The sequence below is a fragment of the Peptoniphilus genitalis genome, assembly GCF_023614525.1.
In the GTDB taxonomy this organism is placed as follows: domain Bacteria; phylum Bacillota; class Clostridia; order Tissierellales; family Peptoniphilaceae; genus Peptoniphilus_A; species Peptoniphilus_A genitalis.
In genome coordinates this window covers 662,616-893,301 of the sequence record NZ_CP097885.1, presented here as the reverse complement: position 1 = coordinate 893,301, position 230,686 = coordinate 662,616, and the positions used below count along the sequence as shown (strand labels likewise).

Annotated in this window: 206 protein-coding genes, 2 tRNA genes, 3 rRNA genes, 2 other RNA genes, 2 riboswitches and 2 other annotated features (1 of these 217 running past the window's edge); of the genes, 164 read left to right on the top strand and 49 right to left on the bottom strand. The window is 35.7% G+C overall.

Annotated elements, in window-relative coordinates:
• Window positions 1-176, top strand: the 3' portion of a protein-coding gene (locus M9426_RS04295) for an LCP family protein (RefSeq protein ID WP_250342575.1). The gene continues 976 nt to the left of window position 1, outside the view; only the last 176 of its 1,152 coding nucleotides appear in the window; its start codon lies beyond the left edge, outside the window; it ends in the stop codon at window positions 174-176.
• Window positions 177-384: 208 nt separating this feature from the next.
• Here the strand turns inward: M9426_RS04295 and pepT are convergent, their stop codons facing one another.
• Entirely contained in the window at window positions 385-1,593 is a 1,209-nt protein-coding gene (gene pepT, locus M9426_RS04290; protein WP_250342574.1) for a peptidase T, read from the bottom strand.
• A 63-nt stretch (window positions 1,594-1,656) separates the two neighbouring features.
• Window positions 1,657-2,130, bottom strand: coding sequence for a methylglyoxal synthase (locus M9426_RS04285; RefSeq protein ID WP_005957064.1), 474 nt, complete (start codon window positions 2,128-2,130; stop codon window positions 1,657-1,659).
• Window positions 2,131-2,244: 114 nt separating this feature from the next.
• Here M9426_RS04285 and rpsF point away from each other — a divergent pair, with 114 nt between their 5' ends.
• From rpsF to M9426_RS04250, 7 genes are all read left to right on the top strand, one after another.
• Window positions 2,245-2,529: a 30S ribosomal protein S6 gene (gene rpsF, locus M9426_RS04280; protein WP_005957107.1), complete on the top strand. Its 285-nt coding sequence runs from the start codon at window positions 2,245-2,247 to the stop codon at window positions 2,527-2,529.
• A 9-nt stretch (window positions 2,530-2,538) separates the two neighbouring features.
• Window positions 2,539-3,075 carry a single-stranded DNA-binding protein gene (locus M9426_RS04275; RefSeq protein WP_060799888.1) on the top strand — a complete coding sequence of 179 codons (537 nt, stop codon included), beginning with the start codon at window positions 2,539-2,541 and terminating at the stop codon, window positions 3,073-3,075.
• An 11-nt stretch (window positions 3,076-3,086) separates the two neighbouring features.
• Complete coding sequence (rpsR, locus tag M9426_RS04270; RefSeq protein WP_005957053.1) at window positions 3,087-3,311, top strand: 30S ribosomal protein S18; 225 nt, start codon at window positions 3,087-3,089, stop codon at window positions 3,309-3,311.
• Window positions 3,312-3,478: 167 nt separating this feature from the next.
• A complete protein-coding gene (locus M9426_RS04265) occupies window positions 3,479-4,498 on the top strand; it encodes a copper amine oxidase N-terminal domain-containing protein (RefSeq protein ID WP_250342573.1) in 1,020 nt (339 codons plus the stop codon).
• Between the two features lie 138 nt (window positions 4,499-4,636).
• Window positions 4,637-4,957 carry an ArsR/SmtB family transcription factor gene (locus tag M9426_RS04260; RefSeq protein ID WP_250342572.1) on the top strand — a complete coding sequence of 107 codons (321 nt, stop codon included), beginning with the start codon at window positions 4,637-4,639 and terminating at the stop codon, window positions 4,955-4,957.
• Window positions 4,958-4,983: 26 nt separating this feature from the next.
• A complete protein-coding gene (arsB, locus tag M9426_RS04255; RefSeq protein ID WP_195444581.1) occupies window positions 4,984-6,024 on the top strand; it encodes an ACR3 family arsenite efflux transporter in 1,041 nt (346 codons plus the stop codon).
• A gap of 51 nt (window positions 6,025-6,075) precedes the next feature.
• Entirely contained in the window at window positions 6,076-6,489 is a 414-nt protein-coding gene (locus M9426_RS04250) for an arsenate reductase ArsC (RefSeq protein ID WP_250342571.1), read from the top strand.
• A 364-nt stretch (window positions 6,490-6,853) separates the two neighbouring features.
• Here M9426_RS04250 and M9426_RS04245 read toward each other — a convergent pair whose 3' ends face one another.
• The 3 genes from M9426_RS04245 to M9426_RS04235 form a co-directional block, all read right to left on the bottom strand.
• Window positions 6,854-8,161 carry a YjiH family protein gene (locus tag M9426_RS04245; protein WP_250342570.1) on the bottom strand — a complete coding sequence of 436 codons (1,308 nt, stop codon included), beginning with the start codon at window positions 8,159-8,161 and terminating at the stop codon, window positions 6,854-6,856.
• 221 nt (window positions 8,162-8,382) lie between these two features.
• Window positions 8,383-10,092: a hypothetical protein gene (locus M9426_RS04240; RefSeq protein WP_250342569.1), complete on the bottom strand. Its 1,710-nt coding sequence runs from the start codon at window positions 10,090-10,092 to the stop codon at window positions 8,383-8,385.
• Window positions 10,092-11,000, bottom strand: coding sequence for an FUSC family protein (locus M9426_RS04235; RefSeq protein WP_250342568.1), 909 nt, complete (start codon window positions 10,998-11,000; stop codon window positions 10,092-10,094). Before M9426_RS04235 ends, M9426_RS04240 begins: the two co-directional genes overlap by 1 nt.
• Before the next feature lie 166 nt (window positions 11,001-11,166).
• Between M9426_RS04235 and hpf the strand changes: the two genes are divergently transcribed.
• On the top strand, window positions 11,167-11,694 hold the full coding sequence (gene hpf / locus M9426_RS04230; protein ID WP_005957025.1) for a ribosome hibernation-promoting factor, HPF/YfiA family: 528 nt from the start codon (window positions 11,167-11,169) through the stop codon (window positions 11,692-11,694).
• A 107-nt stretch (window positions 11,695-11,801) separates the two neighbouring features.
• Here hpf and M9426_RS04225 read toward each other — a convergent pair whose 3' ends face one another.
• The 3 genes from M9426_RS04225 to M9426_RS04215 all read right to left on the bottom strand — a co-directional run bounded on the left by M9426_RS04225 (window position 11,802) and on the right by M9426_RS04215 (window position 14,386).
• Window positions 11,802-13,256 (bottom strand): carbon starvation CstA family protein, encoded by a 1,455-nt coding sequence (locus tag M9426_RS04225; protein WP_250342567.1) that lies wholly within the window; start codon window positions 13,254-13,256, stop codon window positions 11,802-11,804.
• Window positions 13,257-13,794: 538 nt separating this feature from the next.
• Window positions 13,795-14,115 (bottom strand): CC/Se motif containing family, encoded by a 321-nt coding sequence (locus M9426_RS04220; protein WP_250342566.1) that lies wholly within the window; start codon window positions 14,113-14,115, stop codon window positions 13,795-13,797.
• A gap of 194 nt (window positions 14,116-14,309) precedes the next feature.
• Window positions 14,310-14,386, bottom strand: a tRNA-Pro gene (locus tag M9426_RS04215).
• Window positions 14,387-14,573: 187 nt separating this feature from the next.
• On the opposite strand from M9426_RS04215, the gene M9426_RS04210 reads away from it, so the two are divergent.
• From M9426_RS04210 to ssrA, 3 genes are all read left to right on the top strand, one after another.
• Window positions 14,574-15,212: an HAD family hydrolase gene (locus M9426_RS04210; protein WP_250342565.1), complete on the top strand. Its 639-nt coding sequence runs from the start codon at window positions 14,574-14,576 to the stop codon at window positions 15,210-15,212.
• Window positions 15,209-15,859, top strand: coding sequence for a VanZ family protein (locus M9426_RS04205; RefSeq protein ID WP_250342564.1), 651 nt, complete (start codon window positions 15,209-15,211; stop codon window positions 15,857-15,859). The genes M9426_RS04210 and M9426_RS04205 overlap by 4 nt, the downstream gene beginning before the upstream one ends.
• Window positions 15,860-15,883: 24 nt before the next feature.
• Window positions 15,884-16,227: a transfer-messenger RNA gene (gene ssrA / locus M9426_RS04200) on the top strand.
• A gap of 172 nt (window positions 16,228-16,399) precedes the next feature.
• On the opposite strand, the gene M9426_RS04195 is transcribed toward ssrA, so the two are convergent.
• Complete coding sequence (locus M9426_RS04195; protein ID WP_250342563.1) at window positions 16,400-16,816, bottom strand: hypothetical protein; 417 nt, start codon at window positions 16,814-16,816, stop codon at window positions 16,400-16,402.
• Window positions 16,817-16,863: 47 nt separating this feature from the next.
• Here M9426_RS04195 and M9426_RS04190 point away from each other — a divergent pair, with 47 nt between their 5' ends.
• From M9426_RS04190 to M9426_RS04160, 7 genes are all read left to right on the top strand, one after another.
• On the top strand, window positions 16,864-17,859 hold the full coding sequence (locus M9426_RS04190) for an MBL fold metallo-hydrolase (protein ID WP_250342562.1): 996 nt from the start codon (window positions 16,864-16,866) through the stop codon (window positions 17,857-17,859).
• 95 nt (window positions 17,860-17,954) lie between these two features.
• Window positions 17,955-18,929, top strand: coding sequence for a dihydropteroate synthase (folP, locus tag M9426_RS04185; protein ID WP_250342561.1), 975 nt, complete (start codon window positions 17,955-17,957; stop codon window positions 18,927-18,929).
• Window positions 18,930-18,984: 55 nt separating this feature from the next.
• On the top strand, window positions 18,985-19,956 hold the full coding sequence (pta, locus tag M9426_RS04180; RefSeq protein ID WP_060799874.1) for a phosphate acetyltransferase: 972 nt from the start codon (window positions 18,985-18,987) through the stop codon (window positions 19,954-19,956).
• 84 nt (window positions 19,957-20,040) lie between these two features.
• Window positions 20,041-21,306, top strand: coding sequence for an erythromycin esterase family protein (locus tag M9426_RS04175; RefSeq protein WP_250342560.1), 1,266 nt, complete (start codon window positions 20,041-20,043; stop codon window positions 21,304-21,306).
• 123 nt (window positions 21,307-21,429) lie between these two features.
• Window positions 21,430-21,588 (top strand): DUF6290 family protein, encoded by a 159-nt coding sequence (locus M9426_RS04170; RefSeq protein ID WP_250342559.1) that lies wholly within the window; start codon window positions 21,430-21,432, stop codon window positions 21,586-21,588.
• On the top strand, window positions 21,585-21,833 hold the full coding sequence (locus M9426_RS04165; protein ID WP_250342558.1) for a type II toxin-antitoxin system RelE family toxin: 249 nt from the start codon (window positions 21,585-21,587) through the stop codon (window positions 21,831-21,833). The genes M9426_RS04170 and M9426_RS04165 overlap by 4 nt, the downstream gene beginning before the upstream one ends.
• A gap of 104 nt (window positions 21,834-21,937) precedes the next feature.
• Complete coding sequence (locus tag M9426_RS04160; RefSeq protein ID WP_250342557.1) at window positions 21,938-22,720, top strand: ADP-ribosylglycohydrolase family protein; 783 nt, start codon at window positions 21,938-21,940, stop codon at window positions 22,718-22,720.
• A gap of 121 nt (window positions 22,721-22,841) precedes the next feature.
• On the opposite strand, the gene M9426_RS04155 is transcribed toward M9426_RS04160, so the two are convergent.
• Together M9426_RS04155 and M9426_RS04150 are read right to left on the bottom strand one after the other, a co-directional pair.
• The gene (locus M9426_RS04155; protein WP_250342556.1) at window positions 22,842-23,399 is read right to left on the bottom strand and encodes a chromate transporter; all 558 of its coding nucleotides are present in this window, start codon (window positions 23,397-23,399) and stop codon (window positions 22,842-22,844) included.
• Entirely contained in the window at window positions 23,392-23,952 is a 561-nt protein-coding gene (locus tag M9426_RS04150; protein ID WP_250342555.1) for a chromate transporter, read from the bottom strand. Before M9426_RS04150 ends, M9426_RS04155 begins: the two co-directional genes overlap by 8 nt.
• Window positions 23,953-24,030: 78 nt before the next feature.
• Between M9426_RS04150 and proC the strand changes: the two genes are divergently transcribed.
• From proC to M9426_RS04110, 8 genes are all read left to right on the top strand, one after another.
• Window positions 24,031-24,795: a pyrroline-5-carboxylate reductase gene (proC, locus tag M9426_RS04145; RefSeq protein WP_250342554.1), complete on the top strand. Its 765-nt coding sequence runs from the start codon at window positions 24,031-24,033 to the stop codon at window positions 24,793-24,795.
• 9 nt (window positions 24,796-24,804) lie between these two features.
• A complete protein-coding gene (locus M9426_RS04140; RefSeq protein ID WP_250342553.1) occupies window positions 24,805-25,371 on the top strand; it encodes a DJ-1 family glyoxalase III in 567 nt (188 codons plus the stop codon).
• Between the two features lie 193 nt (window positions 25,372-25,564).
• Window positions 25,565-26,713: a cation diffusion facilitator family transporter gene (locus M9426_RS04135; protein ID WP_250342552.1), complete on the top strand. Its 1,149-nt coding sequence runs from the start codon at window positions 25,565-25,567 to the stop codon at window positions 26,711-26,713.
• A gap of 9 nt (window positions 26,714-26,722) precedes the next feature.
• Window positions 26,723-28,123 (top strand): Trk system potassium transporter TrkA, encoded by a 1,401-nt coding sequence (trkA, locus tag M9426_RS04130; protein ID WP_250342551.1) that lies wholly within the window; start codon window positions 26,723-26,725, stop codon window positions 28,121-28,123.
• Window positions 28,113-29,567 (top strand): TrkH family potassium uptake protein, encoded by a 1,455-nt coding sequence (locus M9426_RS04125; RefSeq protein WP_250342550.1) that lies wholly within the window; start codon window positions 28,113-28,115, stop codon window positions 29,565-29,567. The genes trkA and M9426_RS04125 overlap by 11 nt, the downstream gene beginning before the upstream one ends.
• Window positions 29,567-30,934 carry a TrkA C-terminal domain-containing protein gene (locus M9426_RS04120; protein ID WP_250342549.1) on the top strand — a complete coding sequence of 456 codons (1,368 nt, stop codon included), beginning with the start codon at window positions 29,567-29,569 and terminating at the stop codon, window positions 30,932-30,934. Before M9426_RS04125 ends, M9426_RS04120 begins: the two co-directional genes overlap by 1 nt.
• 3 nt (window positions 30,935-30,937) lie before the next feature.
• On the top strand, window positions 30,938-31,609 hold the full coding sequence (locus tag M9426_RS04115) for a uracil-DNA glycosylase (protein WP_250342548.1): 672 nt from the start codon (window positions 30,938-30,940) through the stop codon (window positions 31,607-31,609).
• A 107-nt stretch (window positions 31,610-31,716) separates the two neighbouring features.
• Window positions 31,717-32,490 carry a prolyl oligopeptidase family serine peptidase gene (locus tag M9426_RS04110; RefSeq protein ID WP_250342547.1) on the top strand — a complete coding sequence of 258 codons (774 nt, stop codon included), beginning with the start codon at window positions 31,717-31,719 and terminating at the stop codon, window positions 32,488-32,490.
• 258 nt (window positions 32,491-32,748) lie between these two features.
• On the opposite strand, the gene rd is transcribed toward M9426_RS04110, so the two are convergent.
• Window positions 32,749-32,910 (bottom strand): rubredoxin, encoded by a 162-nt coding sequence (gene rd, locus M9426_RS04105; RefSeq protein ID WP_005957017.1) that lies wholly within the window; start codon window positions 32,908-32,910, stop codon window positions 32,749-32,751.
• Between the two features lie 164 nt (window positions 32,911-33,074).
• Here rd and M9426_RS04100 point away from each other — a divergent pair, with 164 nt between their 5' ends.
• Window positions 33,075-33,467 carry an ATP-binding protein gene (locus M9426_RS04100; protein WP_040541653.1) on the top strand — a complete coding sequence of 131 codons (393 nt, stop codon included), beginning with the start codon at window positions 33,075-33,077 and terminating at the stop codon, window positions 33,465-33,467.
• Between the two features lie 181 nt (window positions 33,468-33,648).
• Here M9426_RS04100 and pepD read toward each other — a convergent pair whose 3' ends face one another.
• Window positions 33,649-35,040 (bottom strand): beta-Ala-His dipeptidase, encoded by a 1,392-nt coding sequence (gene pepD, locus M9426_RS04095; protein WP_250342546.1) that lies wholly within the window; start codon window positions 35,038-35,040, stop codon window positions 33,649-33,651.
• A 7-nt stretch (window positions 35,041-35,047) separates the two neighbouring features.
• Window positions 35,048-36,274: a tyrosine--tRNA ligase gene (tyrS, locus tag M9426_RS04090; protein WP_250342545.1), complete on the bottom strand. Its 1,227-nt coding sequence runs from the start codon at window positions 36,272-36,274 to the stop codon at window positions 35,048-35,050.
• Window positions 36,275-36,474: 200 nt separating this feature from the next.
• On the opposite strand from tyrS, the gene M9426_RS04085 reads away from it, so the two are divergent.
• The 12 genes from M9426_RS04085 (at window position 36,475) to citX (ending at window position 48,061) form a co-directional block, all read left to right on the top strand.
• The gene (locus tag M9426_RS04085) at window positions 36,475-37,665 is read left to right on the top strand and encodes an NAD(P)H-hydrate dehydratase (RefSeq protein WP_250342544.1); all 1,191 of its coding nucleotides are present in this window, start codon (window positions 36,475-36,477) and stop codon (window positions 37,663-37,665) included.
• Window positions 37,666-37,797: 132 nt separating this feature from the next.
• Entirely contained in the window at window positions 37,798-38,142 is a 345-nt protein-coding gene (locus tag M9426_RS04080) for a type II toxin-antitoxin system PemK/MazF family toxin (protein WP_005956990.1), read from the top strand.
• Window positions 38,143-38,310: 168 nt separating this feature from the next.
• Window positions 38,311-39,063 (top strand): WecB/TagA/CpsF family glycosyltransferase, encoded by a 753-nt coding sequence (locus M9426_RS04075; protein ID WP_250342543.1) that lies wholly within the window; start codon window positions 38,311-38,313, stop codon window positions 39,061-39,063.
• An 11-nt stretch (window positions 39,064-39,074) separates the two neighbouring features.
• A complete protein-coding gene (gene tkt / locus M9426_RS04070) occupies window positions 39,075-41,024 on the top strand; it encodes a transketolase (RefSeq protein ID WP_250342542.1) in 1,950 nt (649 codons plus the stop codon).
• A gap of 167 nt (window positions 41,025-41,191) precedes the next feature.
• On the top strand, window positions 41,192-42,091 hold the full coding sequence (locus M9426_RS04065; protein WP_250342541.1) for a DMT family transporter: 900 nt from the start codon (window positions 41,192-41,194) through the stop codon (window positions 42,089-42,091).
• Window positions 42,092-42,180: 89 nt separating this feature from the next.
• Window positions 42,181-43,260 (top strand): hypothetical protein, encoded by a 1,080-nt coding sequence (locus M9426_RS04060; RefSeq protein ID WP_250342540.1) that lies wholly within the window; start codon window positions 42,181-42,183, stop codon window positions 43,258-43,260.
• 2 nt (window positions 43,261-43,262) lie between these two features.
• Window positions 43,263-44,141 (top strand): mechanosensitive ion channel family protein, encoded by an 879-nt coding sequence (locus M9426_RS04055; protein WP_250342539.1) that lies wholly within the window; start codon window positions 43,263-43,265, stop codon window positions 44,139-44,141.
• The gene (locus tag M9426_RS04050) at window positions 44,128-44,352 is read left to right on the top strand and encodes a DUF951 domain-containing protein (protein WP_005957132.1); all 225 of its coding nucleotides are present in this window, start codon (window positions 44,128-44,130) and stop codon (window positions 44,350-44,352) included. The genes M9426_RS04055 and M9426_RS04050 overlap by 14 nt, the downstream gene beginning before the upstream one ends.
• Before the next feature lies 1 nt (window position 44,353).
• Window positions 44,354-45,562, top strand: a complete 1,209-nt coding sequence (gene ilvA, locus M9426_RS04045) for a threonine ammonia-lyase (RefSeq protein ID WP_250342538.1) — start codon at window positions 44,354-44,356, stop codon at window positions 45,560-45,562.
• Window positions 45,563-45,743: 181 nt separating this feature from the next.
• Window positions 45,744-46,568: a triphosphoribosyl-dephospho-CoA synthase gene (locus M9426_RS04040; RefSeq protein WP_250342537.1), complete on the top strand. Its 825-nt coding sequence runs from the start codon at window positions 45,744-45,746 to the stop codon at window positions 46,566-46,568.
• On the top strand, window positions 46,561-47,553 hold the full coding sequence (gene citC, locus M9426_RS04035; RefSeq protein WP_250342536.1) for a [citrate (pro-3S)-lyase] ligase: 993 nt from the start codon (window positions 46,561-46,563) through the stop codon (window positions 47,551-47,553). The genes M9426_RS04040 and citC overlap by 8 nt, the downstream gene beginning before the upstream one ends.
• Window positions 47,540-48,061: a citrate lyase holo-[acyl-carrier protein] synthase gene (gene citX, locus M9426_RS04030; protein ID WP_250342535.1), complete on the top strand. Its 522-nt coding sequence runs from the start codon at window positions 47,540-47,542 to the stop codon at window positions 48,059-48,061. Before citC ends, citX begins: the two co-directional genes overlap by 14 nt.
• Window positions 48,062-48,152: 91 nt before the next feature.
• On the opposite strand, the gene M9426_RS04025 is transcribed toward citX, so the two are convergent.
• Window positions 48,153-49,403 (bottom strand): CAP and S-layer homology domain-containing protein, encoded by a 1,251-nt coding sequence (locus M9426_RS04025; protein WP_250342534.1) that lies wholly within the window; start codon window positions 49,401-49,403, stop codon window positions 48,153-48,155.
• A gap of 302 nt (window positions 49,404-49,705) precedes the next feature.
• Here M9426_RS04025 and M9426_RS04020 point away from each other — a divergent pair, with 302 nt between their 5' ends.
• The 5 genes from M9426_RS04020 to M9426_RS04000 all read left to right on the top strand — a co-directional run bounded on the left by M9426_RS04020 (window position 49,706) and on the right by M9426_RS04000 (window position 56,142).
• On the top strand, window positions 49,706-50,995 hold the full coding sequence (locus M9426_RS04020; RefSeq protein ID WP_250342533.1) for a 2-hydroxycarboxylate transporter family protein: 1,290 nt from the start codon (window positions 49,706-49,708) through the stop codon (window positions 50,993-50,995).
• 16 nt (window positions 50,996-51,011) lie between these two features.
• Window positions 51,012-51,293, top strand: a complete 282-nt coding sequence (gene citD, locus M9426_RS04015) for a citrate lyase acyl carrier protein (RefSeq protein ID WP_060799845.1) — start codon at window positions 51,012-51,014, stop codon at window positions 51,291-51,293.
• A gap of 4 nt (window positions 51,294-51,297) precedes the next feature.
• Entirely contained in the window at window positions 51,298-52,197 is a 900-nt protein-coding gene (citE, locus tag M9426_RS04010; RefSeq protein ID WP_148464791.1) for a citrate (pro-3S)-lyase subunit beta, read from the top strand.
• Window positions 52,187-53,734 carry a citrate lyase subunit alpha gene (gene citF / locus M9426_RS04005; RefSeq protein WP_250342532.1) on the top strand — a complete coding sequence of 516 codons (1,548 nt, stop codon included), beginning with the start codon at window positions 52,187-52,189 and terminating at the stop codon, window positions 53,732-53,734. Before citE ends, citF begins: the two co-directional genes overlap by 11 nt.
• 316 nt (window positions 53,735-54,050) lie before the next feature.
• Window positions 54,051-54,282, top strand: a binding site (T-box leader).
• A 63-nt stretch (window positions 54,283-54,345) separates the two neighbouring features.
• A complete protein-coding gene (locus tag M9426_RS04000) occupies window positions 54,346-56,142 on the top strand; it encodes a homoserine O-acetyltransferase/O-succinyltransferase family protein (RefSeq protein WP_250342531.1) in 1,797 nt (598 codons plus the stop codon).
• Between the two features lie 88 nt (window positions 56,143-56,230).
• On the opposite strand, the gene M9426_RS03995 is transcribed toward M9426_RS04000, so the two are convergent.
• From M9426_RS03995 to gap, 3 genes are all read right to left on the bottom strand, one after another.
• The gene (locus M9426_RS03995; protein WP_250342631.1) at window positions 56,231-56,866 is read right to left on the bottom strand and encodes a polyphosphate kinase 2 family protein; all 636 of its coding nucleotides are present in this window, start codon (window positions 56,864-56,866) and stop codon (window positions 56,231-56,233) included.
• The gene (locus tag M9426_RS03990; protein WP_250342530.1) at window positions 56,847-57,092 is read right to left on the bottom strand and encodes a polyphosphate kinase 2 family protein; all 246 of its coding nucleotides are present in this window, start codon (window positions 57,090-57,092) and stop codon (window positions 56,847-56,849) included. The genes M9426_RS03995 and M9426_RS03990 overlap by 20 nt, the downstream gene beginning before the upstream one ends.
• Before the next feature lie 121 nt (window positions 57,093-57,213).
• Complete coding sequence (gap, locus tag M9426_RS03985) at window positions 57,214-58,233, bottom strand: type I glyceraldehyde-3-phosphate dehydrogenase (RefSeq protein WP_060799841.1); 1,020 nt, start codon at window positions 58,231-58,233, stop codon at window positions 57,214-57,216.
• 106 nt (window positions 58,234-58,339) lie between these two features.
• On the opposite strand from gap, the gene M9426_RS03980 reads away from it, so the two are divergent.
• The 3 genes from M9426_RS03980 (at window position 58,340) to M9426_RS03970 (ending at window position 61,271) form a co-directional block, all read left to right on the top strand.
• Window positions 58,340-58,930, top strand: coding sequence for an HD domain-containing protein (locus tag M9426_RS03980; RefSeq protein WP_250342529.1), 591 nt, complete (start codon window positions 58,340-58,342; stop codon window positions 58,928-58,930).
• Between the two features lie 90 nt (window positions 58,931-59,020).
• A complete protein-coding gene (locus M9426_RS03975) occupies window positions 59,021-59,245 on the top strand; it encodes a preprotein translocase subunit SecG (protein WP_148464788.1) in 225 nt (74 codons plus the stop codon).
• A gap of 22 nt (window positions 59,246-59,267) precedes the next feature.
• Window positions 59,268-61,271, top strand: coding sequence for a sodium-translocating pyrophosphatase (locus M9426_RS03970; protein ID WP_250342528.1), 2,004 nt, complete (start codon window positions 59,268-59,270; stop codon window positions 61,269-61,271).
• Between the two features lie 119 nt (window positions 61,272-61,390).
• Here M9426_RS03970 and M9426_RS03965 read toward each other — a convergent pair whose 3' ends face one another.
• Together M9426_RS03965 and M9426_RS03960 are read right to left on the bottom strand one after the other, a co-directional pair.
• Window positions 61,391-61,993 carry a CPBP family intramembrane glutamic endopeptidase gene (locus M9426_RS03965; protein ID WP_250342527.1) on the bottom strand — a complete coding sequence of 201 codons (603 nt, stop codon included), beginning with the start codon at window positions 61,991-61,993 and terminating at the stop codon, window positions 61,391-61,393.
• A 233-nt stretch (window positions 61,994-62,226) separates the two neighbouring features.
• On the bottom strand, window positions 62,227-63,654 hold the full coding sequence (locus M9426_RS03960) for a leucyl aminopeptidase (RefSeq protein ID WP_250342526.1): 1,428 nt from the start codon (window positions 63,652-63,654) through the stop codon (window positions 62,227-62,229).
• A 179-nt stretch (window positions 63,655-63,833) separates the two neighbouring features.
• On the opposite strand from M9426_RS03960, the gene M9426_RS03955 reads away from it, so the two are divergent.
• From M9426_RS03955 to M9426_RS03940, 4 genes are all read left to right on the top strand, one after another.
• Window positions 63,834-64,751, top strand: a complete 918-nt coding sequence (locus M9426_RS03955) for a DMT family transporter (protein WP_250342525.1) — start codon at window positions 63,834-63,836, stop codon at window positions 64,749-64,751.
• A 73-nt stretch (window positions 64,752-64,824) separates the two neighbouring features.
• The gene (locus M9426_RS03950) at window positions 64,825-65,451 is read left to right on the top strand and encodes a cytidylate kinase-like family protein (protein ID WP_250342524.1); all 627 of its coding nucleotides are present in this window, start codon (window positions 64,825-64,827) and stop codon (window positions 65,449-65,451) included.
• A 218-nt stretch (window positions 65,452-65,669) separates the two neighbouring features.
• The gene (locus M9426_RS03945) at window positions 65,670-66,662 is read left to right on the top strand and encodes a helix-turn-helix domain-containing protein (protein WP_250342523.1); all 993 of its coding nucleotides are present in this window, start codon (window positions 65,670-65,672) and stop codon (window positions 66,660-66,662) included.
• A 90-nt stretch (window positions 66,663-66,752) separates the two neighbouring features.
• A complete protein-coding gene (locus M9426_RS03940) occupies window positions 66,753-67,805 on the top strand; it encodes an enoyl-CoA hydratase/isomerase family protein (protein ID WP_250342522.1) in 1,053 nt (350 codons plus the stop codon).
• A 41-nt stretch (window positions 67,806-67,846) separates the two neighbouring features.
• Here the strand turns inward: M9426_RS03940 and M9426_RS03935 are convergent, their stop codons facing one another.
• Window positions 67,847-68,455: a DUF4230 domain-containing protein gene (locus M9426_RS03935; protein ID WP_250342521.1), complete on the bottom strand. Its 609-nt coding sequence runs from the start codon at window positions 68,453-68,455 to the stop codon at window positions 67,847-67,849.
• Between the two features lie 160 nt (window positions 68,456-68,615).
• Here M9426_RS03935 and M9426_RS03930 point away from each other — a divergent pair, with 160 nt between their 5' ends.
• The gene (locus tag M9426_RS03930; RefSeq protein ID WP_250342520.1) at window positions 68,616-69,968 is read left to right on the top strand and encodes a hemolysin family protein; all 1,353 of its coding nucleotides are present in this window, start codon (window positions 68,616-68,618) and stop codon (window positions 69,966-69,968) included.
• Between the two features lie 182 nt (window positions 69,969-70,150).
• Here the strand turns inward: M9426_RS03930 and M9426_RS03925 are convergent, their stop codons facing one another.
• The gene (locus M9426_RS03925) at window positions 70,151-70,453 is read right to left on the bottom strand and encodes a hypothetical protein (protein ID WP_250342519.1); all 303 of its coding nucleotides are present in this window, start codon (window positions 70,451-70,453) and stop codon (window positions 70,151-70,153) included.
• Between the two features lie 68 nt (window positions 70,454-70,521).
• Window positions 70,522-70,608: riboswitch (SAM riboswitch) on the bottom strand.
• A gap of 744 nt (window positions 70,609-71,352) precedes the next feature.
• Here M9426_RS03925 and M9426_RS03920 point away from each other — a divergent pair.
• The 6 genes from M9426_RS03920 to M9426_RS03895 all read left to right on the top strand — a co-directional run bounded on the left by M9426_RS03920 (window position 71,353) and on the right by M9426_RS03895 (window position 79,974).
• A complete protein-coding gene (locus M9426_RS03920) occupies window positions 71,353-72,273 on the top strand; it encodes a DnaJ domain-containing protein (RefSeq protein WP_250342518.1) in 921 nt (306 codons plus the stop codon).
• Between the two features lie 43 nt (window positions 72,274-72,316).
• The gene (gene clpB / locus M9426_RS03915) at window positions 72,317-74,899 is read left to right on the top strand and encodes an ATP-dependent chaperone ClpB (RefSeq protein ID WP_250342517.1); all 2,583 of its coding nucleotides are present in this window, start codon (window positions 72,317-72,319) and stop codon (window positions 74,897-74,899) included.
• Between the two features lie 314 nt (window positions 74,900-75,213).
• Window positions 75,214-76,902 carry an S-layer homology domain-containing protein gene (locus M9426_RS03910; RefSeq protein ID WP_250342516.1) on the top strand — a complete coding sequence of 563 codons (1,689 nt, stop codon included), beginning with the start codon at window positions 75,214-75,216 and terminating at the stop codon, window positions 76,900-76,902.
• Between the two features lie 420 nt (window positions 76,903-77,322).
• Window positions 77,323-77,492, top strand: a riboswitch (Lysine riboswitch).
• Window positions 77,493-77,599: 107 nt separating this feature from the next.
• On the top strand, window positions 77,600-78,454 hold the full coding sequence (locus M9426_RS03905; RefSeq protein ID WP_250342515.1) for a transporter substrate-binding domain-containing protein: 855 nt from the start codon (window positions 77,600-77,602) through the stop codon (window positions 78,452-78,454).
• A gap of 16 nt (window positions 78,455-78,470) precedes the next feature.
• Window positions 78,471-79,241 (top strand): amino acid ABC transporter permease, encoded by a 771-nt coding sequence (locus M9426_RS03900; RefSeq protein ID WP_005957129.1) that lies wholly within the window; start codon window positions 78,471-78,473, stop codon window positions 79,239-79,241.
• 1 nt (window position 79,242) lies between these two features.
• On the top strand, window positions 79,243-79,974 hold the full coding sequence (locus tag M9426_RS03895; RefSeq protein ID WP_282924819.1) for an amino acid ABC transporter ATP-binding protein: 732 nt from the start codon (window positions 79,243-79,245) through the stop codon (window positions 79,972-79,974).
• A gap of 165 nt (window positions 79,975-80,139) precedes the next feature.
• Here the strand turns inward: M9426_RS03895 and M9426_RS03890 are convergent, their stop codons facing one another.
• Entirely contained in the window at window positions 80,140-81,129 is a 990-nt protein-coding gene (locus M9426_RS03890; protein WP_250342514.1) for a YeiH family protein, read from the bottom strand.
• 239 nt (window positions 81,130-81,368) lie between these two features.
• Here M9426_RS03890 and M9426_RS03885 point away from each other — a divergent pair, with 239 nt between their 5' ends.
• The 20 genes from M9426_RS03885 (at window position 81,369) to M9426_RS03790 (ending at window position 105,147) form a co-directional block, all read left to right on the top strand.
• Window positions 81,369-84,230, top strand: a complete 2,862-nt coding sequence (locus M9426_RS03885) for a sigma-70 family RNA polymerase sigma factor (protein ID WP_250342513.1) — start codon at window positions 81,369-81,371, stop codon at window positions 84,228-84,230.
• Window positions 84,227-87,568, top strand: a complete 3,342-nt coding sequence (locus M9426_RS03880) for a helicase-related protein (RefSeq protein ID WP_250342512.1) — start codon at window positions 84,227-84,229, stop codon at window positions 87,566-87,568. Before M9426_RS03885 ends, M9426_RS03880 begins: the two co-directional genes overlap by 4 nt.
• 172 nt (window positions 87,569-87,740) lie before the next feature.
• Window positions 87,741-89,696 (top strand): methionine--tRNA ligase, encoded by a 1,956-nt coding sequence (gene metG / locus M9426_RS03875; RefSeq protein ID WP_250342511.1) that lies wholly within the window; start codon window positions 87,741-87,743, stop codon window positions 89,694-89,696.
• Between the two features lie 8 nt (window positions 89,697-89,704).
• Window positions 89,705-90,469 (top strand): TatD family hydrolase, encoded by a 765-nt coding sequence (locus M9426_RS03870; RefSeq protein WP_250342510.1) that lies wholly within the window; start codon window positions 89,705-89,707, stop codon window positions 90,467-90,469.
• A complete protein-coding gene (gene rnmV, locus M9426_RS03865; protein ID WP_005956969.1) occupies window positions 90,466-91,017 on the top strand; it encodes a ribonuclease M5 in 552 nt (183 codons plus the stop codon). The genes M9426_RS03870 and rnmV overlap by 4 nt, the downstream gene beginning before the upstream one ends.
• On the top strand, window positions 91,010-91,861 hold the full coding sequence (rsmA, locus tag M9426_RS03860; RefSeq protein ID WP_250342629.1) for a 16S rRNA (adenine(1518)-N(6)/adenine(1519)-N(6))-dimethyltransferase RsmA: 852 nt from the start codon (window positions 91,010-91,012) through the stop codon (window positions 91,859-91,861). Before rnmV ends, rsmA begins: the two co-directional genes overlap by 8 nt.
• 7 nt (window positions 91,862-91,868) lie before the next feature.
• Window positions 91,869-92,219, top strand: a complete 351-nt coding sequence (locus tag M9426_RS03855) for an ArsR/SmtB family transcription factor (protein ID WP_250342509.1) — start codon at window positions 91,869-91,871, stop codon at window positions 92,217-92,219.
• Window positions 92,220-92,351: 132 nt separating this feature from the next.
• Window positions 92,352-92,579 (top strand): glutaredoxin family protein, encoded by a 228-nt coding sequence (locus tag M9426_RS03850; protein ID WP_005957143.1) that lies wholly within the window; start codon window positions 92,352-92,354, stop codon window positions 92,577-92,579.
• Between the two features lie 78 nt (window positions 92,580-92,657).
• Entirely contained in the window at window positions 92,658-92,798 is a 141-nt protein-coding gene (locus M9426_RS03845) for a hypothetical protein (RefSeq protein WP_250342508.1), read from the top strand.
• A gap of 697 nt (window positions 92,799-93,495) precedes the next feature.
• Window positions 93,496-93,810 (top strand): OadG family protein, encoded by a 315-nt coding sequence (locus M9426_RS03840; protein ID WP_005957031.1) that lies wholly within the window; start codon window positions 93,496-93,498, stop codon window positions 93,808-93,810.
• 42 nt (window positions 93,811-93,852) lie between these two features.
• A complete protein-coding gene (locus M9426_RS03835) occupies window positions 93,853-94,272 on the top strand; it encodes a biotin/lipoyl-containing protein (RefSeq protein ID WP_250342507.1) in 420 nt (139 codons plus the stop codon).
• Window positions 94,273-94,287: 15 nt separating this feature from the next.
• A complete protein-coding gene (locus tag M9426_RS03830) occupies window positions 94,288-95,424 on the top strand; it encodes a sodium ion-translocating decarboxylase subunit beta (RefSeq protein WP_148464766.1) in 1,137 nt (378 codons plus the stop codon).
• A 72-nt stretch (window positions 95,425-95,496) separates the two neighbouring features.
• Entirely contained in the window at window positions 95,497-96,468 is a 972-nt protein-coding gene (gene gctA / locus M9426_RS03825; protein ID WP_005957069.1) for a glutaconate CoA-transferase subunit A, read from the top strand.
• Entirely contained in the window at window positions 96,468-97,265 is a 798-nt protein-coding gene (gctB, locus tag M9426_RS03820) for a glutaconate CoA-transferase subunit B (protein WP_005957178.1), read from the top strand. The genes gctA and gctB overlap by 1 nt, the downstream gene beginning before the upstream one ends.
• 13 nt (window positions 97,266-97,278) lie before the next feature.
• Window positions 97,279-99,048 (top strand): acyl-CoA carboxylase subunit beta, encoded by a 1,770-nt coding sequence (locus M9426_RS03815; protein ID WP_005956976.1) that lies wholly within the window; start codon window positions 97,279-97,281, stop codon window positions 99,046-99,048.
• 239 nt (window positions 99,049-99,287) lie between these two features.
• The gene (locus M9426_RS03810) at window positions 99,288-100,106 is read left to right on the top strand and encodes an acyl-CoA dehydratase activase (RefSeq protein ID WP_250342506.1); all 819 of its coding nucleotides are present in this window, start codon (window positions 99,288-99,290) and stop codon (window positions 100,104-100,106) included.
• A gap of 20 nt (window positions 100,107-100,126) precedes the next feature.
• Window positions 100,127-101,449: a 2-hydroxyacyl-CoA dehydratase subunit D gene (locus M9426_RS03805; protein WP_148464763.1), complete on the top strand. Its 1,323-nt coding sequence runs from the start codon at window positions 100,127-100,129 to the stop codon at window positions 101,447-101,449.
• Window positions 101,450-101,461: 12 nt separating this feature from the next.
• A complete protein-coding gene (locus tag M9426_RS03800; protein WP_250342505.1) occupies window positions 101,462-102,610 on the top strand; it encodes a 2-hydroxyacyl-CoA dehydratase subunit D in 1,149 nt (382 codons plus the stop codon).
• A gap of 457 nt (window positions 102,611-103,067) precedes the next feature.
• Window positions 103,068-104,120 (top strand): acyltransferase, encoded by a 1,053-nt coding sequence (locus tag M9426_RS03795; protein WP_250342504.1) that lies wholly within the window; start codon window positions 103,068-103,070, stop codon window positions 104,118-104,120.
• 28 nt (window positions 104,121-104,148) lie between these two features.
• Complete coding sequence (locus tag M9426_RS03790) at window positions 104,149-105,147, top strand: ornithine cyclodeaminase family protein (protein WP_250342503.1); 999 nt, start codon at window positions 104,149-104,151, stop codon at window positions 105,145-105,147.
• 108 nt (window positions 105,148-105,255) lie between these two features.
• Here M9426_RS03790 and M9426_RS03785 read toward each other — a convergent pair whose 3' ends face one another.
• Window positions 105,256-105,849, bottom strand: coding sequence for a leucine-rich repeat domain-containing protein (locus M9426_RS03785; RefSeq protein WP_250342502.1), 594 nt, complete (start codon window positions 105,847-105,849; stop codon window positions 105,256-105,258).
• Window positions 105,850-106,276: 427 nt separating this feature from the next.
• Between M9426_RS03785 and M9426_RS03780 the strand changes: the two genes are divergently transcribed.
• The 4 genes from M9426_RS03780 to M9426_RS03765 all read left to right on the top strand — a co-directional run bounded on the left by M9426_RS03780 (window position 106,277) and on the right by M9426_RS03765 (window position 109,128).
• Window positions 106,277-106,747 carry a DUF2975 domain-containing protein gene (locus M9426_RS03780; RefSeq protein ID WP_250342501.1) on the top strand — a complete coding sequence of 157 codons (471 nt, stop codon included), beginning with the start codon at window positions 106,277-106,279 and terminating at the stop codon, window positions 106,745-106,747.
• Window positions 106,748-106,755: 8 nt separating this feature from the next.
• Window positions 106,756-106,977, top strand: a complete 222-nt coding sequence (locus M9426_RS03775; protein ID WP_060799809.1) for a helix-turn-helix domain-containing protein — start codon at window positions 106,756-106,758, stop codon at window positions 106,975-106,977.
• On the top strand, window positions 106,967-107,443 hold the full coding sequence (locus M9426_RS03770) for a hypothetical protein (protein ID WP_195444809.1): 477 nt from the start codon (window positions 106,967-106,969) through the stop codon (window positions 107,441-107,443). Before M9426_RS03775 ends, M9426_RS03770 begins: the two co-directional genes overlap by 11 nt.
• A 200-nt stretch (window positions 107,444-107,643) precedes the next feature.
• Window positions 107,644-109,128: an aldehyde dehydrogenase family protein gene (locus tag M9426_RS03765; protein WP_250342500.1), complete on the top strand. Its 1,485-nt coding sequence runs from the start codon at window positions 107,644-107,646 to the stop codon at window positions 109,126-109,128.
• A 124-nt stretch (window positions 109,129-109,252) separates the two neighbouring features.
• Here M9426_RS03765 and M9426_RS03760 read toward each other — a convergent pair whose 3' ends face one another.
• Window positions 109,253-110,476: a sodium/glutamate symporter gene (locus M9426_RS03760; protein WP_250342499.1), complete on the bottom strand. Its 1,224-nt coding sequence runs from the start codon at window positions 110,474-110,476 to the stop codon at window positions 109,253-109,255.
• 249 nt (window positions 110,477-110,725) lie between these two features.
• On the opposite strand from M9426_RS03760, the gene hisS reads away from it, so the two are divergent.
• From hisS to M9426_RS03730, 6 genes are all read left to right on the top strand, one after another.
• Entirely contained in the window at window positions 110,726-112,033 is a 1,308-nt protein-coding gene (gene hisS, locus M9426_RS03755; RefSeq protein ID WP_250342498.1) for a histidine--tRNA ligase, read from the top strand.
• Between the two features lie 121 nt (window positions 112,034-112,154).
• On the top strand, window positions 112,155-113,978 hold the full coding sequence (gene typA / locus M9426_RS03750) for a translational GTPase TypA (RefSeq protein ID WP_005957240.1): 1,824 nt from the start codon (window positions 112,155-112,157) through the stop codon (window positions 113,976-113,978).
• A 20-nt stretch (window positions 113,979-113,998) separates the two neighbouring features.
• Window positions 113,999-115,462: a cardiolipin synthase gene (gene cls / locus M9426_RS03745; protein ID WP_250342497.1), complete on the top strand. Its 1,464-nt coding sequence runs from the start codon at window positions 113,999-114,001 to the stop codon at window positions 115,460-115,462.
• 6 nt (window positions 115,463-115,468) lie between these two features.
• Entirely contained in the window at window positions 115,469-116,008 is a 540-nt protein-coding gene (locus tag M9426_RS03740; RefSeq protein WP_250342496.1) for a M48 family metallopeptidase, read from the top strand.
• A gap of 8 nt (window positions 116,009-116,016) precedes the next feature.
• Entirely contained in the window at window positions 116,017-116,232 is a 216-nt protein-coding gene (locus M9426_RS03735) for a hypothetical protein (RefSeq protein ID WP_005957198.1), read from the top strand.
• Between the two features lie 228 nt (window positions 116,233-116,460).
• On the top strand, window positions 116,461-117,216 hold the full coding sequence (locus M9426_RS03730) for a ZIP family metal transporter (protein WP_005957219.1): 756 nt from the start codon (window positions 116,461-116,463) through the stop codon (window positions 117,214-117,216).
• A 93-nt stretch (window positions 117,217-117,309) separates the two neighbouring features.
• Here M9426_RS03730 and M9426_RS09295 read toward each other — a convergent pair whose 3' ends face one another.
• The 3 genes from M9426_RS09295 to tpx all read right to left on the bottom strand — a co-directional run bounded on the left by M9426_RS09295 (window position 117,310) and on the right by tpx (window position 118,709).
• Window positions 117,310-117,543 carry a DsrE family protein gene (locus M9426_RS09295; protein WP_305883877.1) on the bottom strand — a complete coding sequence of 78 codons (234 nt, stop codon included), beginning with the start codon at window positions 117,541-117,543 and terminating at the stop codon, window positions 117,310-117,312.
• 186 nt (window positions 117,544-117,729) lie between these two features.
• On the bottom strand, window positions 117,730-118,209 hold the full coding sequence (gene rlmH / locus M9426_RS03720) for a 23S rRNA (pseudouridine(1915)-N(3))-methyltransferase RlmH (RefSeq protein WP_195444841.1): 480 nt from the start codon (window positions 118,207-118,209) through the stop codon (window positions 117,730-117,732).
• Complete coding sequence (gene tpx / locus M9426_RS03715; RefSeq protein WP_250342494.1) at window positions 118,209-118,709, bottom strand: thiol peroxidase; 501 nt, start codon at window positions 118,707-118,709, stop codon at window positions 118,209-118,211. The genes rlmH and tpx overlap by 1 nt, the downstream gene beginning before the upstream one ends.
• Before the next feature lie 401 nt (window positions 118,710-119,110).
• On the opposite strand from tpx, the gene rbr reads away from it, so the two are divergent.
• Both rbr and M9426_RS03705 read left to right on the top strand, forming a co-directional pair.
• The gene (gene rbr / locus M9426_RS03710) at window positions 119,111-119,704 is read left to right on the top strand and encodes a rubrerythrin (protein WP_250342493.1); all 594 of its coding nucleotides are present in this window, start codon (window positions 119,111-119,113) and stop codon (window positions 119,702-119,704) included.
• A 700-nt stretch (window positions 119,705-120,404) separates the two neighbouring features.
• Window positions 120,405-120,818, top strand: a complete 414-nt coding sequence (locus M9426_RS03705; RefSeq protein ID WP_250342492.1) for a hypothetical protein — start codon at window positions 120,405-120,407, stop codon at window positions 120,816-120,818.
• A 64-nt stretch (window positions 120,819-120,882) separates the two neighbouring features.
• Here the strand turns inward: M9426_RS03705 and M9426_RS09280 are convergent, their stop codons facing one another.
• The 4 genes from M9426_RS09280 to htpG all read right to left on the bottom strand — a co-directional run bounded on the left by M9426_RS09280 (window position 120,883) and on the right by htpG (window position 125,266).
• Entirely contained in the window at window positions 120,883-121,008 is a 126-nt protein-coding gene (locus M9426_RS09280; protein WP_005957244.1) for an OadG-related small transporter subunit, read from the bottom strand.
• Window positions 121,009-121,018: 10 nt separating this feature from the next.
• Window positions 121,019-122,131, bottom strand: coding sequence for a sodium ion-translocating decarboxylase subunit beta (locus M9426_RS03700; protein ID WP_148464745.1), 1,113 nt, complete (start codon window positions 122,129-122,131; stop codon window positions 121,019-121,021).
• A gap of 170 nt (window positions 122,132-122,301) precedes the next feature.
• Entirely contained in the window at window positions 122,302-123,159 is an 858-nt protein-coding gene (locus tag M9426_RS03695; protein WP_250342628.1) for an NAD(P)/FAD-dependent oxidoreductase, read from the bottom strand.
• 253 nt (window positions 123,160-123,412) lie between these two features.
• The gene (gene htpG, locus M9426_RS03690) at window positions 123,413-125,266 is read right to left on the bottom strand and encodes a molecular chaperone HtpG (protein WP_250342491.1); all 1,854 of its coding nucleotides are present in this window, start codon (window positions 125,264-125,266) and stop codon (window positions 123,413-123,415) included.
• A gap of 225 nt (window positions 125,267-125,491) precedes the next feature.
• Window positions 125,492-125,737 (top strand) — a binding site (T-box leader).
• Between the two features lie 61 nt (window positions 125,738-125,798).
• On the opposite strand from htpG, the gene M9426_RS03685 reads away from it, so the two are divergent.
• Genes M9426_RS03685 through M9426_RS03675 form a run of 3 tightly spaced genes read left to right on the top strand, consistent with a single transcriptional unit; the run spans window position 125,799 to window position 128,470 of the window.
• The gene (locus M9426_RS03685; protein ID WP_250342490.1) at window positions 125,799-126,812 is read left to right on the top strand and encodes an ABC transporter substrate-binding protein; all 1,014 of its coding nucleotides are present in this window, start codon (window positions 125,799-125,801) and stop codon (window positions 126,810-126,812) included.
• A 7-nt stretch (window positions 126,813-126,819) separates the two neighbouring features.
• The gene (locus M9426_RS03680; RefSeq protein WP_250342489.1) at window positions 126,820-127,698 is read left to right on the top strand and encodes an ABC transporter permease; all 879 of its coding nucleotides are present in this window, start codon (window positions 126,820-126,822) and stop codon (window positions 127,696-127,698) included.
• On the top strand, window positions 127,691-128,470 hold the full coding sequence (locus M9426_RS03675; RefSeq protein WP_070699906.1) for an ABC transporter ATP-binding protein: 780 nt from the start codon (window positions 127,691-127,693) through the stop codon (window positions 128,468-128,470). Before M9426_RS03680 ends, M9426_RS03675 begins: the two co-directional genes overlap by 8 nt.
• A gap of 94 nt (window positions 128,471-128,564) precedes the next feature.
• On the opposite strand, the gene hutG is transcribed toward M9426_RS03675, so the two are convergent.
• Together hutG and M9426_RS03665 are read right to left on the bottom strand one after the other, a co-directional pair.
• Window positions 128,565-129,596: a formimidoylglutamase gene (gene hutG, locus M9426_RS03670; protein WP_250342488.1), complete on the bottom strand. Its 1,032-nt coding sequence runs from the start codon at window positions 129,594-129,596 to the stop codon at window positions 128,565-128,567.
• An 8-nt stretch (window positions 129,597-129,604) separates the two neighbouring features.
• The gene (locus M9426_RS03665; RefSeq protein ID WP_250342487.1) at window positions 129,605-130,558 is read right to left on the bottom strand and encodes a 2-hydroxyacid dehydrogenase family protein; all 954 of its coding nucleotides are present in this window, start codon (window positions 130,556-130,558) and stop codon (window positions 129,605-129,607) included.
• A 564-nt stretch (window positions 130,559-131,122) separates the two neighbouring features.
• Here M9426_RS03665 and M9426_RS03660 point away from each other — a divergent pair.
• The 10 genes from M9426_RS03660 (at window position 131,123) to M9426_RS03615 (ending at window position 140,720) form a co-directional block, all read left to right on the top strand.
• Window positions 131,123-131,395 carry a hypothetical protein gene (locus tag M9426_RS03660; RefSeq protein WP_250342486.1) on the top strand — a complete coding sequence of 91 codons (273 nt, stop codon included), beginning with the start codon at window positions 131,123-131,125 and terminating at the stop codon, window positions 131,393-131,395.
• A gap of 99 nt (window positions 131,396-131,494) precedes the next feature.
• Window positions 131,495-132,838, top strand: a complete 1,344-nt coding sequence (locus tag M9426_RS03655; RefSeq protein WP_250342485.1) for an MATE family efflux transporter — start codon at window positions 131,495-131,497, stop codon at window positions 132,836-132,838.
• 80 nt (window positions 132,839-132,918) lie between these two features.
• Complete coding sequence (gene tuf / locus M9426_RS03650) at window positions 132,919-134,112, top strand: elongation factor Tu (protein ID WP_250342484.1); 1,194 nt, start codon at window positions 132,919-132,921, stop codon at window positions 134,110-134,112.
• Window positions 134,113-134,538: 426 nt separating this feature from the next.
• Entirely contained in the window at window positions 134,539-135,744 is a 1,206-nt protein-coding gene (locus tag M9426_RS03645; RefSeq protein WP_070701339.1) for an aconitase X catalytic domain-containing protein, read from the top strand.
• The gene (locus M9426_RS03640) at window positions 135,744-136,148 is read left to right on the top strand and encodes an aconitase X swivel domain-containing protein (protein WP_250342483.1); all 405 of its coding nucleotides are present in this window, start codon (window positions 135,744-135,746) and stop codon (window positions 136,146-136,148) included. Before M9426_RS03645 ends, M9426_RS03640 begins: the two co-directional genes overlap by 1 nt.
• A gap of 16 nt (window positions 136,149-136,164) precedes the next feature.
• Entirely contained in the window at window positions 136,165-137,205 is a 1,041-nt protein-coding gene (locus tag M9426_RS03635) for a TRAP transporter substrate-binding protein (protein ID WP_250342482.1), read from the top strand.
• A gap of 55 nt (window positions 137,206-137,260) precedes the next feature.
• Window positions 137,261-137,773, top strand: a complete 513-nt coding sequence (locus M9426_RS03630) for a TRAP transporter small permease (RefSeq protein WP_250342481.1) — start codon at window positions 137,261-137,263, stop codon at window positions 137,771-137,773.
• A 1-nt stretch (window position 137,774) separates the two neighbouring features.
• The gene (locus tag M9426_RS03625; protein WP_250342480.1) at window positions 137,775-139,043 is read left to right on the top strand and encodes a TRAP transporter large permease; all 1,269 of its coding nucleotides are present in this window, start codon (window positions 137,775-137,777) and stop codon (window positions 139,041-139,043) included.
• An 11-nt stretch (window positions 139,044-139,054) separates the two neighbouring features.
• Complete coding sequence (locus tag M9426_RS03620) at window positions 139,055-140,026, top strand: C-terminal binding protein (RefSeq protein WP_250342479.1); 972 nt, start codon at window positions 139,055-139,057, stop codon at window positions 140,024-140,026.
• A gap of 22 nt (window positions 140,027-140,048) precedes the next feature.
• Complete coding sequence (locus M9426_RS03615; RefSeq protein WP_250342478.1) at window positions 140,049-140,720, top strand: GntR family transcriptional regulator; 672 nt, start codon at window positions 140,049-140,051, stop codon at window positions 140,718-140,720.
• Window positions 140,721-140,939: 219 nt separating this feature from the next.
• On the opposite strand, the gene pnuC is transcribed toward M9426_RS03615, so the two are convergent.
• Complete coding sequence (gene pnuC, locus M9426_RS03610) at window positions 140,940-141,635, bottom strand: nicotinamide riboside transporter PnuC (RefSeq protein ID WP_250342477.1); 696 nt, start codon at window positions 141,633-141,635, stop codon at window positions 140,940-140,942.
• A 98-nt stretch (window positions 141,636-141,733) separates the two neighbouring features.
• Window positions 141,734-142,153, bottom strand: a complete 420-nt coding sequence (locus tag M9426_RS03605; protein ID WP_250342476.1) for a RidA family protein — start codon at window positions 142,151-142,153, stop codon at window positions 141,734-141,736.
• A gap of 98 nt (window positions 142,154-142,251) precedes the next feature.
• On the opposite strand from M9426_RS03605, the gene M9426_RS03600 reads away from it, so the two are divergent.
• The 3 genes from M9426_RS03600 to M9426_RS03590 are packed head-to-tail and all read left to right on the top strand — an operon-like array spanning window position 142,252 to window position 146,877.
• The gene (locus M9426_RS03600) at window positions 142,252-143,964 is read left to right on the top strand and encodes an ABC transporter ATP-binding protein (protein ID WP_250342475.1); all 1,713 of its coding nucleotides are present in this window, start codon (window positions 142,252-142,254) and stop codon (window positions 143,962-143,964) included.
• Entirely contained in the window at window positions 143,951-145,696 is a 1,746-nt protein-coding gene (locus M9426_RS03595) for an ABC transporter ATP-binding protein (protein WP_250342474.1), read from the top strand. Before M9426_RS03600 ends, M9426_RS03595 begins: the two co-directional genes overlap by 14 nt.
• Window positions 145,697-145,704: 8 nt before the next feature.
• Entirely contained in the window at window positions 145,705-146,877 is a 1,173-nt protein-coding gene (locus tag M9426_RS03590; RefSeq protein WP_250342473.1) for an iron-containing alcohol dehydrogenase, read from the top strand.
• Between the two features lie 96 nt (window positions 146,878-146,973).
• Here M9426_RS03590 and M9426_RS03585 read toward each other — a convergent pair whose 3' ends face one another.
• Window positions 146,974-147,327, bottom strand: coding sequence for a class II SORL domain-containing protein (locus M9426_RS03585; RefSeq protein ID WP_126438862.1), 354 nt, complete (start codon window positions 147,325-147,327; stop codon window positions 146,974-146,976).
• Between the two features lie 120 nt (window positions 147,328-147,447).
• Here M9426_RS03585 and M9426_RS03580 point away from each other — a divergent pair, with 120 nt between their 5' ends.
• From M9426_RS03580 to M9426_RS03570, 3 genes are all read left to right on the top strand, one after another.
• On the top strand, window positions 147,448-148,578 hold the full coding sequence (locus M9426_RS03580) for a THUMP domain-containing class I SAM-dependent RNA methyltransferase (RefSeq protein ID WP_250342472.1): 1,131 nt from the start codon (window positions 147,448-147,450) through the stop codon (window positions 148,576-148,578).
• Between the two features lie 58 nt (window positions 148,579-148,636).
• A complete protein-coding gene (locus M9426_RS03575) occupies window positions 148,637-149,734 on the top strand; it encodes a SpoIIE family protein phosphatase (RefSeq protein ID WP_250342471.1) in 1,098 nt (365 codons plus the stop codon).
• Window positions 149,735-150,257: 523 nt separating this feature from the next.
• Window positions 150,258-152,573 (top strand): S-layer homology domain-containing protein, encoded by a 2,316-nt coding sequence (locus M9426_RS03570; protein ID WP_250342470.1) that lies wholly within the window; start codon window positions 150,258-150,260, stop codon window positions 152,571-152,573.
• A 565-nt stretch (window positions 152,574-153,138) separates the two neighbouring features.
• On the opposite strand, the gene M9426_RS03565 is transcribed toward M9426_RS03570, so the two are convergent.
• A complete protein-coding gene (locus tag M9426_RS03565; RefSeq protein WP_250342469.1) occupies window positions 153,139-154,173 on the bottom strand; it encodes a DUF2871 family protein in 1,035 nt (344 codons plus the stop codon).
• Window positions 154,160-154,717 (bottom strand): TetR/AcrR family transcriptional regulator, encoded by a 558-nt coding sequence (locus tag M9426_RS03560; protein ID WP_250342468.1) that lies wholly within the window; start codon window positions 154,715-154,717, stop codon window positions 154,160-154,162. Before M9426_RS03560 ends, M9426_RS03565 begins: the two co-directional genes overlap by 14 nt.
• A gap of 240 nt (window positions 154,718-154,957) precedes the next feature.
• Here M9426_RS03560 and M9426_RS03555 point away from each other — a divergent pair, with 240 nt between their 5' ends.
• The 9 genes from M9426_RS03555 to M9426_RS03515 all read left to right on the top strand — a co-directional run bounded on the left by M9426_RS03555 (window position 154,958) and on the right by M9426_RS03515 (window position 169,178).
• Window positions 154,958-155,392 (top strand): universal stress protein, encoded by a 435-nt coding sequence (locus M9426_RS03555; RefSeq protein ID WP_070701366.1) that lies wholly within the window; start codon window positions 154,958-154,960, stop codon window positions 155,390-155,392.
• Window positions 155,393-155,768: 376 nt separating this feature from the next.
• Window positions 155,769-156,911 carry an acyl-CoA dehydrogenase gene (locus tag M9426_RS03550; protein ID WP_250342467.1) on the top strand — a complete coding sequence of 381 codons (1,143 nt, stop codon included), beginning with the start codon at window positions 155,769-155,771 and terminating at the stop codon, window positions 156,909-156,911.
• Window positions 156,912-156,929: 18 nt separating this feature from the next.
• Window positions 156,930-157,727, top strand: coding sequence for an electron transfer flavoprotein subunit beta/FixA family protein (locus tag M9426_RS03545; RefSeq protein WP_005957298.1), 798 nt, complete (start codon window positions 156,930-156,932; stop codon window positions 157,725-157,727).
• Window positions 157,728-157,741: 14 nt separating this feature from the next.
• The gene (locus tag M9426_RS03540) at window positions 157,742-158,749 is read left to right on the top strand and encodes an electron transfer flavoprotein subunit alpha/FixB family protein (protein WP_250342466.1); all 1,008 of its coding nucleotides are present in this window, start codon (window positions 157,742-157,744) and stop codon (window positions 158,747-158,749) included.
• A 544-nt stretch (window positions 158,750-159,293) separates the two neighbouring features.
• On the top strand, window positions 159,294-160,217 hold the full coding sequence (locus M9426_RS03535; protein WP_250342465.1) for a branched-chain amino acid transaminase: 924 nt from the start codon (window positions 159,294-159,296) through the stop codon (window positions 160,215-160,217).
• A gap of 637 nt (window positions 160,218-160,854) precedes the next feature.
• Complete coding sequence (locus tag M9426_RS03530; protein ID WP_250342464.1) at window positions 160,855-166,530, top strand: G5 domain-containing protein; 5,676 nt, start codon at window positions 160,855-160,857, stop codon at window positions 166,528-166,530.
• Window positions 166,531-167,029: 499 nt separating this feature from the next.
• The gene (locus tag M9426_RS03525) at window positions 167,030-168,157 is read left to right on the top strand and encodes an FAD:protein FMN transferase (RefSeq protein WP_250342463.1); all 1,128 of its coding nucleotides are present in this window, start codon (window positions 167,030-167,032) and stop codon (window positions 168,155-168,157) included.
• 8 nt (window positions 168,158-168,165) lie between these two features.
• Window positions 168,166-168,663 (top strand): hypothetical protein, encoded by a 498-nt coding sequence (locus tag M9426_RS03520; protein ID WP_250342462.1) that lies wholly within the window; start codon window positions 168,166-168,168, stop codon window positions 168,661-168,663.
• Window positions 168,664-168,671: 8 nt separating this feature from the next.
• Complete coding sequence (locus tag M9426_RS03515; RefSeq protein WP_148464719.1) at window positions 168,672-169,178, top strand: phosphatidylglycerophosphatase A family protein; 507 nt, start codon at window positions 168,672-168,674, stop codon at window positions 169,176-169,178.
• A gap of 44 nt (window positions 169,179-169,222) precedes the next feature.
• On the opposite strand, the gene M9426_RS03510 is transcribed toward M9426_RS03515, so the two are convergent.
• The gene (locus M9426_RS03510; protein ID WP_250342461.1) at window positions 169,223-169,867 is read right to left on the bottom strand and encodes a Crp/Fnr family transcriptional regulator; all 645 of its coding nucleotides are present in this window, start codon (window positions 169,865-169,867) and stop codon (window positions 169,223-169,225) included.
• A 116-nt stretch (window positions 169,868-169,983) separates the two neighbouring features.
• Between M9426_RS03510 and M9426_RS03505 the strand changes: the two genes are divergently transcribed.
• The 8 genes from M9426_RS03505 (at window position 169,984) to M9426_RS03470 (ending at window position 179,541) form a co-directional block, all read left to right on the top strand.
• On the top strand, window positions 169,984-170,256 hold the full coding sequence (locus M9426_RS03505) for an NAD(P)H-dependent oxidoreductase subunit E (protein WP_005957852.1): 273 nt from the start codon (window positions 169,984-169,986) through the stop codon (window positions 170,254-170,256).
• Between the two features lie 16 nt (window positions 170,257-170,272).
• A complete protein-coding gene (locus tag M9426_RS03500; protein WP_250342460.1) occupies window positions 170,273-171,778 on the top strand; it encodes a 4Fe-4S dicluster domain-containing protein in 1,506 nt (501 codons plus the stop codon).
• A 105-nt stretch (window positions 171,779-171,883) separates the two neighbouring features.
• On the top strand, window positions 171,884-172,312 hold the full coding sequence (gene rplM, locus M9426_RS03495; protein ID WP_005957850.1) for a 50S ribosomal protein L13: 429 nt from the start codon (window positions 171,884-171,886) through the stop codon (window positions 172,310-172,312).
• Between the two features lie 12 nt (window positions 172,313-172,324).
• On the top strand, window positions 172,325-172,717 hold the full coding sequence (gene rpsI / locus M9426_RS03490) for a 30S ribosomal protein S9 (RefSeq protein ID WP_005957842.1): 393 nt from the start codon (window positions 172,325-172,327) through the stop codon (window positions 172,715-172,717).
• A gap of 181 nt (window positions 172,718-172,898) precedes the next feature.
• On the top strand, window positions 172,899-176,324 hold the full coding sequence (locus M9426_RS03485; protein ID WP_250342459.1) for a pyruvate carboxylase: 3,426 nt from the start codon (window positions 172,899-172,901) through the stop codon (window positions 176,322-176,324).
• 58 nt (window positions 176,325-176,382) lie between these two features.
• On the top strand, window positions 176,383-176,679 hold the full coding sequence (locus tag M9426_RS03480; protein ID WP_005957865.1) for a PspC domain-containing protein: 297 nt from the start codon (window positions 176,383-176,385) through the stop codon (window positions 176,677-176,679).
• 101 nt (window positions 176,680-176,780) lie between these two features.
• A complete protein-coding gene (recD2, locus tag M9426_RS03475) occupies window positions 176,781-178,958 on the top strand; it encodes an SF1B family DNA helicase RecD2 (RefSeq protein WP_250342458.1) in 2,178 nt (725 codons plus the stop codon).
• Complete coding sequence (locus M9426_RS03470; protein WP_250342457.1) at window positions 178,939-179,541, top strand: ComF family protein; 603 nt, start codon at window positions 178,939-178,941, stop codon at window positions 179,539-179,541. Before recD2 ends, M9426_RS03470 begins: the two co-directional genes overlap by 20 nt.
• On the opposite strand, the gene M9426_RS03465 is transcribed toward M9426_RS03470, so the two are convergent.
• Window positions 179,538-180,452, bottom strand: coding sequence for a YihY/virulence factor BrkB family protein (locus M9426_RS03465; RefSeq protein ID WP_250342456.1), 915 nt, complete (start codon window positions 180,450-180,452; stop codon window positions 179,538-179,540). The genes M9426_RS03470 and M9426_RS03465 overlap by 4 nt on opposite strands.
• 86 nt (window positions 180,453-180,538) lie before the next feature.
• On the opposite strand from M9426_RS03465, the gene M9426_RS03460 reads away from it, so the two are divergent.
• The 4 genes from M9426_RS03460 (at window position 180,539) to pyrG (ending at window position 186,247) form a co-directional block, all read left to right on the top strand.
• A complete protein-coding gene (locus tag M9426_RS03460) occupies window positions 180,539-181,231 on the top strand; it encodes a response regulator transcription factor (protein WP_250342455.1) in 693 nt (230 codons plus the stop codon).
• Window positions 181,231-182,448: a sensor histidine kinase gene (locus M9426_RS03455; protein WP_250342454.1), complete on the top strand. Its 1,218-nt coding sequence runs from the start codon at window positions 181,231-181,233 to the stop codon at window positions 182,446-182,448. The genes M9426_RS03460 and M9426_RS03455 overlap by 1 nt, the downstream gene beginning before the upstream one ends.
• A gap of 119 nt (window positions 182,449-182,567) precedes the next feature.
• A complete protein-coding gene (locus M9426_RS03450) occupies window positions 182,568-184,640 on the top strand; it encodes a glutamine synthetase III domain-containing protein (RefSeq protein WP_250342453.1) in 2,073 nt (690 codons plus the stop codon).
• Between the two features lie 8 nt (window positions 184,641-184,648).
• Window positions 184,649-186,247, top strand: coding sequence for a CTP synthase (gene pyrG, locus M9426_RS03445; RefSeq protein WP_060799755.1), 1,599 nt, complete (start codon window positions 184,649-184,651; stop codon window positions 186,245-186,247).
• Between the two features lie 164 nt (window positions 186,248-186,411).
• Here the strand turns inward: pyrG and M9426_RS03440 are convergent, their stop codons facing one another.
• On the bottom strand, window positions 186,412-187,212 hold the full coding sequence (locus tag M9426_RS03440) for an NAD(+)/NADH kinase (protein WP_005957848.1): 801 nt from the start codon (window positions 187,210-187,212) through the stop codon (window positions 186,412-186,414).
• A 75-nt stretch (window positions 187,213-187,287) separates the two neighbouring features.
• On the opposite strand from M9426_RS03440, the gene M9426_RS03435 reads away from it, so the two are divergent.
• The 14 genes from M9426_RS03435 (at window position 187,288) to M9426_RS03370 (ending at window position 201,149) form a co-directional block, all read left to right on the top strand.
• On the top strand, window positions 187,288-188,184 hold the full coding sequence (locus M9426_RS03435) for an RluA family pseudouridine synthase (protein ID WP_250342452.1): 897 nt from the start codon (window positions 187,288-187,290) through the stop codon (window positions 188,182-188,184).
• A gap of 34 nt (window positions 188,185-188,218) precedes the next feature.
• Window positions 188,219-188,403, top strand: a non-coding RNA gene (ssrS, locus tag M9426_RS03430) — 6S RNA.
• 133 nt (window positions 188,404-188,536) lie between these two features.
• Window positions 188,537-189,094 carry a YtxH domain-containing protein gene (locus M9426_RS03425; protein WP_005957857.1) on the top strand — a complete coding sequence of 186 codons (558 nt, stop codon included), beginning with the start codon at window positions 188,537-188,539 and terminating at the stop codon, window positions 189,092-189,094.
• A 17-nt stretch (window positions 189,095-189,111) separates the two neighbouring features.
• The gene (locus M9426_RS03420; RefSeq protein WP_005957876.1) at window positions 189,112-189,606 is read left to right on the top strand and encodes a hypothetical protein; all 495 of its coding nucleotides are present in this window, start codon (window positions 189,112-189,114) and stop codon (window positions 189,604-189,606) included.
• Between the two features lie 59 nt (window positions 189,607-189,665).
• Complete coding sequence (locus M9426_RS03415) at window positions 189,666-190,559, top strand: diacylglycerol/lipid kinase family protein (protein ID WP_005957863.1); 894 nt, start codon at window positions 189,666-189,668, stop codon at window positions 190,557-190,559.
• A gap of 10 nt (window positions 190,560-190,569) precedes the next feature.
• Window positions 190,570-191,580 (top strand): LacI family DNA-binding transcriptional regulator, encoded by a 1,011-nt coding sequence (locus M9426_RS03410; protein WP_060799759.1) that lies wholly within the window; start codon window positions 190,570-190,572, stop codon window positions 191,578-191,580.
• Window positions 191,577-192,104 carry a LuxR C-terminal-related transcriptional regulator gene (locus M9426_RS03405; protein WP_250342451.1) on the top strand — a complete coding sequence of 176 codons (528 nt, stop codon included), beginning with the start codon at window positions 191,577-191,579 and terminating at the stop codon, window positions 192,102-192,104. Before M9426_RS03410 ends, M9426_RS03405 begins: the two co-directional genes overlap by 4 nt.
• 64 nt (window positions 192,105-192,168) lie before the next feature.
• Complete coding sequence (locus tag M9426_RS03400; protein WP_250342450.1) at window positions 192,169-192,969, top strand: putative ABC transporter permease; 801 nt, start codon at window positions 192,169-192,171, stop codon at window positions 192,967-192,969.
• Between the two features lie 419 nt (window positions 192,970-193,388).
• Window positions 193,389-194,913: ribosomal RNA gene (locus M9426_RS03395) — 16S ribosomal RNA — on the top strand.
• Window positions 194,914-194,954: 41 nt separating this feature from the next.
• Window positions 194,955-195,030, top strand: a tRNA-Ala gene (locus M9426_RS03390).
• 122 nt (window positions 195,031-195,152) lie between these two features.
• Window positions 195,153-197,999, top strand: a 23S ribosomal RNA gene (locus M9426_RS03385).
• A gap of 33 nt (window positions 198,000-198,032) precedes the next feature.
• Window positions 198,033-198,149 (top strand): 5S ribosomal RNA (gene rrf / locus M9426_RS03380).
• The 16S, 23S and 5S rRNA genes sit together here with 1 tRNA gene alongside, the layout of an rRNA operon.
• 277 nt (window positions 198,150-198,426) lie before the next feature.
• Complete coding sequence (locus M9426_RS03375) at window positions 198,427-199,059, top strand: hypothetical protein (protein WP_250342449.1); 633 nt, start codon at window positions 198,427-198,429, stop codon at window positions 199,057-199,059.
• 209 nt (window positions 199,060-199,268) lie between these two features.
• Window positions 199,269-201,149, top strand: coding sequence for an S-layer homology domain-containing protein (locus tag M9426_RS03370; RefSeq protein ID WP_250342448.1), 1,881 nt, complete (start codon window positions 199,269-199,271; stop codon window positions 201,147-201,149).
• A gap of 162 nt (window positions 201,150-201,311) precedes the next feature.
• Here the strand turns inward: M9426_RS03370 and nrdG are convergent, their stop codons facing one another.
• Together nrdG and nrdD are read right to left on the bottom strand one after the other, a co-directional pair.
• The gene (nrdG, locus tag M9426_RS03365) at window positions 201,312-201,806 is read right to left on the bottom strand and encodes an anaerobic ribonucleoside-triphosphate reductase activating protein (protein ID WP_250342447.1); all 495 of its coding nucleotides are present in this window, start codon (window positions 201,804-201,806) and stop codon (window positions 201,312-201,314) included.
• On the bottom strand, window positions 201,806-203,929 hold the full coding sequence (nrdD, locus tag M9426_RS03360; protein ID WP_250342446.1) for an anaerobic ribonucleoside-triphosphate reductase: 2,124 nt from the start codon (window positions 203,927-203,929) through the stop codon (window positions 201,806-201,808). Before nrdD ends, nrdG begins: the two co-directional genes overlap by 1 nt.
• 205 nt (window positions 203,930-204,134) lie before the next feature.
• Between nrdD and M9426_RS03355 the strand changes: the two genes are divergently transcribed.
• The 3 genes from M9426_RS03355 to M9426_RS03345 all read left to right on the top strand — a co-directional run bounded on the left by M9426_RS03355 (window position 204,135) and on the right by M9426_RS03345 (window position 206,887).
• Window positions 204,135-204,941, top strand: a complete 807-nt coding sequence (locus M9426_RS03355) for a thioredoxin domain-containing protein (RefSeq protein ID WP_250342445.1) — start codon at window positions 204,135-204,137, stop codon at window positions 204,939-204,941.
• Between the two features lie 154 nt (window positions 204,942-205,095).
• Window positions 205,096-205,929 (top strand): pantoate--beta-alanine ligase, encoded by an 834-nt coding sequence (gene panC / locus M9426_RS03350; protein ID WP_250342444.1) that lies wholly within the window; start codon window positions 205,096-205,098, stop codon window positions 205,927-205,929.
• A 1-nt stretch (window position 205,930) separates the two neighbouring features.
• Complete coding sequence (locus tag M9426_RS03345) at window positions 205,931-206,887, top strand: bile acid:sodium symporter family protein (RefSeq protein WP_082705811.1); 957 nt, start codon at window positions 205,931-205,933, stop codon at window positions 206,885-206,887.
• 56 nt (window positions 206,888-206,943) lie between these two features.
• Here M9426_RS03345 and M9426_RS03340 read toward each other — a convergent pair whose 3' ends face one another.
• The gene (locus M9426_RS03340) at window positions 206,944-207,420 is read right to left on the bottom strand and encodes a pyridoxamine 5'-phosphate oxidase family protein (protein WP_250342443.1); all 477 of its coding nucleotides are present in this window, start codon (window positions 207,418-207,420) and stop codon (window positions 206,944-206,946) included.
• Between the two features lie 77 nt (window positions 207,421-207,497).
• Here M9426_RS03340 and M9426_RS03335 point away from each other — a divergent pair, with 77 nt between their 5' ends.
• Complete coding sequence (locus M9426_RS03335) at window positions 207,498-207,803, top strand: cupin domain-containing protein (RefSeq protein WP_250342442.1); 306 nt, start codon at window positions 207,498-207,500, stop codon at window positions 207,801-207,803.
• A 427-nt stretch (window positions 207,804-208,230) separates the two neighbouring features.
• Entirely contained in the window at window positions 208,231-208,902 is a 672-nt protein-coding gene (locus M9426_RS03330) for a DUF3800 domain-containing protein (RefSeq protein ID WP_250342441.1), read from the top strand.
• A 236-nt stretch (window positions 208,903-209,138) separates the two neighbouring features.
• Here the strand turns inward: M9426_RS03330 and M9426_RS03325 are convergent, their stop codons facing one another.
• Window positions 209,139-211,439, bottom strand: a complete 2,301-nt coding sequence (locus M9426_RS03325) for a bifunctional dihydroorotate dehydrogenase B NAD binding subunit/NADPH-dependent glutamate synthase (protein WP_250342440.1) — start codon at window positions 211,437-211,439, stop codon at window positions 209,139-209,141.
• Window positions 211,440-211,597: 158 nt separating this feature from the next.
• Here M9426_RS03325 and proB point away from each other — a divergent pair, with 158 nt between their 5' ends.
• From proB to M9426_RS03275, 10 genes are all read left to right on the top strand, one after another.
• Window positions 211,598-212,380: a glutamate 5-kinase gene (proB, locus tag M9426_RS03320; protein ID WP_060800791.1), complete on the top strand. Its 783-nt coding sequence runs from the start codon at window positions 211,598-211,600 to the stop codon at window positions 212,378-212,380.
• On the top strand, window positions 212,358-213,614 hold the full coding sequence (locus tag M9426_RS03315) for a glutamate-5-semialdehyde dehydrogenase (protein ID WP_250342439.1): 1,257 nt from the start codon (window positions 212,358-212,360) through the stop codon (window positions 213,612-213,614). The genes proB and M9426_RS03315 overlap by 23 nt, the downstream gene beginning before the upstream one ends.
• Window positions 213,615-213,842: 228 nt before the next feature.
• The gene (gltS, locus tag M9426_RS03310) at window positions 213,843-215,096 is read left to right on the top strand and encodes a sodium/glutamate symporter (protein ID WP_005956931.1); all 1,254 of its coding nucleotides are present in this window, start codon (window positions 213,843-213,845) and stop codon (window positions 215,094-215,096) included.
• A gap of 190 nt (window positions 215,097-215,286) precedes the next feature.
• A complete protein-coding gene (locus tag M9426_RS03305; protein WP_250342438.1) occupies window positions 215,287-216,219 on the top strand; it encodes a CPBP family intramembrane glutamic endopeptidase in 933 nt (310 codons plus the stop codon).
• Window positions 216,220-216,765: 546 nt separating this feature from the next.
• Complete coding sequence (locus M9426_RS03300; protein WP_250342437.1) at window positions 216,766-217,494, top strand: TraX family protein; 729 nt, start codon at window positions 216,766-216,768, stop codon at window positions 217,492-217,494.
• Window positions 217,495-217,750: 256 nt separating this feature from the next.
• Complete coding sequence (locus M9426_RS03295; protein WP_060800786.1) at window positions 217,751-218,692, top strand: D-2-hydroxyacid dehydrogenase; 942 nt, start codon at window positions 217,751-217,753, stop codon at window positions 218,690-218,692.
• A 165-nt stretch (window positions 218,693-218,857) separates the two neighbouring features.
• Window positions 218,858-220,468 carry a MutS-related protein gene (locus M9426_RS03290; protein WP_250342436.1) on the top strand — a complete coding sequence of 537 codons (1,611 nt, stop codon included), beginning with the start codon at window positions 218,858-218,860 and terminating at the stop codon, window positions 220,466-220,468.
• Between the two features lie 119 nt (window positions 220,469-220,587).
• On the top strand, window positions 220,588-221,193 hold the full coding sequence (locus M9426_RS03285; RefSeq protein WP_250342435.1) for a histidine phosphatase family protein: 606 nt from the start codon (window positions 220,588-220,590) through the stop codon (window positions 221,191-221,193).
• 9 nt (window positions 221,194-221,202) lie between these two features.
• Window positions 221,203-222,138 (top strand): NAD(P)/FAD-dependent oxidoreductase, encoded by a 936-nt coding sequence (locus M9426_RS03280; protein ID WP_250342434.1) that lies wholly within the window; start codon window positions 221,203-221,205, stop codon window positions 222,136-222,138.
• The gene (locus M9426_RS03275) at window positions 222,135-223,919 is read left to right on the top strand and encodes a thioredoxin domain-containing protein (RefSeq protein WP_250342433.1); all 1,785 of its coding nucleotides are present in this window, start codon (window positions 222,135-222,137) and stop codon (window positions 223,917-223,919) included. Before M9426_RS03280 ends, M9426_RS03275 begins: the two co-directional genes overlap by 4 nt.
• A 68-nt stretch (window positions 223,920-223,987) precedes the next feature.
• Here M9426_RS03275 and M9426_RS03270 read toward each other — a convergent pair whose 3' ends face one another.
• Entirely contained in the window at window positions 223,988-224,623 is a 636-nt protein-coding gene (locus M9426_RS03270) for an HAD family hydrolase (RefSeq protein WP_250342432.1), read from the bottom strand.
• Between the two features lie 76 nt (window positions 224,624-224,699).
• On the opposite strand from M9426_RS03270, the gene M9426_RS03265 reads away from it, so the two are divergent.
• The 3 genes from M9426_RS03265 to M9426_RS03255 all read left to right on the top strand — a co-directional run bounded on the left by M9426_RS03265 (window position 224,700) and on the right by M9426_RS03255 (window position 227,582).
• On the top strand, window positions 224,700-225,740 hold the full coding sequence (locus M9426_RS03265) for a DNA polymerase IV (RefSeq protein WP_250342431.1): 1,041 nt from the start codon (window positions 224,700-224,702) through the stop codon (window positions 225,738-225,740).
• A 67-nt stretch (window positions 225,741-225,807) separates the two neighbouring features.
• A complete protein-coding gene (locus M9426_RS03260; RefSeq protein ID WP_250342430.1) occupies window positions 225,808-226,530 on the top strand; it encodes a YwaF family protein in 723 nt (240 codons plus the stop codon).
• Window positions 226,531-226,661: 131 nt separating this feature from the next.
• Entirely contained in the window at window positions 226,662-227,582 is a 921-nt protein-coding gene (locus M9426_RS03255; protein WP_250342429.1) for a glutaredoxin domain-containing protein, read from the top strand.
• Between the two features lie 121 nt (window positions 227,583-227,703).
• Here M9426_RS03255 and M9426_RS03250 read toward each other — a convergent pair whose 3' ends face one another.
• The gene (locus M9426_RS03250; protein ID WP_195444946.1) at window positions 227,704-228,459 is read right to left on the bottom strand and encodes a formate/nitrite transporter family protein; all 756 of its coding nucleotides are present in this window, start codon (window positions 228,457-228,459) and stop codon (window positions 227,704-227,706) included.
• 77 nt (window positions 228,460-228,536) lie between these two features.
• Window positions 228,537-229,940, bottom strand: a complete 1,404-nt coding sequence (nhaC, locus tag M9426_RS03245; RefSeq protein ID WP_250342428.1) for a Na+/H+ antiporter NhaC — start codon at window positions 229,938-229,940, stop codon at window positions 228,537-228,539.
• Window positions 229,941-230,053: 113 nt separating this feature from the next.
• On the opposite strand from nhaC, the gene M9426_RS03240 reads away from it, so the two are divergent.
• The gene (locus tag M9426_RS03240; RefSeq protein ID WP_250342427.1) at window positions 230,054-230,563 is read left to right on the top strand and encodes an adenine phosphoribosyltransferase; all 510 of its coding nucleotides are present in this window, start codon (window positions 230,054-230,056) and stop codon (window positions 230,561-230,563) included.
• The last annotated feature ends 123 nt before the right edge of the window (window positions 230,564-230,686 follow it).

Genomic DNA, 230,686 nt, shown 5'->3' with positions numbered 1-230,686 from the left:
AGCTTGCAAACATGACAGAGACAGAGAGGGCAGAAGCTGAACAAAAGATGAGGGACAAGAAGCTTAGGGACAAGTTAAAGGAAGAGGCAATTCATGAAAACGAGCCTTCCAATGAAAATTCAAATCCTAACAAGACTTCAAAGACTTCTTCAAAAACTACATCAAATAAAAATTAAGAGGACCCGCGAGGGTTCTTTTTTTGTAGATTTTTATTAGTTAGTAGTTTTCTGGGAGTTTGTAAAAGTTTATGACTTTATAAAAACTTAGTAAGTCATAAAAATAAAAAAATAAAATCTTATGACTTCATAAAAATAAAAAAATAAAATCACATAACCCTACAAAAATTAAAAATAAAAAATCACCAGTCGCCTGGTGATTCATAACTTATTCAACTAATAATTTTATTATATTTTTCACAACTTCCTTAGACTTTTCCATTTGGTCAAGACTCACAAGCTCGTAGCGACCGTGGTAGTTGTAGCCGCCTGTGAAGATGTTAGGAGTCGGTAGCCCCATAAAGGAAAGTTTTGATCCGTCAGTTCCACCTCTTACTGGTCCAATCACTGGCTCGACACCTGCCATATCAAAGGCAGCCTTTGCCAAGTCGATGATTTCCATGTGGTCCTCAAGTTTTTCCCTCATGTTGTAATATTGGTCCTTGATTTCAATTTTTATCCTGTCCTTGTACTTTTTGTTTAAGAAGTCAGCAATATCTTCAAATAATTTCTTTCTAGCTTCAAACTTTTCCCTTGAGTGGTCCCTGATGATGTAGGACATCCTTGTGGACTCAACAGAACCTTCCATGCTAAGTAGAAGGGAGAAGCCCTCGTAGCCTTCTGTGTATTCAGGTCTTTCATTGACAGGAAGCATAGAATTAAATTCCATGGCAATAAGTTGAGAATTTACCATGGTGTCCTTGGCAGATCCTGGATGAACATTTTTCCCTTGGATTTCCACCTTGCATGAAGCTGCATTAAAGGTTTCATATTCAAGTTCGCCAAGAGGTCCACCGTCAACAGTGAAGGCAAAGTCTGCCCCAAAGTCTTTAACATTAAACTTGTCTGCCCCTCTGCCAATTTCCTCATCAGGAGTAAAGGCAATCCTTATGTCCCCATAGCTTGCGTCGGGATCCTTTAAAATCTCTTCCACAGCAGAAACTATAATTGCAATGCCTGCCTTGTCGTCTGCCCCAAGTAGGGTATTTCCATCAGTAGTTACTATAGTTTGTCCCCTTAAGTCCTTTAAGAAAGGAAAGTCCTTCACACTTGTTGTGAAGTCGTCATTTAGTTTAATATCAGCTCCGTCATAATTTTCTATAATTCTTGGTTTGACATCTTTTCCAGACATGTCGGGAGCTGTGTCCATGTGGGCAATAAAGCCCACAGTTTTCTTTGCCTTGACCCTGCCAGGGATCCTTCCATAGACGTAACCATTCTCATCAATTTCTGCTTCGATACCAAGAGAGCTTAGCTCTTCGACTAGATAATTGCCAAGGGCTAGCTGCCTCTCAGTTGATGGGCAAGACTCTGAAGCCTCGTCGCTTGTTGTCTCAAAAGACACGTATTTTAAAAATCTATCTAACATATTTGTCATAATAACCTCCAATAAAAATATTTTATCACAAAGAAAAGCGACTGATGGTCGCCTTAATTTTAATCAATCAAAATCATTTTTTGAAATTCTGTCTTCCACAGAATATTCATTGTCCAAAATTTCTACTTCATACTCGCTACTAAACATTGGGGATGACAAGATGTAGTCGGCAGTTGTTGCTGATGTAGCAAGGGCTATGTTGTAGAGAGTTGAAATTCTTAAGAGGGCCTTGACGTCTGGGTCGTGAGGTTGTGCCTCAAGGGGATCCCAAAAGAAAATTAAAATATCAATTTGTGAATCTGATATCTTGGCGCCAAGCTGTTGGTCGCCACCTAGGGGACCTGACACAAGCCTCTTGACGTCGAGAGAAGTCTCGCGTGAGATAAGGGCTGCAGTTGTTCCTGTCCCAATAAACTTGTGACCTCTTAGTTCATCTTCATGTCTTTTTACCCAATCAAGAAGTTCCTTCTTCTTGTGGTCGTGGGCAACAAGGGCGATAGTCTTTTTTTCTTTAACTTTAATAGATTTAACTTCCATAAATACCTCTTTAAATAAAATCTTGACTAAGCAATTTCTTTAATATATAATATCAAAGATTGAAATCCTTGCATAGTTTAAATACTATGCCGAAGACCATAAGGAGGTGAAAGTATGAATAAATACGAAGCGGTGATTATGTTTTATCCTGAAGTGGAAGAAGAAAAAAGAAATGCTTCCTTCGATAGACTTAAAAAAGTAATCGAAAAAGACGGAAAAATCAATAACATTGATGAATGGGGAATGAAAAAACTAGCTTACGCAATCGACTACAAAAACGAAGCTTACTATATTTTCTATGAATTCGAAACAAAAGCAGAAGATATAGTTGAAATCAACAGAGTAGCGAAAATCATGGACCCAGTAATGAGACAAATGATTATCAAGGTTGAAGACTAAGGAGTTTTTATGAATAGTGTATGTTTAATCGGAAGATTAGCGAGAGATCCCGAACTTCGTTACGCACAAACTGGCACAGCAATGTGTCGTTTTACAGTTGCCGTAGATAGAAGATTAAGCAAGCAAAAGAGACAAGAAGCACAAGCTAACAATCAGCCAACTGCTGACTTTGTATCTTGTACAGCTTTTGGAGCTACTGCTGAGCTTATAGCAAACTATCACAAAAAAGGCAGCCAAATTGGAATCGAAGGTAGAATCCAAACTGGAAGTTACGAAAGAGATGGAAGAACAGTTTACACAACAGACGTTGTAGTAAATAATCTTACATTTATTGGATCTAGCCAAGGTGGGGGACAAGCACAAGGCGGCTTTAACCAAAACCAAGCTGGATTTAATCAAAACAACTTCCAAAACCAAGGCGGATTCAATCAAGCTGGCATGGCTAGCCCAGGACCAGTAAATTCTGCTTACGAAAATGATTTTTCAAAGAGCGATAACGATGACGATGGATTTTTCCCTGTTGATAATGACGATATTCCATTTTAAGGAGGGTAAAAATGCAAAGAAGATTTGGCAGAAGGAAAAAAGTAGATCCTTTTGAAAAAGATAAGACTAAAAAAATTGACTATAAAGATGTTGAAACACTAAGAAATTACATTTCTGACCGTGGAAAGATTCTTCCAAGAAGAATCACTGGCTTAAACGCTAAACATCAAAGAGAAATGACAGTAGCTATCAAGAGAGCAAGACAAATTGCACTTCTTCCATATAGCGCTGACTAATATGATTTAAACTGTTGGGTAGTAACCCAGCAGTTTTTTTATTGGAAATATTTAATCGGAAATTTTAAATCCTAGATTTTAATTTAAATTTAATTTATTTAATGTATAATCATACTAAAGAGACATATTAGCGGAATATTTTAGAATTTTAAAATAAGGAGGATTTTATGAAGAAGAAATTTATTTTGGGAGCGTCAATCTTGGCTCTTGCTATCCCAACTTTTGTCACTGCAAATTCTAATATTAGGATTTGGATGAAGGGCAATCTTATCAAGTCTGATGTGGCTCCTTACATTTATCAAGAGAGGACTATGGTGCCTCTTAGGGTGATTTCAGAAAATCTTGGCAAGAAGGTCCTTTGGGATGAAGCCAACAGGAGCGTGCAAATCAGTGACGGTTATGGCGGTGTTCTTTATTTAACTATTGATAAGAAGGAAATAGAAAATTTTGCTGGTGGAAATGGCAACACTATTAAGCTAGATGTGGCACCTCGCATCAAGGACGACAGGACTTTTGTGCCCCTAAGGGCAATTGCTGAAGCCTTTGGAGAAAGAGTTGACTGGGACAAAGACAAGAGGGTTGTTGTAATTGGCGAAGGCTATGACACTAATAAGATAAAAGAAGAAAAGAAGGAAGTCTTGGACCCACTTGGACTTGACTATCTTTACAATAAGGACATGGCAGGTAAGTCTGATGAAGAAAAGTCTAATTATGAAAAAAGAATGAGAGAAATGCCTTCAAAAGTTTTCAAGGGATACAAGAATGGTGAGGTTGAAGGATGTCTTGCCTGGTTATCTTTTGCAAAAGCTGGACAATTTTTTGAACCTGAATTAAATAAGAATCCATATTTAAATCCTAGAAAGGATGGTCTTGGAATAGGTGTAATTGAAAGAGGTGAATCTATGTCAGGCTTTGATGATTATGAAAAGGACGAGAAGTTTAAAAGAGAACTCTTGGGTCTTAATTCTGGTCCATGTATGGCAGGGCTTGAACACTTTGATTATTATTTAAACTTCGATGGAACTTTTAATTATTTTATGCTTCCACTTCACTATCAAGGTACTGCTCCTGAAATGTTAAAGGAAGTTAAGAATATTGTGGCACATCCTAAAAAGATAAAGTTTATAAAGGCTGATAAGAGTGAAATTGAAAAACTTTTAAAGACTCTTGACACGCATTACGATTAAGCTTACTAAAATATTTAAGTTATAGAGACTAGCTCAGGCTAGTCTTTTTTTTATTTAAAGGCTTTTAAAATTTTATTTTTTACATAACACATAGACACACATCAATGTGTTATGTATAATATTTAGGGAGGTGGGCTTGTGTTAAATGAAAATATGGATAAATATATTGAGTTTTCTAAAAAAATAAAGATTTTGTGTGAACCAAAGAGACTTCAAATTATAGACCTTTTGTCTTGTAGAGACTTGTGTGCCTGCGAAATTTTAGAATATTTTCATATAAGTCAGCCAACTCTTTCAAGTCATATGAAAAAGTTGGAGGAAGCTAATTTTGTAGAGTCTAGAAGAGATGGGAAAAATATTTATTACAAGCTTAAAGAAGATAGTTTAAAGGATGTAAAAAATTTTATTGATGAGATATCTACAAATACTGAAGATTGTATTTGCAAGACTCAAGAATAGTTTTTATAAAAATTAGGGGGAAAGAGATGAAGAGAGAAAGAGAAGATATTAATTTTTTTCAAAGGTATTTGACCTTATGGGTATTGCTATGCATGGGAGTTGGGATTTTTTTGGGGAAATTTTTTCCGCAAATGACAAGCTTTGTATCCAGTCTACAAGTTGAGGGTATTTCTGTTCCCATAGCAATCCTTATTTGGATAATGATTTATCCCATGATGATAAAGGTAGATTTTGAAAGTATAAAAGAAGTTGGGAAAAACCCCAAAGGTTTATTTGTAACATGGGTTACTAATTGGCTTATTAAACCCTTTACTATGTTTGGGATTTCTTACTTATTTTTCTTTATAATATTTAAAAATTTGATTCCAGAAGATCTTGCCAAGGACTATCTTGCTGGAGCAGTTTTGCTTGGGGCAGCCCCATGTACTGCCATGGTATTCGTTTGGAGCACCCTTACTAAGGGAGACCCAGCCTACACTGTTGTGCAAGTTGCCACAAATGATTTAATTATACTTGTTGCATTTATTCCTATAGTGAAATTTTTGCTTGGAGTTTCTAATGTAATTGTTCCCTATAAGACCTTGCTTGTAAGTGTCTTGCTATTTGTTGCAGTGCCCTTACTTGCAGGTGTTGTTACAAGAAAATACGTTGTAGGGAAAAAAGGAAAAGATTATTTTGAAGAAGAATTTGTCAATAAATTTGACGGAATAACAACTATTGGTCTCCTACTTACACTTGTCCTAATTTTTTCTTCTCAAGCAGATGTAATTGTTGAAAACCCAGTTCACATTATTTTAATTGGGATACCTTTAATATTGCAGACAATTTTTATATTTACAATTGCTTATTTAGCATCTAAATTCTTAAAATTACCTTTTAAGATAGCTGCACCTGCGGGATTAATTGGAGCTTCAAACTTTTTTGAGTTAGCGGTGGCAGTTGCTGTTGCACTATTTGGTGTAGGTTCAGCGGCATCTCTTGCATGCACTGTTGGGGTTCTGACAGAGGTTCCTGTCATGTTATTTCTTGTTAATGTTGCAAATAATACTAGGAAATTTTTTCCTTAAAAGTTATAAGATTATTTAAAAATTATTTATAAGCATTTGGAGGGGAGTAAAATGAAGAAGGCAAAAGTTGCTTTTATTTGTGTCCACAACTCTTGCAGGAGTCAAATTGCAGAAGCACTAGGAAAGCTTTTGGCAGGAGATGTTTTTGAATCTTATTCTGCTGGCACAGAAACAAAGGATAAAATAAATGAAGATGCAACTAGGTTGATGAAGGAAATTTATAATATTGACATGGAAATAAGTCAAAAGTCTAAAACTCTTGACAAGCTACCACCTATTGATATTGCCATAACAATGGGCTGTGAAGTATATTGTCCTTTTTTAGAAGCGAAATATAAGGAGGATTGGGGATTAGAGGACCCATCTGGGAAGAGTGATGAAGATTTTAAAATAGTTATAGATAAAATAGAAAAGAATATAAAAATCTTAAGAGAAGATATTTTAGAGGGAAAATATAATTTTTAATAAGAGGCTAGTTCAGGCTAGTCTTTTTTTTTGAGTTTTTATACAGGAGTAAAGACAATATCCAAGCAAAAATCCAAGAGCTTGCCTGTCCCAAAAGTCAAAATTATAATTTTTTATTTTTATTATTTCAAAGATTATTATAGAACTTGCCAAGAGATAGAAATATTTTCGATTTAAATTATTTTATTTTTCTAACTTATAGGCAAATAAAAATTCTAAGCTAATATAAATTATTGATTTTGTTAGGAATAAAAATTTCATACTATCACCAAGTTAATGATAACAAGAGTTTGTAAACTCTCTGTAAAGACAAATAAAAAAGGGACCTCATGGGCCCCTCATTTCTATTATTTTATTAAAGAAATTATCTAAATACTAGATAAAGTATTGGCATTGAAATTACTATACTTAAAATAACTCTTTCAATCCAGATGATAATGTAATCTGAGAATTTTAGAGGTATTTCTGTTCCCATCATAACAGGGATTGATGCTGAGAAGAATAGGATTTCTGATACAGAAACTATAGCAACTAGCATTTTTGTTATTAGACCAAGGCCAGCTTCTGCTACAAGTGGTGCTGGAAGAAGCATTTCTGCAATACTCATTCCCAGTGCTTGTGCAACCATAAGTGGTTCTTCCACCTTAGTGATTAGTGTAAATGGATAGAAGATGTAACCGATGATGTCAAAGATTGGAGTGTACTCTGCAAGCAAAAGTCCAATCATACCCACGCCAAGAAGAGATGGGGCGATGTTAAGCGCCATTTTAAAACCATCGATAAAGTTGTCTTTTATAACCTTTCCTAGGGAGTCAGCGTTTTTATAAGCTGTCATACCTGCATCAAGGGCATCAGCGAAAGTAACTTTTTTCTTTTCTTCTGGTACATATTCCTTGCCTGAATAATATTCTTGTGGCTTCTTGTTAAGTGGGAAGATTCTTGCTGTGATTGCTGTTACTAAGAAAGTAACAATAAGTGTAATCCAGAAGTAAGCTAGCCAGTAATCCATTAGGTCAAGAGTTTTTGCTACGATAATCATAAAAGTTGCAGAAACTGTTGAGAATCCTGTTGCTATAATTGCAGCTTCCTTCTTTGTGTAAGTGTCTTCCATGTAAACTCTGTTTGTGATTAAAAGTGCTAATGAATAAGAACCAACGAAGGATGCAACGGCATCTACTGCTGATCTACCAGGTGTTTTAAATACTGGTCTCATTACAGGTTCCATGAAAACTCCAATGAATTCCATAAGTCCAAAGCCTGTCAAGAAAGCAAGGAAGACTGAACCAATTGGCACAATTGTTGTTACAGATACCATGATTCCATTCCAAATAAGTGGAAGCATATCCTTGTCAAATATTCTTGCTGGTCCCTTATTTGTTAAATACATAAACACAAAGACAAGGGCAACTAATTTTAGTGCGAAGAAAACCATGTGAAGTTTACTTTTTTCCCATGACTTTGTCTTAATTGCATAAACTATGCCAGCTATTACCATGAAAACTCCAAAGATTAAATTATAATTTGGTGCCTTCTTAACAAAAGATGTTAAGTGGTCAATAGGGATGGTGTTAGCCTCTCCAATTTTAATTGGCACGAAGAACATGAAAATTCCAAATAGTGCATATAAAACGAACATCAAGATGTCCTTCGAATTAAATTTTTTAGTTTCCATTATTATTCCTCCTTTAAAATAATAAAAGTTTATCAAACAACTATCCTTTTACTTTATTATAGCATAGCAATATTTAAGGTAAAGGTTTTCTGTGTTTTTATGAAACTTTTTATTTGTAACACTTTAGAAGGATATAAAGAATTTTTTGTTTGACTATTTAAAAAAATCACCTGTTGAATTGAGTTCAATAAAAAAGACCTGGCTAACCAGGTCTAAATTTATTATTTGAAGTCAACTTCTATGACGTTGTTGGAGTTTGCTTCTTCAGTCCTGAAGTAGTCGTAGATGTCTCTTCCAAAGTTTGTAATTTTTATTTCTGCGATTTCTCCTCTTATAATGCCAAGGTCTTCGAGTATAGTTATTAGAGATAGCTCAAAGCTTTTAAATTCACGTTCATATAATCTCGCGGTCTTGTCTTCAGCTAGGTCTTTTATCAATTCTATGACAAAGGCCTTGTACTTTTCATAGTTCTTGCCAAAGGAGGACTTCAAGAAGTTCTTATTAGTTAAGGCTTCAATCCAGATTGCAAGTTTTGTAATGTCGTCAAAGACCAAGTAGTTGTCTGCTGTGTCTGTTAGATAGATTTCTTCCTTCTCGCCTTTTCCCTCTATTAGGGTTAGGTATTTCTTTATCATAAAGTTGAGATAGAGTTCAATTAGGGGGAAGTGGAAATTTTTATAGGTTTTTACCTCTTTTATAGGTCTGATGCCAAGGGAGTCAACGAACTCTCGTAGCTTGGCAGGGGAAAGGTCGCCAGACTTTAAGACACTTACATAATTCATATCCAAGAACTCGATAAAGTTGTCGAAATTTTCTATGAACTTGTTAGAGAAGACAGCCTTCTTATTTTTTGCCAAGATATTTAAAATGTTGTCATCGTAATAGAAACCATCTTGGCTATTCTTTAAGAGGTCAAGATAATAAAAAATATTTTCTTGGATATCTCTTAAATCACTTAGCATTGATCTAACAGGTCTTCCAAGTAGGGCAAGTTTTGAGTAGAAAATAATTAGGAAGTCTATAGAATTTGCTAGCTCTTCTTGATTTAAAAACTCGCCAGACTCAGCTAGGTCCTTGAAGATCCTTTTGTAGTCAAGATCATAGTCTCCAAAGGATTTGCCTTCTTCTGCAAGAATATTGAAGTAAATCTTCGAGAACAATCTTATAATAAATCCTATTATTATATCTTCGTTGGAGCCAGGGAATAACTTTTTGTAGTAGTCTAGGTTCTGTGCAACCCTAAGGTCCTCTGGCTCAAAGGAGTCTAGGAGCTCTTCAAACTCATAATAGGCATAGTCGTCTAGGTCGGGCTCTTCCTTTAAGTTTTCATAAGTCACTTCATAGACTGCAAGGAGATTTAAAAAGTCCCTCTTTATAAAGCCCCTATTTAATTCAAAGGGACCGAACTCTTCTTCTATGTGGTCAAATAAATTTTTCAAATTGCTTTGGAAGGCGAAGAAGTATTTATCGTCCATCATTTGTACAACTTGGAGGACCATCTTTCTCTCCTCTTCGCCAAAGACCCTAACAAGCCCCTTAGTGCTCTTGAAAAGTTCAATCCCCTTATCAAGTTCTACTTCTATATATTCATCTAAGATGCAGTCATAGAATAGGTAGTGGTCATCTTTTTTTTCTATATTAAAGAGAGAAACATAGGAGTCCCTCAAGATTTTTTTCATTCTTTCTATAGTAAACTCATCAAGGCCCTGAGATTCTAAAAGACTTCTAAGAACTCTGTCAGAATTTGGATAGAAGTCTTGGAAGTCAAATAAGACAAAGGATGCAAGATCTTCGTCACTCCTACCCATGATGTAGGGGTTTTCCCTCATGGGGGCGAATTCATCTCTTTTTAGGAAGTTCCTAAAGCCAATTGTAGACTTTTTTAAAAGCTTTCTAGCTATTTCAAAAATTTCTTTTTTATCTTTTTTCATTATTTCACCTTTATATTTTCGATTTCTTCCTTAAGTTGGTCCATGTATTTTAAAATGTATTCAATGTGGTAGTTGTAGACCCTATCCTCCACATCTAAGTCGGAGGAATATTCTTCCTCTAGGTCGTATCTCTTTAGAGCTTCTTGTGAGACTTCAAAACTAAAGTGGTCTGCATTCATATTTTCAACGACTTCAAGCCTAACAGAAATGCTTTCGATTAAAGACATAATTCTCTTCTCACGTGAAATCTTTTTGTATCTGTACTGGAAGGGGGTGTCAGCTTCCTTCTCCAAAAGTTTGTAGAGCTTTGTGGCACTTGCAAGTTCTCTATTAAATTCACTTAGGTCAATTTTTTCTCCAGAAAGAATTTGTTTCAAGACCAAGTTGCTTGACCTGTAGCAGCTTCTCGCTGCAAGAATAAAATCTTCCCAGACATTGGGTGAGGATATAAAATAATTTACCAAGACTCCAACTATGATACCAATAACAGTACCAATGATACGGTTTGTTGCGTAATAAAACTTGTCGGAGTTAGAGCAAAAACTTGCCACAAAAACTATGCAGGATAACTGAGTCATGTCCTTCATCTTCACAACTACTAAGATGTAAATTGTAAGTAGGATTCCAAGACCTGCTATTAGGGGCTCAAGATATTCCACAACAGAAATTTTTGAGAAGAAGTAGCCCACCATTACTCCAAAGACGCAGGTAAAGAGTCTCTTCTTAAAGTCCTCAAGGGACTCAGACATCGAAGGCTTCATAGTTGACACTGCGGCTATGGATACAAAGATGGCTGAGTCCAAATCTAAGAGGTAGGAAATGTAGAGACCAATGACAACTGCAAGAGCAGTCTTAAGGGTACGCATACCAATTCTATACTTGTAATCAATTTTATTTTTTATTGTCATAAGATCACAACCTTTAGAAAATTAAATTCTACGATTATTTATGCTAATTATATCAAGAAGAGCTCTAAAAGTACATTTAGGGAGTTTAGGAAAGTAATTAAATAAAATGATATATTTGTAAATTAATGGGTAAATATTAAACAAAGAAAAAAGGAGAGTGACATTTATGTTATTGAACTTTGTTGGAAAAAACATTGAACTTACAGAATCTTTGAAGGAAATTGCAGAAAAAAAATTCTCCAGGTTAGACAAATATTTTTCTGAAGAAGTGGAAACAAGGATTGTTTTCTCTACGATAAAAGATGAACAAACTGTTGAAGCTACAATATTTTTACCAAAGACAATTATTAGGGCAGAAGAAACTACAGATGATATGTACTCTTCAATGGACAACGCTGTGGATGCACTTGCTAGACAAATTAGAAAACACAAGACTAGATTAAAGAGAAGATACCAAAACAACGAAACAATTAGGTTTGATGAACTTATGGATAAGGAAGCTGCTAAGGACGAGCCAGAACACAAAATCGTAAAGAGAAAGAACTTCGAACTTAATCCAATGAATGAAGAAGAAGCAATTCTTCAAATGGATCTTCTAAACCACAACTTCTTTGTTTTCTTAGATGGAGATACAGACGGAGTTTCTATTGTGTATAAGAGAAAAGATGGAAACTACGGTAAGATAGAAGTTTAAAATTAAATTTAATATATAAAATTTTAGGACGCTGAGGCGTCCTTTTTTCTTTGATTTAAAAAATTTTCTTATTAAAAATAAAAAAGCTGGCAGGAGCCAGCTATATCTTATTCTAAATTTGTAGTTTCTATCCTAGTTTTATTTTTCTTACCAGTCTTAACAACGAAGATTGCGTAGGCAAGGGCTATGATGCCAGCTGCTGGATAGGCAATTGTAAATGGTAAGCCTAGACCAAGCTTCTTAACATTTATAATAAATGAGAAAACTATAAATGTGTAGAAAACTCCTGGTATCAAAGTTATTAAATAATTTTTGCCAGTGTTGATTAGATAAATTGTTGCAACTGCTAGGGCAAAGATCGCTACGAATTGGTTTGTGAATCCAAAGTATCTCCAAAGCATGTTAAAACCATTTGGGTTTGACTTTGCAAAGAAGAGAATTGCTGCTGCAGGTATAAATAAAACTGCTGCGAGGCTTGCTCTTTTTGCTCCAGACTTTTGGTCTATGTTTAATTCTTCAGAGATGATAAGTCTTAGTGATCTAAAGGCAGTGTCACCAGAAGTGATAGGAAGTGCAATTACACCAAGCACTGCAAGTAGTCCTCCAATGTCTCCCATGAAGTACTTTGAAATTTCTCCAACCATTAAAGTTCCAGCTGTGTCAAGTGGAGCCCTTCCTGTTGAGAAGATTACCATGGCACCAGCTGCCCAAACCATAGCTATGAAACCTTCAGCAATCATAGTTGAGTAGAAAGTCACCTTAGCTTCAGCTTCTGATTTAACAGTTCTTGACACAAGAGTAACTTGTGAACCGTGGAATCCTGATAGGATACCACAAGCAACTGTGATGAAGAAGGATGGGATAAACTTTTGACCAAGTGGGTGCTCAGCAAGAAGTCCTGCATTAGCAAAGGCTAGGTCCCCAGAACCCTTTACAAAAATTCCAATAAATACTCCAATTGCAGAGATAATTAAGAAGGCACCAAAGAGTGGATAAATTCTTCCAATTAACTTGTCAATAGGAAGTACAGTTGAAAGGATGTAGTAGGTAAAGATAACTGCGTAGATAATCCAAATTACATTGGAATCTACTCCAACCTTTAGGACGTCGTTGGCAATTAAATCTCCTGGAGTGTAAACAAAAACTACACCAGTTAAGAGAAGTAGGATTGCGATGACGATGTTATAAAACTTACGAACTCCATCGCCAATGTATTTACCAACAAGCTTTGGAACTTGTGATCCACCATTTCTCATAGAGATAAAGCCAGTCATGTAATCGTGGACTGCTCCTGCGAATACACAACCTAGTGGGATTGCCAAGAAGGCAATAGGTCCAAATAAAATACCTTGAATAGGTCCAAGGATAGGTCCAGTTCCTGCAATATTAAGTAGGTTGATAAGCCAGTTTTTCTTTTCGCTCATAACTACATAGTCTACTCCGTCAGCTTTTTTTACTGCTGGAGTTGGTCTATCGTCGGGTTGAAGTTGTTTCTCTACATATTTTGAATAGAAAAATCCTCCAACAAATAAAATAATAATTCCAATAATAAATAGTAACATAAATTCCTCCCCTTACTTTTATTATTTCCAATAAGATTATAGGGGAAGAGCCTCTCAATTACAAGAAATTGCGGTTTGAGAGTGGCTTTGAGAGGACTTTTTTAAAAAGTTTTTGTGAAAAATTTTTACGAATTTTACAAAAGTTTATTTAAATTAGACCTAAAGATAAATATTCGAAAGTTAAAGTCTACAAAATTTATAAAAATGATGAAAAATGAAAATAAAAATTAATTTTGTTAAGCTAAGGAATTTAAAAGTTATATATAGCTTGATGAAGTTTATTATATAAGAATTTGCGACTTTATAGTTTTGAATTTGCTAGTAATATATTGATTAAAGGATAATTTTTACAAGTTAATGAAGTTTTATGAGTTTATAAAAATCTATGAGCTTATAAAGTTCTACGAGTTTCTAAAGTCCTGTTAGTTTGTAAGTTTCTACAAGCTTATAAACTTTAATAAAGCCCTAAAAGTTTATTAAGTTCTATTAGATTAGAGATTTCAAATAAAAAAGACTGCAGATTTTTCTGCAGCCTTTATCATCTTTCAATTGAATTTATTTCGTTCTCCACATACAATTTTTTAAAACTTCCAAGACCTATTGCAGAAATAATTATTTCTGTGTCTTCACGGCCCTTGAAGAAGAGGTCAAGAGTTGGATTGTAAAAAATAGAAATGCCAGAGACCCTTACTTCCTTGTACCTGCCTGTGTCTTCACTATCCCTTGTAGAAATATCCAAATCAAAGACAGCAAGTGAGCAGCAAGATGCCTTTGCATCAACATCGGGATTGACAAAAATTTTTTCTATATTTTTCTTTTTTAAAAAATCGAGAGCCTTGTCTCTAAATATAAAATTCATAAAATCTCCTAAGGTAAGTCAAACTTTCCAGACCAATCTAATAAGTTCATCTTATTATACTTAATCTTATTCCAATTATAAGTCCAAGACTAAATAAGGACAAGTTAAAAATATTTTGGATAGTGCAAGGTCATTCAAATTTGAAGAATAAAATTGCAAAAAAAAAAGAAGGTATAAACCTTCAAATAAAAAAATGGTCGGGGTGAGAGGATTCGAACCCCCGGCCCCATGGTCCCAAACCACGTGCGCTACCAAACTGCGCTACACCCCGACGACAGATTCACAAAAGTGAAAATCTTATATTCTATTTTCGAACAAATACTATTATAACATGGAAAAAATATTTGTCAAAGCTTTTTTAAAATAAATTTACTTATTTGTAAGCTATCTAATTCATTATACTTGAAATCTATTAAAAATACAAATAAAATAGTATTGTTATGGAAAAAGGAGGGAACATGAAGGCTATTATTTTTGATTTAGACGGAACCCTAGTTGACTCTATGGGCTATTGGAGAAGTGTTTCTCGCGACTTCATGAAGACCAAGGGAATAGATATAGAAGATGCAGTTCAGCACAAGATGACAACCATGAACTTGGACGCATCCTTAAAATACATGAAGGACTACTATAAATTAGAAGAAAGTTTTGAAGAACTCTTTAGAGATTTTAGCAGGACTGTTGAAGATTTTTACAGGAATAAGGTTGAAGCTAAGGAAGGCTCTCTTGAAATTTTAAAATATTTTAAGGACAAGGGGATGAAGGTTGTAATAGGAACATCAACTGCTGATCACTTTGCCAATATAGTTATAGAAAAGTATGGCATAGATAAGTTTATTGACGGACTCTACACAGCTGATTCAGTGGGACACCTAAAGGGAGAAGAAGAATTCTATCTTTCAATTGCAGATGACCTTGGAGAAGATCCAGAAGAAATCTTTTTAGTTGACGACTCCTATCTTGCCTTAAGGACAGCTAAGAGAGCAGGCCTCATAGGGATTGGAATCTATGACGAAAATTCCAAGGACACTTGGGCAACAATTGTTGAAGAAAATAAATATTCTGCAAGAAAATTAATAGAATTGAAAAAGTTATGAGATTGTTTTTATTTTTTGCGGCAAGAATAATTCCTGCCTTTATAATTAGCTTTGTGGGCTTCTCTCTTATAAGAGTAAAATTTTTCGCCCACAGAAAGAAAAACTCCACAGGTTTTAGAGAATTTTTGCTCAGCCTTTTCGTAGCCTATCTAGTCTTCTTGGCTATCATGCTCTTCACACCTAATTCCTACATAGCAAGCTCTGGCATAAACCTTACCAATGAAAACTTTGACTTCGTTGGCAACTTTAAAGACAGAATAACATCAGGAGCATGGGGAGTTAACCTGGTTCCCTTTAGGACTATGACAAACTATATAAAATACTCAGGCTTCCTTCACACACTTATAAATATTTTTGGCAATATAATAATTTTTATTCCCTTTGGAATTTTGCTGCCAGAAATTTTTCCAAAGTTTAGAAAGTTATTAAAAATTTTAGGCGGGTCCATAGCAGCATCCTTCTTTGTAGAATTTATTCAATTTTTTATAGGAAGGTCAGTGGACATAGATGACTTAATATTAAATGTATTTGGAGCCCTTATTGGTTACCTAATCTGGGAGAAAGTTCTAAGATATAAATTTGCCGAGAAGAAGAGGAAGAGAAGGAGACCAAGAGCCCTTGAAATTGACAAAGACCAGGCCATCTAGTATAATTTTAGTCTAAGTAAATATGGGGGCGAAAATGGTTTCGACGGGGATTTTGAGCTTAAAGTAGCGAGTCGTTGATGGATCACACAACGTTAAAATGGTCTATTAAAAAATAAACGACGAAAATAATTTCGCACTAGCTGCCTAATTAGGTAGCAATCCGGCCAGACACCGCGATCTGTAACCGGGTTTCAAATTAGCGGGCAAACGAACTCTGTGAGGCGCCATAGCAGAGGGGGTTTATGGCGATACCCTGTATGAGTTTGACACTCTAGTAGTACAGGGGAAAATTAAAGAGGAGTCTGCACTCGGAGAATCTTTCTGTAAGGGGTCTTCGGACGTGGGTTCGACTCCCACCGCCTCCACCAAAGCAAAGTCATTCATGGGAATGGCTTTTTTATTTTGCAAAAATTTTTAATTTTTAAAGGACTTAAGTTATCTTAAGTCCTTTAACGGTTTATAAAATTATTTTTAACTAACTTATGATTAATTAATAATTAAATATAAGTTAGTATTTTTTATTAACAAGTTAATAATTTTTCACGAAGATTTTAAGAGTCTTTCATATTCTTCTATTAACTCCACAGGTATTACGAAGTTAAAGTAGCCTCCTGTTTTTGATAGGAAGAGATACATCAGTCCTAGGCTTGTGAATTTTTTCATGTTGACGTAGACATTTTCATCGCCGTAGTCTACGGCGCCCGTGTAAAAGTCGTAGAAGGACTTGTGCTCCTTCTCGTCAAAGGAAAGGAGTGTGTCTTTAAACTTTGCTAAGATTGTTTCGTGGATTGCATCAATTTCTTCTTTCTCGCTTAGTCCTTCAAGTCTAAGTTCATAAGAACTTGCGATGAGCTTTCTCTGGTCATGGTCTAAAGCTTCTACAATGGGGTATAATCTATCTATAGGCAGTTTGTTAATGCTTTCAACTTTAAATAGTTTTAATAAAAAATCGCTCATGTTTCACCTCGTATTTATTATACATGAAATGAGCAATGGGAGGAAATATGTCACAAATTAAAAAACTTTCAGATGGCGTTTATTGTAAAATTATTCCACTTAAGGGCAACCCCCTAAAGAGTATCAACATTTACATGGTTAAGTCTAAGGGCGAGACCATGATTGTGGACACAGGTTTTAACACTGAAGAAATTAAAAGTGAGATGCTTTCTTTTATGAAGGACATGGAAGTGGACTATGACAAGACAATTTTATTCTTGACCCACCTTCATTCTGACCACACAGGTCTTGCTTCATGGTTTCATGAAGAGCTTGGCATTGAAATTTACATGGGGGATATTGACTACAGGATGATGTCTTCTATGGCTGATGCTAATTCAAAGAGATGGAAGGAAGTTATGGAGACTACTCACATCCAAGGCCTTGAAGAGGACAATTTAAAAATCGAAGAGCACTCTGGTTTTGTTTACAGACCAAGGGCAGAGTTTCCTTATGTATCCTTTAATCCAAATTATATTTTAAAGGTGGGAGACTTTACCTTTAAGGGGATGGATTTTTCTGGTCACACTCCTGGCATGGTTGGACTTTATGAAGAAGACAGAAAAATTTTATTCTGCGGCGACCACCTCTTGGGAGATATTACTCCAAACATAACTTTTTGGAACTTTACAGTTGGCGACAGCCTTGGTAGGTACTTAATTAATATTGAAAAGCTAAGAGACCTTCCAATTGATCACTTGTATTCTTCTCACAGGGCTCTAATCGAAGATGTGCCAAAGAGGATTGACGAGTTAAAGGCTCACCACCAACACAGGATTGATGAAGCCTATAAGACTTTAAAGGAAAAGGGCAAGTGCACTGTTAGGGACATTGCCATGAACATGTCTTGGGATATGAGGGCAAGAGACTTTTCTGAATTTCCAAACACGCAAAAGTTTTTCGCAGCTGGCGAAGCCCACGCCCATCTTGAACACCTAAGGGCCATAGGCAAGGCTGACTTTGAGTGGTCTGATGACGGAGTCCTTTTGTACTACGCCAAGTAAAAACTATTTGCTTTAAGTAGTGACAAGTCATAAAATATCTATTGGCTAAAGAATTATAGATATTTAATTGAAAGAAATAAAATTTGGAGTGAATTATGAAAAATTTAGTTTGTAAATACAAGGATAAAGTTTTAGAATCTGGCGGAGAAACTATTCTTTGTGGAATTGTAAATGTTACACCGGACTCCTTCTCTGATGGAGGCAAGTGGTATGGCAAGGACAAGGCTGTCAATAGGGCCCTTGAACTTACAGAAGCTGGAGCTGGCATGATAGACCTTGGCGGCGAATCAACAAGACCAGGCTCACACTATGTAGAAATTCAAGAGGAAATAGAAAGAGTTGTTCCAGTTATAAGGGAATTAAAGACAAAGACTGATGTGCCTCTTTCTATTGATACATGGAAGGCTGACGTTGCTGAAGCAGCAATTGAAGCAGGTGTTGACTTTGTAAATGACATCACAGGTTTTATGGGAGATCCAAGAATGGCAGAAGTAGTGGGCAAGAGTGACGTTGGTGCAATCTTGATGTTTAATCCAAAGATTGCAAGACCTAACCACAAGTCCAGCGCCAACTTCCCATCCTTTGGTGGCGAAGGAGCCTTCACTGAAGAAGAATTAAAATCCTTTGAGGACATGGATGTTGTGGAAGTTATGAAAAAATATTTGTCAAAATCCCTTGAACGTGCAGAAAAAAATGGAATTGCAAGAGAAAGAATTATGCTTGATCCAGGTATTGGCTTTGCCCTTACAAAAAAGGAAAACTTAAAGTTGATTGATAAGATTGACGTCCTAAGAGAAATGGGATGCTTCACCTTCCTTGGAGTTTCAAGAAAGAGATTTATCACAAATATTTTAAGTGAAAACAAGATTGACGCTGATGGCAACAATGAAGAAGGATTTGAAAACAGAGACGAAGCATCAGCAGCTCTTACAACTATAGGAGCTTACAAGGGTGTAGAAGTTTTAAGAGTCCACACAATGAAGCATCATCTTCTTGCAAAACTCGTTGCAGATTCAGTTAGACTAAATCAAGTGATAGAAGACGTAAGTTTTAAAGCTTATTCACTTTAAATTATTTTTCATTAGATATATAATATTATTTATTAATAGAAATTAGGGGGAAATTATGGCACTAATAGAAGAATTAAAAGTAAAAGTTAGAGAATCAAAACCAGAAATAGTATTTCCAGAAGGAAACGACAGAAGAATCTTAAGAGCAGCAATTAGACTTAACGACGAAGGAGACATTAAGCCAATCGTTCTTGGAGACGAAGAAGAACTAAAAGCTCTTGCAGAAAAAGAAGGCGTTAAACTTGGAAATCTTGAAATCCTTAATCCAGAAACTTATGCAGGAAAAGACGAAATGGTTAAGGCTTTCGTAGAAAGAAGAAAGGGAAAAGTTAACGAAGAACAAGCAGCAGAAATCCTAAAGGACCACAACTATTTTGGTACAATGCTTGTATATATGGAAAAAGCTAAGGGACTTGTATCAGGTGCAGCACACACAACTGCAGATACAGTAAGACCAGCTCTTCAAATTATCAAGACTAAACCAGGCTACAAGAGATGCTCAGGTGCCTTCATTATGATTAGAAATGAAGAACTTTACCTAATGGCAGACTGTGCTATTAACACAGATCTAGATGCAGAAGGCCTAGCAGAAGTTGCAGTAGTATCAAATGAAACTGCAAAACAATTTGGTATCGATCCAAAGGTAGCAATGCTTTCTTTCTCAACTCACGGATCAGCTTCTCACGAAAGAGTAACAATGGTAGCAGAAGCAGCTAAGATGGCAGCAGAAAGAAATCCTGAAATGGCAGTTGACGGAGAACTTCAATTTGATGCAGCCTTCATCGAAAGAGTTGCAAAGAAAAAAGCACCAGATTCAAAAGTAGCAGGTCACGCAAATGTATTTATCTTCCCTAACATTGAAGCAGGAAACATTGGCTACAAACTTGCACAATACTTTGGTGGATTCAAGGCAGTAGGTCCAATCCTACAAGGACTTAACGCACCAGTAAACGACCTTTCAAGAGGTTGTGTAGAAGACGAAGCTTACGCACTAGCTATCATAACAGCAGCACAAGCAGTTCTTTAATAAAAGATAGACTTAAAGACTTCCTTAGGGGAGTCTTTATTTTTATGTTTTTAATATATATAATTTGGTAGAGAAGGTGAGAAAATGATAAAGAAAATATTTAAAGGGATTTTAATTTTTTTAGTATCCCTTATTATTCTTATAGGGATTGGAGATTTTTTGTGGATTAATCTCCCAAAGTTAAGTGCAAGGAAAAACATATCTGATATAGAAGACTATGGCAAAGCTGTAAGCCAAATAAATTTAGATGACAGTATACAAGTTGTTGGACTAGGGGAAGCGACTCATGGAAATTCTGATTTTCAAGATTTAAAATTAGAAGTTTTAAAGACTTTAGTTGAAAAAAATAATTTAAAGAGCTTTGCTATTGAAGCTGATTTTGGCGAAGGAATGATAATAAATAATTACATTCATGGGAACAAAAGAGATGAAAATATTTCTAATGTTTTTTCTTTTAATATTTATCACACAAAGAATATGAGTGATCTTATAAATTATATGTTTGACTACAACCAAAAAGCAAAGGATGAGGACAAACTTTCTTTTTACGGCTTTGACATGCAAAATCCAGAAAAATCTATGGAGGTAATTTTAGATTTTTGCAAGGAAAATAATATTTTACAAAAAAGAGATTTGGAAAAAGACTTTTCTTTTATTAAAGATGAAAAACTTAAAATCTCACAGATAAAAGATAAGGAAGCTTTGTTGTTAGAGATAAAAGCTTATGCGGACGCCCTATCTTCTCCAGATGCAAAAATTCTTTCAAGAGCGATAACAAATGTCTTGGACAGCGTAAAATATTACGAATTAGATTTTAATGACTATGTAAAAGTAAATAATGTTAGAGATGAGCTTATGGCTGGAAATGTTAAGTGGATAAGTGATTTTGAAAAGGCAAAGGGAAATAAGATGCTTTTAATTTCTGGACACAATGGTCATATTGCAAAAAGTCAAAAGTTTTATGAGCCAATGGGGTCTCACTTAAAGAAAATTTTTGGAGAAAAATATTTTATTATTGGGACAGACTTTTATAAGGGAATTGTAAATATAAACGAAGTTGGTCCAGATAATAAGAGGTCAAACCATGGCTTTGTATCTGCTGATCCTTTAGCTTACAGTGCGAGAAAATTTAAAGGAAAATATTATTTAGATTTTACAAAAGTTAAAGAAGGGGAAACTTTTGACCTTATAAATAAAGCAATCAACATGGTAAGTCTGGGCGAAGGATATTCTCCACTTATGAAATTCATGCCAAGGTCTTATAGGGTGAAGGAAGTTCCAAAAGATTTATATGATGCAATGATTTTTGTTTATTATGCAAAGCCAATTGCTGTGATCCATGAAGATTAAGTTTATAAAAAATTATAGGCTTGAACAATGTAATACAATTACCTTAGAGGTTATGGATATGAAAACTGTATCTGTTAGATTAAACGCTGAAGAGGAGAGGCCTTTACTGCTTATGCTGACCTTATGGGCGAACCACTCTCTACTCTTTTTAAGAGATTGATGGAAGAGAAGCTTGAAGATGAGTTCGACATGAAGGTGGCTGAGGACTTTCTTGAAAGAGAAGCTAGGGGCGAAGTTGAAACTAGACCTATTGAAGATTTATTTAAAGAGCTTGACCTATGACTTACCAAGTAAGAACCACAAAAAAGTTTGACAAGTCTTTTAAAAAACTTGATAGGCAGTCACAAAAACTTATAAAAAATTGGATGGATGGCAATCTTATTGGTTGTCAAAACGCAAGACTTTATGGCAAGGCCCTCACTGGCAACTTCAAAGGGGTTTGGAGGTATAGGATTGGTGCTTATAGGCTCCTAGCCAAAATTGACGACGACAAGTTAATAATCTTTTTTATAGACAGAAGAAATTAAAATATTTATTCATAAGACTTCCTCATGGGAGTCTTTATTTTTATGAAAAAAATAAATATAATTGATTTAACAATTTATTAAAGCAAATTAAAAAGGAGGTTTTTATGTCTAAGCTTAGGGATGGAATTTATGGACTCGCCATAGCTGATGCTCTTGGAGTTCCCTTTGAGTTTAAAAAGAGGGGGACCTTTACTTGCACAGGCATGGTGGGTTTTGGAACTTGGAATCAAGTTTCTGGGACCTGGTCTGACGATACCAGTATGACTCTTGCAACTTGTAAGTCAATAAAGGATAAAAATAAAATTGACCTTGAAGATATAAGAAAAAATTTTGAGGCCTGGCTCTTTGAAGGAAAGTTCGCTTGTCATGGAGAAACTTTTGATGTGGGGATAACAACAAGAGAAGCCCTGACAGAAGGTCATGGGATTGATGATTTTTATGCCAATGGCAATGGGTCTCTTATGAGGATCTTGCCTTTAGCTTTTACTGATGCAAGGGATGAAGAGATTGAAAGTGTATCAAGCATCACCCACGCTCACGAAATTTCTAAAAAGGCCTGCCTTGATTATGTTCATCTTGCGAGGAAGTTGATTGCTGGCGAGAAATTAGAAGAGCTTGGACTTAACCACATAAAAAACAAACCCGAAGACGAAATCCAGTCAACAGGTTTTGTCCTCCACACTCTAGAAGCATCTTTTTGGTGTCTTTTAAATACAAATTCTTACAAGGAAGCTGTCCTAAAGGCAATAAATCTTGGAGACGACACAGACACCACTGGAGCTGTTACTGGTGGATTAGCAGGAATTATTTATGGTTTTGATAACTTTCCAAAAGAGTGGGTGGATGAATTAAAGGGAAAAGATTTAATTGATGAGTGCATATTTTAAAGTTATAAAAAATTTTTAATCTATAATAAAAATATAAAGTGAAATTAATATCCAAGAAATTTAATTTGAAAAATAAAAATTACAAGCAAAAACTCCCTGGAAAAAACCAAGGAGTTTTATTTTACATAAAGGTCAAGGCATATTTGACACCAATCCCAATCACTGCACCGAGGCCTATTAGTTTAAATAGGTCTATTTTTTTTAGGTATAAAAGAAAACCAAGAACAAAGGAAATTAACGCTGCCAGGCTCATGCATTGGAGCTTAAGTCCTTCAGGAAAGACTGATGATTGGAAGAGCTTTAAGGTTGTTATAAAGATAAGGGACACGACTCCTGCCTTGATACCAAGGAGGGAGTAGTCCATGATTTTAAATTTTTTGCCCTTGCTAAATAGGAAGTAGCCCAAGATCATCATGAGAATAAACTGAGGAAGAACTAGTCCTGTTGTTGCAAGTATAGAACCAAGGATTCCATAGACATTTTGTCCAACAAAGGTTGCCGAGTTAATGGCAATGGGACCTGGAGTCATTTGCGAAATAGAAATTAAGTCTATAAATTCTCTTGTGGAGATCCAGGCATTTTCTTCTACAACGTATTTTGAAATCAAGGGGATGACTGCGTAGCCGCCACCAAAGGCGAAGCAACCAATTTTAAAGAAAATTAAAAATAAATCAAGCATTTTTGTACCTCTCCATGACGCTAAAATAAGAAATTCCTGCTAGGGCACAGAAGAAAATTATTAGTCCTGTGTTGATATTTGTGAAAAAGGCAACTAGGAAGACTAAGATAATCATGACTATGCTAAAACGGGGGTTGTTCTTGTAAGAAGAAATCCCCATGCGGACTACGGTGATGAATAAAACTGCAGAGATAACGCCACTTATTCCCTCTAAAGCTGCGTTGATAAAGAAGTTTGACTTAAATTCTTGGTAGAAATTTGAAATTATTGATAAGATTATAAGACAGGGAAGGGATGATGCCACAAGACAAGTTATTGCTCCTAAAGGTCCTCTTAAGTAATAACCTGTTAGGACTGAGCAAGAGATTGCCATGGCTCCAGGTCCACCTTGGGAGATGGCAACTATATCCATCATCTCGTCCTCTTCGATTAGTTCTAAGTCTGATACAAAAATGTCCTTTATAACAGGGACAATTGTATAGCCGCCACCAAAGGTTATGGCATTTATTTTAAAAAAAGTTAAAAATAACTTTGCAATAGAAATTTTTTTCATGAAATCACCTTATTAAATTATAGCACAAAAATGAATTTTTAAAGAATATCGTGTATAATCTACTTAAGGAGTGATGTGATGAAGATGGGAATTATAGGCCTTGGTAACATGGGTGCTGCCATGGCACATGGTCTTTTAGATAATGATATAGAAACTTTTCTTTACGACAGAAATAAAGATAAGAGAGACGCCTTTAAGATAAAGGAAGCAGCAAGAGTAGTTGAATCAGAAGTAGATGTAGTGAAGGGGGCAGATGCAATTATACTTGCAGTTAAGCCCTACGCTTATGAACCTTTAATCGAGACAATAAAAGATGAAGTAAAGGATAAAATAATTATTTCTATTACTTCAGCCTTTGATCTTAAAAAACTTGAAGAGTGCCTTCCAAATAAAAAACTTATGATGGCACTTCCAAATACGCCGGCAAAAATTTTAAATTCTATGACAGGAATTTGCCCTGGAAAAAATATTTCAGAAGAAGAAGTTAGTGAAATAAGAAAAATTTTATCTAGCTTTGGAGAAACTGAACTTGTGGAAGAAAAAAATATAAAAATTTATGAAGCAGTTTCAGGTTGTATGCCTGCCTATGTCTATATGTACATTGAAGCAGCAGCAGATGCAGCAGTTTCTTACGGTATGAAAAGGGACATGGCCTACAGGGTTATATCTCAAGCAGTAGCAGGATCAGGAAAAATGGTGAGAGAATCTGGTATTCATCCAGGTGAACTAAAGGATCAAGTTACAACACCTGGAGGCACAACTATTAAGGGAGTAAAATCTTTAGAAAAGGATGGGTTTAGGTCTGCAATTATAAATGCAGTGGATTCTATTATGAACAAATAGGAGGTCATTATGAAAGATTTATTGGTATTTTTGGCAGAAGGTTTTGAAGAAATTGAAGCTCTTACAATTGTTGATATCCTTAGGAGGGCTGACTTAAAGGTTGACACAGTTTCAGTTAAGGACAGACTTGAAGTAAAGGGAGCTCACGGTGTTACAGTTCTTGCTGATAAGGTTTTTGATGAAATTAACATCGAAGACTACAGGGCAATGTATATCCCAGGAGGTCAACCTGGTGCTACAAATCTCATGAATGACAAAAAAGTTCTTGAGTGCGCCAATGTCTTTAATGATGAAGAGAGAAAAGTAATAGCAATTTGTGCAGGTCCACAAGTTCTTGATGCAGCAGGACTTTTAAAAGATGGAAAGTTCACTTGCTACCCAGGAGTTGAAAAGAGATTAAAGGTTAAGGACCCACAAGACGAGGCAGTAGTTGTTGAAGAAAATATAATTACAGCTATGGGACCTGCTCTTGCAATCTTACTTGGAGTTAAGCTAGTTGAAGTTTTAGTATCAAAGGAAAAAGCAGAAGAAGTTGCAGAAGGTTTACTACTTCCACAACTTAAGAAATTTATTTAAAATAAGATTAGAAAATGTGCCGGATAAAACTGGTGCATTTTTTATTTTTATATTTTTTGAGCTTTTCTAAAGAATATAGCTAACTTCTTTTCCTTTTATTAGGTATTCACTAGTGTTATAATGAATGTAATTTAAGAAATCTAAGTAAGTGGGCTTTTGGCCTATTTTTATTATTATAAATTATGGAGGATAAATGTTCACAAAACTTATTTTAAAGAGGGGAGAGTCAGCCTATGGTTATGATAGGGCAAAAATCTCTAAGGAGACATCCTTTCTCGGACTTATATCAAATATACTTGTAGCCCTCTTAAAGGTAGTTTTATATATCTTTACTGGCTCAATTTCAATTTTGTCTGATGCAGTTAACAATATCACAGACTGTGTCAGCTCTATTATTTCTATTTTTGGAATAAGACTTGCTGCCAAACCAAGAGACAAGGACCACCCCTATGGTCATGGGAGACTTGAGTATTTGATTTCTCTTGTAGTTTCCGGTATCGTACTTTCCGTTGGTTTTCAATTTTTGAAAACTTCTGTTGGAAAGATCCTTCACCCTGTTGCCATTTACTATCCAAAGTTCACACTTGTGACTTTGATTTTAACTTTAGCAATAAAATTTTGGCAGGCTTCACTTTATTCAAAGGTTGCAAGAAAGATTGACTCTGTAACCCTAAAGGCCCAAGAGAAGGATTCACTAAGTGATACTCTTATAACTTCTGTTGTAATTATTTCAATTATTATAGAAAAATTCACAGGAAAAATTTTGGATGGCTATGTTGGTTTAATAGTCGCCTTATTTATTTTGTACACAGCCATCTCACTTATATACGAGACGATTTCAATTATACTTGGACGTGGACTTAGTGACGAGACTAAGCACGAGATAAAGTCCAAGGTTTCCACTTACGAGGGCATATCCAATGTCCACAATATTATGGCGACAGACTTTGGACCTGACAATATAGTTGTAATTATTGATGCAGTTTTAGATTATAATTTGACCTTAGAAGAAGCTCACAATATTGTAGACAAGGTTGAGAGGGAAGTCTCTGACTTACTTGGGATAAGGTTAATAATTCATCCAGAACCAAGAGGAAGTGGAAGCAAGATTATTAATTCTATTTCTAAAGATCTTAAAAAAATTGTGAGGGAGTCACTTAACATTTACTCCTTCCATGACATAGTCCTTGAGGACAAGAGAATTTATATAGACATTGATTACAATGCTGATTCTGTAAAGAAGAGAGAAGGAAAGGATGCTCTGAAAAAAGAGATAAAAGATAAATTAAAATCCATCTACCCAGATTACGAATTTGAAATAAATTTAGATGCGATTTTTTAGGAGGAATATATGAAGGCTTTAGTTGTAGGCGCCGGAAAATTAGGATATAGACTTGCAGCTGCATTGATAGATGAAGACTATGAGGTTACTGTAGTTGACAACAATGAAGATGTAATTGAAAACATATCAAACTCATTAGATGTTTTTAGTATTTGTGCAAATGCTTTGGACTTTGGTGTCTTAGAAGAACTTGATATTTCTCTATTTGACTATGTTGTTGCAACTACAACAAATGACGAAGCTAATGTTATCCTTTGTACGATTTCCAAAAAGCTTGGTGCTAAGTATGCCATTGCAAGGGTAAGAGACCCTGAGTACAGAAAGCACCTTGACTTCATATCAGAAGAGCTAGAAATAGATAAGATTATAAACCCTGACAATGCAACGGCAAGGTCAATTTTCAAATACCTAATGAAGAGATACCAACTTTACTCCGATGAGTTTGCTGGTGGAAAAGTATCCCTTGTTGAATTTAACATAGGCAATGACCCAAGCTTTGTTAACAAAAAAATCATGGATATTGATAACATTAATGACCTTCTTATAGCTGCTATCTCAAGAAGTGGAGATGCCATTATCCCAAATGGTCGTACTGTCCTTGAAGAAAATGACGTGATAATCCTTGCAGGCAAGTCTGAAAACATCGAAGCCTTTGACAAGGACCACACAGGTGTAAATAGGACAAGAGCCCTTAGAAGTACCATGATTCTTGGTGGAGGAAAGACAGGCCTTTACCTTGCCATGCTTCTTTTAAAGGAAAATATAGATGTTACTATTGTTGAAATAAATAAGGAAAGATGCCTTGAGCTAAAGGACATGGTTCCAGGAGCTAATATTATAAATGGAGATGGAACAGACATTGCCATACTTGAAGAAGAAATGGTCCACACTTATGATTCCTTTGTTGCTGCAACAGGCATTGATGAGGCCAACCTCCTCATGAGTCTTGTGGCAAAGCAAAGTGGAATTTATAAGTCTGTTGCCAAGATTTCCAGGACAAATTACGACAAGGTCCTAGACAAGCTTGACATAGATGCAGTATTTAACACATCTTATATTACAGCAGCAGAAATGCTAAAGGAAATAAGGGGTAAGAGCTCCCTTGCTCTACACCTACTTTTAAATGGTCAAGTTGAATGCGTTGAGCTAATGATTAGGGCCAGCCAGCTTGTTTGTGGTCACACCCTAGAAGACATTAGCCTACCTGACGGAACACTAATCGTCTCTATCATAAGAGGTCAAAGCATGTTAGTTCCTAATGGTAAGACAGTCCTTGAGTCAGGGGATAGGATAATATTATTCTCTATGCACGAGGTTGCTTCAAGGGTTCAAAAGATTTTTTCTTCTGAGGGGAAACTGAAGGACGCAATTAATTCAATTAAGAAGCGAGGAAAGAAAGATGAACTATAAGCTTATTTCCAAATTATTAGGCTATATTTTATTAATAGAAACTGCCTTCATGGCCCCATCTCTTATACTAAGTCTAGTTGAAAGAGATGGGTCCTCCTATGGCTTTTTAATCCCAATGGCTATAGCAGTCTTTTTGGGATTAATTTTAATTAACTTAAAAATAAAGAAAAATTCTCTATCTCCAAGAGATGGTATCTTAACAGTTACAGCATCTTGGGTCTTGGTATCCATTATAGGTGCGCTTCCACTTTGTATATCTGCAGGTATGACTTACGTTGATTCCTTCTTTGAAATTGTATCTGGATTTACAACTACTGGAGCCTCAGTTATATCTGGCATAGAGTCCTTCCCAAGGTCTGTTGTCCTTTGGAGATCCATTACCCACTGGATTGGCGGTATGGGAATCTTGGTGTTTACTGTTGGACTCCTTCCCAAGCTTGGAGTTGGAGCCTTTCAAATTTTTAAGGCTGAGTCACCAGGACCAGTTGCTGGAAAAATAGAGTCTAGAATTTCTCAATCATCAAAGAGACTATATATAATTTATATTATTTTAACCCTAGCACTTTTTATTTTATTAAAGCTTGCTGGCATGCCAGTTTTCGATTCCCTAGTCCACACTTTTGGTGTTCTAGGAACTGGAGGATTCTCATCCTATAACGACTCTTTAATGTCTTATAATGGAAATGCAGTCCACTTTATCCTGGCAATTTTTATGTTCTTGAGCTCTACAAACTTCGCCATCTATGCCCTCCTTTCAAAAAAGAAATTCAAGGAAGTTATACAAAATGATGAATTAAAACTTTGGATACTTATAATTGTTGTAGCCATTGCCCTTATAACAATAGACCTCTTCTCCAAGGGCTACTCATCACTTTTCATGGCCTTTAGAGATTCTGCCTTCCAGGTAACTTCAATTTCTTCTACATCAGGTTTTGCCAATGCAGACTATGAATTGTGGCCAAGTTTTTCAAAATTTATTTTGATAATCCTAATGATTTTTGGTGGTTGTGCAGGATCAACTGGTGGTGGAATTAAGGTTGTAAGAATTTCAATTCTCTTAAAGCTAATAAAGAGAGAAATGCAAAAGGCAACGCACCCCAAGGCAGTCCTTCCTGTTATTTCAGATGGGAAGTCCTTGTCTGATGAGGTAGTCCTAAGTATAAATGCCTATCTCGGAACTTACTTTGTTATAGCAGTCCTATCCACAGGTCTTGTAACCCTATCAGGAGTAGATGTTATAACAGGATTTTCTTCAGTTGCTACAACCTTATCCAACGTTGGACCAGGCTTTGGAGACATAGGTCCTACGAAGAACTTTCATTTTTACAGCGACTTCTTCAAGCTCTACTTCAGCCTGCTTATGCTTTTAGGAAGACTTGAATTCTTTACAATAATGGCACTTTTCACTAGGGGAAGACATAGAAAGGAAATTATTAAATTATAATGAAAATTTTAATTATAGGTTCAGGAAAGGTTGGTTCAACTATTGCCAAGACCTTGAGTCTTGAAAAGTTTGAAGTTGACCTAGTGGATAGAGACGAGAAAAACTTTGAAGAGATAACAAATAAGGTTAATAAAATAAGGGCAGATGTCTTGGAAGAAGACTTTGTCATAAACAATGACTTGAGCAAGTACGACTATGCTATCATTGCCACAGATAGCGACAAGACCAACCTAATCATGGCATCAATCTTCAAGGGCTTGGATGTAAAAATCATTCTACGTCTTGATGAGATGGAAAATATTTCTGAAATAGGAATTATTAAAAATTCCCTTCCTAACGTTGTAAATGTATTTAATCTAAGTCTCGAGACTGCAAAACTTGTTACAAAGTTAATCGGGTCTACAGAGTACTACGAGGCTGACTACTTTGGCAAGGGAAAGATAGAAGTAACAGGCCACTACATTGACATGGACGAGGAATTTGAAAACCAAAAGATAAAGGACATTGGATCCCTTTCCACAATTCTTGTTGTTGGGATCCTAAGAGAGGGAGAACTAATAGTTCCTGATGGAGAAACAGTTCTAAAGTCTGGCGACTACATCTACCTAATGGGTCTTTCCTTCGACATAAGAAACTTCAAACACGCTCACTTTGAAATCAAGGAAAAAGAAGACCAAAGAGAAGTTGTAATTGCATCGGGTGACTACAACTTCAACAGGATTATCTCAAATCTTGAAAATATAAATTTAAAAATTCTTGAACCAGATAGGGAAAAATTTGAAAACTACAGGCGAAATATTAACAGGGCCTTTGTAGTTAATAAAAAACTGAAAAATGACAAGATCTTTAAGGAAGAAGACATCTCTAAAGATGGTGTATTCATTTCTATGACAGAGTCTGATGAACTTAACATTGTCCTTGGACTTCTTGCAAGGAGTCATGGGATTTCAAAAAATATTGTAATTCAAAAGGACAACAACTACGACACAATCTTGGAGAGCCTGGGAATCTATAGGGTTATTGATCCCAGGGTGATTGTTGCTAATGAAATCATAAAGGCGATTAACACAGATATGAAGGTGTCCATCAACTACATGTTTGGTGGCAAGGCCCAAGTTTATGAAATAAAAATTCCAGATGACTTCGTCTACATTGGCAAGAAGCTATCAGAAATTAATCTCCACAAGGAAATTATTATCGGTGGGATAATTAGGTACGACAACTCTGCAGTTATCCCAAGGGGGAATACAAAAATTGAAAAGGGCGATAGGCTTGTAATTTTCTCAACTAATGAAAGCAGGAAGGAACTTGAAGAGTTAATCGATCCGAGTCTAAAGAAGAGTATCTTTGACTTTTTCAGGAGGTAAGTTGTGAAAGAGATTTTTAAAAATGATTGGCAAGAAATTTTGGAAGATGAGTTTGAAAAGGACTACTACAAGGACCTTAGAAAACTTTTAATCGACGAGTACAAACATTATGAAATTTTTCCAAAGGCTCAAGATATTTTCAATGCCTTTCACTACACAGCCTATAAGGACGTCAAGGTTTTAATCTTAGGACAAGACCCCTATCACAATGTGGGTCAGGCCCATGGACTTGCCTTCTCTGTCAAAGAAGGTGTGGCAATACCACCTTCACTTAGAAATATTTACAAGGAACTCAAGTCTGACCTGGGACTTGAAATTCCAAGGACAGGTTACTTAAAATCTTGGGCAGACCAGGGTATAATGCTACTCAACACAACTCTAACAGTTAGAGCCCACCAACCTATGAGTCACTCAAAGATTGGTTGGGAGATTTTTACTAACGCAGTCATAGAAAAAATTAGCGAGAAGGAAGACCCACTTGTTTTTATACTCTGGGGCAACCACGCCAAGGCCCGCAAAAAATTTATAAAGCCTGGTAACCACTTAATCATAGAAGGAGTTCATCCATCACCACTTTCTGCATCAAGAGGATTTTTTGGTTCAAGGCCCTTCTCAAGAGCTAACGAATTTTTAAAAAATAATGGAGTCACACCACCAACTTGGGAAGTTAAATAAAAAATACTTAAGCAAGGAAAATTTATTTCTTTGCTTTTTTTATTGGAATTAAAGTTACTCCACAAAAAATTTTTTATATCTTTGCTATAATGTAGGAGAGGTGAATTATGGAGTATTTAAAAACAAATTATTCAGATATAAAGGAAGTCATGATAGGTAAGGTGCCTGCAATAATAATTGAGCCCAAGGAAGAAATCAATAAGACCCTGGTCTTTTATCACGGCTGGGGATCAGACAAGGAAAGGCAAATCTTTAGGGGAAATATTTTTGCCTCCTATGGCTATAGAGTTGTTCTTCCAGAAGCAAGATACCATGGCGAGAGAAATGTAGAAAAGCTTGACCACGAGGATAAGGAAGTAGAAGGTAAATATATTTTAAAAGTGATTATGCACAATATCGAGGAAGCACCTTCCATCTTCAACTACATTGAAGAAAATTATCCGGGAAATGAAATCGCAGTGGGTGGTCACTCCATGGGAGCCATAACTGCTGGAGGTCTTTATGCCTTTAAGAAGGATCTTAAGATGGCATTTATCTTCAATGGAATAAATAATTGGAAAGAGCTAGTTCGTGGAGTAAATGAACTTAAGAACCAAGACAAGATTGACGAGAGAGAATTTAGGATCAACGAATTCTTCTTAGACATGAACCCAATGGATAGTCCAGAATCCTTTAAGGACAGACCTCTTGTCCTTTATAATGGAGAAGACGATGATGTAATAGATCCAGCCGGTCAAGAGTCCTTTGTCAATGAAGTTGAAAAAGTTTATGAAGACAAGAAACTCTTGGACTTCAAACTTTTTGAAATGACTGGCCACCAAGTGACAACCCAAATGCTTGAAGAGGCTATTAAGTTTTCAAAGGAACTTGCAGGATTTTAATTTAACCTTGATAAACTTAATGGAATTTAATAAGCAAGAGAAGACTTCTCATTTGAGGTCTTTTTTTATTTTTAAAATCTCTAGTCTTGTGGATAAATAAAAATAAAAAATATAAATCAAGTTGTGGATACCCATTAAAAAGTATAAAAAAGCCCACAAATGTAGATAAAAAAATAAAATTGTGGATAAAATTTTAGATTTGTAAAAATTTGTAAAAAATTACACAAAAAAAGAAGGCCTAAGCCTTCCTTAATATTATTATTCAACAGGTTCGAAGTCTGATTTTTCAGCTCCACAAAGTGGGCAAACCCAATCTTCTGGAAGATTTTCAAATGCAGTACCAGCTTCAACGCCGTTATCTTCGTCGCCTACTTCAGGATCATAGATATATCCGCAAAGTGTACATTCATATTTTTTCATATTATTTTTCCTCCTAATAAAATTAATGCTTTTTGCAAGCTTAATAACATTATAACAAATTGCTAAATATAATACAGTAAAATTTTAAAATTAATCTATATCAAGCTTTTGGGGTTTAAAGGGGAGGTCTATTGGGTATTTTCTTAATAGATGGAGTGAGAATTATGGATACTTTATATAGATTTAAGGGTTTTGTTAATAGCGATTTATCTCTAATAAAGAGCTTTTTGGATTCAGCCATTATGGATTTAAATCCCTATATTACTGACCAAGAAAAATTATTTGATATAAAAGTTATTTTAAATGAACTTGTAATAAATGGAGCAGTCCATGGCAATCAAGAAGACCTCAATAAGAAGGTCTGTTTAAAGTTAGTCTTAAAGGATGACTCTTTAAAAATCATTGTATCTGACGAGGGAAGGGGCGTCGACCATGACACTTCCTTGTACGATTGCGGAGAAAAAAAGTGTAATGGCAGAGGTTTATTAATTGTTGAAGCCCTAACAGACCAGCTTATTTTAAATCAAAATGAAGTCATTGCAATTAAAAATCTTTGAAGACCTGGCGACTTATAAGTTCATACATAATTTGTTAAGACCATAGTTTATAAGTTTTTTAAAAAATTTAATTTATAGAAATATTAGAAATCCCTAGGGGTTTCTTTTTTTATGCTCTTTAAGGATAAATTAAATCCAATAAAAAATGGCTGCCCATAAGACAGCCATTTTTTTATTTTTATTAAAGAGCCTTTAGAACTTTTACAAGATGGTCGTAAACTCTCTTAGTTGAAGAAATTGAAAGAGTTTCCTTTTGTGTGTGAGCTCCAACAGTGTCTGGACCAATGGAGATAATGTCAAGGTCGCTATTCTTCTTGTAGAAGACACCACATTCAAGTCCACCGTGAGTGAACTCTTCTTCCATTTCCTTGCCAGTGATTTCCTTGTAAATTTTCTTTACGATTTCTCTAAAGTCAGATTCTTTTCTGTATTCCCATTCTGGATAAGGATTGATGAATTCTCCTTGGCAGCCATATTTTTCAACTATATCCAAGTAAATCTTGCCAAATTCTTCTGAAAGTGAAGAGGATGCAAATCTAAGTGAAACGAAAACTTCTACTGTGTTATCAACTTTTTTTGCTATTGCAAGGTTTGATGATGACTCGAGAACTTTTTTAGCTTCGTTTATGAAAGTGTGTGGACCAGTTGGAAGTTCTAATAAATAGTTTGCAAGTTTCTTTGTATCATCAGCAGTTAAAACTTTTCCATCGTGAGAAGATTCTTTACATTCAATAACAAGTTCTCCTGCTACGTCTTTGAACTTTTCTTTTACGAAGTCTATAGCTTCTTTAAGTGCTTTTTCGTCTGCTACAAGGACAAGCTTACCTTCTCTTGGGATGGCATTTTGTTTTGTTCCGCAGTTGATGTCAATTAGTCTTGCTCCATCAAGCTTATTAAGGATTTCAGCTATTACCTTAATCATGTTGCCTCTGTTGTTGGCAATTTCCATGCCAGAGTGGCCACCAAGGAAGCCATGAAGGTGAAGGTCAAAGGCCTTGCCAGAGTAAGTTTCTTCATTAAAGACAAACTTTGATTTTAGAAGTTTTCCACCTGCAGATGAAACTGTTAGGACACCTTCTTCTTCTGAGTCAATGTTGATTAGGTACTTGCCTTCAAGATATTTTGCTTCAAGGTCCTTTGCACCGTGCATGTCAGTTTCTTCTGATACAGTTACGATTATCTTTAATGGACCGTGTTCTTCTTCTGCAAGAGCCATTGCCATGGCAACACCTATTCCGTTGTCTGCTCCAAGAGTTGTGTCGTTAGCGTGAAGAGAATCGCCATCAACAATAAGTTCGATTGGGTCAGTTTCAAAATTGTGTTTTGAGTCCTTGCCCTTTTCACAAACCATGTCCATGTGACCTTGTAGGATTACCTTAGGTCTATCTTCCATGCCCTTAGTAGGGGGCACTTCCATAATAATATTTAGGCTGTCATCTTGTACGACTTTGTAGCCTTTTTCTTCTCCAAACTTCTTAAGGAAGTCAGAAACTCCCTTTTCGTTACCAGATTCTCTAGGAATTTGTGATAACATTTCAAAATAATCAAAAACTTTTTTTGGTTCTAAATTCATTTTAACCTCACTTTATAATAACCTTGTGGTAAACTTTTTTACCCTTTCTAATAATAATTTCTCCGTCCTTGAAGTTGTCTTTTGTGATTTCAAGTTTAGGATCAGTTACTTTTTCATCATCAATGGAAACTCCGCCTTGAGTGATAAGTCTTCTACCTTCAGAGTTTGTCTTGATAAGTCCAAGCTCTGTCATAAGGTTTAGGATACCCACAGGTTCGTCAAACTTTGCAGCTTCAAATTCAGTTGCAGGTATGTCTTCTGATGCCTTGTCGCCACCAAATAGGGAGTGAGATGCATCAAGAGCAGCTTTAGCAGCTTCTTCTCCGTGAACGTCTTTTACAACTTCGTAAGCAAGGACTTCTTTTGCCTTATTTATTTCAGCGCCTTCTAATTTTTCATATTCAGCAATCTTATCAAGTGGAAGCATAGTTAGAAGCTTCATGAACTTAATAACATCTCTGTCGTCACAGTTTCTTAGGTATTGGAACATTTCGTAAGGTGTAGTCTTTTCTGGGTCAAGCCAAATTGCTCCAGCCATAGTCTTACCCATCTTGATTCCAGCCGCAGTGGTAAGAAGTTTAAAAGTCATGGCATAAACTTTGTCACCTTCAAGCTTTCTAACAAGTTCATAACCACCAAGTATGTTGGACCATTGGTCAGATCCACCAACTTCTAGCTTACAGCCATGCTTCCTGTATAGGTATAGGTAGTCGTAGGATTGCATAAGCATGTAAGAAAATTCGAAGAAAGTAAGTCCTTGTTCCATCCTGTTCTTGTAGCAATCAAATTGTAGCATCCTGTTAACAGAGAAGTGGATTCCAATTTCTCTTACAAATTCTAGGAAGTTTAACTTAGTTAACCAGTCAGCGTTGTTTTCAATGTAGCCCTTGCCATCAGAAAAATCTAGGAAGCTAGAAATTTGTTCCTTAAATCTTCTTGCATTGTAGTCAATTGTTTCCCTGTTCATAAGAGATCTCATGTCGGACTTGCCTGATGGGTCACCAATAGTTGTAGTTCCACCACCAAGTAGAGCTATAGGCACGTGACCAGCATTTTGCATGTGTTGCATTACCCTAATTTGGATAAAGTGTCCAAGAGTTAGAGAGTCAGCAGTTGCATCAAAGCCAATGTAAAAAGGAACTGATTCCTTGCCAAGCATTTCTTTTAGCTCGTCTTCGTAAGTGCATTGGTCTAAGTAACCTCTCTCGCTTAAAATATCGAATACATTTTCCATAAATTCCTCCAAAAAAATAAAAAGAGCCCCGTGAACGAAAGGACGCATTCGTGGTACCACCTTTCTTCGCCGAGGCCTCAAAAATCAATAGACTCCAATATTGTAATTCAGCTTTCGCTTACTGTATATCTTCAACGTCTTATATTCATACTATTTATGTTATAATAATCGAAAATAAAATAAAAGTCAATGGTGATGAGATGTTAGGCATAGATATAGTAGAAATCTCTAGAATAAAAAAACTAATGAATGAAAATGAAAATTTTCTTCGCAAGGTTTTTAATGAAGATGAGATAGAAAGAATTAAAAAAAGAAAAGAGCCCTACGAGAGAGCAGGGGGAATTTTTGCTGCAAAGGAAGCAGTAGCAAAGGCCCTTGGAACTGGGATCGGAAAAATTTCTTTTAAGGACATAAAAATAAAATACAAGGGAGATGCCCCTTACGCAGAAGTATTTGATATGAAATTTGATTTATCTATTAGCCACGAAAGGTCTTATGCAGTGGCTGTTGCAAATTTTGATGGAGAAAACTTTATGAAAAAAAATTATGAAGAAGAAATAATTTTAGATGAAGAAATAAAATCTCTTTGGAAGAATAGGGACGACTTTGGCCACAAGGGAGACTTTGGAAAAATTGCAATCATAGGTGGGTCCATGGGCATGACTGGGTCCTCTTACCTCTCATCAAATGCTGCCCTAAAGGCAGGCGCAGGACTTGTTTATAATATAGTCCCAAGAGAAATCTTTGATATCATGTCTATAAAATTCATTGAGCCCATAGCAAAAACCTTTGACGACCTAGAGGAAATGGAAAAATTCCTTGAAGGGATTGATGCCGTAGCCATGGGACCAGGTATGGGACTAGGAGCTTATGGAAAAAATGTTTTTGAGAGAATAATAAAAATAGAAAAAAATCTTTTGATAGATGCCGACGGCCTAAATATTTTGTCAAAAAATTTAAATTTATTAGAAGAGAGAAAAGACTTCACGACAATTTTAACACCACATGAAGGAGAATTTGCAAGACTAACAGGACTATCTCTGGATGAGATTAAAAACAATCGCAAGACAGTTGCAGAAGAATTTGCAAAAAAATATAAGGTCATCCTAGTCCTAAAGGGTCACGAAACTCTTGTCACAGATGGAGAGAGAACTTACACAAATAGGACAGGCAACTCTGGCATGGCAACAGGAGGATCAGGAGACGTCTTGACAGGAATAATCTCTGCCCTAATGAAAAATTACAACTTGTTTGACGCTGCAAGGCTTGGAGTTTATATTCACGGACTCTCAGGAGACATCTACGCAAGAAAAAATTCAAAGGCCAGCCTAAGGGCAAGGGACCTAATAGAAAATCTAAGCGCAGTCTTTAAACTTTTTGAAGAAAAGTAAGGCAACTTATAAGTAAAAAAGTCAAAAAAATTTTCGATTAGTGTATATAATAAGAAGAAATGTGATAGAATGTTATAAAGGTTGCTCATAGATCAATCTTTAATTCTCTCTTACCTTAAAAGGTGAAAAATTATGATGATAAAAAGAGGGGACATATTCTATGCCGACCTGTCGCCAGTTATTGGATCAGAACAGGGAGGGGTTAGGCCCGTAGTTGTTGTTCAAAATGACATTGGAAACAAATATTCGCCTACTTTAATCGTAGCTGCAATTACATCTCAACTTAACAAGGCGAAGTTACCAACCCATGTTAATGTGAAAGCTAAAGATGTTCCGTTGCCCAAGAATTCTGTGATTCTTTTGGAGCAACTGAGGACAATCGACAAAAAAAGGTTGAGAGAGAAGATCGGTAAATTCGACAAGGATGTCATAGGAGAGATTGACGCAGCAATAAAAGTTAGCTTGGCGATAAAGTAATTGGGCAACATACATATTGACTATCTCGTAAGAGGTAGTCTTTTTTTGTAGAAATTTAAAATTTATTCTTGCGAGCTTCTTGCAAATTAATTATAAAATTTATTTTTATAAAACATAAATAATAGAAAAGCTCTTGTCTATGTGATAAACTTATTAGCGGAGAGATTTATGAATAAAGTAAAAATTTTTGGAGTTGAAATTTTTAACATTGATAACTCAGAGTGCCAAAATTTTTTAAGGGACTTCTTAAAGGGGAATTCGCTTAAAAAAATTTACACACCAAATACTGAAATCGTAATGGCAGCTAAGAGGGACGAAGATCTTAAGAAGCTTGTCAACTCAGGCGACTTAGTCCTTGCTGATGGGATTGGCCTTATCTACGCATCAAGGCTTAGGAAGAAACCTTTAAAGGAAAGGGTCACAGGTTTTGACACATCCATTAAGCTACTTGAGCTTGCTGATGAGATGGGTCTTAACTTATATTTTTTAGGTGGCAAGGAAGGTGTTGCAAGAGATGCAGCAGCTGCTGTCAATGAAAAGTATAAGAATCTAAAGGTTGCAGGTTTTCACAATGGATATTTCAATTCCAAGCTAGACGGCGAGAAGTCTAGCACTGAAGAAGAAATAATTAAAGAAATAAATTCCAAGGACATTGATATTGTCTTTGTAGGCTTTGGTTTTCCTCGTCAAGAAAAGTGGATTGACGCATGGAAGGATGATATAAATGCCAAGGTCATTATTGGAAATGGTGGAGTCCTAGATATTTTATCAGGCAGGGCAAATAGGGCCCCAGATATTTTTATAAAGCTTGGTCTTGAGTGGCTCTATAGGCTTTTAAAAAATCCATCTAGGATTAAGAGGCAAATTGATTTGCCAAAGTTTTTGTTGGCGGTAATGAGAGATAAAAATTCAGTTGAGTAAGGAGAGTAATTTTGAATATCGAAAATAAAGCAGTTAATACTTTGAGAATGCTATCTGTTGATCAAATTGAAAATGCAAATTCAGGTCACCCAGGTCTACCCCTTGGTGCTGCACCTATGGCCTATGCTCTTTTTAAGAATCATCTAGTGAGAGATTCTAAGGATTTGAATTGGAAGAATAGGGATAGATTTGTCCTTTCTGCAGGACATGGATCTGCTCTTTTGTATTCACTTTTTTACTTATTTGACTATGGTCTAACTCTTGATGACTTAAAGAACTTTAGACAACTTGACTCGAAAACACCAGGCCATCCAGAGTACGGACACACTAGGGGTGTTGAAGCAACTACTGGACCTCTTGGCCAAGGGATTGCCATGGCAGTTGGTATGGCTATTGCAGAAGAAAAACTTGCAGCCCTTTACAACAAGGATGACTTGAAACTTGTTGACCACTACACTTATGCCCTAGTTGGGGATGGATGTCTAATGGAAGGAATTTCCAACGAAGCATCGTCACTAGCTGGCACACTTAAATTAGATAAACTAATCGTACTTTACGATTCAAATAAAATTTCCATTGAGGGATCAACTGACCTTGCCTTCTCAGAAAATGTTTGTGACAGGTACAAGGCTCTTGGTTGGGACACTTTTGTAGTTCATGATGGAAATGACTTAGATGAAATTAATGCAAAAATTGAAGAGGCAAAAAAATCTGACAAGCCTGCACTTATTGAAGTTAAGACAAAAATTGGATATGGATCACCAAGAGAAGACTCTGCAAAGGCTCACGGTGAACCTCTTGGCAAGGAAGACAGAAAGTCAACTCGTGAATTCTTTGGACTTCCTGATGAAGACTTTTATGTTGATGAAGATGTGAAAGCCCACTTCCAAAAAATTGTGGAAGAAAACACTGCAAGGGTTAATGAAAAGAAAAAAATTGAAGAAGAGTATGCAAAAAAATATCCTAAGGAATATGAGGACTATCTTGCTGCCTTTAACTTAGAAAAGAAGGAATTATTAGAAGACTCCTACTACGATTCCTTTGATAAGGACATGGCAACTCGTGCGATCTCTGGCGAAGTTTTAAATAAGATTGCCAAGGACAACATCCACATCTTTGGTGGTTCAGCTGACCTTGGTCCATCAAACAAGACTATGCTAAAGGGAGAAGAATACTTCTCAGCTGACAATAGACTTGGAAGAAATATAACTTTTGGTGTTCGCGAAAATGCCATGGGTGCAATCACAAATGGAATCCTTCTTCATGGAGGCCTAAGGACTTATGCGTCAACTTTCTTGGTTTTCAGTGACTACTTAAAGCCAACAATTAGACTTGCAGCCCTTATGAATCTTCCAAATGTCTACATCTTCACTCACGACTCCATTGGAGTTGGGGAAGATGGACCTACTCACCAACCAATAGAACATCTTGCAATGTTAAGGTCCATTCCAGGAATTGTTGTAATAAGACCTGCTGATGGACGTGAAACTGCAGCATCACTTAACCTTGCCTTTAATTCAAAGAACACACCTTTTGTTCTTGCCCTATCAAGACAAAATCTTCCACAACTTGAAAATTCTTCAAGGGATATCTACAGGGGTGCTTATATAATCAAGAAGGAAGAGGGAGAACTTGAAAAAATTGTAATCGCTACAGGTTCAGAAGTTTCTCTTGCTCTTGAAGCAGCAGAAGGACTCAAGGGAGTTCGTGTGGTTTCAATGCCTTCTATGGAAATGTTTGATGCCCAATCCTCTGACTACAAGGAAGAAATTCTTCCATCGAATATCACTAAGAGGATTTCACTTGAAGCTCTTTCATCCTTTGGCTGGCACAAGTACATTGGCATAAAGGGTATGGCAATTTCCATTGATACCTTTGGAGCAAGTGGAAAGGGTGCTGAAGTCTTTGAAAGATTTGGTTTCACTAAAGAAAACATTAGAAGAAAAATCCAAGAATTTTAATAAAATATGAAAGAGGAGGGCGACCTCCTTTTTTAATTTAAATTTTTATTTGCATTTAATAATTAATTTTGAAAACTTATAAAGAGCTTAAAAATTATTTTTTAAATCTCATAAATAATTAAGATTTATTTTTATGAAATACAAAAATTATGAGATGGGAGGGAAAAATGAAACTTATAAAAGAAAAGAAATGGGCGATAGTATTTTCGCTTTGTGCCATGCTCTTGTGGGGCTCTGCCATACCCCTAATAAAGACAACTTACATCCACGCCAACATCATGCCAGACGACACAGGTGGAAAAATTTTAATAGCAGGGATTAGGTTCTTCATGGCGGGGATCTTAACCTTTATCTACTTTGGACTTTTTAACAAGGAAGAAGTTAAAAAAGAAAATATAAATATAAAACTTATCTTGGTCTTGGCACTTTTGCAAACTTGCCTCCAGTATATGTTTTATTATATTGGACTATCCAACACACTAGGTTCTCTTGCAGCAGTTATCCAGGCATCCAACGCTTTTATTACAGTTGTGATTTCTGTTCTCTTAATTAGGGAAGAGAAGTTTACCAAGAGGAAGCTAGGAGCTCTTATAGTTGGGTCTATTGGTATTTTAATCATAAACCTAAGAGGAGGGGGAGGCTTTCACTTTAAACTAAGTGGCGAAGGATTCGTCCTTATAGCTACAACTTTTAATGCCCTTTCCAGTGTCCTCATAAGAAAGTATGGAAGAAATTTAAATGGCTTTCTCTTAACTGCATCACAATTTGTACTTGGAGCAACGCCACTAATAATTATTGGAGCCATCACTCACAAGTCCAATGTGAACTTTGACTTTCTTCTATTCTTAATGCTATCTTATGGAGCCTTTATATCGGCAACAGCTTTTACAATTTGGACCTTTGTCCTTCAGACTCACAGCGCCAGCGAGTTTGGAATTTATAAATTATTTATTCCAATCTTTGGAACAATTTTATCCATCTTGGTCCTTGGCGAGGCTCTAACAATAAATATTGTCTTGGGACTTATCTTTGTCCTATCAGGAGCAATAATCTTAAACAAAAAATAAATTTAAAGGGGGCCGAGAGCCCTCTTTTTTATTTCAATTCAATGCAAAAGTAAAAGTATAAATGTTATAATGAAGTCGGGAGTGGTATTTTGAAAATTAAAAAAAATCACGCAATAATTTTATTTTTGTTATTTATATTTTTAGGATTTATATATATTAACCATAAAAATTTTTCTAAGGACAGGACCATAGTAAGACTTAAGGGAGTAAGTGTTAATGAGCCCATAGAGGACTTTAGCCTTGCATCTAAGTCTGTCTTTTTATGGGCTGATCCAGTTTTATATATAACAGACAGGGAAGGAAATATTGTAAAGAAGATCCAAAGGGAAGATGAAAACATTGAGGCCTTCTTTGCCAACAACTATGCCTTCTTGTATGAAAAGGACCTTGGCAAGGTCCACATGTATTCAGAGATGGGCGAGCTCCTTTCCACAATAGATGTTAAGGGCGACATCTTTAATATAAGTTATGAGAATGCAAATATAATTTTTCACGTAGTGGATGAGAAAAATGAAATCCTATACTTAATGGGCAATGACTCAACTCTCACAGAAATCTACAGAACTGGCAATCAAATCTTGGCCCACGATGTCCTTGACGAGAAAAATCTTTCTGTTGCAGAAATAAAAAATGAAACAACAGGCTACTCTTCTCTTATTTATAATCTAAACAAGGGAGAAAAAACTAGCCAGGCCTTAAACCACGAAGTTGTCATGTACTTAAAGAGAGACAAGAGGTCAGTCTTGGCTCTTACAGATAAGACAATTTATAGGTTTATGAATTCTGGGAAAAAATATGAGGATAGGGTGCCGAATATCTCTGACGTCTTGGTGGAAGGCAAGAAGACCTACCTTCTTCACTCAGGAATTATCACAGAATACAATTACATCTTAAAGCCAGGCAAGAAAAAAATAATTGCAGCTAATGTCAACAAGATGGAAAATATTTCTGGCTCAATTTATGTCTATGGACCAAGTGATATTGGTGGAGAAATTGGAAATTCGGGAGAATTTTACACAAGACTTGGCTACTCCCTAGACAAGATTAAGATCAACGGACTTTTGATTGGGGCCTTGAGAAATGGCGACCTAAGTCTTTATTCCGTTGTGAACACAAACACAATAAGAGAAGATGATAACAAGATAGAGACAACTTATAAAGAGGTGTAAAAGTGAACATAGAAAAAAACACAGACGCTGTTGCAAGTGAAGCAGACCAGGCTCTGAGATCAACTTTTAGAGGTCTTGAATCCTGGGAGAGACTCCTTGTAGTTGCCCTTGTAGTTATTGGAACTTTTGTAATTTTAAAAATAATAGATTCCTTTATTGGAAGACAATTAAATTCAGATAAGATAAAAGAAAAGGGATCCTACAACAGGATTGTAACTGTTACAAACTTAATCAGACGTATAATCAAGGTAATCCTAATTTTTATTGGAGTTACCATAGTTATGAGCGTCTTTAACATTTCTATTGCGCCAATTATTGCAACTCTTGGTGTGTTTTCACTGGCAATTGGTGTTGGTGCCCAAAGTCTTGTTAAGGACTTTATCAATGGTTTTTTTATAATTTTTGAAGACCAATACTCTGTTGGCGACCTAGTTGAGATTGGCGACATCGAAGGAGTTGTAGAGGACTTGGGACTTAGGGTTACAAAAATTCGTGACTTTGACAAGATTCTTCACGTCATTCCCAACAGCAACATTTCAATTATTTCCAACAAGGAAAGGGCAAACATCAGGACAAAAATTGAATTTTACCTAGACAATTCTTGCGACCCAGACTTTGTGGAAGAAAAAATTAAGGCAGCTATAGAAAAGTATAGGGACCACGAAGACATGGTTATTGGACCAAACTTGTGGGGAGTTACTGAAAATGGAAAAGATGCCTACAAGATGGCCCTTGTTTACTACACAAGGCAGGGCAGACAATACGACCTTGAGTTTGCTCTTAGGTCCGAGATTTTAAAAACAATGCAGAGAGAAAATATTAAGTCTCCTATGATTAGGAATAAGTTTATAAAAGGAGAAGATGATCATGCTTTACTATGAACTAGGCGATATAGTAACCCTAAAGAAGGGGCACCCATGTGGTGAAAACAAGTGGGAAATAGCAAGAAAGGGCGCCGATATGAAATTAAAGTGCCTGGGTTGTGATAGAGTTGTTTGGATGAGCCGCATGGATTTTGAAAAAAGAGTTAGAAAAATTTTAGAAGGAGATAAATTTGTAAGTATTGTCCATCATAAAAAAGAAGGTGAGTAGAATGGACGTGAAAGAAGTTTACGAAGCCAGAGAAAGACTAAGGAGTCATATCAAGGAAACTCCTGTAGTCTATGCACCAAACCTTGGAGAAGACATCTATCTAAAGGTTGAAGTCCTACAAGACACTGGATCTTTTAAACTTAGGGGAGCTTACAACAAGATTGCAACCCTATCAGATGAGGAAGCAGAAAGAGGAGTTGTAGCTTGCTCAGCAGGTAACCACGCCCAAGGTGTTGCCAAGTCAGCTAGCGAGAGAGGGATAAAGTCTGTTATCTGCATGCCTTATCACGCACCCCTATCCAAGGTAAAGGCAACAAGAAATTATGGGGCAGAAGTAGAACTTGTTAAAGATTCCTTTGACGATGCAGCAGCCTTTGCAAAAAAATTATCTGAAGAAGAAGGTTACACTTTTATTGCGCCCTTTGATGATGAAAAAATTATTGCAGGTCAAGGTACAGTTGGACTAGAAATCTTAGAAGAGCTGCCAGACGCTGACATTATAGTTGTGCCAATTGGCGGTGGTGGTCTTATATCTGGAGTTGCCCTTGCAGCCAAGTCTATTAAGCCAGAAATAAAGATAATTGGAGTTCAAACAAAAATTTCTCCATCAATGTATGAATCTATTAAGGAAGGAAAAATCTTAACAGTTAAGGGTGGATCAACAATTGCTGATGGAATTGCAGTTAAGACTCCAGGAGAAATTACATACGAGATGGTAAAGGAATATGTAGACGACATAGTTCTTGTAACTGAAGGAGAAGTTTCTTCTGCAATCTTAACCCTTCTTGAGGACAACAAAATCATTACGGAAGGAGCAGCTGCATCCACAGTTGCAGCCCTTATGTATAGGAAGTTCAACCACAAGGGCAAAAAAGTTTGCTGCGTCCTATCTGGTGGAAACATCGACGTCACTCGAGTTTCAAAGGTTATTGAAAAGGGACTTTATAAGACCAACAGGCGAATGGAACTTAGGATTAAGTTAGATGATCAACCAGGACAACTCACTAAGATATCAGGACTTCTTGAAGAGCAAGGAGCCAACATAGTTCAAATTTATCAAAATGTAGACCTAGTTGGGGAAACAATAGACTCCATGATCGTCAGCATTATTATTGACACCAAGGACAAGGATCACCAAGGTCAAATCTTAACAGCCTTAAATCAAAACGCCTATGTCTACAAGGCAAGATACAACGACTCACAATTTTAATTTGATTTTATATAAGCGTAAAAATTTTTGAAATTAAGATCAAAATAAATTGAATACTTTAAAATAAAAATTGAGAGGCCTAGACCTCTCTTTTTTGTTGACAAAAATAGGATGTAACTCACACAAAAATAAAAAAGTAGATGAAAGATTTTTTATTTATTATAATGAAGTCGGAGGGATTATGTTAAATTCAGATAAAATCGCAAGACTTGCTAGCTACGCTCTCATCTACGAGGTATCCTTAAGTCCCAAGCCAGGACTTGTTAGCCTAATAGATGTGGGAGCCCATGACGACATGGACTACATGGACTTCTTGAAGTCATCCCTAGTCCTCTACGACTACTTCAAGATTTCCTACGAGCTTGGAGAAAAATCTAAGGGAGAGGACTTCTTGGAGCTTAGAGAATATGGAAAGCTTTACGAAGACAAGATGAAAGCAGTAACTGGCGGAGCCAACACTCACAAGGGAATTATTTTTTCTCTTGGTCTCATGGTTTATGCAAGTGCAATAGAAATGAGAAAAGAAGACTTTTCTTTTGAGAAAGTAATTGACCGAGTGGCTTACCTAAATCGTGGCATAAGCAATGAATTGAAAATTGAAAAGGCAGAAACCCATGGCGAAAAAAATTACAAAAAATATGGACTAAAGGGAATAAGGGAAGAGGCTGAAGAAGGTTTTAAGAAGGCCCTTATGGGACTTGACTTCTTAAAGGAAGCTGAGAAGAAGACAAATTTTGACTACGCCCTCACTGGTACCCTATTTTATTTCATGTCCCTTATCGAGGACTCAAACATAATCAAAAGAGGAGGGCTTGAGGGTCTAGAATTTTTGAAAAAAACTTCGAGTCGTGTCCTTGAAAATAAATTGTACGAAAATGAAGATGGAATGAGAGAAATCCAAAAAATAAATGAGGAGTACAAGAGGAGAAACCTAAGTCCAGGAGGCTGTGCCGACTTTTTGATCCTCACCCTGTATTTTTATCTCTTGGAGGGAAACATTGATTGATTATAGACAAGTTATGAAATTTGAAAAGAAGAATATTGAGAAATTCTTGAAAGACTTTGACATAAACTATGAGAGGGACGTGGACTACACTCTTGTGGCACTTGACGGCGACAAAATTGTTGGGACTGGATCTTGTGCGGGTAGGGTCCTAAAGTGCTTTGCCATTGACCCAGCCTACCAAGGCATGGGAATTACAAATTCAATAATCACAAGGCTCCTTGATCATCAATACGAGATTGGGAATAATCATCTCTTCATCTTTACAAAGCCAAAAAACATTAAGATTTTTGCAGACTTTGGGTTTTCTCTAGTTGAAGAGACAGAAGATGTTGCCCTCTTAGACAATAAGATAGAAGAACTTCACAAGCTCTTAAAAAATATTGAAGACCAGAGGGAGTCTGGCGCAATTGTTATTAACGCCAACCCCATGACCAAGGGTCATCTCTATTTAATTAACGAAGCGAGAAAACAAACTGACCTCTTACACATCTTTATGGTAGAGGAGGACGGGTCTACCTTCCCCTACGACTTTAGGTACAAAATTGTTAAGGAAGAGTTGGAAGAGTATGAGGACGTCATAGTTCACCCTGGCAACGACTATATTATTTCAAAAAACACCTTCCCAACATATTTTTATAAGGACGAAAAAACAATTCTAAAGGCCTATTCAGAACTTGACACGAAAATCTTTGGAAGATACTTTGCAAAAGCCTTAAATATAAAAAAGAGATTTGTGGGAAGCGAAGACAGGGATGTGGTTACGAAAAATTACAACGAGACCATGGAAAGAATCTTGCCAGAATATGGCCTAGAGGTCGTAGAAATTCCAAGGACAAGTCTGGACAATGAAATAATTTCTGCCTCAAAAGTTAGGGCTCTTTTAAAGGAAAGAAAATTTGAAGAAGCTTATAGATTTTTGCCAGAAGCAACAATCAAAGCTCTAAAGTCAGAAGAAGGACAGAGGATAATAAATGATAGACTCTAAGATACTTGCCATGAATAGGATGCTGGAGGCCAAGGAAAAAAGATATTACAAGATCAAGGATCTGACAGAAAGCTATAAGGCCCCAGTCCTTTCCTTTATGTTAAACATTCCTGGCGAAGACAAAAACTTTGAAGAAGCAGTAAGCTTTCACAAAAAATATGTAGAGAAGATTAAAAATCTTTTGGAAGAAAATAAAATAAAAATTTTATTTGAAGACTATCAAAATTTAGTCACAGGCATGGAGTACCTTGCTGTCCTTGATGGCGATGGATGTGTTATAAAAAAACTAATGATGGAAGTTGAAGAAGAATCAATGGGAGGAAGACTCCTGGACCTGGACATCTACGATAAGGACTTCTCACAAATTTCAAGATCATCCCTGGGACTTCCAGAGAGGAAGTGCATAATTTGTGGCGACACAGCAAGGACCTGCATCAAGGAAGAAAGGCACGACCTAAAGGAACTTGAAGAGAGAGTAAGAGAAATTATTAAAGAGACAATGGAATAGCCCTCAAAAAATTTTTGAAATTTTGCTAAATAATCTTGCAAGAAATCATAAAAAAGTCCCCAAGAAGAAATAAATTCTTGGGGATTATTTTTTATTTGTAGTCGCCTCTGAAATGAGTTGTTCCAACAAAGTAGAAAGTCCTCTTACCCTTGTCAACATTTTTTGCGTGATCGCCAAGACGAAGCTGAAGATTTAAATATTTAAATTTTGGATTCATCATGTTGTCACGATGGCCAGGTGAATTCCACCACAAATCATAGAGAGTCTTTGCCATGAACTTTTCATCAGTTAAAAATTTTCGAGTCTTAGGTGCAATATTTCCATTACTAGAAGAATTGATAATCTCAACAAGATTTTCACCGTTAGTAGTTGTAGAAATTTGAGGCTCAAGATAATCTAAAGAAGTTTGCCATGGTCGACCATCTAAGCGTCGGTGAAATTTTCCATTTACATCAATAGATCCATTTGCTACAAGCTCTTCAGAACGAGTTGATGCACCCTTAGTTAAATCATCAGCCCATTCAAGTGGATCACACCCCAAGTTTTGTCTGTCAGCATTAATTAACTTTAAAAATTCTTGATGGAACAAGTCGTGGTTAAAAGTTACTCCCTTGTTAAAGGAATCTATATTTACAATCTCACTATCAACAGCTGCCTTTTTGCCATCAGTGTTTTCTATTTTAATTTCTTTAGGAAGCTCCTTAGTTTTTTCATTTATATTTTCTGGAGCCTTGGTTTCAATCTTATTGATATCATCTGACATGGCGTTATAGACCATTGTAAAGACATGACCACGAGGAGCAAATTTATTTGGCTCAGGGTTTTCAATCCCACTATTAGGACCAATTATCCCCATGGAATTTGCCCAAGCTATCCAAGATGATGGCCAAGTAGATTCCTTCACGTCAGCAGGTGTTAAGTCCGACTTACTTGCCGCAACTAAAATTTTTAAAATCTCAGCGTAAGTGATTTGATTAGAAGGCTTGAAGGATCCATCAGGGTATCCAACAATAGCAGATATGCCCTGTGGATTTTTTATTTGGCTGGCATTTTCAACATAAAACTTTGCCCAATGACCCTTGCCCACATCATTAAAACTTTGCTGGTCATTTTTTTCAACAAGCTCGCCCTTTATTTTTGTAAGAATTACAGCAATTTCAGCACGAGTGATGGGCTTATCTAGTCCAAGGCTGCCATCAGGATAACCAGTAATGATTCCAGCTTTTTGCAAGGTCTCAATTTTTTCGTTATTGTCACTCATACCCTTTGCCAAAAGAGAGCTAGGAGTTAAAAGACAAGAAGCCAATAAAAGAACAAATAAAAGCCTACTAAACTTTTTCATAAAAACCTCCTTGATAAGTAAAAAATTAAAACTTGATAGACAAAAAAGGTCTGATCAAATTGTCGTAGATGAAAATATTTATTAATTATAGTATAAGACATTTACAAATAATTTAATAGATTAAAGTTATATAAAAACACAATATAGTTGAGTAAAATATATTAGCAAAAGTAAATCGATACCACAAATTAAATTTGTTACTATAACAATTTTATGTTTGCGCAAGATGGCGAATTCATCGGGTTAACATCTTGAATAAGAAAGCCTTTCTGGGGTATCATAGAAAAAAGGAGGTTTTTCTATTGAAGAAAAAATATTTTGGACTTAATCTTCCAATGTTATTGGTTTTATCTGCAATTGTTTTTATTGCAACATATATGGGAGTTTTGTCAGAGGATTTAGCGGGCGGAGTTGCCCTGATGTTCGCAATAGGTATTATTTTATATGAAATTGGTGAGAGGATTCCAATTTGGAACACTTATGTTGGTGGTGGACTTGTTCTTGCCTTCTTGGGTACAGCAATTTTAGTTTATCTGCATGTTATACCAGAAGAATATGTAGAACTTATTTCATCTGTTAACTCAAAGCCTATGGGAGTATTAAACTTCTTTATCATAATGCTTATCTCTGGTTCACTTCTTGGACTTAATAGAGACCTTATGATCAAGTCTTTTGCAGGATATATTCCAGCAATCCTTGGTGGAGTTTTAGGTGCTGCCATTCTTGGTATCATTGGAGGACTTTTCTTTGGAGTTTCTCCAGCAAACACTATTTTAAAATACGTTCTTCCTGTAATGGGTGGAGGTAACGGTGCAGGTGCAGTTCCACTAAGTCAAATTTATGAAAGAGTTACAGGAGATGCTGCTGCAAACTACTATGGATTTGCTATTTCAATTCTTACAATTGCAAATATCTTCGCTATTATTGCTGGTGGTATTTTAAATAAGATTGGTGAAGCAAGAAAGGGTCTTACAGGAGACAAGAAAACTCTTATGAGATCAGCTCCTGAAATTGAACAAAATGAAGAAAAATTCACAACACAATTAAAGGACTATGCTGGAGCAATCTTAATGGGTCTTACTTTCTATCAATTAGGTAGGCTTGTAGCTGATAAGATTTGGGATCCACTTGTTCCTTCAGTGCCAATTCACCCATTTGCTTTTATGATTATTATTGTTGCTCTTGCTAATGGACTTGGACTTGTTCCAGGATCACTTAGACAAGCTGCAAAAGAAGTTCAATCTTTCTTCACTAAAAACATTGTAATCTTAATTATGGTTGGTGTTGGTGTTGAAACTGACCTTAATGAACTTATAGCTGCAATTACTTTTGGTAATGTTGTTATGGCATTTTTAATTGTTGTTGGTGCTGTAATTGGTTCAGGACTTGTTGGACACCTTGTAGGATTTTTCTTTGTTGACTCTGCTGTTACAGCAGGTCTATGTATGGCAAACAGAGGTGGATCTGGTGACTTGGCAGTTCTTGGAGCAGCTGACAGAATGGATTTAATTTCTTATGCACAACTTTCATCAAGACTTGGTGGAGGTATAATACTAGTCATAGGATCAATACTCTTTGGAACGCTCATGTAGACTAGGAGGGATTTTTTTGAAACTAAAAAAAGAAGCCATGGCCGGAACTCTTGAGTCAAATGATATTTTAATCACTGTTGACGATGGAAACGGCATATCTATTGAACTGGAAAGTTCAGTAAAAAAACAATTTGGTAAACAAATTGAAAAAGTTATAAGAGAAACTTTAAAAGAATTAGATGTAGAAAATGCAAAAGTTACTGCAGTAGACAAGGGTGCCTTGGACTACACAATTAAAGCAAGAGTAGCAGCAGCATGTTTTAGAGCAGCTGAAAGCACAGAATATAATTGGAGCTGATATTTTGAAAGAGAGATTAAGAAGAACAATGATGTTTCTTCCAGGTAACAACCCTGCAAACATCACTGATGCTCACATCTATGGTCCTGATTCAATTATGATCGACCTTGAAGATGCTACGAGCATAAATCAAAAAGACGCGGCAAGATTTTTAGTTTACAATGCACTAAAAACTCTAGACTACGGAAAAACTGAAGTTGTTGTAAGAATTAACGCCCTTGATACACCTTTTGGACGTGAAGATATTAAGGCAGTTGTAAAGGCTGGGGTAGATGTTATCAGACTACCAAAGTCAGAAACTGCTCAAGATGTTATAGATGTAGATGAAATAATAACAGAAGTTGAAGAAGAAATGGGTTGCCAAGGTAGAACCCTAATGATGGCAGCTATTGAATCTCCAACTGGAGTTATTAATGCAGTTGATATTGCTAAGGCATCACCAAGAATGATGGGTATTGCTCTTGGTGCAGCTGACTATGTTACTAACCTAAAGACTCAAAGGTCTAAACACGGTTGGGAACTTTTCGCAGCAAGAAGTCAAATTGTACTTGCAGCAAGAAATGCAGGCATTGCTTGTTTCGATACAGTTAACACAAACTTAAGCGACATGGATGCCTTTAGAGAAGAAGTTCAATTTATAAAGGACCTTGGCTTTGATGGTAAGTCTGTAATTCACCCTAAACAAATTGCTGTTGTAAATGAAGTTTACACACCAACTGAAAAGGACATTACTAAGTCACTAAGAATTATAGCCGGTTCAAAGGAAGCTGAAAGAAAGGGCTCTGGAGTTATTACAGTTGACGGAAAAATGGTTGACTATCCAGTTATTGCTGGAGCACAAAGAGTTCTAGACCTTGCAGTTGCAAGTGGAGTGCTAAAGAAGGAGGATATTGATGAACTATAATAAAAACGCAGTAGGAAGAGATATCCCTGAATACCTTGAAGGCATTGGCGAACTTGTTCCTTTCAAAGGCGAAGGCAAATATCTTAGAACTGAAAGAAAGGCTTCTCCAAAAATCAGATATGGAAATAGAAGTGAGAAAAAACTTCTAGGTTCTATTGAAGAAGCTGTTAAGAAAAGTGGACTTAAGGATGGAATGACAATTTCCTTCCACCACCACCTAAGAAATGGTGACTATGTTGTAAATATGGTTATGAAAGTTATTGCTGATATGGGCATCAAGGACCTAACACTTGCTCCATCATCACTTTCACCATGCCACGACAAACTAATTCCACTAATTGAAGAAGGTGTTATCACTGGAATTCAATCATCTGGACTAAGAGGAGAACTTGGAGAAAAAATTTCACAAGGTATCCTTAAAAAACCTTGTATCATTCGTTCCCACGGTGGACGTGCAAGAGCTATCGAAGATGGAGAACTTCATATTGACGTAGCTTTCCTTGCAGCACCAGCTTGTGACGAATATGGAAACATTAATGGTCGAGAAGGAAAGGCAGCTTGTGGATCACTTGGTTATGCAATTGTTGACGCACAGTATGCTGATTGTGTAATTGCAATCACAGATAACCTTGTACCATTCCCAAATATTCCTGCTTCAATTGGCATGATGTATGTTGACTATGTTGTAGAAGTTGATGCAATTGGTGATCCAAAGGGAATTGTTTCTGGATCAATTAGATTTAACGACAACCCACGTGACCTATTAATTGCTAACAACGCAGTTAAGGCAATCAAGGCATCTGGACTTTATAAAGATGGATTTAGATTCCAAACTGGTGCAGCAGGTTCAACTCTTGCAGTAGCAAAACTTCTTCGTGAAGAAATGAAAAAAGATGGCATCAAGGCATCAATGGCCCTTGGTGGAATCACAGGTTATATGGTAACAATGCTTGAAGAAGGTCTAATCGATGGTATCTACGATACACAATCCTTTGACCTTGACGCAGTAAGATCAATTCGTGAAAATCCAAAACACTTTGAACAAACTGCATCATCTTACGCAAACCCTAACAACCCAACTCCTGCAGTTAACACTCTTGACTTTGTATTACTTGGAGCTCTTGAAGTTGACACTGACTTCAACGTAAACGTAATGACAAGATCAGACGGAGTTATCAACCAAGCAGTTGGTGGTCACCAAGATACAGCACCAGGTGCAGAAATGTCACTTATACTTGCACCGCTTGTAAGATCAAGAAATCCAATTGTCAAAGACAAGGTTACAACAGTTTGTACACCAGGAGAATCTGTTGACGTAATCTGTACTGACTATGGTATTTCTGTAAATCCAAAGAGACAAGACTTAATCGAAAAATTCCAAAAGGCTGGAATTGAACTTAAGGACATCAAGGAACTACAAGAAATGGCAGAAAAACTTACAGGTAAACCTGAAGAAGTTGAATTCTCTGACGAAGTAGTTGCAGTTGTAGAATACAGAGATGGTTCTATAATCGATGTAATTAAGAAAGAAGCTTAAAAATAAATTCTAACTATACTAATAAAAGGGAGGCAAGAGCCTCTCTTTTTTTGTGGTATTTATAGGGTTATGAGAAATCAATAAGTTTTAATAGCTTACAAAGTAGGAGATAAGTCTAAGTTTATAATAAACTGTGAAGTCATAATATGGTATAAGTTGATAAGAAGTTGTAAGGTGATAAGAAGTTATGAAGTCATAAAGAGCTGTAAAGTGATAAGAACTTATGAGGTCATAAAAAATTATGAACTCATATAATTTAAAACTTACAAATTTTTACTAATTGACATAAAAAAATTTTGATGCTATTATAATAAAAAATAACTCAATAAGAGGAAGAGTATCCTTTTTGACTGATTAAAGAGAGCTTCGTTTGGTGAGAGAAGTAGAAGAAGATTAGGAGAACATGGTCCTTCTTGAGGGTCTATCGATATTTAGATAGGCACGGGCGCGCCCGTTATAGCGATAGAGTATGATAGTACTTGAAGAGTCTTTCAACGCGAGTTGTAAGAGAATTAAGGTGGTAACACGAAATAGCTTTCGTCCTTTATGGATGGAAGCTTTTTTTATTGTCTTCCTTCCTCAAGTACAAATAAAAAAAGAGGAGAATAGAAATGCCGTTAATAATACCAAGAGATTTAATCGTTGAAGAAGTTTTACAAAGAGAGAATATTTTTACAATGAGGGATTCCTCTGCCATTAAGCAGGACATAAGGCCCCTTAGCATTGCCATTGTAAACTTGATGCCCAAGAAGGAAGAAACTGAGTTACAACTCTTGAGGATGCTTTCAAACACAGCCCTTCAAATTAATATTGACCTTGTTAGGATGGAGTCCTATGACCCAAACAACTCCGACACTAAGAGGTTGAAGTCCTTTTACAAGACTTACGATGACATAAAAAACAACAAGTATGACGCCATGATAATTACTGGGGCGCCCATTGAGACCCTAGCCTATGAAAAAATAAAATACTGGGACGAGCTAAAGACAATTTTTGAATTCGCCAAGAAGAATGTATACTCCACAATGTTTATCTGCTGGTCTGCCCAAGCTGCCCTCTACCACTACTACAAGATTGAGCACAAGCTTAGCGATGAAAAAATCTTTGGAGTATTTGAGTTTGACAAGCTAAAAGAAAATAAAATTGTAAAGGGATTTGATGATAGCTTCTTGGTTCCAACATCAAGACACACTTATGTTGACGTCGAAGACTTTGAAGACTTTTCTGACTTGGAAGTCCTTGCGGCAAGACCTGACACTGGAGTATCCCTTGTGACAACTAAGGACAATAGGTTCGTCTTTAACTTTGGCCACTGGGAATACGACAAGGACACCCTCCACAATGAGTACATCAGGGACCTTTCTCAAGGCAAAAAGATCAGCCCACCAATAAATTATTATGAAGACAACGACCCTAAGAAGGACATAAAAATTAGGTGGAGGTCTGCGGGCAACCTCTTCTTCTCCAACTGGCTCAACTATTGTGTCTACCAAGAAACTCCTTTTGCCATTGACAGCATTGAGGGCAAATCAGTTTCAAAATTTGGCGGCAGCTCCCTAAAGGATGCAGGACAATTTGCAAAGGTGAAGAAAATCATCTTCTCCAAGGAGGACAGGGATGTAATTGTGGTTTCTGCACCGGGAAGAAGGTTTAAAAAGGATACAAAGATCACTGACGAATTGATTTCTCTTTCTGATAAAAACTTGAGGATTGAAGAAGTTAGGGAAATTATCAAGTCCCTTGAAGAAGAGTTGGAAGTACAGAACTTAACTCGTGACAAGCAAGTAGAAAAAATTAAAAACAGGTTTTTGTCCATAGCAGAGGACCTGGGACTTGAAGAATTTTGGAATGATGAATTGAAATTTGTCTTTGACGAGATAAAAGATTCTAGGGACAAGGACTTTATTGTGTCCAGGGGAGAATACTTAAATGCCAAGCTCCTTGCCAAATATTTGAACTACGACTTTATCGATGCTAAAGACCTAATTATCTTTGACGAGAGGGGACAAGTTGACATAGAAAAGTCCAAGAGGGCAATCCAAAGTCACATTGGAGAAAATAAAAAGGCAGTTGTCCCAGGCTTCTATGGCAGCGACAAAGAGGGCAAGATTGTAACATTTACAAGGGGAGGCAGCGACTACACAGGAAGCCTCATTGCCTATGCTCTTGACTCCAAGGTCTACGAAAACTGGACTGACGTAAATGGTATCATGACATCTGACCCCAACAGAGACCCAGATGCTAAGACTATTGACAAGCTTTCCTACACAGAGCTAAAGGAAATAATCGGCGAGGGAGCCCAAGTCTATCAAGAAGATGCCATAAGCCCCGTTGCAAAGAAAAACATAACTATAAAAATACTAAACACCAACAACCCAGAAAATCACGGGACAATTATAAAGGATTAAAAAAGGACCAAGGCTCACCACCTTGGTCTATTTTCTTCTATTATACTTTTATACTTTTAACTTTTATAAGATCAACTAGGGGTCAAAATTAAATTTCTTTATTTCTTAACTTTTTAGCAATTTCCTCTGCCTTTTTCTTATCTTCACCAGTGAAAGTTGGATACTTTGGATTGATTTCTTCTATTGTATCAATAAGGGCAAGAGTTGCAATCTTTCTTGATAGCCAAGGGTTGTCTGCTGGAAGGACATACCATGGAGCAAGTTCTGTTGAAGTGTTGTTTAACATCTCTTCGAAGGCTACTTGGTACTTGTCCCAATTGTCCCTGTCTTCTAAGTCAGAGAAGGAAAACTCAGAATTTTGTTTTGGGTCCTCAATTCTTTCAAGGAGTCTTTTTCTTTGCTCATCCTTAGAAACATTGAAGAAAAACTTCACTACTTTAAAGCCATTTTCAACTAGGTATTCTTCAAAGTTGTTTATGTGCTTGTATCTCTTTTTCCATAAATCTTTGTCATTTCTAATTTCTTCTGGAAGATGACCTAGGGTATCATAGATTTTTGGTGAAATAATATCTTCGTAGTAGGAACGGTTTAAGATGGCAACTTCGCCTCTCTTCGGAAGGCCCTTAGCCATTCTCCAAAGGTAGTCGTGGGCATTTTCTTCATCAGTTGGCTTGCCATAGGAAGTGTTCTTTAGACCTTGGGGCTCAAGATTTGAAAAAAATATATTTTATTATCTCGTCCTTGCCTGCAGCGTCAATGGCTTGGAGGACTACAAGAATCCCCTGCTTGGATTCTGCAAAAAGTTTTTCGTGAAGTTCTCTTAACCTTGGTACAAGTTCTTCGTAGACTTCCTTTTTTATGTCCTCATCTCTTTCTTCGCTAACAATTTTTTCTGCCAATTCTTCTATTTTTATTTTCTCGCCTGTGAGTTTATATTTATCTTTAAGCATTAGCTTCTCCTTTATCAGTGGTCAAAAAATTTTCAATCATTTACAAGCTAATGATAACCCATAAAAAAATCTTAGGCAAATAAAAAAAGGCCTGCCTGTGCAAGCCTCCTAATAAATTTAATTATAGAGATTCAACGATTTTTTCTGTTAGGTCAATAACTCTTTCTGTGTAACCCCATTCGTTGTCGTACCAAGAAATAAGTTTAACCATTTTGCCGTTAACAGTTGTAAGAAGTGAATCGAAAATAGATGAGTGAGTGTCGCCAATAATATCAGAAGAAACAATTTCGTCTTCAGAGTAAGCAAGGATTCCCTTTAATTCATTTTCAGATGCCTTCTTTATAGCTGCGTTGATTTCTTCAACTGTAGCTTCTTTTTCAAGTTCAAAAGTAACGTCAACTAATGATCCAGTTGGAACAGGAACTCTTAGGGCAAAGCCAGTTAAGATTCCGTCAACTTCTGGAATAACTTTTCCAACAGCCTTAGCTGCACCAGTTGAAGTTGGAATAATATTTTCTGCTCCCATTCTTGCACGTCTCATGTCCTTCTTGTGAACACCGTCGTGGATGTTTTGGTCGTTAGTGTAAGCGTGAACAGTGGACATAAGTCCCCTCTTGATTCCAAAGTTTTCTAAGATAACCTTAGTTACTGGAGCAAGACAGTTTGTTGTACAAGATGCGTTAGAGATAATGTCGTCCTTTTCTGGGTCGTACTTGTCGTCGTTAACACCCATTACAACTGTAAGCATCTTGCCCTTGCCTGGAGAAGTTAAGACAACTTTCTTTGCACCACTTTCAAGGTGACCTCTTGCTTGTTCTTCGTCCTTGAAGGCACCAGATGAATCGATTACAACATCAACACCAAGCTCTTTCCAGTTCATCTTGTCTGGAGTTTTTGATTCAACGAAAGTAACTTTCTTTCCATTGATGATCATTCCGTCGTCAGTGAATTCAATTTCACCAGGGAATTTTCTATAGATTGTATCGTATTTAAATAGGTGAGTTCTTTCTTTTAAAGTTTTTTCTAAATTTCTTACAGCTACGTGAGTAACTTCAAAATTAACATCATCTCTTAGGGCCCAGATTCTTAGTGCGTCTCTACCAATTCTACCAAAGCCCATTATGCCAACATTTTTTTTCATAAAAACCTCCATTGTTCATTGCATTCTTATCTTCATTATAACATAAGTAGATAAAAGTGAAATTCAAAAATTATTGTGATAGAATTAGGAAAAAGGAAGTGGGATTATGAAGATTGGAATAAGTAGAGAAGATGCCTTAAAGCTTTTAAAGGAATACAACAAGGAAGAATTCCACATAAGACATGCCTTGACTCTTGAAAGTGTTATGGGTTACTTTGCAGAAGAGTACGACAAGGACAATGTAGACTTTTGGAAGATGGCAGGACTTCTTCACGACGTGGACTATGAAAGATATCCTGAAGAACATCTAAAGAATACGCCAGAGATTTTAAGTGGGGCAGGTGGAAGTGAGGAATTAATTCACGCAATAATGTCTCATGGGTCTGGAATATGTTCTGATGTTGAACCAGAACTCTTTATGGAGAAGGTCCTCTTCGCTGCAGATGAGCTTACAGGATTAATTTATGCAGCTTCACTTATGAGGCCATCAAAGAGCACCAAGGACATGAACCTAAAGAGTGTAAAGAAAAAGTTTAAGGACAAGAAGTTCGCAGAAGGCTGCTCTCGAGATGTAATAAAAAGAGGGGCAGAAAAGCTTGGCTGGGAACTTGATGACCTAATAGAAAAAACTCTACTTGCAATGCAAGATAGGGAGGACTTAATCGAAGAAGGCTTAAAAAAGGAAGTAACTTGTTAAAAAAAGCCAAATTATCGTATAAATTCGTTGATTAGCAAGCCTTGCTGTGTTAGAATTTATATGTTATAGAAATTTAAGGGAGGTATAAGTTTGCAAACTTTATTATCTATTATAATTATTATTGCGAGCATAATTGTAATAACTGTAGTTGCACAAATGGAATCAGAACAAGCTGGTCTAGGAACTCTTCAAGGCGAAGAAACTAGCATGTGGGGATCTCATAAGGGTTCTAGTAAAAAAGATATCCAAAACAAAGTTGTTATTGGTTCAAGCATCGTTTTTGTACTTGCACTTATTGTATTAGCTGCAATTTAATTAAAATTTAAGGAGGATTAGAATGAATATGTTATATCTAGCTCCTATCGTCGGCGTTTTGGCACTACTATTTGCTGCATACAAGGCAAGTTTCGTGTCAAGACAAGATGCCGGAAATGAAAGAATGAAGGAAATTTCATCTTACATTTCAGAAGGAGCTATGGCATTTTTAACAAGAGAATACAAAGCTCTTGTTGTATTTGTCGTTGTACTTGCAATTATCTTGGCAGTAGGACTTAAATCAATTCCAACTGCTATTTGTTTCATAGTAGGAGCTATCTTTTCAGTAGCTGCTGGTTATGTTGGTATGAAGGTTGCTACAAAAGCAAACGTTAGAACAACAAACGCAGCATGGAAGGGTGGCCTAGGTAAAGCCCTTGACGTTGCCTTTTCAGGTGGAGTTGTAATGGGAATGTGCGTTGTTGGATTAGGAATTATTGGTATTTCTTGCGCATACTTCCTAACAGGTGGACAAACTGAAATCATTACAGGATTTTCACTTGGAGCATCATCTATTGCACTTTTTGCAAGAGTTGGTGGTGGTATCTACACTAAGGCTGCAGACGTTGGAGCTGACCTTGTAGGTAAAGTTGAAGCTGGTATCCCAGAAGACGACCCAAGAAACCCTGCAGTTATCGCTGATAACGTAGGAGATAACGTTGGGGACGTTGCTGGTATGGGAGCTGACTTATTTGAATCATACGTTGGAGCACTTCTTTCAGTTATTACTCTTGGAGTTGTAGCTTACGGAGAAGAAGGCGTTACATTTGGTATGCTTGTTGCAACAATTGGTATTCTTGCATCAATTGTAGCTGCTTTCTTTGTAAAGGGAGACAAGAACCCACAAAAGGCTCTTAACGCAGGTGAATATGTAGCAGCTGCTGTTACTATGATCGCTTCAGCACTTTTATCAAATCACATCTTTGGAAGTTTTTCACCATTTGCACCAGTAATCATTGGTATTGCAGTTGGTCTAATAATTTCTAAATTCACAGAATATTACACAGCTGATGATTATGCACCAGTTAAGAGAATTGGAGCAGAATCAGAAACTGGTTCTTCAACAAATATTATTGCTGGACTTTCTGTTGGTATGATGTCAACAGTTGGACCAATCATCATCATCGCTATTGGTATTATTGCAGCTTACCTTGGAGCTGGCGGAAGCGCAGATCCAATCGTAGGACTTTACGGAATTTCTCTTGCAGCTGTTGGTATGCTTTCAACAACTGGTATGACAATTGCCGTAGATGCTTATGGACCAATCGCAGACAACGCTGGTGGTATTGCAGAAATGTGTGAACTACCAGAAGACGTTCGTGATATCACAGACTCACTTGACTCTGTTGGTAATACAACAGCAGCTATAGGAAAGGGATTTGCAATTGGATCAGCAGCACTTACTGCTCTTGCACTTTTCGTTTCTTACATTAACGCTACTGGCCTAACAGGAATTGATATTTCTAAGCCAGAAGTTATTGCTGCAACTTTCGTTGGTGGTATGCTTCCATTTGCCTTCTCTGCACTTACTATGTCAGCAGTAGGTAACGCAGCATCAGAAATGATCGACGAAGTTAGAAGACAATTCAGAGAAATTCCTGGAATCATGGAAGGTAAAGCAAGACCTGACTATGCAAGATGTGTTGACATCTCAACAGGTGCTGCTCTTAAGCAAATGGTTGTACCGGGACTAATCGCTGTAATTGTTCCAGTACTAGTAGGTCTACTACTTGGTACAGAAGCCCTAGGTGGACTTCAAGCCGGAGCTCTTGTAACAGGCGTACTAATGGCAATCTTTATGTCAAACGCTGGTGGAGCTTGGGACAACGCTAAGAAATACATTGAAGGTGGAGCACACGGTGGTAAGGGTTCAGAAGCTCACAAGGCAGCTGTAACTGGAGACACAGTTGGTGACCCATTCAAAGATACATCAGGACCTTCTCTTAATATTCTAATTAAACTTATAACTGTTGTATCCCTTGTATTCGCACCACTATTTGTTGCATACGGCGGACTATTCCTATAAAAAAATAAATCTGTTAGAGAGAAATCTCTAGCAGATTTTTTATTGCAAACTATATTAACTTTTATGGACTCTGTCAGGATTATTTGGCAGAGTTTTTTTATAATTTAAAGAAAACTAAATTAAATATAAAAGGCAGCATAAAGACCAGCAATAAAATTAGAAAATGCATGTATAATCCAACTAGGAATAATTGATCCATCTGATGATTTTTCATTTACATAGCCCATAGATAAGGCTATAAGGCTTGTTAATAAAATAATTAAAATAGATTTTAAATTACCAACAAGAGGAAAGAACATCACTCCATGCAATATACCAAATAGTAGTCCTTGTATAAAATTTGCCTTAGCAAATCCCAACTTATTGGCAAGTCTTTTTAAGATAAAGCCTCTGAATAAGATTTCTTCAGGAAAAGAAGTATTAAAGACTGCATAGATAAAAATTGCAGGAAGGGCAGCAAACCTAAGTCCTTGGAATTCTGTAGTTGCATTTTCTATATTTTTTAAGCTATTAAGAAGAATTAAGCTTATCAATAAATAAAAAGTTGTCACTATAATAATTGCAAGTGCTGTCTTCTTAGCTCCTTTTATTTTTTTCAGTCCTATCCAATCTGTAAACCTTTCTTGTTTTCTTGCTGAAAAGTACCAGAAAAGAAAGGGAAGGAGAGAAAATAATATGATTTCTAGTAAACTGTTGATGATTTTATTTATTGCTAAGGTCATTTTGTACTCCCAATTAAAATAATATTTGTAACTACTTAGGCATAAAATTTTAAGAATTTAACTCATGCTTAAAGTATAAAAACTTTAAAGGCTAATTAATATTTTTTATTGTAGCACAAGAAAATATTATTTTTTCTAGCTTCTTTTAAAATTTTTGTAAAATTTTTATAAAAGCTTCTTACAAAAAAACCACCAGCCTGTGAATTTAGCCAGTGGTTGTGATTTAAAATTTATTAGCAATCTGTTGGGTCTAGTAGGTTGTTTAATGTCTTTACGTGAATTCCAGTTGCATTCTTTGGAAGGTAACCTGACTTCTTGTCCCTATAAGCTGTTGCTGCTATGTCTAGGTGGACCCAAGGAGTGTTTTCTTTTACGAATTCGCCAACGAAAAGTCCTGCTGTAACGGACCCTGCTTGTCTACCAGATGTGTTCTTGATGTCAGCAACTTCTGACTTGTTTAACTTCTTGTAGTCTTCGTCGTAAGGGAAGGCCCACATTTTTTCTCCAGCTAGCTTACCAGCTTCAAGGACTTCCTTGTAAAAGTCTTCGTTATTTGTAACTGCACCTGTGTAAACTTCTCCAAGGGCAATTGTAACTGCGCCAGTAAGGGTTGCAAGGTCAATAATTTTTTCTGCTCCAAGATCATTTGTCGCATAGTGGACTGCATCGGCAAGAGTAATTCTTCCTTCAGCGTCAGTGTTTGCAACTTCAATTGTAAGTCCCTTCATGGAGTCTATTACGTCGCCAGACTTGTAAGCCTGACCTGAAATCATATTTTCACAAGCTGCAACTACGCCAACTATATTTGTCTTTGCCTTGTTCTTTGCAAGGGCATAGATTGTGCCAATAACCGTACCTGCTCCACCCATGTCGCAGTGCATGTAGTTCATGCCAGATGGGGACTTGATGTTGTAGCCACCTGAGTCGTAAGTTAGTCCCTTACCAACAAGGGCAACTTTTTCTGTGTCGGCGTTTTTGTATTCCATTACAATAAGTCTTGGACGATTTGTAGCACCTGCTGCAACTCTTAAAAAAGCCTTCATGCCAATTTTTTCGATTTCGTCTTCTTCATAAACTGTTACCTTAACGCCAGCTTCTTCTAATTTTTCTTTAGCAATATTAGCAAGAGTCTCTGGATAAATTACATTGGCTCTTTCATTTACAAGGTCTCTTGCAAGGAAGACCCCGTCCATAATATTTTCTATCTTATCAAGACCCTCTCTTAATTTTGCTTCAGGTCCCCTAAAGGCAGTATAGTTTACTGTAAGTTCAAAGTCAGCCTTCTTTTCTTTTACATCAGTTTTCTTTGTGAATTCATATTCACCTTGGCGAAGTCCTTCGTAGGCTGCCATAATAGTTTTCTTATTGCAGATTGAAAGCTCTGGCATTTTTATTTCAACTTCATGCTCTTGGTTGTCTCTTAAAATATTTCCAAGTTCGAAGAAAAGATTTCTCACATCTTCAAGGTCAAGTTCATCATCGCCAAGTCCCATGAAGATTTCAGATTCTTCTTCAAAGCTAGGAAGGTATAAACTTTCCTTAAACTTATAAGCGAACTTTTTCTTTTCAAGATACTCTTTGATTTCACTAGGAAGCTCTTGATCTTTTTTAACGAAGTGGACCTTTAGTCCTCCTTCTTTATACAAATTAAACTTTATCATAATTCACCTCTTATCTTAATTATACATGAGATTTAAAAAAGGTCTAATTTAAAATTTTTATGGTAAGAAATATTGCATTACTATTTTTCTTAGATAAATTGTGATAATATTAAATTATAGAATTTTAACATCAATTTGGGCTTAAACTTCTGAATTGGTGTTTTTTGGGTGGTGTAAAAATGAAAAGAGAACTTAAAGCATCAATAATGTTATTTGCAACGGCAATAATCTGGGGACTTGCCTTTGTGGCACAAGCAGCGGGTATGGAACACTTAGGGCCCCTTTCTTTTACTGCCTCAAGATGTTTTGTAGCAGTTGTATTTTTATACCTAACCTATAAATTTTTTATGATGAAGTCAGCGTCATACAGAGAAGAAAAGTTTGACATGAAGAGGACCCTTGTGGGAGGAAGTGTTTGCGGCCTGGTTTTTACAATAGCCATTAATCTCCAACAAGTTTCCCTTATTTATACAACAGCTGCCAAGGCAAGTTTTTTGACAGCCCTCTACATAGTTTTTATTCCAGTAATAGGACTGTTTTTTGGAAGAAGACCAAGTGTAAAAATTATAATTTGTATCTTTCTTGCCATGGTGGGGACCTACCTCTTGTCTATCAAGGGTGGACTCAAGATCAATAGGGGAGACTTAATTGTAATTTTATCTGCCCTTATCTTTGCCATTCATATTTTATTACTGACAAAGTACTCAACTAACACCAACGCAGTTTTGGTTTCCCTAGTTCAGTTTGCAGTTTGTGGAGTCATATCTTTAGTGGGAGCTCTTGTCCTTGAAGACATAAGTATGGACGGGATTTTAAAATCCTATGTGACTATCCTCTATGTGGGAATTCTTTCTTCAGGAGTTGGCTTCACTATCCAACTAATGGCATTAAAGGACCTAGAACCAGTTGTTGCATCAATGATCTGCTCCCTTGAATCAGTTTTTGGTGCCCTCTTTGGTTGGCTTATCCTATCACAAGAGATGACAGAAAGAGAAATTTTTGGAGCTATAATAATTTTTCTGGCAACAATATTTGCCCAAGTCCCAATAGAAACATACCTTGAGAAAAGACTAGAGAGGAAATTAAATAGGGGATAAAATTTCACAAGAATTTTAAATTGAATAAAAAAACTTTCACAAAGCTAGAGTATAATTAAAGAGAGGTGAAGATATGTCACTATTTAAAAAAATATTCCAAAAAACCGGAGAAAAACTAATAACAATTGATGGAGAATATGGATCTGGGGCAAATGAAATTGCCAAGAAAGTTGCAGATAAATTAAATTACGAATTTTATGACGAAAAACTTATAGAACTTACCAGCCTTGAGAAAAAAGTAAAGCCTGAAGAAATTAAAAAAGATGACTCCTTCTTGCAGGGGACAATCTATGACCTATATAGACAAAACTACTCCTACTCCCAAGAGGACATAGCAGTTGACGACGCAGCCTTCCTCTTAGACTCAAGGACAATTAGGGAGCTTGCAAAAAAGAAAAAAGTTGTGATCTTTGGCAAGTGCAGTGACTTTGTCTTGGAAGACTTTCCAAAGCTGTCAGTCTTTATCTACGCATCAAAGGACTTCAAAGAAGAAAGAATTTTAAACACTTACAAGGTTAAAAAGGACAAGCTTGAGATAAAAATGACTCGTGAAAACAACAGACGTGCCAACCACTATTCCAGGAACACTGGAAGAACTTGGGGCGAGTCAGCCAACTACGACATCTTGATAAACTCATCTTCCTTTGACTTTGAAAGTATTGCAGACCAAATAATAAACTTGGCACAAAATAAAAAATAATTTTAATCCTGACACAAGTCGGGATTTTTATTGCCCAAAATTATAAAAATTTACATATTCTTTATTAAAAATATACAATCTCTTGAATAGCAATTTGTAAAATATAAAAAGTTGGCTTTTAGCGGATTTGCAACTGCGAGTTAACAAATTGCAAAGTCAAATTTATAGATTGCTACTCTAAAAATATATAAAATTCAAATAGAAAAGGAGGTAGGACTATGATTTTAGGAGATAAAATTATGAATCTTAGGAAGAAAAATTCTTGGTCTCAAGAAGAACTTGCAGAAAAACTTGGTGTGAGCAGGCAGTCTATTTCAAAATACGAAAGTGCCCAAGCAGTACCCGATATGGAAAAAATCTTAAAATTAAGCAGAATTTTTGGAGTTACAACGGACTATTTGATTAAAGATGAAATTGAAGACCTAGAGTTCTCAGAAGAAGATTTTGAGGAAGATAAAAAGTTAATAAAACTTAGCATGGAAGAAGCAAATGAATATCTAGATTTAAAAGAAGTTTCTGGCAGAAATATTGCCTTTGGAGTTTCCCTTTGTGTAATTTCACCTGTAACTTTATTACTTTTATCACAAGCTTATGAAAGTAACCTCATATCAGTTCCAGAAAATGTAGTATATGGAATCTCTCTTACAGTTTTGTTTTTATTTGTAATTGGAGCCCTTGGAATATTTATAAGGGAAGCTATGAAATTAAAAAAATATGAATTTATAGAAAATGAAGGCATAGATACAGCCTATGGTGTTGATGGAATGGCAAGAGATAGGGCAGAAAAAATCCACGATGCCTATGCCAGAGACAATATACTTGGAGTTTTGCTCTTAGTGGCATCAGTTATTCCTATTTTTATTGGGATGATTTTCTCAGTGGAAGATATGCCTATGATGATCTCAGTAGTTGTAATGCTTTTTCTTATAGCTATTGGAGTAAATCTTTTGATTAGGGCAAATACTTTTATGAATTCAATCAATGCGATTTTGGAAGAGGGAGAATATAGTAAGAAAAATAAAAAATTAAAGGGGAAGCTGGGACCTTTCTGTTTAATTTATTGGATTGCCGCAACAGGAATCTACTTGGCATATTCCTTTTTGACAAATAATTGGGATAGGTCCTGGATTGTTTGGCCTCTTGCAGGAGTTTTTTTCCTAATCTACTATATAATTTTAAAATTTATATTTGAAAACAAGATAGAATATTAATTTTTTAGAAATTTATTGTAGATTATAATCATCAATTCTTTATCTATCAATAGGGTATATATTAAGCGAAATCAAAAAGATGGTGATAAGATGAAAAAAGATGACTTTATAATAAGCAAAGTGATAAAAAATGTTGGAATAATTTATTTTAATAGGCCAAAGAAAATAAATGCTATCAACTTAAAGATGGTAAAGGATATAAGAAATATTTTAGAAAAATGGGAAAAAGATGATGGAATAAGGGCTATCCTCTTCGAAAGTAAGTCTTCTAAGGGATTTTGTTCTGGTGGCGACTTGGTCCACCTATACAATGATTTTATTATCAATGATGAGTGCCAGGATAAGGACGAGCTCTTTGTCAAAGAGTTTGACCTAGACAAGTATGTTGCCTCTTATAAAAAACCTATTGTTTCTTATTGGAAGGGAATAGTCATGGGTGGTGGAATTGGAATAAGCATAAATTCTGACTTTATCATTTGTGACGAGACAGTAAAATGGGCAATGCCAGAAACAAGGCTAGGCTTTGTACCCGATGTAGGTGTGGGGAAATTTATCTCTAGCTTGCCTCAAGCTCTTGGACAATATCTAGGACTCTGTGGAGGAAGTCTAGCATCCCCAGACTTGATTAAGCATGGACTTGCTCATGTATATATTGACTCAAAAGATTATGAAAAGATAAGAGAAAAGTTTTTTGAATTATCAGAAAATTACGAGGGCAATGAATTAATAGGTAAGTTAAGAGAAGAAGCAGAAAAATATAAAAAGGAAATTCACGAGACCCTTGTTGAAAAAAATGCTGATAAAATAGAAAAATATTTCTCAGGAGAAACTTTAGCTGAAATTTATGAAAAACTAGAGGACAACAAGGAAGATGAATTTGCATCAGATATCTTAAAAGACCTAAGGAGCAAATCCCAATTTATGTTGGCTTTGCAGTTTGAAAAATATTTTATTGGCAAGGACTTGACCTATGTAGAAACTGTGGACCTAGACCAAAAAATTTTAAAATACTCCCTAGAGGTTGGCGAGATGCAAGAGGGAATTAGGTATAAGATGATAGACAAGGACAATAATCCAGATTGGAAATACAAGAGCCTAGATGAAGTAAAGATTGAAGAAGTAAAAAAATTATTAGAAAGCTAAAAGAGAAGAGGGGCCTTCGAGTAGAAAGCCCTTCTATTTTTTTATTTTAAATTTTCGTCTCTTATGATTTTTATGTCGTACTTGCTTAAAATTGTGTCTGCACCAAGAATTTCTTGGATTGCTTTCTTTGATTCTTCGTCGGCTTCCTTTAAGAGGCCTTTTTTTATTGCCCTCTTTTCCACTTCTGTCTTTTGATCCTTGGAGAAGTCGTTGTAGTCCTCGATGTCAATCCTGTTAAAAATAGATTCCCTCTCGTCATAAACCTTTAATGAGTCCTCATAAATTTCGTGGCTCAAAATTTCTGCTGGTGGAATTTTTATCTCAATAGTTTTCTCACCAACATCAACCTTCATCTTGTCAAGATCTATGCCAGCATTTATAAGCCCCTCGTAGGAAACAATAAACTCCTTAGAAGTGAAGGGGACCTTGTAACCGTAAAAGGTATTTTGATTTTCAAAGTGGCCCATGTTTGTGTAGTGGTACTTTAAAGTTGTCAACTCCTTGGCAGAAACCAACTTGTTGTAAATCACGCTAGAAGTAATCTCTGGCTCCATCTCGCTTTTCATTTGCCTCTTGCCATAGAAGAAGGCAGCAAAGAGGGCGAGACCAATAAGTAAAATTATAAACAAGCTTCTTTTTAATTTTTTCATTCAAGACCTCCAATCTTAGTCTATAAATAATTCATACCACAGGAGGAAATTCTTAAACCTTAGAAATTAGCTAAAAAAGCTTGATAAGATTAATTATTTTATTGTCACAAATATAAATTCTTTGATATAATTAATCAAAAAGATAATGGAGGAAGATTTTATGGACGATGGCGCCTTGTGGGCTAAGCTCATATTAATAGCAATACTTACAAGCATTAACGCATTTTTTGCGTCAGCTGAAATGGCAATGGTTTCAGTAAACAACAACAAGATAAAAGAAATGGCAGAAGATGGAGACAAGAGAGCGAAGACTCTTTTAGATATCTCAGAAGATCAAACGAGATTTTTATCCACAATCCAAGTTGCAATAACCTTGGCAGGATTTTTCTCATCTGGATCTGCAGCTACTTCTATCTCAAAAGTATTTGGAGAATTCTTAAGAGGATACGGGATACCCTATGGTGGGACAGTAGCCTTTATTTTGGTGACTCTTGCCCTATCCTATATAACCCTTGTTTTTGGAGAGCTAGTGCCAAAGAGAATTGCCCTACAAAATTCAGAAAAAGTTGCCCTCAAATCATCAGGTGCAATTGCCTTTGCCTCAAAAATATTTTATCCCTTTGTAAAACTACTATCAGTTTCAACAGTAATAGTATTAAAGATTATGGGAAAATATTCAGAGGACGTAGAAGAAAAAATTTCAGAAGAAGAATTAAAATCCTATATAAAAGTTTCAACCCAACAAGGAGTAATCAACTCAGCTGGGGAAGAAATGATAGTTAACATAATGGACTTTGACGACAAGTTGGCATATGAAATTATGACACCAAGGACATCCATTTATATGCTAGACTACGACGAGTTCACAACAGAAACAATAACAGAAGTCTTGAAGATGGGATACTCAAGAATGCCAGTCTATCGTGAGAACACAGACAACATCCTGGGAACAGTTTACATCAAGGACCTCTTTGTTGAATACGCAAAAAATGATTACGAGTCCATAAACTTGGACAACTGTATCAAGTCACCTTACTATGTACCAGAAACCAAAAAAATTGACATGCTTCTAAAGGAACTTCAAGCATCCAAAAACTACGTAGCAATCCTAATAGACGAGTACGGAGGCTTCTCAGGCATGGTAACAGTAGAAGACATAGTAGAAGAAATAGTTGGAGAAATCGAAGACGAGTACGACAAGGAAGACCACAGCGTAGAAAAAATTGGCGAAAACGAATATATTGTAGACGGATCCATGGACATAGAAGACATAAACGATGCCCTTGGCCTATCCCTATATTCAGAAAACCACGAAACAATCTCGGGCTTGATAATAGAAAAGCTTGGCTTTATACCAGACGAAAAACAAAAGAAAAAACTTAGCGTCAAGGCAGGCGGCTGCATCTTGACAGAACTAGCAGTAGCAGAAAAAAGAATAATAAAAGCCAGCATCAAAATAATACCAGAAGAACAAGAAGAAGCAAAAAGAGAATACAAAGAATTCAATTCATAAAATAAAAAAATGCCCCTAGGTCAAGAAGGACTAGGGGTATTTTAATATTAAAGAGTGATAAGAGGAAGTAGATTAGTTACTTCCTCTCTTTTTATCTTTATGCCCACTCATAAAACAATGTCGTCTCAAAACAAGTTTTGACTCATAAAAATCATATAGGCTTATAAAATGAAATAAAAACTTTATTTAATGTTCAGAACCTCATTCTTGAACTCTTGTATTGTATAGTTTCTAGAGTCTACGCACTTATGAGCACAGGCGCGGTAGATTAGACCAAAGCGTTTAAGTTCTGTGTTGACAAGTATAAGGGGATAATCATTGTTCCAAGTGACACACTTAAAACCCTTAGATGTTAAGTAGCCATAAAATGAGTTCCTAGCCTTCCTATCCCTATCATAAACTCCATAGGGAATAGAAATGGGTTCTTCCCAATAAGCGCCCTTACAATTTTCTCGATAATGTTCATAATAAACTTCCATTAACATATAAATTCCTCCTTTAAAATTAGAGAAGAAAAAAGCACCCATCGAAAGATGGATGCAAGATTAATATGTATCCATCATACAAGCATTAGCACCTTGCCTCATGGTAGGTTGCTGAAGGGTCGATGAGCTTGTCTCTCGCCTTCTCTTTATGGTAAGTTCATTTTATCATTTTTACAAATGATATACAAATGGAATTAATTTTAAATTGACTAAAAAAGGGCAAAAAAATTGCCGAGACAATCTCGGCGAGTAAAAAGGAATTTAATTAAAAAAGTGTATTAAATAATCTGTTATCAGTTTAACATAGTAACACGAATAAGACAATAAAAATTTTAAAAATATTTTGTGAAATTTAAAAATTTTTTTATAAGCTTGTTAAGTTTTTATTTACTAGTAGATAGCCATGACTTAATAAATTTTTATGACGTCGTAAGCTTATATGACTCGATTTAAGTTTATGACTTAACAGATTTTTATGAGTTTATGGATTTTTATGACTTCGCATTATTCTATGGCTTCGTAGCTTGTTACAACTTATTTGATATCTCTAACTTTGTAGTTTCTCATGACTTTGCAGTTTTTTACGAGCCCAAAAGTTTTTACGACTTTGTAAATCCCCTTAACTTCCTAGATTTTCGCGACTTTATAAAGGAGAAAAATTTTTAAAAATAAATTAGCAGACTACTTGCAAGAGTGCTAATGATGTTGTATAATTTAGATAGTCAAAGATAGTCAAACTAAATTTGACTATGATTTTTATTTTAATTTCACGGAAACGGAAATTAAATAAAAGTCTTAATTTTAAATCCATTTAATTAATTCCTATTATGTTGCAATATTTTTTATTGGGATATAATTAGAGAGAGATTAAATGTTTATATATATGAGGAGGTTACATTTTGAAATACAAAGATTATTATGAAATCCTTGGAGTTTCTAAAGATGCAGATGAAAAGGAGATAAAGAAAGCTTATAGGAAGCTTGCGAAAAAATATCATCCCGATGTCAACCAAGGCGACGAGGCAGCTGCAGAAAAGTTTAAGGAAGTCTCTGAGGCCTACGAGGTCTTATCGGATCCCGACAAGAGAAAAAAATATGATACTTTTGGATCTAATTATGATTTTTCATCTGGTTATGATTTCGACCCTTCTCAATATGGTTACACTTATACCACAGGAGGAAGCGGTGCAGATTTCTCAGACTTTTTTGAAACAATTTTTGGTTCTTCTAAGTCTGGCGGCAATTTCTCTGGTGGCTTTAACATAAATGACATCTTCGGAGATTTCTCTTCTAAGGGAAGGGGAAGGTCTCAAAAGAAGGCTAGAAATAAGTTTGAATCTGAACTTTCTATTTCTATTAAAGAGGCCTTTGAAGGTGTGACAAAGAATGTTTCCCTAACTTACAAGCAAAAGGAATATGATGTTGCTGTCAAAGTCCCTGCTGGAATCACTAGGGGCAAGAAGGTCAAGGTCAGGGGAGAAAAGTTTGGTCTTCCCGGAGATATCTTGTTCAAGATTAACATTAAGGACGAAAAAAATCTTGTCCTAGATGGGCTTGATGTGACAAGGACTGTTAACATCTATCCATGGGAAGCTGCTCTTGGCTCTTCTAAGACTGTGGAAACTCTTAGTGGCAAGTTGAAGTTAAAGATTCCTCAAGGCTTTGTTGGTGGCAATAAGATGAGGATTTCTTCTAAGGGCTTCAAGGACCTTAAGGGAAATGTGGGAGACCTTTACGTGGTCTTTAATATTGTAAATCCTAAAGATTTAACTGAAGAACAAGAAAAATTATATAAGGAATTAGAAAAAATAAGTAAATAACAATTTTAATTGATTAAATATATTGAACAAATGAGGTGTTTATATGAATTTTGAAAAATTTACTCAAAAATCCCTTGAAGCCGTTCAAGGTGCATATAATATTGCTAAGGAATACGGCAATCCAGAGGTAAAAGAAATTCACATCAACTACGCCCTCTTAAATGACAAGGAAGGCCTTATTCCTAGGGTCTTGACATATATGGATAAAAACCCTGATATGTTAAAAGGTGACGTCTTAAAGGTTATTGAAAGACTTCCAAAACAATCAGGTGCAGAAGTTTATGCCGACTCTTCTTATAGGGAACTTTTCCAAAAGGCAGAGGACTTTAAAAAGAAGATGGGCGATGATTACCTTTCTGTTGAACACATCTATCTTGCTCTATTGAATATGAAGGGAACTGATTCTTCTTCTGTCTTTAATAAGAATAAGATTGATGCTGATGGATTTTTAAATGCCCTTAAAAAAATTAGGGGCAACCAACACGTAACTACTGACAACCCAGAGGGAACTTACGACGCTCTTAAAAAGTACGGCCAAGATTTAACTGAACTTGCTCGTGAAGGCAAGCTTGACCCAGTTATTGGTCGTGACGAAGAAGTTCGTAATGTTATCAGGATTCTTTCTCGTAGGACTAAGAACAACCCAGTTTTAATTGGTCCTCCTGGAGTTGGTAAGACTGCTATTGCTGGTGGACTTGCCCAAAGAATTGTCTCTGAAGATGTGCCAGAAGGTCTAAAAAATAAAACTGTTTTTTCACTTGATATGGGTGCCCTAATTGCTGGTGCAAAATATCGTGGTGAATTTGAAGAAAGATTAAAGGCTGTTTTAAATGAAGTCTTAAAATCCAATGGAGATATAATTTTATTTATCGATGAAATCCACAACATTGTTGGAGCAGGCAAGACTGATGGTGCCATGGATGCATCTAACCTTTTAAAGCCAATGCTTGCTCGTGGTGAACTTCACGCTATTGGGGCAACAACTCTTGACGAGTACAGGAAGTACATCGAAAAGGACCCTGCCCTTGAAAGAAGATTCCAAAAGGTTATGGTAAAGGAACCAAGCGTTGAAGATACTATTGCAATCCTTCGTGGACTAAAAGATAAATATGAAATCTACCATGGAATTAGGATCTCTGACTCAGCAGTTATAGCTGCGGCAACTTTGTCTGACAGGTATATCACTGACAGGTTCTTGCCAGATAAAGCAATCGACTTAATGGACGAAGCTTGTGCAATGCTTAGGACAGAAATCGACTCAATGCCAACAGAAATTGATGAAGTTAGAAGAAAAATCTTGCAACTTGAAATTGAAAATCAAGCCCTTAAAAAGGAAACTGATGAAGCAAGTGCTGAAAGACTTAAAAAACTTCAAGGAGAACTTTCTGAAGAAAAGGCAGAGTTTGACAGATTAAAATCTAAGTGGGAAGCAGAAAAGAAGGAACTTGACTCCACAAAGGATATCAAGAAGAAAATCGAAGATACTAACCACGCAATAGAAGAAGCTGAAAGAAATTACGACCTAGAAAGACTTTCTGAATTAAAATATGGAACTCTTCCAAAGTTAAAAGAAGAACTTGCAGAAAGAGAAAAAGCATCTACAAAGGACGAGTCATCTATGGTGAAGGAAGAAGTCACAGAAGATGAAATCGCCTATGTAGTTAGCAGGTGGACAGGTATCCCTGTTGAAAAATTAAATAAGACTGAAAGAGATAAGTTGTTAGGTCTTGAAGACATCCTCCACAAGAGAGTAATTGGTCAAGACAAGGCTATCGAACTTGTGTCAGATGCAGTTTTAAGAGCAAGAGCTGGACTTAAAGATAAAAACAAACCAATAGGTTCCTTTATCTTCTTAGGACCAACTGGAGTTGGTAAAACTGAAACAGCCAAGGCACTTACTGAAACACTTTTCGATGACGAGAGAAACCTAATAAGGATTGACATGTCTGAGTACATGGAAAAACACTCTGTGTCAAGACTTGTTGGATCTCCTCCAGGATATGTAGGCTATGATGAAGGCGGACAACTTACTGAAGCAGTAAGGAGAAAACCATACTCAGTCATCTTATTTGATGAAATTGAAAAGGCCCATCCAGATGTATTTAACATCTTGTTACAAGTTCTTGATGACGGCAGACTTACTGACAACCAAGGAAGGACTGTGGACTTTAAAAACACAGTTATTATAATGACTTCAAACATTGGATCACACTTCTTAATTGACGGCATCGATGAAGATGGCAAGATCAAAGAAGATGCGAGAGAAAATGTTATGGCTGACTTGAGGGCATCCTTTAGACCAGAGTTCCTCAACAGAGTTGATGAAATTGTCTTATTCAAACCACTTCAAAAGAGTGAAATTTATGGTATCATCAAACAAAGTATTGCTGAAGTTGAAAAGAGACTTGCAGATAGGGACATCCACATCGAAGTTACAGATGGAGCTTTGGACTTTATCTTGAATGCATCCTTTAGCCCACAATATGGTGCAAGGCCTGTTAAGAGATACATCTCTCACAAGCTTGAAACTATTATTTCAAAGATGATAATTAGGGGCGACGTAATGGACGGCGACACAATTGTAGTTGATGTAGAAGCAGACGACTTGTCTGTCAAAGTAAAATAAATTTGAGGACTTGCTTAGGCAGGTCCTTTTTACTTGCAAAAATTTTGTGATGAGTTAGGGAGTATTTTTTAAAAGTTGATTAGTGAGTGCAAATTTTTATTTTGAAGTGATGAGTTGAAATTTTTTACTTTTTATTACTTTTTTGATAGAAAATTTTATTTCTCTTTAATGACAAATTATTAAGAAAAGATTAAATACTTCAAAAACCTCTAAATTATCACTTTTTTATCACAAATAAGCTTTAAACTCAGTAACATAGTATGAAATAAGAAGTATAAATATATTTTATATTTTTGATTTAGGAGGAAATTTTTATGAAACCATATAGCAAAAAATATTTAACACTTGCCCTAGCAGGAGTGCTAGCAGCATCAATCCCAGCAACTGCTTTCGCAGCAGAAGGGGCAGATGGAACAGGTTCAGAAACAGATAAAAAACCGGGAGTAGAACAACCGGTACAACCAAAAGAAAAGACACAAGAAGAAAAAGATGCTGATAAGCTTAAAGAAGCTGAAAAAGCTAAAGAAGCTGCAGAAAAGAAAGCAAAAGAAGAAAAAGAAGCTAGAGAAAAAGCTGAAAAGAAATTAAAAGAGTTAGAAGAAAAAGAAAAAGAAGAAAATAGAAAAAAATATGGCAACATCACTCTTAGCAATGTAAGATACGATGGAAAATACATCAAGGGTGAAACATCAGCTTATGCTAAGATTTACGTTCAAGATAACTACTACAATGAATTTAGAAATAGAAAATATATTGGAGAAGCTGACAGAAATGGAGACTTCTCAATAAAATATGATATCAAAGAAGGTAAGAGCGTAACTATCTACGCAGAAAACAAAGACTACTCTTCAAGAAGTGTTGAAGTTAAAAACGACAACTACAAAGATATCAAGGGAACAAGAATTGACGCTAGTGAATTAAGTATCTTTGGAAGAGTTCTAACAGGAAAAGTTAAGGGTCATGCTTTTGACTTCATCACAGTTTACCTTGAAGGAGAAAAACTTGGAACAGTTAGAGCTGACAAGGATGGAAAATTCACTCTTACTCTAAACAAGAGCATTGAAACAAGAGATCTTGACAACTTAAGATTCTACACAGATGCAAAAACTGTTGAAAACAAAAAATTCAAGGTTACAGAAGCTCTTGAAGGACAAAAATTTGTAAAGGGAACTGCAAACACTGATGACGAAATAACAGTTTACGATGCAAACGGCAAGAAAATCTCTAACACTTATGTAAACAACGCTGGAGTATTTACAGCTTTCTTAGACAGAGCCCTAATCAATGGCGAAACAATTAAAATTGAAGCAAGAGATAAGGACAAAAACATCACTAAGATTGAATACAAGGTAACAAAGAATGCAGTAGAAGAAGTTAAGGCAATTGCTTACATCAAGGGATATCCAGATGGAACATTTAAGCCACAAGCAAATGTAACAAGAGCAGAAGCAGCTCAAATGTTTGCTACTCTTCTAAATGGTGGAACAAACTTTGGTACAAGCCAAGCTACAAAATTCTCTGATGCAAGCGATGATTGGTACTCAAAGGCAATCAATTATGTTGTTGGCAAGGGACTAATCTCAGGTTACCCTAACGGAACATTTAAACCAAATGAAAGCATTACAAGAGCAGAATTTGCACAAATGATTTCTGGCTACGTTAAAAATGAAAAAGCTAGCACATCAGACTTCAAGGATGTTAAAGACCACTGGGCAAAGGATGCAATTGATAAACTTTACGGCAACAAAAATGTTAATGGTTATCCAGATGGAAGCTTCAAACCAAATGCTAAGATCACAAGAGCAGAAGCTGTTACAATCCTAAACTCTGTATTTAACAGAAATACAAACAAGAGCTCACTTAACAATGTGAACACTTCATCACTTAATAAGTTCTCTGATGTTAGTGAAGGATTCTGGGCTTACTACAACATTCTTGACGCAGCAAACACTCACAATAGAGAAAGACTAAACTCAACTTCTGAAGTTGACATGTGGAAATAAATAAAATTTTGAGGGCTCCCTGAGGGGAGTCTTTTTTATTGTCTGGATATTATTTTTTAGCTTATGAAAGTTTGTAAGACTTCGTTACTCTATAAGAAATTATTAACTCATAAGACTTGACTACTTTATAAAAATTTTTGAGGTCATAAGACTTGCTGACTTTTTTATAAATTATGAAGTCCTAAAAGTTTATGACTTTGTAAAATCCTATGTACTTAGAGAAAAATTTAAAAATTTTACAAAGTATTTTTTAAAAATTAGAAACCATCCTAAGCTTGTGCTTGGTGGGGACAGGGGACTTTTTGAAATTATAAAGGAGATAAAGTTTTATAATAATCTTTCAAGAAAATGAAAATTGTCCTTGACTTTTAAAAATCTCCCTTATATAATTGATGAAACAATTAAATAAAGTGTATTGAAAAATACGATAGAGGCGCGGGGTTTATCAGTAATCTCTCAGAGCAAGACCATGCGATGAAGGGAGATGAAAGGAAATTTCGCCGAAGTATATTATTGGTAACAGATAATATGCTGGGCATGCAAACAATATTTGCATGACTGTCACGATTTAGTGGGGAGCTATCTAAGGTTAAATACTTTGTCTTTACATATTTAGACATTTTAACAGTTTGGATTTCCCAAACTGTTTTTTTTATTACTTTTTGATAGTTACCGAAGATTTTTACGGAGGTATATCATGAATTTAAGAAGAAACGCAAGAAGATTACTACTAGTTGGAGCAATAGCAGGTACAATGCTTTTAACAGCTTGTAACCCAAAGGGTGATGGGGGATCAGCTGCAGCACCAGCTGACTCAGACACATTAAGGGTTGGTATGGAATGTGACTATGCTCCATTTAACTGGACACAAACTGGTGAAGAACACGGCTACAAGATTTCAGCAGGTGGCTACGCTGGTGGATATGACGTTGAAATCGCAAAGAAAATTGCTGAATCAATGAACAAAAAACTTGAAATTGTAAAGACTGAATGGAATGGTCTTACTCCAGCTATTACATCTGGAAAAATTGACCTTATCATAGCAGGTATGAGTCCAACTGCAGAAAGAAAGGAAACTCTTGACTTCTCAGACACTTATTACACATCAGACCTTGTAATTGTTGTTAAAAAAGATTCTCCTTATGTTAATGCAAAGAGCATAAATGATTTTAAGGGAGCTAACATCACTGGTCAACTTAACACTTTCCACTACGATGTAATCGATCAAATGGAAGGCGTAAATAAATCAACTGCTCTTGAAACTTTCCCAGCAATGATCGTTGCTCTAAGAAGTGGAAAGATTGACGGATATGTTTCTGAAAGACCAGGAGCCCTATCAGCAGTAGCAGCAAATAAGGACTTAACATTTGTTGAATTCTCTGAAGGCAATGGATTTAAAACTTCTGTTGAAGATACATCAATTGCAGTAGGAGTTAAAAAAGGTAACACAGAACTTCTTGACAAAGTAAACGCTGCTCTTTCAAAAATCCCTGAAGATGAAAGACAAAAAATAATGGAAGAAGCTGTGGCTAACCAACCACTAGGTGAATAAGATATAGGAGATAAATATGCCAAGTAGTTTTTTTGGATGGATTGGATTTTTATTAAAAGAATATGGCCCCCTCTTTGTTGAGGGGACTATTAATACAATTATAATTGCCGTTGTGGGTACTTTAATTGGTTTTTTAATAGGTCTTTTAATCGCAATAGTAAGAACAACAAAAGTAAATAAAAAGTCATCTGCCTTTAAGAGGGTGGGCCTAAAGATTTTAAATGTAATTATTAGCATTTATATCCAAGTTATTAGGGGAACTCCAATGATGGTACAAGCTATGATGTTTTATTATGGATCCCTTCAATATTTTAATTTAAACATGGCGGCTATGCCTTCAGCCCTAATTATAGTTTCTGTTAACACAGGAGCTTACATGGCAGAGATAATAAGGGGTGGAATTATTTCTGTAGACAGGGGACAAACTGAAGGAGCCCTATCCATAGGAATGACTCATTGGCAAACAATGACAGAAGTTGTCCTTCCTCAAGCTGTGAGAAATATTATCCCATCAGTTGGTAATGAATTTATTGTAAACATCAAGGACTCTTCAGTTCTTAACGTAATTTCTGTTTCAGAATTATTTTTCATTTCAAAGTCAGCTGCAGGAACTTATTTAAGATATTTCGAAGTTTTCTTTATAACAGCTTTGATTTATCTATTCTTAACAATAAGTGTGAGTCAAGCAATGAAGCTTGTTGAAAAGAAATTAGACGGAGATGGAACTTACAAGATTTACGGATCTCAATCAACAGCAGAAGTTATAGAAGTAAAGGAAGAGGTGTGAGATGGCCAATATTTTTGAAATAGAGAACTTGGAAAAAAGTTTTGGAGAAAATGAAGTTTTAAAGGGAATAAATTTTACAGTCCAAAAGGGCGAAGTTGTTTCAATAATTGGTTCATCTGGCTCAGGTAAGTCAACCCTACTTAGGTGCATCAACCTCTTAGAAGAGCCAGACTCTGGTGAAATAAGATACCATGGAGAGAACATGTTAGAAGAAAATTCTTCTATTAATAATTACAGGACTAAGGTGGGAATGGTTTTTCAATCCTTTAACCTCTTTAACAACATGACTGTTCTTGAAAACTGCGTCATAGGACAAGTTAAGGTTCTAAAGAGGTCTCGTGATGAGGCAGTTAAGATTGCAGACAAGTTCCTTGAAAAAGTTGGCATGTATCCCTTTAGGGACGCAAGACCAACATCCCTATCTGGTGGACAAAAGCAAAGGGTGGCAATAGCAAGGTCACTTGCCATGAGCCCAGAAGTTCTGCTTTTTGACGAGCCAACATCTGCTCTTGACCCAGAGATGGTTAAGGAAGTCCTAAATGTTATGAGGGACTTGGCAGAAGAAGGACTTACAATGCTTGTTGTAACTCACGAGATGGGCTTTGCAAGAGATGTATCCAACAGGGTCCTCTTTATGGACAAGGGAGTCATAGCAGAAGACGAAGACTCAAAAGAATTTTTCACAAATCCAAAGACACAAAGGGCAAAGGAATTTTTGTCCATGGTTTTATAAAAAGAAGGCTCGAGAGGGCCTTTATTTTTTTGACTTTTTTTGGTTTTGTCGCTTGCATTAAAAAATAAATTCAAAGTTATGAATATTTATCTCAACAGAAAAATTTACAAAAAAATAGCAGCCAATTAATGACTGCTAGAATACATATTATTAATTTTAAAAATCTTACCAAATATTAAGTAGGTGTTGCATCAACAAGCTTACACAAATAATTCCTATCCAGCAAAGGGCTCCTTCAATAATTGCCTTGCCACCTTGAGAAATTAATTTTTTAATATCAGTGTTAAGACCAATTGCTGACATTGCCATGATGATAAAGAACTTTGACAAGAACTTCATTGTTGACAAGAAGGTGTCAGGTAGTGGAAGGAAAGTTGTAACAATTGATGCAAGAAGGAAGAACAAAATAAAAGTTGGGAAAGTTTTTAAAACGCTAACCTTCTCAGTGTTTTCCTTTGACTTAATTATTCCAAGCACAAGAGTGATTGGGATAATTGCAAGAGTTCTTGTTAGCTTAACAATTGTTGCGTAGTTAAGAGCTGTGTCGTCGTTAAACATTGTAGACCAAGTTCCACTTGCGGCAACAACAGAAGATGTGTCGTTAATAGCAGTACCTGCCCACATGCCAAATCCTGTGTGAGTCATGCCAAGCTTTACCCCAAGAGTTGGGAAGATAAGAGCGGCGATGATGTTAAACAAAAATATAACAGAAATTGAAGTTGCAACGTCCTCATCCTTTGCATTAATTACAGGTGCAGTTGCAGCAATGGCAGATCCACCACAAATTGATGAGCCAACGCCAACAAGAGTTGCGATGTTGGAATCAATCTTAAGAATTTTTGCAACTACAAAAGAAATAATTAGGGCAGTAGAAATTGTTGAAAGAATTATAAGAAGTGATGACTTACCAACAACAATAATTTCTCCAAGATTTAGTCCAAAGCCCAAAAGAATTACAGCGTATTGCAAAACTTTTTTAGATGTAAATTTAATTCCAGCTTCAAAGGACTCAGGTCTTTTAAAATTATTTAAAATGATTCCAAGTAGGATACCAAAGACAGGTCCACCAACAACTGGAAAGCTCTTGCCCAAGAAGTAGGCAAAAACAGCAATAAGGCCAGAGAAAATTAGGCCCTTAAATATGTTTTTATTCATAATAACCCCCTGATAAAAATTTATGTTTAAAAATATCTTATGAAACAAGTATCTATTATACAACAAGATAAAAAATTTGGTTGGAGAAATTTTAATATTTAACTATAAAAAAGAATATAAAATAAAAGTTTGGTATAATTAATTTTAAGAAAACATTATCCTTAATAATATATATTAATTATAATATTAAAATTTAATACAAGGTAAAAGTTAAAATTTTTATAAATTTGAGGTAACGAATGGATGAATTTAAATTAAAAAACGGAGAGTCTAATGAATTTTTAGCTTTATGGAAATGTTCAGTAGGATTATTTATAATTAAAATTTTATCTGATCAGACTTGCTCTAAATTCGAAGAAAAAATAGAAGAAATAAAGAGTAAAATAGTAACTTTGAAAAAAGAGTTTTTATTTTCAGATAATCAAAAATATTATGAAGATTTGATGAGTTCTTTAAACGAGTACTCTAAAAAATTTTTTAGTCTTTTCAGGTCCTACGATTTTTTAATTGATAAAATTTTAGAAGATAATCTTAGAAGAAAAGACCTTACAAAAAGCATAAATTACTTTATTACTCTTAAATATGTGACTGAAGCTCAAAAGAATTCTTTGGTTGAGTTAAGGAAACTACTAAATTATTTAGACAAAGAGTACTTTGAAATTTTAAAAGAAATAATGTTAAATCTCTATGAAGATGAATCTGGAATTTCTGAAATTGAAGAGATAAAAGACCATACATATGAATATTTAGTAGCTAATAAGGAAGTTAAAAGTATTATTTACAAAACATCTGAAATAACAAATGAACATAAATATATTAGTATAGAAGATGAATTAGAGAAGTCGGGAATTCATTTAAATGAAAACTTGGCTAAAATATTAGATTTCATAGTAGAGAAAGATTATGATCATATAATAAATATAATCGATTCAAATATAAACAAACATTCAAATGAAAGTCTATTGTTGTGTAACTCTTCTTATGATGCAACAATTAATTTTATAAATCAATTAGGCAGTAATATAATTTTAAACAACAAATTATTTAGAAAAGTTCTCAATGAAGGTTTCTATAACCCTGTTAGTAGAGTTCATATTAGAGGATTAAATATAATTGATTTTAACAAAATTGAAAATAACAAATTTGAATATCTAAAGGGCTATTCATACAGAGATGAATCAAAAACCTTAAATATAGATGGAGTAATTTTTATAAATAAATTGCCTGTTGTTTTCTTATTTAAAAAATCAAACAGCCTTAGAAGCATGTATGAAAATGTGATGGATTTTGTAGATGTTTTCCCGGAAGCATTTACATTTATTCAAAAAATTATTATGTACGATGATTCAAGATTATTAATGGGAAGTCTATTTGATGATATTGATGATTATGAAGAGATTATTGCTTATACTCAAAAAGGATTTAATTTAGAAAGCATAATTAAAAGCATAGTTGATACAAATAATGATCATGAATATGGTCTCAATAAAATTGGATTAAGGTCCATAGTAGATAGTTTTTTAAAAGAAGATTTTAAAACAATCACCAATATTTTAAATTTTAACATTAATAAGTATAGCGATAATATTTTTAATTATTCGACTTATGAATATGCTAGTAATTTTATTTATGAAATTAAGAAATATAGCAATATAATAAAAAAAGGTATTTTCAAGAAGAATTTTGTCAATGAAGATGGAGTCCAAAATAATGAAATAAAATTAATTAACAGTCTAAATTATTCCAAAAATAGAGTGGATTTGTTAATCGATTATAAATTAGATTTTAATGATTTATTTTTATTTGTAGATGGAATTATGATTATAAACTTTATTCCAACAATTCTTTACTTGGAAGAAAAAGAGGACCCTAAGAAGATTATAAAAAAAATAAAGGAAATGCAAGATAAAAAAATTTTCCAATTTTTAAATAATTTAATAATAAAACATAATGATAACATCTATTTTGGATATATTACAGAAGATTTCGACGATTATAAAAACATAACTAGTTATTTTACATTATCCGGTAAATTAAGCACAAAAACACTTTTGAATTATAAAGATGTATTTTTAGATTTGATCTTAGAGAAATGTAATCTTATTGAATCAATGAATAATGAAGCAAAAAAATTAAGAAATAATGATTCTGTTAAAAACATTTTAAAAACAAATAAGGAAAAGAATATCGAATACGAAAAAGATTTACCTATTGATTACTCCGATGAATTCTTAGATCTATTAGACGATGAGGAAGAATTTGATTTAGATAGTATACTAGATAATGAAAATTTTGAAAACTTCCTAGAGAATGCTGATTTTAATTTTAATAGTGAATATATTGGTAATATAATTGAGAAAAATTCTAAAGAAGATAAAGAACTCCTAGTCAAAGCCAATGAAGGACTAGTATATAAATTTGCAAATAAATATTATCGATTTTATAGACCGAGATGCTTAGATTTGGATGATATAATACAATTTGGACAAGTAGGTCTACTGAAAGCAGCAGAAAGATTTGACTTTAGCAAAGGGACAAATTTTTCTACTTACGCAGTAATATGGATTAAGCAGTCCATTGGTAGAGGAATACAAGATATGGGAGAGATTGTAAGGATACCAGTTCATATAAATGAAAAAATAAATAAATTAACGAGATTGGAAAAGAAAAGTGAGTCTTTGTATGGATACATTAATGATGATTATATTATTGAAGAAATGGATGAAACATTAGAAAAGATTAAAAACTATAGATTAGTTAGATATAGGTTTCTTAAGACTCCGAGCCTAGACATTAAAGTAGGAGAAGATGGAGATACTAATTTAAAAGAGTTCATTGAAGATCCTCAAGTTAATATAGAACAAGAATACGAGATTAATAACTTGAAAGCTTTAATAAATAGAGAGTTAAATAAATTAGATGATAGAGAAAAAATAATTATAAAGCAGAGATTTGGATTAGATGGATATTCTCCCATGACTCTTGAAGAGGTTGGTAAAGAATTTGGTGTTACGAGGGAACGAATAAGACAAGTAGAAAATAAAGTTTTAAAAAAATTAAAATATAATAGAACAATTAAGGGGTGTAGAAACTATATATGAATAGTTTTGAGAAGGATATTAGAGAAGCATATGAAAGTTATAAAGTTGAAACAAAAACATTATTCATATTTGAGGGATTTCAATATGAGTATTTGAAAGGTCTGGATAATAAGTTTTTTGACACAACTTATAAAGATATTTTTGATATTAACTTAAATTATAATTCGAAGTACATATTTTCTAGTACGCATAATGCGTTAAATAGTAAAGTCAGTAAATTTTGGATGACATCTGAGGAATACTCTATTGTAGAATCACAGGGGGATTTCATTAAAGGGTTATTTTCATGTATTGTTGTTAAAAATAACATTTATAATAAATTTTATCCTTTTGATGACACAATAAAAAATATAAAAGAAGTTTATGAAAGATTCTTTTATAATGTGAGTGACGAGATAGAAAAAGAATACGAAGAGTCTTATGAAGTTGTATCGAAGTTCTATGGAGATATTTTATATTCAAAGGATACTAACAGATATTACATAAATCATAGTATTGACTACCCAAGCAATTTTGTTATTAAAAATCTATATGAAGACTTTGATGTAATCGACAATATAAATGAAAATTATACTAAAAATAGTGAAGATTTAGTTATAGAATTATCGGAGGATGAACTGGTATTTCTTGATTTTACGGAAAAAATATTAAAAGGAGATATAAAAAATAATAGAATAGCTGTAGTTATAATGTCTAATATTTTGGAACTGCCGAACAAATATTTAGAGAGGGCGTCTCTTATACAAAATTTATTCCAAGATAAATTGAATATTTTTTTTGCTAGGAAAAAATTAAATGTCTGTGATCCAGAAAAGATTAAGAAATATGAAAATTTACTTAATAGGTATTGGGGATATGAGAAGTTTAGAGATTTGGATATGTATGAAAACATAAAGTCATCTAATAAAAGCTTAGTAAAAATATCTCAAGGTCAGATTATAAATGACATAGTTGAACAAACGGAAACAGCTTTATTAGATGATAAAGATAAGGAATATAGGGATATATTCATAACCTCATCGACAGGATCAGGTAAATCTATAATGTTTCAATTACCTGCTATCTATTTGAAAGAAATACACAAAGACATAAAACCTTTGGTTATTGTAATATCACCACTTATTGCACTAATGGAGGACCAGGTTGATAGTTTAAAAGAAAAAGATATAGATATAGCGAGAACTATTAATTCAAATACTGACGGATATAAGAGGCTAGAAATTCTTGAAGAGATAAATAATGGAGATTGCTCAATTCTTTATATTTCACCAGAAAACTTACAAGCTAAAACAAACATTAAAGAGCTAATAGGAGATAGGAGACTATCTTTAGTTATTATAGATGAAGCCCATATAGTTACAACGTGGGGAAAGTCATTTAGGGCAGATTATTGGTACCTTGGAATTTATTTACAAAAATTAAGGAAACAGTATAGTTTTCCTATTGTTACTTTTACTGCAACGGCGATTTTAGGTGGTAAAGAAGACATGTATCTTGAAACAAGAGATAGTTTAAATATGATTAACCCTATATCTTACTTTGGCAAAATTAAAAGAGATGATATTTTTATGGTAATAAACTCTTCAGATAAAGATTTTGATGGTTATGGACGGGAATATAAAAGAACTAAGCAAGCTATAACGCTTAAAAACATGAAATTATGGAATGTTAGAGGAGAGAAAGCACTTATTTATTTTCCGACTGTTAGGGATTTAAATGATTTCCATTCTTTTATAAAACAAAATGATACTGAAATTTTCAATTTAACAGGAAGATATAATGGACAATTAAACAAAGTTGAGAGATCTAATGTATTAGAAAGTTTTAGAGACAATAAAATAAAATTTGTTTTAGCCACAAAAGCATTTGGAATGGGTGTTGATATACCAGATATAAACCATGTTTATCATTACAATCCTTCTGGAACGGTAATTGACTATATTCAAGAAATTGGACGTGTAGCAAGAGACCATTCTTTGGTAAAGTATGGTTATGCTCATTGCGACTTTCTAAAATATGATTTTACAGCGGTAAAAAGACTACAAGGCATGAGTAGAATCAATAAATATGAATTATTGGCTGTAATGGATAAAATAAAAACACTTTATGAGAACAAAGGATTTCACCGTAATTTATTGATAAGTACAGACGATTTCAAATATATTTTTGCTAAAAGCAGAGACGATAGCACTGATTCGGATTTAGACAATAAAGTAAAAACAGCATTACTTTTAATAGAAAAAGACTTCTCTTCTCCAAAGAAGTTAGGATATTCACCATTTGTAGCTAGACCGAGGGGTGTTTTTGGAAAAGATATTATTCTAGTAAACGAAAATAGTTTGAAAGAGTTAAATAAGTCTATTTTAAAAAAATATATAAAAAAAGAATTTTCTTATAAATCTAATGGATATAATATGGTATATTCGCTTGATTTATCTAAGTTATGGGAAGACAAATTCAGAAAACTATCTTTTCCAAATTTTAAGAGAATAATTTATACGAGGGATTCTGAAGAAATAGATAGTCTTACGGGTGGGGCGATTTTTAAAAATTTAGTTTATGCGACTATAATTCAAGTAGATGATTTTGATAAAAATAATATAAATGACAAATTATATTATTTTAATAATTGCCTAGATATTTTTTCGACTTTCTTAGGAAGTAAAAAAAGAAAAGAGATATTTTTCACTAGCGATGATCTTTCTTACTTTTTAAGATCAAATTTAAAGTCGATAAATGATATGGAGTCAAAAACTATCGCACAAACTTTAATTAATGCTTGCTTCGATTATCAGAACCTAACATCTTATACTTTTATCAGTGAAAGAATAAATCAAACTACGGCTTATAAAATAACTCAAAGCTATGATGTATTTATAGATTTTACAAAACAACAATTAAAAAAACTGATATTTGATAATACGGATGTAATTAGAAAAGATAAAGGTTTTAAAAAAATTTACACAAGAAAAAATAATGGAATATTGAATCAAAAAAAAGATACAATAGTTTTGTCAATTGCGGAAAATCTAAATCTTTTATCATATAACATTGAGAAAGGAAATTCGCCTCAGCTTTATATGAGAATCAACTCAATTTCTCCTTTGGAAAAGTCTATTGGACAAGGGGAAAAATATCAGAATTATATCTTAAACGATATATATGATAAACACAGACTTAATATAGCTATGCTGACATATCTATTTAAACATGAGGCGGATGGCGATACAAGGAAGGAAAAAGTAATTAATTATACTAAGTTTTTTTGGGAAAAGATAGAAAATTATTTCTTAGGGGAAACTCCTGAGGAGGTTAAACAAGATTATAATAAAATCTAATAACAAAAAGCAACTATTTATAGTTGATATCATAGGTTATAAGCTTAACCAAAATTGATTTTATGAAGTTATTCAGTTATAATTATTCTAATATATGTAGAAATTTATCGGAATATTGACAGATTATGCCAAGGCCTTATCCCAGTGGATTGGGTTTTTTTATGGAGGTTTTATGAGTAATAAAAAATTTTATGTTACAACGCCAATTTACTATCCAAGTGATAATCTTCACATTGGCCACACTTATTGTACTGTGGCAGTTGATTGCGTTAAGAGATTTAAGACAATGCAAGGCTATGATGTTTTCTTCACTACTGGTACTGATGAACACGGCCAAAAGATAGAAGATAAGGCTAAGGAATTTGGCATGAAGCCAAAGGCTTATGTTGATGGAATTGTTAAGAACATAAAGAAGCTTTGGGAAATCATGGATATTGATTACGATTACTTTGTTAGGTCAACTGATGAAGATCACGAAAAGGACGTTCAAGAAATCTTCCAAAAACTTTATGACAAGGGCGATATCTACAAGGGCGAATACAAGGGCTACTACTGTAAGCCTTGTGAGTCTTTCTGGACTGAAGCTCAGCTAGGTGAAGGTCACACTTGTCCTGACTGTGGCAGATCAACTGAACTTACTAATGAAGAGTCTTACTTCTTTAGACTTTCTAAATACAAGGACAGACTTTTAAAATATTATGAAGACCACCCTGAGTTTATTGAGCCAGCTTTTAGAAAAAATGAAATGGTTAAAAACTTCTTTGAAGGAGAAAGCGGACTTGAAGATCTTTCTGTTTCAAGGTCAACTTTTGACTGGGGAGTTAAGGTTCCCTTTGATCCTAAGCACGTTGTCTACGTTTGGATTGATGCCCTAACTTGCTACTTGACTGCAATTGGATATGGAACTGATAAAGAAAAATTTAATGACTATTGGCCAGCGGGTGTCCACTTCGTTGGAAAGGAAATCATTAGATTCCACGTTATTATTTGGCCGGCAATCTTAATGGCCCTTGACCTACCTCTACCTGACAAGGTATTTGGCCACGGCTGGATTTTATTTGACAACGACAAGATGAGTAAGTCTAAGGGAAATGTTATTTACCCTGAACCAATTATCAAGCTTTACGGAGTTGATGCTCTTAAGTACTTCCTACTTCGTGAATTCTCCTTTGGTTCTGATGGATCCTTTAACATAGAAAAATTCATGCAAAGACTTAACTCTGACTTAGCTAATGACCTTGGCAACCTACTTTCAAGAACTGTTTCTATGATTGGCAAGTATAACGACGGAGTCATCAAAGACATGGGCGTTAGAGAAGACCTTGATGATGATTTAGAAAATCTTGCAGTGTCTGTTGTAGATAAGGTTGAAAAAGCAATGGAACACTATGAATTTTCTGTTGCCTTAGAAGCGATTTGGAAGCTAATCAGGAGGACTAACAAGTATGTTGACGAAACTGAACCTTGGAAGCTTGCAAAGGACGAAGACAAGAAGGACAGACTAAACACTGTTTTATATAACTTGGCAGAAAGTTTGAGAATTGTTTCTGTTTTAATTTATCCATTTATTAAGGAAACTTCTCTAAAGATTAGGGAACAACTTGGTCTTGATGAAAAAGTTTCCTGGGAAGACTCAAGAGTCTTTGGCCTACTTCCTGATGATACTAAGGTTAGAAAGGGAGAAGTCATCTTCCCAAGACTTGACATTGAAGCTGAAATCGAAAGATTTAATGAAGAAAACACAGCTCTATTAGAGTCAAGAATTATGAAGGAAAAGAAGGAAGAAAAAGAAGATATAAAAGAAGAAGTTACTATAGATGATTTTGACAAACTTGATATAAGGGTAGCTGAAGTTCTTGATGTAGAAGACCATCCAAAGGCTGACAAACTTTTTGTATTAAAATTAAAAGTTGGCGACATGGAAAGACAAGTTGTTTCTGGCATCAAAGACCACTACAAGAAAGAAGATTTAATTGGCAAGAAGGTCCTAATGATTGTAAACTTAAAGCCAATTAAGTTAAGAGGAATTGAATCCAAGGGAATGATTCTTGCAGCAGAAGACGATGAAAAGAACCTAAGCCTTGCATCAACTTTAGCAGACCTTAAATCAGGAGCAAAAATTAGTTAGGAGAAAAGATGATAGATTCACATGTCCACCTAGATGATCCTGCCTTTGATGAAGACAGAGACAGCCTAATAAAGAGCCTAGGTGATAATGGAATAGAACTTGTAATAAATAATTCTTCTGACCTCCCATCATCTGAGAGGTCAGTGGAGCTTGCAAATAAATACGAAAATATTTATGCAGCCATTGGAGTCCACCCTCATGAGGCAAAGACCTATGATGACCAGGTGGAAGAGAGATTAATTGAACTTTCTAAAAATGAAAAAGTTATGGCAATTGGAGAAATTGGCCTAGACTATTACTACGACAACTCACCTAGAGATGTCCAAAAGGAAGTCTTTAAAAGACAAATCGAACTTGCGGCAAGACTTGGAAAAAATATTGTCATCCACTCTCGTGATGCAGTTAAGGATACCTTTGACATCTTAAAGGAAGCCCACGAAAAATATGAATTCACAGCCTTAATCCACTGCTTCTCTCAATCGGTTGAGATGATGGAAGAGTATGTGAAGATGGGGGACTACCTTGCACTTGGCGGTGCAGTTACCTTTAAAAATGCCAAGACTCCAAAGGAAGTTGCAAAGAAGGTGCCCCTTGATAGGCTCCTACTTGAGACGGACTGTCCTTATATGACACCTGTCCCTTATAGGGGAAAGAGAAATGAGCCCAAGCTTGTGAAGTTTGTCTGTCAATACATTGCAGACCTAAGGCAAATTGATCCAGAAGAAGTGGAAAAGATAACGGCAGAAAATACAAAGAGGTTTTTTGGAATATGAAGATGACAATTAAAGAAGTAATTGTCGCAGAGGGTCGTGATGATGAGATTGCCATTAAAAAGGCAGTTGATGCAGAAATTATAACCACTCACGGCTTTGCTTTCGGAAGGAAATTAATAAATCTCTTAAAGGAAATGGACAAGAAGAAGGGAATAATAATTTTTACAGACTCTGACTACGTTGGATCACAAATAAGAAAGAGAATTGCAGATGAAATTCCCACTGCCAAGCATGCCTACCTTTCTCAAAGGGTTTCCACAAAACATGGGGACATTGGAGTAGAGAATGCTTCGCCAGAAGAAATCCTAAAGGCACTAAAGGCTGCTAGGGCAACAAAGACTGAAAAGTCTACAGAATTTACCATGGCTGACTTAATAAAAAATGACCTAGTAAACTCTGATGATGCAAGCAGAAGACGTGAGATGCTTTCTGAAATCCTAAAGATAGGATATGGAAATGGAAAAAAGACCCTAAGCAAATTAAATTCCTTTGGAATAACAAGGGAAGAATTTGAAGAGGCTATGAAGGAAGTGAACTCCCATAGATAGATTATATAAACCCAGCAAACTTTCAGAAATACTTTCCAAGTATGGCTTTAGATTTACAAAGTCTCTGGGACAAAACTTTTTAATAGATGGAAATATTGTTAGAAAAATTGCTGATGCAGCAGAAATAAGTGAATATGACAACATACTAGAGATTGGTCCAGGTGTTGGTACCATGACAGAGGAGTTGGCACTGAGGGCAAAGAAGGTAGTGGCTGTCGAGATAGATGAAAAGCTAAGGGACCTTCACAAGGAAACTTTGGACATAGAAAATGTAAAAGTTATCTACGGTGACTTCCTTGAACTTGACCTTGAAAAAATCGCTGGAGAAGAGTTTGGCGACGAGGGCTTTAAGGTCGTTGCAAACCTACCTTATTATGTAACAACACCAATTATAGAAAAGTTGCTTTTATCTAAGGTAAATTTAATATCTATAACAGTAATGGTACAAAAGGAAGTTGCAAAGAGACTAGCAGCTCAACCGGGCAACAAGGACTATGGATCTCTTTCAGTCTTTATAAATTATTACACAGACTGCAAGTACAAGTTTCAAGTTCCTAGCTCAGTATTTATGCCAAAGCCTAATGTTGATTCAGCAGTTGTAAACTTAAAAATGAAGGAAAGAGAAGACCTTGACACAGACTTCTTATTTAAGATAGTGAGAGCAGCCTTTACAACAAGGAGAAAGACCTTGTTAAATTCTTTTTCCAACTCAGGACTTCCCTATAGCAAGGACGATATCAAAAGAGCTCTTGAACTTAGTGGAATTGATGGAGGAAGAAGGGCAGAGACCCTCAGCCTTGAAGAGTTCATCATTTTAAGTGTAAACTTTAAAAGTGTGGGGTAAGGAAATTATGAAAACGAACTTAATCGACGATATACCTGAAAAAGTTCAGGAGGATATATCCAACTTTAATAGGAAAGAAAACTTAGTAAACAACTTATCCCAAATATTTAAGACCCTATCGGACCCGACAAGGATAAAAATAATTTACGCCTTGATGAATGGTCCCCTATGCGTGTCTGATATTTCAGAGCTACTTGGCATGAGTCAGTCCTCAATATCTCATCAACTTGCCCTACTTAGGACTCAAAACCTAATTAAGGTAAAAAGACGTGGTAGAAGAGCCTACTATTCTCTTGATGATGATCACGTACTTTGCATTTTTAAAGACGGACTTGAACACGCTGAGCATAAGTTATAGATTTAAATAAAAATTTGTATATTTATGCATATTTAATAGAAGAAATTTTTATTCACATAGAAGAAAGCTCAAAAGGTTTGATTTTATTAAGGACCTTGGAGTATAATGAAAAAGTAACGAGGAGGAATGAATATGAGTAAAGTAACAGTATATACAAGTAACACTTGCCCTTATTGCACAATGGCAAAAGACTATCTTAAAGACAGGGAAGTTGCCTTTGAAGAAAAGAACGTGCAAACTGACAAAGAAGCAAGACAAGAATTAATGGCAATGGGTTACACAGGAGTTCCTGTAATTTGTGTTGACGACGAACAAATCGTTGGCTTCGACAAAGCAAGACTAGATGAATTGCTAAAATAAGATTTAAGAATAAGATAGAGATAGGTGTTTAATAACATCTATCTTTTTTTATTGAGATTTAATGATTGGTGAGTGAAGATGAATTTAATATGGGTATTCTTAGTTGGAGTGGGCCTTTCCATGGATGCCTTCGCAGCAGCCATCTGCAAGGGACTTGCAATTAAGAAAAATTTTTATGAGAAATCCTTTGTGATTTCTCTTTTTTTATTGGCCTTATAAGGACTTATTACTTTTAATTTATAGGGACTAGTGATTATCTATGAGCTTTCAAATTTTTACAAAGTAATATTTACTTATAAGTTGGTGGATTTTCATGAAGTCGTATTTACTTATGACTTTGTAAATTTTTACGATGCAATAAAATCCTAAGAGTTTGTAACTTTTCATAAGTTCACTGAAACTCAATAAAAAAATTGTGAAAAAGTTTTTATGAAAAGTTTGTTTTATTTAATCGAATTTTTTTAGAAAGAGTAGGAGAGAGAAGATTAATTTGAAAAAAAATAAAATCTTTGTTTCTAAATATATCTAATAAGAAAGAGTATAAAAAAATATTACAAAAAGATAGGATTACTTAAAATTTTTATAAAAAGGAAAGGATAAAATATTTGATTTTTCATTTAGTCAAAGATTTTGCCTATAAAATAAATTTTTAAGAAAAAATAATTCATAATTAAAACTTTTTTTAACAAATGTAATTAATAATTAAAAATATTTAAAATTTGTTTATCTCATGATTTTTTCTAAAAAGGCTTTCCTTTATTTTAGTCCCTTTTTCATGTATAATTAACTTGCAAAAGATTTTGATTAATCGATGATACATAGGTTTTTTAATTGAATTAATTATAGGTCTTTGTTATAATATTCCTAAAAGCTGGAATGGATTCCGTAATATGAAACCACTTGGGGAGGTGTGATAATGTTAGGAGATGTTAGTCTTACCCTTGGGCAAGCCTTTGGCGTAGCGTTGACAGGTTTATCTGTTGTTTTCTTGGCCCTTATTTCTCTACTAATAGCAATTGTTGTTATTACTAAAATAGTTGGAGGTATTCAAGGTAAGGAAGACTCAGCGAAAGCAAATCAAGGAGCTCAAAAAGCTTCACCAAAAGCAGCAAAACCAGTTGATAATTCAATGGACCCTGCACTTTTAGCAGCTATAGTTGGAGCTATCAGCATGGAAGAAAGATCGAGAGTTGAAAGTTTTAGAATCGTATCTATAAACGAAAAGAAATAAATTATTTTAAATTATTCTATTATTTATGAAAAGGAGAAATTAATGAAATATCAAGTTAAAGTAGATGGAAAAGTTTTTGAAGTAGAAGTTGAAAAAGTTGGTGGAGGATATGCATCACTTACACCAGGATCACTAACAGCAGCACCTGTAGCACCAGTAGCACCAGCTCCTCAAGCAGCAGCACCTGCACCAGCACCAGCAGCTCCTGCAGCACCAGCACCAGCTCCTGCAGCAGCACCAGCAGCAGGCGGAGCAGGAGATGTAGTTGCACCAATGCCAGGAACTGTTCTTAAAGTTAATGTTAACAATGGAGACACAGTAGCATCAGGAGATGTAATCCTTATTCTTGAAGCTATGAAGATGGAAAACGAAATCGTAGCTCCTTGTGCAGGTACAGTAACACTTAATGTTAAAGCTGGAGAAACAGTAGATACTGACGCAGTACTAGCAAGTGTACAATAATAGGGAGGTCGGCATATGTTATTAGAAACATTACAGGGGATTCTTGGTGAATCGGGATTTGCAGCATTACAGTGGCAAAATGTGGTAATGTTTATCGTATCCTTCATTCTTATTTATCTAGCGATTAAAAAAGAATTTGAACCACTATTACTTCTACCAATTGCCTTTGGTATGCTTTTAAGAAACTTACCAATGACAGGCTTAATGGAAGTAGCAGACCCATGGCAAAGCTCTGGTGTTCTAGCAATTATGTATAATGGTGTTAAGTCTAACTTATTCCCATGTCTAATCTTCATGGGTGTAGGAGCAATGACTGACTTTGGACCACTTATTGCAAATCCTATTTCACTTATATTAGGATCAGCAGCGCAATTTGGTATTTATGTTGCCTTTATAGTAGCTGTTAAGCTTGGATTTACTGGACCAGAAGCAGCATCAATTGCTATTATCGGTGGAGCAGATGGACCAACAGCTATCTTTACAACATCACAACTAGCACCACACCTACTAGCACCAATTGCAGTAGCAGCTTATTCATACATGGCGCTTATCCCTATGATTCAACCGCCAATCATGAAGGCACTTACTACTGAAAAAGAAAGAAAAACAGTTATGACATCACTAAGAAAAGTAACTAAACTAGAAAAAATAATTTTCCCAGTTGTAGTAGTACTTTTCACATCACTACTTCTTCCAGACGTAGCACCACTTCTTGGTATGCTAATGCTTGGTAACCTATTTAAGGAATCAGGAGTAGTTGCAAGATTATCCGACACTGTACAAAATGCTCTTATGAACATTGTTACTATCATGCTTGGTGTAACAGTTGGGGCAACAGCAGACGGAACAACTTTCCTACAACCAGCAACAATTAAGATTATTGCTCTAGGACTTATGGCATTTTGCTTTGCAACAGCAGGCGGTGTTGTATTTGGAAAAATTTTATATATTGTAACTGGTGGAAAAATCAATCCACTAATTGGATCAGCTGGTGTATCAGCAGTACCAATGGCAGCGCGTGTTTCACAAGTTGAAGGTAGAAAATACAATCCTACTAACTTCTTACTAATGCACGCAATGGGACCTAACGTTGCGGGAGTTATTGGCTCAGCCGTAGCAGCAGGTGTATTCTTAATTCTATTTAGTCATTAATTCATTCAGCTCCATAGTGAGCTGAATATTTATGCAATCAAGTTATATATGGAACAATAAGGAGGTTTTAACTTGAGTAAAGTAATGAATCTTAAAGACGCCATAGCAAAATATGTTGAAAATGGCGATGTAATATCTCTTGGGGGATTTACAACAAACAGAAAGCCTTACGCAGCAGTAAACGAAATCTTACGTCAAGGACAAAAAGATTTTATCGTTGAAGCAGGACCTGCAGGGGGAGACTGGGACACACTAATTGGAGCTGGCAGAGTAAAAGCATACATAAATTGCTACACTGCTAACTCAGGATATACAAACGTATCAAGAAGATTTAGAGCAGCAGTTGAAAAGGGAGAACTTCTAATGGAAGACTACTCTCAAGACGTTGAAATGCAAAGAATTCACGCAGCTGCACTTGGCCTTCCATACCTACCAGTTAGACTTATGATGGGTTCAAGTTTAGTTGACGAATGGGGAATTTCTAAAGAAGAAAGACAAAAAATCGACAAACTTCCAGATGACAAATTCATCTATGTTGAAAACCCATTCAAAAAAGGCGAAAAATTAGTTGCAGCACCAGTTCCAGAAATTGATACTGCAATCATTCACGTACAAATGGCTTCTCCAGATGGAACTACAAGAATTCTTGGAAACACATTCCACGATGTTGACATTGCAATTGCAGCAAGAAAAGTTATCGTAACTTGCGAAGAACTTGTAAGTGACGAATACATTAAGAATTTCGACGCTGACGAAAACAAGATTCCAGGATTCTGTGTTGACGCTGTAGTTCACGCACCATTTGGAGCTCACCCTTCACAATGTTACAAATACTACGACTACGATGCTGATTTCTACAAGATGTACAATGTTAAATCAAAGACAGAAGAAGATTTCAATGCATTCTTAGACGAATGGGTGTACGGAGTTGAAGATCACGATGCATACCTTAACAAACTAGGTGCTACTAGATTAATTGGACTTAAGGATGTTCCAGGATTTGGATACGCAACAGACGTACTAAAGAAGGGAGAAGAAAAATAATGGCTAGATACGATAACTATACTAATAAGGAAATGCAAGCAGTTACAATTGCAAGACAAATTAAAGATGGTCAAATCGCAATTGTAGGTACAGGACTACCACTAATTGGTGCTTCTCTTGCAAAGGCAGTTTATGCTCCTCACTGCTATCTAATTGTAGAATCAGGACTAATGGACTGTGACCCAATCGAAGTTCCAAGATCAGTTGGTGACAACAGATTCATGGCACACTGTGGTGTTCACTGGACAAACGCAACATACGTTGGATTCCAAGCTAACGAATGGAGACACGACAAGAAGAGAATGATCGCATTTATCGGTGGAGCTCAAATCGACCCATACGGAAATGTTAACTCTACAGTAATCGGTGACTACCACCACCCTAAGACAAGATTCACAGGATCTGGTGGAGCTAACGGTATTGCAACTTATGTAAATACAATTATCATGATGCAACACGAAAAGAGAAGATTTATAGAAAAAGTTGACTATATCACTTCTCCAGGTTGGATCGATGGCCCTGGTGGAAGAACTAGAGTAGGTATTCCTGAAAATGTTGGACCACAAATGGTTGTAACTGACAAGGGTATCTTAAAGTTCGATGAAGATACTAAGAGAATGTATCTTGCTGGATACTATCCATCTTCATCTCCAGAAGATGTAATCGAAAACACTGGATTTGACATTGACGTATCTCGTGCAGTTGAACTTGAAGCACCAGACGAAAATGTAATCAGACTTATTAGAGAAGAAATAGACCCAGGCGAAGCTTTCATAAAGAAGCCTGTTGAAGAATAATATAGGAGGACAAATGGCTCAATATTCACTTGCTTCATATTTCCAAAATATGAAGACAATTGGTAATCCTTTAAAAGCAGTAGATGAAGAAAACTTCAAACAACTTAGAGAAATTGAAGAAGAAATCCAAGAATTTGCTCAAAAGGCTCTTGCTGCTGGTAAACCAGATGAAAAAGTAAACGAACGTGGCGAAATGACAGCACTTCAAAGAATTGCTGAACTTATCGATGAAGGCACATGGTGCCCACTAAATACAATTTACAATCCTGGTGAAAATGATCACGGAACTACAGGTATCGTAAAAGGTCTTGCTAAAGTTGACGACAGATGGGTTTACATTGTTGCCAGCGATAACAAGAAACTTGCAGGTGCTTGGATTGCAGGACAAGCTGATGACCTTCTTAGAGCATCAGATACTGCTGAAAGACTTAGAATTCCACTAGTTTATATCCTAAACTGTTCTGGTGTTAAGCTTGACGAACAAGAAAAAGTTTATCCAAACAGACGTGGTGGCGGTACTCCATTCTACAGAAACTCTAGACTTAACCAATGTGGAGTTCCTGTAATTGTTGGTATCTATGGTACTAACCCAGCAGGTGGTGGATACCACTCAATTTCACCTACAATTATTATTGCTCACAAAGATGCAAACATGGCTGTTGGTGGAGCTGGAATCCTTGGCGGTATGAATCCAAAGGGATACATCGACGAAGAAGGAGCTAACCAAATTGCAGATCAAACTGCAAATGCTAAGAAAACAACTCCTCCAGGATCAGTTGGCGTTCACTTCGCTCAAACTGGTTTCATGAGAGAATGTTACGTTGAAGAAGAAGGCGTTCTTGAAGGAATTAGAAAGTACCTTTCAATGCTTCCAAAATTCCAAAGAGAATTCTTTAGAGTAGACGATCCAAAGAATCCACTATACGATCCTAACGACATGTACTCAATAATTCCACAAAATGGTAAAAAGGCATATGACGTTTATGACGTAATTTCAAGACTATTTGATGGTTCTGAATTTATGGAATACAAAAAAGGATACGGAAGAGAAATGGTAACTGGACTTGCAAAAGTTAACGGACTTTTAGTTGGTGTTGTAGCTAACGTTCAAGGTCTATTAATGGGCTACCCAGAATACTACAATGATCCAAAACACATCTCTATCGGTGGAAAACTTTATAGACAAGGTCTAATAAAGATGAATGAATTCGTAACACTTTGTGCTAGAGACAGACTTCCTATCATCTGGCTACAAGATACTACTGGTATTGATGTAGGTGATGATGCAGAAAAGGCTGAATTACTAGGACTTGGTCAATCACTTATTTATTCAATCCAAAACTCTGACCTTCCACAAATGGAAATTACAATGAGAAAGGGTACTGCAGCAGCTCACTATGTACTTGGTGGACCTCAAGGAAATGACACTAACGCATTCTCACTTGGTTCTGCAGCAACTGAAATCAACGTAATGAATGGAGAAACAGCAGCAACAGCAATGTACTCTAGAAGACTTGCTAAGGATAAAAAAGCTGGAAAAGATCTTCAACCTACAATTGACAAGATGAACGATTTGATTCAAGACTATGCTGAAAAATCAAAACCATTCTCTTGTGCTAAGTATGGTCTAGTAGACGAAATAGTAAACATGAATCTATGGAGAAACTATATCATTGCTTTCACTGAAAGTGCTTACCAAGATCCAAAATCTATTTGTCCAGTTCACCAAATGCTTACTCCAAGAATCATTAGAGACTACGATAGACTAAATAACATTAAATAATATAAAAAATATGACAATTTATTGGATAATCTCAAAAGGATTATCCAATATTTTTGCATATGACCACATACCTTACTATAAGTAAATAATAATATTTTAAACTTTTAAATAGTAAAGTCTCAAGTCCATGAAAGCCTGATATTTTCAACCTCTTAGCTACTAGGTTTTTTGACAAAGATACATAAGTATAGTAGAATTAAGAAGAGTAAGATATTAATGTTAAATAAAGAGGAGATTGTATGGCAGAAGCTATTTATACAATGGGCGTCGATATTGGTTCGACAGCCTCAAAGAGTATTATTTTAAAAGATGGCAAGGAGATTATTTCAAGCTCTTGTATAGATGTAGGAGCTGGAACTAGTGGTCCATCAAGAACTATAAAAGAAACTCTAGAAAATGCAAACCTGACAAGAGAAGATATTTCCTATATTTTAGCTACTGGATACGGAAGAACTTCACTAGAAGAAGCTGACTTCCAAATGTCTGAACTTTCTTGTCACGCTAAGGGCGCATACTTCTTATTCCCAAATGTTCGCACAATCATTGATATTGGTGGACAAGATGCCAAGGCTCTAAAAATTGGAGACAATGGTATGCTTGAAAACTTCGTTATGAATGACAAGTGTGCAGCTGGAACTGGAAGATTCCTAGATGTTATCGCAAAGGTTCTTGAAGTAGATGTTTCTAAACTAGAAGAGTTAGACAAACTGTCAACTAAAGACGTTAGTATTTCTTCTACTTGTACAGTTTTCGCCGAATCAGAAGTTATTTCGCAACTGGCAAGTGGAACGAAGATTGAAGATATAGTTAAGGGGATTCACAAATCAATCGCCGCAAGAGTTGGTTCTCTTGCAAAGAGGGTTGGTTTAAATGATGACATAATATTCACAGGTGGTGTTGCTCTAAACAAGGGTATGGTAAGAGCCCTTGAAGAAAACACAGGTCACAAGATCTACACTTCACCTTTATGTCAACTAAATGGTGCTCTTGGTGCAGCGCTATTTGGATATCAAAAATGTAAATTAGAAAAATTAAAAGAAAAAAAGGCTAATGCATAATTTATTTTAGGAGGTAAACTATGGCTGAAAAAATTCAAAAAATACCTGGTAAAAAACCAAGACCAATCGAAGGAAACATTCCTGCAGCTCAAGCGCTAAGAAATGTAGTAGATAGAGTTTACGGAGCAGCATGGGATGCTAAAAAAAGAGGAGAACTAGTTGGATGGTCATCATCCAAATTCCCTATTGAGCTTGCAAAGGCATTTGGACTACATGCTGTATATCCAGAAAACCACGCAGCTACAACTGCAGCTAAAAAAGACGGTTTAAGACTTTGTCAAACAGCTGAAGATATGGGATACGACAACGATATTTGTGGTTACGCAAGGATTTCACTTGCTTACGCAGCTGGAGAACCAACTGACTCTAGAAAGATGCCACAACCAGACTTCGTACTTTGCTGTAACAACATCTGTAACATGATGACTAAATGGTATGAAAACATTGCAAGAATGCACGACATTCCAATGATCATGATTGACATTCCATTCCAAAACACAGTTGACGTACCTGAAGAAAAAGTTGATTACTTAATGGGCCAATTCGAATATGCTATTCACCAACTTGAAAAACTTACTGGTAAGAAGTTTGATGAAAAGAAATTCGAAGAAGCTTGTAAAATTGCAAACAGAACTGCTGCTGCATGGTTAAAGGCTTGTTCATACATGGCTTACGAACCATCTCCACTTTCTGGATTTGACCTATTTAACCACATGGCAGATATTGTTGCTGCAAGATGTGAAATTGATGCAGCTGAAGGCTTTGAACTTCTAGCAGCTGAATACGAACAATCAGTTAAGGAAGGAACTTCTACTTGGGAATACCCAGAAGAACACAGAATCCTATTTGAAGGTATTCCTTGCTGGCCAGGACTTAGACACTTATTTGAACCACTAAAACAAAATGGAGTTAACGTAACTGCAGTAGTATATGCACCTGCTTTTGGTTTCCAATACACAACTGTTAGAGAAATGGCTGCAGCTTACTGTAAGGCACCTTGTTCAGTATGTATCGAAGATGGTGTTGAATGGAGAGAAACAATGGCTAAAGAAAACGGAGTTTCTGGAGCACTTGTTAACTACAACAGATCATGTAAACCATGGTCAGGAGCAATGCCTGAAATCGAAAGAAGATGGAGAGAAGACCTTGATATTCCAGTAGTTCACTTTGACGGTGACCAAGCTGACGAAAGAAACTTCTCTGAAGAACAATACAAGACAAGAGTTCAAGGTTTAGTTGAAATTATGAACGAAAGAAAGGCAGATAGAATCGCTAAGGGCGAAGATATCTACACTAACTTCGAAAACACTAAAGAAACTGACTGGTCTAAGACTACAATTTAATAGGGGTGCAAAATGACTGATATAAAAGAATTATTAAAAGAATTTAAACATATAGCAGAAAACGGAAGAGAACAAATCGACAAGTACCTTGCAGAAGGTAAAAAAGTAGTTGGTGTTTTCCCTTACTACGCACCTGAAGAAATCATCTATGCAGGTGGACTTGTACCTTACGGAGTTTGGGGAGGACAAGGACCTATTGATAAGGCTAAAGAATATTTCCCAACATTCTACTATTCACTAGCACTTAGATGTTTAGAAATGGGTCTTGACGGATCTCTTGATGGACTTAGCGCATCAATGATAACAACACTTGATGATACACTAAGACCATTCTCTCAAAACTACAAAGTTTCTGTTGGTAGAAAGATTCCTATGGTATTCTTAAACCATGCACAACACAGAAAAGAAGAATTTGGTAAAAAATACAACGCTACAATCTTCAAACAAGCTGCTGAAAGACTTGAAGAAATTTGTGACGTTAAGATTACTGACGAAAACCTTAAGAAGGCTTGCGAAGTTTACAACGAAAACAGAGCTCTTAAGAGAGAATTTGTTAAACTATGTGGAGACTATTCACAAACAATTAAGGCATCAGACAGAAGTAACGTTCTTAAGGCATCACACCACATGCTAAAAGACGAACACAACAAGATGTTAAAAGAACTTATTGAAGCACTTAAGGCTATGCCAAAAGAAGAATGCAAGGGACCAAGAGTAGTAACTTCTGGTGTTATCACTGATAACCCTGCACTTCTTCAAGTACTTGACGACTTCAACATCTGTGTAGTTGCAGACGACGTTGCAAGTGAATCAAGAGGATTCAAGGTTGATGTTGATACTTCAATCGAAGATCCATACATGGCACTTGCTGACCAATTCGCAAGAATGGACGAAGATCCAATTCTTTACGACCCAGATATTTGGAAGAGACCAAAATATGTTGTTGACCTAGCAGTTGATAACGATGCTGATGGTTGTCTAGTATTCATGATGACATTCAACGATACAGAAGAAATGGAATATCCATCATTAAAACAAGCTTACGAAAAAGCTGGTATTCCACTAATCAAACTTGGTTATGACCAACAAATGACTGACTTCGGTCAAGCTAAGACTCAACTTGAAACATTTGAAGAAATGGTTCAACTTAATAGAATGTAATAAAATAAAATTTTAAGGCGTCGAGAGATCGGCGTCTTTTTTGTTTGCCTTTCTTGTGTGAAAATATTTTTGAGAATGGAAACTTTAGGAGTTAATAATTGTTGAAAATATTAAATTATTAATTCCAAAGCCACAAAAAGTTAATGATTAGTAAAGTCATAATTAGCTAGGCATTTGTAAAATGTAAGAAGTCAAGAATTCGTAAAACTATTATGAAAAAATTTCTATAGGGAATAAATTAGTTGCAAAATTTTAAAAAGCTGTGGGAAGTATCAAAATAAAACTTTAAAGACAGTGGGACAAGTATTAAGGAAGAATGTTTAATGAGATAGGGAAAAATAATAAGATTAAGCTTTAAAGACACCGGTCAAAACTTATTGATAAAAACTTTATAGTCTTTCATTGTAAAAGGCGGCCTATATGATAAAATTAAATTAAAATAATTTGAGGAGTTAGTATGAAAGGGTCCACTAGAGATTATAAGATAGATTTAATAAAATTCATTGCTATAATAGCAACTATTGCCATCCACGTCCTTGCACCTGGATCAGCCTACGACATGGACACTATGACATGGAAATATTTTTTATTTGCGGGATCCTTCTTTAGGTTTTGCGTTCCAGCCTTCTGCATGGCAAGTGGTTATCTTCTCTACACAAGAGGCGAGATATCTTATGAGAAAGTTGCAAGACAGGTTATAAAATTTTTTATTTACTTTATTTTAGCAGAAATCTTTTACAGAACTTTGTCCTGCCTTTCAACAATTTTCCAATACCACAAGCCCCTTGACATTGGTGCCATGGTATCCGACATCTTAGATGGAAACTTTAAAAACCACCTCTACTATATTTTTATAATAATTTTTATCTATATTTTTGCTCCTCTTGGGAATTTTCTTGTGAAGAAGGAAGAGGGCCAATTAAAATATATTTTGGGAATTTGGATTATAATTTCGCTTACAATAAATTTTGCAATAACAGTCTTTAATATAAGGATTTTTAAAATCCTAAAGTTTTATGAACTTAGCGGGGCCTACAACTATGTCATGTTTGCTCTTTTGGGAGGATATTTTAAAAAGTATAAGTCCAAAATTCTTGACAGGAAAGCAGGTTTTTATTTTTTGATTTTTCTCGCATCTTATATCCTCTTGGTCTTAAGTGTAATTAAGATGAGTGGGGAAGGCTTAAACCTCTACGCCTGGGAAGGCAACAACATCTTGATCTTTGGTCTGGCCTATTCACTTTTTGCCCTATGCATGAAGGCGAAAATCGAAAGTCAAAAGCTAAAGACTTTTCTAAGGATAGTTTCTGAAAATATTTTTGTGATTTTTATAATCCATTTGGTCTTTCTGGACTTTTTGGGCAGCCGTGGGCTAACTTATGTAAACTTTGCTGGCTTAAGCAAGGTCCTAGTTAGCATCCTAGAAATTATGGGGATTTTTGTTATTTCTCTTTTAACTTCTATCATCTTGAGGTCAATAAAAAAGAAATTAAACTTGAGAATTTTATAAAAACTAAGTATAAAGAAAGTAGGTAATTATGGAAATATTAATTTTAAGGGAAGAAGATATTTTAAAGGCAGTTGACATTAAAGATATAATTGAGGCAGACAAGGAAGCCCTAAAGAGTTACAGCCAAGGAGGGTCCGACATTCCCCTAAGAACTGTAATTGACGTAGACAAGGACTCATCAAGCACTGCTATTTTTATGCCAGGCTACATCAAGGACAAGAAGGCTCTTGGCATGAAGATAATTGACATCTATCCAGGAAACATTGATAAGGGACTTGTTAGTTCTCCATCAACAATGATCTTAATTGACAAGGACAATGGATTTGTAAAGGCAATTCTCGATGGAACAATCCTAACAAGACTAAGGACTGGGGCAGTGTCAGGTGCAGCTACAGAGGTCCTAGCCAATAAGGATGCAAAATCTTTTCTATTAATAGGAACAGGCGGGCAAGCTGGGACTCAGCTTGAGGCAGTCCTTGCAGTAAGAGACATAGAAAAGTCCTATGTTTATGATGTGAACTACGAGAGGGCAGAGGCCTTTGCAAGGAAAATGGATGAAAAATTAAAAGGCTACGGGGCAAAGATACTTGCAATTAAAGAGCTTGATGAAGTCTTAGGAGATGTGGACATAATAACTACTGTTACCACTTCTAAGAAGCCTGTATTTGATGGCGCTAAGGTCAAGAAGGGTGTCCATGTAAATAGTGTGGGTTCCTACACTCCTGATATGCAGGAAACTCCTCCAGAGCTTTTGGTGAGGGCTGGCAAGATTTTCACTGATACAAATGAAGGTGTAATTGAAGAGGCAGGAGATGTTATCATCCCGATGAATGAAGGAAAAATTTCTAAAGAGAAGGTTGCTCACGAACTTGGTGACCTCCTACTTGGAAGAGAAGTGGGAAGAGAGTCCAGGGAAGAGATAACTTGGTTTAAGACTGTGGGCTTCGCAGGTCTAGACCTTGTGGCAGGTGAAAAGATTTACCAACTTGCTAAGGAAAAGGGAATAGGAACAAAAATAGAAATGTAAAATAAATTAGAAAACTGTCAGAAGTCTGACAGTTTTTTTGTTGTTTAATTTGCAATTGTAAAAATGCAATAAAAAACTGTTGCCCAAAGCAACAGTTTATAATTAATATTAAGCTTCTTTAACAACAGTGTTTTCTTCGAAAGCTCTATTGTCAAGTTTTTCCATACCAGCTGGAACTTGAACTTCATGAATGTTATTCTTTCTGAATGCATACATGTCGATTTCCTTAATGTTCTTAGGTAAGTTAACTTCTGTAAGGTTGTTCTTGTAGAAAGCACTTACACCAATGAATTCTACTGTATCAGGAAAATCAATTTCACCGATTTGGTTTAGTGAGAAAGCATTGTCACCGATAAATTCAACTTCTTCTGGTAACTTAACGTCAGTTAATTTGTTTCTGTAGAAAGCGTAAGCGTCAATCTTTTTAACTGAATCAGGAATTTCTACTTCAGTAAGGTTGTTAACACCAAAAGCTTCGTATTGGATTTCTTCTACAGTTTCAGGAATTACAACAGAGTTAAGTTTTCTTCTAAAGAAGCATTGTTCTCCAATTACTCTGATCTTAGTTCCGTCAGGTCCTTCAGTAGGCACTACCATATCAAATAATTCTTCATTTTTGATTTTGTCTTTGCCCTTTCTTGTCATTCCCTTTAAAACATCGCCGTCAAAAATAAAATCATCAAACTCCCAAGGTTTTTCCATATTATGTACGTCCTCCCCCTAATTAAAAATTTTTCTTATATATATTATAACATAAGGACCAAAAATTATAAAGGAAGCTTGTTAATTAGGCGAAGGATGAACACTTTTTATGATAAGAAAAATCTTTTTTACTAATAGTTTATTTAAAAAGATTTTTCTTACTATATATAAAAATTTATTGGCAAAAAATTATTTATCAAAAAGTCCTATAAAAAGGATTTCATAAATTTTTAAAATTTGTATTAATTAAGGGAAGTGACTAAGTTATGAAAATTTGTAGAGCTTATGGAAGTAGAAGAATAAATAATTTTAAATAGAAGAAATTAAAATTTAATGTAAAAGATAAATTATTTATTGATAAACAATAAATAATTATTGAAAAACATAAACTTAAATATTATAATAAAGAAAAAGAAAGGAGCTTATCATGAAATCTTTTAGAGTTAAATTTATTGGGGGACTTTTGATTCTTGCAATTTTTACCTTAACTTGTGGACTCTATGGAGTTTATAAATTTGCTAAGCTAGTGTCAGGAATCTACCCCATGTTTATGAATATGCAGTATCCCATGATGGTCTTGTGTCAAGCCATGGTCTTGGGACTTATACTTGCCCTAGTATTTGGACTCTTGGCATTAAAAAATTATGGGAAGGACAAAGTTTTTGAGAGGAAGACACTTTTTAACCTTCAAGTAGTGGCCCTTTCCTTTATAGGAATTTTTCTTTTATCTATCCTCGCAATAATTTACACCAACTTCAACCTCCAGGGTTCCATAACAAATCTTATTTTTATTGGGACAGGTCTTGTGTCCATGCTTGTGGGACAAATTTTTCTTCTCTTGTGCGATATGGTTAAAGAAGGCATAGACTTGAAAGAAGAAAATGATCTTACGATTTGAGGTGGACTATGGGAAAAATAATTGTTGATTTAGACGTTGAACTTGCAAAGAATAAGATGACTTTGACAGAATTGTCTGAGGAAGTTGGCATTAGTCTTTCAAACCTTTCTATCTTAAAGACAAATAAGGCTAGGGCCATAAGGTTTTCTACCCTTTCAGAAATTTGTAGGGTCTTAGACTGTCAAGTTGGAGATATTTTACGTTACGAGGGTGATGAAGATGACCGATAAAAAATTTAAAAATATTTTAATTACAATGTTCATAATTTTTCTTGCCGCTATACCACTTTTATATTTTTTGTCTGATCCAAGAGATCAGTCAGTGAAGAAAGTGGAAAATGAATTTGGCATAAGCCTTCCAAAGTCAGTGAAAAGGGAAAGAGAACTATATAAGGAGCCAAGCTTTCATGGAGACGGCGAAGCTGCAATTTTATTTTCTTTTGACAAGAAGGACCTTGGAAAAATAAAAGAAGAACTAGAGGATTATGAGATTACAGATGAAAATAGAAAATCCCAAATAGAAACTTGTTACTTACAAGTTAAAAAGAGAGGATTTGATCCTTCTCTTGATTTGAATAATAAAATTTATTTCAAAGCAACTTCAGAATATGTCTTTGCAGGAATGTATGGAAATTTTGTGGCTCTAATACTTGATGAAGATAAGGGAGAAATTTTATTTTTAGAATGGGACACTTAAAGTAAAATTGATAAAGAAAATCAATTAGAATTTTTAAAAAAGGGACTCGAAAAGAGTCTTTTTTTAATGGAAAAAATCACATAGTTTTCTCTAAGTAAAAAATTAAAAATATATACTTATGGGTTTTTAAAACAACTTTGAGGGGTATTTCTTATACGAAAGCTTTATATGACACATTAAAGTAAAGTAAGGAGTGTAATATGACTAAACCAAACATTAATTTAGATAAAAAGTATGGCCTATTTATTGGCGGAGAATTTGTTGAAAGTGAAAATGGAGAAACTTTAGATGTATTTTGTCCAGCTGATGGAGAAAAACTTGCATCAATTGCCCAAGCATCTGAAGCTGATGTAGACAAGGCAGTTAAGGCAGCTTGGGAAGGCTTCCACCAATTCAAAAAGACAAATAGATACGAAAGAGCAAAAATCTTAAACAAGATTGCTGATATTATTGATGAAAATGCTGACCACCTTGCCATGGTTGAAACTCTCGACAATGGTAAGCCAATTAGGGAAACAAGAAATGTTGATATTCCACTAGCATCTGAACACTTTAGATACTTTGCAGGAGCAATCCTAGCTGAAGAAGGAACTGCTAATGCTATTGACGAAAACACCCTATCCATAGTTCTTCGTGAACCACTTGGAGTTGTTGGTCAAATTATCCCATGGAACTTCCCATTTTTAATGGCAGCATGGAAATTATCTCCAGCCTTAGCAGCAGGGGACGCAGTTGTAATTAAACCATCTTCAACAACTTCCCTTTCACTTCTAGAACTTATGAAGTTGATAAAAGATGTAGTGCCAAAGGGAGTTATTAACGTTGTAACAGGATCTGGATCTAAGTCTGGTGAATACCTACAACACCATGAAGGACTTTCAAAACTTGCCTTCACTGGCTCAACTGAAGTTGGCTACAAGATTGCAGGAGCTGCAGCAGAAAAATTAATTCCAGCTACCCTAGAACTTGGTGGTAAGTCTGCTAACATCTTCTTTGATGACTGCGACATGGATCTTGCAATTGATGGTCTTGCTATGGGTATCTTATTTAACCAAGGACAAGTATGTTGTGCAGGTTCAAGAGTTTTTGTTCACGAAAATATCTACGATGAATTTGTTGAAAAGGCAATTGAAAAATTCAAGAAGATCAAGGTTGGTCTACCTTGGGAAGAAGACACTCAAGTTGGAGCCCAAGTTAACAGATCACAAACTGAAAAAGTTCTTGGTTATGTAGAAGTTGCAAGAAAAGAAGGAGCAACAATTGCTGTTGGTGGCGAAAAGGCTACAAAGAATGGCACAGAAAATGGTTACTTCACAATGCCAACTCTTATTACAAATGCTGACAACAACATGAAGGTTGCAAGAGAAGAAATCTTTGGACCAGTTGCAGTTGTAATTAAGTTTAAGGAGGTCGATGAAGTTATTAAGATGGCAAATGACTCAGACTATGGTCTAGCAGGAGCTGTTTGGACAAGAGACATCAACAAGGCAATAAGAGTTGCAAGAGCAATTGAAACTGGTAGAGTTTGGGTTAACACTTACAACCAACTTCCAGCAGGTGCACCTTTTGGCGGCTACAAAAAATCTGGTATTGGTAGAGAAAACCACAAGATGATGCTTGATGCTTACTCACAAGTTAAGAACATCTTCATTGATACTTCTGAAAAATCTTCAGGACTTTACTGAGAATAAATTTTATAAATAAATAGAATAATCAAAAAGAGGGCTTATAGTTTTCACTATAGCCCTTTTTTAGTGCTTAAAATTTTAAATTAAAATAATTCTAAAATTAAAAGATTTATAATTTTTCCTACATACCTGCGCTCATCTTAATGGCAATGTCTAAGAACTTAGTAATTATTAGTGCATTTGAAATATTTGAAATAAATCCACCAATTACTGGAACAACGAAGAAGGCAAGCTTAGAGAACCTATACTTGTCACAAACTGTCTTCATAGTTGTCATTGAAACTGGAACAGCACCTGTTGAGAATCCAAGGTGACCTACTGCCATAACAGCTGAGTCATAGTTCTTGCCAAGTAGTCTAAATGTTAAGAAGTAAGTGAATACTAGAACAAGAACAACTTGTGCAAGAAGAAGAACGATTAGTTGAGGTCCTAGGTCTGCAAGTTGCCATAGCTTCATACTTACAATTGACATTGAAACGAAAAGTGCAAGAGAAAAGTCTCCAACAGTATCAATTGCTTCAAGAAGTGAATCTTCAACTCTTCCTGTCTTATCAAGGAAGACTCTCACAAGAATACCACCAAGCATACAGCAAACGTGAATTGGAATGTTAGCACCAACTTTTTGTAGGCCCAAGAAAATTAATTGGCCAATACCACAAGCAAGAACCATCATATTTACAGAAGAAATCATAGTCTTCTTGTTCATCAAAACAGTTTTGGCTGTATCAACAAGAGTGTTTTGTTGATTATCTAGTTCTGGATCTTCAAATCCAAATTTCTTAACGATAAAGTTACCGTAAGGTCCGCCAATAAGTGAACCTGCAATAAGTCCAAAAGTAGCAGATGCAATGGCAACTTCCATGGCAGCAGTTTGACCAGCTTCAACAGCTATTGGTGCAAAACTTGCAGCGTTACCGTGGCCACCTGTCATTGGGATTGAGCCAGTCATCATTGAGATAAGTGGATTAACTCCCATTAGGCCACCAACTCCAAGTGCAACTGCATTTTGACAAGCTGCAAGTAGGGCAGCTAAAGCTGCAAAGATAACTACAAGCTTTCCACCTTGTTTTAAAAGTGAAAGGCTGGCTGCAGCTCCACTAGCCGCGAAGAATAGACAATAAAATAAAGTGTTAACTGTCTTAAAATCAAAGTTAGGTTCCATTATGCCTGCGTAGTATAAAATCATAGTAATAATAGATACAATAGTGCCACCAACTACGGCTGAAGGCAGACAGTACTTAACTAAAACTGGAAATTTCTTTCTCATGAAATCTCCCAGGTAAATGGCTAATACGCCAAGTAGTAGAGTTTCGAACATGCCGAACTCGATTACCATTCTTTCCATATTTTTTCCTCCTAAAAAATTTATTAATATATCAATATATTAACCATTTGATTATAAGGGATAAAGCTTATCAAGTCAAAGACTCTATCAAATTAATACACGAAAAATTTAAAAATTAAATAAAATTTTTATAAAGCTTTCAAAACTTTCTCGTAATAGCATACAAAAGTACAAAAAGCTCCCTAAATGTGATAAAATTATAATTATTAATAAGAAGAAAAAGCAAAATTTATAAACAGGAGTGATATTATGACAATTGTAAAACCATCAACCCTTCCAGGTTTTATGGAACTACTACCAAAGGATCAAATTCTCTTTAATGAGATGAAAGACATTATAAGAAAAAATTTTGAAAAGCACGGCTTTTTGCCCATAGATACTCCAGTTATAGAAAAATCTGAAGTCCTACTAGCAAAGGGCGGTGGAGAAACTGAAAAACAAATTTACAGGTTCTCAAAGGGAGACACTGACATGAGTCTTAGGTTTGACCTGACAGTTCCCCTAGCAAGATACACTGTAGAGCACATGAACGACTTATCCTTCCCATTTAAAAGATATCAAATAGGAAAAGTTTACAGGGGAGAGAAGGCTCAAAAGGGACGTTTTAGAGAGTTCTACCAATGTGATATTGACACAATTGGCATGGGAGAACTTTCGCTTGTCAATGACGCAGAGTTCCCAGTTGTAATCTTCCACACTTTTAAGGACTTAGGCTTTACAGATTTCACAATTCACCTTAACAATAGAAAGATCTTAAAGGGCTTCTTCTCATCACTTGGAATCGAAGACTCCATGAATGTACTTAGAACCGTTGACAAGCTAGATAAGATTGGTGAAGAAAGTGTCCTTGAAGAATTAGGAGAAAATGGAATAGGAAGAGATTCTGGAGAAAAAATCCTAGAATTTATAAAAATCAAGGGAACTGTAGATGAAATTCTTGAACAACTAAGAGCATTAAAAATAGAAGATGAGATCTTCCAAGAAGGACTTGATGAACTTACACAAGTTGTTGGCTACATGAGGGACTTTGGCATAGACGAAGACTGTTTTGACATTGACCTAAAGATTGCAAGAGGCCTTGACTACTACACAGGCACAGTTTATGAAACTACTCTTGATAACTATCCAAAGATTGGATCAGTTTGCTCAGGTGGAAGATACGAAGACCTTGCAAGCTATTACACAGACAAGGCATTGCCAGGAGTTGGGATTTCCATTGGACTTTCAAGACTTTTCTACCAATTAAATGAAGCAAAAATAATTTCTAGTGAAGAAAAATCTTTAGTTGACCTTTTAATTATCCCAATGGATGATTGCATCCACGACGGAATTAAACTCCTAAGTGAACTTAGAGAAAAGGGAGTAAGGGTTTCTGTCTACACAGAATTTGCAAAATTAAAGAAGAAATTCAAGTACGCAGACCAAACAAAGGTGGACTATGTAATAGTTCTTGGTGAAGAAGAAATAAAAACTAGAAAGTATAGTTTGAAGGATATGAAGACAGGAGATCAGGAAGAAGTAACTTTTGATGAGTTAGTTGAAAGATTTAAGAAGTAAGCTCGGATTAAAATTAGACCTATAAACTGATAATTTCAAAGTTTATAGGTCTTTTTTGTTGCACTTTTTTTTATTTAAGCTTAAAATAGGATAGAAACATGAAGAAATGAGATGAGAATTTTTGAAAAGACAAGATATAAGAAATATAGCTATTATTGCCCACGTTGACCACGGTAAGACTACCCTAGTTGATGCCCTATTAAGACAATCAGGTATCTTTAGGGAAAACCAACAAGTTAAGGACAGGGTAATGGACTCAAATGACATTGAAAAGGAAAGAGGTATCACTATCCTTTCCAAGAACACTGCTGTTAACCACAATGGAGTTAAGATTAATATCATTGATACTCCAGGACACGCTGACTTCGGTGGCGAAGTTGAACGTGTTTTAAAAATGGTAAATGGTGTTGTCCTATTAGTAGATGCCTTTGAAGGTCCAATGCCACAAACTAAGTTTGTGTTAAAGAAGTCCTTTGAACTTAACCTTCCAGTTATTGTCTGCATTAACAAGGTAGATAGACCTGAAGCAAGACCACTTGAAGTAGTTGACGAAGTTCTTGACCTATTTATCGAATTGGGTGCTGATGAATCTGTTCTTGAATGTCCTTTTGTATTTGCATCAGCAAAGCAAGGTATTGCAGCTCTTGATGTAGAGGACAAGATGGAAAACATGGACCCACTTTTTGAAACTATTATTAATTACATTCCAGGTCCAGAACAAAGAGATGATGAACCTTTCAAACTTCTAATTTCCACAATTGACTACAATGAATACATTGGAAGAATTGGTATTGGAAAAATCGAACAAGGTATTATTAACGAAAACGACAAGCTTGTAAGAGTTAATAAACTTGATCCAGACTTTAAAGAAAACATTAAGATTGCACAAATCTATGAGTTTGAAGGTCTAGACAGGGTTGAAGTTGATTCATCACGTTCAGGTTCCATTGTTGCAGTAACAGGTATCGAAGACATCAACATTGGAGACACTATTACTTCAACAGAAGACACAGAAGCTCTTGAATTTGTAAAAATTTCTGAGCCAACAATTTCCATGAACTTCTCTGTAAATGATTCACCTTTTGCAGGAAGGGTTGGAAAGTTCTTGACTTCAAGACAAATCAAGGCAAGACTTCACAGAGAACTACAAACTGACGTAGGACTAAGAGTTGAAGATACTGACTCAACTGATTCCTTTAAGGTTTCTGGTAGGGGAGAACTTCACCTTTCAGTTTTAATTGAAAACATGAGACGTGAAGGTTATGAGTTCCAAGTTTCCAAACCACAAGTTCTTTATAAATATGATGAAAATGGCAAAAAGTTAGAGCCAACAGAAAGAGTTACTATTGATGTTGACAATGTCTACGCCGGATCTGTTATAGAAAAACTTGGCAGGAGAAAGGGAGAGCTTGTTAACATTGTTGAACCTAATGGGGGCTACCAAAGGCTTGAATTTATTATTCCATCAAGGGGACTTATTGGTTATAGGACAGAATTTATGACTGACACTAAGGGTTCTGGAATCCTAAATTCTATTTTTGAATCCTATGTGCCTTTCAAGGGAGAAATCCCAAGAAGGGTAAATGCATCTATTGTTTCCTTTGACACAGGAACAGCTTCAGCTTATGGACTTAACAACGCCCAAGAACGTGGTACCCTATTTGTTGAGCCAGGTGAAGATGTTTATGAAGGTCAAGTTGTTGGTGAATCACCAAAGGGAATTGAAATTGAAGTTTCTGTTACTAAGTCAAAGAAACAAACTAACGTCAGAGCATCAGGTTCTGATGAAGCCCTTAGACTTTCTCCAGTTAGGAAGATGAGTCTTGAAGAAGCTTTAGAGTTTATTGAAGATGACGAGCTAATAGAAATTACACCTAATGAATTTAGACTTAGAAAGAAAATTCTAAACTCACAAACAAGATATAAATCAAAGAAAAATAAATAATTTTAGGAAAGGAGTAAAAGATGTTTAGTGTATATTTTGGGATGCTTAAAAACTTTGCCCAAGTTTATTCAGTACTATTTATTGTAAACTTACTAGTATCCACCTTTATAATTTTATTTGACAACAAGAAGCCAATATCCACATTATTGTGGGTAATGGCTATTAACTTCTTGCCCCTTCTTGGTTTTGTACTCTACCTTTTTATAGGACAAGACATTTCAAAATCCAAAATATTTAGTGGCAAACATAAAAAGGACGAGATCCTAAGCAAGGAATCAAAAGCTCAATTAAGAGAGATAAAGAACAAGGAATTTAGGTTTTCAAAAAAGAGAACTGCCAACCACATTGATATGGTTGAGATGTTCAACAAGGCAGAAAACGAAATGCTCTACACCGACAACAAGGTAAAGATTTTTAACGATGGAGTTGAAAAATTCGCTGCCCTCTTTGAAGACTTGAGAAAGGCTAAACATACAATTTACGTTCAATATTATATTTTTAAATCAGATGGACTTTCCACTGAATTTATGGATATACTAAAGTCAAAGGCCAAGGAAGGCCTTGACGTTTACTTATTAGTTGACGGCATGGGTGTTAGGAAGATGAAGCTAAGGGACAGGAAGTCTCTCGAAAAAGCTGGAGTTAAGTTTGCCATCTTCTTCCCAGGTATTATTGACAAGATCAACACCCACATCAACTACAGAAACCACAGAAAGATTGCTGTAATCGACAAGAGAATTGGTTATGTTGGCGGATTTAACGTTGGAGATGAATATATATCCAAGGGTCCCATGGGCTATTGGAGAGACACCCACCTAAGAATAGAAGGTCCAGCAGTCAATGGACTTGCCTGGAGATTTTTCTTAGACTTCAAGTTTGCATCAGAAGACCACACCAAGGGTTTCACTACAGAAATTTTTCCAGAGATAGAAGATGGAGTGGACATAAATATTGTCACAAGTGGACCAGACACCAAGGCAGACTCCATAAGAAATGGCTACGAAAAATTAATAACTTCTGCAAGGAAGGAACTCTACATCCAAACTCCTTACTTTGTTCCTGATGAAGGACTCTTAAAGGCCATAAAGGTTGCAGCCCTAAGTGGAGTTGATGTCAACATAATGTTCCCAGCCAAGCGTGACCACCTCTTTGTTCACTGGGCATCCCTATCTTTTTTGGGAGAACTTTTAAAGTGGGGAGCTCATGTCTACCAATATGAAGCTGGCTTCCTCCACACAAAGATTATGATATCAGATGACTACCTATCAAGCGTTGGGACAGCAAACTTCGACATAAGGTCCTTTGAACTAAACTTTGAAGTCAACGCCTTCTTATACGATGAAGAATTAAATAAAAAATTAAAGGAAGACTTTAAGAGGGATCTTGAAGAGTGCACAGAGATAACTAAGGAAACTTATGCCAAGAGGTCAAAGTTCACTAAGCTACGTGAATCCTTTTCAAGACTTTTATCTCCCCTCTTATAGGATATAATGGATATAGAAATAAATAAAAAGAAGATAAGGTCCCTTAGGCTTAGGGTCGAAGATGGGATAATAAAAGTTTCTGCTCCAAGGTCTATGACTGACAGAGCCATAAAAGAATTTATTAAAAACAATGAGGAAGCCATTGAGAGACTAAAGATGGAAGATGAGAGAAGGGGACGCTACAATAACCACTTGTTTGGCCAAAAGGTAAACTTCACTTCAGAGGAAGAACTTGAAAAAATTTACAGACGAGAGCTTCAGAAGGTCTTGGATGAAATTTTTCCAAGATACGAAGCCTTGACTGGACTCTCAGCCAAGTCCTATGAGATAAGGAAGATGAAGGTGAGATGGGGAACCTGCTATCCACAGCGTGGAGATATAAAAATAAATCTCTACCTGGCAGCAAGACCCTTAGAACAAATTGAGGCAGTTGTCCTTCACGAGTTAGTTCACTTAAAATTCTTTCACCACGACAAGAATTTTATAAATGAGTGCAAGAAGTACATGGAAAACTATGAAGAAATTGAAAGAGAATTAAAGACCTAGGTGATAAAATGAAAAAAGCTTTAAAAATTTTGGGAATAATAGCAGGAATTCTTATCCTAATGAAACTTTTTAACATTTCCATCTTTATTGGAAATCAAAGAATTGACAAACACTTTATTGTCAGTGGAATTAGAAACTTTAACCTAGGAGATCTCTTTGACAAGGTCTCAAGATTTTTTGACGAACTAGCTGGTGGAATAAGAAGAGCGGTTAACAGTTTATAATCTTATAAAGATTTATGACTTTATAAGAAACTATGACCTTGTAAGGTATCAGGACTTTATAAAAAGATACAAGCTTGCAAGATTTTATGCCCCTATAAAAATCTACAACTTTATAAGAATTTAAATAGTAATAATAAAGCACGACCTTCGTGCTTTTATTTTTTGCGAAAAATTAAATATATTATTGTGTTATAATTAATAGGTAAAATTTTGAATTAAGGTGATTAAATGAATTTAACTTTTCTTATACTAGGCTGTGTGGTGCCTGGACTTATGACAGGGGTTGGTGCAATCCCTATATTTTTTGCAAAGGATGTGAGCCAGAAGGGACTGGACATTCTCCTTGCAGCTGCAGCAGGAGTTATGCTTGCAGCAACTTGCTTCTCCCTTGTTATACCAAGTCTTGAGATAGCTAATGGAACTATGGGCGTTGTCTCAACGGGACTTGGAATTTTTTTCGGGGCTCTCCTTCTTGATTTAATCGACAAGTTTGCACCCCACGAGCACTTAATAGACAATAGACACGAGGGAGCAAATGTAAAGAACTTATCCAAGATGTGGCTCTTTGTAATTGCCATTGCCATCCACAACTTTCCAGAAGGACTTGCAACTGGTGTAAGTTTTGGTGGAGAAAATGTGGCAAATGGTCTTTCAGTTGCCCTTGGCATCTCCCTACAAAATATGCCAGAGGGACTTGCTGTTGCCCTTGCCCTTGTTCGTGAAGGCTACACTCGCAAGAAGGCCTTTGCCATAGCAAGCTTGACAGGACTTGTTGAACCTATTGGAGCCTTCCTTGGAGTTGGACTTGTTTCCATCTTCTCTGCAACTCTAGGCTTCATCCTTGCTCTTGCAGGAGGAGCCATGCTTTTTGTAATTAGTGACGAGATTATACCAGAGACCCACAATAACGGATATGAGAGAGAGGCAACTTATGGGGTAGTTTTTGGATTTATCCTAATGATGTTTTTAGATACTCTTATATAAAAATAAAAAACCAGAGCTAGGAAGTAAGCTTCAAAATCCTAAAGGATAATGAAACTTTCTTCGCAGCTCTGGTTTATTTTTTATAATTTTTAATTAGAAGACAAGGACTTGATAGCCTTGGCTTATATATTTTTCCATGCCAGCGTGGCCCTTCATGTCATCTAAAAATGTAAGGCCAAGCTTTTCGTTATCCTCATAGACGCCCATTACCTTGGAGCAAGCCTTGCATACGCCCACAATAAGTCCTGAGTCCAAGAGTTTTTTATAAAGAGAATTTTTCTCGTCTTCTAAAACTTTTGGAAGCTTGACAGACTTGCCTTCAAGAATTATTTTTACTTACTTGCCAGCTTCTAGGAGGGAGTCTGCATTTAACATGACGTGGTTAAAGCACATCTTCTCGCCTTCCATCACATAAAAAAGTATTTTTTCCACAAATATTCTCCTTATAATTTTTCTAGTGAATCGTAAATAAGTTCAGCATCATTATTGTAATGAACTTAAATTCATGTCAGATCACTTGTGGTAGGGGTGGTTATTAATTATCCTAAAGGCCCTGTAGATTTGTTCCATCAAGATCACTCGCATAAGCTTGTGGGGGAAGGTCATCTTGGAGAAGCTGAGCTTGTAGTCAGCCCTAGATAAAACTTCTTGGGATAGTCCAAGACTTCCACCAATTACAAAAGTTATGTTGGAGTGGCCGTCAATCATAAGGTCCTTGATTTTATCAGCAAAGGCAACAGAGTCTAGGCTCTTGCCACCAATCTCAAGGGCAATGACATAGGCACCATCCTTTATCTTGGAGAGGATTTTTTCGCCTTCCACATTTTTTACCTTCTCCATGTCCTTGTCTGACAAATTTTCGGGACAGGGTTCGTCCATAATTTCAAAAATGCTTAAATCTGCGTAAGACTTAAGCATTTTTTTGTACTCATTTATGGCATCCTTAAAATAATTTTCCTTGATCTTGCCAAGTACAATTAAATTAATGTTGATCATTTTAATTTTTTAACTTCTTCAAGAGCCTTGTCAAAGTTAACATCGTGAGTTACTTCAGGAACATATTCAACGTAAGCAACTTTTCCGTCTCTGTCAACAATTACAACTCCACGAGCAAGTAGTTGCAATTCTTCAATCATGAAACCGAATTTTTTACCAAATTCCTTGTATTTGTAGTCAGAAACAATATCTGCGTTTTCGATTCCTTTAACTGAACAGAATCTTTCTTGTGCGAAAGGAAGGTCAACAGTAACAGTTACGATTTTCACATCGTCAGATAACTTTGTAGCTTCTTCGTTAAAAGTAGTTGCTTGAAGAGCACAAACTGGTGTGTCAATAGATGGTGCAACTGAATAAACTACGATTTTGCCCTTTAGGTCATCTGAGTTAAAGTCAGATAGGTCCCTTTTAATTGCCTTAAATGATGGAGCCACGTCTCCAACTTTGATTTCTTTTCCTTCAAGATTTACTTTATTTCCGCCAAATGTTATATCCATTTCAATTCCTCCTAAAATTATTTTTGTTTTAATTTACACTATAATTATATCCAATTATCATGAATCATAACAAGTATTGAAATAAAATGCCAATTTGACTTAAATATAAGTGAGAAAAATTTTGTAAATTAAAGTAATAAATTAGACTAACTATATGAAGTCAACAGTAAAATGAGTAAAAAACAAAAGACAATTAAATAAAAATAAGCATAACAAACAAGCCTAAATTAATTAGGAAAGAAAATAATAAAGTTTTAATTATGAGGAATAAATTTAGAATTAATTTAAAGTCGCGACCAATTGATAATTATTATCGACAAACCCAGTGTTTAAGCCATTTGTAAAGGGTTATATATATAATATATTGGAAGTATATCTAAAAAAAGAAAGAGGTAAGTAAAATGAAAAAATTAAAAGGAACAAAAACAGCAAGTAACTTAATAACAGCCTTTGCAGGAGAATCTCAAGCAGTTCAAAGATACACTCTATCTCAAAAAATTGCTGACAAAGAAGGCTACAAGCACATAGCAAAAGTTTTTGAAGAAACAGCTTTAAACGAAAGAGCTCACGCAAATGCACTTTATAAGTACTTAAAAGACGAATTTGAAAATGAAGCTATTGAACTAAACCCTGACTATACAGCCTTCCCAGTAGTTTATAAGGACACAAAACTTGCCCTTAAAGGAGCTATTGATGGTGAAAATGGCGAAGCTGAATCTATGTATCCAGAATTTGCAAAAGTTGCAAAAGAAGAAGGCTTTGACGATATAGCAAAATCATTTACAGAAATAGGCGAAGTAGAAGAACACCACAGAGACAGATACAAAACCCTTCTAGACACTCTAGAAGCAGGAGAAATGTTTAAAAAAGATGAAGTAACAATTTGGAAATGCCTAAACTGCGGATATATCTTCGAAGGCGAAGAAGCTCCAAAAGCATGTCCAGCATGTAAACACCCACAAGGCTTCTTTATGGCAATAGGCCTAGTAAAATAAAACATTAGAAATAAAATATAAAAGTATAGAAACCTGACCTAGCATATAGGCCAGGTTTTTTTTACTAAATTGTAAACTTAAAAATCTTTAACTATGCTATAGCTTACTAAAGAAAATGGAGGTTAATATGAAGAGACATCTTTAGCAACAAACTTACCAGATTGATGAGTGGCAGGATCTAAACCTGCAAAAGCTTAAAGCTGACTAGGAGTATCAAATTTATTGATGTCAGCAATAATTTCAGCTCACAAGAAAATTGTTTAAGTTAAAACTATAGTGTCCAGTAGCTTCAAATCACACTTTTAAATTTTCAGAAGGATATGGTATAGTGATAGTAGAAGATTAAACCCCTCTAAATCCTTAGAAAAAGTGAAGCCATCCTTAAAAACTTCAACATCAGAATTAAAGACAAAACAATCATGCTTATCCTTAGCAACATCGATACCAACAAAACATAAAAATCACATCCTTAATAAAAATTGGCTGTGGTATCCTCAAAACTATGTATCGCATCCTTGCTCGAAATAAAAGGTCTAGCCTTATCTAACTCATAAACAAATAAAGATAGAACTGTGGTTGGAATCTAAATAAAATAGTCAAAGCTATGGAGGACGAACCAATCCACAAGCCTATGCTTATCATATAGTAAAAAGAAAAAAGAACACTAATTACTATGTGTTCATTATACAAGGAGGTAGACATGAAAAAAATTTTAAGCTTTTTATTTTTAATTTTTATGGCAGGAATAATTTTGACGGCTTGCACAGGTAAGGACCAAGGTCTTCCAGATAAGAAAATTTATAATGTAAAGTGGACTTTGGAAAGCATGATAAAAACAGATGATGGAGTAGAATTAAGCAATGACATGGCTCTTAAATTTGACAAGAAAAATTTTGTCATGACTGATAGAAACAGTGCCTATGACTATACTGGTACTTATAAACTAAAAAAGGCTGGCGCAGGATATGAAGTTATTATGAAGTTTGATGGTTTTGAAGAGCCTGTGACTGGGATTTATGGCATGAGAACTTACAAGGATAAGGATCCTAAGCCTGATTTAGTTTTTGAACATTGGGATACAAAATACTCCTTTATAGGTGAAGAGAAAAAATAAGCAAATAAAAACTGTTGGAAAAATAAATCCAACAGTTTTTTCATGTCTATTAAATTTTAAAAAATTATTTTTCTTTAAAAACTTTTAGCATAAGTTTAGTTGATAAGTAGAAGAGTATTAGGACAGCAAAAACTCCAGCTAGTCCCCAAACTGCTACTTCTACACCTTGCATAAATACATTCATGTCCATCCTATCACCCCTACATAAACATTGGCACAAGAGCCAAAATCATTGAACCAGCAACTACTGAGCCAAGTTGTCCTGCAACGTTAGCAGACATAGCTTGCATAAGGATAAAGTTCGTTGGGTCTTCCTTTGCAGCCATAGTTTGCACAACTCTACCAGACATAGGAAAGGCGGAGATACCTGCTGCCCCAATCATTGGATTGACCTTGTTCTTTAAGAATAAATTTAAGAATTTTGCAAAGAGAACACCACCTGCTGTGTCAAAGATAAAGGCAACAAGTCCCATGGCAAGGATCATAAGGGTGTTGACATTTAAAAAGGCATCGGCAGACATGGTTCCACCAATTGTTATCCCAAGCAAAATTGTAACTAGGTTTGAAAGTTCATTTTGTGCAGAGATAGAAAGTCTTTCAAGAACTCCACAAACTCTTATCAAGTTACCAAACATCAAGGCTCCAATAAGGGACACAGACATAGGTGCTATTATTCCAGCAATAAGAGTAATTGCAATTGGGAATAATATTTCAACCTTCTTTGGTACGTGAACAGTGGTGTACTTCATTCTTATTTTTCTCTCCTTAGAAGTTGTTAAGAGTTTAATAACTGGTGGCTGAATAATTGGCACAAGAGACATATAAGAATAAGCTGCTACAGATATTGGTCCAAGATAATTAGGAGCAAAGACCTTTGCAACATAAATTGATGTTGGGCCGTCGGCTGCACCAATTATACCAATTGACGCTGCTTCAGGAAGTGAGAACTTGCCAGTTGAAATAGCAAAGAGCATTGTGGCAAAAATTCCAAATTGAGCCGCTGCTCCAAAGAAGAGCATGAAAGGCGAAGCAATAAGTGGTTTAAAGTCGATCATTGCGCCTACACCTATAAAGATTAAAACTGGGAAAAGCTCTGTGGCAATCCCTGCCTTATAAAGTATTGTCAAGAAGCCTCCATCTCCAACTGCTGATGATAGTGGAATATTAGAAATAATTGCACCAAAACCAATAGGCAGAAGAAGTGAAGGTTCGTATTCCTTATCAATGGCAAGATAAATTAAAATTCCGCCAATGATAAACATAATTAAGTGTTTAACTTCGAGATTTAAAATCCCTTCTAAAAGTATATCCATTTTACCTCCTAATTGTTTTTAACATGGAAAGTAATATAACACAAATAAGTCCTATTTTCAATTTATGCAAAACAAAAAAGCCCACAAGTGTGAGCTTTCTTTTGCTACTTATAAAATTTTTGAAGCTTGTTAGTGAGATGCAAGCAGTTAAGTTTAAACAAAAATTAAAACTACTTACTTGCTCCAATGCCTGCAAGGGCTCCATCATTTACAGCAGTGGCAACTTGTCTAACTGCTTTGACCCTTAGGTCGCCTGCAAAAAATAAATTATCAATTTTGCTTTCAACATCAGAATCAATAAAACCAAGTTCATTCTTTGGAATATTTAAGTCAATAAAACTTGTATTTGGATGTTGACCAATCATAGCAAAAATTTCAAGTCCATCCTTGGCAGTAATTTCACATCCATTAGAAAGCTTGGCAGATCTTATAAGACCATCCTTACAAGTTACAGCTTCCAAAGAGGAAGAAGTGTGGACTACAATGTTATTAGATTCTTCGATTTGCTTTTTGAACTCGTGAATACATAAGAGCTTATCTTGGTTTTGTACGATGTGAACTTCCTTTGCGAACTTGGAAAGATAAATAGCTTCCTTAGCTGCACCATCAGAACCACCGTTGACTATTACAAGCTTGCCCTTAACCCTTTCTTCAGAACCCTTAGCCCAATGAGAAATCTTATAATTTTCAATCTTTAAATCCAATTCCTTTGGACTAGAGCCAGAAGCTACAATAACTTTCTTAGCTTCATAGGTGTCCTTATTTGTCTTAACAACGAAGACATCGCCATCTTTTTTTAAGCTAAGGACCTCTTCGTATTTTAAATCAAGCTTATATGCCTTGATTTGATCCTCTAATCTCTTTCTAAAACTTTCTCCGTCTTCATCAACTATAACAGAAGTGTAGTGGCTAACCTTAGAAACATTTCCAATTAAACCACCAACCTTATCTTTTTCAAATATTGTCAAGTCGAGGCCCCTGGATTGTGCATAAAGAGCAGCAGAAACACCAGCAGGTCCAGCTCCAATTATAATTAAATCTTTAATATTAAAACCTCCCTTGTGTCAATATTACAATGGTGTTATAGCACTTAATAAATTCATTGTCAATAAGAGAGGAAAAAGAAAAAGTAAAAGATAAATTTCAGAAGAGAAAACCAATAGCTAATTTATTTTTATAAGTTAAAAAAATTTTTTGACTTACATTAAACATCCTTAGTTAAAGATGAAAAAAACAGCCCACGATTTTGTGGGCTGTTTTGAAAGTTTTATCTTTTTAATCTTACATTAACTTTGAAACATTTCTTGCGTAGGCTATTGGATCTTTTATTTCAAGTCCTGCAACAAGTCTTGCTCCGTCGTATAGCATTTGTGTGTAAGTTTTAAATTCTTCTGAAGATTCATCCATTGTTTTTAGCTTCTTAAGGGCAGGGTGGTTTGGATTTAATTCTAGGACCTTGTCTGCCTTAAAGCCTTGGTTGTTTGGCATGTGGCTAAGAGTTTTTTCCATTTCAATGGAGATTTCGCCCTTGCTTGATAGGTAGGCTGCGTCATCTTTTAGATTTGGATTTTCTCTTATTGATGAAACTTCTCCCTTTAAGATTTCCTTCATCTTCTTTACATAGTCTTGTAAATTCTTTTCATCTTCTTCTTTGACTTCATCTGTTTCGGAAATTGACTTAAACTTCTTGTCGTCATATTCTTCTAACATTTTAATTACAAACTCGTCAATTGGATCTGTTAGGGCAAGGACTTCTATGTCCTTGTCAATGAAGTGTTTGATTTGTGGAAGGTCCTTAATTGCCTCGATTGATGAGCCATTTGCATAGTAGATGAAGTCTTGGTCTGGCAACATGTCCTTCCTGTATTCGTTAAAAGTAATATTTTCCCTCTTAGTAGTAGTGTAGATAAAGAGGTCCTTTAACTTGTCCTTGTCTGCTCCATAATTTTCATAGGCACCTGACTTTAGACTGACGCCAAAGTTTTTAAAGAATTCAGCGTACTTGTCCCTATCATTTTTAAGAATCTTTGCAAGTTCATCAAGGATTTTCTTTTCTATATTTTTCTTAATTAATTGGAGCTCACGAGTCTTTTGTAGCATTTCACGTGAGATGTTAAGGGAAATGTCTTCTGAGTCAACAACTCCCTTGATGAAACTCAAGTAGTCTGGAAGTAGGTCTTCACATTTTTCCATTATTAAGACCCCATTGGAGTAGAGTTCAAGTCCACCCTTCTTGTCTGGGTTTAGGAAGTCAAAAGGTCTCCTTGATGGAATGTATAAAATTGCCTTAAAGGAAATCATACCTTCCACAGAGATGTGGATGTGGGCAAGGGGGTCTTCAAAGCCAAAGTGTCTTTGCCTGAAGAAGTTGTTGTAGTCCTCTTCCTTTAATTCATTTTTATTTTTTCTCCACATTGGGACAGAAGAGTTTAATACGTCGTCTTCTCTGTAGGATTCAAATTTTGGATCATCTTCTGTTGAGTCGGCAGCTGGTCTTTTCTTTTCCACTTCCATCTTAATTGGATAGGAGATGTAGTTGGAGTAGTGGCTCACAAGTTCTCTTATCTTATATTCATCGAGATAGACATCATAATTTTCTTCCTTAGTGTTGTTTCTCAAGTGAAGAGTTATGATAGTACCATGTTTGTCCTTTTCTGCATCTTCAATGGAGTAGCCTTCTGCACCTTTGGACTTCCAAAGATGAGCTTTTTCTTCCTTGTAAGACTTAGTCAAGACAGAAATTTCATCTGCAACCATAAAGGCAGAGTAGAAACCAACACCAAACTGTCCAATGATTTCGTGGTCGGCATCTTTTTTGTTTAAGTTTTTAAAATCAAGAGATCCAGACTTTGCTATTGTTCCCAAATTTTCTACAAGTTCTTCAGCAGTCATGCCAAGGCCACCGTCTTCTATTGTCAAAGTTCTCTTGTCCTTGTCAGGAGTGATCCTAATAAAATAGTCTTCGTGGTTGAACTTAAGCTTGTCATCGTTTAAGGCGATGTAGTACATCTTGTCCATAGCATCTGATGCGTTGGAGATAAGTTCTCTTAGGAATATTTCTTTATTTGTGTAAATGGAATGAATCATCAAGTCCATTAATCTTTCTGTTTCGGCATTATATTTTTTATTTTGCATATTATCACCTTTCTTCATTAGCACTCGATATGTGCTTCTGCTAATAATATATATCTTTTTATTAAAATAGTCAAACCTTTGAAAATTATTTTGAGCTTACATTTTTAAAATTTAAAGATATGGTAATTTTTTTTAATCTCGTGGGATTTACTTTTTAAAAATTTAAAATCAATATAAAAAAACTTCTTGACAAAATAAAATTGAAAGCCTATATTATATCTAAATAATAAACCGATAAAGAAGATTAGTAATTTTTATGGAGCTTTAAAGAGAGTGAGTCACTTGGTGAGAGACTTGTAGGTGAAGTTTAAATGAATGGACTTCTGAGGGCGGGAAGAAATAAATCTTTGATTTAGAGTAATGCCCGACGGGACTTAGCCGTTAAAATAAGACCAATATGTTAGTATTGATGAGAGGGTGCTTTATGCAAATTTGGGTGGTACCGCAGAAGTTAAGACTTTTGTCCCATTAGGGATGGAAGTCTTTTTTTATTTCCATCCTTCTCTCATAGTGTGAGGAAAAGGAGAAAAAAATGAAAAAAATTTTAGTAGTATTGTCATTAGTTATGTTGCTAGTTGGATGTTCAAAGGGAAGCGGAGAAAAAACTTCTGATAGTGAGAAAGTTTATAAAATTGGAATTTTACAATTTGCTCAACACCCATCACTTGATAATTGTAGGGAAGGTTTCTTGCAAGGACTTGAAGAAGAAGGACTTGTTGAAGGAAAGAATTTAGAAATTGATTACCAAAACGCCCAAGCAGATATGGGTATAGCAGCCCAAATAGCAAATGCCTTTGTGGGCAACAAGGTTGATATGGTAACAGCAATTGCCACACCAGCAGCCATGAGTGCCTACAACGCAACAATGAAAACAGACATACCAGTTGTCTACACAGCAATCACTGATCCTATTGTTGCTCAACTTGCAGATGAAAATAAAAATCCTCTTGGCAATGTAACAGGCACAAGTGACATCTTGCCAGTGGAAGCTCAATTAAAATTAATAAGAGAGATAATGCCAGAAGCAAAAAATCTTGGCATCCTTCATACATCAAGTGAAGCAAACTCTGATTCAATGTTAAAAATCTACAAGGACCTTGCAGGTAAGTACGGCTTTACAATTGTTGACGAGGCTATAAACACTACAGCAGACATACCTCTAGCAACAGACAACTTACTTTCAAAAGTTGATGCCATTACAAATCTTTTGGATAACACAGTTGTGAATTCTCTTCCAACAATTTTAGACAAGGCCAATGCAAAGAAGATTCCAGTTTTTGGTTCTGAAGTTGAACAAGTAAATATGGGTTGCCTTGGTTCAGAAGGTATTGAATATGTTTCTCTTGGCAAGCAAACAGGTAAGATGGCTGCAAAAATTTTAAAGGGAGAAGCTAAGGCAAGTGAAATGCCTTTTGAAACAATTGAAAAGCCAAACCTATACTTAAACTCAAAGGTTGCTAAAGACCTTGGCATAGAAATACCAAAGGACCTACTTGATAGGGCAACAGAAAATATAACTGAAGTTGTTATACCTTCAGAAAAGTAGGTAATCTATGGATATTTTAAGAGGAATAATTGAGCAGGGGCTGACTTATAGTTTCTTAGCCCTTGGTCTTTATATTGCTTACAGCATCTTGGACTTCCCAGACTTAACTGTTGACGGGTCCTTTCCACTGGGAGCAGCAGTAACAGTTTTTGCAATCTTAAGGGGAGTGAACCCTGGTCTTGCCCTTGTAATGAGTTTCTTGGCTGGAGCTATTGCAGGTTCCTTGACAGGTCTAATCCATATAAAGCTAAAGGTGGAAGACCTACTTGCAGGTCTTATTATGCAAACTGCCCTATGGACTATTAATTTAAAAATTGCAGGTAAGGCCAACGTGCCAATCTTTAATGAGGCAACAATCTTTTCTACGGGGCTTGCAAGACTTGTGCCCGAAAATTTAAAAGATTTTGACTTGCTCCTTGTTATGATCCCTTTTGTTCTTGTGATGAAAATTATCTTAGATTATTTTTTAAAGACCAAGGCTGGATTTATTTTAAAGGCTTGTGGCGACAACGAAAGCCTCGTTAGGACCATGGCAGTTGATCCTGGTTTGGTAAAAATTTATGGTCTTGCCCTTTCCAACGGACTTGTTGCCCTAAGTGGGTCCATAGTTTGCCAAGATCAGAGATTTTTTGAAGTTTCCATGGGAACTGGGTCCATGGTAATGGGTTTGGCTTCAGTTGTGCTTGGAATGAAGCTTTTGCAGTCCTTTGACTTTATAAAGGACACTACAAAAGTTTTAATAGGTTCAATTCTTTACAAGGCTTCAATTGCCCTTGCCATTGCCTTTGGTTTTTCAGCCAACTCAATGAAACTTATAACTGCAGTGATCTTCCTTGTGATATTAATTGCAGGAAGGGGAAAGAGAAAGAAGGTCCAAAATGCTTGAACTAAGATCAATTGATAAAACTTTTAATATTGGGACAGCAAATGAGAATAAACTTTTTGAGAGTTTTGACCTTACTCTTCCCAAGGGACAATTTGTCAGCATTATTGGGTCTAATGGGTCAGGCAAGTCTACTCTTTTAAATATTATTTGTGGGTCTCTAAGAGAAGACTCAGGAGAAATTTTAATCGACGGAGAAAGCCTCAAAAAAATTCCAGAGCACAAGAGATACGTCAAGATGGGAAGGGTCTTTCAAGATCCAAAGATGGGGACTTCGCCAAAGATGACGATTTTAGAAAATATGTCTATGGCAGAAAATAAAAACAAGTCTTGGAACTTGCTGCCAGGAGTAAATAAAAAGAAAAGAGAAATTTATAGGGAGACCCTAAGGGGACTTGGCCTTGGACTCGAAGACAAGTTAGACGACAAGGTTGGGCTCTTATCAGGTGGCCAAAGGCAGGCTCTTGCCCTAATAATGGCTACACTTGTACCCATAGATTTTTTAATCCTTGACGAACACACAGCAGCTCTTGACCCAAAGACAGCTGACACAGTTATGGACATCACCAATAAAATTGTGAGAGAAAAAAATTTGACAGCCCTTATGGTTACCCACAACTTAAATTATTCTCTTGACTATGGTGACAGGCTCATAATGATGCACAAGGGAGAAAAGATTATGGACTTTGCTGGAGAAGAAAAGAAAAATCTTAAGCTGGATTCAATTTTAGATAAATTTTATGAAATATCTATTGAGTCTGGTAACTCTTTATAAATAATAAAATAAAATAAGAAAAGAAAATTTTATAAATTTTGCAAAAGAAAAAGCCATGGAGAAATCCATGGCAATTTTTATACAAAAATTATTTTTATCTAGGAATATATTTTTTATTTTCTTTACCCAAGACGTGGTTGGCCATAGTTGACACAACTGTGTACACAAGGATTGATGCCAAGTTGGCAGTTACAGAGTCGTGGTCAAATCTTGGAGAAACTTCACATATGTCGAAGCTTGTTGGCTTGCCAGTTGAGAAGACGTGTTTTAAAAGTAGGATTACTTTTTCTGGATCAATTCCCAAGGCTTGTGGAGCAGAAACTCCTGGAGCATAGGAAGATGTGAAGCAGTCCATACAAATTGTCACATAAAGATGGTCTTGTTCTCCAATGTACTCATCAAGTTCGTGAACAATTTCAAAAAAGTTTCCATTTATCAAGTTCTTACCAAGTACATACTTAACTCCAAGGTCTTCAGCAGTCCTAAAAAGTGAAAGTGTGTTGGAGTGCTTTTGAATTCCCATTACATAGTAGGCATACTCAGTTCCCTTTTCACGAGTGTAGTCTGCAATTTGTCTAAACATTGTTCCACTTGTTCCATTTCCTTTTTCATAAGGTCTAAGGTCAAAGTGGGCATCAAAATTTAAAATGCCAAGCTTGTCGTCTTCCTTGTCATCAAGGAAGGTGCTAATTCCCTTGTAGTGGCCAAAGGCAGTTTCGTGACCTCCACCAAGAACTAGAGGGAATAAGTTTAATTCGAGAACTCTTTTCACAGCCTTTGCCAGCTCGTCTTGGCTTGCTTCAAGAGTTGTATACTTACTTGTGACATTGCCGCAGTCAAAGATTTTAACTTCTTCAGAGAATTGACATGGAAGTTTTGCAAGTTCTTTTCTTATGGCAGCAGGACCAGCAGCAGCGCCAAACCTTCCCTTGTTGAGTTCAATACCTTGGTCAGATTCAAAGCCTATGATACCAAAACCTAGCTTGCCTTCAAAGGGACTTAAGTTCTCGTCGTTTAGATCAAGGGGCTTAACCCATTGATGCCATCTAAAGGATTCATAATCATTTTCATCATCGACTCTTCCAGACCAAATTGTCATTTCTTGTGGACTATAATAATTTATCATTTTACACCTCAGTTTACTTTGTTCTTAGGACTCTTGCCTTCCTTGAAAGCAATTAAATTGTCCTTTGCATTTTCTCCCATCTCAAGTCTTGCTTCAAAAGTTGCATTACCAAGGTGAGGAGCAAGAATTACATTGTCTAGGTCCATGAGTTTTTCATTTACCTTTGGTTCAAATTCATAAACATCAAGGGCTGCTCCTGCAATTACATTTTCTATTAGTGCATTGGCAAGGGCTTCTTCGTCAACAACTGGACCCCTAGACGCATTAATTAATATAGCAGATTTTTTCATCATTTCAAGTTCTTTTTTGGAAATCATGTGATGGAGTTCAGGCACAAAGGCTGTGTGAAGACTTAAAAAGTCAGAAGACTTTATTACCTCATCTTTATCCATGTATTCTAGGCCAAATTCTTTTTCGAAATCTTCTTTTCTTGTGCGTGAATAATAGACAACCTTCATTTCAAAGGCTCTTGCCCTCTTGGCAAGGTTTTTTCCAATGTTTCCTAGGCCAATGATGCCAAGAGTCTTTCCTTTAAGTTGACTTCCAAGATAAAAAGTTGGTCTCCAGCCGTAAAATTCTCCAGCCCTTGTTACCTTGTCGCCAGATACAATGCGTCTTGCAGCAGCAAGCATAAGGCCAAAAGCAAGTTCAGCTGTGGACACAGCAGATGCAGGAGCAGGTGCGTTAGTAACAACAATTCCCTTTTCTCTTGCGTAATCAATATCTATATTGTCGAAGCCAGCTCCATAGTTGGCAATAATTTTTAAATTGTCGCCAGCATCAATTACATCCTTATCGATTTTATCTGATAGGGGACATAAAAGAGCATCTTGTCCCTTTATCATTTCTATAATTTCTTCTTTTTTTAGTGGAACGTTGGAGTCGTGATAGCTTATTTCAAAATGTTTGTCTAGCTCATCGTAAATTTTTTCTGGAATATTACTCGTAATCAATAATTTCAAAAAATCACCTCGTTGCTTTTATTTTAACATTAAATGATTATTGTATAAAGTACGCTGGAAATAATTAAAAAATAAATTGAAAAAAATTCAATATTATATTTATGGAATAAAGTTTATATAGTAATAATATTTAGTAATTTCCTTAATTGAGAAAAAATAAATTTAGAATTGGACGAGAATTGTGATATTATTAAATTTAGCAGGTGGTATTTTGAAGAAGAATAAAACGTTAATATTTTTAAATTTTATATTTTTAATTTTTACTCTTATATCATATTTTAAAAGAGGTCGTAGTATATTTTTGCTATTTACTTTTGGATTTTTTGTTCAGATTTGTTATTGCTTATACGATATTTATAAAAATAAATAAGATTGGGTGAAAAAATTGGACCTAGTGGCAAAACTTTAAAAGAAGAAGAAAAAAGCAACAGGAAAATGTATTGACTAAAAAAACAAGCAAATGTTATTTTAAGCTAAAAGAGAGAAGATGTTTCCGATGTTCATATTATATTAATAAAAGAGATTAGTGTAGATATAGCTTTTATTAATATAAAGGAGATTACTATGGAAAAAATTTATGAAGTATTAAAATATTTTTTATATTTAATTAGTTCGATAGCAATGATGCTACTTGGAAGAAGTGGACTAGGTTTTGATTCTGTAATTTTTTTAATAAATCATATTAAATGGAAAATCACAGGAGATGTAAGTCAAAGCATAGGGCATTTAGCTTTTTTTCAAATTGTTGAAAATATAATAAGTCTTATTGGTTTAATCTTATTTTTCTATATTATTACGAACATATTATTACTGTTAAGAGAAAAAAATTATATTTAAGAAGTTGGGAATTTTCCTAACTTCTTTTTTATACTTCAAAAAACTTATATCTTCCTATATAATAGTTAGGATTACAATAAAATAGTAAGAGGTGATTAAGTGCAAAATAATGAAAATAAATTGGGGACTATGTCAATCCCAAAACTTTTATTTCAAGTGTCCTTTCCAATTGTGATCTCTATGTTTATCCAATCTATGTATAACTTGGTAGACTCCTACTACATTGGAAAGATAAATGAAGAGGCCTTCACAGCCATTGCCATTGCCTTTCCTATTCAAAATATAATGATAGGAATTGGGGTAGGAACAGGAGTTGGTATGAACTCACTCATCTCAAGATACTTGGGAGAGAAAAACTTTGATCGGGCCAACAAGACAGCAGAGAATGGACTTACACTTGCCATATTATATGGAATACTCCTGTTTATTTTGTCAAGATTTTTGCCAAGGCCCTTTGTGTCAGCTCAAACAACAAATGAAAATATAATTAACTATGGAGTGGCCTATCTTCAAATTGTAATGGGCTTGTCTGTAGGTGTATTTACACAAATATTTTTGGAGAGAACCCTTCAGTCAACGGGTAGGACAATATTTACCATGTTGACCCAACTTATTGGGGCAGTACTAAATATTATCCTAGACCCAATATTTATCTTTGGTTATTTTGGACTACCAGCCATGGGGGTAAAGGGAGCAGCAGTTGCAACTGTAACAGGACAAATAATTGGAGCAATATGTGGTTCCTTCTTCCAACACAAGTTTAATCCAGATATAACTATTAAGAAGTTTTCTTTTAACCCAAAAATTATTAAGGGGATTTATATTGTTGGGATCCCATCAATGATTACAATAACAATCCAGTCCTTTACAATATATGTATTAAACAAAATGCTATCAGAGATTTCTACATCTGCCATAGCAGCCCTAGGCGCCTATTTCAAGGTTCAGTCCTTTGTCTTTATGCCAATCTTTGGAATAAACAACGGACTAGTTCCAATCATCGCCTACAACTATGGGGCAAAATATAAAGAGAGGATTATAAAATCGATAAAGCTTGCCTTTGCAACAGTAATAGTAATGACCCTAATAGTATCGGGACTTATTATGACCTTCCCAAGAGAAATCTTAGGAATATTTTCAGCCTCAGATAAGATGTTGGAAATTGGAATACCAATGCTTAGGATTTGTGCCTTGTCCTATGTCTTTGCAGGTATTTCTGTTGTAGGGAATGCTATCTTCCAAGCCTTTGGCAACGGAATCTTGGCACTACTTGACTCAATCCTAAGACAAATCATAGTCCTATTACCAGTTGCCTATATAGCAGTGACCTTCTTTACAGTTAACGAAATTTGGTGGGGTTACTTAATTGCAGAGATTGCATCAGTATTTTTCATAGCTTACTTTATGAACACCTTTGTGAGAAGAAAAATGGAAGCAATTTAAGGCTTAAATTGGCTTAAATGTTGAAAAAAATTTGAATTTGAGGTATTATGAACTTAATTTAAATATCCAGGAGGAATAGCATGGGAAAAGCAAAATTTGAAAGAAATAAACCACACGTAAACATTGGAACAATTGGTCACGTTGACCACGGTAAGACAACACTTACAGCTGCAATCACACTTGTAATGAACAAGAGATATGGCGGCGGAGAATTCGTTGACTACGCACACATTGACAAGGCTCCAGAAGAAAGAGAAAGAGGAATTACAATTTCAACTTCTCACGTAGAATACGAAACAGCAAACAGACACTACGCACACGTAGACTGCCCAGGACACGCTGACTATGTTAAGAACATGATCACAGGAGCAGCACAAATGGACGGAGCAATCCTAGTAGTATCAGCTGCAGACGGTCCAATGCCACAAACAAGAGAACACATCCTACTTGCAAGACAAGTTGGTGTACCAAAGATTGTAGTATTCCTAAACAAAGAAGACCAAGTAGACGATCCAGAACTAATTGAATTAGTAGAAATGGAAGTAAGAGACCTACTATCAGAATACGACTTTGACGGAGACAACACTCCAATCGTAGTAGGATCAGCACTTAAAGCAATCGAAGAACCAGACGGAGAATGGGGAGACAAAGTAGCAAAACTTATGGATGAAGTTGACGAATACATCCCAACTCCAGTAAGAGATACAGAACACCCATTCCTAATGCCTATCGAAGACATCTTCTCAATCACAGGTAGAGGTACAGTAGCAACAGGAAGAGTAGAACAAGGTGTAGTAAAAGTAGGAGACACAGTAGAACTAGTTGGACTAACAGACGAAAGTAGACAAGTAGTAGTAACAGGTGTTGAAATGTTTAGAAAACAACTAGACCAAGCAGAAGCAGGAGACAACATTGGAGCCCTACTAAGAGGTGTACAAAGAGAAGAAATCCAAAGAGGACAAGTACTAGCAGCACCAGGAACAATTCACCCACACACAAAATTTGAAGCAGAAGTGTACGTACTAACAAAAGAAGAAGGTGGAAGACACACACCATTCTTTAACGGATACAGACCACAATTCTACTTCAGAACAACAGACGTAACAGGAGATATCCAACTAGCAGAAGGCGTAGAAATGGTAATGCCTGGAGATAACTCAACATTTACAGTAACACTAATCACACCAATCGCAATGGACGAAGGACTAAGATTCGCTATTCGTGAAGGTGGAAGAACTGTAGCATCAGGAGTAGTATCAAAGATTATTGACTAATCCTTTGGGATTAACAGACAAATCTTAATAAATAAAATTAGAGGGAGTTTATGCTCCCTCTTTTTTGTTGCAAACTTATAAAACAACTTATGGCTAGAATTAAGTATTAAAGTATAAAATAGTAATGAAAAGTTTTTGAATAATTATGAATTAATATAAAGCTTGAATATAAAACTTATATTAATATTAATTGAAAACGAATTCTTACAAAAGTTAAAAATAATTAATCTAAAATGCATAATATAATGAATTTAAATAAAAAAGTTTTTATAGTTATATTAATTATTTAGTCATGCATAAGAAGATTAAGATTAAAATAAAATAAAAAATAATTTTATTAAAAAACATATTGACATAGTAAAGCGTTAGATGTATACTTCTAGTATACAAGAAATTGTTTTCATATCAATGAGAGGAGAGGTATACTTGAAACTAACAAAAGATCAACAAGATTTATTAGATGGTAAATATGGCGAAGGTGCTCAACTTGCAATGAAAGTACAAGTTGCAATTGGAGAATCTTTTGGAGCAAAAAGAATGGTTCCAATTACTAGGGCCCATGTTGCACTAAGTAATCAAGATGCAGATTTATGGTTAGCAGAAAAAATGGTTAATTTAGGAGCTCGTTGTAGAGTTTCTCCAACTGTAAATCCAGGATGGGGGATACCATATTTTAAAGAGAGAGGTATGGGTGATAAAGAAGATTATGAAATGATGCAGAGAACTCATGAAGCTTATAAGAAACTGGGAGCTACATTATCTTATAATTGCACGCCATATATAGATACTAACGTACCAAATTTTGGTGAAATCACTGCATTTTCAGAATCTAGCGCGACACCATACGTTAACTCTGTTTGGGGAGCAAGATCAAATAGGGAAGGAGCTAACTCTGCATTATTTGCAGCAATAACTGGATATGTTCCTGAATATGGACTATTACTAGATGAAAACAGAAAGGGAACAATACTAGTTGAAGTGAAGGCTGACATGAAAAACGACTATGATTATCATATGTTGGGAATGTGTGGTAAAAAAATAGGACATGGAATACCGGTATTTGTTGGACTACCTGAACATATTAGTAAAGAAGCCTTAAGAAATCTAGGGGCTCAACTAAATACATCAGGTGCATATGATATGTACCATATTGTAGGATTTACACCAGAGGCTCAGACATTGGAAATGGCATTTGGTGGAAAAGAACCTGAGAGAAAAGTTACAATAACAAATGAGGACTTTGAAGAAGTATTAGAAAATATTTCTCTAGAAGGAGAAAGAGAAATAGATTTTGCAATGTTTGGATGTCCACACTTTACTCTAGATGAAGTTAGACATATCTCAGAAAGAATTGATGGGAGAAAGCTAGAAAAAGATATGTGGATATTAGTATCATCTCATGTAAAACACCTTTGTGATATAATGGGTTATTCTGAAGATATGGAAAAGCTCGGAGCACATATAGTTCCAAGTACATGTCCAGATCAACCTATTTGGAAGTTCCTTAAAGGAAAAGTAGGTGTGACAGAATCTCCAAAATGTGCATATTATCCTAAGAGAAGAGGGATTGATTTCGTAATAAGAGACTTAGATACTTGTGTTGATGCAGCTTTAACAGGGAGGGTTAAATAATGAGTAAAGTTTATAAATGCCATAAAATTTCTGACGGAAAAGTAGAAGCAGAGGTAACTATTTCGAAAGATCCGATAATGTTTTATTTGCTAGAACCTGAAACAGGAAAGATGATTGAACCAAATCATGATTTCACAGGTAGGAGTATGTCAGGGAAAATACTAGTTTTCCCTTCTGGAAAAGGAAGTTCTGTTGTTCAAGCGGATGGATTATTTCAATTAATGAAGTATAAAAATCAACCTGCTGGTATGATTGTTGAATATCCAGAAACCGTTCTAGTAACGAGTGCGATAGTTTTCGAGATTCCATTAGTTGATAAAGTTGATCCTCAATTTTATAAGGATATTAAAGAGGGAGACAAAATAATTATTGACGCTACAAATGAAGAGATTACAATTTTGTAAAAATAAGGAGTAAACTATGAAAAAATTATATAAAGTGCTTGCTTTTCTATTCATCGCTTTAACTTTAGTTGCTTGCGGGAAAAAAGAGAAGTCAGAAAACACTGCTACTGCTGGAGATGCAGTTAAGCCAGCATCTGGAGATGTAATAATAAAAATAGGTCACGTAGAACCTGAAAGTAGATCTACGCACAAAGCTTTAGTTAACTTTAAAAAGAATGTAGAAGAAAAAAGTAACGGAAAAATAGGAATTGAGATCTACCCTAATGGATCATTAGGTGGAGACGTTCAAATGACAGAATCCGTAGCTATGGGTACTTTACAATCTACACTACCTTCTACTTCTGTATTAACTACTTATTCTGAAGAATTTGGAATTTTGGATATGCCATATCTATTTTTAAATAGTGAATCAGCTTTTAATGCATTAGATGGAGAAGTTGGAGAATACTTCAACAAAAAGCTAGAAGAACAAGGAATTAAATGTCTAGGATATGTATATAACGGACCTAGATCTACAACTACAAACTCTGGCCCTATAGAAAAACCTGAAGATTTAAAGGGAGTAAAAATGAGAGTTATGGAAAGTCCAATTTTTATTGACTTTTACAAAACAATTGGAGCAAATCCTACACCTATGAGTTTTACTGAGTTATACACAGGTTTACAACAAGGAACTGTTGATGCACAAGAAAATCCTCCTTCTTTAACTTTTGCAAACAAGTTCTATGAAGTTCAAAAATATCAAACAATAGATGAACATGTTCATAACTTCTTGCCATTTTTAATTAATAAAAATGTTTTTGATTCTTTAGACAGTGAAATGCAAGAATTGCTAGAAAGTGAAGCAAAAGTTTTTGTAGAAGAACAAAGAGAAATGGAATTAGTAGATAATGAAAAAGCTATAAAAGACCTTGAAACAGAAGGAAAACTTATTACTAATGTACTAGATAATAATCAAAAACTAGAATTTAGAAAAGCAGTACAACCAATGTACGATAAATATCAAAAGCAATTTGGACAAGAACTATTTGATTTATGTGAAAAATATAATAAATAAAATTATACTTAGAAGAATTGGAATTTTCCAATTCTTCTAAAAAGGAGTATATATTATGAGAAATTTACTTAAAAAATTTAATAAATTTGAAGAAATAGTTTTGGTTTCTAGCTTGGTGTTAAATGTAATTATAATTTTTATGCAAGTTATTATGAGATATTTTTTCAATACTTCTCTAACTTGGTCTGAAGAGTTATCCAGATACATATTTATATGGCAAGTGTGGCTAGGAAGTAGTATAGCGTTTGTAGATAATCAACATATAAGGGTTGATTTAATATTTAGTATCTTTAAATCAGAAAACTCACAAAAAGTATTACATTTGATTAATAATATAATATGGTTTTCGTTCAATGTGTTTTTAGTTTATGTTGGAGTGAAGTTATTGGGATCAATGAATGCTAGGAATGCTTTATCTTCTGGTATGAGACTACCTTTAGTTTATGTTTATGCTGCACTCCCTGTTTCATCATTTATATTAGCAATAAGAATACTGTTTGATTCTATAGACTTAATTTCTGGTAAAAAAGTTTTAGTTACAGATAATTCGGACATAAGGGAGGTTTAATATGGAGTCTCTAGTTTTATTTGGAGTATTTTTTATACTATTAATTCTTGGTGTACCTATAGGTTATGCAATAGGGATATCAACTTTAATAAATATAGTAGGCTTTACAAATATGCCGACTATGATGATTGCTCAAAATTCAGTTGCTGGTGTAGATTCATTTCCCCTTTTAGCGATACCGTTTTTTATGCTAGCTGGAAACTTGATGAGTAGTGGTGGAATTGCTAAGAGACTTGTAGATTTCTTTCAATCATTTATTGGCCATATTACAGGTGGACTTGGAATGGTAACGATAGTAGTTTGTATGTTTTTTGCAGCTATATCAGGCTCAGCTGTAGCAACTGTTTCAGCTGTAGGTGCGTTCATGATACCTCAGATGGTAGAGCATGGATATAGCAAAGGGTTCTCTACAGCATTAACAGCTGCAGCAGGAACTATTGGAGTAATTATTCCACCGAGTGTTCCTTTTGTTATCTATGGGGTTGTATCAGGAGCCTCTATTACTCAAATGTTTACAGCAGGATTTTTACCAGGAATATTAATGGGCGTAGCACTCATGATTGTTTGCTATATTGTTTCGAAAAAAAATGGATATAAAGGTAATGAGGAAAAGAAAAGTATTAAAGAAATATTTACCACTTTTAAAGAAGCTTTTTGGGCAATAATGTCGCCAGTTATAATTCTAGGTGGTATTTATGCTGGTATATTTACACCAACAGAAGCTGCAGTAGTTTCAGTTGTATATTCATTTATAGTAGGCGTATTTGTGTATAAAGAGTTAAATCTAAAGGATGCTTATAAATCTTTTAGAGATGCTATCGTAGTTAATGGAGCAACAACATTCATGGTTGGTTTGTCTACAGCTTTTGCAGCGTTGCTGACTATGGAACAAATACCTCTAAAGATAGCAACATTTATTACATCACTGAGTGATAATGGTATTGTAATTTTAATTTTAATAAATATCTTCTTAATAATTGTTGGAATGTTTATTGATAATATACCAGGTACAATTATATTGACACCAATCTTGTTGCCTATAGTTTTAAAATTGGGAATGAGCCCAATAACATTTGGTATAATGTTAACAATGAACTTAGCGATAGGATTTTGTACACCACCATATGGAATTAATTTATTTGTAGCCACAGCTATCTCGAAAGTAGGAATGAGCGTTATTTCTAAAGAAATTATTAAGTTTATTATAGCGCTGTTAGTTGTGTTAATGCTTGTAACTTTTGTTCCAGTTGTAACAACTGTATTTTTATAAAGGAGTAAAAAATGTTAGTTTGGATTATAGACGAAGAATGGACAGATTATGATTTAGAAAATGAGTATTTACCAAAAGTATTTGAAAATGTTGATATCAGAATCTCTAATTACAATTATGAAGAAGATCTTAAAGAATTTGGATATAAAGCAGATGCAATTTTAGCGCAAGTGTATGCTGAAATACCAAGAAGTACCATAGAAAACCTTGAAAACTGTAAAGTTATTTCAACTTATGGTGGTGGATACGACAGAATTGATTTAGATGCGTGTAAAGAAAAAGGCATAAGAGTAACCAATATACAAGGTTATTGTGCTGAAGATTTAGCGGATTACACATTAGCTGCAATATATCATTTTAATAAAAAAATTCAATATTACGCAAACACATGCTTAGAAAATGTAAAAGCTGGGAAGTGGGGATCTCTTGTTATAGAGAAACCAACTCATAGATTATCAGAAGAGAACTTAGTTATTGTAGGATTTGGTGCAATAGGAAAGGCTATAGCTGATAAAGTTAAAGGAACTGGAATAAATATTTATGCAGTTGATGAGTTCTTGAGCGAAACCGAAATAGAAAAATATGGAGTAAAGAAGCTTGACTGGGAAGAAGGCTTTAAAATGGCTGATTATATTAGCGTAAACCTTAAGGGTATTGATGCTAACAAAAATAAAATATCTATGAATGAGTTTAAACTAATGAAAAATACAGCCAGCATTATAAATACATCTAGAGGAAAAGTTATTAATGAATCTGATTTAATAGAAGCTGTTAGAAGTAAAGAAATAGCTGGGGCAATAGTAGATGTTATTACTAATGAGCCACCTAATGGAGATGAAGAAATATTTTTAGAAAAAAATATTTTGGTAACTCCTCATATATCCTACATCTCTATTGAATCAATGAAAGCATTGAAAGAGTTTGCATTGGGAAATTTAGAAGCAGTTTTAAAAGGAGAAGAACCAAGGGATCCAGTAATTTAAATTAAGATTGAAGATGACATCAATGGAAAAAGGAAATTATGTAAAAAAACAAACACTATCTGATAAAGCTTATTTTTATTTAAGAGATTTAATTGTTTCTGGCGATGTAAAAGGTGGGGAACTTTTAACTGAAAAAAAAATAGGGGAAAAACTTAATATGAGCAGAACCCCTGTTAAGAGAGCACTCACTAGACTAGAACAAGAAGGATATTTAAAAAGTGTTGATGGGGTTGGGAATATAGTTAGAGAATTATCGGTTAAAGATTTAGCTGACATATATGAACTTAGAATTGCTTTAGAAAAAATTGCAATAAAATCATCCATAAACAATATTTCTGACATGGAAATAAGTAAACTTGAAAATGATTTAAAAGATATCTTGGAAAAAAAACAAAACCTTGAAAGTATTTCTAGTGAGTATTTAATAAGAAAAGATGAAGAAATCCATATGTTAATTTTAGAAAATTCAACTAATGATTATATAAAAGGGATTTATTCAAATATTAAAAGTCAAATTGATAGATATCAGCAAGAAGCTTACACATTAACTGATACTACAGTTGAGAGTACGGAGTTTCACTTAGAGATACTTGATGCGATCAAAAGAAGAAACTTAGAAGAAACGACTAAAATTCTAGAAGAGCATTTGAAATGGTCATATGAGGTTCTAGTTAAAGAGTTTATAAAATTATAAAATTAAAAAAGTGTATATTAAAAAAACCAATGGGATTGGATGAACTCCTTGACTCAATACCATTGGTTTTTTGTATTGTCAGCAAAAACAATATTCCGTTTATTAAGATAAATGAAAATAAAGGAATAAACTTTACAAAACAAATTATGAAGCATTTAGTTTAGAAAAAATGTTATATCAATAAACATATCATTAAATATTCAATTTTTCTAATATAAATCACATAGCCATCTGTCTTTTCATTATTCTTTTCCAATTTATAAATCCATATAAATCATTAATTAAGAAAATAATAAAGCAAATTATTACAGGTATATAGCTTGAGTTTTCTATTGAGGCAAAAATCCATAAAAATATTAAAATTATATCATTACAAGCATATGCCATTGCATAAAAATGACTTCTTTTTAAAGTTAAATAAACGGCAAAAAAACTAGTTGCTATAGACACTGTGCTTAAAGCTAAATAAGATGTATTAAAGTAACTTAAAATGTAATAGAAAACAAATGTAACTAACATAGTCAAAAAAATTAAAATAATATAATCTTTTGCCTTTAACAAAGATATGGTTACTTCATTTTTATTACCTTTATAGGGGTTTTTAAGCCAAGCTATTAAGGAAAAAGTAGCCATTGGCATAGTCATGCCCAAGTAAGTAAACATTTCACCATAATAAGAAAAAGTATAGGAAATATATCCATACAATAAACTGAATAAAATCATAAGAAATTGTCCTATAGGATTACCCTTGGCACAAAAAATAAGTGATGTAACACCTATTAAAGATGCTATCAGTGATAGAAGATCATCACCGAAAAATAAAGATGTGATAAAAATTACGGAGCATGAAAAAAACCATAATATTTTTTCGAATCTAGTAAAATAATTGTTTAAATGTCTAATAAATTTTTTCAAAAATATACTGAATACCTCCCTTATTAGATGTATACATGTAGTATAGCATTGAAATTAAACTTATTCAAACAAATAAAGTTAGGGAATTTAAATAAATCTTACTTATAACTTGCTACTAGTTGGATTTCTACCGGGGCGTTACCAGGCAATGTCATTACTCCTATTGCAGCTCTTGGAGAGATTCCTTTTTCTCCAAGGACGTCAAAGAGATAGTCTGATCCAAGGTCTGCTATCTTTGAGTGGGCCGTAAAATCTTCTTCTGCATTTACATAGACTGTCATGGAAATTATTTCTTCTAAGACTTCGCCTTCTTCTAAGGTGTTATTTATTGCTGCCAAGGCATTTTTTGTTGCTTGGACTACTGCTTCTTGATAAAAAGAGATTTCCTTATCACTTGTGACTTTTCCTTCTAATATTAGTTTGTCGTCAAGTCTTGGGGTCATACCTGCTGAGTAAATAAATCCCTGTGACTTCTTGGCTGGCAAGTATCTTCCTTGTGGTATTGGATTTTTTTCCATCTATATCACCTCTTCAACCATTATAGCAAGTCTTGCATCTATCTTCATGAAATTTTCTTTTAAAACCCTATATGTTAGAATGTTATGATGGAGGAATTATGAATATATACAAAGGATTAAATAAATACAAATTAAGAATTTTTGTGGTCATCCTCCTTACCTTTGGCAATGCTCTTGGGGAACTTTTCCTCCCAAAGCTTATGAGTCTTGTCATTGATAAGGGTGTGGCCTATGGAGACACCGATTATGTCTTAAGGATTGGCGGCATCATGATTATCGTGGTGATCTTCACTGTCATGTGCAGGGCATCTGCTGCCTACCATTCTTCCAAGACAACTATGGCCTTCTCCCGAGACCTTAGGTACAAACTATTTAAAAAAATAAATTATTTGAGTTTTGATGACGTGGAACATTTTTCCATTTCATCACTTATCACAAGGACAACTGATGACGTCAACCAAGTTGAGCAAATGGTCTTAATGGGACTTAGGCCTCTTATTAGAGGTCCACTAATGTTTATTGGTGGTCTCATCATGGCTCTTTCAACTAATGTTAAGTTGTCGGCAGTCTTCCCAATTACAATTCCCTTTATTGGGATTGGGATTTATTTTGTCTTCAAGAAGGGCCTTCCATATTTTCCAATTTTACAAAGAAGGCTCGACAAGTTAAACGAACTCTTCAGGAGAAGACTAACTGGACTTAGGGTTATAAGGGCCTTCTCAAAGGATGCTTATGAAGAAGAAATTTTTGATGAGGCTAACCTTTCTTACCAAGAAATGGCAACTAAGGTAAATAAACTTCTTGTAAATGTGAGACCAATGCTTGGGACAATTTTAAATTTTGGAATTATTTTTGTCCTCTATTTTGGTGCAAGGCTCATCGACATAAGAGAGATGGGGATTGGTGACCTAATGGCCTTTATCCAATACATCACCCAAGTCCTATCTGCCATGATAATGATGAGTTTCCTCTTGTCACTTCTTCCAAGGACCTTCGCTTCTATGGAGAGGATCAACGAAGTTTTGGAATATGAGTCCACAAAAACTGGTGGAGATAAAAAATTATCTGGTGACATTTATGAAATTGAGGCAAAAAATCTTTCCTTTGCCTATCCAGATGCATCTCAAAGGGTTTTAAATGACATAAGCTTTGATGTCAAAAGTGGAGAGACCCTTGGCATCATCGGGGGAACTGGATCTGGTAAGTCAAGTCTACTTAGGCTCCTTTTACAATTTTATGAACCAGGAGACGGTGAACTCTTCTTAAATGGAATTGACATAAAAACTCTAAATAATTACCAGGTGAGGGACAAGATTTCCTATGTTCCACAAGAAAACTTCTTTTTCTCAAAAACTGTTGCTGAAAACTTATCCTATGCCAAGGAAGATGCTGAGGCTGACAAAATGCTTGAGTCCTTAGAAAATGCCAGGGCCAAAGAATTTTTAGGTGACAAGCCTTTGGAAAAGAAAATTTCTAGAGGTGGAAGAAACCTTTCTGGTGGCCAAAGACAGAGACTTGCTATGGCTAGGGCCCTTACTCGTGATGCATCAGTCTACCTCTTCGACGACTCCTTCTCGGCTCTTGATTACAAGACAGACTACGAGTTAAGGCAGCTTTTGAAGAAGAGTCTTGAGGATAAAATTGTAATAGTTGTTGCCCAAAGGGTAGCGACAATACTAAATGCAGATAAGATTTTGGTCCTAGAAGATGGAAGGGTGGCAGGCTACGGCAACCACCAAGAGCTAATGGATACCAACGAAGTTTACAGGGAAATCGCAATTAGTCAGGGGCAAGCTTATGAAGAAGAATAACAACACAGTTTTAAGGATAATTTCATATTTAAAAGCCTATAAGTTCTTTCTCTTCCTGGCAATTTTTCTCACAATTGGTTCATCAATTTTTGAAATTATTTCTCCAAAACTAATGGGGAATATTACTACAAGGATTTTTGAAAACCTGAAGATGAATACTAGGATTGACTTCGACTATGTGATAAAAATTTGCATAACTCTTGGTGTAGTTTATCTCCTACAAGGAGTCTTTGAGTTCTTCAGGGGTAGGATCTTAGTTGATGTGACCCAAGACTTAATTGCAAAATTTAGGAGAGAAATTTCTGAAAAGGTAAAATATATTCCAACTTCTTATTACGATAAAAATAAAACTGGGGATCTCTTGTCGAGGATGACAAACGATGTTGAGACCCTGGGCAAGAACTTGCAACAGACAATCTCTTCCATACTTTCTTCTATTGTATTGATAGTTGGAATTCTGACAGTCATGATAAAAATTTCGCCAACTCTTACCTTGGTCTTTTTATTCACGTTGCCCATGACTTATTTTTCTACGAAATTTATTTCCAAAAAGTCTCAAGGCTATTTTAGGAGAAAGTCACAAGGGCTTGGATCTATGGTTGGCTTTGTTGAAGAAAACTTCTCTGGTTCAGAACTAATCAAGGCCTTTAACTATGAAGGAAGGGCCGAGAGAGAATTCTTGGACATAAACGAAAACCTCTATGAAGTCAGCTATCGTGCGTCCTTTATGACGGGGATTATGCTGCCGATTATGACTTTTATTTCCAACCTTGGCTATGTAATGCTTTCTATTGTTGGGGGACTTCTGGTCCTATCTGGCAAGTTATTTGTTGGGGACATCCAGGCAGTTATCCAATATGTAAGAAGGCTGGCAAACCCAATAGAGCAGTTGGCAGAAATGGCTTCTATATTTCAAGCATCTATTGCTGCAGCTGAAAGAATTTTTGAATTTCTTGACCAAGAGCCAGAGGAAGAAGTTGTTACAGATGAAATCAAAAGGCCAGTGGAAGACATCGAGTTTGATGAAGTTTATTTTTCCTATGACAAAAAGACTCCTGTTATCAATAACTTAAATCTTCATGTTGAGAAGAACAAGACTGTTGCCATTGTTGGGTCTACTGGAGCCGGCAAGACAACTATTGTAAATCTTTTAATGAGGTTCTATGATATTGATAGGGGTAGGATTAATATAAATGGAGTAAACATCAAGGACGTGTCGAGGAAAAACTTGAGGTCCCTCTTTGGTATGGTACTTCAAGATTCTTGGCTCTTTAGGGGGACGATTTACGACAACATCCTCTATGGCAGACAAGATGCCACAAGGGAAGAAGTTATTGATGCAGCCAAAAAGGCCTATTGTCACTCCTTTATTGAGAAGCTTCCAAAGGGCTATGACACTGTCTTAAATGAAGAAGCTTCAAATATATCACAAGGACAAAGACAACTCCTCACAATTGCAAGGGCTCTCTTGTCAGATCCAGAAATTTTAATCTTAGACGAGGCAACTTCATCTGTTGATACCAGGACAGAGGCCCTTATACAAAAGGCTATGAAGAACCTTTTAAAGGAGAGGACAAACTTTGTAATCGCCCACAGACTTTCCACTATTGTTAACTCCGATGTGATTTTGGTCCTAGATAAGGGTGACATAGTGGAAAAGGGAAATCACAAGGAACTTCTTGCAAGAGATGGGATTTATGCAGAACTTTACAATTCACAGTTTAAAAACTAGGAGGAATTATGAAAGATTTTATTTTTAATGTAAGTACGAAAATTCTTTTTGGAAGGAACCAAATGGATAACTTGGCCTCTGAAATTAAAAAATATGGTTCAAGAGTTTTACTTGCCTATGGCGGGGGATCAATTAAGAGAAATGGTCTTTACGACGAAATTGTGAAAATTTTTGAAGAAAATGACATCTTCTACAAGGAACTTGCAGGCATAGAACCAAACCCAAGAGTTGATTCAGCAAGAGAAGGAGTTAAGATTGTGAGAGAAAACGACCTTGACTTCATCTTGGCAGTTGGTGGAGGATCTGTTATTGACCTTTCCAAGTTAGTTGCCGGAGCAGTTTTCCTCGACTGTGACCCATGGGACGTTGTAATTAAGAAGGCAAAAATCGAAAAAGCCCTTCCTATTGGAACTATCCTTACACTTGCAGCGACAGGTTCAGAAATGGATGCTGGAGGAGTTATAACAAATCCAGAGACAAATCAAAAATTAGGCTTTGGCTCAGCCTACACACTTCCAAAGTTCTCAATTATGAATCCAGAAACAACTTATTCTGTAAATGTTAAACACACAGCAGCAGGTGTAGCTGACATCATGAGCCACACAATGGAAAATTATTTCACACTTGGTGACAATGCCTATATGCAAAATAGGCTTGCGGAAGGAATTCTAAAAACTTGTATCCACTATGGACCAATCGCCATGGAAGAACCAGAAAATTATGAAGCAAGATCAAATATTATGTGGGCTTCATCTTGGGCCATCAATGGACTTCTTTCAACAGGCAAGTCAACAGGCTGGTCAGTCCATGCAATGGAACATGAACTTTCTGCCTTCTATGACATAACTCATGGAATTGGACTTGCAATCTTGACACCAAGATTCTTAAAGCACATCTTAAATGATGAAACTGTCGATATGATTAGGGACTTTGGCATAAATGTATTTAACATAAGGCCATCAGATGACAAGATGAATGATGCTAAGAAGGCCATTGCTACTCTTCACATGTTTTTTGAAGATGACATGAATATACCAATGACACTTGGAGAAGTTGGAATAGATGATGAAAAGCTAGAAGAAATGGCAGAAGCAGCTGTAAGACACGCTGGTGGATCAATCAAGGGTGTAGTTGAACTTAATAAAGAGGATGTATTAGAAATTTATAAGGCTTCACTATAAGTTTGAAAATAAAAAATAAAACTATAAAGAAAAATTAAATAAAAATAAGCAAGAAAAAAGAGCTATGATTAATTTCATAGCTCTTTAATATTATACTTAAGCTTCTACTGAGTTTTCCCAAAGTCCGTGGATGTTACAGTAGCTTAGTGCGTAAACTTCGCCGCCTTTGTCAGTCTTAACTGCTGCTTCAACACATGGAACTGTGAATAGGTCTGCTTCGCCGTGAGCAGCAAATTCATAAGAACCAACTTCAACTGGGAATTTTTCTCCTTCAGGTTTGAAGAATACTTTGATCCAAGCAATGTGGTGTTCTAATGTGTTAGGATGTTCAACTTCTTCTCCAACTAGAGCTTTGATCTTTAGAAGACCGTCAGCCTTTTCAACGTGGATTACAGGAACGTGTTTTTCAGTTTTCCAATCAGCAGTTTGTACTGTTTCAGTTAATTTCATTTTATTACCCCCAATAAATATTTTACAAATATATTATACCCCAATTAAATAAATTATCACATTGAATTTAATTTAAGGAAAAATATTTTCATATTTAGTATAATGGAAGCGAGGTGTAAAATGGAAAACATAAAATTAATCGCAACTACTAACATGGGTCTTGAAGCAGTTACTAAAAGAGAACTACAAGACCTTGGCTACAAGGACTTAGAAGTTAGCGATGGAAAAATAAAAATATCTTGCCAGCTAAAGGACATTGCCATTTTAAATTTAAGACTGAGGACGGCTGAGAGAGTCTTGCTACTAATCGACTCCTTTAGGGCAGAGACCTTTGAAGAATTATTTGATAAGGTCTTCGAGATAAGATGGTGGGACTACATCGCAGAAGAGGACCAGTTCATCATCCAAGGAAGGAGCAGGAAGTCAAAATTATTTTCTATCTCCGACTGCCAAAGAATTACAGAAAAGGCAATAATCGAAAAATTGAAGATGAAGTACAAGGTGTCTTGGTTCGAAAAATCTGGCCCAAGAGTTAAAATTGAAGTGTCACTCCTAAATGACATTGCAGAAATTACTATGGACACATCAGGCGACGGACTTCACAAGAGGGGCTATAGAGAAGTCAACTACAAGGCACCACTTTCAGAAACAATTGCAGCCTCCCTTGTCAAATTAACTTTTTGGAACAAGGACAGGATCCTGGCAGACCCCTTCTGTGGATCAGGCACAGTCCCTATAGAAGCAGCCATGATAGAAAAAAATATTGCCCCGGGACTTATGAGGGACTTCGACTTTGTTAACTTCAAATTTTTTGACGAAGAAATATTTAAAGAAGAAAAGAAAAAGTGCTACTCAGAGATAAAGTACGACGAAAAATTAGAAATTCTTGCATCAGATATATCCCACAAAGCAATTCAAATTGCAAGATCTAATGCAGAAATCCTGGGACTAGACGAAGACATTTCCTTCTTCCAAAAGGACATAAGGGACTTGGACCTTCCAGACGATTATGGAATTATAATAACCAACCCACCTTATGGAGAGAGAATTGGCAAGGAAGACGTAGACGAACTTAATAAGGAACTTGGCGAACTTGCAAGGTCCTTAAAGACTTGGTCCTACTATATAATCACAGCCAATGAAAACTTTGAAAAAAACTTTGGTAAAAAATCTGATAGAAATAGAAAACTATACAACGGTAGACTAAAGACCTACTACTACCAATATTATGGCCCAAAGCCAAGAAGGTAATTGTTTAGTGGATTGTCATCTGTTATACTGAAAGCATTGACGAAAGGCTGGTGAACTCATGGTAAACAAAATGGAAAGAGAGAAAATTGACGAAAACATAGACTTTCAGGTCTTAAATGCCATTGCAGACCTTGTTAGGGTCCTGGACTACAATGAAAAAGTAGTCTTTGTAAACAAGGCCATGGAAGACCTCTTGGGTTATGACCCAGAAAAGAAAGTCTGCATATTGGGAGAAGACCTCTTTGACCCTGAGATCACCAAGAGAGCCCTAGTTAGTGGCGAAGTCATCCAAAGGGAAGAAAATATTGGGGGCATGGTCTTTTCAGTTAAGTGCTCGCCAATAATTAACAAGAAGGGGGAAATCCTTGGTGTTGTAGAAGTTTTTAGGAACGTGACTATGGCAAGGAAACTTCAAAAGGAACTTATAGACAAGAATAGGTTCATGACCAACGAAACCAATGCGGCCTCCCTTATCCAAAGAAAGGTCCTTCCCGACAAGGGCTTCATAAAAAATCTAAAGGTCAACTACCTCTACAAGCCTTCGACAATTTTAAGTGGAGATATGTTCGATGTCTTTCAAATTGATGACGACCACATAGGAATGTACATAGCAGACTCAGTGGGCCATGGCTTTGCGGCATCTATGGTGACTATGTTTATCAAGTCTATGGTGAGGACCCTGGACAAGACAAGCCAAAGATCGCCAAGAGAAACTTTGACAGAACTATGCGAGAGGTTCACCGGCCTAAAGCTAGAGATAGAAAATTATTTCACTTGCTTTTATGGGGTCTATAATTTGAAAAAGAAGACCTTCACCTTTTCCAATGCAGGCCACCTGCCCCTTCCCCTTATGGTAAGGAACAGGGAATCAATGAGCCTTGAGTCCAGAGGTTATCCAATCTCAAGATTTTTTGCCAAGCCAGACTATGAAGAGAAGGAGATAAAACTCCACACTGGCGACTACCTCCTCTTTATGACTGACGGGGTGGAAGAGGCGAGGAATGCTAAGAAAGAAGTTTTTGGCCATGAGAAAATCCTGGACATAATTTCAGAATATAATAGTGACATCCTGGAATATATAAATAAGGAATTAGAAGAATTTACAGACAGCCCACAAGTGGACGATATATCAATGCTTATTGTGAGTGTATGGTAAGATGTTAAGAAGTAAAATTTTATAAAATATTTAAGGCAATCTTAGGGTTGCCTTTTTTCTTGTCTTATTTTATTTGATTTATTTAAAATTTTATAAAGATTGTTGATGGTTTTGGATTTGTTTTTGATTTTTTATTTAGTTTGAAAATTATTTTCTCCTTTATTTAAAATTATTTTTCGCTCTATAAATAAGAAATAAATTTTTTTGTGAGCTTTAGAAACTTTAGAGAGATCTAAATTAGGAGTAGATAGGGAATAATTTTTAAAAAATTTTTTTCTTTCAACTTATTTTTCTTATTGAAAATTTATTTATAGAGAAGAAAAGAAAATTAGCTTGATAATTAATTATAAGTTTTGACAAAAGATTTACGCAAAAAATATATTTGCATAGGTTTGTCCTTCCAATATTACAAAAGAATTAAATTTATTAAAAAATTGTAAATTCTAATGTATTTTTCATTGTTTTGGGTATAATAGCTTTAAGGAAAATGTTTTAACGGAAATATTTAGATAGGAGGAAACATATGAGAAACAAGAAAATATTAGGACTATTGCTCGCAGGAGTAATGGTAACCTCAATACCATTCAATGTATTTGCAGATGATGAAGGTGAAAAACTAGAATTATCTGATGTAACAGTTCCTGTTGCAGTAGCACAAGAAAACGAAGCTGATCCAACTGATCAATCAGGAGGAGAAACTGGTGGCCAAAAAGCTGGTCAAGAATTGACACCTCTAACTCCAGCTAAAGAGATAGTGAAAGTTACATTTAAAGCTGTACTAGTTGAAGAAGGAAAAGCTGAAAAAACAATCCAAGACTTAGGCACACCAATAGATGTAAATAAAGGAGAAGCAATTCCTGCCGAAAACTTAAAGGAACCAAAAAAAGAAGGTTATGTATTTGGTGGTTGGTATACTGATGAAGGGTTAACTACTGGATTTACAAAAACAGAAGAAATTAATACTGACAGAATAATTTATGCTAAATTCACTAAAAAAGCACCAGAAGTTAAAAAATTTGATGTTACATTTTATTCAAAGGGTGGAAGTACAGTAGCAACACAAACTATTGAAGAAGGAAAAACTGCTACAAAACCTACTGCTCCAACAAGAAAGGGATATACTTTTAAAGGTTGGTACACAGACGACGGAGTATTTGTAAATAGATTTAATTTCGACACAGAAATTACCGAAAATACAAATCTTTACGCTAAATGGGAAGAAGAAAAGCCAGCAGTTCCAACTAAGGAAGATCTTTATATTTCTGACATTGAATATGATGGAAATTATGTAACAGGTAAGGTTACTTCTAAAGGAGAAGCTGTTAAAGATGCTACAGTTACCCTAAAGATTGACGGATCAAAAACAGGCTATACTGATGAAACTGATGCTTATGGTAGATTTAAAGTTTATCTAGGCAAATACTACGATGACTACAGATACTATGATGACGACTACTATTACAGAAATGGAGACCGCTACTATGATGGCTACAGAGTTTATAAAGACTCTGACGGAGATTACTACTACATCAAGAACGGTAAGAGAAATTATATAAGATATTCAAACTATTATAGAAGATACAGAGATTACAAGGCTGACTTAGTTGCAGAAAAATCTGGCTTCTACTCAGCAGAAAAGAATCTTTGGAAAGATGGATACTACTACAACAATGGAAGATACTATGGACGTGACTGGTATTCCAACAAGTACGACCACAGAGTTTATCCAACAGACATTTCAAGGTCAAACTACTCAACATCTGGTTACCTAAAGGGTTACAAGAACAGAACAGTTTATGTTTATGACGATGGAACTTACCTAGGATCTGACACAATAGATTCTGATGGATACTTCAAGGTATCTTGGAACTCTCCAAGAGTTTCAACTTCAAGAAGTCTTGAATATTATGTAAATGGAACTTATGTAAGTGACTCTAGTTACTCAATGATTCCAGTTGTAAATAATGTTTCTGCTGGAGCAAAATTTGTAAGAGGTAACGCAGGTGCTTACGCAGATGTAACTGTTTATGATTCAAATGGAACAAGACTTGGTGGAGCAAGTGCAGGTTCAACTGGTATCTTTAATATCAGCTTAAATAGAGAACTAAGAGCTGGCGAAACTATTAAGGTTGAAGCTAAGGAATCTGGTAAGACTTCAAGATCTACTGAAGTTAAAGTTGCTGGACAAGAAGCAAAAGTTGCTGCTAAGGTAAACTCACCTTCTTATATAGCAGGTTATCCTGATGGAACATTTAAACCAGGCAAGGAAGTTACAAGGGCAGAAGCTGTTAGGATGTTTGTAACACTTGTTAACGAAGGAAAAGAACTTCCTAAGAACCCAACAACTAAGTTTAAGGATGCTAATAATAAATGGTACTCTGACGAAATCAACTTCGCAGTATCTAAGGGCTTCATCAGTGGATATTCTGATGGAACATTTAAACCTAACCAAGGAATCACTAGGGCAGAATTTGCACAAATGATTGCTGTATTTGTTAAGGATGGTTATCCAGGATCTTCAAACTTCAAGGATGTTAAGGGTCACTGGGCATCTAATGCAATAGACCAACTTTATGGCAACAAGAAAATCAAGGGATTCCCTGATGGAACATTTAAACCAGATCAAAAACTTACAAGAGCCGAAGCTGTTACAGTTCTTAACTCTGTATTTGGAAGAAACACTAAATCAACTTCCTTTACAAATGTGAACACAAATAGCTTGAAGAAATTCTCTGACGTGCCAATGAGCCACTGGGCATACTATCAAATCATAGACGCTTCCAATGGACACAATGCAGTTAAGGGTGACAAGGCTGAAGACGTAAGTGTTTGGCAATAAATTAAATTATAATAGGACGGCTTAGGCCGTCTTATTTTTTTGCTCTTTTATAAGGAATGATAGTGATTAGGGTCATAAGAATTTATGGAGTGGAAGATAAATTGTAGCTAGAAAAAATTGTAGGGCGATAAATAAATTAAAAGTTTAGTATTTTTTTAAGAATAAATATTTTTATAGTGATAAAATTTGTGAGCAAATAAAAATTTATAAAATGACGAGAATTTATGAAGTGATAAAAACTTATAAAGTGACAGTGATTTATAAAGTGATAATAATTTATTAGATGAAAAATAAATGGAAAGTAGAAAAAATTTATAAGCTTAAAATTAAATTTAAAGCTAGAGATTTTTATAAGGATATAAAAAATTTACACTTGCAAGAAATTGTTAAATGAAAGATGAGTTGAAGATAAGGATAAAATATCAAGTATTAATAAGATGAAGGCTCTAAGAAATTATAAATTAAAAATAATCTGAAAATAAAAAACAAAAAATATAAAAAATCACCCGACAATAAAATATGACACAAAAAAATCTGTTGCTTTCCCAACAGATTTTTCTCTTTATTAAGCTGCCTTAATTTCCTTTGATCTCAAGGCATTTACACCCAGTAGGACAATGGAAATGGTAAGAAGAATGTGTCCAACCCCACTAATAGATATAAGTCCAATCTCCGTTAGTCGCATAGGGAGATGTGGGTCTACAAGACCATGGATAATCATAGACGTGAAGGCAAGGTAGGTTCCAAGGTTGTAAATGTTAAATAATTTTTTTATTTTTTCATCAGAAAGGTCTGAGTTTTTGACCAAGAGATAAAAAATTCCTGGAAGGGCAAAGCCCAGAACAATTAAGTGGGTGTGGGCAAGTGACATATACTTTGTCACTTCAAAGACTTTTCCCAATTCCCTGTAAGACGCCCCAACTAGGATACCTGATAGGAGGTAGGCAAAGGCATACTCCATGAGGTCCCTCTTTACAAAATCATCTTGCAAGTTCTTATAAAGCTTTAGGACAATTAGGACATACATGACAGTCTTTGGCATCATTAGCATTCCAACCCTAGGATAAGTATTCTTAAATAAAACTACAGGGATGTAGAAGAGGAAGCTAAAGAAGACATAAATGTAAAGTCTCCTAAATTCTTCTCGGCTCCTATTTTTAAATAAGAGGACTATGTCAACTAGACCCATTATGACAAAAGGAAGGTTGGAAATAAGATCCATGCTTCCATCTCCCTTAAAGGAAATAAAGACTGTTACCACTCTTAGTGCAAAGAGACCAAGCATTGTGAGGTCAAGGCCCTTGTTTTTTAAATCCCTTGCCTTCTTGATGTAAAAATAGAACAAGAGATAAAAAACTGACATTGTAATAGAAGAAACCCTAGTCCCAACAAAGAGTGAAGTTGAATTAATTGCAAAACCATTGTCCATGACATTGGCAATAATTCTTGGGACTAGGTGGAAGGAGTCGCCAAGTCCAAGTAGGAGAGTCATTGCTCCAAGAGTCAAGCTGTCCCTGTGATTTATTAAAAGCATTCTTATGCCCAAAAAGATGACAAGACTGAGATAGAGCCCGTCAAAAAATATTTCAAATTGATTCATTATTTATACCTCCTAACAACCATTTGATATAGGTGTCACATATTTCCAAAAATTCTTCCTTTGTATAGTCCCTTGTTATGGACTCCTTTAGAAGCTGGTGGAAGATGGCCATGGTGAAGACCATGCGGTGGTAGTTGTCTCTCGACAATTTTTCCATCAAAAAGTTTTTGCCATGACTGACAAAGGAATCTTCAAACAAGAAAAATTTAGGCACATATAATTTTTTTAAATTTTTGTCGTAGAGTTCTTCTGACAAATAATCCTTGTAGGACCAGAGAGTCTTCTCAAGGTCGCCGCCATTTTCCTTGTAGAGAAAATAAAACTTGTGGTGGACCTGACCAGTTTCCTTTTGAAGGAGACTGTCGTAACAATCCTCAAGGCTCTCAAAGTATTGGTAGAAAGAACCTCTTGCTATATCAAGTTTTTTGACAATGCCAGAGACACTGATCTTCTTAAGGTCCTCTTCCTCAAAATATTCCCTGAGGCTCTTATAAATTTCTTCTTTTCTCTCTTCATCTAAGTTATTAAAAGTATTCTTTGACATATTACCTCCTAAAGTGACACCATGTCACTTGACTTAATAGTAAATCTATTTAAAATATTTGTCAAACTTTTTTAGAAAAGTTTTTAAGTCAAAAATTTTGTAAGTTTTAAAAATAATTTTATATTAAACAAAGACTCATCACTTTACTTTTATAAAGAAGTAATTTGTTATGTTAAATCTTCCCTTCTTAGGGTATAATAAAATTAGAAAGAAATATATAAAATAAATAGGAGGCAAGAGATGAAAATATTAGTACCTATTGATGGATCAAAGAGTTCAAAAAAATCAGTTGACGTTGCAAGAGACATGGGAGAAAAGCTAGGCGCTGAACTACTTATCCTCACAGTGACACCAGAAACTTCTATTTTTGAGCAATACCCAGCTAACTTCAACTTCACACTTGAAATTGATAAGGCAAATGTTGAAAGAGCTGAAATGATACTTAAGGATGCTGAAAGTGATTTAAATGGTTATCCACACGGAGTAGAAACTTTTTACACTTCAGGCAATCCTGGTGAACAAATTTGTAAGTTTGCCGAAGAAAAAGATGTAGACTTTATTATCATGGGCAACAGGGGACTTGGTGCTTTCTCAAGAACACTCCTTGGCTCAGTTTCAAATAAGGTAATTAACCATTCAAAGAAATCTGTTCTTGTTGTTAAGGCAGATATTTAAAATTAAGGACGGGTTTTCCGTCCTTTTATTTTTGGGCAAATAAATAGAGTCAGGGCTTGTCCCTGATTTTTATTTGTAAAATTTTTGAGTGGCTTAGACTAAGTTTTATAGAAACCTTGTCACAAGGACTTAAAAATTTTTAAAGAAGTGAAGTTAGAAGATAAGACAAGGTAAAAAAGATTTCAAAATTTATTAAAAATTACAAAAAAACCATAAATTATTTACTAATAGTTTATTTTTTATCAAATAGGAAATTGTTTTTAAATAAAAGTTTTTAAATAAAGAAAGTCTTGAAAAACGAAGACAGAATGTTATAATAGAAATAACGTATGTTAATTAAATAACATTCTTTAAATTATTGTTAGGGGGATTTTAAATGGATTTAAAATTGGATAAGGAACATCTATTATTACAACAAATGTATCGCGCTTTTGCTGAAAATGAAGTAGAACCAGTTGCTGCTGATGTAGATGCAACTGAAGAAGTTCCTATGGAAAATGTTAAAAAAATGGCCAGATATGGTTTCTTCGGAATACCATTTCCTAAAGAATACGGTGGACAAGGTGCTGACTACCTAGCTTACGCTATGGCAGTAGAAGAACTTTCTAAGAAATGTGCTACTACTGGTGTAATTGTTTCAGCTCACACTTCACTTTGCTGTGCTCCAATCTATGAAAACGGAACAGAAGAACAAAAGAAAAAATACTTACCAGACTTACTAGCAGGTAAAAAATTTGGTGCTTTCGGACTTACTGAACCAGGTGCTGGTACTGACGCAAGTGGTCAAAGAACAACTGCTGTACTTGATGGAGACGAATATGTACTTAACGGTTCAAAAATATTTATAACAAACGCTGGATTTGCTGATGTATTTATCGTTATTGCAATGACAGACAGATCTAAGGGTAACCACGGAATTTCAGCTTTCATAGTTGAAAGAGGAACTCCAGGATTCACTGTTGGTGAACCAGAAGACAAGATGGGTATCAGAGGATCTTCTACTTGCGAACTTATTTTTGAAGACTGTAGAATACCAAAAGAAAATCTTCTTGGAAGAGAAGGTAAGGGATTCGCTATCGCTATGAAGACACTTGATGGTGGTAGAATTGGAATCGCATCTCAAGCACTAGGAATTGCTGAAGGTGCAATTGATGAAACTGTAAAATACACTACTGAAAGAAAACAATTCGGCAGAAGAATTTCTCAATTCCAAAACACTCAATTTGAACTTGCAGATATGAAGACAACTGCAGAAGCAGCTCAACTATTAGTTTATAGAGCAGCAGATGCTAAGGGAGCAGGCCTTCCTTACGGACACTTTGCAGCAATGGCTAAATTATTTGCAGCTAATGCAGCTAGTGATATTACTAGAAGATGTCTACAATTATTCGGTGGATACGGATACACTCGTGACTATCCAATAGAAAGAATGATGAGAGATGCTAAGATCACAGAAATTTACGAAGGTACATCTGAAGTAATGAAGATGGTTGTATCTAGCTGGATGGGCGTTAAATAATCGGAAGGAGTAATATAAATGAATATAGTAGTATGTATTAAACAAGTACCTGATACTAATGAAGTTAGACTTGACCCTGTTACTAATACACTTATTAGAGACGGTGTGCCAAGTATTATAAACCCTGATGATAAATCAGGTCTAGAAGTTGCACTTAGACTTAAAGATGAAAATCCAGATATCCACGTAACAGTATTATCAATGGGACCTCCACAAGCTCAAGAAGCACTAAGAGAAGCACTTGCAATGGGCGCTGACGATGGAATCTTAGTATCTGATAGAGCTTTTGGTGGAGCTGATACATGGGCAACATCTTGTACAATCACTGCAGCACTTGAACACCTAGATTTTGACCTAATCATTTGTGGTAGACAAGCAATCGACGGTGATACAGCACAAGTTGGACCACAAATCGCAGAACACATTGGAGTTCCACAAGTATCTTATGTAGAAGAACTTGAACTTGACGATGACAAAAAAGGTATCACAGTTAAGAGACAATTCGAAGACAGATACCACACAATTAATATTAAATTCCCATGCCTAATTACTGCAATCGCAGAATTAGCAGAACCTAGATATATGACAATTGGTAAAGTATTTGAAGCTTACCAAAAAGAAATCAGAGTTTGGGGTCTAGAAGATATTAAAGACAAACTTGACATGGCAAACATAGGACTTAAGGGTTCACCTACAAAAGTTAGAAAATCTTTCCCTAAACAAGGTAAAGGTAAGGGCGTACTTTTAACTGACTTAACTGCTGACGAAGCAGCTCAAGCTATCGTTGCTAAACTTCAAGAAAAGTATATTATCTAATTGGGGGTTTAAAAATGAGTAAAGATGTATTTGTATTTATAGAACAAAGAGACAATAAACTTGAAAAAGTTGGAATAGAACTTCTAGGAAAAGCAAGAGAACTTGCTGACGACCTAGGACAAGATGTTGTTGGTGTTTTACTAGGCGAAAAAGTAAAAGATCACGCAGACGTTCTTATTAGACACGGTGCAGACAAGGTTATCGTAGTAGAAGATCCTATGCTAAAAGAATATGTTACTGAACCTTACGCAAAGGCAATAACAAAAATTATCAAGGACAAAGAACCAGAAATCGTAATCTACGGTGCATCATCAATAGGCCGTGACCTTGCTCCAAGACTAGCAGCAAGAATTCACACAGGACTTACAGCTGACTGTACAAAACTAGAAATAGATCCAGATTCTAAAAACCTTATGATGACAAGACCTGCCTTTGGTGGTAACCTAATGGCTACTATCGTTTGTGAAAACTTCAGACCACAAATGGCTACAGTAAGACCAGGCGTAATGCAAGCACTTGATAACGACACATCAAGAAAAGGCGAAGTTGAAGAATTCAAAGTTGACTTCACAGATGCTGACATGAATGTTAAAATTCTTGACATTGCAAAAGAAGAATCTCACAAGAAAGATATCACAGAAGCTAAGATCCTTGTATCTGGTGGACGTGGAATCGGTGGACCAGAAGGATTCAAACCACTTCAAGAACTTGCTGACAAGCTAGAAGCAGAAATCTCTGCATCAAGAGCATCAGTAGACTCTGGTTGGATCACAAAAGATCACCAAGTTGGACAAACTGGTAAGACAGTTAGACCAGAACTTTACTTCGCAATGGGTATCTCTGGAGCAATCCAACACGTTGCAGGTATGGAAGACTCAGACCTTATCATAGCTGTTAACAAGGACCCAGAAGCAGCAATCTTTGAAGTTGCTGACCTTGGAGTAGTTGGAGACATCAACGCAGTTGTTCCAAAACTAATCGAAGCTATTGAAAGAGAACAAAGAATTAAAGCAGAAATTTAATCTAAATTAAATTTTAATTATAAGAAGAGACTACAAACTTGTAGTCTCTTTTTTGCTGCAAAGAATTATGGCTTTTGTAGAACTTAAGAGATAAGAGGTCTTTAATAACTTATTAATAAATACATAGTTATAAGATGTGAAAATTTAAAAATGAGGAAGCTATGTAAATTTATTAAGTAGGAAGGGACTATAAAGTTATAAAAAACTATTAAGTAGTAAAAAAATTATGACTTTATAAAAAACTATGAAGGAGTGAAAGTTTATGACTTTATAAAAAATTATAGGGAAGTAAAAAAATTTTGACTCATAAGCTAATAGAACTTAGTAAAAATTAAAAAAAAAATTACTGGGTCCAAATGCATCCATAGTATCAAAAAAATTTGTATCAAAGAAATAATTTAAAAAAGAAAAAAGACAAATAAAGTTTTTTTATAATACTAGAATTTTGCACTTAAAAGTGGTAAAATACATTTTAATATTTTTAAGTAGCGTGATAAAGAAAATCAACTTAAAAATAAATAAAAATTAAAGAGAGGGAAGAAAGATGAACCAATCATATGTATTTTATAATGGGGAAATAGTAGAAGAAGAAAAGGTGTCTATAAGCATTAGATCCAAGGTTGTTAACTACGGACTAGGAGTCTTCGAAGGAATTCGTGCCTACTGGAACGAAGAAGAAGAACAACTTTACGCCTTTAAACTTGTAGAACACTATGAAAGATTTTTACAATCAGCTAAGGTTGCCAACCTAGAAGTGGGCTACACAGCAGAAGAACTAGCAGACTACACAATCGAACTTCTAAGAAAAAATGGATTTAGAGAAACAACTTACATCAGACCAATTGCCTACAAAGACGGAAAAACAGTTGGAATTAGTCTACACGGACACGAAGATGACTGCGTAGTTATTTACTTACAACCTATGGGAAAATATATAGACAAAGAAGCCTTCAAAGTAAAGGTATCATCTTGGGTTAGAATAGCAGATAACATGTTGCCACCTAGAACAAAGGCTACAGCAGGCTACCTAAACTCAGCCCTAGCATCCTTTGAAGCAACAAAAAATGGTTACGACGAAGCAGTCCTACTAAACAGAAATGGCTTTGTATGTGAAGGACCTGGAGAAAATATCTTCCTATACAAGAAAGGAAAATTAATGACTCCTCCAGCATCAGATGACATCCTAGAAGGAATCACAAGAGATCTTGTAATGAAACTTGCAAAAGAAGAACTTGGAATCGAATGTGTGGAAAAATCTGTTGCAAGAACAGAACTTTACAACGCAGATGAAGTATTCTTCTCAGGAACAGCTATGGAAGTTGCCCCAGTAGTTGAAGTTGACGACATCAAAGTTTCTGATGGCAAGCCAGGCAAGGTATGTCTAGAACTTAAAAAACTTTTCGCAGACCTAACACATGGTAGAAATCCAAAATACATGGATTCCTTGAGACCAGTTTACGAAAAATAGATTTTAAATCTTATAAGATATGAGTCAGTGGATCAGTCCACTGACTTTTTTTATTGCTTAAAATTTGTAAGAAAAAATCTTGTAATATGACAATACAAAATAAAAATAAATATTTGATGTGGAATTAGCTTGAACAATTTTACACTGACTTTTATCTACAAAATTAAAATAGTATTACAAAAAATTATTAATTCAAGCAGTCTAGAGACAAAATTAAAAAGATTTTCGAAAAGTAAATAAAAAATAAAAATACAATCTTAGGTTTAATAAAGTATAGTTTAATAGGATATAATAAAGTTAACAGAGAAAATAAAATCCGATAAAATAGGGAAAGAAGAAAAAATAAAAGTTCAAAAAAGAAGAAATAAAAACAATTATTTATTAATATAACGGGGCTTATAAAAGAAGAAGATACAATAAACTTATAAAAAACCAGAATTAATTAAAGAAATCATATTAAATTTTCGTAAAAATGCTTAGATTAGGGATTCAATTGGTATAATATAAAATACGAGACAATAGAGGTAAACTATAACCGTAAATTTGAAGTCTTAAATTATACGGATTTTTTTATTGTTTGAATTACTTATTATTTATAAGTTTTATAAAGATATTTTAAAAAGGAGATTTTATTAGAATGAAGAACCCAATAAAGAATGGTAAAGAGGTCTTTGCCGTACTTTCTATGGCGACAGTAATGTCAATATCCATGTCTGTAAAAGTAGATGCAGCATCAGGGGCTGAATCTAAAATAGATACAGCTGCAGCAAGTGCTGCACATGCTGTAGTAGAAAACGTGGATAATGCACCTAGTGCAAATAAGGTTGAAGAAACTATTGCAGCTAAGGAAGATAGAGCAAGCCTTGAAGATACTAAAAAAGAAGATCTTTTAGAAGACAACAAAGCTACAGACCCAGGAAGCCCTGAAGTAGGAGATAATTCTGCAGCAAAGACAGATGCCACTGCACTTGAAGTTTCAAAAGCTAATGAAGCTGGAGCTGTGAGATCAGCAGAAGAACAAGCTACTCAAGCTGAAACTGACAAATTAGAAGTGAGTGAAGAAAAAACACCACAAGCTCAACAAGCTGGGGAACGTGAAGCTGCTAAAGAAGAAGATAAACATATCCAAAAAGCAGATGACCCGAATTATGGCGAAGATGAAAAGAAAATCAAAGACTATGATGGAAGCAACCGTTATAAGGAAACCGACCTCCAACCGGGAGATACAAATCAGGCGCTCGGTAAAACTGATGAAAAGGTAGAAAAAGACGGTTTTAAATTTGAACTCAAAAACCCATCAAACACATCACCAAGCAAGACTGAATATGGTTACCAAATCACCATAGACAAGAAGACCGGTCAAAGAACCTATACTAAGATTTATGTTACGGATTCAGGTAATATACCGGTTGATCCAGGCGAAAAATCTATGATGGGTAAGGGTGAAAAGTTAACACCTGGATCTCCTGATGTAACCTACAAACCAGATGAAAACACTATAATAGATGCTGCTAGAACACAAAGGAACTTGAACTATGGAGCTAGCAAAGAAACCCTTGAGCATATCAACAACAAGGACAACGACTCTACTTCCTTTGGTATGAAGGATAATTACACAAAAGAAAATCCAGGAGTTAAGTTTTTTGGTGATAGCTTCCTCTTAGGTTACAAAGTCAACCCATGGCCAAATGAAAATGACAAGGTTGAGCTAATGAAATTAAACGGCCAATATGATAAAAAAGTCTTTGTGCAAGGCCAAGATATCGATACAGGCATTAAGGTGGATAATATCGATGACAACGCCAAAAAAAGATTGGTAGGCCAAGTTTATAACCCTATTACAGGGGATATTGTTCCGGGGGCAAGTGCCTATATTGGAGATAATGGAAATATCCACATTAAGATGCCGGAAGGCGCCCTTAAAAAAGAAAAAAATGGTAAGACTATCATTAATGAAAAGTCAATCTTCAACACACCTGACTACAAGGCTCTTCAAAACCTAGACGTTAAATTCTTCGCCCGTCCAAGAACAGCAGAAGAATTTAAAAAAATAGCAGAAACACCAGACGAATTTGGCGAAACAGGAACATACACAGGCTCAGGAGCTGGTACTGCCGACATCAACCATAAGGGAACTAATGTCACAATCGACAAGCAAGGCATAGACCGCTATGACCACTACAATCTTGTAGGTGGATTTAAGCTAAACCTAGACGATACAAGATACTACGATCAAAAATTTGAAGATGGCAATGGTGATGATACATCTAAGGTAACATCATCAGCAGTAAAACCAGGCGAGCCATTTAAGGTGGGAATTGTAGATCCGGAAAAACCAGGTGGTACTGGTAAGTCAGCTGATGAAATGAATGCTGCTGAAGACAGGGGAGAAGCTTCTGGTAAGCTTATCATGGACTTTATCGAAAAAGAGAATAAAGGCAAGGCAAAAGAAGACCAATGGAAGGTAGAACTAAAGGATGGAGATATTGCAAATTTCACTATCACTCCACCAAAATCAGCCAAGGCCGGTGACTTTGTAGCAATTCCTGTTGAGTACACCTACACAAACGGCTCAAAAGATGTACACTGGTTCCACTTTGTTGTCCAAGAATCAGAACACATCAAGCCAGAATACGATGCCCAAGTTAACTTTCCATCCAGAGAACAAACATCTCCTGCAAAGGTAACAGAAGATGGCAAGAGACTAACTCCAAAGAGATATTCTCTTCCAGATACTCTAGAAACTGACCAAGCAGGTAATAAAATCGCTAAAGATGATAATGGAAATAAGTGGACTGTTAAAATTGATGAAGAATCAGGACAAGTTACTGCTAAGCCAGTAGACCCACTAGCCTTTGATGGTGGAGAAAAGCTAACTGTACCAGTAATAGCCCACTATGAAGATGAACAAAAACCAAATGAAGACATCACCGAAGAAGCCAATGCCTACTTCGTTATAAAAGAAAAAGCCAACATGACTGCTCGTTATAATGCTCAGGCAGGTAAGTCAGGAGATAAGCTTTCTTCAGATGTAATCCTAAATACAGAAGATAAATACAACAGAAGACCAGGCAAGTACACCCTAGATTCTCCAACATACACAGATGATAAGGGCAATACTTGGAATGTCTCTATAGATGAAGATACAGGTAAAGTTACAGCTACAGTGCCAAATGCAGAAGAAGGCAAGAAGATTGACGGAGCCTTATTAAACGTACCAGTTACAGCTCATTATTATGAAGAAGATGACAAGGGTGAAAAATTTGAAGTAGGTACAAAGAAGACAGAAGTCCAATTCGTGGCTTATGGTACTAACGGAAAAGTTGAAAAAACTGAAGAGATTCCTTTTGAAACAATAGTAGAAAAAGATCCAAAGCTTAAAAAAGGCGAAATCAAAGTCATCACTGAAGGTAAAAAAGGATCTAAGAAAGTAACTTATACAATCGAAGATTCAAAAATTACAAAAGAAGAAGAACAAGAAATAGAAAAACCACAAGAACGTCTAATCCACGTTGGCGAAGGTGTAAATGATGGTACTCACAAGATTGAAGAAAAGGTTGAAGTAGGATTTGAAACTGAAATCCAATTTGACGATAGCCTTGCTCCAGGCGAAACCAAAGAAATTCAAAAAGGTGAAGCTGGAGAAAAGAAGAGAGACATCACTCTTACAATTGAAGATGGCAATGTAACAAAGACTGAAACAGGTGAGTTTACTGAAACTAAGGCTCCTAAAAAGAGAATAATCAAAGTAGGTAGAAATACCGAAGGCAAGGTAGAACACAAGGAAGAACTACCATTCAAATATAAGGTTGAAGAAGTAGATACACTTAAAAAAGGCGAATACAAGATTGTAAAACCAGGTAAGGTTGGAACAAAAACAACAACTTGGACAATTAAAAATTCTAAAGTCGATGGAGAGCCAACTGTAACAGAAGTTGCCGCAGAAGATGCCCTAATCCAAGTAGGTAAGGGAACTGTTGAAGGAACTCACGAAGTAACTGAAAAGAAAGCTGTAGATTACAAAACCGTAATCAAATACGATGAAAACCTTGATGCTGGCCAACAAGAAGTTGTCAAAGAAGGAAATCCAGGAGAACAAGAAAGAACAAATACACTTGTAATCAAGGATGGCCAAGTAACTGAAACTAAAGAAGGCGAATTCAAAACAACTAAGGAAGCTACTGATAGAGTTGTAAAAATCGGTACAAAACCAGTTACAAAAGTAGTAGAAAAACCATTCAACACAGAATATCAATATGACGAAAATCTTGAAGCTGGAAAGACTGAAGAAGTAACTCCAGGTAAGAACGGAAAGGTAACTATCACAACATCTTATGACAAGGACCAAAAGAAGGTTGTAACTTCTGAAACTGAAGAAGCAGGTCAAAACAGAGTTGTTAAAATCGGTGGTAAAACAAATGGAACTGAAAAAGTTAAGGAAGAAATTTCATTTGAAGTAGAAGTTAGAAAGGACCCATCACTTAAGAAGGGCGAATGGAAATATGCCAAAGATGATGAAGGAAATGAATTAAAGGGTGAAAAGGGAGAACAAGAAAAGACTCTTACTATCGTTAATTCAAAGGTAACAGAAACATCTGATCCAACAGTAACTAAACAACCAAAGAAGGCGGTTATCCTAGTTGGCGAAGGTACTAATGACGGTAACCACGAAATAAAAGAAAAGAAAGAATTACCATTCGAAACTAGAATTGAGTACGATGAAAGTATAGAAGCAGGTAAAGAGGTAGTAACTGAAGGTAGTCCAGGAGAACAAGAACGAACAAACACTCTTGTAATCAAAGATGGTAAAGTAACTGAAACTAAAGAGGGCGAATTCAAGACAACTAAAGACCCTGTAGATAAGGTTATAAAAATTGGTGTAAAGCCAATTGTTACAGAAGTTGAAAATGGGTACGATACAGAGTATGAATATGATGATACCCTTGAAGCTGGAAAGATGGAAGAAAAGACACCAGGTAAGAATGGAAAGACAACTATCACAACATCTTATGACAAAGACCAAAAGAAACTTGTAACAAAAGAAGAAAAAACAGATTCAACAAATAGAGTAATAAGGGTTGGTATAAAACCAATAGTTGAGAAAGAGTCTATTCCACATAATACAGAATTTAATCACAATCCTGAACTTGAAGCTGGTACAAAAAAGAAAATCAAAGATGGTACTCCAGGCGAGTATACAATTACAACTACTTTCAACAAAGAAACAAAAATGCTTGAAACAAAAGTTGTAAAAACTAAAGAGCCTACTAATGAAGTGTGGGAATATGGTACTAAGACTGAAAAAGAAGTTACTAATGGAAGTATTAAAGTTAAATCTGATCTTCCTTATAAAGTTATAATAAAAGAAGACAAGACTATGGATGCTGGAACTTATAAGGTTGAACAAGAGGGAGAAGTTGGCGAAAAAATAACTACTATTAAGATTAAAAATAGTGAAGAAGAATCCAGAAGTGAAGAAATTACTAAAGAAGCTAAGGATAAGATTATAGTAGTAGGTACAAAACCAGCTACATGTCCAATTCCAGAAGATCCAAATAAGCCAGGTAAAGAAGATCCACAAAAACCAGGCAAAGAAGATCCACAAAAGCCAGGCAAAGAAGATCCACAAAAACCAGGCAAAGAAGATCCACAAAAGCCAGGCAAAGAAGATCCACAAAAACCAGGCAAAGAAGATCCACAAAAACCAGGCAAAGAAGATCCACAAAAGCCAGGCAAAGAAGATCCACAAAAGCCAGGCAAAGAAGATCCACAAAAGCCAGGCAAAGAAGATCCACAAAAGCCAGGCAAAGAAGATCCACAAAAGCCAGGCAAAGAAGATCCACAAAAACCAGGCAAAGAAGATCCACAAAAGCCAGGCAAAGAAGATCCACAAAAGCCAGGTAAAGAAGATCCAGAAAAACCAAGTAAAAACACACCTAATAAGCCAGGAGAAAATCCAAGTGATGATTCAAAGAATCCACCGCAAGAATCTCCTGAAAAACCAAAGCTTGAAAAAGAAAATGAGCCTAAGCTTTCTGAAACTGAAAAGGTAAAGGAAGCTGAAAATGTAAAAGAAGCTGATGAAGAAATAGAAACTGAAGAAGCTAAAGTTCTTAATCAAGTTAAAAAAGAAGAAGATGAGGAAGCAAGTCGTGTAGGTAACGAAGTTGGCAAAGCTAATCTTGCTGGCGATGACAAGGCTCCTAAGACAGGCGACGCTGGTCTTGCACTTGAAACTGCATCAGCAGGTCTTGCATCAGGTCTATTACTTCTATTAGGTAGATTTAAGAGAAAAAAAGAAGATGAAGAATAAAAAATAATTTTTTGAGACAGTCCCTGGGGCTGTCTTTTTTTATGACCTTATAAGAAAGTGGGACTAAATCAAAGAAAAGTATTTGATGAAAAATTAAAAAGTCATAAGAGCTTGTGACATGATAAATATTTAGGACTTAGTGAGAAATAAGAGCTTTACAAATTTTTATAAACTTATAAGAGTAGACAAGTCAATAAATTTTCACAAGCTAATGGTTGGAGATAGACTTATAAGTTCTTATGGCATTATGAAGGATTATAGACTTATAAATTTTTATAAACTACCAATAAATAAGAGAAAAAATTTTGATAATGACTTCCTCGACATATAAAATTTAATTTCCATAAATTAATTAAAAATCGTTAAGCATAAATCATTCATTCTATAGAAGAAAAAAATTATATTATGTAAAGAAAATTGAGATAAGCCACATACCTCCCCAGCTTAAAGTTGTTGAAAAAACGGCGACTTAAATGGTATTATAGAGAAAGGTGATATTATGAAAAAAACTTTATTGGCACTAAGCCTTAGCGGTCTTTTAATTTTATCTGGCTGCAAGGACAAGAATGCCGGAAACATAAAAAATGAAAACTTAAATACAAACAAAAATGTGGCTTCTGTCGAAGTCAACAAGGATGGCGACAAGCAAGAGATTGAATTTTACGATACTTTTGACACAGTAGTCCACATTGCCATCTACACTGATGACGATAGCTTTGCCAAGGAAAACTTGGTTTATGCTAAGGAAAGATACGAAGAACTTCACAAACTTTTTGACAACTACAAGACTTATCCAGACCTTGTAAACGTCAAGACAATTAACGATAATGCGGGCATCAAGCCAGTGACTGTTGATGACACCTTGTTCCAACTTATAAAGTCTTCCATTGACGACTACAATAACATTTCTCACAATACAAACATTGCCTTGGGACCTGTGACTAAGCTTTGGAATGAGTACAGGGAACTTTACGAGGGAGGCAAGACTAAGGAAGAAGTTATTGCCCTAAAGGGTGAGGCACTTCCAAGCGATGCAGAACTTGAAAAGTTACGTCCTCTTGTAAACATTGATAAGATTAAGTTAGATGATGAGAAACATACAGTTTCTCTTGAAAAGGGAATGGAACTTGACCTTGGGGCAACTGCCAAGGGTTTTGCAACTGAACTTGTTGCAAAGGAACTTGAAGATAGGGGAGTTAAGTCCTGCGTAATTTCTGCTGGCGGCAATGTTAGAATTATTGGCAAGCCAACAGATGGCAGGGACAACTTTAAGATTGGAATCCAAAATCCAGACCTTGAAAGCCCTAACCAAGTTTTAGCATCTTTAAATGTTGCCAACACTTCTATTGTTACAAGTGGCGACTACCAAAGATATTTTGATCTTGATGGTGTGAGATACTGTCACATCATTGATCCTGATACTTTGAAGCCAGCCCACGAAATTAAATCTGTAACTGTAATCAAGGAGGACTCTGGACTTTGTGACTTCTTATCAACTGCTGCCTTTAATTCCACTGACGATGAAATAAAAGAATTGTCAGATAAAACTGGAGCAGGAATTGTGTGGGTAGACAAGGACATGAATGTTAAGTCCACAGAAAACGCAAGCAAGTTTTTAGATAAGTAGGACCTGAGATGAGAAATAACACTCGAGCATTAATTTTTCACATCTTAATAGTTTTTATAACCTTCGCTGTTGCTAGCTTAATTAACTTGTCTAGCCAGGTGAGGAACCTTGTCTATGGCAACCTTGCCTTTAAAGTTATCTTAGTGGGACTAATCCTAATCCTCTATTTTAATTTTGGCAAGGGACTATCAAAGAAAAATGCAAGGAGCTTGGACTTTTTTGCAGGCAATTTAATCTGGCTAATTGGACTAGTTTTATTTGCCTTTGCCTTTGTGGGTCTGGGAAGAGAAGTCTTCTCTAGGTCAGTGGGAGGCTCCTATTGGAAGTTTCCATTGGAATTCTTTTTGATGCCTCAGGTCTATGCTATTAAGATTTTGGGAATATCCTACAACCCCATAAGCCTTTTTGTGGCAAGTCTTATACCTGGTTTTATCTATGGGATTTCCATTAAGATTTCAAGAGCAAAGATGATAAGAAGGAATAGGGCAAAAATGAGAAGAAGATAGGAGGACCTATGAAGGATAAATTATATAAATATGACATGGAAGAACTCTACCAGCTTACTGTTAAGAGGTTAGAGGACTTTGGGATAGAGTTAATAGAAATTGCAAAGCTTGTGCAAAAGTTGCAAGGAGATTATATTGATGACTTGAGCCTGGAAAGATGCCTTGAGAGTGTGGAAAGTGTTGTTAGGAAGAGGGAGTCTATCCACGCAATCCTAACGGGACTTGCCCTAGACGACTTGGCAAATGAAGGCAAGTTACCAGAACCCCTCCAATCAATTATAAGAGATGACGAGGGTCTTTATGGAATAGATGAAATTCTTACCCTTGGAATTGTAAATATGTATGGGACAATTGGTCTGACAAACTTTGGTTATCTGGACAAGAAAAAAATTGGCATAATCAAAGACTTAGATGAAAAGAAAAAAGTAGAAAGAGTGACTACTTTTGCCGACGACTTGGTGGCAGCCATAGCTGCAGCAGCCTGCGCAAGAGTAGCCCATCAAAATAAAGAATAAATTTGCAAATCAAAATTTTAAATTGCAAAGAAAATAAAATAAACTTATAAAATGCGGAAGGTCTTCTTGTCATAATCAATGAGGCCTTCTTTTTTTAGTTTGGAAAGTTCACGAGATAGGGAAGAGCGATTTAAGTTCATAAACTGTGCCAGCTCGCTAATGTTAAAATCAATTGTAAAATATTTTGACTTCCTCTTGCGTGCCTCACTAGAAAGAAAATATAAAATTTTGGCACGAGATGAAGGCAGACTAAGTAGGTTTAACTTGTCACGCATAAATAAATTTTTCCCAGCCAAGATTTTTATGAGATTGTCTTGGACCTTGATAAGAGACCTTGAGTCTGATGACTTGTAGGTCTTGTAGTCAAAGAAAACAACTTCAGAGTCACAAGCTGCCACAACAGACAAAGGGATCTCTCCCACATCTTTAATTAGGACTGACTCGGCAAAGAGGGCTGGACCAGTTAACTTTGACAAGATTGCCTTGTTGCCAAAGACGTCTTCAAGAGACAAGTCCACTTTACCCCTTAAAAGTATTCCGAAATAATTTATCTCATCCCCAATAGTAAAAATAATTTCTTTAGCCTCATAAGTTTTCACATCTGACAAATATTTTTCTATTTCTATTAATTCTTCATCATCAAGACCCTTAAAGAGGGCCAGATTTTTTAAAGTTTCAATGTCTTTCATGTCACACCTCTCCTATATTTTAGCATTTTTAATATAATTATCATAAATTAATTATAATGATTGAAGAAATGATTGTTAAATGTTAAACTATCCTTATAGAGTGATGAGGAGGATATATGAAAGTTACTATTTGTATGGGTGCTAGATGCACTCTTATGGGAGCTAATGCTATTTATGATGCAGTAGAGTACTTACAAGATCATTTGTGCGGACCAGAGTCCGAACTATGTTCTGCTGAAAACTTAGAAGTTGAATTTGCACATTGTCTAAACTATTGCAAGATTCACAACAACGAAGCATCACCTGTTGTCATCGTAGACGACGAGATAATGCTAAAGGCTACTGCACAAGAAGTTAGTGCAAAAATAATTGATAAATTAAGAATATAAGTAATAAGGGGAAACGATGAAAGAAATTTATGGAACACTTGTCGACATCAGAAGAAAAGTTTTTGCTGAAGTTGCAAGAATTGCCTACAATGATTTAGATATCTCTGCCCTAGAAGAGTCCAGTTACAAGATAGTACCTGGCGAAGTGGCAAGATATAGATCTGATATCTTTAGAGAAAGGGCAGTTGTCGACGAAAGACTTAGACTAGCAATGGGGCTAGATGTTAGAGAGATTGGCGTATTTAAAAATGTGACTGACGGTTTTGACAAGGTTGATATTGATACAAATGCTTACGAGAAACCACTAATAAATGTTATAAAGTTTGGTTGCGAAGCTTGTCCAACTAAGGCTTATTATACAACAGATAACTGCAGGAAATGTCTTGCACACCCTTGTATAAATGTTTGTCCTGTAAATGCCATTTCAATGGGTAAAGATAGAACAATTATCGACAAAGATAAATGTGTAAGATGTGGAAGATGCCATGACGCTTGTCCATATTCTGCAATAGTGAAGTACGAAAGGCCATGTGCAGCTGCTTGTGGGGTAGATGCCATTTCATCAGACGAATTTGGCAGAGCAGAAATAGATCATGACAAGTGCGTAGCTTGTGGAAGATGTATAGCAGAATGTCCTTTCGGAGCAATCTCTGACAAGACACAAATCTTCCAACTAATAAAAGCAATAAAATCAGGCAAGAGAGTATATGGAGCCATAGCACCATCCTACATAGGACAATTTGGTGCCAACGTAAGTGCAGAACAAATAATAGAAGCAATAAAACAACTTGGCTTTGAAGACGTACTTGAAGTTGCCCTTGGAGCCGACTTAACAACACTCCACGAAGCAAAAGAATACCTAGAAAGAGTGCCAGAAGAGATCCCATTCATGGGTACAAGCTGTTGCTTCTCATGGACACTCATGATAAGAAATGAATTCCCAGAATTCTTTGAACAAGTATCAGACTCAGGCTCACCAATGAGATACACAGCCAACCACATAAAGGCACAGGACCCAGAAGCAGTAGTAGTATTCATAGGACCTTGTACATCAAAGAAGCTTGAAGCCATAGATACAAAAGTAAAATCAGACGTAGACTTCGTAATAACTTTTGAAGAACTAATGGGAATGTTCGTAGCAAAGAACATAGAACCATCAGAAATAAAAGTAGAAAAAGTAGTAGACGACGGATCAGCCCTTGGTAGAGGTTACCCAATAGCAGGTGGCGTTGCCGAGTCAGTAAAGGTAGTGGCAGAAAAACTTGCACCAGAAAAAGACATCCACATCCAAGGAGCACACACCCTAGCAGAATGTAAGAAGATGTTAAAAATCGCCAAGGCAGGCAAGCTTAACGGCTACCTACTAGAAGGTATGGCATGCCCTGGTGGATGTGTTGCAGGTGTGGGAACAATAGCTTCAGTAAACAGAGTTAAGAAGCAAATTGAAAAATTCAAGAAGGACTCAGCTTATCCAACACCACTTGAAAATGTCCACATCGAAAAAGAAAGAGAAAGTATTTAAGAAAAATCCCCATAAATATTGACAAGATAGACTTTATAGTCTAAAATATGTGTCATGTTTAAAAAGCCCCGGAATAATTTTTAAACTATTTAGGAGGAAAATTCATTGAAAAGCTACATGGCTAAAGCAAATGAAATTGAAAGAAAATGGTATGTTATCGACGCCGAAGGTAAAGTCCTTGGTAGATTAGCATCAGAAATTGCAAGTGTTTTAAGAGGAAAGAGAAAACCTATCTTTACACCACATGTGGACTGTGGAGACTTTGTTATTGTAATCAATGCAGACAAGGTTGTATTGACAGGCAACAAACTAAACCAAAAAATTCACGCATATCACACTGGATACCCAGGTGGAAGAAGAGAAGTTGTATACGCTGAAATGATGGAAAAGAGACCAGAAAAAGTTATCGAACTAGCAGTTAAGGGAATGCTTCCTAAGAACAGACTAGGCAGAAAGATGATTAAAAAACTTAAAGTTTACACTGGTAGCGAACACCCACACACAGCACAAGCACCTGAAGTTTATGAATTTTAATTGGAGGTAAGAATGGAAACTATACAATACAGAGGTACTGGAAGAAGAAAAAAATCCATCGCCCAAGTTAGACTTCTACCTGGCAATGGAAAATTTATTATCAACGGTAAAGATATCGAAGAATACTTTAACTTTGAAACACTAAGAATAGTTGCAAAAGAACCACTAGAACTTACAGAAACAGAAGCATCATTCGATGTAATCGTAAAAGTAATCGGTGGAGGATATTCAGGACAAGCAGGAGCTGTTAGACACGGCGTTGCTAGAGCCCTACTAGAAGTAGATCCTGAATACAGATCAGTTCTTAAAAAAGCAGGATATCTAACAAGAGATCCAAGAATGAAGGAAAGAAAGAAATACGGTCTTAAAAAGGCTAGAAAATCTCCTCAATTCTCAAAGAGATAATTTTATATCATTTTACAAGAGCCCTCGCAAGAGGGCTCTATTATTTTGCTTGACCTAATCGACTTGCAAAGTGATTGATGGCAGATCAAGCATGTTTGCTCTTGACCAATTCTCTATACATTACTTCTACAAATTACCTTGTATTTGTTGTATAATATCTAAAACTAAAAGGGAGGAAATTATGAAGAAGTTCAAAAGAATTTTAGTTGCTAATCGTGGAGAGATTGCCATTAGAATTTTCAGGGCAGCAAGAGAAATGGGGATTCGCTCTGTTGCCATTTATTCTGAAGAAGATAGGCTGGCACTCTTTAGGACTAAGGCTGACGAGTCTTATGAGATTGGCAAGGGCAAGTCACCTCTTGATGCCTACCTAGACATTGACGAGATAATTAGTCTTGCAAAGAAGAAGGGTGTTGATGCCATCCACCCTGGCTACGGATTTTTGTCAGAAAATCCTGAGTTCGCAAGGAAGTGTAGAGAAGAGGGAATTACTTTTATTGGACCAAGCCCAGAGGTTATGGAAAAGCTTGGGGACAAGATCACTTCAAAGATTGTTGCAAAGGAAGCTGGTGTTGCAACTATTCCTGGAATTGAAAAACCTATTCGCAATGAGGAAGAGGCTCTTCTCTTTGCAAGGTCTTGTGGCTATCCTGTTATGATCAAGGCTGCTGCTGGTGGCGGCGGTAGGGGCATGAGAATTGCCCAGAGCCAAGAGGAGCTTTTAGATAAGTTTCAATCTGCTAAGAACGAAGCGAAAAAAGCCTTTGGCGATGACTCAATGTTTATTGAAAAGTATCTTCACAAGCCAAAGCATATTGAGGTGCAAATTTTGGGAGACGAGTATGGAAATATTGTCCACCTTTATGAAAGGGACTGCTCTATCCAAAGACGTCACCAAAAGGTTATTGAATACACTCCAGCCTTTTCTCTTCCAGTTGAATTAAGAGAAGAAATTTGCCAAGATGCCCTAAAGATTGCAAGGTCTATTGGCTATTCTAACGCAGGGACTGTTGAATTTTTAGTTGACTCTAAGGGGGACCACTATTTTATAGAGGTTAACCCAAGGGTCCAAGTTGAGCACACTGTAACAGAGATGTGCACTGATATTGATATTGTTCAGTCGCAAATTCTCGTTGCCATGGGCTACAGGCTTGACAGTGATGAAATTGGAATCAGGGGTCAAGATGCTATTGACCACAGGGGGTTTTCTATCCAATGTCGTGTTACAACAGAAGATCCTCTCAACAACTTTATGCCAGACACTGGGCAAATTAATTTATATAGGTCATCTTCTGGTTTTGGGATAAGACTTGACGGTGGCAACGGCTTTACTGGTGCAGTGATTTCGCCTTATTACGACTCACTTCTTGTAAAGGTAATTACTGAAGCAAGGACTTGGAAGGATGCCATAAGAAAGGCAAAGAGGTCTCTTTCTGAATTAAAGATTGGTGGAGTTAAGACTAACATTGGCTTCTTGTTAAATGTTTTAAACACCAAAGACTTTGAAGAGGGAACTTGCGACACAGGTTTTATTGAAGAGCATCCAGAGCTATTTGAAATAAAATCTTCTAAGGACAAGGAACTAAGGCTCATGAAAATTATTGGAGAGAGGGTTGTCAATGACACTAAGACTCTTGAGAAAAATTTTGATGTTCCGCAAGTTCCAAGCTTTGAAAGAAAGGACTTCAGGGGTTACAAGCAAATTTTTGACGAGCTTGGACCTGATGGAATTATGGATCACATCTTAAGGGAAAAGAAGCTTCTCTTAACTGATACCACTATGCGTGATGCCCACCAATCTCTTATGGCTACAAGGATGAGGACTATTGACCTTGTGAAGATTGCTGAGGCTATGAACTACAACATGGACAAGCTATTTTCTGTAGAAATGTGGGGCGGGGCAACCTTTGATGTTGCTTACAGATTCCTCCACGAAGATCCATGGGAAAGGTTGAGGCTCCTTCGTGAAAGGATGCCAAATATGCTTTTGCAAATGTTAATTCGTGGCAACAACACTGTGGGTTACAAAAATTATCCAGATAATGTGGTTGTAAAGTTCATAAAGGAGTCTGCAAAAAATGGTGTTGACCTATTTAGGGTTTTTGATTCATTAAACTGGCTTGATGGAATGAAACTTTCCATTGATCAAGTCCTTGAAAATGGAAAAATTGCAGAGGCGACTATGTGCTACACTGGAGACATACTTGACGAGAAAAGGGACAAGTATTCCATTAAGTATTATGTTGACTTTGCCAAGGAACTTGAAAGGACTGGGGCACAAATTCTTGGCATCAAGGATATGTCAGGTCTATTAAAACCTTATGCAGCTAAGAAGTTAATCAAGAACTTAAAGGAAGAAGTTGGCCTCCCGATCCACCTTCACACTCACGACACAACTGGCAATGGGGTTGCCACAATCTTGCAGGCAACTGAAGCTGGGGTTGATATTGTTGACACAGCAGTTAACTCCATGAGTGGACTAACTTCCCAACCTGCCCTTAACTCAGTTGTCGCTGCCCTTAAGAATACTGAAAGGGATACAGAAATAGATTTAGATAAGGCAGAGGATATTTCAAAATATTGGGCTGCAGTTAGACCGGTTTATGCAAATTTTGAATCTGATTTGAAGTCAGGTACTACAGAAATTTATAAGTATGAAATTCCTGGAGGCCAATATTCAAACCTAAAGCCACAAGTTGAGTCCTTTGGACTTGGCCACAAGTTTAAGGATGTTAAGGAAATGTACAAGCGTGTCAACGAAATGGTGGGTGACATTGTCAAAGTAACTCCTTCATCAAAAATGGTTGGAGACTTTGCAATTTTTATGGTGCAAAATGAACTCACTCCAGAAAATATTTTGGAAAAGGGCAAGAACTTAGACTATCCCGACTCTGTCATGACTTACTTTAGGGGAATGATGGGTCAACCTTATGGAGGCTTCCCTAAGGACCTACAAGAAATGATTCTTAAGGGAGAAAGTCCAATTACAAAAAGACCTGGTGAACTCTTAGAAGATGAGGACTTTGATAAAGTTAAAAGGCATTTGGAAGATAAGGGAATAAGTCCAAGTGAAGAAGATATAATTTCTTCAGCCCTATATCCAAAGGTCTTTGATGACTACCTTGACTATATAAAAGAAAATGGGGAAGTGACAAGAATTGGGTCAGACGTATTCTTCCATGGACTAATGGAAGGCGAGTCAACAGAAATTTCTCTTGAAGAAGGTAAGACTTTAATTGTAACTTTAATTGAAGTTGGAAAATTATTAGAAGATGGAACAAGAAACTTAACTTTTGAAATAAATGGCTCAAGAAGGACTATTAAGATCAAGGACGAAACTGTAAAGGCAGGAGAAAGTCTTGGAGAAGAAAAAATTTATGCCGATCCAAAGAATGAAAGGGAAGTTGGTTCGTCAATACCAGGTAAGATTGTAAAAGTTCTTGTTGCTGAAGGCGACGGAGTTAAAAAGGGAGACAGTCTTTTTGTTGCTGAAGCCATGAAGATGGAAACCAATATTGTCGCAAACATTGATGGAAAAGTTAAAGACATCAGGGTAAGAGAAGGCGACATGGTGGAAAGTGGTCAGCTATTATTGTGCTTTGAATAAAAAATTTTCTCTGGGGTAATTTATTATTAGCTTATGAAATTTATAAAGGAAGTGTGAAATGAAAAAGTTATACAGGTCGAGAAATGATAGGTTTTTTGCAGGAGTTTGTGGCGGGATAGCAAAGTATCTTGGCATTGACTCCACACTTGTGAGACTTATAACTTTTCTGTTAATCGTGCCAGGAGGACTTAGCATTTGGGTCTACATTGCTCTTGCTATTATTATTCCAAGCGAACCAATCGGGAGAATAGATGAGTCCTATGGAGAAAAGTTTTCTGATCCCTTCAAAGATAGCTACGGAAATTATAGGGATGAGTACGAAAGACAAAAGAAGAATGACGAAGATTTTTATTGAGAGGGAGGTCCAAGGGGACCTCTTTTTTAATGCTCATAAGCCGGCAAATATTTCTGTATAATCTCTCCATTACTTGATACAATATTGTCGAGGTGTTTTAATTGATTAGTCTTGAAGGTCTTGTGGAGAAAATAATTTTTAGAAATGAAGACAACGGCTACACTGTTGCAAAAATAATTTCCAGTGATGGCGACCTTGTAGTTGTTGGCTCAGCCACAATTTTTAAAGAAAATTTAAAATACAAATTTACTGGGGACTTCACCTACCATAATAAGTATGGAGACCAGTTTGCCTTTACAGACCTTGAGGAAGTCATGCCTGAGGGAGAAGCTGCCATTGTTTCCTATCTTTCTTCTGCCATGATCCCCCACGTTGGAGAAAAAATGGCTGAAAGAATTGTTGATGAGTTTAAGGACCAGACCCTTGATGTTATAGAAAATCATCCTGAAAGACTCTTGTCTATTAAGGGCATTGGGAAGAAAAAGTACAGGGACATCAAGGAAGCTCTCGACAAGCAGTATGCCATGAGGAAGATCTTCCTTCACTTCTCTAAGTACAACCTTCCAGCTTCTGTGATTTTAAAAATTTACAAGGAGTATGGGGACGAGTCCATAGAAATCGTAATGAAAAATCCCTACGACTTGATTGGAAGAGTGAGGGGGCTGGGCTTTAAGAAGGCGGATGAAATTGCTGAGTCCATTGGAATTGAAAAGGACTCTGACTTTAGGAGCTTGGCTGGACTTAAGTACGCTCTCATGCTTGCCAATAGGGATGGTCACACCTACTTGCCCCTTGACAAGTTAATCAAGGCAGGAGAAAAAATTCTTGGGACAAGCTTTGAGGACCCAGATGAGATTGCAAGGACTCTAACTCTTGAGAAAAACTTTTTTGTTGAGAGGGACGGAGAAGATTACAACTGCTACATAGCCAGGTACTTGGCAGCAGAAAATTATGTTGCAGGCAAGTTAATTGAATTAAATAATTCCTTTGATGAAAATTTTGATATTGATGAAAAAATTAAAAATACTGAAAAATTTAGAAATATTGAGCTTTCCAAAACTCAGAGAAGGGCAGTTAAGGATGCGATCAACAAGGGTGTCTTTGTCATAACTGGGGGACCGGGAACCGGTAAGACAACAACCCTAAAGGTCTTAATAGATATTTTTGAGTCCATGGATAAGGAGATAAAGTTGGCTGCTCCAACGGGAAGGGCTGCCAAGAGGATGAAGGAACAAACCGGAAGAGATGCCTTCACCATCCACAAGCTCCTTGAGATTGGTTTTGGCGGCGACTTTGCCAATGTGGAAGAGCTTGAATGTGATGTCTTAATTCTTGATGAGGTTTCTATGGTGGACATCCTCTTAATGGAAACCCTCTTAAAGTCCATTGAGTCCCCAACTCGCTTGATCTTAGTTGGCGATAAGGACCAACTTCCATCTGTTGGCCCTGGTAATGTCTTGGCAGATATTTTGGAATCAGGAGTCATTGAGTCAGTGAACCTTGAAGAAATTTTTAGGCAGTCTGAAGAGTCAATGATCGTTAAAAATGCCCACTTGATCAACAAGGGGGAGACCCCAATCTTAAATCGTGGCGACTTCTTTATGATTTCTGAAAGAGGAGAGACCAAGGGGCTTGAAATTATCAAGGACCTTGTGAAGACTAGGTTGCCAAATTATTTTAATGTGAGCCAGGCTGATGTCCAAGTCCTAACTCCAACCAAGAAGGGGGTCCATGGGACAGAAAACTTGAACCTTGCCCTCCAAGACCACCTAAATGACAGCGACGAATTTATTGAAGTCCTTGGCAAAAAATTTAAGTTGGGGGACAGGGTCCTACAGACAAAAAATAATTATGAGTTGGAATCAAAAATAGAAAATGAATTTTACGAGGACAAGCAAAAGGGAGTTTTTAACGGAGACCTTGGTTATATTTCAAAAATTGACAAGGAAAATAAAAAGCTAACAGTTGTCTTTGATGACGTGAGAAGTGTCGAGTACTCTTCTGATAATCTTGACGAGCTCGCCCTTGCCTATGCCATGACCATCCACAAGTCTCAGGGAAGTGAGTTCCCTGTAGTTGTAATTCCAATTTACAGGGCTGCTCCCATGCTCTTAACAAGAAATTTGATTTACACAGCTATAACGAGAGCATCAAAGGCAGTTGTCCTTGTGGGCATAAGCGACTATCTCATGAAGATGATTGAAAACAATAGGAATCGCAAGAGGTATTCCAAGCTTGAGAAAAAGTTGAGGGACCAAGATGAAATTAAAAGAGGATAAGTGCCCCTTATGTGGGAGAATGGTTGAAGACTATGGCCTTTGTCACGAGTGCATAAGTCTAATTAATAAGGATTCAGCCTACTATTATGACATAGAAGGCCTTGATGACTTAATAGTTTCCTCCACTTACTCGGGCATTATGAGGAGACTCATTATTGATTTTAAATTTAAGGGAAAGCTTTCTTATGGAGAAATAATTTCTGAAATCATGACGGAAAAGATTTTGGAGAAAAACTTAAAGGACCAAGTCATAACCTATGTCCCCATGCACAGGAAGAAGGAAGGGGAAAGAGGCTACAACCAGTCCAAGATTTTGGCAGAGAAAATTGCAAGGAACTTGGACCTGCCCTGCCAAGATGTCTTTGAAAAAGTTATAGATACCAAATTTCAAGTTGGTTTAAAGAAGTTTGACCGTGAAGAGAACCTACGAGATGCCTTTGAAGTGAAAAATTATGCTGAAGAGATAATTATCGTTGACGACGTAATAACAACTGGGGCAACAATCTCTGAGCTGACAAAGATTGCCAAGAAGGCAGGCATAAAAAAAGTGACTGCACTAATTGCAGCCACAGAAATTGCTTAGCCTTGTAAATTTTTAAAGATTGAATCATGTCTTGGCCAGTTGTTAAGACTCTTAAAATTCCTCATGGAGTAGAGAGTGGAGTTTATCTCTGCCCCAACTAAAGTTATAGTTGATAGGAGGTAGAGCCAAATCAAAAAGACTATGATACCTCCAAGAGATCCATAAGTTATGGAATACTTGCCGAAGCTAGATACATAAAAGTTAAATCCTGATGAGGCAATAATTAGGCCAAGGGTTGCGAAGATTGAACCTGGCAAGACGGACTTTATTGTAATCATATTTTCTCTGGACTTTGATGGAGAAAATTTGTACAAGAGGATAAAGGTAATGAGCATGTAGGCAAGGGGAATTGCATTTTTTGCAATGGACCAAATCTTGTCGAAGGATGCATTCTCAATCCCCAGGTAGGACATGACCTTTACATAAATAATTTGTCCAAAGATTTGTGTAAGGACAAGAAGAAAAATCATGAGGATTAGGGCTAGGGTAAAGAAGAGGGCCATTAGCCTTTGAGCTAGGAAGCCTCTTGACTCAACGAAGCCATAGGATTGATTTATTATCTTCATGAGCTTAAAGACTGCAGTTGATGCAGTGAAAAGACCTGCCACGAAGGAGATTGTTAAAAAGGATCCCGATGATGACATGTGAAGCTCATTTAAAAAGTTTCTTATAATTTCTTGGATTTCACCAGGAAGGACATCGAGAAGTCCGTAAATATATTCTGGATCAAGAATCCCTGAAAAATTAATAGCATTGATTAATGAGATTAAGAAGGGGAAGATGGATAATATTAAAAAATATGTTAGACTTCCTCCATAGGATAGGGTGTCGTGGTCCAAGACCCTGTAAATTAGTTTATCAAAAAAAGTAAAGGCCTTTTTGTCTTTGACCTTATCTATAAAATTATTCATATTTTCTTTAACACCTCTTGAGTATTATATAGTAAATGTCATATGATAACAAATCATTAAATGATAAAATAGGATTAGGTGATACTATGAACTACAATATATTAGTTTGCGACGACGAGAAAGATATCTTAGACGCAATAAAAATTTATTTGAAAGCCGAGGGCTACAAGGTCTTCACAGCAGAAGATGGGGCTAGAGCTCTTGAAATTATTAAGGAGAATGAAATTCACCTTGCAATCATTGACATAATGATGCCTGTTATGGATGGAATTACCCTCATAATGAAGATGAGGGAGAAGACAAATATTCCAATAATTGTTTTATCGGCTAAGGGTGAAGTCACAGATAAGATTGTGGGCCTAAATGTTGGAGCCGACGATTACATCACTAAGCCCTTTAATGCAGTTGAGCTTACAGCGAGAGTCAACTCTCTTATAAGAAGGTATTTTTCTCTTGGTGCATCAGACATAAAGACTGGAGACTTAAAAATTGGCAGAGTTTCAATTTTTGACGACTCCAAGGAAGTTCGTGTTGAAGATGAACTTGCTAACCTAACTCCTTATGAATACAAGATTCTTTACTTGCTTGCAAAAAATCCTGGAAGAGTTTTTTCTTCTAATGAGATTTATGAAAGGGTCTGGGAAGAAGAAGCTATTGATGTTAGAAAAATAATTTCTGTTCACATCTCCCACTTGCGTGACAAGATTGAAATCAATCCAAGGAAGCCTGACCTAATTAAATCTGTTTATGGGATGGGCTATAAGATTGAGGTCAAGTAATGTTATCTGATTTTAAAGTTTTTATGAGAGACCTATTCCTCGATTTAATAGATAGGGTCTTTCTTGAAAATATTTTTGTGTCCTCTGTAATTATTTTTGAACTCTTTAACATCAACAAGCACTTTATCCTAGCTTGGACTGTAACTTTAATTTTTGCCCTCTTAAAGATCAAGAGAAAGAAACTCTTGGATACAATTTTTACCTACAACCTCTACAAGTATAGGCGTTTTAAAAATTTCAGACTCTTTGGGACCTTAAATGTTACCCTAATAATTATGTACATAATTTTTTACAGCTTGATAAAAAGTGATATAGTCCTTTTAAACGTCCTACTCTTTATGATTTTAAGGGCGGTTATTATTGTGGAAGTTCAGTTTGCTCAAAATGCTCTTTCCATTGAGCTCATAGAATCCATCCTCTATGGCTATGAATTTGAAATCCCCAGCCCCTTTGAGAATGAATACCTGGACAAAATCACTGTCTTAATGGAAGACTTTAAGGTCCGTGACAGGTTAAGGCTGGAAGAAAACTTTAGGTCCGAGAGGTTTAAGGTTGATTTGATTACAAATATTTCTCACGACTTAAAGACTCCTCTCACTTCTATAATAAATTACGCCGACCTCTTGTCCAAGAAGGAAGTCCTTGATGACGAGGCGAAGAATTTTGTTGCAATACTCAAGAGGAACTCAACTAGGTTAAAGGACTTAATCGTTGACTTGGTCTTTGCTTCCAAGACAAGCACGGGTAACCTATCTATTGAGAAGTCCTTAGTTGAATTAAACGAGATGATTTTACAAATCTATGGAGATTACGACTCCCTCTTCGAGAAGAGGGACTTGGAATTTTCTTACAAGTCAGCAAGCGATGAAATTTTAATTTACACTGACGTAAATCTCTTTGTGAGAATTGTTGAAAATTTATTTTCCAATGCTGCTAAGCACGCAAGACCTGGCACAAGAGTCCTTGCTGGTGTAATAGAAAGAGAGTCAACCATAGAATTTTATGTGAAGAACATTGTAGATGAAAAACTAAATATGAATTCTGATGAACTTTTTGAAGAACTCTTAAAGGCTGACAGGTCACGACACTCTGAAGGATCAGGACTTGGTCTTAACATAGTGAAGAACTTGGCAGAGCTTCTCGGTGGAGAAGTCAAGGTGTCAATCCACGGTCAGTGGTTCGAGGTCCACGTCCTCCTCTTAAGGGATTCTGATTGACTATATTTTATTGACAAAGTTTTTAAATTGAAATAAAATAAAAAGAAACCACAGGTTTTTCATAATGGCAATTTTAATTAATTGCCATTTTTTTGTTTTTATTTTTAATAGGGGGAAGTATGATAGAAGAATTTGGGATAAAAAGTTTTAACAAGAAGAAGATGAAGGAATCACTACCCTATCCAATCTACTTAAAGTGGAAGGATGCACTAAGAAACGAAAAAGACCTAGACAGGGAGACAGCAGATGCCATTGCCCACGCCATGAAGGACTGGGCTTTAAAAAATGGTGCAACGCACTTTGCCCACTGGTTCTTGCCACTCTCTGGTCACACTGCAAAGAAGCACGAGGCCTTTATATCTAGGACCTCTGACAATGAACCAATAAATAGGTTCTCTGGCAAGGAGCTTGTCAAGGGAGAGCCTGACGCATCATCCTTCCCATCTGGAGGCATGAGGTCAACCTTTGAAGCAAGAGGTTATACTTATTGGGACCTAACAGCAAATTCCTTTGTTATTGGAAGTGTCTTATACATCCCAACTATTTTTATGTCCTACAAGGGAGAAAAACTTGATAAGAGGGGTCCACTCATTGACTCCACAAAAATCTTAAGCGAAGAAGGAACAAGGGTCGTAAATTTATTCGAGAAAGATGAGTACGCCTACAGGATGAGGGTCAAGGTTGGACTTGAACAAGAATTTTTCTTACTTGACAAGGAAGTCTACAAGAAGAGAAGCGACCTTAAAAACATTGGAAGGACCATCGTTGGTGCTCCATCTCCAAAGGGGCAAGAGCTATCAGACCATTACTTTGGTCAAATCCCTGCAAGGGTAGAAAAATTTTATAAGGACGTAGACAAAAAACTTTACGAGCTTGGAATTTATTCTGAAGCTGAGCACAACGAAGTTGCCCCAAATCAATTTGAAATGGCAATCCTATTCGAAAATGTAAATGTGGCAATAGATGACAATCAACTTTTGATGAATATCTTAAAGGAAACTGCCCTAGAAAATAATTTGGTCTGCCTCTTCCATGAAAAACCCTTTAATAGCGTAAATGGATCTGGCAAGCACAACAATTATTCCATTGTCACAAACTATGGACTAAATGTCTTTGACCCAGGCGATGATCCTTATAACAACAATGTATTTTTATTATTTACTGCAGCGATTATCGAAGCTACAGACAAGTACCAAAGTCTTTTGAGGGTAAGTGCATCATCAACTTCCAACGACTTTAGGCTGGGAGCAGATGAAGCGCCACCGGCAATTATTTCCCTCTTCCTTGGATCTGACTTAGAAGAATTATTTAAGGACATTAAGGAAGATATTGAATACAAAAAAGATTCTGACAATAGCTTTAGGGGCTACAACCTCTTAAGTGTTCCTAGGGACTCAAGCGACAGAAACAGGACAGCTGCTGTTGCCTTTACTGGTAATAAGTTTGAGTTTAGGATGCTTGGATCATCTAAGACTGGGTCTGACTTAAACATTTCATTAAATTGTGCCATGGCAGACTCTCTTGCAAATATTTATGAAAAGTTAAAGGACTTCCAAGATGATCCTAATAAGTTAAGGGAAAAAACTCTTGAAATTGTAAGAGAAATTATGGAAAATCACGACAGGATAATTTGCGACGGCGATAATTATTCTGATGATTGGAAGGAAGAAGCCAAGAGAAGGGGACTTGCCAACCACAAGACTTATTTTGATGCCCTAGTTTCTTTAAGAGACTTTGACTTCCACGACATTTTCATCAAGAGGGGAATTTATACAGAAAAGGAAATCAAGGCTTCCTATGAGGTAAACCTTGAAGAAGTTGTAATTTATCACAGTCTTGAGGCCAAGACTATGGTCTCAATGATTCACAAGGACCTAGTTCCTATGGGGATGTCTGAATTAAATGACCTATCTCAAATTTTAAAATTCAAAAACAATGAAAAACTAAGGATCAAGTATGATAGAATAGACAAGATGATTACGGACTTACTTGAATGTGGAGATGAAATCAATCTTCTCCTTGAACATTCAAATAATATATATGACATATACAAAAAGGCAGAGTATGTTGAGAGAAATATTGCCACTAAGCTCCTTACAACGAGAAGGATAGCAGACCAAATGGAAAGATTAATCTCAAGAAAGAATATGACTTTGCCATCTTACGAAGATATTTTTAATTCATTAAGCTAGGAGGAAGTATGACGAAATTTATATTTGTTACAGGTGGAGTTGTTTCAGGAATTGGAAAGGGAATTTCTGCAGCAAGTATTGGTAGACTTTTAAAGGACAGGGGACTTTCTGTCTTTATGCAAAAATTTGATCCCTATCTAAATGTTGACCCAGGAACTATGAGTCCCTACCAACATGGGGAAGTTTTTGTAACTAAGGATGGAGCAGAAACTGACTTAGATCTTGGTCACTATGAAAGATTTATTGATGAAGAGTTGACTAAGGGTGCATCAATTACAACTGGCAAGGTTTATTCTACAGTTATTGCCAAGGAGAGAAGGGGAGACTACGACGGAGCAACTGTCCAAGTAATCCCTCACATCACTAACGAAATTAAAAACGCAGTTTACAAGGCTGCCAAAGAATCCAAGGCTGATGTTGTAATAACAGAAATTGGTGGTACAGTAGGCGACATTGAATCCCTTCCATTTTTAGAAGCTATAAGACAAATTCACTCAGAAAATAAAAAATCTGACGTCCTATTTGTTCACACAGTTCTTGTGCCAAACATTCCTGGTTCAGATGAATTAAAGACAAAGCCAACCCAACACTCCTTCAAGGAGCTTATGTCTAATGGAATTAAAACTGATGTAATAATTGTAAGGTCTAATGGTCTAGTTACAGATGACTTGAGAGAAAAGATCTCATTGTTCTGTGACGTGCCAGTGGAAGCAGTTATCCAATCAACAAATGTTGAACTTATTTATGAAGTTCCCCTAGTTTTCCACGAACAACACCTTGACGACTACATCTTAAAGGAACTTGACCTAGAAGACAGACCAGCTTCCAAGGGCAAGTGGAGAGATATGGTTAAAAGATTTAAGGACGTCAAGGGCGACGTTACTATTGGACTTGTTGGAAAATATGTAAGCCTTCACGACGCTTATCTTTCTGTGACTCAAGCTTTAACTGATGCAGGTTGCGAAAATGGCTACAAGGTAAACATAAAGTGGATAGACGCAGAAGATATTGAAAAAGATGCAAGCATACTCGATGGACTTGATGGGATAATTGTACCAGGTGGATTTGGATCACGTGGAACTGAAGGAATGATCATGGCTTCTAAGTACGCTCGTGACAACCACATCCCTTACTTTGGAATTTGTTACGGAATGCAAATCGCACTTATTGACATTGCAAGAAACAAGCTTGGATTTAAGGATGCTAACTCTACAGAGATAAATCCAGATACAAACTATCCAATCATTGATCTTTTAGAAAACCAAAAGGACATTAAAAATGTTGGAGGAACTTTAAGACTTGGCAATTATGACTGCACAATTGAAAAAGACTCCTTAGTTTACTCTCTTTACGGTCAAGAAAAAATTAAGGAAAGACACAGACACAGATACGAATTTAACAACGACTTCAGGGGCAAGATTAGGTCAGCTGGCGTAGTCTTCTCTGGTATCAACGAAGACAAGGACCTAGTTGAAATAATTGAACTAAAAGATGAAGACTTCTTCGTTGCTTGCCAATTCCATCCAGAATTTAAGTCAAGACCAACAAAGGTTCACCCATTATTTAACGGCTTTGTGAAAGCAGTAATCCAAAAGAAAAATAAATAAAAATATAAAAAATAAAATCTCATCCATCTTGTGTGGGTGAGATTTTTTGTGTTTAAAATAAATTTTAATTTTTAATTTTTAAATTTTAATTTTTAAATTGTAATTTTTATCTTTAAACTTATTAGTTAAAATAAAAAAAGTCCTGGTTTTTGACCAGGATTTTCTTATAGGAACTTGTCTTTTAAATTATCCCAGTAGGAATTATTTGAAAAGACAAGTTTTTTTATTGTCTTGTTTGAGAGTCTTATGTTGACCCTGTGCAAGTTGTTGAAGAAATACTCTGACCCATCGACTAAGAGTAAGTTGGAGTCCTTGTATCTTTTTTCAACAACAAGTGAAATTGTGTGAGCTCCTGGTACAATAACTGATGAGCCAAGAGACCTATATGCAGCTGAGTTCATTGGGGAGATGGGAGTCATCTGCAAGACGTGAAGACTTGGATAGACTATGGCGCCTCCAGAAGAAAAGTTGTAGGCAGTTGATCCTGATGGAGTTGAAACTAGGACGCCGTCGCCAGAAAATTTTTCCACGTGGTTCCTATCTATAAAGACATTCATGTGAATAGTCTTTGAGTGAGCAGCCTTTAAGACAACTTCGTTGACGGAGTAAAACTTGTAGGTCTTGTTCTTTGTGTAGATATCAGACCTGATTAGTTTGATGTCGTCAACTTGGTAGTTGCCATCCTTGTAGTCCTTTACAAATTTTTCAACTTCTTCAGGTTTTATCTCTTGATAAAAACCTAGGTGGCCAGTGTTTATTCCCACGAAGGGCATTTCTGGAAAGTCGTTCTTGTGGATGGCCTTTATGAAAGAGCCGTCGCCCCCTATACATATAGAAAGCTCAGCATTTTTTTTGAAACCGTTAAAGGGTTCATATCCATATTTTGTTAAAACCTTGTGCAAATTTGTAGCAGTTTTTTTTGACTCGTAATTTGCGTTGGTAAGTATATTTATAATTTTTGACAAGACTAAACCCCCTTGATTTTTTTTATCATTATTTATATTATAAACGAATAAAGTTCCCTTGACTAGAGGTGTATAATGTATAGATTAAATTCCAAAGATTTTATAAATTTTAAGTTCAACGGAAATTCGGGAAATAAAATAAAGGTAAATGACTTCTTAAAGGAGAGAGGACTTTCCTCAAGACTAATAAGAAAGTCAGTTAAGAGTGGAAATATTTATTTGAACTCCAGAGTAAATAGGAAAAATAAATTTTTAAAGAAGGGCGACCTTGTATCACTTAGGTTTGAAGATGAAGAACCCAATGGAGGAGTAGAACATAGGGACCTTGACATCATCTACGAGGACGATGACCTTGTCATAGTGAATAAAGAACCCTTTATGGTAACTCACACTGCCAAGGACGATGCTGATGGGACTCTCTTGAATTATCTCTTGGGATATTTTGAAGAAGAAGTTTTAAAGAGGAAGGTCAGGTTTGTCAATAGACTTGACAGGGACACATCAGGTCTTGTAGTTGCAGCAAAAAATTCCTTTGCTCAAGATAAAATTTCTAGCGACTTTAAAGAAGATGTGGAGAAAAAATATCTGGCTGTAGTTGAGGGAATTCTTGAAGAGAAGGAAGGACTTATTGACGGACCAATTGCCACAAGTGAAGACGGTATAAGACGTGAAGTCAACTATGTGATTGGAAAAAGATCTCTAACTTCTTATGAAGTCCTAGATGAGTACAAGGACATGAGCCTAGTCCTCTTGACCCTTCACACAGGAAGGACTCATCAGATAAGAGTTCACATGGCCCACATAGGTCACCCTATCCTAGGCGATAGTCTTTATGGTAAGAAGTCAGATTTTATTAACAGGCAGGCCCTTCACTCCTATTCATTAAAATTTAAACTCCCAAGGAATAATAAGGAGATGGAAGTTTATGCAAAGCTTCCCAAAGATTTTTCCTTTTTTCCCTGCTCTTATTGAAAAAACACTTTCATTGCGTTATAATTTACTTAAGTAAATTCTGCGATGTACGAAGAATGCCTATTTAATTCAACCGACAAATTAAACACGGGAAACTGTGTATGAGCGTCCTATGACAAGCCGTCTTTGAGCGGAAGTCAGAATACGCTATCAAGTTTTTTACCCACCATAATTATTGGCGGGTGTGAATTAACTAGGTATCGGCATTGCGGTTTTTACTATTATTTTAAATGTTTATTTATATGAATTTTATTCTTGTTTTGAATAATCTTGAGTTAATGTGATTAATTTAAATGTTAAAGGGTAAAATATTAACAAGTATAACAAACAAACAATATAAAGGAGAGTTATTATGGGATTATTCGATTATTTAGAAGAAAAAAGAAATCAAGCAGTTAGAAGAAGAAGACTTAAAGAAATTTCAAAAATTGGTACTGGTCTTGCACTAGGAGCACTTGGTGGAATTCTTTTTGCACCTCAAGAAGGTAAAAAGACTCGTGAAGATATAGCAAACAAATCTAAAGAAGCAGCTAACCAAGCTTTAAACGCAGCTAATGATGCTAAGGACACTCTTGAATTCAAGGCTTACCAAGCTGGCGAACAAGCTAAGAAGACTTATGCTGACTTAAGAGAAAGAGCTGCACAAAAAAAATATGAATTTGATGAAGATGTTGAAGTAGCTAAGGCTAAAGCTAAAGCAATTGGCGAAGTTGTAAGAGCTGGAGCTGAAGACATTAAACATGATGTAAAAAATACAACAGAAGAAGTTAAAGATACAGCTAAAGACGTTAAAGAAGACCTAAAAGAAGGCGCTAAAGAAGTTAAAAAAGAAGCAAAAAAATCAGCTGAAAATGTAAAAGAATCTGTTGAAGAAACAAAAGACAAGGTAGAAAAAGAAGCAAGAAAATAAGATAGGGGGTATATAGGATGTTAGATCAAGCATTTACTATAGGTGGCCTACTTAGTTTCCTACTTTATGTAGCTGGTATAGCTGCACTTGTTGCACTATTCTTAGTGCTTATTAATGTATTTAAAATTTTAAAGAATGTTAATGAAATTGTTGAGAGAAACCAAGGAGAAATTGATCACACAATAAAGACTGTTCCTTCCATTATGGATAATGCCAAGGATATTTCTGATAATGTGAATGCAATTTCAACTGATGCTACAAAGCTTGTAAATGATGTAAAACCAGAAGTCGAAAGACTTATGTCAACTGTAGGTTCTGTTTCAGATACAGTTAACGGTATTACTAGACAAGTCGATGATACTTCTTTTAGAGTGTCAAATACAGTTATGAATATATCAGATGTTATTTCTGATACAGCTAAAACTATTTCACTTAGTTCAAATAACGCCATCGACTATTTTTATATTTTAAGAGAAGTTGCAAAGACTGTTAAAGAAGTCTTTCTAAGATAAACTAGGGACGGAGTTATTCTTCGTCTCCTTTTATTTTTATAAGTAGACAAGAGGAAAAAATGAAGAGAGTTAAAATTATTGCCAACCCAAACTCAGGCAGAGGGGCAGCGTTAGGCAAAATATTAGAACTTATAGAGTTGATGAGTGAGGACAGGTATGAGATTGAACTCCTATTTACTCACGAAGAGGGCGACGGCACTAGGTTTGCCTACGATTACTCTGGAGAGGACTTTATAATTTGTAGCGGTGGAGATGGTACAGTAAATGAAGTTGTAAATGGAATGTACCTATCAGGTAGGGATATTCCCTTGGGAATCCTTCAAAGTGGTACGGTAAATGATTTTGCCAACGCACAAGGACTACCAACATCCCCCAATGCCTTCTATAAAATGATAAAAAATTATAAGACTAAGACCATTGACCTGGGACTTGCTGGTGAAAGAGCCTTTATTAATGTTGCAGCAGGTGGTATGCTTACAGAGATTGCTTACACTGTTTCAGCTGAGAAAAAAGCAACTTTAGGTGACATGGCTTATTATCTTGAAGGTGCAAGGGTCCTTTTAGAAGAAAAAATTTTTAAATATAAAAAGAGTTTAAACTTTTATATAGAAAGTGAAGAGTTTACTGGAACTATTGAAGGACTTTTGTTTCTAATAACAAACTCGACTTCAGTTGGAGGCTTTAAAAAAATGGCTCCCTTGGCAGATATTTCAGATGGATTTCTGGATGTACTTATTTTTAAGGAAATCAGGATTTCTGATGTTCCTGAACTTTTTGCCTCTCTAATGGGTGGACGACATGTTGACCATAACAAGGTAATGTACTTAAAGACTAAAAATATAAAAATATCTAGTGATGAAAATCTAACAATTGATGTTGATGGAGAGAAAGCTTCAACACTTCCTATGACTTTTAAAGTTTTGGAAAATAAATTAAAAATAATAGTACCATAAGGAGGAAACTATGGCATCTACAATTAAAGATGTAGCAAAAATGGCAGATGTATCCATATCTACAGTATCAAGGGTAATAAATGACTCAAAACCTGTTAGCCCTGAGGCACGAAGAAGAGTCCTACACGCTATTGACGTTTTGGATTATAAACCAAACGAAGTTGCGAGAAGTTTAGTTACAAAGAAATCAAATTTAATTGGTGTAATTGTAGAAGACATTGGATCCAATTTTATTTCACAAATCCTAAGAGGGGTTGAAGAAGTTGGAAGAATGTACAAATACGACATACTTTTATCAAGCTCCTATGGTGACGCAGAATCTGAAATGAAGTTTGCCAACCTATTGGCACAAAAACAAGTTGAAGGCATTATTGTAATTTCAAACCTACACAATCCTAAACTTGAATACAAACTTGAAGAAAGCAAGATACCTTATGTAATTATTTCAAACTTCTATGAAATTGAAAAGTTCTCAACAGAAATAGACTATGAAAAAGCATCCTATGAAATGGTTAAGCTTTTAATAGAAAAAGGACACAAGAATATTGCTTCCCTTGCTGTAAGAAAGGACTATGACAGGACTTTTGAAAAGAAAAAAGTTGAAGGTTACAACAGGGCCATGGAAGAAGCTGGCTTAAAGAAGATAAATCTTTTTGTTGAAGGTCGTGATGCAAAGGACATAGAAGATGAAGAAGGAAAAATTCTTGACACAGTTAAGAAGGAAGGAGTTACAGCTTTCTTCACATCCTATGACACAATTGCCATCCACCTAATGAACATGCTGTTAGACAATGGCTACAAGACTCCAGATGATATTTCCGTAACAGGATTTGGAGGATCTTATATTTCAGATATCTATAGACCAAAACTTACAACTGTAAAGATTCCTTACTACGACATCGGTGCAGTTTCCATTAGGAAGATCCTAAAGAAAATTGACAAGAAGGAAAGCGACCTATCAGAAAATCTTGTACTTCCATCACAAATTCTTGAAAGAGAAAGTGTAAAGGAATTGAGATGACAAGAGTTTCTATTGAGACCAAAAGTGAAATTATAATGAAGGGACTTCAAAATATCCTAGAAGGATATGAAGTCCTTGATTTTTATGAGGACGCAGGAGAAGACTTTGACATCCTAATCTTTGAAGACAAGAATTTAGAGAAGCTTGAAGTTGATAAGATCAGATTAATAGACGAGAAAAATATTCCCCTTGTAATAGACTATTCACTACTTAGCTATTGGGCTTCAGCTGATGAAGTAAGAGAAGGAATAGATAAGACCCTAAGAGGCTACATCTATATAGAAGAAAGTTTAAAAGAAGCTAAGACTAATAGGAGCTATAAGTTTGAAAAACTAAAAACTCTTAACAGAAGAGAGAAAAAGCTTTTAGAAGAAATAATTTTGGGCAAGACCAACAAGGAGATCTCAAGAGAAATATTTATTAGTGAGAAGACAATAAAGAACAACTTAACTTCTGTCTACAAAAAATTAGGAGTCAGTGGAAGAAAAGAAATAATAAAAAATTACAGCCAAATTAAATATTAATAGTTTATAATATGTTAGTAAGACTAACATATTTTTTTTTACATGAAATTAGAAAGAGGAAGACATGAGAGACTACTTAATTTATTTTTTTATCTACGCCTTCATAGGTTGGGTAGTAGAAGTATCCTACCACACAGTCACAAAGGGGAAGTTTATTAACCGTGGCTTCTTGTCAGGACCCTACTGTCCCATATATGGTTTTGGTGCCATATCAGTAATATACTTTTTGACAGACATAGCAGAGAAGAACAAACTGGTCTTGTTCCTTGGCTCAATGTTAATAGCGACCCTAATAGAATTCGTGGCAGGCTTCTTGCTTGAAAAAATATTTCACGAGAGATGGTGGGACTACTCCGATAGAAAATTAAACATAGGAGGCTACGTCTGCTTAGAATTTTCAGTAATATGGGGGATGTTTTGCTTCCTATTATACGAAGCAGTCCATCCACTAATAAGAAAACTTGTGGGCTTTGTGCCAGATGCTTTTATAAAATATCTGGGGATTGGTTTAGTAATAATTATGACCCTAGATCTAATTGCTACTATTGTTACACTTATTGGATTGAATAAAGAATTTAAATCCATAGATAAGATTAGTAGAGACATTAAAAAAGTATCCGATAAGATTGGAGTAAGAGTTTACGACAAGACAGTCAAAATTGAAAGTAGACAAGAAGAACTAAAGAAGAAGCCAGAGTTTATAGAAATTGAAAACAGGATCAAAGATTTAAAAGAAAGAAAAGCTCAATTAGAAGAAAAGAGAATATTAAAATCCTTCCCTAACTTAAGTAAGAGACTAGGAGAAAGACAAAGAGAGATAGAAGAGTTAAGAGAGAGGATAAGAGATCAATACTCAAGAGACTAAGAGTAAAAAAATAAAAAACTTTTAAAAAAGTCATTGACAGATAAAAAAGAAAATAGTAATATATAGCAGTTGTCAAAAAAACAGCTGCTATATATTTTTTTTACAAAAAAAATAAAAAAACAGTTGACAGATGATTTTCTAGATGCTAATATATAGAAGTTGTCACTTAAAGACAGCAAAAAAAACTACTGGTTAGTTAAGTAAAAACAAAATAAAAAAATTGTAAAAATTACTTGACAAAGAAAAAGCACAGTAGTATAATAAACAAGCTGCTTCAAAAAGGTAGCAAATGAAACATGATAATTAAATAGTGTGAAGATAAACAAATTCGTGATAGAATCACAGATTCTTGTCAAAGAATCAAAAAGCAAACCAGATATTCGTTTAGTTTTGAGAAAACTAATGAGTCATACAAATTTTTAATTGAGAGTTTGATCCTGGCTCAGGACGAACGCTGGCGGCGCGCTTAACACATGCAAGTCGAGCGATGAAACCTTAACAGAACCCTTCGGGGCGAAGATAAGATGGATTAGCGGCGGACGGGTGAGTAACACGTGAGTAACCTGCCTTAGACATTGGGATAGCCTCGGGAAACCGGGATTAATACCAAATGAAATCACATATGCACATGCATAAATGATCAAAGCTCCGGCGGTCTAAGATGGACTCGCGTCCCATTAGCTAGTTGGTGAGGTAACGGCCCACCAAGGCGACGATGGGTAGCCGGCCTGAGAGGGTGAACGGCCACATTGGAACTGAGAAACGGTCCAAACTCCTACGGGAGGCAGCAGTGGGGAATATTGCACAATGGAGGGAACTCTGATGCAGCGACGCCGCGTGAACGAAGAAGGCTTTCGAGTCGTAAAGTTCTTTTATATGGGAAGATAATGACGGTACCATAAGAAAAAGCCCCGGCTAACTACGTGCCAGCAGCCGCGGTAATACGTAGGGGGCTAGCGTTGTCCGGAATCACTGGGCGTAAAGGGTTCGCAGGCGGAAATGCAAGTCAGGTGTAAAAGGCAGTAGCTTAACTACTGTAAGCATTTGAAACTGCATATCTTGAGAAGAGTAGAGGTAAGTGGAATTTTTAGTGTAGCGGTGAAATGCGTAGATATTAAAAAGAATACCGGTGGCGAAGGCGACTTACTGGGCTCATTCTGACGCTGAGGAACGAAAGCGTGGGTAGCAAACAGGATTAGATACCCTGGTAGTCCACGCTGTAAACGATGAGTGCTAGGTATCGGAATAATTCGGTGCCGCAGTTAACACATTAAGCACTCCGCCTGGGGAGTACGTGCGCAAGCATGAAACTCAAAGGAATTGACGGGGACCCGCACAAGCAGCGGAGCATGTGGTTTAATTCGAAGCAACGCGAAGAACCTTACCAGGGCTTGACATACTGAGGACCGGTATAGAGATATACCCTCTTCTTCGGAAGCCTCAATACAGGTGGTGCATGGTTGTCGTCAGCTCGTGTCGTGAGATGTTCAGTTAAGTCTGGCAACGAGCGCAACCCCTATCTTTAGTTACCAGCATTTCGGATGGGGACTCTAAAGAGACTGCCGATGATAAATCGGAGGAAGGTGGGGATGACGTCAAATCATCATGCCCTATATGCCCTGGGCTACACACGTGCTACAATGGAAGATACAAAGGGAAGCGAAATAGTGATATTAAGCAAACCTCAAAAAGTCTTTCCCAGTTCGGATTGTACTCTGCAACTCGAGTACATGAAGATGGAGTTGCTAGTAATCGCAGATCAGAATGCTGCGGTGAATGCGTTCCCGGGTCTTGTACACACCGCCCGTCACACCATGGAAGCTTGTAATACCCGAAGCCTGCGAGCAAACCGTAAGGAAGCAGCAGTCGAAGGTAGGATAGGTGACTGGGGTGAAGTCGTAACAAGGTAGCCGTATCGGAAGGTGCGGCTGGATCACCTCCTTTCTAAGGAAAATAAATCTTCACACTATTTTAATTATATATATGGGGGTATAGCTCAGTTGGGAGAGCGCCTGCCTTGCAAGCAGGAGGTCAGGAGTTCGAATCTCCTTATCTCCACCAAGATCACATAAGTGGTCAAAAGCTTCTTGAAAAAGAAGAGAACCATAACAACTTAAAAACTAATCAAAATTTCTTAAACAAAACAATTAAACTGGAAATAAACAGAAATGTTTATTAACAAAGGTCAAGTTAAAAAGAGCACTAGGTGAATGCCTAGGCACCAAGAGGCGACGAAGGACGTGACAAGCTGCGAAAAGCTACGGAGAGGAGCAAATATCCATTGACCCGTAGATATCCGAATGGGGAAACCCACCGCAAGGTATCCTATAGCCAATTCATAACTATAGGAAGCGAACCAGGTGAACTGAAACATCTAAGTAACCTGAGGAAAAGAAAGAAAACTCGATTCCCTGAGTAGCGGCGAGCGAACGGGGAAGAGCCCAAAGTGTAAAAAGAGACAATAGCCAGCCAAATAATCTGGGAAGATTAACCAAAGAAGGTAAGAGTCCTGTAGGCGAAAGCGAAGATATCCGACACAAAAGAGTACCACGGAACACGAGAAATTCAGTGGGAACATGGGGGGACCACCCCCTAAGGCTAAATACTACTTGGTGACCGATAGCGAACAAGTACCGTGAGGGAAAGGTGAAAAGAACCCCGAGAGGGGAGTGAAATAGAATCTGAAACCTAGTGTTTACAAGCAGCGAAAGTGGCATACGCCACGATCGTGTACTTTTTGTAGAACGGGCCAGCGAGTTACGATTACTAGCAAGGTTAAGCATTACAGATGCGGAGCCGAAGCGAAAGCGAGTCTAAATAGGGCGAAAGTTAGTGGTTGTAGACCCGAAACCGTGTGATCTATCCATGAGCAGAGTGAAGTTGAAGTAAAATTCAATGGAGGCTCGAACCGGGTAACGTTTAAAAGTTATCGGATGACTTGTGGATAGGGGTGAAAAGCCAAACGAACACGGAGATAGCTGGTTCTCCTCGAAATAGCTTTAGGGCTAGCCTCTAGTAAGACATGAAAAGGGGGTAGAGCACTGATTGGTTGCGGGGCATGCATATGTTACCAAAACCTATCAAACTCCGAATACCATATCATGCACTAGGGAGTCAGACTATGTGGGATGAGCTTCATAGTCGAAAGGGAAAGAGCCCAGACCATCAGCTAAGGTCCCAAAATTATAGTTAAGTGGGAAAGGATGTGGAGTTACTGAGACAACTAGGATGTTGGCTTAGAAGCAGCCACTCATTTAAAGAGTGCGTAATAGCTCACTAGTCAAGTGACTCTGCGCCGAAGATAACCGGGGCTAAACTATATACCGAAGCTATGGAACGTTAAACGTTGGTAGAGGAGCAATGTATGAAGGACGAAGCATAAGCCGTAAGGCAGTGTGGACATCATACAAGAGAGAATGCTGGCATGAGTAGCGAGAGGTGAGTGAGAATCTCACCCGTCGAAAACCCAAGGATTCCTGAGCAAGGCTCGTCCACTCAGGGTAAGTCGGGACCTAAGGCGAGGCTGAAAAGCGTAGTCGATGGACAACAGGTTGAAATTCCTGTACCGATACAATCGTTAAAGGAAGTGGGGACGCAGGAGGATAATAAGAGCGCCCAGTTGGTGAGGCGTGCAAGCGCAAAGTCTGGAGAGTAGGCAAATCCGCTCTCCGAAAAGGATGAAGCGTAATGCGGATCGAAAACAAGTAGAGAAGCTTATGACTCCACACTGCCAAGAAAAGCCACTACAAGAGAAGTATCGCCCGTACCGTAAACCGACACAGGTAGGTGAGGAGAGAATCCTAAGACGAGCGGAAAAACCTTTGTTAAGGAACTCGGCAAAATGACCCCGTAACTTCGGGAGAAGGGGAGCCCCTGTAACAGGGGGCCGCAGTGAAAAGGCCCAAGCGACTGTTTACCAAAAACACAAGTTTCTGCTAAGTCGAAAGACGAAGTATAGGAGCTGACACCTGCCCGGTGCTGGAAGGTTAAGGGAAAAAGTTAGCGCAAGCGAAGCTTAGAACTGAAGCCCCAGTAAACGGCGGCCGTAACTATAACGGTCCTAAGGTAGCGAAATTCCTTGTCGGGTAAGTTCCGACCCGCACGAAAGGTGTAACGATTTGGGCACTGTCTCAACAAAGGATCCGGTGAAATTGTAGTAGCGGTAAAGATGCCGCTTACCCACGACAGGACGGAAAGACCCCGTGGAGCTTTACTGTAGGCTGAGATTGAATTTTGGGATTAAATGTACAGAATAGGTGGGAGGCAAAGAATTAGGTACGCCAGTATCTAAGGAGCCACCGTTGGGATACCACTCTTTTAATGCTAGAATTCTAACCTAACCCCATGAATCTGGGGAAGGGACACTCTCAGTTGGACAGTTTGACTGGGGCGGTCGCCTCCGAAAGAGTAACGGAGGCGTTCAAAGGTTCCCTCAGCACGGATGGAAATCGTGCGCAGAGTATAAAGGCAGAAGGGAGCTTAACTGCGAGACCAACAAGTCGAGCAGATGCGAAAGCAGGACTTAGTGATCCGGTGGTACCGAGTGGAAGGGCCATCGCTCAACGGATAAAAGCTACCCCGGGGATAACAGGCTTATCTCCCCCAAGAGTCCACATCGACGGGGAGGTTTGGCACCTCGATGTCGGCTCGTCTCATCCTGGGGCTGAAGTAGGTCCCAAGGGTTGGGCTGTTCGCCCATTAAAGAGGCACGCGAGCTGGGTTCAGAACGTCGCGAGACAGTTCGGTCCCTATCCGTCGTGGGCGTAGGAAATTTGAGAGGAGCTGTCCTTAGTACGAGAGGACCGGGATGGACAAACCTCTGGTGCACCAGTTGTACTGCCAAGTGCATAGCTGGGAAGCTAAGTTTGGAAGGGATAAGAGCTGAAGGCATCTAAGCCCGAAGCCCCCCTCGAGATGAGATTTCCCTCGAAAGATAAGACCCCTAGAAGAAAATTAGGTAGATAGGCTCAAGGTGTAAGTGTAGCAATACATTCAGCTAGCGAGTACTAATAGGTCGAAGACTTGACCAAAGAGTTAAAGGAAGAGATTAGTTTTTAAGTTAATCTGGTGAGAATAGGACAATGGACACACCTGTACCCATACCGAACACAGAAGTTAAGCATTAGTCCGCTGATGGTACTTGGTTGGCAACGACCTGGGAGAGTAAGTTATCGCCAGTTAAAAGGTCTATTGATGTAAGGTTTCCTTTGTCAATAGACTTTTTATTTTAAATACTCCTTTTAAAATTAGTAAAATATTTTGCTTTAATTATTCCACAATGAGTAATCTCATTACATATTAAAGATAAGAAGATCTTCCAAGACCTCTTGGGAGATTTTTTTATTGGAAAAATTTATACAGTATGGTAGTTTTTGAAGTCATTATAAATAATCTGCCTAGCTATAAAAGTTAATGATATTGAATTATTTTTAGGGTAAACTATAGGTAGGTGATATTATGAAAAGTAAAGTCGCAAAAGTTTTTGCTATTGTAATTCTTCTTGTAGCAATTTTATTTGCAGCAGTCCAAGTATATTTTTCTCCAACTCCAGATTTTAAAAGAAATAATTCTGTCCATGGGGTTAAGGTAAATATAAAGGTATCTAATGATGAAAGGAAACCAATTGTAAGAACCTTCGAGAAAGAGAAATTTGAAAATCTTTCTGAAAAAGAAATAGTGAAATTAAGAGATAAGATTGATGGAAGGATAGAAGGTGACATTCCTTCAATTCATTTAAATAAAGATAATAAAATTTATTTTACCTTTGAAAGAGCAGGAGAAGTTTATACTCCTGAGATCCCAAAGATTAAAATATTTGCCTCTGCTTCTCATTATGATGACAAAGAAAAGCAAAGAGTAATAGAAGGCGAGTTAGATAGGCTTGACGACGGCAGATATTTTTTTGAAACTAAGAGGTATAGGACTCAATTTGAAAAATATTTTATTGGATACCTAAGAGTTGAAATTTACTACACAATTGATGGCGTGGACTATGTTTCTACCTTTGGTACCTTCCAAGATAATGCCAATGATGGGACTAACTTCTTTGATAATGAAAAATTAGAAGAGCCAATCCCTCCAGAAGAATAAAATAATACAAAATAACCTTAAAAGTAATATTTACCCTCTCAATTGGATAATCCAGTAAGGAGGGTATTTTTGTTTATAATTACAAAACTGATTTTTGAAATTTACTGGATTAAAATCATTACAATAATATAAATTATTTTAAAATTTTAGCTTTGATACAATTAATATTGTTTAAATATTGTATGAATACAGTAAAATAAGGAGGATTTATGTTAAAAAGATTTGCTAATTTATTAGTTATTTTAATTTTTTTGTCTATATTTAATATAAGTGTATTCGCTTCTAAGGATAATGGACTTGAGAAAGTAAGATTTTTAAAAGAAAAAGGGATAATAGATGGTTATCCAGATGGTAGTTTAGGTCTTGAAAAAAATTTAAAAAGAAGTGAGATAACAAAAATTTTAGTTTATTCACTTGCTGATAAAAATAAGGCAATTGAATTACAAGGAAAAGAAATACCTTTTAGCGATGTAGGAAAAGATTACTGGGCTAACGGTGTAATTTCCTATGCAAAGAATAACATGAACTTAATAAGTGGGTATCCAGACGGAACATTTAAAGGCGAGAACAATATTACTAATGCGGAGCTTCTAAAGATTCTTGTTTGCCAAAAAAAGAATTTAAGCACGACTGCAATAAATAATGCTAAGTGGCCTTATGATTGGATTAAATGGGCTGAAGAAGAAAACATATGTGGAAAAAATATTAATCCAAATTCATTCGCACTTAGAAAAGATGCCTTTCAGTTTTTATATAATACAATTTATTCCAATTCAGAAAATTATAAATCTGAAAGCAAAAAATCTAAAAATGAGCCTATAATTACAAAAGAAACTAAAGAGCCAAGATATAATTATAACTATTATGAAAATAAGAAAAATAATAAAAAAAGTAATAATACATTAGTAAGTGAGAATAGTTCAGAGAATCAACATGTTATTGAATTGAAGAAAATTTTAAAGTCAATTATTGATTCAAGAAACGATGATTTATTAGAACTAGAAGGAGTGAAGACTCCAACAAATGAAAAATCAATTGCTGATTTAAAAGCTCTTATGGAAGAAGCTAAGATTTTGTTAAATAAAAAAGACTTATCTTCAGATGAGATTAAAAAACTTGAAGAATTAACAAAATTTGAAGGTAAAAAGTATAGAGGATCCTTTAGAAAAATTGCAAAGAATATTTTAGTTGATTTCGAGGTATTGGGTGAAAGAGATGCCAGAAATAAAAACAATGATAAGAATTATACATCATTAAAGAATAATCAAATAAAAATTAAAACATCTCTTAGTGATGTTAAAAAAATAGGAGAATCTGAGGAGAGATATATTAAATTAAATTATATTTCTAAAAAGGACTATGATAGTGTTGATGCAATTTCTAAATCTACACCAAAATATAAAAAACAAGAGTTAAATAAAGATCTATATAGTGTTGAAGAAAAAGAAGGAACAATAACAGTTACTATAAATGATGAATTGCCAGAAGATGTAAAAATCTTGAAGCCTATCATTTATTTAAAATATGCTGATAATATTTACTTTGAAAATGGTGATTTAGTTTATACAAAAATTCCAATGAAAACTTTCATTCAATTAGATATGGATGATACAACTTTCAATAAAGAAACAATAAAAGAACACCTTGAAATGGATAACGTCGAAAATATAAAAGACATTATAGTAGATGAAGATAAAATACAGAAAGTACAAGATGTACTAGATGGTTTATCACAAGAAAGGGAAATAAAATTAAATGCTGAAGTTATATTTAATGATGGTAGAATTGGTGAATTAGAAGTGTCAATAGAAGTTGATAAAACAGAGGACCATGATATTGAATTTAGGGATATTTCTATAAAACAAGGAGAAGAAGTTACTTTAGAAATGATTAAAAATGCAATATCAACGCCTAATTTACCTGAAATAAAAGAAATAAAAGTAGATAAAAATAAATTAGAGGATATAAAAAAGGCTGTAATTACTCCACCTTTAGAAGAGATAACGGTAATGTTATCAGTTGATATTGATTTTGCCGATAGAACAAGTGGCAGTGGTTTCTTTAATGTTATAATAAAAAAAGCAGATTAATAAAAACATAATTATAAAACCCCAGATTAAACCTAAAGGAGACCTACTTTTGTTGGATTTAGACCAACTTTAAGGTTCACTTTATTAATACTGGGGTTTTTATTATTTTTATCTAAGCAGTTATATCTTGAGAGATTAGAAAAATATTTTCGTAATTAAATTTTACAGGTCAAATAAAACTACTTTATTGACTTCTAAAGATTTTTTTATATCTATTATTCTTTGGTTGGAGGATCCTCGAAATCTAAGACTCAAGTCTTTTAAGGCTTCTACAAATCTTCCATCAACTAGGACGTCACACTCTTCTAGGAGTTTCTTTTTGTCCTCATCTTTTAAAATTTCTTCATAAGTATAGCCGGAGAAGATCCAAATTTCCTTTTGGACTTCTTTTTTTATGTCACGAAGAACTTGTAAGAGGTCCACTTCATTTTGGAAGGGCTCACCACCTAAGACGGTGAGGCCCTTAACTTCATCTAACTTTAAATCTTCTATAACTTCATCTGTTTCTTTGCGAGTCCAAGGGTTACCAAAGTTAAAGTCTTGGTACTCTTCATTAAAACAATTGGGGCACTTGTGGGTGCAGCCTGTCACAAAAATTGTGGTCCTTATGCCAGGACCATTGGCAACATCATACTTTCTTATTTGGGCAAAGTTCATTAGATGTGAAGAACCCTTGCGTTAATTTCCTTAGTACGGCCTTCATTCCAGAAGTTTTCACCAAGGTAACCACAAGTACGTCTTACTACAGTAAGGCTTGACCTGTCAGTGTTGTGGCATTGTGGGCATTCCCAGTCGCCATGGTCATTTAGTTTAATTTCGCCGTCAAAGCCACACTCTGCACAATAGTCTGACTTTGTATTAAATTCTGCATATTGGATGTTGTCGTAAATATATCTTACAATTGTCTCTAGGGCTTCTAGGTTGTGACCCATGTTTGGAATTTCTACATAAGAGATACAGCCACCAGTTGACTTGTCTTGGAACTTAGCTTCAAAGTTGAACTTTTCAAAGGCAGAAATTTCTTCGCGAACATCAACGTGGAAGGAGTTGATGTAGTAACCCTTGTCAGTTACATTTTCTATGATGCCAAATCTTTCTCTGTCGATGTTGGCAAATCTTTGTGTAAGTGACTCAGCTGGTGTTGCATATAGTGTAAACTTAATTCCATATTCTTCAGTCCACTTATTAACAGCATTGTTAAGTGTATCCATGATCCTCATGGCAAAGTCGTAGCCCTTCTTGTCAGTGTGGCTTACTCCCTTAATAAGCATAGTTGCTTCGTAGATTCCAATGTAGCCAAGGGAAACTGTTGAATAACCATTTAAAAGAAGAGGAGCAATAGATTCGTGTTTGCCAAGTCTTGCTATAGCACCGTGTTGCCAGTGGATAGGAGATGAATCACTTGTTACCTTCTTTAGGTGTTCGTAACGCAATAATCCAACCCTCTTAACTAGGTCTAGTCTCTTTTCTAGGATTTCAAAGAATTTTTCTTCGCTTCCTCCTGCAAGGATTCCTATTTGAGGAAGGTTGATGGAGCAAGCTCCCATATTAAATCTTCCTTCAAACTTGTAGTTGCCCTTTTGGTCTTTATAAGGTGGAAGGAAGGCCCTGCATCCCATTGGAGAAAATACGTTGCCTTCGTAGTTGGCACGCATCTTCTTGGCAGAAATGTAATCAGGGTACATCCTCTTAGCAGTACATCTAATTGCAAGAGAAGTTAAATAATAATATTTTGAGTCCTTGTTGATGTTGTTTTCATCAAGAACGTAAATTAACTTAGGAAAGGCTGGTGTAACATAAACACCTGCGTCGTTTTTAATGCCTTGAATTCTTTGCTTTAAGATCTCTTCGATTATCATTGCAACTTCATCAACATATTGGTCGTCATCTTCAAGCCACATAAATAAAGTAACGAAAGGTGCTTGACCGTTAGAAGTCATCAAAGTATTTATTTGATATTGGATAGTTTGGATTCCGCTTTCAAGGTCCTTTTTAGTCATTTGATTTGCCATTTTTTCAGCAAGTTCAATATCTCCAAGAGTATCAAGGGCAAGAGAAAGATTCTTTTCGTAAGATCTTCTTAGGTACTTGCCAAGGCAGGAAATATTAATACTTTGGCCACCGTATTGGTTTGAGGCAATTTGAGCAATGATTTGTGTCATAACATTGCAGGCAACTTGGAAGGACTTAGGAGTTTCAATCATCTTGCCATTAACTACAGTTCCATTGTCAAGCATGTCCTTCATGTTAACTAGGCAGCAGTTGAAAATTGGTTGGATGAAGTAGTCCATGTCGTGGATGTGGATGGCGCCAGATTCGTGAGCTTCAACTAAGTCAGCTGGGATCATTTTTCTCTTGGCGATATCCTTCGAAACTTCACCAGCTATTAGGTCTCTTTGAGTAGAGGCAATAACAGCGTTCTTATTGGAGTTTTCATCCATTAGGTCTTCGTTAGTTTCGTTTAGTAGGCCAAGTATGTCCTCGTCAGTAGTATTTTGTTCACGCTTGTATTGTTGAACTGACTTGTAAGATTCGTAAGCCCTAGCAGTAGCTGGGTTGTCGTTTTGAATTAAACGATAATAAACTTCTCCCTCGATGTCATAGATTGATAGGGGAAGGTCCTTTGAGTTAGCAAGTTCTTCAATTTCCTTGGCAATTTCAAGAGCTTGGTCCTCTATGTAGACACCGGAACTTGAGTGCATAGCTTTTTCAATAGCGATTACAATTTTGTCCCTGTCGAAGGCAACCTTCTCGCCATTTCTCTTAATAACTTCTGGCATTTTTTTCCATCTCTCCTTTTATATTAAAATAATAATTCCATTTATAACGCAGATATAATTATACTACATATAGTATATGAAAACCACAAGGAAAACATATATTGTGGTAAATATTGTAAAATATTTAAAAGTCAAGACCTTTGTAGAAGAATTTGCTGAAAAAATTTTTTCTCTTTGGTATAATCGACCTAGATTAGGAGGACCTATGTTAAAAATTTTTACAGACGTACTAGATCCCTTCTTGTGGGGACTTTTTCCAATAATTAGAAAATTTGAAAGAAAATATAAAAACTTTTCCTATGAATTTGTCATGGGAGGACTAATTGGTAACTACGAAGAGTTTTTGCCAAAGAACTTCAGAGACAAAAACTCAGTAGGTCTTGGGAACCAAATCCTCTTTGACATGTATAGGGCGAGTGGAACCATAACTCACATGCCAGGCTTTGAAGCTTCGCCAGACCTCTTCACAGAGGACTACAAGTCGTCCTATCCCTTGGACAAGTACTTCATATCAGTTGAAGAAATGAATAAGGACCTAGCCAGGGACTACATGAGAAAAATTTTGGAAGAAGCCATAGTCTTTCAGAAAAATATATTTAAGCTAGAAGTTCAAAAAGAAATCTTAGAGGGTTTTGGCTTGGACTACGATGAATTTTTATTTAATTATGAAAACTCTCATGATTTATTTTTACAAGATAGGATGGAGGCCTTTGACTACAGGATAAAAAAACTTCCAGGCTTCTTAATAACAAAAAATTCTAGAGTCTTGCAAAATATAATGGACTTCTCAAGAGTAGAAGAATTTTTCTTAGAGAACCTAGACCTAGAAGAGAGAAAAGAAAACTTAAGCGATGAAGAAAAAATTATGGACTACATAAGGTCCTACGACTTAGTCTTAAAAGATGAAATTAAGATAGTCTTTGGAGGAGAAAAAATCTTAGAAGACCTTATAAGAGGAGGGAAAGTTAGGATAGAGAAAATAAATTCCTTTGAAATAGTAAAGATAATTTAAAATTTGTAGACAAGGCACTAATTTAGTGCCTTTTTTTCTGCAAAAAATTATTATTTTTGTTATAATATTGCCGGAGACGGTATTATTTTTATAAACCGTACTTAAATATTTATAATTAAATATTTCTCCAAAATAAATTTTTAAGGAGAGAATGATGAAGGTACTAAGAAATGTACAAGAAGCTTTGGAATTTACCAAGGGAAATTACCAAAAGTCTGTGGGTTTGGTTCCTACTATGGGATTTTTGCACGCAGGTCACAAGTCACTTATTGATGAAGCGAGAAAGAACAACGATATTGTTGTCGTGTCTATTTTTGTAAATCCAACTCAATTTGGACCTGGCGAAGACTATGAATCTTACCCAAGAGATGAAGAAAGAGATTTTAAACTCTGTGAAGAGGCTGGAGTTGACGCAGTGTTCACACCAGACCCAAAGGAGTTTTATCAAAATCACAAAACTTATGTAACTATCGAAGATTTAAAGGACAACTTATGTGGCAAGACTCGCCCAATTCACTTTAGGGGAGTTTTAACTGTCTTAACAAAGTTATTTAACATCTTTAGACCTACTAGAGCCTACTTTGGCAGGAAGGACGCCCAACAATTTTTAATTGTTAAAAAGGCTGTTAAGGATTTGAATTTTGGAATCGAAATTGTTCCTTGCCCAATTAAGAGGGAAGAGGACGGCCTTGCAATTTCATCAAGGAATGTTTACTTGTCTGAAGAAGAGAGAAAGGCTGCACCAGTTCTTCATAGGGCCCTAGAAAAGGGTAGGGCTGCCATGACAAAGGGCATGAAGGCTGAAGATTTAATTAAGATTATTGAAGATGAAATAAAAACTGAAGAACTTGCCGATATTGAGTATGTTCAAGTTGTTGACACAGAAGAGATTAAAGACATGGATGTCATTGACAGGGACTGCCTTGTTGCTCTTGCTGTTAGGTTTGGCACAACTAGACTTATTGACAACTTTTTCTTCGAGGTGTAAATTGTTTAGAAAAATTTCACTTTATATAGAAAAATACTTGATCCTAATTATCCTGCTACTATCTGCTACTGCCTTGAGGTATCCAGATGCCTTTAAGGGAATGACAAACTACACAGCCCTATTCTTGGCAGCAGCCATGTTTGGTATGGGAACTAACATAGAAGTTGAGGACTTTAAAAATCTTTTAAAGGCACCAAAACTTATATTTTTGGGAGCTCTTTGTCAGTACACAATTATGCCCCTCTTGGCACTTCTCTTATCAGTGATTTTTAAATTGCCAAAGGACATAAGCCTTGGCGTAATCCTTGTTGGGACTTGCCCTGGTGGAACTGCTTCCAATGTATTGAGTCACATTGCAGAAGGCGATCTTGCTTATTCTGTTTTATTGACAGTTGCTTCAACTTTGCTTGCGCCAATTATGACGCCACTTCTTGTCTACATGATGGCGGGATCCCTTGTTGAAGTTTCCTTTGTGGCAATGTTTATGTCTATTGTGAAGGTAATTGTATTGCCAGTTGGTCTTGGAATTATTGCCAAGGCACTATTAAGAGAAAGAATTAAGAAGGTGGACTTTGTCTTCCCACTTATTTCTTCTATGGCGATTGCCCTAATTATCGCAGCTATTGTGGGACTTAATGCAGAAAAAATTATGACTTCAGGACTTTTAGTCTTTGGAGTAGTTATCATCCACAACATTTTGGGACTTGGCCTTGGACTTGGCCTTGGGAAATTAATGGGACTTGACTACGACAAGCAGTCAACTCTTTCAATTGAAGTTGGCACACAAAACTCTGGTCTTGCAGTAGTTCTTGCAAACACAAACTTTGCCATGAACCCACTTGCAGCACTACCAGGAGCAATTTTCTCAGTAGTTCAAAACCTAATTGGTTCAATTTTTGCCCACTACAGGGAAAGTCAAAGGGAAAAGAAATTAGAAGAAATTGAATTAAATATATAAAAATAAAACCAAGGTTTTAGGTAATACTAAGACCTTGGTTTTTTGCTTGCGATTTTTTATTTTTCGTGGACTCTCTTGCAAGTCATGTGCTGGATGTTAAGTGAATATACTAGGGCGTTTTTAAAACTTCTCTCCATGACTTCATTTATTTCTTCCATTGATGGGAAATATCTTGAAGCAAGTCTTATTAATTTTTGGGCTGCTAGGTCTCTGTCCTTTATGATTTCAATTTCTCCAAAGGCAACTAGGCTCTTTAGATAGTAGGACCAGCCATTTTCTGAAAGCTCTTGGTCACCATAGGTCACGAAGCAGGCCTTATTATTTTTCTTGATACAGTCAAGCTTGTAGCCAGTCTTAGCTCCGTGAAAATAAATTTTATTTTCTTCCTCGTCATATAAAAAATTTATGGGAATGGCATAGGGGTAGTCATCTTCGCCATTAAAGGATAGGACTCCTCTTTTATTTTTCATAAGCAAGCTCTTAGCTTCTTCAAGGGGAAGCTCTTGCTTTATTCTTCTCATTTCTCTAAACATTTTCCACCTCTCTTATAATTATAGCAAATTACTTTGGTCTTATATATTGAGATTTAAAGTAATGCTATAATTAAGCTATGAATAAATTATACAATATTTTTAAAAATATAAGATTTTCTAGTGAAGAAGAAATTGAAGAAAAAATTTATGAAGACGATGGGATAAAAGTTATTAGGACAATGTCCCTTGACCAAGTCACAGGCTTTTATGACCAAGATGAACTTGAGATAGTATTCTTATTAAGGGGCAAGGCCCAAATAGAATATGAAGATGGAAGGAGACTTGACTTAGGAGAAGGGGACAGCTTGGTAATAAGACCCCACGAGATCCACAAGGTTTCATGGCAGAAAGAGGCAGTCTGGCTTTGTATTTTTAAGAAGTAGGACTTTATTGGAAAGTGGGAAAAATTTCTAAACTTATAAAAACTTGTTAATTTTAGATTATTTGCACTTTAAAAACATTATTTTTTTAATTCTACATTTATCGCATTATATATGACAATTTTTCGAGCATGAACCGCCTATTTTATTTAAATGAAGAGGAAGTCCTGCTAAAGTTTTAGCAAGAACCATGGCAAATGAATAATCTGCCATCATTTGCATGACAGTAAATTAGCTTACTCTCCTCTCAGCTGTTGTTCTCCCAAATAAAAAATAAGATGAAGATATTCTATATTCGTCTTTAGACTTGTTTATTGACTTGCTTGTGCCCTTATGGGTAAATATTAAATTTACAATGGCTATATTATCAGTTCCTAAAATTTTAATCATTTATGATATAATATTAATATATTTACTGGAAGGACAAACTATGAACATATATATCGATGAATCAGGAACAATTAATAATCAGTTTAAAAATGAATACTTTATTATAACGTTAATAATTCCAGATAATTCTAATACTCTAAAAAGATCCTATAAACGGTTTGTAGCCTCTAATCTTAAAGAACTTAAAAGAATAGATAATAGGCAAAAAATGTTTTTAAATGGAACATTTCATGAGTTAAAAGGTTCTGCTTTTGATAAACCTATGAAACAGGAATTTGTAAACTTCTTTGCAAGGAAAAGCAACTTCAGTATTTTCTACATAAAAGTTGACAATTCAAGACTCAAAGATACTTTTTGTTCAAATACATCTAGAGTTTTCAATTACCTATTAAAAATAGCACTGGATTACTTCATAAGAAATAATTACATACCAAGTGATAATCATTTTTTACAACTTGATGAAAGGAATGAAAGAACCGAATCGAGATTCTTTCTTGAGGACTATTTAAACACTGAGCTTTGCATAACTGGGATTAATCAAGGGAATTTTGCAGTTTCATATTTTGACTCTGCCAATAACTCAAATATTCAAATCGCTGATGTTTTCTCAAATATCTTGTATTCTCATCTAAAAACAGGTAATTACGCAGATGAGTTTAAAATTTTAAGAGACAATGGAATCTTAAAATGTATTTTTGAATTCCCCCTATAAAACTTGACTTTTTTCTATTTTTAAAGTATCATAATCATACCAACAGTAAGTCTTATTCAAGTGCCATTATCTAGGTAAGCGATATGTGTTATCGTCACTCATAAGCAATTGGTATACATATTTTAGCCACCTATATGGTGGCTTTTTTAATTATAATAACCATTCCAACCAAGGGTATTCTAATCACAAAAATAGGGAAGAGGTAAAACTCTTCCCTTAATTTATTTATTTTTATCTTATTTATTTCTCAAAAATTCATCGATAGACTTTGCGGCATTTTTACCAGCACCCATGGCAAGGATTACTGTTGCAGAGCCTGTAACTGCATCGCCACCGGCAAAGATTTCTTGGCGAGATGTTTGAGACTCTTCATTTACAATGATGCCGCCCCATTTTTCTATGTCAAGATTCTTTGTAGTTGAAGAAATTAGTGGGTTTGGATTTGTTCCAAGAGCCATGATAACTGTTTGGAAGTCCTCTTCATAGTTGCTACCTTCTACGGCAACAGGTCTTCTCCTGCCAGATGCATCGGGTTCTCCAAGTTCATTTCTCACGCACTTCATTCCCTTAACCCAGCCTTGGTCGTCTCCAAGGATTTCAACAGGAGCAGTTAGCATTTCAAACTTAATGCCCTCTTCCTTAGCGTGGTGGACTTCTTCAGTCCTTGCAGGAAGTTCCTTTTCAGTACGTCTATAGACAATTGAAACATCAGCCCCAAGTCTTTTTGCAACTCTTGCAGCATCCATGGCAACATTGCCGCCACCAATAACTGCAACTTTTTCTCCTACATTAACTGGAGTGTCGTACTCTTCATCAAAGGACCTCATGAGGTTGTTCCTTGTCAAGAATTCGTTGGCTGAATAAACTCCATTTAGATTTTCACCAGGAATATTCATAAACTTAGGTAGGCCGGCGCCTGATCCAATAAAGACTGCTTCAAAACCATCCTTGATAAGGTCGTCTATGGTCTCAGTCCTTCCTATTACAAAGTTATTTTCAAATTTAACTCCAAGCTTTTTAATATTTTCAACTTCGTACTCAACGACTTCGTCTGGAAGTCTAAATTCTGGAATACCGTAAATTAAAACTCCACCAGATTGTTGAAGGGCTTCAAAAACTGTTACGTCGTAGCCCATTTTTGCAAGTTCGCCTGCACAAGTAAGACCAGCTGGACCTGCTCCAACCACTGCAACCTTCTTGTCAATCTTTCTGATGTCAGAATTTTCTTGGACTTGGTGACGTCTTGCATAGTCAGCTGCAAATCTTTCAAGCTTACCAATGGAAACTGCGTCGCCCCTATTTAAGAGGACACATCTTTCTTCACATTGAGATTCTTGTGGACAAACCCTACCACAAACTGCTGGAAGGGAAGTGTAAAGGGAAAGAACCTTGTAGGCTTGTTCGAAGTTGCCACTTGCAATTTCCTTTATGAAGCCAGGGATATCAATGGAAACTGGGCAGCCTTCAACGCAGCCAGGTTTCTTACAGTTTAGGCATCTTGAAGCTTCTGTGGCTGCTTCTTCTGCAGTGTAGCCAAGACAAACTTCCTTGAAATTTTTATTTCTCTCATCAGGTGCTTGTTCAGCAATTGGAACTTTTTTAAACCTGTCTTCAGCTTTTTTTATTACAAGACCTTGATTATCTTGGGCAGAAGTCTCAGCTAGGTGGTCAGAGACTGCAAGGTCCATTGTGCAGTGATGGTCAGCTATTGTGTGAGTCTTCTTGTTGTCTATATATTGTCTTTGCCTCTTTATGGCAGAATCGAAGTCCACTAGGTGGCCGTCAAATTCTGGTCCATCAACGCAGGCAAACTTAGTTTTCCCACCTATAGAAACACGACAGGCACCACACATACCAGTTCCATCAACCATAATTGGGTTTAGGGAAACAGTTGTTGGAAGGTCGAACTTCTTAGTAGTTAGGCAGACAAACTTCATCATTATCATAGGTCCAATGGAAACTACTTGGTCGTAGTGCTTCTTTTCATTTTCCACAAGATCCACGATTTTGTCAGTTACAAGACCCTTGAATCCATAGGATCCATCATCAGTTGCTATGTATAGGTTGTCGCAAACAGACTTTAATTCATCTTCAAGGATTACAAATTCCTTGGACTTTGCTCCAATAATTATGTCGCAGTGAAGGCCCTTATCTTTGAAAAACTTAGCTTGGGGATAAACTGGTGCAGTACCAACTCCACCTGCTACGAATAGGTATCTCTTGTCCCTTAAGTCCTCTAGGTCCATATCATAAAAATCTGATGCGTGGCCAAGAGGTCCAACAAAGTCCTTAAAGCTTTCGCCTTCTTCAAAGGCTGCAATTTTCTTTGTAGATTCACCAGAAGCTTGGACAACTATTTGAACGCTGCCTCTATCTATGTCGTAATCAGAAATAGTTAGGGGAATTCTCTCAGAATACTTGTCGGCAATTAAAATAATAAATTGGCCTGGTTTTGCAGAGGCTGCAATTTTAGGCGCATATATGTCGAATAAAAATATATTTGGCGCAAGTTCTTTTTTTCTTAAAATTTTAGGCAAAATAATCACACTCCCAAGCTTATTATAGCATAAGGGCAATTGTAGGCGAGAAAAATTTAATATAGTATGATTATTTATTTAATTGAATTTTGCTAGCAAGGGAGAAAAATATTTACTAATGTGTAAAATTCAAGTATATTATAGGTAAGGTGGTTGAAATGAGAAAATTTTCAAAAGAAATAAAGAAAGTCGTGATAAAGGTTGGATCATCTTCCATAACCCACGACAATGGAAAAATAAATTTACAAAAAATTGATGAGCTCTGCTTTGAGATAGCAAACTTAAAGAATCAAGGTTATGATGTTGTCCTTGTTTCTTCAGGTGCCATTGCAGCAGGCCGTGCAAAATTAAATCTAAAGGAAAGACCCAAAGAAACTTCTGACAAGCAAGCTGCTGCAGCTGTGGGTCAAGTTGCCCTTACAAATATTTACGACAGATCTCTTGTGTCCTATGGCTACAATTCTGCCCAAGTCCTTCTAACAAGAACTATAGAAGTTGACCAAGAGATGAGGGTCAATGCAGAGAACACCTTTGAGAAACTCTTAGGTATGAATGTAATACCAATAATAAACGAGAACGACACAATTTCAACTTATGAAATTAAATTTGGGGACAATGATACTCTTTCAGCAGTAATTGCCAGGATGATTAAGGCAGACCTACTTATTATGCTTACAGATATTGAGGGACTTTATACAGACGACCCAAGGAAGAATCCTGATGCAAAAATTATCCACGAGGTTGCAGATATAAATGAGGTTGAAGGCATGGCAAAGGAAACTGAATCCAATGTTGGAACAGGTGGCATGTACACCAAGATAAAGGCTGCCAAGCTTGCCATAGAAAAGGACATAGAAGTTGTTATTGGATCTGGAGAAAAGATGAAGATAATAAGAGATATAGTTAAAGGAGAAGAAATTGGAACATACTTTAAGTGTTAAGGAAATGGGGAAGATTGCAAAGGAAGCTTCCTACAAGTTAAAAAAATTAAAAACTAAGGAAAAAAATGCCATGCTTCTTGAAATCAAGAAGGCCCTCTTAAGCCAAAAGGAAAATATCTTAAGAGCCAATGAAGAGGATATCAAGAAGGGTAGAGAAAATAATATGCCAGAAGGCCTAATCGACAGACTTCTCTTAACTTATGAGAGAATCGAAGCCATGGCAAAGTCCATTGACGAGGTAATTGACTTTAAAGACCCAGTGGGCAAGGTCCTATCAATGGAAGAAAACTATGCTGGGCTTTTAATTGGCAAGAAGACTGTCCCAATGGGAGTTATTGCCATAATTTATGAATCAAGACCTAACGTAACTCTTGATGCGGCAATTTTATCTCTAAAGGCTTCAAGTGCCATTATCCTTCGTGGAGGCAAGGAGTCTATCAAGTCCAACATCGCCATTGCAGATGTCATTAGACTTGGGATAAAAAATGCTGGCTATGACGAGAACTTTGTTCAAATTGTAAAGGACACATCAAGAGAATCTTCAAAGGAATTGATGCAACTAAAGGGTTATGTTGACTTGCTACTTCCAAGAGGATCAGCTTCACTTATTAACTCAGTAGTTGAAAATGCCAAGGTTCCTGTAATTGAAACGGGAGTGGGCAATTGCCACATCTATGTTGACGATGAGTGCGACATTGAAAATGCTGTAAAGATTATTGAAAATGCAAAGACTCAAAGAATTGGAGTTTGCAATGCAGTGGAATCTCTTGTCTTAAATAAAAATTTACCAGACAAGTTCTTTGACTTATTAAATGAAGTCATAGAAAAACACAAGATAAAAGTTCATGCTGATGAAGCAGCTCTTCCTAAGCTTAAAAATGCAGTGAAGGCAGAGGAAGATGACTACGGCAGAGAATACTTGGACTACGAAATTTCTGTTAAGACAGTTGATGATGTAGATGAGGCAATAGGCCACATTACAAAGTATTCAACAGGCCACTCAGAGTCAATCTTGACAGAGTCCTATGAGAGGGCTATGAAGTTCCTAGAAGAAGTTGACTCAGCCTGCGTTTATGTAAATGCTTCAACAAGATTTACAGATGGAGGAGAGTTTGGCAAGGGTGCAGAACTTGGAATCTCAACACAAAAACTTCACGCAAGAGGACCAGTGGGACTTGATGAACTTGTGAGCTACAAGTATGTGATCTTTGGTCACGGGGAATACAGGAAGTAAAATATAATAATATATTATAAATTGAAAATTAATAGGATACATGCCAGAGTAAATAAAAACTCTGGTTTTTTTATGAAAAATTATTGATTATAAAATCTATTACTTTCTAACAGAAAAGCGATATTAAACTAAAAAACATAAAAAAAATCCTATTGCAAATATGAAAAGGTTTTATTATAATATATGTGTCAGATAAAGACAAATATTTTTATAAAGGAGGGAGATTAAATGAATATTTCATTTAATGTCATGCAAACTGTTGGATTTGCAATAATAGTTTTTTACATAGGTAAACTTATTAGAAGCAAAGTCAAATTTTTTCAAACATTTTGTGTACCTGCACCAGTAATAGGAGGATTCCTTTTTGCAATAATTAGATTCTTATTACAACTTGGTGGAATTTGTACTTTCGAATTTGACCAAACACTAAAAGATCCATTCATGATGGTATTCTTCACATCAATTGGTGTAGGAGCAGACCTTGAAACACTTAAAAAAGGAGGAAAAGGTTTTATCCTTTTTGTATTAGTTTCAACTGTATTAGTTATATTCCAAGACGCCATTGGACTTGTACTTTCACAAGTTACAGGAGTAGATTCACTACTTGGTTTAATTTGTGGTTCAGTTACAATGGTAGGTGGACACGGTTCAGCAGGAGCTTGGGGTACAACTTTTGAAGAACAAGGTCTTGTTAACGCGTCAACATTTGGTATGGCGGCAGCTACATTCGGTGTAATCATGGGATCATTAATTGGTGGACCTATTGGTTCTACACTTATTAGAAAGCATAAATTAGCTAGTCCACTTGACAAAAACGGTTCTAATATTGACGTTCTTGAAAACTTAGAAAAGAACAATGCTGGAGAAAGCTATAAGAAAGTTGTTCCACTAGAAGCATTAGATTTTATCAAAGTTTTAGGACTTATCTTTGTATCAGTTGGACTTGGCGCTATTCTTCAAGTGTTCATCAAAGAACATGTTTCTATTATGGGTAACCCATTAAGCTTACCAGCTTATGTAACTGCCATGATTCTTGCAGGTATTTTTGTAAATACAATTGGTAAGAAAGGCTCAAAATGGGCAGTTGATGATAGAGCAAACTCTATCTGTGGTGATGTTGGACTTAATGTATTCTTAGTAATGGCACTTATAGACATCAACCTACTAGACCTAAAGGAAGTTGCAGGACCAATGCTTGTAATTCTATTTGCACAAACTATATTCATGGCATTCTATGCTTACTTCATTAACTATTGGGTTATGGGTAGAGATTATGATGCAGCTGTTTTATCAGGTGGTATTTGTGGATTTGGTATGGGCGCTACTTACAACGCACTTGCAAACATGGACTCAATTACTGAAAGATTTGGTCCATCTCCAAAAGCATACTTTATACTACCAATGGTAGGAGCTTTTGCAATTGATATCATTAACTCATTCTTTATAACAGTATTCTTAAATGTTGCTCAAACATTAAGATAATAGTAAATTATTTAAGACCACGAAGTTAGACTTTGTGGTCTTTTTTGAATCTATAAAAGCTGCTTGTTATTTATATTTGAAAGTCAGGGAAAACTGTATGCATTAAAGAAATGTTCTTTTGTTAATAAAAATATTTTCGTGAATATAAATAAATGAGTGAGTTAATAAATATAGTAAGAGAGGAGTTAATATGAGTACAAAAAAAGAAATAAAATACTTTTTATTTATAGTTTTTTTTCTAGATTTTTTGATAGGAATTACATGCAAATATTTTTATAAAGTAGATAATACAGGGGTTATAACCCCTATTACGAGTTTAGTTCCTGCTTTTATTGCTATACTATTAGATAAAGATTTTAAGTTAAAAGATTTATCTAAGGAAAAATTCAACTTGATATACTCACTATACTTTATATTATTTATATGTTCTTATATATTAGCATTATTTTCCAGAAAAGTTTTAAATAATATGAATTATGTCGTATATTTAGGCTGGGCAATTAGTGTTTATGCACTTACAATAGATGATAAAATATTAAAAGGAAAATTTAATTTTGGAATATTGGTTAAATGGGCTTTTATTGTAATTTTACTAGATATATTTAGAATGGGAATACTAAATTTCTACTTTCAATCAGATGTAGATTTTACTGATCTTTTTACGAGAGTAATAGGTACATTTACCATAGGATTATTTAGTGCAATCATTAATTTAATATTTACTATGGGTGAAGAATATGGTTGGAGATATTTTTCACAAACAAGACTTCAATCATTGTATGGTAATAGAATAGGAGTTTTGTTAACTGGTCTTATGTGGGGCTTGTCTCACTTGCCCTTATATTTTTTTGTATTTTATTCTGGAATAGAAGGTGTTTATGCAAGCATAGATATTACTGTATTTTGTATCGCCATTGGGATAGTGCTTGGACTCATCTACATGGAGAGTAGAAGCGTTATTATGGTAACTTTCATCCATCTTTTGCACAATATGTTTATGGCTAATGTTACTAGTACAGATTACAATCAAGATTTTATTTTTACAAAAGAATTTTTACTTGTATCTGTAATAACAGCTATACTTGTATATACTCCATTTTTATTAAATAAAAAGTATAATTGAATTTTAACTTGAATTAAAAAGTTATTCATTCTTTATAGATAATGACAAAATTGTTGTATTCGGGTAATTAATTATTATCATCATATATTTTATGAATTTGTAATTATAAGGAGTTAAAATCTTGCGGTTTTTAGAAAGCCCACAAAGTTTTTAATATTTAGTATAAAATTTTTCGTGGAGTTTTGACAAATATTTCTACATCATATCCAGCATACCCAATTTCAAATACTTTTGGACTTAGGATGATTTTCACAGATATCTTTGCTCCAGACCAGGTGAGAGATGAAATTAAGAAAGAATAATAAAAAAGATTATAGACAATCTTTTTGACGTCAACTTTGTAATGATTCATAGAGAAATTAAGAAATTAAATAAAATGCTTATGATAAGTGAAGTGGAAATTATCACTTGTGTAACAGATAATTCAAAAATTTTTGACTATAGGTTAAATGAAAGCTAAAAAATACCTTTTAAGAGTAATTAAACTTTACAAGTGTAGGAGTCTATTGTAAAATAATTCTCTAACAAAAAATAAGGGGGAAGATTGTGGAAAGATTTAAGCACAAAAATTTACAAAAATTTCAAATTTTAAATGGAGCTCAGCTTAAATATATTGCCTTTGCTTCCATGTTAATTGATCACATAAACAAGGCACTAATCTGGCCCAACTTAGATGGTGGAGGAGCTTTGCAATTTATAAGTTCTATCTTTGATGTAATAGGACGAATTGCCTTTCCTCTCTTTTCATTCTTTATAGTAGAAGGATTTTTTAGGACACATGACAAAAAGAAATACCTTCTTAACTTATTATTCTTTGCGGTGATATCAGAAATTCCCTACGACATGTTTTCGTCGAAAGTCATATTAGAGTTTAGACTTAACAACGTCTTGTTTTCTCTCGCTCTATCCCTAATTAGCATTTGGATACTAGATGAGTTTAGAAAAAGATACGAGGATAAACTTGGAAAGTTTTGGATTCTTATTTCTATTCCGATTTTAATTATTATGTTTTTCGTGTCCAACTTTGTATCAGGCGACTACGACTTTCATGCAATCATGACAGCCTTTGTCTTCTATCTACTTTATGAGAGACCAGTGGCTGGAGCAATCTGTGCCTACCTTACAATAGTAAAAGAAGTTTGGTCCATCTTAGGATTTGGCCTTACGATTTTATATAACGGAGAGAAGGGAAAACAGAATAAAATTTTTAATTATTTATTTTATCCAGTCCATCTTTTTATACTTGGACTCTTGAGATTTTATTTTAATATTTAAGGAGGCAGGCTTGCCTCTTTTTTTTTTATTTTTATTTGTGTAAGCAATTTAAAAAGACCATAAAGAATTGTCATATAATATAGAAGAAAGTGATCTCAAAATCTTTTAACTTTAAGTAAATATCCAAGGGTTTTCCAAGGGCTTTTTGAAAGAAAAGTGCTAATTGGCCTAAGCTTATAAATGACCTTGAAAAAGATAATGATTTCATCTAAAATAGAAATGTAACGAAGTACATAAAATTTTAAGGAGGATGTAAATGAAAGCGTTAATGGTAGATTACATGTCAGACGTAATTGACAAGGGACTTGAAGAAAGAGGTATTGAACTTGATAAGGTTATGCTTCCAACTTCAGAAAAATTAGCAGAAATTATTGAACCATATGATTTCTTATTCATGAGAGTTGACCCATTCATCAACAAGGAAGTTCTTGATGCTGCTAAAAACTTAAAGGCAATTTTTGTTGGTTCAACAGGAACTAACCACATTGACCTTGAATATGCTAAGGAAAAAAATATTCCAGTTAAAAACTCTCCAGGACAAAACGCAAACGCAGTTGCTGAACTAGTATTTGCTAAGGCTCTTGACCTATACAGAAACTCTGTACAAGCTCAAAATGAAGTTAAGGGTGGAATCTGGAACAAATATAGATGGATTGGTAGAGAACTTAGAAATAAAACTCTAGGAATTTGTGGTTTTGGTGCAATCGGAAGAAGAGTTGCTGAAATCGCTAATGTATTCCATATGGACGTTCTTGCTTATGACCCATTCCTAAAACCAGAAGACATTAAAGTTGATTATGTTAAACTTGTTGATTTCGACGAAATCGTTAAAAACTCTGACATTATCACTCTTCACATGCCACTAACTCCAGACACTAAGGATCTTTTTGGAGCAAAAGAATTCGAAAAGATGAAAGACGGCGCTTGCATTATCAACGCTGCACGTGGTGGAATTGTTAACGAAGATGACCTATACGACTACATCAAGAATGGCAAACTAGGTGGAGCAAACTTAGATACACTTTCTAACGAACTTGGCTCTGGCGGACTTGACACTCAAGATGTTCCAGTAGAAAGTAAATTATTCGAACTTGACAGACTTTATGTAACTCCACACATTGGTGGATCAACAATTGATGCTCAAGATGATATCGGAAATGTAATCCTAAGAAACTTTGATGAACTTTTCGGAAAATAAGAATAAATAAAATTTAAATTTTAAAGGCTGCTTGCTTAGGTAAGCAGTCTTTTTTTCTTGCAAACAAATAGTTTTGTTGACAGGAAAAATAATTAAGGATAAAGTTTATTTAAGTAAATCATATGAGCTTATGAAGCTAATTTGTTGATACCAAAAGGAGGCTGCATGAAGGACTACTATTCACTTGTGATTTTATTTTTTGTCTTAATTGGACTTATACTACTCTATAACTACTATGTGAAGCAGAGAAATGAAAAAATTTTAAGACAAGAGATAATAAAGAATTTTGGAAAAGTTCATTCTAAGAAGTTCAAGGGAAAAATCAATGGACTACATAAGAGGATTGGAGGAAATGTTAGTGACATCACAGCCAATGACTTAAACCTTGACGAAATTTTAGAGAAGATGAACCACTCTATGTCAAAAATGGGACTAGAATATTTTTACTATAGACTTAGGGATTTAATTTTAGATAAGGATGAACTCACAAGCCTCCAAGAGAAGAGAAAAATTTTTGAAGAAAGAGAAGATGACCTTGAGGATTTGCAATTTCAACTTGGAAAGCTTGGTTACTTTAAGGAAGATGTCCTTGAATTAGTTGAAGAAGAAATTAAAATCCAAAGAGAGCTCGACCTTGCTGCAAAAGTTTTTTCCTTTACGGCTCTTTACATCTTGATTTTATTTATAAGTTTAAGAGCTCAGGCAATTTTATTTATCTTTGCCCTCTTGGCAGCAAATACCTTCATCTACAAAAAATTTAACGAGATGACTTTTGGGAAATTAGAGGTCCTAGTTAGGCTCAAAAGTCTTCTCAATGTATCAGAAGGCTTGCTTAAAAATAAAAGCCAAATTTTCAAAGATGAAATTGAAGAAATAGAAAATATTTTAACAGAGCTTGGTCCCTTAAAGAGGAGCTTGAGGTCCTTTGGATTTTTGACAGGCAACATGGAGATGGACTTCGCAGAAACTTACAAGAATATTTTGTTTTTGTCAGAGGCAAGGAGCTTTTCAAAAACTCAAAAATATTTTAAAGTCTACAAGGATGAAATCTTTAGACTTTATTACCTCTTGGGTAAAATCGACTGCGAAATTGGAATAATATCTTTGTCAAAGGCCTACAAGACTGGAGAAGCAAGTTTTGGAAATAAAATTCTTGGAAAAAATCTCTACAACCCTTTGATAAGGAATCCTGTTTCCAATGACCTTGACTTGGATAAGTCAATTATCTTGACGGGGTCTAACGCATCGGGTAAGTCAACTTACCTTAGAACTGTGGGAATAAATACAATTTTTGCCCTTAGTTTTGGAATCTTCTTTGGGGAAGAATTTGAAATCAAACCAATAAAAATCACTTCAGCCATAGACATCAGCGACTCAATAATGAAAAACCTCTCTTACTTCATGGCAGAGTCCAAGGCAATTGATGACATGATAGAAGACGAGAACGAAAAAATAATTTTGCTAGACGAAATTTTTAGGGGAACTAACACCATTGACAGGATTGCATCGGCAACAGCAACCTTAAAATACTTGGCAAAGAATAATCACGTCATAGCAGCGACCCACGACATAGAACTTACAATTCTTTTAAAAGATTCATTCGTTAACAAACACTTTGAAGAAAAGATAGAAAATGGTGACATAAAGTTTGACTATCTTTTAAAAGATGGACCAGCAAGAAGTCGTAACGCCATTGCAATCTTGGATAGCCTAAATTATCCAAGAGATATAATAGAAGAAGCAAAAAAACTTTCGAGAGAGATGGAAGAAAAATAAATTTTATGACCATACTTAGGTAAAATTTTACCTAAGTAATTTTTTTGCCTTTAATACTTGATTTTTATCCTTTATACTATTAATAAGTGAGAAAATGTTTTTATGACTGTGGGGGAAAGATGAGAATTTATTTTACTAGACATGGGGAGACTGAGTGGAACAAGCTTGGTATTATCCAGGGACAATTGGACTCGGCATTAACTTCTGAGGGCATTGAGATGGGAAAGAGACTTAGAGAGATGTCAAAGGACCTTCACTTTGATAAGATCTATTCATCTGACCTTGGTCGTGCCTACGACACTGCGAGCTTAATTTGCCCTGACAGGGAAATTATTAAGACGCCCCTTCTTCGAGAAATTGATGTTGGGTCTTGGTCAGGAAAAAATATCAAGGACGTCAAAGTAGATGATGAAGTCCTTTATAAAAAATATTTTGAAGATCCAAAAAATTATGAAAGACCTGATGGAGAAAGTATCCATGACCTTAGAAAGAGGGTGGAGAAATTTTTTGAGAAGGCAATTTATCCCAATGAAGATGAAAATATCCTTCTTGTGACTCACGGCGTTACTATTGTTGCCATTTATTCTCTAATTGAGGGGATACCTATTGAAGACTTTTGGTCCAACAGGGTGAGACGAAATGGCGAGTTTAATATAGCGGACTACGAAGATGGGAGTTTTAAAATTATTAAGAAGGCTCCTAAGAATCCAGTGGATTCAATTTGAGGTGATAATATGACTACTTACGATTTAATAATTATTGGTGGAGGAGCAGCTGGTCTTAGCTCAGCAATATATGCAGGCAGGGCTCTTTTAAAAACTCTTGTCATTGAAAAATTTTCCTATGGTGGCAGGGTCAACGACACTCCCAAGATTATAAATTATCCTGGCTTTAAGGAAATTTCTGGCAGAGACCTTATTAATGAATTTAGGAAGCAGGCAGAGAGCTTTCCTACAAATGAATTTGCCTTTGGAACTGTTAAGGAAATTGAAAAAACGGAAGATGGTTTTGTCTTAAGGACTTTGAGAAGGAGAGAATATACTGCCAAGTCTGTGATTATTGCAACTGGAACCTATGCCAAGATGTTAAATGTGCCTGGTGAAACTGAATTTGCAGGGCGTGGAGTTTCCTATTGTTCCACTTGTGATGCAGATTATTTTAAGGACAAGGACATACATATTTTAGGTTCTGGTGACTTGGCTCTTGAAGAGGCTGACTATCTTTCCAACTTTGCCAACTCTATTAACATGATAATTATCCACGAAGAAGGTGAGTTTGATGGCAACAAGTTGGAAGTGGAAAAAATAATGAAGAATCCAAAAATTTCTTACACTTGGAATTCAAAACTTGAGGGCATAAATGGAAATGAAAGAGTCAACAGCCTTGACATTTTAGATTTATCTGACGAGACAAAGACTAGGGTAACTTCTGATGGGATTTTTATCTTTGCAGGCATGAGTCCCAACTCCAACTTCGTCAAAAATCTCGTGGAGGTTGATGACTTTGGATTTATAAAAACTGACGAAGCTATGAGAACTTCTGTAGAAGGAATTTTTGCAGCAGGAGACATTAGGAACAAGGCCCTTAGACAAATTGTAACTGCAGCCAATGACGGTGCAGTGGCAACAGTTTATGCAGAAAGGTACATTAGGAAGAGGGGTGTCTTATGAGAGTCTATCCAAGAGGGACAGTAGTTTACAAGAGAGATAAGGCCTACAATGGGATAAATTTAATTTCCACTGCCAAGGACGGGGCCCTTATAACAAAAATGGATGGGACAGAGCTTAAGAGGTATTCTGTCAACCCCATGCCGGCTAAGATGCTGCCAAATAAAAATATAATGAGTGTTTCTTCCTTTAGGTCATCAGACTTTGGTGTCAGTGATGGGATTGACCTATTGGAATTTGATAAGGACGGCAAAGTTGTCTTTGACTTTAACAAGTTTAAGTTCACAGAGGACAGGGGCTACAGACCTAAGTGGATGGCAAGGGCCCACTCTGACTTTCAAAGAGAAGGCAACTCTGTTGGCTATTATTATCCAGAACAAAAAATTGTGGAAGATGGGAAGACCCTCCTTCTTGTTCACGATGCCATTGTTGATACTAGGATTTCTGACAAGGCCCTGCTCGATGACGTTATCTTGGAAGTTGATGAAGATGGAAATATAATTTGGAAGTTTTCCTTTAGCGAACACTTTGACCAGTTGGGATTTTCTGAAGAAGCAAAAAACGTAATTTATAGAAATCCAAACTTGAGGATTACAGAGAGACCTTTGGGCAATTATCTTGACATAACTTCAATTTCGACAATTGGAGAAAACAAGTGGTACGACCAGGGAGACCCACGCTTTCATCCCGACAACATTTTATTTACAGCAAGGGCTGCAAATATTATTGGGATAATTGACAAGAAGAGGTCAAGAATTTGCTACAAGTTGGGACCAAACTTCTCTGATTTCACTAAGGTGGACCCAGTTGTTGGATCTGCCTTTGCAAGTATTGTACCAAAGGGTCTGCCAGGAGAAGGCAACCTCTTAATTTTTGACAACGGGGGAAGGTGTGGCTACGGTTCGCCAACTCTTACATCCCCTTCGGGATTGTTGCCTTTTGTGAGGAATTATTCCAGAATTCTTGAGATCAATCCAGTTACCCTTGCAGTGAATTGGTCTGTGGACCCAAGGGACTTTGGCTTTTCAATTCCAATGAATGGCTACAAGTTTTATTCTCCTTATGGGGGCAACCTTCAAAGACTTCCTAATGGAAACACCTTGATAACTCTTGCAACAGAGGGACTTGTAATTGAAGTTACCCCATCGAAAGAAATTGTCTGGCAGTGGACCTGCCCTTATAGGACAACAACTGAAAATCTCTTGAAGAACAATATGATTTACAGGGTTTATAGGTATCCTTACGACTACCTAGACATTGATGAAGAAGAAAATGAAATTCAAGAGATAGAGGACGCATCATATTTCAAACTTCCTGGGGCAGGAGACTTCAAGTCAGTTGAGATTACAAATGTAAATAGGAGTAGGCTATCAATTGACATTGACCCACTTTCTCAAGAGTCAGAGTCAGTAAGAGACCTTGTGGAAAATAAGAAAGTAATAAAGAGAAATGAATCTGTAGTTAAATACATTGCGGCAAATCATTTTGACGAGACAATTAGAGAGAACAAGATGGCGATACTAATTTATGGGGCAGAGAGATGTTCTCACTGCGAGCCACTTATGGAAGTTATGGAAGTCCTCTTGGAAGAAGAGTTCAAAGACGTATCTTGCTTCTATATGGACCTTGACAAGAACAAGTCCTTTGCAGAAGAACATGAAATTTTTCAACTTCCTAGAGTTTCCTTCTACAAGGATGGAGAAAAAGTTTACGAGTTCATGGGAGAAAAATCCTATGACGAAATTGCCGGCCTAATAGAAGAATATCTTTTAGAATTAAATTGAGAAATAAAAAAACTGGGATTACGTCCCAGTTTATTTTTATGCTTTACATATTAAATTATATTTAAAGTTTATTTAGTTTCTTCTGTGTGCCAAGATAAATTTTCGTAGCCCTTCTTCTTAACTTTAGAGTTTATTAAAAATCTATTTTTTGTCATCCTAAGCATATACTTGTCATCATCATAGGAGTCAGAGTAGGCAGAGGAGTTTTCGTAGTCAATTTCAATCCCCTCTTGCGCCAAGAGGTCTCTAATGTTTTTGACCTTTACGCCCTTCTTGTTGTTGCCTCTTGTGAGCTTGTAGTCAATTCCAAGATCAGTACCAATTATGTAGTCAAAGGGATAGAGGTCCTTTACATACTTTAGGTAGGGAGTTGCAGACGCTGAGCAAAGAATTTTTATTGTGTCCTCGTCGTGAGAATAAAATTCGTCTTCAAACTCCACAAAGAAAAATTTGGGGAAGAGGTAATCAGTTACAAATTCCTTTAGGTCCTCTTCGGTAAAATATTTTATAATAGAGACCATTTGGTTTTTCATGATGTTAAAGTCAGATGCCAGCTTAGACCTTATGTAGGCAGAAGCAAGACCTCCCATGGTCCTCGCAAATTTTATTTTTTTATTTTTAAATCCATACTTATAAAGCTCTACTATTGATTCGCAATCAACTACAGTTTTGTCAAAATCATAGAGCGCAAGCTTTCTTTTCAAAATCTCACCTCAATAGAATTATATCAAATAGACTTCATTATAAAAAGTTTTATGATATACTAAAGCCGTGATATTTATGGGAATTATTATACATGTAGACATAGATGCCTTCTACGCATCGGTAGAAGAGCTTGACGACAAATCTATAATAGGTAAACCAGTAGTCGTAGGTGGCAGGTCCAATCATGGAGTTGTAACTACGGCTAATTATGTTGCAAGAAAGTATGGGATCCACTCTGCCATGCCCATGTATATGGCAAAGAATCTCTGCGACCATTTGATAATAAAACCCATGAGAAGAGAGAGGTATCTGGAGAAATCCAGAGAAGTTTTCGAAGTCTTAAGGACCTACACAGATAAGATTGAAAAAGTCTCCATCGACGAGTCCTATCTTGACATAAGTGGACTAGGGTATGATGAAGACATTGTATATGATTTGCAGAAAAAAGTTTTTGAAAAGACTGGCTTAAATGTCAGCTGCGGCTTGAGTTACAATAAATTTTTGGCAAAACTTGCCAGCGATTGGAACAAGCCCAAGGGAGTAAAAATTATTAGGAAGTCAGACATACCAGATATTTTATTTCCCCTAGATATAAGAAAGGTCCACGGTATTGGAAATAAGACGGAGAATAGACTGAGAAACATAGGTATAAATACTGTTGAGGACTTATATTCCCTCTCCTATGATTTTTTAGTAACCATGTTCAAGAAGAGTGGGGAAGAAATCTATAAGAGGATCAGGGGGATTGACAATAGGGAGGTCACTCCCAACACTGTAAGAAAGAGTCTTGGGACAGAGTCCACCTTTGAGGTAACAAGTAAGAGGGAAGAATTGATTTCTTACCTTAGAGATTTTTCTAAAGAAGTTTCAGAAGACTTAATTGTAAAAGAAATTTCTGGCTACACCTTGACCCTAAAGATGAAGGACGAGAATTTCAAGGTCAAGACTAGGTCAAGGACTTATGAGAATGCTATCTATGAAGAAGAGGATATCTTTAACAAGTCCATGGAAATTTTTGAAGAAGCCTATGAGGGCGACAAGCTTAGACTCATTGGTATAACAGTGTCCAACTTGGTAGACTTAAACATAAGACAACTTTCTTTCTTTAATAGATAAAAAAATAAATCTTTTTTTGAAATTTTATGCTAAAATATTCAAGGAATAAAATAAAAGGAATTTAATTATGAGAAATTTTTGGGACTTAGACTACGGAGAGGTTGGCTTTAAATTTTATGGGACCTACCACTACGCTTGTCTAGCTATTATTTTTATATTTGCAATAATTTTATACAAACCCTGGAGAGCAAGTAGAAACTTTAGAATCTTTCTTGCCCTAACACCAATTAGCTTGGAAATGATTAGGCTTGTTGGAGTCTTAATAAGTGGTCATTACGATTCTTCTTACTTGCCCTTCCACCTCTGCCTAATTGGGGCCCAGTTCATGGCAGTAGATGCCTTTGTGGATAGGAAGTTTATAAAAGCTTGCCTCTATTATCTCTTTATGCCAGCAGCAATCCTAAGTCTCTTTACACCAGGCTGGGATCAAGTAAATAAATATTCTTATGTGGCAATTATTTCTTGGATCATTCATGGGATTAATGCCTTTTATCCAATCTATCTTGTGATTTCAAAGGAGTACCTGCCAAAGATAAGAGATATAATATATCCAATAATTTTTATTCTTGTGACTCTTCCAATAATAAAAGTTTTAAACAAAAAGCTTGATGCAAACTATTATTTTATAGAAGAGCCCTATGAGGGATCAGCCCTTGCAACTATAAAGGATGTCTTTCCCAACTACGTGGTGGGACTTTTTATAGTGACAGTCTTTGTAATGGTCCTCACATTTTTTATTTATAAGATAATTTCAAAATTAAAAAAAGATCAGTTACCTAAGTTAAAGTAATTTTAGCTTAGGTTTTTTACTAGAAACTACAGAGGAATAATTTTTAAAAATTAAAAATACCTTTGAAATATGCTGGTAACTTTTACTAAATGATGTGATAAAATATACTATATAAATTAGGAGGGAGTTACATGAAAAAATCAATTATCTTATTGGGACTTCTAATTCTCTTAAGTCCCTTGGCAGTAAGTGCAAGCAGTAAAAGATCAGAAGCTAAAGTAAAAGAAGTAGATTTGTCTTCAGATGAAAAGATGGCATTTGTTTCAGGCGAAAATGTCAGCTTCGATGGAAGGGACCTAGAAATAAATGCTTACCTAATAAATAGGTCCAACTATGTAAAAATTAGGGATGTAGCTGCCTTACTAAAGGACACTCCTGCCAAGTTTGACCTAGCTTATGATAATGAAAAGCAAAGTGTGATAATAAGCAAGGGAAAAAATTACAGTGATAGCTTTATTTATAAGGAAAGCAAGTTAAAAGAAGAAAGAATTGCCAAGGAGACAAGGCAAAAAATTGTAGATGATAAGGGACAAGAAATTGAACTTAAGGGTTATTTCATAGATGGCTACAACTATTTTCGCCTAAGAGACCTGGGTAAAGTTTTGGGCTTTGGAGTAGCCTACGACTTTAAGGATCAAAAAGTCCTTCTAAGTTCAGGTAATCCTAAATTAGCAGATGTTTTTGAAGAAGGTTACTTCACGCCACCTGTAAATAAAATAAAAACTAAAGGTGGAGAAGAAAATATTAGCTTTTTAATTTACGGTTTTGATGAATGTCCTTATTGTCAAAAACTAAAAGCCTACTTAGACGGCAAGGGAATTAAATATCTTTCAAGGGACATTAGAGATTGTGAGGGTAAGAAGGATGAAGTCTTCAAAGAATTTTATGGAGAATTTCCAGAATTTAATGACAGGGTTTATTATCCAACTCATATAATGACTCTAGAAAAAGATGGCAAAAAGATTAGCAAGTGTGTGGTAGGTTTTGAAAAAGAAAATTACGACGAAATATTTAGACAAATAGAAGATAACACTTACTTTGTAGAAAAATAAAATTTTATAAATTAAAAAATAAAGCCAAGAGCTTGGATTAAACTCCAGGCCCTTGACTTTTTAAAATAAAAAATTTTTAGAATAAAAAAAATAAGACGAGGTAAGAGAACCTCGTCTTATTTTAGTTTTCGCTACCTAGAATATTATAGGTTATGGCAACTAAGAGGCCCCCAATAATATTTCCAATAGTGACGGGTATTAAATTTTTTAATATTAGTCTAAAAGTAAATTCTGGATTTAAAAACTTAGTAAGAGCAAAGCAAGTCATATTTGCGACGCTATGCTCAAAACCAAGGCTTACAAAAGCCAAGATACACCAGAAGATTAAAATCAACTTTGATGAATCAGATATGGGTCTAGAGCAAATTAAAACTGCAAGACATACTAGAATGTTACACATTATTCCCTTAAATAAAAGTGCAGTGAAGTCAAAACTTGACTTTGTTGTTGCTAGTTTTAAGAGGGCTTCGTTATATTCAGGGGAAATTCCTGTCATTTTAAATAAGAAAGAAATTAAAATTGATCCCAAAAGATTTCCTATGTAGGAAAAAACTAAAATCTTTAAAAGTGTGGAAGTTTCAATTTTTTTGTTTAATCTTCCAATACTTGTCACAAGGACATTACCTGTGAAAAGTTCGCCACCAGCAAAGATTACAAAGGAAAGGGCGAGGGAAAAGACAAAGCCATTTATAAATTTAACAGCGGGAATTTCAAGTCCTGAAAAAACACTTGCAGATAGGGTCATGATTAACATTCCCATTCCAATAAAAAATCCTGCAAGAACTGAAGCGACCATGTACTTAAAAAGAGAATTTTCAAGTAAATTTTTCTTAGTGTTTGCAGAATTTGTAAGTCCACCAATTATATCCTTATACATATCACACCTCTTTTTTTACTTTAATAACTATTATATCAAAAAGAAGCAGTTTTTCAATTGATGAAAGTCCTTTTATATTAGTCTATTCTGTACTTTTTTGAATCTATTGCCACTATTATTACTTGAACAAGAGGCATCAATAGGTTGAAAAATAAAAATGGTAGATAGTGAACTGTGGAAACACCAAGGACTGTTGACATATAAGTTCCGCAAGTGTTCCAAGGAATCATGGCTGATGTAACAGTTCCACCTGACTCAAGAGTTGATGATAAGAGTCTGGGATCTATCTTCCTATCCATGTATTCATTTTTAAACATTCGTCCAGGTACAACTATGGAGATGTATTGCTCAGGCATAGTTGCGTTGGTAAAGAAGCAAGTTAAAATTGTAGAAATCACAAGTCCAACCACAGACTGAACCCTGTGGAGGAATTTTTTAACTATGGCTTCGAGTATTCCAGTTTCTTCTGCAATTCCACCAAACATCATGGCGATAATAGTTAGAGAAATGGAAGACATCATGTTGTTTAAGCCACCAGTGGTTAAAAGTTTATCCACTGCTTCGAGGCCAGTGTTTGAAACATAGCCATTGAGTCCTGCTGATAAAATGTCTCCAAAGTTTACGCCTTGATAGATTGGTCCCAAGATTGCAGCTATAATAATTCCAATACTTATGCCGGGAACTGCTGGTAGCTTCTTGGCAATGGAAATTATTACGACTAAGGGTGCCAATAAGAGGATAGGTGAAATTGTAAAAGAATCTTTTAGTCCCTTGGCTATGACGTCCACATTTGATAAGTCTGCGCTAGCTCCCTTGTACTTGAGAGATAAAAATCCAAAAATTAAAAGTGTCAAGCCATAGGCAATAAGAGTTGGCTTAAACATTGCCTTGATGTGGGTGAAGACATCTGTGCCTGCCATTGCTGGGGCAAGGTTTGTTGTATCAGAAAGAGGACTCATCTTGTCGCCGAAGTAGGCGCCGGACAAAACTGCACCAGCAGTTACAGGAGCAGGTATGCCAAGTCCACTTGCTATCCCCATAAGGGCAATCCCCATGGTGCCAGCTGTCCCCCAGCTTGTGCCTGTGGCAAGAGAAGTGATTGAAGTAATCAAAACTGTTGCAACAAGAAAAATTGAGGGTTTTAAAATCATAAGCCCATAGTAAATCATTGTGGGGACAACGCCAGACAAGATCCATATACCAATTAAAACACCAATTATGGCAAGGATTATTATGGACTGCATGGCTTGTGAAATTCCTTTGATCATTGAGTTTTCTATAAACTTCCAAGAGTAGCCAATCTTTAGGGCAACAAGGGAGGCGATTAAAACTCCAATGAGCATAGGGATGTGTGGGCTCTCTTCATACTTAATTATGCTTATAAACATAATTATTGTAAGAGAGACAAAGGTGAAGAGGGCTTCAGCAAAGTTTGCCTTCCTCACTTTTTTTTCATATTTATTTATATTTTTTTGGCTCATAAAACACCTCTTATAAAATTCAAAAATTTAACTCATTATATCATTATAAAGTCCTTATTTAAAGTTTTTATTGGGTCGCAAAGATGATATACTATAAGAGATTGGGGGAAATTATGGAATTAAAAGACACAATTCGTGCAATTGAAAATTATCCAAAAGAGGGAGTTATCTTTAGAGATATAACAACTCTTTTAAAGGACAAAGATGCGTTCAAAAAATCTGTTGATGAAATGGCAGCAAAAATAGATGAAGACGTTGATAAAATAATTGGGATTGAAGCAAGAGGTTTTATCTTTGGAGCAGCTTTAGCTTACAAGTTAAACAAGGGCTTTATACCTGTTAGAAAACCTGGCAAACTTCCTTGGGACAAGTTAAGCGAGTCCTATGACCTTGAGTACGGACAAGACTCCATTGAGATCCACAAGGATGCCCTTGAGGCAGGAGAAAAAGTTGTAATAGTAGACGACCTACTTGCAACTGGTGGAACATCAAAGGCTTGTTTAAAACTTGTTAGGAGTCTAGGAGGAGAAGTCTCTTCACTACTTTTCTTAGCAGAGCTTGAAGGACTTAAGGGAAGAGATGTATTAAAGGGCGAAAAAGTTCTTTCTGTAATAAAGTATTAATTTAAAATTTTAAAATTTCTTGTAAATATATTTCAATTGATTTAAACTGTATCAAGTACGCATATTATTTTTTTAAGAATAATATAATAATTAAATAAATAAACTTATGGGAGCAATATGCTG

Coding starts and splice junctions, on each gene's coding strand:
- M9426_RS04075 (WP_250342543.1), top strand. CDS start 38,311: ATGAATAAAGTAAAAATTTTTGGAGTTGAAATTTTTAACATTGATAAC.
- M9426_RS03935 (WP_250342521.1), bottom strand. CDS start 68,455: ATGAAAAAATTAAAAAGAAGCTTGTTTATAATTTTACTTATTGGTCTC.
- M9426_RS04275 (WP_060799888.1), top strand. CDS start 2,539: ATGAATAGTGTATGTTTAATCGGAAGATTAGCGAGAGATCCCGAACTT.
- M9426_RS03600 (WP_250342475.1), top strand. CDS start 142,252: ATGAATATATACAAAGGATTAAATAAATACAAATTAAGAATTTTTGTG.
- proB (WP_060800791.1), top strand. CDS start 211,598: ATGAGAAAATTTTCAAAAGAAATAAAGAAAGTCGTGATAAAGGTTGGA.
- M9426_RS04125 (WP_250342550.1), top strand. CDS start 28,113: ATGAACTATAAGCTTATTTCCAAATTATTAGGCTATATTTTATTAATA.
- M9426_RS03990 (WP_250342530.1), bottom strand. CDS start 57,092: ATGCTTAAAGATAAATATAAACTCACAGGCGAGAAAATAAAAATAGAA.
- M9426_RS03810 (WP_250342506.1), top strand. CDS start 99,288: ATGGCAGAAGCTATTTATACAATGGGCGTCGATATTGGTTCGACAGCC.
- M9426_RS04235 (WP_250342568.1), bottom strand. CDS start 11,000: ATGACAATAAAAAATAAAATTGATTACAAGTATAGAATTGGTATGCGT.
- M9426_RS03805 (WP_148464763.1), top strand. CDS start 100,127: ATGGCTGAAAAAATTCAAAAAATACCTGGTAAAAAACCAAGACCAATC.
- rbr (WP_250342493.1), top strand. CDS start 119,111: ATGAAAAAATTAAAAGGAACAAAAACAGCAAGTAACTTAATAACAGCC.
- M9426_RS03835 (WP_250342507.1), top strand. CDS start 93,853: ATGAAATATCAAGTTAAAGTAGATGGAAAAGTTTTTGAAGTAGAAGTT.
- M9426_RS04190 (WP_250342562.1), top strand. CDS start 16,864: ATGTCACAAATTAAAAAACTTTCAGATGGCGTTTATTGTAAAATTATT.
- tpx (WP_250342494.1), bottom strand. CDS start 118,709: ATGGATATAACATTTGGCGGAAATAAAGTAAATCTTGAAGGAAAAGAA.
- ilvA (WP_250342538.1), top strand. CDS start 44,354: ATGGACGTGAAAGAAGTTTACGAAGCCAGAGAAAGACTAAGGAGTCAT.
- M9426_RS03355 (WP_250342445.1), top strand. CDS start 204,135: ATGTTAAAAATTTTTACAGACGTACTAGATCCCTTCTTGTGGGGACTT.
- M9426_RS03435 (WP_250342452.1), top strand. CDS start 187,288: ATGTATAGATTAAATTCCAAAGATTTTATAAATTTTAAGTTCAACGGA.
- M9426_RS03545 (WP_005957298.1), top strand. CDS start 156,930: ATGAATATAGTAGTATGTATTAAACAAGTACCTGATACTAATGAAGTT.
- M9426_RS03640 (WP_250342483.1), top strand. CDS start 135,744: ATGAGTAAAGTTTATAAATGCCATAAAATTTCTGACGGAAAAGTAGAA.
- M9426_RS04065 (WP_250342541.1), top strand. CDS start 41,192: ATGAAACTTATAAAAGAAAAGAAATGGGCGATAGTATTTTCGCTTTGT.
- pyrG (WP_060799755.1), top strand. CDS start 184,649: ATGACGAAATTTATATTTGTTACAGGTGGAGTTGTTTCAGGAATTGGA.
- M9426_RS03370 (WP_250342448.1), top strand. CDS start 199,269: ATGTTAAAAAGATTTGCTAATTTATTAGTTATTTTAATTTTTTTGTCT.
- M9426_RS03505 (WP_005957852.1), top strand. CDS start 169,984: ATGAAAGTTACTATTTGTATGGGTGCTAGATGCACTCTTATGGGAGCT.
- M9426_RS03740 (WP_250342496.1), top strand. CDS start 115,469: ATGGATATAGAAATAAATAAAAAGAAGATAAGGTCCCTTAGGCTTAGG.
- nrdG (WP_250342447.1), bottom strand. CDS start 201,806: ATGAACTTTGCCCAAATAAGAAAGTATGATGTTGCCAATGGTCCTGGC.
- citF (WP_250342532.1), top strand. CDS start 52,187: ATGAACTATAATAAAAACGCAGTAGGAAGAGATATCCCTGAATACCTT.
- M9426_RS04085 (WP_250342544.1), top strand. CDS start 36,475: ATGTTAGGCATAGATATAGTAGAAATCTCTAGAATAAAAAAACTAATG.
- hutG (WP_250342488.1), bottom strand. CDS start 129,596: ATGATAAATTATTATAGTCCACAAGAAATGACAATTTGGTCTGGAAGA.
- M9426_RS04225 (WP_250342567.1), bottom strand. CDS start 13,256: ATGTTACTATTTATTATTGGAATTATTATTTTATTTGTTGGAGGATTT.
- M9426_RS04050 (WP_005957132.1), top strand. CDS start 44,128: ATGCTTTACTATGAACTAGGCGATATAGTAACCCTAAAGAAGGGGCAC.
- M9426_RS03660 (WP_250342486.1), top strand. CDS start 131,123: ATGGAAAAAATTTATGAAGTATTAAAATATTTTTTATATTTAATTAGT.
- cls (WP_250342497.1), top strand. CDS start 113,999: ATGTTTAGTGTATATTTTGGGATGCTTAAAAACTTTGCCCAAGTTTAT.
- M9426_RS03460 (WP_250342455.1), top strand. CDS start 180,539: ATGAACTACAATATATTAGTTTGCGACGACGAGAAAGATATCTTAGAC.
- M9426_RS03400 (WP_250342450.1), top strand. CDS start 192,169: ATGAGAGACTACTTAATTTATTTTTTTATCTACGCCTTCATAGGTTGG.
- M9426_RS04110 (WP_250342547.1), top strand. CDS start 31,717: ATGGAGTATTTAAAAACAAATTATTCAGATATAAAGGAAGTCATGATA.
- M9426_RS03840 (WP_005957031.1), top strand. CDS start 93,496: ATGTTAGGAGATGTTAGTCTTACCCTTGGGCAAGCCTTTGGCGTAGCG.
- M9426_RS03425 (WP_005957857.1), top strand. CDS start 188,537: ATGGGATTATTCGATTATTTAGAAGAAAAAAGAAATCAAGCAGTTAGA.
- htpG (WP_250342491.1), bottom strand. CDS start 125,266: ATGCAAAATAAAAAATATAATGCCGAAACAGAAAGATTAATGGACTTG.
- M9426_RS03530 (WP_250342464.1), top strand. CDS start 160,855: ATGAAGAACCCAATAAAGAATGGTAAAGAGGTCTTTGCCGTACTTTCT.
- M9426_RS03845 (WP_250342508.1), top strand. CDS start 92,658: ATGAATTTAATATGGGTATTCTTAGTTGGAGTGGGCCTTTCCATGGAT.
- M9426_RS03280 (WP_250342434.1), top strand. CDS start 221,203: ATGACTACTTACGATTTAATAATTATTGGTGGAGGAGCAGCTGGTCTT.
- M9426_RS04165 (WP_250342558.1), top strand. CDS start 21,585: ATGACTTACCAAGTAAGAACCACAAAAAAGTTTGACAAGTCTTTTAAA.
- M9426_RS04150 (WP_250342555.1), bottom strand. CDS start 23,952: ATGAAAAAAATTTCTATTGCAAAGTTATTTTTAACTTTTTTTAAAATA.
- pepT (WP_250342574.1), bottom strand. CDS start 1,593: ATGACAAATATGTTAGATAGATTTTTAAAATACGTGTCTTTTGAGACA.
- M9426_RS03520 (WP_250342462.1), top strand. CDS start 168,166: ATGAGAAATAACACTCGAGCATTAATTTTTCACATCTTAATAGTTTTT.
- M9426_RS03335 (WP_250342442.1), top strand. CDS start 207,498: ATGAATAAATTATACAATATTTTTAAAAATATAAGATTTTCTAGTGAA.
- M9426_RS03970 (WP_250342528.1), top strand. CDS start 59,268: ATGAATATGTTATATCTAGCTCCTATCGTCGGCGTTTTGGCACTACTA.
- M9426_RS03635 (WP_250342482.1), top strand. CDS start 136,165: ATGAAAAAATTATATAAAGTGCTTGCTTTTCTATTCATCGCTTTAACT.
- M9426_RS04000 (WP_250342531.1), top strand. CDS start 54,346: ATGCCGTTAATAATACCAAGAGATTTAATCGTTGAAGAAGTTTTACAA.
- M9426_RS03685 (WP_250342490.1), top strand. CDS start 125,799: ATGAAAAAAATTTTAGTAGTATTGTCATTAGTTATGTTGCTAGTTGGA.
- M9426_RS04040 (WP_250342537.1), top strand. CDS start 45,744: ATGTTAAATTCAGATAAAATCGCAAGACTTGCTAGCTACGCTCTCATC.
- M9426_RS03630 (WP_250342481.1), top strand. CDS start 137,261: ATGAGAAATTTACTTAAAAAATTTAATAAATTTGAAGAAATAGTTTTG.
- M9426_RS04170 (WP_250342559.1), top strand. CDS start 21,430: ATGGGCGAACCACTCTCTACTCTTTTTAAGAGATTGATGGAAGAGAAG.
- M9426_RS03945 (WP_250342523.1), top strand. CDS start 65,670: ATGATTTTAGGAGATAAAATTATGAATCTTAGGAAGAAAAATTCTTGG.
- M9426_RS03870 (WP_250342510.1), top strand. CDS start 89,705: ATGATAGATTCACATGTCCACCTAGATGATCCTGCCTTTGATGAAGAC.
- M9426_RS03770 (WP_195444809.1), top strand. CDS start 106,967: ATGACCGATAAAAAATTTAAAAATATTTTAATTACAATGTTCATAATT.
- M9426_RS03955 (WP_250342525.1), top strand. CDS start 63,834: ATGAAAAGAGAACTTAAAGCATCAATAATGTTATTTGCAACGGCAATA.
- rpsR (WP_005957053.1), top strand. CDS start 3,087: ATGCAAAGAAGATTTGGCAGAAGGAAAAAAGTAGATCCTTTTGAAAAA.
- M9426_RS04285 (WP_005957064.1), bottom strand. CDS start 2,130: ATGGAAGTTAAATCTATTAAAGTTAAAGAAAAAAAGACTATCGCCCTT.
- M9426_RS03950 (WP_250342524.1), top strand. CDS start 64,825: ATGTCACTATTTAAAAAAATATTCCAAAAAACCGGAGAAAAACTAATA.
- M9426_RS03525 (WP_250342463.1), top strand. CDS start 167,030: ATGAAAAAAACTTTATTGGCACTAAGCCTTAGCGGTCTTTTAATTTTA.
- citX (WP_250342535.1), top strand. CDS start 47,540: ATGATAGACTCTAAGATACTTGCCATGAATAGGATGCTGGAGGCCAAG.
- M9426_RS03285 (WP_250342435.1), top strand. CDS start 220,588: ATGAGAATTTATTTTACTAGACATGGGGAGACTGAGTGGAACAAGCTT.
- M9426_RS03540 (WP_250342466.1), top strand. CDS start 157,742: ATGAGTAAAGATGTATTTGTATTTATAGAACAAAGAGACAATAAACTT.
- M9426_RS03405 (WP_250342451.1), top strand. CDS start 191,577: ATGACAAGAGTTTCTATTGAGACCAAAAGTGAAATTATAATGAAGGGA.
- M9426_RS04195 (WP_250342563.1), bottom strand. CDS start 16,816: ATGAGCGATTTTTTATTAAAACTATTTAAAGTTGAAAGCATTAACAAA.
- M9426_RS03375 (WP_250342449.1), top strand. CDS start 198,427: ATGAAAAGTAAAGTCGCAAAAGTTTTTGCTATTGTAATTCTTCTTGTA.
- M9426_RS03595 (WP_250342474.1), top strand. CDS start 143,951: ATGAAGAAGAATAACAACACAGTTTTAAGGATAATTTCATATTTAAAA.
- M9426_RS03410 (WP_060799759.1), top strand. CDS start 190,570: ATGGCATCTACAATTAAAGATGTAGCAAAAATGGCAGATGTATCCATA.
- M9426_RS03465 (WP_250342456.1), bottom strand. CDS start 180,452: ATGAATAATTTTATAGATAAGGTCAAAGACAAAAAGGCCTTTACTTTT.
- gctB (WP_005957178.1), top strand. CDS start 96,468: ATGGCTAGATACGATAACTATACTAATAAGGAAATGCAAGCAGTTACA.
- M9426_RS03450 (WP_250342453.1), top strand. CDS start 182,568: ATGATAGAAGAATTTGGGATAAAAAGTTTTAACAAGAAGAAGATGAAG.
- M9426_RS03585 (WP_126438862.1), bottom strand. CDS start 147,327: ATGAAATTAACTGAAACAGTACAAACTGCTGATTGGAAAACTGAAAAA.
- nhaC (WP_250342428.1), bottom strand. CDS start 229,940: ATGAGCCAAAAAAATATAAATAAATATGAAAAAAAAGTGAGGAAGGCA.
- M9426_RS03625 (WP_250342480.1), top strand. CDS start 137,775: ATGGAGTCTCTAGTTTTATTTGGAGTATTTTTTATACTATTAATTCTT.
- M9426_RS03510 (WP_250342461.1), bottom strand. CDS start 169,867: ATGAAAGACATTGAAACTTTAAAAAATCTGGCCCTCTTTAAGGGTCTT.
- M9426_RS03305 (WP_250342438.1), top strand. CDS start 215,287: ATGAGTACAAAAAAAGAAATAAAATACTTTTTATTTATAGTTTTTTTT.
- M9426_RS03785 (WP_250342502.1), bottom strand. CDS start 105,849: ATGGAAAAACCTTGGGAGTTTGATGATTTTATTTTTGACGGCGATGTT.
- M9426_RS03775 (WP_060799809.1), top strand. CDS start 106,756: ATGGGAAAAATAATTGTTGATTTAGACGTTGAACTTGCAAAGAATAAG.
- M9426_RS03765 (WP_250342500.1), top strand. CDS start 107,644: ATGACTAAACCAAACATTAATTTAGATAAAAAGTATGGCCTATTTATT.
- M9426_RS04245 (WP_250342570.1), bottom strand. CDS start 8,161: ATGGAAACTAAAAAATTTAATTCGAAGGACATCTTGATGTTCGTTTTA.
- M9426_RS03615 (WP_250342478.1), top strand. CDS start 140,049: ATGGAAAAAGGAAATTATGTAAAAAAACAAACACTATCTGATAAAGCT.
- rnmV (WP_005956969.1), top strand. CDS start 90,466: ATGAAGATGACAATTAAAGAAGTAATTGTCGCAGAGGGTCGTGATGAT.
- M9426_RS04155 (WP_250342556.1), bottom strand. CDS start 23,399: ATGCTTGATTTATTTTTAATTTTCTTTAAAATTGGTTGCTTCGCCTTT.
- M9426_RS03330 (WP_250342441.1), top strand. CDS start 208,231: ATGAACATATATATCGATGAATCAGGAACAATTAATAATCAGTTTAAA.
- M9426_RS04175 (WP_250342560.1), top strand. CDS start 20,041: ATGATAAAGAAAATATTTAAAGGGATTTTAATTTTTTTAGTATCCCTT.
- M9426_RS03675 (WP_070699906.1), top strand. CDS start 127,691: ATGCTTGAACTAAGATCAATTGATAAAACTTTTAATATTGGGACAGCA.
- M9426_RS03260 (WP_250342430.1), top strand. CDS start 225,808: ATGAGAAATTTTTGGGACTTAGACTACGGAGAGGTTGGCTTTAAATTT.
- M9426_RS03575 (WP_250342471.1), top strand. CDS start 148,637: ATGGTAAACAAAATGGAAAGAGAGAAAATTGACGAAAACATAGACTTT.
- M9426_RS03580 (WP_250342472.1), top strand. CDS start 147,448: ATGGAAAACATAAAATTAATCGCAACTACTAACATGGGTCTTGAAGCA.
- M9426_RS03980 (WP_250342529.1), top strand. CDS start 58,340: ATGAAGATTGGAATAAGTAGAGAAGATGCCTTAAAGCTTTTAAAGGAA.
- M9426_RS03680 (WP_250342489.1), top strand. CDS start 126,820: ATGGATATTTTAAGAGGAATAATTGAGCAGGGGCTGACTTATAGTTTC.
- hpf (WP_005957025.1), top strand. CDS start 11,167: ATGTTATTGAACTTTGTTGGAAAAAACATTGAACTTACAGAATCTTTG.
- M9426_RS03905 (WP_250342515.1), top strand. CDS start 77,600: ATGAATTTAAGAAGAAACGCAAGAAGATTACTACTAGTTGGAGCAATA.
- M9426_RS03420 (WP_005957876.1), top strand. CDS start 189,112: ATGTTAGATCAAGCATTTACTATAGGTGGCCTACTTAGTTTCCTACTT.
- M9426_RS03295 (WP_060800786.1), top strand. CDS start 217,751: ATGAAAGCGTTAATGGTAGATTACATGTCAGACGTAATTGACAAGGGA.
- M9426_RS03735 (WP_005957198.1), top strand. CDS start 116,017: ATGAAAAAAGCTTTAAAAATTTTGGGAATAATAGCAGGAATTCTTATC.
- M9426_RS04135 (WP_250342552.1), top strand. CDS start 25,565: ATGTTCACAAAACTTATTTTAAAGAGGGGAGAGTCAGCCTATGGTTAT.
- rpsF (WP_005957107.1), top strand. CDS start 2,245: ATGAATAAATACGAAGCGGTGATTATGTTTTATCCTGAAGTGGAAGAA.
- M9426_RS03880 (WP_250342512.1), top strand. CDS start 84,227: ATGAATAGTTTTGAGAAGGATATTAGAGAAGCATATGAAAGTTATAAA.
- M9426_RS03790 (WP_250342503.1), top strand. CDS start 104,149: ATGGAAATATTAATTTTAAGGGAAGAAGATATTTTAAAGGCAGTTGAC.
- M9426_RS04160 (WP_250342557.1), top strand. CDS start 21,938: ATGTCTAAGCTTAGGGATGGAATTTATGGACTCGCCATAGCTGATGCT.
- panC (WP_250342444.1), top strand. CDS start 205,096: ATGAAGGTACTAAGAAATGTACAAGAAGCTTTGGAATTTACCAAGGGA.
- M9426_RS03850 (WP_005957143.1), top strand. CDS start 92,352: ATGAGTAAAGTAACAGTATATACAAGTAACACTTGCCCTTATTGCACA.
- M9426_RS04025 (WP_250342534.1), bottom strand. CDS start 49,403: ATGAAAAAGTTTAGTAGGCTTTTATTTGTTCTTTTATTGGCTTCTTGT.
- arsB (WP_195444581.1), top strand. CDS start 4,984: ATGAAGAGAGAAAGAGAAGATATTAATTTTTTTCAAAGGTATTTGACC.
- M9426_RS03620 (WP_250342479.1), top strand. CDS start 139,055: ATGTTAGTTTGGATTATAGACGAAGAATGGACAGATTATGATTTAGAA.
- M9426_RS03780 (WP_250342501.1), top strand. CDS start 106,277: ATGAAATCTTTTAGAGTTAAATTTATTGGGGGACTTTTGATTCTTGCA.
- M9426_RS03515 (WP_148464719.1), top strand. CDS start 168,672: ATGAAGGATAAATTATATAAATATGACATGGAAGAACTCTACCAGCTT.
- gap (WP_060799841.1), bottom strand. CDS start 58,233: ATGAAAAAAAATGTTGGCATAATGGGCTTTGGTAGAATTGGTAGAGAC.
- tuf (WP_250342484.1), top strand. CDS start 132,919: ATGGGAAAAGCAAAATTTGAAAGAAATAAACCACACGTAAACATTGGA.
- M9426_RS03795 (WP_250342504.1), top strand. CDS start 103,068: ATGAAAGGGTCCACTAGAGATTATAAGATAGATTTAATAAAATTCATT.
- M9426_RS03240 (WP_250342427.1), top strand. CDS start 230,054: ATGGAATTAAAAGACACAATTCGTGCAATTGAAAATTATCCAAAAGAG.
- M9426_RS03895 (WP_282924819.1), top strand. CDS start 79,243: ATGGCCAATATTTTTGAAATAGAGAACTTGGAAAAAAGTTTTGGAGAA.
- nrdD (WP_250342446.1), bottom strand. CDS start 203,929: ATGCCAGAAGTTATTAAGAGAAATGGCGAGAAGGTTGCCTTCGACAGG.
- M9426_RS03535 (WP_250342465.1), top strand. CDS start 159,294: ATGAACCAATCATATGTATTTTATAATGGGGAAATAGTAGAAGAAGAA.
- proC (WP_250342554.1), top strand. CDS start 24,031: ATGAAGATGGGAATTATAGGCCTTGGTAACATGGGTGCTGCCATGGCA.
- M9426_RS03965 (WP_250342527.1), bottom strand. CDS start 61,993: ATGACCTTAGCAATAAATAAAATCATCAACAGTTTACTAGAAATCATA.
- M9426_RS04120 (WP_250342549.1), top strand. CDS start 29,567: ATGAAAATTTTAATTATAGGTTCAGGAAAGGTTGGTTCAACTATTGCC.
- M9426_RS03415 (WP_005957863.1), top strand. CDS start 189,666: ATGAAGAGAGTTAAAATTATTGCCAACCCAAACTCAGGCAGAGGGGCA.
- M9426_RS04100 (WP_040541653.1), top strand. CDS start 33,075: ATGGATACTTTATATAGATTTAAGGGTTTTGTTAATAGCGATTTATCT.
- M9426_RS04240 (WP_250342569.1), bottom strand. CDS start 10,092: ATGAAAAAAGATAAAAAAGAAATTTTTGAAATAGCTAGAAAGCTTTTA.
- metG (WP_250342511.1), top strand. CDS start 87,741: ATGAGTAATAAAAAATTTTATGTTACAACGCCAATTTACTATCCAAGT.
- M9426_RS03960 (WP_250342526.1), bottom strand. CDS start 63,654: ATGATAAAGTTTAATTTGTATAAAGAAGGAGGACTAAAGGTCCACTTC.
- M9426_RS04080 (WP_005956990.1), top strand. CDS start 37,798: ATGATGATAAAAAGAGGGGACATATTCTATGCCGACCTGTCGCCAGTT.
- M9426_RS04210 (WP_250342565.1), top strand. CDS start 14,574: ATGAAGGCTATTATTTTTGATTTAGACGGAACCCTAGTTGACTCTATG.
- M9426_RS03250 (WP_195444946.1), bottom strand. CDS start 228,459: ATGTATAAGGATATAATTGGTGGACTTACAAATTCTGCAAACACTAAG.
- hisS (WP_250342498.1), top strand. CDS start 110,726: ATGACAATTGTAAAACCATCAACCCTTCCAGGTTTTATGGAACTACTA.
- pta (WP_060799874.1), top strand. CDS start 18,985: ATGGCACTAATAGAAGAATTAAAAGTAAAAGTTAGAGAATCAAAACCA.
- trkA (WP_250342551.1), top strand. CDS start 26,723: ATGAAGGCTTTAGTTGTAGGCGCCGGAAAATTAGGATATAGACTTGCA.
- M9426_RS03500 (WP_250342460.1), top strand. CDS start 170,273: ATGAAAGAAATTTATGGAACACTTGTCGACATCAGAAGAAAAGTTTTT.
- M9426_RS03760 (WP_250342499.1), bottom strand. CDS start 110,476: ATGGAAAGAATGGTAATCGAGTTCGGCATGTTCGAAACTCTACTACTT.
- M9426_RS03800 (WP_250342505.1), top strand. CDS start 101,462: ATGACTGATATAAAAGAATTATTAAAAGAATTTAAACATATAGCAGAA.
- M9426_RS04140 (WP_250342553.1), top strand. CDS start 24,805: ATGAAAGATTTATTGGTATTTTTGGCAGAAGGTTTTGAAGAAATTGAA.
- M9426_RS04205 (WP_250342564.1), top strand. CDS start 15,209: ATGAGATTGTTTTTATTTTTTGCGGCAAGAATAATTCCTGCCTTTATA.
- M9426_RS03890 (WP_250342514.1), bottom strand. CDS start 81,129: ATGAATAAAAACATATTTAAGGGCCTAATTTTCTCTGGCCTTATTGCT.
- M9426_RS03275 (WP_250342433.1), top strand. CDS start 222,135: ATGAGAGTCTATCCAAGAGGGACAGTAGTTTACAAGAGAGATAAGGCC.
- M9426_RS03485 (WP_250342459.1), top strand. CDS start 172,899: ATGAAGAAGTTCAAAAGAATTTTAGTTGCTAATCGTGGAGAGATTGCC.
- M9426_RS03290 (WP_250342436.1), top strand. CDS start 218,858: ATGAAGGACTACTATTCACTTGTGATTTTATTTTTTGTCTTAATTGGA.
- M9426_RS03855 (WP_250342509.1), top strand. CDS start 91,869: ATGAAAACGAACTTAATCGACGATATACCTGAAAAAGTTCAGGAGGAT.
- M9426_RS03900 (WP_005957129.1), top strand. CDS start 78,471: ATGCCAAGTAGTTTTTTTGGATGGATTGGATTTTTATTAAAAGAATAT.
- M9426_RS03605 (WP_250342476.1), bottom strand. CDS start 142,153: ATGGAAAAAAATCCAATACCACAAGGAAGATACTTGCCAGCCAAGAAG.
- rd (WP_005957017.1), bottom strand. CDS start 32,910: ATGAAAAAATATGAATGTACACTTTGCGGATATATCTATGATCCTGAA.
- pepD (WP_250342546.1), bottom strand. CDS start 35,040: ATGAATTTAGAACCAAAAAAAGTTTTTGATTATTTTGAAATGTTATCA.
- M9426_RS03730 (WP_005957219.1), top strand. CDS start 116,461: ATGAATTTAACTTTTCTTATACTAGGCTGTGTGGTGCCTGGACTTATG.
- M9426_RS09280 (WP_005957244.1), bottom strand. CDS start 121,008: ATGGACATGAATGTATTTATGCAAGGTGTAGAAGTAGCAGTTTGGGGA.
- M9426_RS03565 (WP_250342469.1), bottom strand. CDS start 154,173: ATGAATCAATTTGAAATATTTTTTGACGGGCTCTATCTCAGTCTTGTC.
- M9426_RS03455 (WP_250342454.1), top strand. CDS start 181,231: ATGTTATCTGATTTTAAAGTTTTTATGAGAGACCTATTCCTCGATTTA.
- M9426_RS03705 (WP_250342492.1), top strand. CDS start 120,405: ATGAAAAAAATTTTAAGCTTTTTATTTTTAATTTTTATGGCAGGAATA.
- M9426_RS04220 (WP_250342566.1), bottom strand. CDS start 14,115: ATGAATTTTATATTTAGAGACAAGGCTCTCGATTTTTTAAAAAAGAAA.
- M9426_RS03885 (WP_250342513.1), top strand. CDS start 81,369: ATGGATGAATTTAAATTAAAAAACGGAGAGTCTAATGAATTTTTAGCT.
- gltS (WP_005956931.1), top strand. CDS start 213,843: ATGAATATTTCATTTAATGTCATGCAAACTGTTGGATTTGCAATAATA.
- M9426_RS03590 (WP_250342473.1), top strand. CDS start 145,705: ATGAAAGATTTTATTTTTAATGTAAGTACGAAAATTCTTTTTGGAAGG.
- M9426_RS03925 (WP_250342519.1), bottom strand. CDS start 70,453: ATGTTAATGGAAGTTTATTATGAACATTATCGAGAAAATTGTAAGGGC.
- M9426_RS03255 (WP_250342429.1), top strand. CDS start 226,662: ATGAAAAAATCAATTATCTTATTGGGACTTCTAATTCTCTTAAGTCCC.
- M9426_RS03555 (WP_070701366.1), top strand. CDS start 154,958: ATGAAAATATTAGTACCTATTGATGGATCAAAGAGTTCAAAAAAATCA.
- M9426_RS03570 (WP_250342470.1), top strand. CDS start 150,258: ATGAGAAACAAGAAAATATTAGGACTATTGCTCGCAGGAGTAATGGTA.
- M9426_RS03550 (WP_250342467.1), top strand. CDS start 155,769: ATGGATTTAAAATTGGATAAGGAACATCTATTATTACAACAAATGTAT.
- M9426_RS04250 (WP_250342571.1), top strand. CDS start 6,076: ATGAAGAAGGCAAAAGTTGCTTTTATTTGTGTCCACAACTCTTGCAGG.
- clpB (WP_250342517.1), top strand. CDS start 72,317: ATGAATTTTGAAAAATTTACTCAAAAATCCCTTGAAGCCGTTCAAGGT.
- M9426_RS03470 (WP_250342457.1), top strand. CDS start 178,939: ATGAAATTAAAAGAGGATAAGTGCCCCTTATGTGGGAGAATGGTTGAA.
- M9426_RS03940 (WP_250342522.1), top strand. CDS start 66,753: ATGAAAAAAGATGACTTTATAATAAGCAAAGTGATAAAAAATGTTGGA.
- M9426_RS03930 (WP_250342520.1), top strand. CDS start 68,616: ATGGACGATGGCGCCTTGTGGGCTAAGCTCATATTAATAGCAATACTT.
- rpsI (WP_005957842.1), top strand. CDS start 172,325: ATGGAAACTATACAATACAGAGGTACTGGAAGAAGAAAAAAATCCATC.
- M9426_RS03910 (WP_250342516.1), top strand. CDS start 75,214: ATGAAACCATATAGCAAAAAATATTTAACACTTGCCCTAGCAGGAGTG.
- M9426_RS03480 (WP_005957865.1), top strand. CDS start 176,383: ATGAAAAAGTTATACAGGTCGAGAAATGATAGGTTTTTTGCAGGAGTT.
- M9426_RS03265 (WP_250342431.1), top strand. CDS start 224,700: ATGGGAATTATTATACATGTAGACATAGATGCCTTCTACGCATCGGTA.
- M9426_RS03830 (WP_148464766.1), top strand. CDS start 94,288: ATGTTATTAGAAACATTACAGGGGATTCTTGGTGAATCGGGATTTGCA.
- M9426_RS03560 (WP_250342468.1), bottom strand. CDS start 154,717: ATGTCAAAGAATACTTTTAATAACTTAGATGAAGAGAGAAAAGAAGAA.
- M9426_RS03340 (WP_250342443.1), bottom strand. CDS start 207,420: ATGTTTAGAGAAATGAGAAGAATAAAGCAAGAGCTTCCCCTTGAAGAA.
- M9426_RS03815 (WP_005956976.1), top strand. CDS start 97,279: ATGGCTCAATATTCACTTGCTTCATATTTCCAAAATATGAAGACAATT.
- M9426_RS04265 (WP_250342573.1), top strand. CDS start 3,479: ATGAAGAAGAAATTTATTTTGGGAGCGTCAATCTTGGCTCTTGCTATC.
- M9426_RS03700 (WP_148464745.1), bottom strand. CDS start 122,131: ATGGATATACTTTTAGAAGGGATTTTAAATCTCGAAGTTAAACACTTA.
- folP (WP_250342561.1), top strand. CDS start 17,955: ATGAAAAATTTAGTTTGTAAATACAAGGATAAAGTTTTAGAATCTGGC.
- tyrS (WP_250342545.1), bottom strand. CDS start 36,274: ATGGAAAATGTATTCGATATTTTAAGCGAGAGAGGTTACTTAGACCAA.